General features: G+C 70.7%; 216 protein-coding genes, 5 tRNA genes and 1 pseudogene (2 of these 222 only partly in view). 126 read left to right on the forward strand and 96 right to left on the reverse strand.

The genetic code is table 11. From position 1 onward, the window contains the following. The 5 genes from ASD56_RS12790 to ASD56_RS12810 form a co-directional block, all read left to right on the forward strand. A protein-coding gene (locus ASD56_RS12790) for an anti-sigma factor (RefSeq protein WP_055967177.1) crosses the window boundary here: on the forward strand, positions 1-789 show its 3' portion. It extends 60 nt beyond the left edge of the window; 789 of the gene's 849 nt are visible here — the last part of the coding sequence; its start codon lies beyond the left edge, outside the window; its stop codon occupies positions 787-789. 99 nt (positions 790-888) lie between these two features. Next, positions 889-1236 (forward strand): helix-turn-helix transcriptional regulator, encoded by a 348-nt coding sequence (locus tag ASD56_RS12795; protein ID WP_055967179.1) that lies wholly within the window; start codon positions 889-891, stop codon positions 1234-1236. A gap of 70 nt (positions 1237-1306) precedes the next feature. Then, entirely contained in the window at positions 1307-1714 is a 408-nt protein-coding gene (locus tag ASD56_RS12800; protein ID WP_055966310.1) for a VOC family protein, read from the forward strand. Between the two features lie 88 nt (positions 1715-1802). After that, positions 1803-2441 (forward strand): hypothetical protein, encoded by a 639-nt coding sequence (locus ASD56_RS12805; protein WP_055966313.1) that lies wholly within the window; start codon positions 1803-1805, stop codon positions 2439-2441. Between the two features lie 162 nt (positions 2442-2603). After that, positions 2604-3491, forward strand: a complete 888-nt coding sequence (locus ASD56_RS12810) for an aminodeoxychorismate lyase (RefSeq protein WP_055966316.1) — start codon at positions 2604-2606, stop codon at positions 3489-3491. Between the two features lie 28 nt (positions 3492-3519). On the opposite strand, the gene pstB is transcribed toward ASD56_RS12810, so the two are convergent. The 7 genes from pstB to ASD56_RS12845 form a co-directional block, all read right to left on the reverse strand. Next, on the reverse strand, positions 3520-4299 hold the full coding sequence (gene pstB, locus ASD56_RS12815) for a phosphate ABC transporter ATP-binding protein PstB (protein ID WP_055966319.1): 780 nt from the start codon (positions 4297-4299) through the stop codon (positions 3520-3522). Between the two features lie 40 nt (positions 4300-4339). After that, positions 4340-5446, reverse strand: a complete 1107-nt coding sequence (pstA, locus tag ASD56_RS12820; RefSeq protein ID WP_055966322.1) for a phosphate ABC transporter permease PstA — start codon at positions 5444-5446, stop codon at positions 4340-4342. A 1-nt stretch (position 5447) separates the two neighbouring features. Then, complete coding sequence (gene pstC, locus ASD56_RS12825) at positions 5448-6395, reverse strand: phosphate ABC transporter permease subunit PstC (protein ID WP_055966324.1); 948 nt, start codon at positions 6393-6395, stop codon at positions 5448-5450. 74 nt (positions 6396-6469) lie between these two features. Continuing rightward, positions 6470-7582: a phosphate ABC transporter substrate-binding protein PstS gene (pstS, locus tag ASD56_RS12830; RefSeq protein ID WP_055966327.1), complete on the reverse strand. Its 1113-nt coding sequence runs from the start codon at positions 7580-7582 to the stop codon at positions 6470-6472. 183 nt (positions 7583-7765) lie between these two features. After that, a complete protein-coding gene (locus ASD56_RS12835; protein ID WP_055966331.1) occupies positions 7766-8704 on the reverse strand; it encodes an NUDIX hydrolase in 939 nt (312 codons plus the stop codon). Then, positions 8701-10866: an RNA degradosome polyphosphate kinase gene (locus tag ASD56_RS12840; RefSeq protein WP_055966334.1), complete on the reverse strand. Its 2166-nt coding sequence runs from the start codon at positions 10864-10866 to the stop codon at positions 8701-8703. The genes ASD56_RS12835 and ASD56_RS12840 overlap by 4 nt, the downstream gene beginning before the upstream one ends. Positions 10867-10908: 42 nt before the next feature. Next, entirely contained in the window at positions 10909-11607 is a 699-nt protein-coding gene (locus ASD56_RS12845) for a response regulator transcription factor (protein WP_055966337.1), read from the reverse strand. A 132-nt stretch (positions 11608-11739) separates the two neighbouring features. Between ASD56_RS12845 and ASD56_RS12850 the strand changes: the two genes are divergently transcribed. The 4 genes from ASD56_RS12850 (at position 11740) to ASD56_RS12865 (ending at position 15013) form a co-directional block, all read left to right on the forward strand. Next, positions 11740-12030, forward strand: a complete 291-nt coding sequence (locus ASD56_RS12850; protein ID WP_055966339.1) for a hypothetical protein — start codon at positions 11740-11742, stop codon at positions 12028-12030. A gap of 169 nt (positions 12031-12199) precedes the next feature. Next, on the forward strand, positions 12200-12796 hold the full coding sequence (locus ASD56_RS12855; protein ID WP_055966341.1) for an FABP family protein: 597 nt from the start codon (positions 12200-12202) through the stop codon (positions 12794-12796). Further along, a complete protein-coding gene (ygfZ, locus tag ASD56_RS12860; RefSeq protein ID WP_055966343.1) occupies positions 12796-13902 on the forward strand; it encodes a CAF17-like 4Fe-4S cluster assembly/insertion protein YgfZ in 1107 nt (368 codons plus the stop codon). The genes ASD56_RS12855 and ygfZ overlap by 1 nt, the downstream gene beginning before the upstream one ends. A 10-nt stretch (positions 13903-13912) precedes the next feature. Further along, entirely contained in the window at positions 13913-15013 is a 1101-nt protein-coding gene (locus ASD56_RS12865) for an FUSC family protein (protein ID WP_235565701.1), read from the forward strand. 11 nt (positions 15014-15024) lie between these two features. On the opposite strand, the gene ASD56_RS12870 is transcribed toward ASD56_RS12865, so the two are convergent. After that, positions 15025-15861, reverse strand: a complete 837-nt coding sequence (locus tag ASD56_RS12870; RefSeq protein ID WP_055966345.1) for a class I SAM-dependent methyltransferase — start codon at positions 15859-15861, stop codon at positions 15025-15027. 62 nt (positions 15862-15923) lie between these two features. On the opposite strand from ASD56_RS12870, the gene ASD56_RS12875 reads away from it, so the two are divergent. Then, on the forward strand, positions 15924-16673 hold the full coding sequence (locus ASD56_RS12875) for a phosphoglyceromutase (RefSeq protein ID WP_055966346.1): 750 nt from the start codon (positions 15924-15926) through the stop codon (positions 16671-16673). 66 nt (positions 16674-16739) lie between these two features. On the opposite strand, the gene phoU is transcribed toward ASD56_RS12875, so the two are convergent. Next, positions 16740-17420: a phosphate signaling complex protein PhoU gene (gene phoU, locus ASD56_RS12880; protein ID WP_055966349.1), complete on the reverse strand. Its 681-nt coding sequence runs from the start codon at positions 17418-17420 to the stop codon at positions 16740-16742. A gap of 169 nt (positions 17421-17589) precedes the next feature. On the opposite strand from phoU, the gene ASD56_RS12885 reads away from it, so the two are divergent. Together ASD56_RS12885 and ASD56_RS12890 are read left to right on the forward strand one after the other, a co-directional pair. After that, a complete protein-coding gene (locus ASD56_RS12885; protein WP_055966352.1) occupies positions 17590-18807 on the forward strand; it encodes a sensor histidine kinase in 1218 nt (405 codons plus the stop codon). Continuing rightward, positions 18804-19487, forward strand: coding sequence for a response regulator transcription factor (locus ASD56_RS12890; protein WP_055966356.1), 684 nt, complete (start codon positions 18804-18806; stop codon positions 19485-19487). The genes ASD56_RS12885 and ASD56_RS12890 overlap by 4 nt, the downstream gene beginning before the upstream one ends. A gap of 52 nt (positions 19488-19539) precedes the next feature. On the opposite strand, the gene ASD56_RS12895 is transcribed toward ASD56_RS12890, so the two are convergent. After that, a complete protein-coding gene (locus tag ASD56_RS12895) occupies positions 19540-20013 on the reverse strand; it encodes a DNA modification methylase (protein ID WP_157536085.1) in 474 nt (157 codons plus the stop codon). Positions 20014-20160: 147 nt separating this feature from the next. Between ASD56_RS12895 and ASD56_RS12900 the strand changes: the two genes are divergently transcribed. Next, positions 20161-20643, forward strand: a complete 483-nt coding sequence (locus ASD56_RS12900; protein ID WP_055966369.1) for a CarD family transcriptional regulator — start codon at positions 20161-20163, stop codon at positions 20641-20643. 9 nt (positions 20644-20652) lie between these two features. Further along, positions 20653-21831, forward strand: a complete 1179-nt coding sequence (gene ispD / locus ASD56_RS12905) for a 2-C-methyl-D-erythritol 4-phosphate cytidylyltransferase (protein ID WP_055966372.1) — start codon at positions 20653-20655, stop codon at positions 21829-21831. A 12-nt stretch (positions 21832-21843) separates the two neighbouring features. Here ispD and ASD56_RS12910 read toward each other — a convergent pair whose 3' ends face one another. Beyond that, complete coding sequence (locus tag ASD56_RS12910) at positions 21844-22311, reverse strand: GNAT family N-acetyltransferase (RefSeq protein ID WP_055966377.1); 468 nt, start codon at positions 22309-22311, stop codon at positions 21844-21846. 39 nt (positions 22312-22350) lie between these two features. Beyond that, positions 22351-23295 carry a DMT family transporter gene (locus tag ASD56_RS12915; protein ID WP_235565703.1) on the reverse strand — a complete coding sequence of 315 codons (945 nt, stop codon included), beginning with the start codon at positions 23293-23295 and terminating at the stop codon, positions 22351-22353. A 27-nt stretch (positions 23296-23322) separates the two neighbouring features. On the opposite strand from ASD56_RS12915, the gene cysS reads away from it, so the two are divergent. The 3 genes from cysS to ASD56_RS12930 all read left to right on the forward strand — a co-directional run bounded on the left by cysS (position 23323) and on the right by ASD56_RS12930 (position 26548). Then, complete coding sequence (cysS, locus tag ASD56_RS12920; RefSeq protein WP_055966382.1) at positions 23323-24789, forward strand: cysteine--tRNA ligase; 1467 nt, start codon at positions 23323-23325, stop codon at positions 24787-24789. Positions 24790-24830: 41 nt separating this feature from the next. Further along, positions 24831-25823 carry a 23S rRNA (guanosine(2251)-2'-O)-methyltransferase RlmB gene (gene rlmB / locus ASD56_RS12925; protein ID WP_055966385.1) on the forward strand — a complete coding sequence of 331 codons (993 nt, stop codon included), beginning with the start codon at positions 24831-24833 and terminating at the stop codon, positions 25821-25823. Positions 25824-25906: 83 nt separating this feature from the next. Continuing rightward, entirely contained in the window at positions 25907-26548 is a 642-nt protein-coding gene (locus ASD56_RS12930; protein ID WP_055966387.1) for an NAD(P)-dependent oxidoreductase, read from the forward strand. Between the two features lie 50 nt (positions 26549-26598). Here the strand turns inward: ASD56_RS12930 and ASD56_RS12935 are convergent, their stop codons facing one another. Together ASD56_RS12935 and ASD56_RS12940 are read right to left on the reverse strand one after the other, a co-directional pair. Then, positions 26599-27903 carry a DUF4032 domain-containing protein gene (locus ASD56_RS12935; protein ID WP_055967185.1) on the reverse strand — a complete coding sequence of 435 codons (1305 nt, stop codon included), beginning with the start codon at positions 27901-27903 and terminating at the stop codon, positions 26599-26601. 68 nt (positions 27904-27971) lie between these two features. After that, a complete protein-coding gene (locus tag ASD56_RS12940) occupies positions 27972-29075 on the reverse strand; it encodes an ABC transporter ATP-binding protein (protein WP_055966390.1) in 1104 nt (367 codons plus the stop codon). 224 nt (positions 29076-29299) lie between these two features. On the opposite strand from ASD56_RS12940, the gene ASD56_RS12945 reads away from it, so the two are divergent. Continuing rightward, positions 29300-30247 carry a DsbA family protein gene (locus tag ASD56_RS12945; protein ID WP_055966393.1) on the forward strand — a complete coding sequence of 316 codons (948 nt, stop codon included), beginning with the start codon at positions 29300-29302 and terminating at the stop codon, positions 30245-30247. Positions 30248-30279: 32 nt separating this feature from the next. After that, positions 30280-30355 (forward strand) — tRNA-Thr (locus tag ASD56_RS12950). 1 nt (position 30356) lies between these two features. Here ASD56_RS12950 and ASD56_RS12955 read toward each other — a convergent pair. Continuing rightward, complete coding sequence (locus ASD56_RS12955; protein WP_055966396.1) at positions 30357-31013, reverse strand: hypothetical protein; 657 nt, start codon at positions 31011-31013, stop codon at positions 30357-30359. Positions 31014-31073: 60 nt separating this feature from the next. Here ASD56_RS12955 and ASD56_RS12960 point away from each other — a divergent pair, with 60 nt between their 5' ends. Beyond that, positions 31074-32012 (forward strand): DMT family transporter, encoded by a 939-nt coding sequence (locus ASD56_RS12960; RefSeq protein ID WP_055966398.1) that lies wholly within the window; start codon positions 31074-31076, stop codon positions 32010-32012. A 6-nt stretch (positions 32013-32018) separates the two neighbouring features. Here the strand turns inward: ASD56_RS12960 and ASD56_RS12965 are convergent, their stop codons facing one another. Further along, positions 32019-32636, reverse strand: coding sequence for a nitroreductase family protein (locus ASD56_RS12965; RefSeq protein WP_200947529.1), 618 nt, complete (start codon positions 32634-32636; stop codon positions 32019-32021). A gap of 29 nt (positions 32637-32665) precedes the next feature. After that, entirely contained in the window at positions 32666-33073 is a 408-nt protein-coding gene (msrB, locus tag ASD56_RS12970) for a peptide-methionine (R)-S-oxide reductase MsrB (RefSeq protein ID WP_055966404.1), read from the reverse strand. Between the two features lie 89 nt (positions 33074-33162). On the opposite strand from msrB, the gene ASD56_RS12975 reads away from it, so the two are divergent. The 5 genes from ASD56_RS12975 (at position 33163) to groL (ending at position 37174) form a co-directional block, all read left to right on the forward strand. Continuing rightward, a complete protein-coding gene (locus ASD56_RS12975; protein ID WP_235565704.1) occupies positions 33163-34155 on the forward strand; it encodes a DUF2332 domain-containing protein in 993 nt (330 codons plus the stop codon). A 9-nt stretch (positions 34156-34164) separates the two neighbouring features. Further along, positions 34165-34416, forward strand: coding sequence for a DUF3263 domain-containing protein (locus tag ASD56_RS12980; RefSeq protein WP_055966406.1), 252 nt, complete (start codon positions 34165-34167; stop codon positions 34414-34416). A 47-nt stretch (positions 34417-34463) separates the two neighbouring features. Continuing rightward, on the forward strand, positions 34464-35033 hold the full coding sequence (locus ASD56_RS12985; protein ID WP_055966409.1) for a LytR C-terminal domain-containing protein: 570 nt from the start codon (positions 34464-34466) through the stop codon (positions 35031-35033). A gap of 155 nt (positions 35034-35188) precedes the next feature. After that, complete coding sequence (locus ASD56_RS12990) at positions 35189-35386, forward strand: cold-shock protein (RefSeq protein WP_055966412.1); 198 nt, start codon at positions 35189-35191, stop codon at positions 35384-35386. 168 nt (positions 35387-35554) lie between these two features. Then, positions 35555-37174, forward strand: a complete 1620-nt coding sequence (gene groL, locus ASD56_RS12995; protein WP_055966415.1) for a chaperonin GroEL — start codon at positions 35555-35557, stop codon at positions 37172-37174. A gap of 59 nt (positions 37175-37233) precedes the next feature. On the opposite strand, the gene ASD56_RS13000 is transcribed toward groL, so the two are convergent. The 4 genes from ASD56_RS13000 to ASD56_RS13015 all read right to left on the reverse strand — a co-directional run bounded on the left by ASD56_RS13000 (position 37234) and on the right by ASD56_RS13015 (position 40738). Continuing rightward, a complete protein-coding gene (locus ASD56_RS13000) occupies positions 37234-37521 on the reverse strand; it encodes a WXG100 family type VII secretion target (RefSeq protein ID WP_055966417.1) in 288 nt (95 codons plus the stop codon). A gap of 138 nt (positions 37522-37659) precedes the next feature. Beyond that, positions 37660-39318 (reverse strand): ATP-binding protein, encoded by a 1659-nt coding sequence (locus ASD56_RS13005; protein WP_442922408.1) that lies wholly within the window; start codon positions 39316-39318, stop codon positions 37660-37662. Between the two features lie 118 nt (positions 39319-39436). Further along, on the reverse strand, positions 39437-40129 hold the full coding sequence (locus ASD56_RS13010; RefSeq protein ID WP_055966422.1) for a response regulator transcription factor: 693 nt from the start codon (positions 40127-40129) through the stop codon (positions 39437-39439). A gap of 60 nt (positions 40130-40189) precedes the next feature. Then, on the reverse strand, positions 40190-40738 hold the full coding sequence (locus ASD56_RS13015; RefSeq protein WP_055966425.1) for a TetR/AcrR family transcriptional regulator: 549 nt from the start codon (positions 40736-40738) through the stop codon (positions 40190-40192). Positions 40739-40805: 67 nt separating this feature from the next. Here ASD56_RS13015 and ASD56_RS13020 point away from each other — a divergent pair, with 67 nt between their 5' ends. Further along, a complete protein-coding gene (locus ASD56_RS13020) occupies positions 40806-41678 on the forward strand; it encodes an alpha/beta fold hydrolase (protein ID WP_055966428.1) in 873 nt (290 codons plus the stop codon). Between the two features lie 9 nt (positions 41679-41687). Here the strand turns inward: ASD56_RS13020 and ASD56_RS13025 are convergent, their stop codons facing one another. From ASD56_RS13025 to ASD56_RS13035, 3 genes are read right to left on the reverse strand one after another with little or no spacing between them, the layout of a single operon-like run. Next, positions 41688-43346, reverse strand: a complete 1659-nt coding sequence (locus tag ASD56_RS13025; protein ID WP_055966430.1) for a DNA repair helicase XPB — start codon at positions 43344-43346, stop codon at positions 41688-41690. 60 nt (positions 43347-43406) lie between these two features. Further along, the gene (locus tag ASD56_RS13030) at positions 43407-45125 is read right to left on the reverse strand and encodes a helicase-associated domain-containing protein (protein ID WP_055966433.1); all 1719 of its coding nucleotides are present in this window, start codon (positions 45123-45125) and stop codon (positions 43407-43409) included. After that, positions 45126-45392, reverse strand: a complete 267-nt coding sequence (locus tag ASD56_RS13035; RefSeq protein ID WP_055966435.1) for a hypothetical protein — start codon at positions 45390-45392, stop codon at positions 45126-45128. Between the two features lie 136 nt (positions 45393-45528). Between ASD56_RS13035 and ASD56_RS13040 the strand changes: the two genes are divergently transcribed. After that, positions 45529-45912: a cold-shock protein gene (locus ASD56_RS13040; RefSeq protein ID WP_055966437.1), complete on the forward strand. Its 384-nt coding sequence runs from the start codon at positions 45529-45531 to the stop codon at positions 45910-45912. After that, positions 45905-46717, forward strand: a complete 813-nt coding sequence (locus ASD56_RS13045) for a DUF3027 domain-containing protein (RefSeq protein ID WP_327043684.1) — start codon at positions 45905-45907, stop codon at positions 46715-46717. Before ASD56_RS13040 ends, ASD56_RS13045 begins: the two co-directional genes overlap by 8 nt. Positions 46718-46742: 25 nt before the next feature. Here ASD56_RS13045 and ASD56_RS13050 read toward each other — a convergent pair whose 3' ends face one another. The 6 genes from ASD56_RS13050 to ASD56_RS13075 form a co-directional block, all read right to left on the reverse strand. Then, a complete protein-coding gene (locus tag ASD56_RS13050) occupies positions 46743-49043 on the reverse strand; it encodes a glycoside hydrolase family 3 N-terminal domain-containing protein (RefSeq protein WP_055966441.1) in 2301 nt (766 codons plus the stop codon). Then, positions 49040-50104: an ABC transporter permease gene (locus ASD56_RS13055; protein WP_082541468.1), complete on the reverse strand. Its 1065-nt coding sequence runs from the start codon at positions 50102-50104 to the stop codon at positions 49040-49042. The genes ASD56_RS13050 and ASD56_RS13055 overlap by 4 nt, the downstream gene beginning before the upstream one ends. A 2-nt stretch (positions 50105-50106) precedes the next feature. Further along, positions 50107-51186, reverse strand: coding sequence for an ABC transporter permease (locus ASD56_RS13060; RefSeq protein WP_055966444.1), 1080 nt, complete (start codon positions 51184-51186; stop codon positions 50107-50109). After that, positions 51183-51992: an ABC transporter ATP-binding protein gene (locus ASD56_RS13065; RefSeq protein ID WP_055966449.1), complete on the reverse strand. Its 810-nt coding sequence runs from the start codon at positions 51990-51992 to the stop codon at positions 51183-51185. The genes ASD56_RS13060 and ASD56_RS13065 overlap by 4 nt, the downstream gene beginning before the upstream one ends. Continuing rightward, on the reverse strand, positions 51989-52813 hold the full coding sequence (locus ASD56_RS13070; protein WP_055966452.1) for an ABC transporter ATP-binding protein: 825 nt from the start codon (positions 52811-52813) through the stop codon (positions 51989-51991). Before ASD56_RS13070 ends, ASD56_RS13065 begins: the two co-directional genes overlap by 4 nt. Before the next feature lie 76 nt (positions 52814-52889). Then, positions 52890-54542, reverse strand: coding sequence for an ABC transporter substrate-binding protein (locus ASD56_RS13075; protein WP_055966455.1), 1653 nt, complete (start codon positions 54540-54542; stop codon positions 52890-52892). Positions 54543-54720: 178 nt separating this feature from the next. On the opposite strand from ASD56_RS13075, the gene ASD56_RS13080 reads away from it, so the two are divergent. Beyond that, complete coding sequence (locus ASD56_RS13080) at positions 54721-55350, forward strand: TetR/AcrR family transcriptional regulator (RefSeq protein WP_055966458.1); 630 nt, start codon at positions 54721-54723, stop codon at positions 55348-55350. Between the two features lie 26 nt (positions 55351-55376). Here the strand turns inward: ASD56_RS13080 and serC are convergent, their stop codons facing one another. Continuing rightward, a complete protein-coding gene (gene serC, locus ASD56_RS13085) occupies positions 55377-56489 on the reverse strand; it encodes a phosphoserine transaminase (RefSeq protein WP_055966461.1) in 1113 nt (370 codons plus the stop codon). Between the two features lie 405 nt (positions 56490-56894). Between serC and ASD56_RS13090 the strand changes: the two genes are divergently transcribed. From ASD56_RS13090 to ASD56_RS13130, 9 genes are all read left to right on the forward strand, one after another. Continuing rightward, positions 56895-57722 (forward strand): endonuclease domain-containing protein, encoded by an 828-nt coding sequence (locus ASD56_RS13090; RefSeq protein WP_055966464.1) that lies wholly within the window; start codon positions 56895-56897, stop codon positions 57720-57722. Between the two features lie 169 nt (positions 57723-57891). Then, a complete protein-coding gene (locus ASD56_RS13095; RefSeq protein ID WP_055966467.1) occupies positions 57892-58593 on the forward strand; it encodes a metal-dependent transcriptional regulator in 702 nt (233 codons plus the stop codon). Between the two features lie 249 nt (positions 58594-58842). Then, positions 58843-59733, forward strand: a complete 891-nt coding sequence (locus ASD56_RS13100) for a M23 family metallopeptidase (protein WP_055966470.1) — start codon at positions 58843-58845, stop codon at positions 59731-59733. A 361-nt stretch (positions 59734-60094) separates the two neighbouring features. Continuing rightward, positions 60095-60592: an HNH endonuclease gene (locus ASD56_RS13105; protein ID WP_055966473.1), complete on the forward strand. Its 498-nt coding sequence runs from the start codon at positions 60095-60097 to the stop codon at positions 60590-60592. Positions 60593-60629: 37 nt separating this feature from the next. Then, a complete protein-coding gene (locus ASD56_RS13110) occupies positions 60630-61190 on the forward strand; it encodes an isochorismatase family protein (protein WP_055966476.1) in 561 nt (186 codons plus the stop codon). A gap of 133 nt (positions 61191-61323) precedes the next feature. Further along, the gene (locus ASD56_RS13115; protein WP_235565707.1) at positions 61324-62121 is read left to right on the forward strand and encodes a hypothetical protein; all 798 of its coding nucleotides are present in this window, start codon (positions 61324-61326) and stop codon (positions 62119-62121) included. A 1-nt stretch (position 62122) separates the two neighbouring features. Beyond that, complete coding sequence (locus ASD56_RS13120) at positions 62123-63784, forward strand: DNA polymerase Y family protein (RefSeq protein ID WP_055966480.1); 1662 nt, start codon at positions 62123-62125, stop codon at positions 63782-63784. A gap of 69 nt (positions 63785-63853) precedes the next feature. Continuing rightward, positions 63854-67327: an error-prone DNA polymerase gene (locus ASD56_RS13125; protein WP_055966483.1), complete on the forward strand. Its 3474-nt coding sequence runs from the start codon at positions 63854-63856 to the stop codon at positions 67325-67327. Positions 67328-67462: 135 nt separating this feature from the next. Continuing rightward, complete coding sequence (locus ASD56_RS13130) at positions 67463-67858, forward strand: hypothetical protein (protein WP_055966486.1); 396 nt, start codon at positions 67463-67465, stop codon at positions 67856-67858. Between the two features lie 102 nt (positions 67859-67960). On the opposite strand, the gene ASD56_RS13135 is transcribed toward ASD56_RS13130, so the two are convergent. Together ASD56_RS13135 and ASD56_RS13140 are read right to left on the reverse strand one after the other, a co-directional pair. Continuing rightward, on the reverse strand, positions 67961-68413 hold the full coding sequence (locus ASD56_RS13135; RefSeq protein ID WP_055967202.1) for an Hsp20/alpha crystallin family protein: 453 nt from the start codon (positions 68411-68413) through the stop codon (positions 67961-67963). 185 nt (positions 68414-68598) lie between these two features. Next, positions 68599-69021: a DUF7144 family membrane protein gene (locus tag ASD56_RS13140; protein ID WP_055966489.1), complete on the reverse strand. Its 423-nt coding sequence runs from the start codon at positions 69019-69021 to the stop codon at positions 68599-68601. A 187-nt stretch (positions 69022-69208) separates the two neighbouring features. On the opposite strand from ASD56_RS13140, the gene ASD56_RS13145 reads away from it, so the two are divergent. The 5 genes from ASD56_RS13145 (at position 69209) to ASD56_RS13165 (ending at position 75201) form a co-directional block, all read left to right on the forward strand. Next, positions 69209-70336: a DUF998 domain-containing protein gene (locus ASD56_RS13145; protein ID WP_055966493.1), complete on the forward strand. Its 1128-nt coding sequence runs from the start codon at positions 69209-69211 to the stop codon at positions 70334-70336. Positions 70337-70412: 76 nt separating this feature from the next. Beyond that, positions 70413-71513 (forward strand): DUF998 domain-containing protein, encoded by a 1101-nt coding sequence (locus tag ASD56_RS13150; protein WP_055966495.1) that lies wholly within the window; start codon positions 70413-70415, stop codon positions 71511-71513. Beyond that, positions 71510-74245 (forward strand): cation-translocating P-type ATPase, encoded by a 2736-nt coding sequence (locus tag ASD56_RS13155; protein ID WP_055966497.1) that lies wholly within the window; start codon positions 71510-71512, stop codon positions 74243-74245. The genes ASD56_RS13150 and ASD56_RS13155 overlap by 4 nt, the downstream gene beginning before the upstream one ends. Positions 74246-74386: 141 nt before the next feature. Next, complete coding sequence (locus ASD56_RS13160) at positions 74387-74599, forward strand: hypothetical protein (RefSeq protein WP_055966500.1); 213 nt, start codon at positions 74387-74389, stop codon at positions 74597-74599. Between the two features lie 83 nt (positions 74600-74682). Continuing rightward, entirely contained in the window at positions 74683-75201 is a 519-nt protein-coding gene (locus ASD56_RS13165) for a hypothetical protein (RefSeq protein WP_055966502.1), read from the forward strand. 70 nt (positions 75202-75271) lie between these two features. Here ASD56_RS13165 and ASD56_RS13170 read toward each other — a convergent pair whose 3' ends face one another. Beyond that, positions 75272-77134: a lipase family protein gene (locus ASD56_RS13170; protein WP_055966505.1), complete on the reverse strand. Its 1863-nt coding sequence runs from the start codon at positions 77132-77134 to the stop codon at positions 75272-75274. A gap of 78 nt (positions 77135-77212) precedes the next feature. Between ASD56_RS13170 and ASD56_RS13175 the strand changes: the two genes are divergently transcribed. Both ASD56_RS13175 and ASD56_RS13180 read left to right on the forward strand, forming a co-directional pair. After that, positions 77213-77398, forward strand: coding sequence for a hypothetical protein (locus ASD56_RS13175; protein ID WP_157536088.1), 186 nt, complete (start codon positions 77213-77215; stop codon positions 77396-77398). Between the two features lie 45 nt (positions 77399-77443). Beyond that, on the forward strand, positions 77444-77845 hold the full coding sequence (locus tag ASD56_RS13180) for a hypothetical protein (RefSeq protein ID WP_055966510.1): 402 nt from the start codon (positions 77444-77446) through the stop codon (positions 77843-77845). 3 nt (positions 77846-77848) lie between these two features. On the opposite strand, the gene ASD56_RS13185 is transcribed toward ASD56_RS13180, so the two are convergent. Both ASD56_RS13185 and ASD56_RS13190 read right to left on the reverse strand, forming a co-directional pair. Continuing rightward, positions 77849-78511 carry a spermidine synthase gene (locus tag ASD56_RS13185; protein ID WP_235565708.1) on the reverse strand — a complete coding sequence of 221 codons (663 nt, stop codon included), beginning with the start codon at positions 78509-78511 and terminating at the stop codon, positions 77849-77851. A gap of 121 nt (positions 78512-78632) precedes the next feature. Beyond that, entirely contained in the window at positions 78633-79583 is a 951-nt protein-coding gene (locus ASD56_RS13190) for a hypothetical protein (RefSeq protein WP_055966516.1), read from the reverse strand. 137 nt (positions 79584-79720) lie between these two features. Between ASD56_RS13190 and ASD56_RS13195 the strand changes: the two genes are divergently transcribed. Next, positions 79721-80662: a DUF2510 domain-containing protein gene (locus ASD56_RS13195; protein ID WP_157536091.1), complete on the forward strand. Its 942-nt coding sequence runs from the start codon at positions 79721-79723 to the stop codon at positions 80660-80662. Positions 80663-81308: 646 nt separating this feature from the next. Here the strand turns inward: ASD56_RS13195 and ASD56_RS13200 are convergent. From ASD56_RS13200 to ASD56_RS13215, 4 genes are all read right to left on the reverse strand, one after another. Beyond that, a tRNA-Arg gene (locus tag ASD56_RS13200) sits at positions 81309-81380 on the reverse strand. 52 nt (positions 81381-81432) lie between these two features. Then, a complete protein-coding gene (locus ASD56_RS13205; RefSeq protein ID WP_055966522.1) occupies positions 81433-81771 on the reverse strand; it encodes a hypothetical protein in 339 nt (112 codons plus the stop codon). 86 nt (positions 81772-81857) lie between these two features. After that, entirely contained in the window at positions 81858-82586 is a 729-nt protein-coding gene (locus ASD56_RS13210) for a GAF and ANTAR domain-containing protein (protein ID WP_055966525.1), read from the reverse strand. Next, a complete protein-coding gene (locus ASD56_RS13215; RefSeq protein ID WP_235565710.1) occupies positions 82583-83287 on the reverse strand; it encodes a GAF and ANTAR domain-containing protein in 705 nt (234 codons plus the stop codon). Before ASD56_RS13215 ends, ASD56_RS13210 begins: the two co-directional genes overlap by 4 nt. 734 nt (positions 83288-84021) lie before the next feature. Between ASD56_RS13215 and ASD56_RS13220 the strand changes: the two genes are divergently transcribed. From ASD56_RS13220 to ASD56_RS13235, 4 genes are all read left to right on the forward strand, one after another. After that, positions 84022-85338, forward strand: a complete 1317-nt coding sequence (locus ASD56_RS13220; RefSeq protein WP_055966527.1) for an HNH endonuclease signature motif containing protein — start codon at positions 84022-84024, stop codon at positions 85336-85338. Positions 85339-85434: 96 nt separating this feature from the next. Next, positions 85435-86607, forward strand: coding sequence for an NAD(P) transhydrogenase subunit alpha (locus ASD56_RS13225; RefSeq protein ID WP_055966530.1), 1173 nt, complete (start codon positions 85435-85437; stop codon positions 86605-86607). Then, positions 86607-86906, forward strand: coding sequence for an NAD(P) transhydrogenase subunit alpha (locus ASD56_RS13230; protein ID WP_055966532.1), 300 nt, complete (start codon positions 86607-86609; stop codon positions 86904-86906). Before ASD56_RS13225 ends, ASD56_RS13230 begins: the two co-directional genes overlap by 1 nt. Further along, a complete protein-coding gene (locus ASD56_RS13235; protein WP_055966534.1) occupies positions 86903-88282 on the forward strand; it encodes an NAD(P)(+) transhydrogenase (Re/Si-specific) subunit beta in 1380 nt (459 codons plus the stop codon). Before ASD56_RS13230 ends, ASD56_RS13235 begins: the two co-directional genes overlap by 4 nt. Positions 88283-88300: 18 nt before the next feature. Here the strand turns inward: ASD56_RS13235 and ASD56_RS13240 are convergent, their stop codons facing one another. Together ASD56_RS13240 and ASD56_RS13245 are read right to left on the reverse strand one after the other, a co-directional pair. Further along, on the reverse strand, positions 88301-88657 hold the full coding sequence (locus tag ASD56_RS13240) for a histone-like nucleoid-structuring protein Lsr2 (RefSeq protein ID WP_055966538.1): 357 nt from the start codon (positions 88655-88657) through the stop codon (positions 88301-88303). An 88-nt stretch (positions 88658-88745) separates the two neighbouring features. Then, positions 88746-89630 (reverse strand): helix-turn-helix transcriptional regulator, encoded by an 885-nt coding sequence (locus ASD56_RS13245; RefSeq protein ID WP_055966541.1) that lies wholly within the window; start codon positions 89628-89630, stop codon positions 88746-88748. 103 nt (positions 89631-89733) lie between these two features. Here ASD56_RS13245 and ASD56_RS13250 point away from each other — a divergent pair, with 103 nt between their 5' ends. Then, entirely contained in the window at positions 89734-90087 is a 354-nt protein-coding gene (locus ASD56_RS13250; RefSeq protein WP_055966542.1) for a DUF485 domain-containing protein, read from the forward strand. Then, positions 90084-91703 carry a solute symporter family protein gene (locus tag ASD56_RS13255; RefSeq protein ID WP_055966544.1) on the forward strand — a complete coding sequence of 540 codons (1620 nt, stop codon included), beginning with the start codon at positions 90084-90086 and terminating at the stop codon, positions 91701-91703. Before ASD56_RS13250 ends, ASD56_RS13255 begins: the two co-directional genes overlap by 4 nt. 24 nt (positions 91704-91727) lie before the next feature. Here the strand turns inward: ASD56_RS13255 and ASD56_RS13260 are convergent, their stop codons facing one another. Next, entirely contained in the window at positions 91728-92249 is a 522-nt protein-coding gene (locus ASD56_RS13260) for a methylated-DNA--[protein]-cysteine S-methyltransferase (protein WP_055966548.1), read from the reverse strand. A gap of 195 nt (positions 92250-92444) precedes the next feature. Here ASD56_RS13260 and ASD56_RS13265 point away from each other — a divergent pair, with 195 nt between their 5' ends. Together ASD56_RS13265 and ASD56_RS13270 are read left to right on the forward strand one after the other, a co-directional pair. Further along, complete coding sequence (locus tag ASD56_RS13265) at positions 92445-96143, forward strand: AAA family ATPase (RefSeq protein WP_082541469.1); 3699 nt, start codon at positions 92445-92447, stop codon at positions 96141-96143. Next, a complete protein-coding gene (locus ASD56_RS13270; protein WP_055966550.1) occupies positions 96133-96336 on the forward strand; it encodes a hypothetical protein in 204 nt (67 codons plus the stop codon). The genes ASD56_RS13265 and ASD56_RS13270 overlap by 11 nt, the downstream gene beginning before the upstream one ends. Here the strand turns inward: ASD56_RS13270 and mscL are convergent. From mscL to ASD56_RS13285, 3 genes are read right to left on the reverse strand one after another with little or no spacing between them, the layout of a single operon-like run. Beyond that, positions 96330-96767 carry a large conductance mechanosensitive channel protein MscL gene (gene mscL, locus ASD56_RS13275; RefSeq protein ID WP_055967210.1) on the reverse strand — a complete coding sequence of 146 codons (438 nt, stop codon included), beginning with the start codon at positions 96765-96767 and terminating at the stop codon, positions 96330-96332. The genes ASD56_RS13270 and mscL overlap by 7 nt on opposite strands. 11 nt (positions 96768-96778) lie before the next feature. After that, on the reverse strand, positions 96779-97063 hold the full coding sequence (locus ASD56_RS13280) for an FmdB family zinc ribbon protein (RefSeq protein WP_055966553.1): 285 nt from the start codon (positions 97061-97063) through the stop codon (positions 96779-96781). A gap of 14 nt (positions 97064-97077) precedes the next feature. Continuing rightward, the gene (locus ASD56_RS13285; RefSeq protein WP_055966556.1) at positions 97078-97674 is read right to left on the reverse strand and encodes a 5-formyltetrahydrofolate cyclo-ligase; all 597 of its coding nucleotides are present in this window, start codon (positions 97672-97674) and stop codon (positions 97078-97080) included. A gap of 115 nt (positions 97675-97789) precedes the next feature. Here ASD56_RS13285 and galU point away from each other — a divergent pair, with 115 nt between their 5' ends. From galU to ASD56_RS13300, 3 genes are read left to right on the forward strand one after another with little or no spacing between them, the layout of a single operon-like run. Next, positions 97790-98680 carry a UTP--glucose-1-phosphate uridylyltransferase GalU gene (gene galU / locus ASD56_RS13290; RefSeq protein ID WP_055966559.1) on the forward strand — a complete coding sequence of 297 codons (891 nt, stop codon included), beginning with the start codon at positions 97790-97792 and terminating at the stop codon, positions 98678-98680. Positions 98681-98703: 23 nt separating this feature from the next. Further along, entirely contained in the window at positions 98704-99333 is a 630-nt protein-coding gene (locus tag ASD56_RS13295; protein ID WP_055966563.1) for a GNAT family N-acetyltransferase, read from the forward strand. A 57-nt stretch (positions 99334-99390) separates the two neighbouring features. After that, positions 99391-100353 carry a hypothetical protein gene (locus ASD56_RS13300; protein ID WP_055966566.1) on the forward strand — a complete coding sequence of 321 codons (963 nt, stop codon included), beginning with the start codon at positions 99391-99393 and terminating at the stop codon, positions 100351-100353. Positions 100354-100542: 189 nt separating this feature from the next. On the opposite strand, the gene ASD56_RS13305 is transcribed toward ASD56_RS13300, so the two are convergent. Continuing rightward, complete coding sequence (locus ASD56_RS13305) at positions 100543-101745, reverse strand: amidohydrolase family protein (protein ID WP_055966570.1); 1203 nt, start codon at positions 101743-101745, stop codon at positions 100543-100545. Between the two features lie 167 nt (positions 101746-101912). Here ASD56_RS13305 and ASD56_RS13310 point away from each other — a divergent pair. Then, positions 101913-101988, forward strand: a tRNA-Ala gene (locus ASD56_RS13310). A 189-nt stretch (positions 101989-102177) separates the two neighbouring features. Here ASD56_RS13310 and ASD56_RS13315 read toward each other — a convergent pair. The 7 genes from ASD56_RS13315 to hemE all read right to left on the reverse strand — a co-directional run bounded on the left by ASD56_RS13315 (position 102178) and on the right by hemE (position 108989). Beyond that, a complete protein-coding gene (locus tag ASD56_RS13315) occupies positions 102178-102672 on the reverse strand; it encodes an O-acetyl-ADP-ribose deacetylase (RefSeq protein WP_055966573.1) in 495 nt (164 codons plus the stop codon). 127 nt (positions 102673-102799) lie between these two features. Continuing rightward, complete coding sequence (hemL, locus tag ASD56_RS13320; protein ID WP_055967212.1) at positions 102800-104128, reverse strand: glutamate-1-semialdehyde 2,1-aminomutase; 1329 nt, start codon at positions 104126-104128, stop codon at positions 102800-102802. Continuing rightward, complete coding sequence (gene hemB, locus ASD56_RS13325) at positions 104125-105105, reverse strand: porphobilinogen synthase (RefSeq protein ID WP_082541471.1); 981 nt, start codon at positions 105103-105105, stop codon at positions 104125-104127. Before hemB ends, hemL begins: the two co-directional genes overlap by 4 nt. Then, complete coding sequence (gene hemC, locus ASD56_RS13330) at positions 105102-106016, reverse strand: hydroxymethylbilane synthase (RefSeq protein WP_055966575.1); 915 nt, start codon at positions 106014-106016, stop codon at positions 105102-105104. Before hemC ends, hemB begins: the two co-directional genes overlap by 4 nt. Continuing rightward, positions 106013-106702: a hydrogen peroxide-dependent heme synthase gene (gene hemQ, locus ASD56_RS13335; RefSeq protein WP_055966578.1), complete on the reverse strand. Its 690-nt coding sequence runs from the start codon at positions 106700-106702 to the stop codon at positions 106013-106015. The genes hemC and hemQ overlap by 4 nt, the downstream gene beginning before the upstream one ends. A 21-nt stretch (positions 106703-106723) precedes the next feature. Continuing rightward, entirely contained in the window at positions 106724-107938 is a 1215-nt protein-coding gene (locus ASD56_RS13340; RefSeq protein ID WP_055966581.1) for a protoporphyrinogen/coproporphyrinogen oxidase, read from the reverse strand. Continuing rightward, positions 107931-108989 carry a uroporphyrinogen decarboxylase gene (gene hemE / locus ASD56_RS13345; protein WP_055966585.1) on the reverse strand — a complete coding sequence of 353 codons (1059 nt, stop codon included), beginning with the start codon at positions 108987-108989 and terminating at the stop codon, positions 107931-107933. Before hemE ends, ASD56_RS13340 begins: the two co-directional genes overlap by 8 nt. 17 nt (positions 108990-109006) lie before the next feature. On the opposite strand from hemE, the gene ASD56_RS13350 reads away from it, so the two are divergent. Both ASD56_RS13350 and ASD56_RS13355 read left to right on the forward strand, forming a co-directional pair. Continuing rightward, positions 109007-110257: a glutamyl-tRNA reductase gene (locus ASD56_RS13350; RefSeq protein WP_055966588.1), complete on the forward strand. Its 1251-nt coding sequence runs from the start codon at positions 109007-109009 to the stop codon at positions 110255-110257. Between the two features lie 52 nt (positions 110258-110309). Beyond that, the gene (locus ASD56_RS13355; RefSeq protein WP_235565712.1) at positions 110310-111143 is read left to right on the forward strand and encodes a MerR family transcriptional regulator; all 834 of its coding nucleotides are present in this window, start codon (positions 110310-110312) and stop codon (positions 111141-111143) included. An 89-nt stretch (positions 111144-111232) separates the two neighbouring features. On the opposite strand, the gene ASD56_RS13360 is transcribed toward ASD56_RS13355, so the two are convergent. Both ASD56_RS13360 and ASD56_RS13365 read right to left on the reverse strand, forming a co-directional pair. Continuing rightward, positions 111233-112012 (reverse strand): ZIP family metal transporter, encoded by a 780-nt coding sequence (locus ASD56_RS13360; protein ID WP_055966592.1) that lies wholly within the window; start codon positions 112010-112012, stop codon positions 111233-111235. A gap of 27 nt (positions 112013-112039) precedes the next feature. Continuing rightward, the gene (locus ASD56_RS13365; RefSeq protein WP_055966594.1) at positions 112040-113116 is read right to left on the reverse strand and encodes a Glu/Leu/Phe/Val dehydrogenase family protein; all 1077 of its coding nucleotides are present in this window, start codon (positions 113114-113116) and stop codon (positions 112040-112042) included. A gap of 202 nt (positions 113117-113318) precedes the next feature. Between ASD56_RS13365 and ASD56_RS13370 the strand changes: the two genes are divergently transcribed. Both ASD56_RS13370 and ASD56_RS13375 read left to right on the forward strand, forming a co-directional pair. After that, a complete protein-coding gene (locus ASD56_RS13370; RefSeq protein ID WP_055966598.1) occupies positions 113319-114119 on the forward strand; it encodes a class I SAM-dependent methyltransferase in 801 nt (266 codons plus the stop codon). Then, positions 114112-114585 (forward strand): YbaK/EbsC family protein, encoded by a 474-nt coding sequence (locus tag ASD56_RS13375; RefSeq protein ID WP_055966601.1) that lies wholly within the window; start codon positions 114112-114114, stop codon positions 114583-114585. Before ASD56_RS13370 ends, ASD56_RS13375 begins: the two co-directional genes overlap by 8 nt. 4 nt (positions 114586-114589) lie before the next feature. Here ASD56_RS13375 and ASD56_RS13380 read toward each other — a convergent pair whose 3' ends face one another. Then, on the reverse strand, positions 114590-115363 hold the full coding sequence (locus ASD56_RS13380) for an IclR family transcriptional regulator (protein WP_055966604.1): 774 nt from the start codon (positions 115361-115363) through the stop codon (positions 114590-114592). A gap of 61 nt (positions 115364-115424) precedes the next feature. Between ASD56_RS13380 and hutH the strand changes: the two genes are divergently transcribed. After that, positions 115425-116951 (forward strand): histidine ammonia-lyase, encoded by a 1527-nt coding sequence (gene hutH, locus ASD56_RS13385; RefSeq protein WP_055966606.1) that lies wholly within the window; start codon positions 115425-115427, stop codon positions 116949-116951. 116 nt (positions 116952-117067) lie between these two features. Here hutH and ASD56_RS13390 read toward each other — a convergent pair whose 3' ends face one another. Further along, positions 117068-117748, reverse strand: coding sequence for an HDIG domain-containing metalloprotein (locus ASD56_RS13390; RefSeq protein ID WP_235565713.1), 681 nt, complete (start codon positions 117746-117748; stop codon positions 117068-117070). A 73-nt stretch (positions 117749-117821) separates the two neighbouring features. On the opposite strand from ASD56_RS13390, the gene hutU reads away from it, so the two are divergent. Both hutU and hutI read left to right on the forward strand, forming a co-directional pair. Further along, positions 117822-119501 carry a urocanate hydratase gene (hutU, locus tag ASD56_RS13395; RefSeq protein ID WP_055966613.1) on the forward strand — a complete coding sequence of 560 codons (1680 nt, stop codon included), beginning with the start codon at positions 117822-117824 and terminating at the stop codon, positions 119499-119501. Between the two features lie 11 nt (positions 119502-119512). Then, entirely contained in the window at positions 119513-120763 is a 1251-nt protein-coding gene (gene hutI / locus ASD56_RS13400; RefSeq protein WP_055966616.1) for an imidazolonepropionase, read from the forward strand. 12 nt (positions 120764-120775) lie between these two features. On the opposite strand, the gene ASD56_RS13405 is transcribed toward hutI, so the two are convergent. Genes ASD56_RS13405 through ASD56_RS13425 form a run of 5 tightly spaced genes read right to left on the reverse strand, consistent with a single transcriptional unit; the run spans position 120776 to position 125018 of the window. After that, the gene (locus ASD56_RS13405; protein ID WP_055966620.1) at positions 120776-121246 is read right to left on the reverse strand and encodes a SixA phosphatase family protein; all 471 of its coding nucleotides are present in this window, start codon (positions 121244-121246) and stop codon (positions 120776-120778) included. Further along, on the reverse strand, positions 121243-122133 hold the full coding sequence (locus ASD56_RS13410) for an agmatinase family protein (RefSeq protein WP_055966623.1): 891 nt from the start codon (positions 122131-122133) through the stop codon (positions 121243-121245). Before ASD56_RS13410 ends, ASD56_RS13405 begins: the two co-directional genes overlap by 4 nt. Positions 122134-122154: 21 nt before the next feature. Further along, on the reverse strand, positions 122155-122520 hold the full coding sequence (locus tag ASD56_RS13415; protein WP_235565716.1) for a gamma-glutamylcyclotransferase family protein: 366 nt from the start codon (positions 122518-122520) through the stop codon (positions 122155-122157). Between the two features lie 34 nt (positions 122521-122554). Beyond that, positions 122555-123826, reverse strand: a complete 1272-nt coding sequence (locus ASD56_RS13420; protein WP_055966625.1) for a DUF445 domain-containing protein — start codon at positions 123824-123826, stop codon at positions 122555-122557. Between the two features lie 19 nt (positions 123827-123845). Continuing rightward, positions 123846-125018 carry an acyl-CoA dehydrogenase family protein gene (locus tag ASD56_RS13425; protein WP_055966628.1) on the reverse strand — a complete coding sequence of 391 codons (1173 nt, stop codon included), beginning with the start codon at positions 125016-125018 and terminating at the stop codon, positions 123846-123848. 79 nt (positions 125019-125097) lie between these two features. On the opposite strand from ASD56_RS13425, the gene ASD56_RS13430 reads away from it, so the two are divergent. Next, on the forward strand, positions 125098-126096 hold the full coding sequence (locus ASD56_RS13430; protein WP_055966634.1) for a TIGR00341 family protein: 999 nt from the start codon (positions 125098-125100) through the stop codon (positions 126094-126096). On the opposite strand, the gene ASD56_RS13435 is transcribed toward ASD56_RS13430, so the two are convergent. Continuing rightward, positions 126083-126844 (reverse strand): alpha/beta fold hydrolase, encoded by a 762-nt coding sequence (locus ASD56_RS13435; protein WP_055966637.1) that lies wholly within the window; start codon positions 126842-126844, stop codon positions 126083-126085. The two genes, ASD56_RS13430 and ASD56_RS13435, sit on opposite strands and share 14 nt — an antisense overlap. Before the next feature lie 77 nt (positions 126845-126921). Between ASD56_RS13435 and ASD56_RS13440 the strand changes: the two genes are divergently transcribed. Beyond that, positions 126922-127326 carry a hypothetical protein gene (locus ASD56_RS13440; protein ID WP_055966640.1) on the forward strand — a complete coding sequence of 135 codons (405 nt, stop codon included), beginning with the start codon at positions 126922-126924 and terminating at the stop codon, positions 127324-127326. Here the strand turns inward: ASD56_RS13440 and ASD56_RS13445 are convergent. Then, positions 127310-128143, reverse strand: coding sequence for an intradiol ring-cleavage dioxygenase (locus ASD56_RS13445; RefSeq protein WP_055966643.1), 834 nt, complete (start codon positions 128141-128143; stop codon positions 127310-127312). The genes ASD56_RS13440 and ASD56_RS13445 overlap by 17 nt on opposite strands. A gap of 71 nt (positions 128144-128214) precedes the next feature. Next, positions 128215-129420, reverse strand: coding sequence for an MFS transporter (locus ASD56_RS13450; RefSeq protein WP_055966646.1), 1206 nt, complete (start codon positions 129418-129420; stop codon positions 128215-128217). A 346-nt stretch (positions 129421-129766) separates the two neighbouring features. Here ASD56_RS13450 and nrdH point away from each other — a divergent pair, with 346 nt between their 5' ends. From nrdH to ASD56_RS13480, 6 genes are all read left to right on the forward strand, one after another. Beyond that, on the forward strand, positions 129767-130000 hold the full coding sequence (gene nrdH / locus ASD56_RS13455) for a glutaredoxin-like protein NrdH (RefSeq protein ID WP_055966648.1): 234 nt from the start codon (positions 129767-129769) through the stop codon (positions 129998-130000). A 4-nt stretch (positions 130001-130004) separates the two neighbouring features. Continuing rightward, positions 130005-130469, forward strand: a complete 465-nt coding sequence (gene nrdI, locus ASD56_RS13460) for a class Ib ribonucleoside-diphosphate reductase assembly flavoprotein NrdI (RefSeq protein WP_055966651.1) — start codon at positions 130005-130007, stop codon at positions 130467-130469. Beyond that, complete coding sequence (gene nrdE, locus ASD56_RS13465; protein ID WP_055966655.1) at positions 130451-132607, forward strand: class 1b ribonucleoside-diphosphate reductase subunit alpha; 2157 nt, start codon at positions 130451-130453, stop codon at positions 132605-132607. Before nrdI ends, nrdE begins: the two co-directional genes overlap by 19 nt. 27 nt (positions 132608-132634) lie before the next feature. After that, positions 132635-133612: a class 1b ribonucleoside-diphosphate reductase subunit beta gene (gene nrdF / locus ASD56_RS13470; RefSeq protein WP_055966658.1), complete on the forward strand. Its 978-nt coding sequence runs from the start codon at positions 132635-132637 to the stop codon at positions 133610-133612. 146 nt (positions 133613-133758) lie between these two features. Next, positions 133759-134421 (forward strand): hypothetical protein, encoded by a 663-nt coding sequence (locus tag ASD56_RS16235; protein WP_055966663.1) that lies wholly within the window; start codon positions 133759-133761, stop codon positions 134419-134421. 20 nt (positions 134422-134441) lie between these two features. Beyond that, positions 134442-134819 (forward strand): DoxX family protein, encoded by a 378-nt coding sequence (locus ASD56_RS13480; RefSeq protein WP_055966665.1) that lies wholly within the window; start codon positions 134442-134444, stop codon positions 134817-134819. A 6-nt stretch (positions 134820-134825) separates the two neighbouring features. Here the strand turns inward: ASD56_RS13480 and ASD56_RS13485 are convergent, their stop codons facing one another. Beyond that, on the reverse strand, positions 134826-135935 hold the full coding sequence (locus tag ASD56_RS13485) for a class I SAM-dependent methyltransferase (RefSeq protein ID WP_055966667.1): 1110 nt from the start codon (positions 135933-135935) through the stop codon (positions 134826-134828). A gap of 26 nt (positions 135936-135961) precedes the next feature. Then, complete coding sequence (locus ASD56_RS13490; protein WP_055966671.1) at positions 135962-136651, reverse strand: TetR/AcrR family transcriptional regulator; 690 nt, start codon at positions 136649-136651, stop codon at positions 135962-135964. 108 nt (positions 136652-136759) lie between these two features. Between ASD56_RS13490 and ASD56_RS13495 the strand changes: the two genes are divergently transcribed. The 7 genes from ASD56_RS13495 to ASD56_RS13525 all read left to right on the forward strand — a co-directional run bounded on the left by ASD56_RS13495 (position 136760) and on the right by ASD56_RS13525 (position 144823). Then, a complete protein-coding gene (locus ASD56_RS13495; RefSeq protein WP_055966674.1) occupies positions 136760-137782 on the forward strand; it encodes an NAD(P)-dependent alcohol dehydrogenase in 1023 nt (340 codons plus the stop codon). A gap of 17 nt (positions 137783-137799) precedes the next feature. Beyond that, positions 137800-138678 carry an LLM class flavin-dependent oxidoreductase gene (locus ASD56_RS13500; RefSeq protein ID WP_055966679.1) on the forward strand — a complete coding sequence of 293 codons (879 nt, stop codon included), beginning with the start codon at positions 137800-137802 and terminating at the stop codon, positions 138676-138678. Then, positions 138675-139052, forward strand: a complete 378-nt coding sequence (locus ASD56_RS13505; protein ID WP_055966681.1) for a DoxX family protein — start codon at positions 138675-138677, stop codon at positions 139050-139052. The genes ASD56_RS13500 and ASD56_RS13505 overlap by 4 nt, the downstream gene beginning before the upstream one ends. Continuing rightward, complete coding sequence (locus ASD56_RS13510) at positions 139049-140020, forward strand: epimerase (RefSeq protein WP_055966683.1); 972 nt, start codon at positions 139049-139051, stop codon at positions 140018-140020. The genes ASD56_RS13505 and ASD56_RS13510 overlap by 4 nt, the downstream gene beginning before the upstream one ends. Positions 140021-140070: 50 nt before the next feature. Further along, complete coding sequence (locus ASD56_RS13515; RefSeq protein WP_055966686.1) at positions 140071-141594, forward strand: ATP-dependent DNA ligase; 1524 nt, start codon at positions 140071-140073, stop codon at positions 141592-141594. Positions 141595-141770: 176 nt separating this feature from the next. Further along, complete coding sequence (locus ASD56_RS13520) at positions 141771-144038, forward strand: HYR domain-containing protein (protein WP_055966689.1); 2268 nt, start codon at positions 141771-141773, stop codon at positions 144036-144038. Positions 144039-144106: 68 nt separating this feature from the next. Beyond that, on the forward strand, positions 144107-144823 hold the full coding sequence (locus tag ASD56_RS13525; RefSeq protein WP_055966692.1) for an NAD-dependent deacylase: 717 nt from the start codon (positions 144107-144109) through the stop codon (positions 144821-144823). A 26-nt stretch (positions 144824-144849) separates the two neighbouring features. On the opposite strand, the gene ASD56_RS13530 is transcribed toward ASD56_RS13525, so the two are convergent. The 13 genes and pseudogenes from ASD56_RS13530 to hrpA form a co-directional block, all read right to left on the reverse strand. Next, a complete protein-coding gene (locus tag ASD56_RS13530) occupies positions 144850-146115 on the reverse strand; it encodes a sugar ABC transporter permease (protein ID WP_055966700.1) in 1266 nt (421 codons plus the stop codon). Next, complete coding sequence (locus ASD56_RS13535; RefSeq protein WP_082541475.1) at positions 146112-146921, reverse strand: ATP-binding cassette domain-containing protein; 810 nt, start codon at positions 146919-146921, stop codon at positions 146112-146114. Before ASD56_RS13535 ends, ASD56_RS13530 begins: the two co-directional genes overlap by 4 nt. Positions 146922-147007: 86 nt before the next feature. Next, the gene (locus ASD56_RS13540; protein WP_055967226.1) at positions 147008-148084 is read right to left on the reverse strand and encodes a sugar ABC transporter substrate-binding protein; all 1077 of its coding nucleotides are present in this window, start codon (positions 148082-148084) and stop codon (positions 147008-147010) included. A 158-nt stretch (positions 148085-148242) separates the two neighbouring features. Next, positions 148243-149490: an ABC transporter permease subunit gene (locus ASD56_RS13545; RefSeq protein ID WP_082541476.1), complete on the reverse strand. Its 1248-nt coding sequence runs from the start codon at positions 149488-149490 to the stop codon at positions 148243-148245. Further along, the gene (locus ASD56_RS13550; protein WP_442922405.1) at positions 149487-150407 is read right to left on the reverse strand and encodes an ATP-binding cassette domain-containing protein; all 921 of its coding nucleotides are present in this window, start codon (positions 150405-150407) and stop codon (positions 149487-149489) included. Before ASD56_RS13550 ends, ASD56_RS13545 begins: the two co-directional genes overlap by 4 nt. 38 nt (positions 150408-150445) lie before the next feature. Then, on the reverse strand, positions 150446-151531 hold the full coding sequence (locus ASD56_RS13555; protein WP_055966703.1) for a sugar ABC transporter substrate-binding protein: 1086 nt from the start codon (positions 151529-151531) through the stop codon (positions 150446-150448). Between the two features lie 9 nt (positions 151532-151540). Beyond that, on the reverse strand, positions 151541-152728 hold the full coding sequence (locus ASD56_RS13560) for an ROK family transcriptional regulator (protein WP_235565717.1): 1188 nt from the start codon (positions 152726-152728) through the stop codon (positions 151541-151543). A gap of 41 nt (positions 152729-152769) precedes the next feature. Continuing rightward, a complete protein-coding gene (locus ASD56_RS16640; protein ID WP_442922409.1) occupies positions 152770-153456 on the reverse strand; it encodes an OST-HTH/LOTUS domain-containing protein in 687 nt (228 codons plus the stop codon). A gap of 8 nt (positions 153457-153464) precedes the next feature. After that, a pseudogene (locus ASD56_RS16645) lies at positions 153465-154032 on the reverse strand (NYN domain-containing protein); the annotation flags it as partial. A gap of 1 nt (position 154033) precedes the next feature. Next, complete coding sequence (locus tag ASD56_RS13570) at positions 154034-155032, reverse strand: Gfo/Idh/MocA family protein (RefSeq protein WP_055966709.1); 999 nt, start codon at positions 155030-155032, stop codon at positions 154034-154036. Next, entirely contained in the window at positions 155029-156405 is a 1377-nt protein-coding gene (locus ASD56_RS13575; RefSeq protein WP_055966713.1) for an O-acetylhomoserine aminocarboxypropyltransferase/cysteine synthase family protein, read from the reverse strand. Before ASD56_RS13575 ends, ASD56_RS13570 begins: the two co-directional genes overlap by 4 nt. A gap of 57 nt (positions 156406-156462) precedes the next feature. After that, entirely contained in the window at positions 156463-157404 is a 942-nt protein-coding gene (locus ASD56_RS13580) for a quinone oxidoreductase family protein (RefSeq protein ID WP_055966717.1), read from the reverse strand. A 29-nt stretch (positions 157405-157433) separates the two neighbouring features. Beyond that, on the reverse strand, positions 157434-161345 hold the full coding sequence (gene hrpA / locus ASD56_RS13585; RefSeq protein WP_055966721.1) for an ATP-dependent RNA helicase HrpA: 3912 nt from the start codon (positions 161343-161345) through the stop codon (positions 157434-157436). Positions 161346-162016: 671 nt separating this feature from the next. Between hrpA and ASD56_RS13595 the strand changes: the two genes are divergently transcribed. The 3 genes from ASD56_RS13595 to ASD56_RS13605 are packed head-to-tail and all read left to right on the forward strand — an operon-like array spanning position 162017 to position 165194. Next, entirely contained in the window at positions 162017-162517 is a 501-nt protein-coding gene (locus tag ASD56_RS13595) for an ArsR/SmtB family transcription factor (RefSeq protein ID WP_082541479.1), read from the forward strand. Then, complete coding sequence (locus ASD56_RS13600) at positions 162496-163335, forward strand: aldo/keto reductase (RefSeq protein ID WP_055966730.1); 840 nt, start codon at positions 162496-162498, stop codon at positions 163333-163335. The genes ASD56_RS13595 and ASD56_RS13600 overlap by 22 nt, the downstream gene beginning before the upstream one ends. Positions 163336-163355: 20 nt before the next feature. Next, the gene (locus ASD56_RS13605; RefSeq protein ID WP_055966734.1) at positions 163356-165194 is read left to right on the forward strand and encodes a thioredoxin domain-containing protein; all 1839 of its coding nucleotides are present in this window, start codon (positions 163356-163358) and stop codon (positions 165192-165194) included. A gap of 9 nt (positions 165195-165203) precedes the next feature. Here the strand turns inward: ASD56_RS13605 and ASD56_RS13610 are convergent, their stop codons facing one another. Beyond that, complete coding sequence (locus ASD56_RS13610) at positions 165204-166823, reverse strand: dolichyl-phosphate-mannose--protein mannosyltransferase (RefSeq protein ID WP_235565719.1); 1620 nt, start codon at positions 166821-166823, stop codon at positions 165204-165206. Positions 166824-166883: 60 nt separating this feature from the next. On the opposite strand from ASD56_RS13610, the gene ASD56_RS13615 reads away from it, so the two are divergent. From ASD56_RS13615 to ASD56_RS13630, 4 genes are read left to right on the forward strand one after another with little or no spacing between them, the layout of a single operon-like run. Then, a complete protein-coding gene (locus tag ASD56_RS13615; RefSeq protein WP_235565720.1) occupies positions 166884-167399 on the forward strand; it encodes a MarR family winged helix-turn-helix transcriptional regulator in 516 nt (171 codons plus the stop codon). 21 nt (positions 167400-167420) lie between these two features. Beyond that, entirely contained in the window at positions 167421-168239 is an 819-nt protein-coding gene (rsmI, locus tag ASD56_RS13620; RefSeq protein WP_055966738.1) for a 16S rRNA (cytidine(1402)-2'-O)-methyltransferase, read from the forward strand. A 50-nt stretch (positions 168240-168289) separates the two neighbouring features. Then, the gene (gene metG, locus ASD56_RS13625) at positions 168290-169864 is read left to right on the forward strand and encodes a methionine--tRNA ligase (protein ID WP_055966740.1); all 1575 of its coding nucleotides are present in this window, start codon (positions 168290-168292) and stop codon (positions 169862-169864) included. A 12-nt stretch (positions 169865-169876) separates the two neighbouring features. Beyond that, a complete protein-coding gene (locus ASD56_RS13630; RefSeq protein ID WP_055966743.1) occupies positions 169877-170761 on the forward strand; it encodes a TatD family hydrolase in 885 nt (294 codons plus the stop codon). A gap of 26 nt (positions 170762-170787) precedes the next feature. Here the strand turns inward: ASD56_RS13630 and ASD56_RS13635 are convergent, their stop codons facing one another. Then, positions 170788-170961: a hypothetical protein gene (locus ASD56_RS13635; protein WP_157536097.1), complete on the reverse strand. Its 174-nt coding sequence runs from the start codon at positions 170959-170961 to the stop codon at positions 170788-170790. Between the two features lie 154 nt (positions 170962-171115). Here ASD56_RS13635 and ASD56_RS13640 point away from each other — a divergent pair, with 154 nt between their 5' ends. Then, the gene (locus ASD56_RS13640) at positions 171116-172435 is read left to right on the forward strand and encodes an RNA polymerase sigma factor (protein WP_055966750.1); all 1320 of its coding nucleotides are present in this window, start codon (positions 171116-171118) and stop codon (positions 172433-172435) included. Continuing rightward, positions 172432-172794 carry a YciI family protein gene (locus tag ASD56_RS13645; RefSeq protein ID WP_055966753.1) on the forward strand — a complete coding sequence of 121 codons (363 nt, stop codon included), beginning with the start codon at positions 172432-172434 and terminating at the stop codon, positions 172792-172794. The genes ASD56_RS13640 and ASD56_RS13645 overlap by 4 nt, the downstream gene beginning before the upstream one ends. 9 nt (positions 172795-172803) lie before the next feature. On the opposite strand, the gene ASD56_RS13650 is transcribed toward ASD56_RS13645, so the two are convergent. Continuing rightward, complete coding sequence (locus ASD56_RS13650; protein ID WP_055966756.1) at positions 172804-174108, reverse strand: MFS transporter; 1305 nt, start codon at positions 174106-174108, stop codon at positions 172804-172806. A 53-nt stretch (positions 174109-174161) separates the two neighbouring features. Here ASD56_RS13650 and rsmA point away from each other — a divergent pair, with 53 nt between their 5' ends. Continuing rightward, complete coding sequence (gene rsmA / locus ASD56_RS13655) at positions 174162-175004, forward strand: 16S rRNA (adenine(1518)-N(6)/adenine(1519)-N(6))-dimethyltransferase RsmA (RefSeq protein ID WP_055966758.1); 843 nt, start codon at positions 174162-174164, stop codon at positions 175002-175004. A gap of 153 nt (positions 175005-175157) precedes the next feature. Further along, positions 175158-176075, forward strand: a complete 918-nt coding sequence (locus ASD56_RS13660) for a phosphodiesterase (RefSeq protein WP_055966761.1) — start codon at positions 175158-175160, stop codon at positions 176073-176075. On the opposite strand, the gene ASD56_RS13665 is transcribed toward ASD56_RS13660, so the two are convergent. Continuing rightward, on the reverse strand, positions 176023-177609 hold the full coding sequence (locus ASD56_RS13665; RefSeq protein WP_055966764.1) for a stealth conserved region 3 domain-containing protein: 1587 nt from the start codon (positions 177607-177609) through the stop codon (positions 176023-176025). The genes ASD56_RS13660 and ASD56_RS13665 overlap by 53 nt on opposite strands. 179 nt (positions 177610-177788) lie before the next feature. Between ASD56_RS13665 and ASD56_RS13670 the strand changes: the two genes are divergently transcribed. From ASD56_RS13670 to ASD56_RS13685, 4 genes are read left to right on the forward strand one after another with little or no spacing between them, the layout of a single operon-like run. After that, positions 177789-178856 (forward strand): aldo/keto reductase, encoded by a 1068-nt coding sequence (locus tag ASD56_RS13670; RefSeq protein WP_055966766.1) that lies wholly within the window; start codon positions 177789-177791, stop codon positions 178854-178856. Further along, positions 178853-179779, forward strand: coding sequence for a 4-(cytidine 5'-diphospho)-2-C-methyl-D-erythritol kinase (locus tag ASD56_RS13675; protein ID WP_055966769.1), 927 nt, complete (start codon positions 178853-178855; stop codon positions 179777-179779). Before ASD56_RS13670 ends, ASD56_RS13675 begins: the two co-directional genes overlap by 4 nt. A gap of 50 nt (positions 179780-179829) precedes the next feature. Continuing rightward, positions 179830-181167: a GNAT family N-acetyltransferase gene (locus ASD56_RS13680; RefSeq protein ID WP_055966772.1), complete on the forward strand. Its 1338-nt coding sequence runs from the start codon at positions 179830-179832 to the stop codon at positions 181165-181167. Between the two features lie 33 nt (positions 181168-181200). Beyond that, positions 181201-183015 (forward strand): ABC-F family ATP-binding cassette domain-containing protein, encoded by a 1815-nt coding sequence (locus tag ASD56_RS13685; RefSeq protein WP_055966775.1) that lies wholly within the window; start codon positions 181201-181203, stop codon positions 183013-183015. 10 nt (positions 183016-183025) lie between these two features. Here ASD56_RS13685 and ASD56_RS13690 read toward each other — a convergent pair whose 3' ends face one another. Continuing rightward, positions 183026-183523 carry a MarR family winged helix-turn-helix transcriptional regulator gene (locus ASD56_RS13690; RefSeq protein WP_055966779.1) on the reverse strand — a complete coding sequence of 166 codons (498 nt, stop codon included), beginning with the start codon at positions 183521-183523 and terminating at the stop codon, positions 183026-183028. 92 nt (positions 183524-183615) lie between these two features. Here ASD56_RS13690 and ASD56_RS13695 point away from each other — a divergent pair. The 7 genes from ASD56_RS13695 (at position 183616) to ASD56_RS13725 (ending at position 189603) form a co-directional block, all read left to right on the forward strand. Next, positions 183616-183687: transfer RNA gene (locus tag ASD56_RS13695), tRNA-Gln, on the forward strand. Position 183688: 1 nt separating this feature from the next. Further along, positions 183689-185161 (forward strand): bifunctional UDP-N-acetylglucosamine diphosphorylase/glucosamine-1-phosphate N-acetyltransferase GlmU, encoded by a 1473-nt coding sequence (gene glmU, locus ASD56_RS13700; RefSeq protein WP_055967239.1) that lies wholly within the window; start codon positions 183689-183691, stop codon positions 185159-185161. Beyond that, positions 185136-186170, forward strand: a complete 1035-nt coding sequence (locus tag ASD56_RS13705) for a ribose-phosphate diphosphokinase (protein ID WP_055966783.1) — start codon at positions 185136-185138, stop codon at positions 186168-186170. Before glmU ends, ASD56_RS13705 begins: the two co-directional genes overlap by 26 nt. A gap of 1 nt (position 186171) precedes the next feature. Then, complete coding sequence (locus ASD56_RS13710; protein WP_055966785.1) at positions 186172-186582, forward strand: FMN-binding protein; 411 nt, start codon at positions 186172-186174, stop codon at positions 186580-186582. Between the two features lie 3 nt (positions 186583-186585). Beyond that, positions 186586-187488, forward strand: a complete 903-nt coding sequence (locus ASD56_RS13715; protein WP_055966790.1) for an FAD:protein FMN transferase — start codon at positions 186586-186588, stop codon at positions 187486-187488. Further along, complete coding sequence (locus ASD56_RS13720) at positions 187485-188039, forward strand: MOSC domain-containing protein (RefSeq protein ID WP_055966793.1); 555 nt, start codon at positions 187485-187487, stop codon at positions 188037-188039. Before ASD56_RS13715 ends, ASD56_RS13720 begins: the two co-directional genes overlap by 4 nt. 1 nt (position 188040) lies before the next feature. Next, complete coding sequence (locus tag ASD56_RS13725; protein WP_055966796.1) at positions 188041-189603, forward strand: FAD-dependent oxidoreductase; 1563 nt, start codon at positions 188041-188043, stop codon at positions 189601-189603. Here the strand turns inward: ASD56_RS13725 and ASD56_RS13730 are convergent. Together ASD56_RS13730 and ASD56_RS13735 are read right to left on the reverse strand one after the other, a co-directional pair. Continuing rightward, complete coding sequence (locus tag ASD56_RS13730) at positions 189590-191113, reverse strand: sensor histidine kinase (protein WP_055966802.1); 1524 nt, start codon at positions 191111-191113, stop codon at positions 189590-189592. The two genes, ASD56_RS13725 and ASD56_RS13730, sit on opposite strands and share 14 nt — an antisense overlap. Beyond that, positions 191110-191838 (reverse strand): response regulator transcription factor, encoded by a 729-nt coding sequence (locus tag ASD56_RS13735; protein ID WP_055966804.1) that lies wholly within the window; start codon positions 191836-191838, stop codon positions 191110-191112. The genes ASD56_RS13730 and ASD56_RS13735 overlap by 4 nt, the downstream gene beginning before the upstream one ends. Before the next feature lie 170 nt (positions 191839-192008). Between ASD56_RS13735 and ASD56_RS13740 the strand changes: the two genes are divergently transcribed. Next, complete coding sequence (locus ASD56_RS13740; RefSeq protein WP_055966806.1) at positions 192009-193463, forward strand: ABC transporter permease; 1455 nt, start codon at positions 192009-192011, stop codon at positions 193461-193463. Between the two features lie 71 nt (positions 193464-193534). Next, a complete protein-coding gene (locus ASD56_RS13745) occupies positions 193535-194260 on the forward strand; it encodes an ABC transporter ATP-binding protein (RefSeq protein WP_200947526.1) in 726 nt (241 codons plus the stop codon). A gap of 3 nt (positions 194261-194263) precedes the next feature. Here the strand turns inward: ASD56_RS13745 and ASD56_RS13750 are convergent, their stop codons facing one another. Beyond that, positions 194264-195259 carry an NAD-dependent epimerase/dehydratase family protein gene (locus tag ASD56_RS13750; protein WP_055966810.1) on the reverse strand — a complete coding sequence of 332 codons (996 nt, stop codon included), beginning with the start codon at positions 195257-195259 and terminating at the stop codon, positions 194264-194266. A 40-nt stretch (positions 195260-195299) separates the two neighbouring features. Here ASD56_RS13750 and ASD56_RS13755 point away from each other — a divergent pair, with 40 nt between their 5' ends. Continuing rightward, complete coding sequence (locus ASD56_RS13755; RefSeq protein WP_055966813.1) at positions 195300-196310, forward strand: magnesium and cobalt transport protein CorA; 1011 nt, start codon at positions 195300-195302, stop codon at positions 196308-196310. A gap of 34 nt (positions 196311-196344) precedes the next feature. Beyond that, a complete protein-coding gene (locus tag ASD56_RS13760) occupies positions 196345-197670 on the forward strand; it encodes an FAD-binding oxidoreductase (RefSeq protein WP_055967246.1) in 1326 nt (441 codons plus the stop codon). A gap of 64 nt (positions 197671-197734) precedes the next feature. Here ASD56_RS13760 and gndA read toward each other — a convergent pair whose 3' ends face one another. Both gndA and ASD56_RS16575 read right to left on the reverse strand, forming a co-directional pair. After that, positions 197735-199162 (reverse strand): NADP-dependent phosphogluconate dehydrogenase, encoded by a 1428-nt coding sequence (gene gndA, locus ASD56_RS13765; protein ID WP_268777918.1) that lies wholly within the window; start codon positions 199160-199162, stop codon positions 197735-197737. 278 nt (positions 199163-199440) lie between these two features. Then, positions 199441-199563 (reverse strand): hypothetical protein, encoded by a 123-nt coding sequence (locus ASD56_RS16575; protein ID WP_268777915.1) that lies wholly within the window; start codon positions 199561-199563, stop codon positions 199441-199443. Positions 199564-199818: 255 nt separating this feature from the next. Between ASD56_RS16575 and ASD56_RS13770 the strand changes: the two genes are divergently transcribed. Together ASD56_RS13770 and pth are read left to right on the forward strand one after the other, a co-directional pair. Beyond that, positions 199819-200457 carry a 50S ribosomal protein L25/general stress protein Ctc gene (locus ASD56_RS13770; protein ID WP_055966816.1) on the forward strand — a complete coding sequence of 213 codons (639 nt, stop codon included), beginning with the start codon at positions 199819-199821 and terminating at the stop codon, positions 200455-200457. Positions 200458-200534: 77 nt separating this feature from the next. Continuing rightward, positions 200535-201119, forward strand: a complete 585-nt coding sequence (gene pth / locus ASD56_RS13775) for an aminoacyl-tRNA hydrolase (RefSeq protein ID WP_055966819.1) — start codon at positions 200535-200537, stop codon at positions 201117-201119. 24 nt (positions 201120-201143) lie between these two features. Here pth and ASD56_RS13780 read toward each other — a convergent pair whose 3' ends face one another. After that, positions 201144-201875, reverse strand: coding sequence for a hypothetical protein (locus tag ASD56_RS13780; RefSeq protein WP_200947527.1), 732 nt, complete (start codon positions 201873-201875; stop codon positions 201144-201146). Between the two features lie 160 nt (positions 201876-202035). On the opposite strand from ASD56_RS13780, the gene mfd reads away from it, so the two are divergent. Further along, a complete protein-coding gene (gene mfd / locus ASD56_RS13785) occupies positions 202036-205647 on the forward strand; it encodes a transcription-repair coupling factor (protein ID WP_055966822.1) in 3612 nt (1203 codons plus the stop codon). A 65-nt stretch (positions 205648-205712) separates the two neighbouring features. Further along, entirely contained in the window at positions 205713-206312 is a 600-nt protein-coding gene (locus tag ASD56_RS13790; RefSeq protein WP_055966825.1) for a gamma carbonic anhydrase family protein, read from the forward strand. A 40-nt stretch (positions 206313-206352) separates the two neighbouring features. On the opposite strand, the gene ASD56_RS13795 is transcribed toward ASD56_RS13790, so the two are convergent. Together ASD56_RS13795 and ASD56_RS13800 are read right to left on the reverse strand one after the other, a co-directional pair. Further along, positions 206353-206523: a hypothetical protein gene (locus ASD56_RS13795; RefSeq protein ID WP_157536100.1), complete on the reverse strand. Its 171-nt coding sequence runs from the start codon at positions 206521-206523 to the stop codon at positions 206353-206355. 50 nt (positions 206524-206573) lie between these two features. Then, positions 206574-209246 (reverse strand): phosphoenolpyruvate carboxylase, encoded by a 2673-nt coding sequence (locus ASD56_RS13800; protein ID WP_055966829.1) that lies wholly within the window; start codon positions 209244-209246, stop codon positions 206574-206576. A 150-nt stretch (positions 209247-209396) separates the two neighbouring features. On the opposite strand from ASD56_RS13800, the gene ASD56_RS13805 reads away from it, so the two are divergent. Genes ASD56_RS13805 through hisS form a run of 3 tightly spaced genes read left to right on the forward strand, consistent with a single transcriptional unit; the run spans position 209397 to position 212584 of the window. Then, complete coding sequence (locus ASD56_RS13805) at positions 209397-210593, forward strand: Na+/H+ antiporter NhaA (RefSeq protein WP_055966832.1); 1197 nt, start codon at positions 209397-209399, stop codon at positions 210591-210593. Beyond that, positions 210590-211255, forward strand: a complete 666-nt coding sequence (locus ASD56_RS13810) for a MazG family protein (protein WP_055966835.1) — start codon at positions 210590-210592, stop codon at positions 211253-211255. The genes ASD56_RS13805 and ASD56_RS13810 overlap by 4 nt, the downstream gene beginning before the upstream one ends. 48 nt (positions 211256-211303) lie before the next feature. Continuing rightward, positions 211304-212584 (forward strand): histidine--tRNA ligase, encoded by a 1281-nt coding sequence (gene hisS / locus ASD56_RS13815; protein WP_055967254.1) that lies wholly within the window; start codon positions 211304-211306, stop codon positions 212582-212584. Here the strand turns inward: hisS and ASD56_RS13820 are convergent. Then, positions 212568-213821 carry an APC family permease gene (locus ASD56_RS13820; RefSeq protein ID WP_055966838.1) on the reverse strand — a complete coding sequence of 418 codons (1254 nt, stop codon included), beginning with the start codon at positions 213819-213821 and terminating at the stop codon, positions 212568-212570. The two genes, hisS and ASD56_RS13820, sit on opposite strands and share 17 nt — an antisense overlap. Before the next feature lie 36 nt (positions 213822-213857). After that, positions 213858-214331: a DUF4442 domain-containing protein gene (locus ASD56_RS13825; RefSeq protein WP_055967257.1), complete on the reverse strand. Its 474-nt coding sequence runs from the start codon at positions 214329-214331 to the stop codon at positions 213858-213860. Between the two features lie 108 nt (positions 214332-214439). Between ASD56_RS13825 and ASD56_RS13830 the strand changes: the two genes are divergently transcribed. From ASD56_RS13830 to ASD56_RS13890, 13 genes are all read left to right on the forward strand, one after another. Further along, positions 214440-214790: a GntR family transcriptional regulator gene (locus ASD56_RS13830; RefSeq protein WP_055966844.1), complete on the forward strand. Its 351-nt coding sequence runs from the start codon at positions 214440-214442 to the stop codon at positions 214788-214790. Continuing rightward, the gene (locus ASD56_RS13835) at positions 214787-215809 is read left to right on the forward strand and encodes a DUF1648 domain-containing protein (RefSeq protein WP_055966845.1); all 1023 of its coding nucleotides are present in this window, start codon (positions 214787-214789) and stop codon (positions 215807-215809) included. Before ASD56_RS13830 ends, ASD56_RS13835 begins: the two co-directional genes overlap by 4 nt. A gap of 31 nt (positions 215810-215840) precedes the next feature. After that, on the forward strand, positions 215841-216509 hold the full coding sequence (locus ASD56_RS13840) for an O-methyltransferase (RefSeq protein ID WP_055966848.1): 669 nt from the start codon (positions 215841-215843) through the stop codon (positions 216507-216509). Positions 216510-216626: 117 nt separating this feature from the next. Beyond that, positions 216627-217907, forward strand: a complete 1281-nt coding sequence (gene eno / locus ASD56_RS13845) for a phosphopyruvate hydratase (RefSeq protein ID WP_055966851.1) — start codon at positions 216627-216629, stop codon at positions 217905-217907. A 33-nt stretch (positions 217908-217940) separates the two neighbouring features. Then, positions 217941-218480 carry an FtsB family cell division protein gene (locus ASD56_RS13850; RefSeq protein ID WP_055966854.1) on the forward strand — a complete coding sequence of 180 codons (540 nt, stop codon included), beginning with the start codon at positions 217941-217943 and terminating at the stop codon, positions 218478-218480. 60 nt (positions 218481-218540) lie between these two features. Then, entirely contained in the window at positions 218541-219059 is a 519-nt protein-coding gene (locus ASD56_RS13855; protein WP_055966856.1) for a DUF501 domain-containing protein, read from the forward strand. Further along, a complete protein-coding gene (locus ASD56_RS13860) occupies positions 219056-220339 on the forward strand; it encodes a S8 family serine peptidase (protein WP_055966859.1) in 1284 nt (427 codons plus the stop codon). The genes ASD56_RS13855 and ASD56_RS13860 overlap by 4 nt, the downstream gene beginning before the upstream one ends. 32 nt (positions 220340-220371) lie before the next feature. Beyond that, positions 220372-221811: an NAD(P)/FAD-dependent oxidoreductase gene (locus ASD56_RS13865; RefSeq protein ID WP_055967261.1), complete on the forward strand. Its 1440-nt coding sequence runs from the start codon at positions 220372-220374 to the stop codon at positions 221809-221811. Between the two features lie 54 nt (positions 221812-221865). Continuing rightward, positions 221866-221939 (forward strand) — tRNA-Leu (locus tag ASD56_RS13870). A gap of 80 nt (positions 221940-222019) precedes the next feature. After that, the gene (locus ASD56_RS13875) at positions 222020-223249 is read left to right on the forward strand and encodes an alanine racemase (RefSeq protein ID WP_055966862.1); all 1230 of its coding nucleotides are present in this window, start codon (positions 222020-222022) and stop codon (positions 223247-223249) included. After that, positions 223246-224559 (forward strand): D-arabinono-1,4-lactone oxidase, encoded by a 1314-nt coding sequence (locus tag ASD56_RS13880; protein ID WP_055966864.1) that lies wholly within the window; start codon positions 223246-223248, stop codon positions 224557-224559. Before ASD56_RS13875 ends, ASD56_RS13880 begins: the two co-directional genes overlap by 4 nt. Before the next feature lie 82 nt (positions 224560-224641). Then, positions 224642-225211, forward strand: coding sequence for a LemA family protein (locus ASD56_RS13885; RefSeq protein WP_055966868.1), 570 nt, complete (start codon positions 224642-224644; stop codon positions 225209-225211). Positions 225212-225265: 54 nt separating this feature from the next. Continuing rightward, a protein-coding gene (locus ASD56_RS13890) for a DNA glycosylase AlkZ-like family protein (protein WP_055966872.1) crosses the window boundary here: on the forward strand, positions 225266-225822 show its 5' portion. It continues 541 nt past the right edge of the window; only the first 557 of its 1098 coding nucleotides appear in the window; it begins with the start codon at positions 225266-225268; its stop codon lies off the right edge, out of view.

The following is a 225822-nucleotide window of genomic DNA, read 5'->3' on the forward strand; positions in this document are numbered from 1 at the left end:
GAGGATCGCCGGCTCTTCCAGGCTGCGCGTGCCGCGCACCCGGAGTGGGAGCACTGGGTCGACGCAGACTCTCGTGCCGCTGCGGTGCTGGCCGACGCCGTCGCCGAGGTCGCCCCGCCGCTCACCCTTCGCTCCACGCTGCTGTCGCGGATCGCCGTGATGCCCCAGCTGCCCGACACCGATGCGGCCGAGGCCGCGGCGGCCCACACAGCCGCTGTGACCGATGCTGCGCCGGCGGCCTCCGCTCCACCCGCCGCGGACGAGCCGGTCCGCGATGTCGCCACCGACCCTGCCCCGACGACGGCCACCATCCAGGCCATCACCCGGCGCAACTGGACGCGCGGGCTGCTCACGCTCGCCGCATCCATGGTCCTGCTCGTTGCGCTGGGGTACGGCACCGTCGCGATCAACGAGTACCTGAACCGACCGGCCGCCGTCGTCGCTCTCCAGGAGATCGAGTCGGCCCCTGATGCGCAGTCAGCGACCGCCGAGATCACCGATGGGGGAACGGCCACGGCGCACTGGTCGGAGTCGGTCGGAAAGGCCGTGCTGGTCTCCGATGGCCTGCCGGAGATCGCCGAGGATCAGAGCTTCGAGCTCTGGTTCGTCCGCGACGGCGCAGCGATCTCGGCAGGGGTGTTCGATCCGGCCGACGAGGCCGCCGCGACCGCTCAGCTGGACGGCACGATGGAGCCCGGCGACGTGATCGCGGTGACGATCGAGCCGCAGGGCGGTTCGCCGGACGGCACCCCGTCGTCTGATCCGATCGTCGCGATCCCGACGGCCTGACGCCGCCCTCGGCGGTTGCCGCCTCGCTATCGTGGTGAGGTGGCCGCAGCCCCGCAGACGACGCAGACGCTCAGGCACTTGAGGCGTGCGCGCGACCTGATGGACCGCGACTACGCGGAGCCCCTCGACGTGCCGACGATGGCCGCTAAGGCTCTCATGTCGCCGGCGCACTTCTCACGCGAGTTCAAGACCGCGTACGGCGAGACCCCCTACGCATACCTGATGACCCGGCGCATCGAGCGGGCGATGGCGCTGCTGCGGGCAGGGGCGTCGGTGACGGATGCCTGCACCGCCGTCGGCGCGACATCCCTGGGCTCGTTCAGCTCCACCTTCACCGAGATCGTGGGGGAGACCCCGAGTTCCTACCGGTCGCGGCCGCACGATGCCGCCGAGGCGATGCCCCTGTGCGTGGCGAAGATCCTCACCAGGCCGGTTCGGTTCGGCTGAGCGGCGGTGCTCGCAGGGCGAGCAGGATCGGAGAAGCACGCGCCACCGAGCCTGCTCTAGCGTGGCACCCATGACCGACATCTCATTGTCCTACTGCCCGATCACCGTCGACGACGTCGAGGCCGCGATCCCGTTCTACCGCGACGGGCTGGGCCTGGAGATCGTGAACGACGTGTCGTACGAAGGCACCCGCTGGGTCAGCTTCGGCCTCGCCGGCCAGCCCGGCCTCGCTCTCGTCATCTCCGATCCGGCGGCCGGTCGTTCGCCCGAGGACGCCGACGCGCTGCAGCGGCTCGTGGTGAAGGGATCGGGCCCCGGCCCCTACGTCTTCACCACCACTGACATCGATGCCTCCTTCGAGCGGCTCCGCGCCTTCGGCGCCGAGGTGCTGCAGGAGCCGATCGAGCAGGCGTGGGGGCCCCGCGACTGTGCGTTCCGAGACCCCGCGGGCAACCACATCCGCATGAACCAGGCCTGAAAGAGCCGGCCCGGCCATGTGCCTTCCCTGGGAAGCGGCGGCGCGGAATCGCGCCGCCGCTCTCGTGAACGCCGGTAGCGTGGAGGGGGTGAGCGACCAGTCCAGGGACTACCACAAGCCCGTCCGGCGGCCCTCCGAGCTCTTCGACCGGCTGTTCGCGGCCGAGGACCCGGCCGAGGTCTCCCGCGTCGCGCACTCGACCGCGCATGCCCTGCTCGCCCGCGTCCGAGCCGACCCCGACGGTCAGGTCGTGGACCGCCTGGTGGCCTTCACCGACGAGAACGGCATCGACGACATCGCCGAGCTCTGGTCGCGGTCACCCGCGAAGTCGCTGCCGGGCGCGCTGTGGCGGCTCTACCTGCTGCAGCTCATGATCCATGACGACGCGCAGACCGCTGCGCTGCTGTACGAGCGTGGCCGCACCAACCTGTCGTCGGCCGACGAGGTCATCGCGGGCGCACCGACGCCGGCAGGACCCGATGAGCTCGTGGCCCTCATCGACCAGATCCTGCGCGGCCTGTTCGAGGGCGACTTCGCCGTCGCGCTGGACCGGGCCGCCTCGTTCTGCCGGGTGCAGGCCGCCGGTGCGACGCACCTGGCCGATGACTACGAGGCGACCGAGCCCGAGCGGGCCTCCGGGTTCACGACGCGTGCGCTTCGCCTCGCGGACTACGCCGCCGACCTCAGCGCGTGTGCGGCCCTGTGGCGCCGTGAAGCACTGACCTGAGGCGTCGGCCCTGAAGTCAGGGGAGTGCCGGGCCGCAGAACGCCTCTCGGCGCGGAGCCGCTCGCGGCGGCAGAAGATGGAGCCCGGGGTTACTGCGGCCCGGCCGATACAGTCTAACCGAGGGCGCCGCCGGGGCATTCCCGACGGCCTAGGCTCGTTCGCATGACCTGGCGTTTCGCGCTCGTGATCGACCCCGCGGCATCCGACGATCCCCGCACCGACTTCGCAGCCACGTTCCGGGTCATCGACCCGTCGGCTCCGGCGCTGAGCGTGGGGGAGCTGAGCACACAGCGCGGTGACGGCATCTTCGAGTCCATCGGAGTCGTCGACCGCCATCCCCAGGAGCTCATTGCTCATCTGGACCGTCTCGCGCACTCCGCCGAGCTGTGCGACCTTCCCGTCCCGCACCGCGAGCAGTGGCGGCAGGCCGTCGAGGTCGTCGCGGAGCAGTGCGCCGAACGCGGCGAGAGCGTGATCAAGCTCATCCTCAGCCGCGGCGTCGAGCACGGCCCCACGCCGACGGCCTGGGTCACCGCCGCCGATGCGGCCGACAACTCCGCGGTCCGCGAGCACGGCATCCGAGTGGTGACGCTCGACCGCGGCTACGGCATCGACACCCCGGCGCGTGCTCCGTGGCTGCTGCTCGGCGCCAAGACGCTGTCGTACGCGGTGAACATGGCCGCGATCCGCGAAGCCAAGCGCCGCGGCGCGGATGACGCGATCTTCGTGTCCTCCGACGGCTTCGTGCTCGAGGCGCCCACGGCGTCGCTCGTGCTGCGGATCGGCAGCAGCTTCGTCACGCCCGCGCCGAACGGCGGCATCCTTCACGGCACCACCCAGCTCAGCCTCTTCGAGCACCTACAGGAGCTGGGCCACGAGACCGCGTACGAGACGGTCCCCGTCAGCGCGCTCGCGAAAGCGGATGCCGCATGGCTGCTCTCCAGTGTCCGCCTCGCCGCGCCGATCACCGCCATCGACGACGCCGAGCTCGCGGTCGACCGCGAGCTGACGGCATCCTTCAACCAGTACCTGCTGAGCCCGCGCGCCTGATCCGGGCGGGCAGCCCGCGAAGTCGGGCTCAGCCGAAGCGGCCCGAGACGTAGTCCTCGGTGGCCTGCACGGTCGGGGTGGTGAAGATCGAGCGGGTGTCGTCGTACTCGATGAGCTTGCCGGGCTTGCCGGTGCCGGCGATGTTGAAGAACGCGGTGCGGTCGCTCACGCGCGACGCCTGCTGCATGTTGTGCGTCACGATGACGACGGTGTAGTCGTTCTTCAGCTCGCCGATGAGCTCCTCGATCGCGTATGTCGAGATCGGGTCCAGGGCGGAGCAGGGCTCGTCCATCAGGATGACCTCGGGCGAGACGGCGATCGCGCGGGCGATGCACAGTCGCTGCTGCTGGCCGCCTGACAGGCCCGAGCCGGGCTTGTCGAGGCGATCCTTGACCTCGTTCCAGAGGTTCGCGCCCTTGAGCGACTTCTCGACCAGGTCGTCGGCGTCGGACTTGGAGATGCGCTTGTTGTTGAGCTTCACGCCCGCCAGCACGTTCTCCTTGATCGACATCGTCGGGAACGGGTTGGGGCGCTGGAAGACCATGCCCACCTGGCGGCGCACCAGCACGGGGTCGACGTTCGCGGCGTACAGGTCGTCTCCGTCGAGGAGGACCTGGCCCTCGACGCGGGCGCCGGGGATCACCTCGTGCATGCGGTTCAGGGTGCGCAGGAACGTCGACTTGCCGCAGCCGGACGGGCCGATGAAGGCGGTCACGCTGCGGGGCTCGATGTTGAGCGAGACGCCCTCGACGGCCATGAAGTCGCCGTAGAAGACGTTCAGGTCGTTGACTTCGATGCTCTTGGACACGATTCCTCTGATTTCGGTTCGGGAGAGTCGGGGGTGCCGCTCAGCGGCCCAGCTTGGGGGAGAAGACCTTCGCGACGATGCGCGCGATCAGGTTGAGCAGCATGACGATCAGGATGAGGACCAGCGCCGCGCCCCAGGCACGGTCGATGTAGGCGGATGCCGGGATGCCCTGGTTCATGTACTGCGAGTACGCGAACACCGGCAGCGTCATCATGCGTCCCTCGAACAGGTCGTAGTTCATCGACGCCGTCACGCCTGCCGTGAGCAGAAGCGGTGCCGTCTCGCCGATGACGCGCGAGATCGACAGCATGACGCCGGTCGTGATGCCGGCGATCGACGTGGGCAGCACGACCTTCGAGATCGTCAGCCACTTGGGCACGCCGAGCGCATACGAGGCCTCGCGCAGCTCGTTCGGCACGAGCCGGAGCATCTCCTCGCTCGAGCGGACGACCACCGGGATCATGAGCACGGCCAGCGCGATCGATCCCATGATGCCCATGCGGATGCCGGGGCCGAAGAACAGCGCGAAGAGGGCGTAGGCGAACAGACCGGCGACGATCGAAGGGATGCCGGTCATGACGTCGACGAGGAACGTGATGCCGTTCGCCAGTCGCTTGCCGGCGCCGTACTCCACGAGGTAGATCGCGGTGAAGATGCCGATCGGAATGGAGATGACGGCGGCGGCGAGAGTGATGAGGAGCGTGCCGACGATGGCATGGAGGATGCCGCCGCCCTCGCCGACGACGTTGCGCATCGAGCTCGAGAGGAACTCGGCCGACAGGGCTGCCACGCCGTTGGAGAGCACGGTCCAGGCGACCGACACCAGCGGCACCATGGCCACAGCGAACGCGCTGACGACCACGCCCGTGACGAGCCGGTCGACGCCCTTGCGGCGGCCCTCGACGAGACTCGAGATCGCGGTGATGAGGACGAGGTAGACGAGGGCCGTGACGACGGCCCAGCCGGCGATGCTGAACTCGGAGCCGGCGGCGATGGCCAGCACGCCGAACACCAGGGCGGTGATGACCCCGCTCGCGGCGAGGATCGCCCAGGGTGCCCAGCCGGGCAGGTGGCCGCTGGTGAGGCGGAGGTGCTCGCGGACGACGGGCGGTGGAGGAGTCTGCGTGGGAGCGGTGGTGAGGGTCATGTCAGTTGGCTCCCGAGAATTCCTTGCGGCGGCTGACGATCCAGCGGGCGATCGCGTTGACCACGAAGGTGACGACGAAGAGGATGAGGCCGGTCGCGATCAGGACGTTGATGTTGACGCCGTACGCCTCGGGGAACGTGAGGGCGATGTTCGCCGGAATGGTGCTCGGGTTCTCCGACGTGAACAGCTGGAAGGTGATGACGCCGGTCGCGGAGAGGACCATCGCGACGGCCATCGTCTCGCCCAGCGCGCGTCCGAGGCCGAGCATCGAGGCGGACACGATGCCGCTGCGACCGAACGGGAAGACGGCCATGCGGATCATCTCCCAGCGCGTCGCGCCGAGGGCCAGAGCGGCCTCTTCGTGCAGGACCGGCGTCTGGAGGAAGATCTCGCGGCAGATCGCAGTGATGATCGGCACCACCATGACGGCGAGCACGATGGCTGCAGTGAAGATGGTGCGCCCGGTCGCCGAGACGGTGCCGCCGAAGAGCGGGAACCAGGCCATGTTCTCGTTGAGCCAGGCATAGACCGGCTGCACGGCGGGTGCCAGCACGTTGATTCCCCACAGGCCGAAGACGACGGAGGGGACGGCGGCGAGGAGGTCAACGATGTAGCCGAGGCCCTGCGCGAGCCGGCGCGGGGCGTAGTGCGAGATGAAGAGGGCTACGGCGACCGCAAGCGGAACCGCCATCAGCAGGGCGAGGAACGATGCCCACACCGTGCCGAACGCGAGCGGCCACACGTACTGCCAGAAGTTGCCCGACAGCAGCGAGGCGGTGTCGCTCGTCGCCGTCATGCCGGGGATCGACTGGATGATGAGGAAGATCGCGACGGCGGCGAGCGTCACGAGGATCATGGACCCCGCGAACAGCGCGGTGCCCGAGAACCAGCGATCGCCAGGTCGCTGCCTGGGTTTGGCAGCGACAGCCGGCGCAGTCGTCGTCGTCATGGGGTCCTGTTCTGGTGAGGAGTTCTCAGGGGGATACCCGGTCCGGCCGCAGGGCCGGACCGGGTATCAGTGTCTTACTCGGTGACGATCGTGTCGATCGCCGTGTTGATCTGAGCGGCCAGCGACTCCGAGATCGGGGCGTTGCCGGCGACGGCTGCCGCCTCTTCCTGGCCTTCCGGGCTGGCGACATACTGCAGGAAGCCCTTGACGAGCGCGGCACTGGCCGTGTCGACGTACTCCTGGCAGGCGATCATGTAGCTGACGAGGACGATCGGGTACACGCCGGCCTCGGCCGAGGTGCGGTCGAGCTCGATCGCGAGGTCGGTCGGAGCGCGACCCTCCTCGAGCGGCGAGGCGTCGACGATCGCGGCGGCGGCCTCGGGCGAGTAGGTGACGAACTCGTCGCCGACCTTGATCGCTGCGGTGCTCAGGCCCTCTTCGGCGGCACGCGACGCGTCGGCGTAGCCGACCGTTCCGTCGCCGCCCGCGACGGCCGACACGACACCGGAGGTGCCCTGCGCGGCCTCACCGGTGGTGAGCGGCCAGACGCCGTCGGGCTCGGCCGTCCATGCGTCGGGCGCAGCCTGGAAGAGGTAGTCGGTGAAGTTCTCGGTCGTGCCCGAGTCGTCGGCGCGGTGCACCGGCGTCACGGCCAGGTCGGGGAGCGTGGCGTCGGGGTTCAGCTCGGCGATCGCCGCGTCGTTCCAGTTCGCGATCTCGCCCGAGAACAGGCCGGCGATCGTGGCGGCGTCGAGGTTGAGCTCGTCCACGCCCTCGATGTTGAAGATCACCGCGATGGGGGAGATGTAGGTGGGAAGTTCGAGGATGTCGGTGCCTTCGACGCAGCCGTCGAACGGACCGGCCTCGATCTCCTCGATCTTGAACGCACGGTCCGAGCCCGCGAACGGGAAGGCGCCCGCCTGGAACGACTCGCGGCCAGCGCCGGAGCCGGCCGGGTCGTAGGTGATGGTGACGTCGGGGTTGGCGGTCTGGAAGCCGGCGGTCCAGGCCTGGACCGCGACCTCCTGCGACGAGGCGCCGCCACCGGCGAGCTCGCCGGCGAGGTCGGAGACGGGGGCGTCGCCGGTGGAGCCGCCTGCGGGCGTCTCGTTTGCTGCGCAGCCGGCGAGGGCGAGGGCCGCGACTGCGGCGACAGCGCCCACCTGGGCGATGCGGGAGATCTTCACGGTGTGAATCCTTCACGTGTCAGGGAAGTGAGGCCTCGGGAGGCTTCGGGTGATGGCCCGGTGCAGGGCACGCACTGAAACGTAGGCTCGGACTCTTACCAGATTGCGCTGTCGTGGTGAACGGGAGGTGAACGGCGGCCCGCCATCGCGTCCGGGGCGACAGGGCCGTTCACCTGGGGCGTGTCAGACCTTCGGCGTGTGGGTCTCGATGGCGACGATGCCCGAGCCGGGGTTGTCGACAGAGAGGTGCACCACCGAGAAAGCCGCCGGTTCCAGGGCTGAGGCGCTGCCGAGGTACGAGCCGCGCAGGGTGCCGGTCGCGAGGGCGATCTCGGTGAGGATCTCGGGCAGGACCGGGCCGTGCGTGCAGAGCACGGCCGGCTTGCGTGCGCGCACCCGCTGGCCGACGACGGTGCGGGCGTCGGAGTCGCCGGCCTCCCACGCGTCCTGGCTGATCAGGTCGGTCGTGGTGATCTTCCGGCCCAGCGCCGCAGACAGCGGCACCACCGTCTTGACGCACCGGACGGCCGGGCTGGAGATGATCTTGCGCGCGCCGAAGGCCTGCAGCGGCCCCACGATCGAGGCCGCCTGCTTCTTGCCGCGCGACGCGAGCGGGCGCGCGGCATCCTCCTCGTTCCAGTCCTCGCGGTCGAGCGCTTTGGCGTGCCGCAGCGCGATGATCGGGAAGGTGCGGAGCACTCCCTCGCCGACCAGCTTCATGAACGTCTCGAGGATCTCGACGTCGACCGGGTAGCTCAGCCGGGCGAGCGCCTTCTTCGGCGTGACCCACTCCAGTGCCGCGATCTCCTTGTTCGGCACGAAGGCCGACGCCCGGATCGCGTCCTCGGTGGCCTCGGCGGCCCAGTAGTGGACGATCTTCTGCCGCTTGCTGGGCAGCCGGTAGCGCGAGACTCCCACGGGCACGCCCAGGGCCACACGGATGCCGGTCTCCTCGAAGATCTCGCGGGCGGCGGTCTCGGCGAGCATCTCGCCGGGATCGACCTTGCCCTTGGGCAGCGTCAGGTCGCGATAGCGCGTGCGGTGGATGACGAGCACGCGCAGCTTGTCCTCGACGATGCGCCAGACGACCCCGCCGGCGGCGTATACGGCGGTCTCGGTCATCGCACCGCCCGTGCCCGCCGGCGGCGCTGCACGTTGATCATGGTCTTGTCCTGGAGATCGACCAGGCGAGTGCCGTCCGCCGCCAGGTTGTGTCGCGTCCACTCTCCGTCGGGTCCGAGGTGCCACGACGAGGTCGAGTCGCTCATCGCGAGGTCGAAGAAGTCGCTGAGCTCCTTGAGATGGCTGGGCGCGACCACGCGCACCAGCGCCTCGACACGGCGGTCGAGGTTGCGGTGCATCATGTCGGCGCTGCCGATGAAGACCTGCGGGTCGCCGTCGTTGTGGAAGGCGAAGATCCGCGAGTGCTCCAGGTAGCGACCCAGGACGCTGCGGACCGTGATGTTCTCGCTCATCCCGGGGACGCCGGGCTTCAGCGCGCAGATGCCGCGCACCGAGACCTCGACCTTCACGCCGGCCTGGCTCGCCCGGTACAGCGCGTCGATGATCTGCTCGTCGACCATCGAGTTGACCTTGATCCGCACGCTCGCGGGCTTGCCGGCGATCGCGTTGCGGCGCTCCTTGTCGATGAGCCGGAGCAGCCCCTTGCGCAGGTGCAGGGGGGCGACCAGGAGACGCTTGAACTTCTTCTCGATCGCGTAGCCGCTCAGCTCGTTGAAGAGGCGAGTGAGGTCGCGGCCGACCTGGTCGTCGGCGGTGAACAGGCCGAAGTCCTCGTAGATGCGACTGGTCTTGGGGTTGTAGTTGCCGGTGCCGACGTGGCTGTAGCTGCGGAGGACGCCGCCCTCCTCGCGGATCACGAGCGCCAGCTTGCAGTGCGTCTTGAGGCCCACGAGGCCGTAGACGACGTGCACTCCGGCCTTCTCGAGCTTGCGGGCCCACAGGATGTTGTTGGCCTCGTCGAACCGCGCCTTGATCTCGACGAGCGCCAGCACCTGCTTGCCGGCCTCGGCGGCGTCGATGAGCGCCTCGACGATCGGGCTGTCGCCCGAGGTGCGGTACAGCGTCTGCTTGATGGCGAGGACGTGCGGATCCTTCGCCGCCTGCTCGAGGAACGCCTGCACGCTCGTCGCGAAGGACTCGTAGGGGTGGTGCACGAGCACGTCGCCCTTGCGGATCGACGCGAAGATGTCGGGTCGCTCGTTGTTGTCGCCCGGCTGGAACGCCATCGCCGTGGTCGGCACGTGCGGTGGGAAGCGCAGGTCGGGGCGGTCGATCTTCAGCCCGAACAGACCGCGGAGGTCGAGGTGTCCCGGAAGGCGGTAGACCTCCTGCTCGGTGATGTCGAGCTCGCGGATCAGCAGATCGAGGGTGACGTCGTCCATGTCGTCGGTGATCTCGAGACGGATCGGCGGGCCGAACCGGCGGCGCAGCAGCTCGGCCTCGAGCGCCTGGATGAGGTTCTCGCTCTCGTCCTCTTCGATGGCGACGTCCTCGTTGCGCGTGAGGCGGAACGCGTGGTGGTCGAGAACCTCCATGCCCGGGAAGAGGTCGTCGAGGTGGTTGGAGATGAGGTCCTCGAGCGGCAGGTAGCGGACGCCTCGGCCCTCGCTGCCGCGAACGTCGACGAACCGGGGGAGCATCGGCGGCACCTTCAGTCGCGCGAACTCCTGTCGCCCGGTCCGGGCGTTGCGGATGCGGATGGCGAGATTGAGGGAGAGACCCGAGATGTACGGGAACGGGTGGGCCGGATCGACCGCAAGCGGCATGAGCACGGGGAACACCTGCGCCTGGAAGAACTCGTAGAGGCGTTCACGGTCGTCGGCGTCGAGGGACTCGTAGCTGACGACACTGACACCGGCCTCGTCGAGCGCGGGCCGGACGAGGGTGGTCCAGGCGTCGGCGTGCCGCAGCTGGAGGCGGTGCGCTTCGGTGGAGATGTCGGCGAGCACCTCGGCCGGGGCGCGGCCGATGTTGGTCGGCACGGCCAGGCCGGTCACGATGCGGCGCTTGAGGCCGGCGACGCGGACCATGAAGAACTCGTCGAGGTTGCTGGCGAAGATCGCGAGGTAGTTGGCGCGTTCGAGGACGGGAAGGTCGGGGTCCTCGGCGAGTTCGAGCACTCGCTGGTTGAACGCCAGCCAGCTCAGCTCGCGGTCGAGGTAGCGGTGGTCGGGCAGCTCCGCGTCGACAGGCTCGTCCTGGTCGAAGTCGTCGTCGTCCGAATCGCCGAGCCCCGCATCGAGCACTTCCCGTTCCATCATCCCCTCATCATTGCAGGGAGCGGTGGCCGCGAGGTGAACGGGCTAGGCGTCGGTGCGCTCGCGCGGCGCCGGCATCTGGTCGTCCTCGTACACGTTGAACCGGTAGCCCACGTTGCGCACGGTCCCGATGAGCTGCTCGAGGTCGCCGAGCTTGGCGCGCAGGCGCCGCACGTGCACGTCGACGGTGCGCGTGCCGCCGAAGTAGTCGTAGCCCCACACCTCGCTGAGCAGCTGCTCCCTCGTGAAGACGCGCGAGGGATGCGTGGCGAAGAAGTGGAGAAGCTGGAACTCCTTGTACGTGAGGTCGAGCGGCTTTCCGTGCACCTTGGCGGAGTACGAGGACTCGTCGATGGTGATGCCGGATGTCGAGATGCGGGTCGAGACCTGCTCCTTGGCGACGCGACCGATCGCGAGCCTGATGCGCGCATCCACCTCGGCCGGTCCGGCACCGACGAGGATCACGTCGTCCACACCCCAGTCAGGCGACACCGCCGTGAGGCCGCCTTCGGTGACGACGAGCAGCAGGGGAGCGTCGAGCCCGGTCGTGTTGAGGATCTTGCACAGCGACTTGGCGCCCACGAGATCGACGCGGGCGTCGACGAAGATGATGTCGGCGCTCGGGGCGTTGATGAGCTGGACCGGTTCGGCGGGGATCTGGCGCACCCGATGGCTGAGCAGCTCGAGCGAGGGCAGGACAGGACCGGCTCCGTGCGTGGAGCTGAGAACCAGGAGCTGTGCCAAAGCGCCGCCTTCCCGGCACGCGGGGGCGCGCCGTGCTCCCAGTGTAGGGCGTGGCGCGGTACCGCTTCCCCGCGCATGACGCTCCACGGCGAGCGGGGTGCGCGACGGCCGCGCGTGCGTGAGAATGGGCGAGTGGCCGTGCCTGAACTCGCTCCCCGCCGAACGATCGGCGGCATCATCGCCGTCTGGATCGCTGCGGCCCTCATCGGCGTCGCCGTCGGACTGTTCGCCGCACCGGAGTCGCGGGCCCAGTGGCTCGCCGTCGGATTGGGCGGATGCCTCGTCCTCGCGTTCGTCATCCAGCTGTCGACCGGTCGTTCCCAGGGCTTCACCGAGCGCGTCGCCGCCAGCTCTCTCGGCGCCCTCGTCGTCATGGGCATCCTCAGCCTGGGATTCGGCCTGGCCGCCATCGTCCCCGGCTAGTCCCGCCGCCCGGGGTGAGGGCTGGTTCGATTAGACTGGCCAGTATGGATCTCGTCGCGCTCGAACTCTTCTTCGTGGGCCTGCTCGCCCTCGCATCGCTCGCGATCGCCTTCGTCTCCGTAGTGGTCCTCAAGAACCTGTACCGCGGCCAGCGCTGAGCGCTCGAGCGATGTTCGATCTGCCGACCGATCTCCCCGCCGACCTCGCGCCGCTGTCGTGGCTCGTCGGCGTGTGGGAGGGCACCGGCGTCATCGACTACGCCGACCACGCCTATGCCGGCGAGTTCACCCATCGCGTGAGCTTCAGCCATGACGGCGGCGACTACCTGAACTACTCGGCCAGCGCCTGGCTGCACGGCGAGGGCGAGAACCGCACGCCGCTGGTGGCCGAGATGGGCTACTGGCGGCTGTCACGACCGCAGGCCGAGGCCGACGCGGGGCCGGGTCTGCTCCCGCCGCTCGCTCCCGGGCCGGCGCGGACCGTCGACGATGTCGAGCTGCTGCGCAATGCCGAGGGCGGCTTCGACATCGAGGTCGCGATCGTCCACGCCGACGGCGTGAGCGAGCTGTACCTGGGCCAGATCCGCGGCCCGCGCATCGACATCGCGACGGATGCCGTCGTGCGCCCCGGCAGCGCGAAGGCGTACGCCGCGGCGACCCGCATGTACGGCCTGGTCGAAGGCCACCTGCTCTGGGCGTGGGACATGGCCGCGCTCGGCCATGAACTCGGCGCACACGCCTCGGCACGACTCGCGCGGGCCGAGTGATGGGCTCCCTGTTCGCGGAGCTGCCCCGGGCGGTCGTCGACGACGCCGGCCTGCAGCATGTCGGCAGCCCACTGATCGAACAGCGCTCGATCGCAGCGGGGGAGGCCATCGTGCCCCTCGCCGACCGGACCGTGCTGGCCGTGCCGGGCGAGGACCGGCTCTCATGGCTGGACTCGCTCACCTCGCAGGCCCTCGCCTCGCTGGCGCCGGGCGTGAGCACCGAGCTGCTGGTGCTCGATCCTCAGGGACGCGTCGAGCACGCGGCATCCGTCTTCGACGACGGCGAGACCACCTGGCTGATCGTCGACCGCGCCGATGCCGACGCGCTGCTGTCGTGGCTGCGCAAGATGCGGTTCCGGCTGCGCGTCGACCCCCGCGACGCCGGCGACGAGTTCGCCGTGTTCGGCGGCACGCGCGCGGCGTTGCGGAGCGTCGATGCCGCCCGCCCCGGTGCGATGCCGCTCATCTGGACCGATCCGTGGCCCGAGATCTCACCCGGCGGCCACGGCTACGGGGTCGCCGACCCGCATCCCGGCGCCGAGCGCGACTGGGCCGAGGCCATCGTGACGCGTGACGAAGAGCGCCGGATAGCGGATGCCGCGGCCCGCGGCGAGCTGAGCATCGCCGGGCTGCTCGCCGCCGAGGCCCTGCGGGTCGCCGCCTGGCGCCCGCGCTGGTCGGCGGAGGTCGACGAGCGCACGCTCCCGCACGAGCTGGACTGGCTGCGCACCGCGGTGCACCTCAGCAAGGGGTGCTACCGCGGCCAGGAGACCGTCGCCAAGGTGCACAACCTCGGTCATCCGCCCCGGCGACTCGTGGCTCTCCAGCTCGACGGCAGCGGCAGCGCACTGCCCGCCCGCGGGGCGGAGGTGCGTGTGGGCGATGACGCCGTCGGCGTGATCACCTCCACCGCGCTGCACTACGAGGAGGGCCCGATCGCTCTCGCCGTCGTGCGCCGCAGCACTCCGGTCGACGCTCCGCTGGTCGTCGAGACCGACGAGGGCCCGATCGCCGCGGCGCAGGAGATCGTGGTGCCGCCCGAGGCCGGGGCGACGGCGAACGTCCCGCGGCTCACCAGGCTCTCTCGCCGCCCCGCCGCGACATGAAGCCGGGCCGGTGACCGCGCCGCCCCCGACCGCGCCGGTGCCCACTGGCTGGCGTTCCCGGTTCGATCCGCGGCCCGCCCTGCTGCGCGTGCGCGATTCCGGCATCCCGATCATCCAGATCGTCGTCGCCGCCACCGGTTCGTACGCGTTCGCCCACTACGTGCTGGGTCACCCGGCACCGCTGCTCGCTGCGACGGTGACCGTCTCGAGTCTCGGCCTGGTCCGCGACGCGCGACCGCGCAGCGTGCTAGAGACGGTGGTCGGCATGCTCGTGGGCATTCTCATCGCCGAGGTCCTGCTGATCGTCGCCGGCACGGGATGGTGGCAGCTCGCGCTGGCACTCGGGGTGACGCTCGTCGTCGCCCGGTTCCTCTCGGCCCAGCCGGGCTTCGCCATCGCGGCCGCGATCCAGTCGCTGATCGTCATGGTGATCCCCGCCGAGGCGCCCTTCCAGCGGCTCGTCGACGGGATCGTCGGCGGTGTGGCGGCCCTGCTCGTGACCGCGCTGATCCCGCGCAACCCGCTCCGCTCGACCCTGCGCGAGGCGCGCGCGGTCTTCGATGCGCTCGACGGCGCGTCCGGGGCGCTCGTCCAGGCGCTCCGCCGCGGCGACCGGCTCCGTGCGGAGCGCGGACTCGAGAAGGCCCGCGGCATGCAGCCGGAGCTCGACAGCTGGCGCTCCTCGCTCGAGTCGGGCCTCGCCGTCGCCCGTATCTCGCCGTTCCTGCAGCGACAGCGGTCCGAGCTCGCGCGCCAGGAGCGCGTGCGCCAGTCTGTGGAGCTCGCCAGCCGCAACCTGCGCGTCGTGGCACGGCGGGTGGCGTACCTCTGCGCCGACGGCGAGCCGCGTCCCGTCGCGGCGGACGTGCTCGCCGAGATCATGCGCGGCGCCGGGTTCGTCGCCGACTCGCTCGACGACCTGACCCTCGCGCCGGCCGCGCGCGCGGCCCTGGTCGCCGTCGCCGCGCGCCTCGACCCCGCCGAGATCCTGCCGGGCGCCTCGCTCGGAGACCAGAACCTCGTCGCGAACATGCGTCCGCTCATGGTCGACCTGCTCATGGCCACCGGCATGAGCGTGGCCGAGGCCCGGGCGGCCGTGCCCCGCATCTGAGGCGCCGCCGATCAGGCGGGCGCGACCGAGTCCCACGGCACGGTGACCTCGCCCAGGCGCCACCGCGCGCGCTCCTGCACCGGCCACCCGGAATCGACCAGGCCGCCGAGGGCCGTGCGCCAGCGGTGGACCGGCCCGAACGGCGCGACCGCGGCGGCGCGATTCCACTCGGTGTCGAGCGCGGCCAGGAAGTCGTGCACCCGCTCACCCGGCACGTTGCGGTGGATGAGGGCCTTCGGCAGCCGCTCCGCGGCGATGGACGGATGCTCGAGCCCGGCCAGGCGCAGGGAGAGCGTCAGGGAGAGCGGCCGGCCCTCGGCGTCGAGCGCGGCCCACGTCGCGATGCGGCCCACCTCGTCGCACGTGCCCTCGAGGACGAGGCCCCCGGGCGCGACGCGCGACGCCATCGACCGCCACGCGGCTGCGACGTCGGCCTCGTCGTACTGTCTCAGCACGTTCATCGCGCGGACGACGGCCGGGCGCCGGTGGCCGGGAACCGGCACCTCGAAGCCGCCGCGTGCGAACGAGACGCGGGAGTCCGCGGGAAAGGCGGTGACGCCGGCTCGCACGTCGGCCAGCTGACCCCGCGCCCGCGCGACCCGCGCGGGGTCGATCTCGAGGCCGAGCACTTCGACATCGCGACGCGCGCGGACCAGGCGCGCGTACAGCTCGAACGCCGTCACGCCGCTCGCGCCGTAGCCCAGATCGACCACAAGCGGGTCGGCCGCCCGGCGCAGTGCGGGATGGCGGGCGAGCCAGCGGTCGATGCGGCGGAGCCGGTTGGTCCCCGTGGTGCCCCGGGTGATCTGCCCGACCACGTGTCCTGGCGACGACCTGCCCGAGCCCATGACCTCATGATGCCAGCGTCATGGCCGAACGGCCGCCCCGGCGACGCCGATATCATGGGGCAATGACTGCGCCCTACACGCTGATCCTGCTCCGCCACGGTCAGAGCGAATGGAACGAGCTCAACCTCTTCACCGGATGGGTCGACGTCCGGCTCTCCGAGAAGGGCCGTGCCGAAGCGACGCGCGGTGGCGAGCTCATCGCCGAGTCGGGTCTTCTGCCCGATGTGCTCCACACCTCGCTGCTGAGCCGCGCGATCCAGACCGCCGACCTCGCGCTGGACGCCGCCGACCGCCTGTGGATCCCGGTGAAGCGCTCCTGGCGCCTCAACGAGCGCCACTACGGCGCGCTGCAGGGCAAGGACAAGGCGCAGACGCTCGAGGAGTTCGGCCAGGAGCAGTTCATGCTGTGGCGCCGCTCCTTCGACGTGCCGCCGCCGCCCCTCGACGACGCCAGCGAGTTCAGCCAGGTGAACGACCCGCGCTACGCCGGCATCGACGGCGAGATCCCGCGCACCGAGTCGCTCAAGCTCGTCATCGACCGCTTCCTGCCGTACTGGCACAGCGACATCGTGCCCGACCTGCAGGCCGGAAAGACCGTGCTCGTCACCGCGCACGGCAACTCGCTGCGCGGGCTCGTGAAGCACCTCGACGGCATCAGCGACGCGGACATCGCCGAGCTCAACATCCCCACCGGCATCCCGCTGGTCTACCGCCTCGGCGAGGACCTCAAGCCCCTCGGACCGGGCGAGTACCTCGACCCCGCGGCCGCGGCGGCCGGTGCCGCGGCGGTGGCATCGCAGGGCAAGCACTGATCCACTGATGAACAACAGAGCGGATGCTCCCCCCCGGGGCATCCGCTCTGTTCGTCGTGCGAGGGCTCAGCCCTGCTGGGTGATGATGTCCAGCGCGTCCGTGGAGGGCGTCCAGTCTCCGGTGGAGAGGTAGGCGACCTTCTTCGCGACCGAGACCGCGTGGTCGGCGAAGCGCTCGTGGTAGCGGCTGGCCAGCGTCGCGTCGACCGTCGCGGACGCCTCGCCCTGCCAGCTGTCGCTGAGGACCTTCTCGAACACCGAGACGTGAAGATCGTCGATCTCGTCGTCCGCATTGCGGATCTGCTCGGTGAGCGTGAGGTCCTGCGTGCGCAGGAGCTCGGCGAGCTGGCGCGCCACCTCGACGTCGAGCTCGCCCATCTTGGTGAAGGTGGACTTGAGGCCCTTGGGGATGGCCCGCTCGGGGAAGCGCATGCGCGTGAGCTGGGCGATGTGCTCGGCGATGTCGCCCATGCGCTCGAGCGAGGCGCTCATGCGCAGCGCGCTGACGACGATCCGGAGGTCGCGGGCCACGGGCTGCTGCCGGGCGAGGATCTCGATGGCGAGCTCGTCGAGGGCGATGGCCTTCTCGTCGATGATCGCGTCGGCCTCGATCACCTCTTCGGCGAGGGCGACGTCGCTGGTGCTGAACGCCCTGGTCGCCTTGTCGATGGCCACAGTGACCAGCTCGGCGATCTCGACGAGTCGGCCCTGCACGTCCTCGAGCGACTGATGGAAGACTTCGCGCATTCCGACGCACCTTTCCTGAATCCGGGCAGGCATCCGCCTCCGCGATCCTGGCGATTGTCGCCAGCGAAGGTTAACGGACGGTGCCGCCGCGGTGAATAGTACCCGCCGGCGCCGCAGAGGGCCGGGACACCGTCCGGTCGGGGGCGGCGCCGCCCCTTACTCTGGGGGCATGGATACGACGCAGCTCGCGCTGCTCGCCCTCCTCGCCGGCGTCATCATCGGGGGCTCGGTCTCCGTCGTCATCGTCATCGCACTGCGTGCGCGGGATCGGGCGCGGGCTGAGACTTCGCTCGCCATTCCGGAAGGAGTGCGCGAGGTGTTGCACGGCATGGATGACGCCGCCGTCGTCGTCGACGCGTCGTTCACGGTCCTCGCGGCCTCCGCCCCGGCTGCTCCCTTCCATCTGATCGAGGGCCGGTCGGTCCCCTCCGACGAGCTCCGCGCCGCCGCCCGCGCGGCGCGGACCGGCGACGCTGCCTCGACGGCGACCATGCGGCTGCGTCGTGGCGCCCCGCCGGCGGAGCCGCGGCTCGTAATGGTCCGGGCCACCCGCATCTCCCCGCGGCTCACGCTCCTTGTGCTGCGCGACATCACCGAGCGCGAGCGCGTCGAGCAGATGCGCCGCGACTTCGTCGCCAACACCAGCCATGAGCTCAAGACCCCGGTCGGCGCGGTGAGCCTCCTCGCCGAGGCGATCGAATCCGCCGCCGACGATCCGCCGCAGGTGCGCGCCTTCGCGCTGCGGCTCACGGCCGAGGCATCCCGGCTCGCGCTGTTGACCTCCCGCATCATGAACCTCTCGCGGCTGCAGGCGTCGGACGAGCTGACCGAGGAGCGCGACGTCTCGATCGACGAGGTGGTGGCCGCCTCGCTCGACGCCCACGCCATCCAGGCCGACTCCGCCGGTGTCGAGGTCGTCCGCGGCGGCCGGCGCGGCCTGTACGTCCGCGGCGACGCGCAGATCCTCAGCGAGGCGGTCGGCAACCTCATCTCCAACGCCATCGCCTACTCGCCGCGAGGGTCGAGCGTCGGCGTCGGCGTGAAGCTCGTGGACGGGATCGTCGAGATCGCCGTCACCGATCGCGGCATCGGCATCGCCGAAGGCGAGCAGGACCGCGTGTTCGAGCGGTTCTACCGTGCCGATCCGGCGCGCGCACGACGCACGGGCGGCAGCGGCCTCGGCCTGTCGATCGTCAAGCACGCGGTGCAGCGGCACGGCGGCGAGGTGAAGCTCTGGTCGCGCCCGGGGCGCGGCTCCACCTTCACCATCCGCCTGCCGCAGAGCGACCCGCCCCCCGAGCAGCCCACCCCCAGGAAGGGCCGCCACAAGCGGCGCCCCGCACCCGAGGCTTCCCGCCCGGTGCCCACGAACGGAGAACCCGTATGACCCGCGTCCTGATCGTCGAAGACGAGCCCGACCTCGCCGACCCCCTCGCCTATCTGCTGCGCCGCGAGGGGCACGACGTCGAGATCGCCGAGGACGGACCGTCGGCGCTCGCGGCGTATCGCGAGCGGGGTGCGGAGATCATCCTGCTCGACCTGATGCTGCCCGGGATGCCGGGGACCGAGGTGTGCCGCCAGATCCGCACCACGTCGTCGGTGCCGATCATCATGCTGACCGCCAAGGACTCCGAGGTGGACATCGTCGTGGGCCTGGAACTCGGCGCCGACGACTACATGACCAAGCCCTACTCGGCCCGCGAGCTGCTCGCGCGGATGCGCGCGGTGCTGCGCCGGTACGACCAGGTCGACGCCGACCTCGACGACCGGATCCTCGACGGTGGCCGTGTGGTGCTCGACATCGACCGCCACACCGTCGCCGTGGACGGCGCGGAGATCAGCATGCCGCTCAAGGAATTCGAGCTGCTCGAGGTGCTGATGCGCAACGCCGGGCGCGTGCTGACGCGCGGCCAGCTCATCGACCGCGTGTGGGGGAGCGACTACTTCGGCGACACCAAGACGCTCGACGTGCACATCAAGCGCATCCGCTCGCGGATCGAGGCCAATCCCAGCGAGCCGGTGATGCTCGTCACCGTGCGCGGACTGGGCTATCGCTTCGAAGGCTGATCCGGGCACGAAGAAGCCCGCCCCGCGAGCTGCGGGGCGGGCTTTCGCGATGTCAGGGGACCAGCGGAGCCAGGTAGTTCAGCTCGCCGTCCAGAACGGGCACGGACGTGAGCACGCCCTCGCCGTCGCCGGACTGGAAGAAGCCGGGGATGTCGGCGCCCGGGAGGGTGTCGAGGCCCTCGACGAGCTCGGGATCCTCACCATCGGCGCCGAGGCTGAGGGTCGAGCGTGCGTCGACGTCGATCTCGAGCGTGATCGGGGAGGAGGGATCGCCCAGCTCCACGACGAGGGTGTGGTCCTCGTCCGTGTCGTTGACGATGGCCGCCACGAAGTTGCCCTCGGAGCCGTCCTCGGTGGCCACGATGTACGCGTTGCGCACCTCGAGCGGCCCGGAGTCGTACACGTTCACGCCTTCGGCGGCGGAGTACTCGATGGTCGTCGCCTGCGGCGAGATCATGCTGCAGCCCGTCGTGCCGAGGACCACTGCGGTTCCGATGGCGATCGACGCGATGAGGCGCGGGTTCACAGATCCTCCCAGGACGGATGACGGCTTCTTCAGCATTCTAGGGGTTCCCTGCAGACGCCGTGAGGTAGCGCCCCAGGCGGGGTGGGCGGCGAACCTTAGCGTATGTCGCCTGTGGTATCCTGGAGGTTGCCGAAAGGACTTATTTCTATGCTTTTTGAGGTTGGCGAGACCGTCGTTTATCCCCACCACGGAGCCGCGACGATCATCGAGGTCAAAGACCGGATCATCAAGGGCGAGACGAAGAAGTACCTGAAGCTCAACGTCACGCAGGGTGATCTCATCATCGAGGTCCCGGCTGAGAACGTCGATCTCGTGGGTGTTCGCGACGTCATCGGCAAGGAGGGCCTCGACAAGGTCTTCGAGGTGCTGCGCGCTCCCTTCACGGAGGAGCCCACCAACTGGTCGCGCCGGTACAAGGCGAACCTCGAGAAGCTCGCGTCCGGCGATGTGATCAAGGTCAGCGAGGTCGTCCGCGACCTGTGGCGCCGCGATCAGGACCGCGGCCTCTCGGCCGGTGAGAAGCGCATGCTCGCCAAGGCGAAGCAGATCCTCATCTCCGAGCTCGCGCTCGCCGAGAAGACCGACGAGGAGAAGGCCGGCGTCATCCTCGACGAGGTCCTCGCAAGCTAGATTCATCGGGTGACCATCGCACCCGTTCCCCGCGTCGGCATCATCGTGGTCGCGGCCGGTTCCGGCACGCGTCTGGGCGCCGGCGCTCCGAAGGGCTTCGTCGACCTCGACGGACGGTCGGTGCTGCGCCACGCGCTCGACGGGGTCTTCGCGGCTCCTCCCGCGCAGGTCGTCGTCGTCGCACCCGCCGGGCGCGAGGGTGATGCCCTGCGCCAGGCCCAGGAGGCCGCCGGCGACAGGAGCGAGCTCGTCACCGTCGTCGCCGGGGGAGCGACGCGGCAGGCATCCGTCGCTGCCGGGCTCGCCGCCCTGCGCTCCGGCGTCGAGATCGTCCTCGTCCACGACGCGGCTCGCGCGCTCACTCCGCCCGAGGTCTTCGAGCGGGTGATCGCCGCCGTCGCGTCCGGATCCGCCGGCGCCGTGCCGGTGCTGCCCGTCGTCGACACCGTCAAGCGGGTCGACGGCAGCCGGATCATCGGCGCCGTCGACCGCTCCGAGCTGGCGGCGGCGCAGACTCCGCAGGGCTTCCGCCGGGACGTCCTCGAGCCGGCGTACGGCGCCGCGACCGGGGAGTTCACCGACGACGCCGCGCTGATCGCTGACGCCGGCCATGCTGTCACGGCCGTGCCGGGGCATCCGCTCGCCTTCAAGATCACCACGCCCGCCGACCTCGACCGCGCGCGATCGCTGCTCTCGGGTCAGCCGGCGGGGGCGCCCGCGGTGCGCATCGGCCTTGGAACCGACGTGCACGGGTTCGGCGGCGGGGGCGCACTGTGGCTCGCGGGACTGGAATGGCCCGGCGAGCCGGCGCTCGCCGGCCACTCCGACGGCGATGCGGTCGCCCACGCGATCGTCGACGCCCTGCTCGCGGCGGCGGGCCTGGGTGACATCGGCACCCACTTCGGCACCGACCACCCCGAGTATGCCGGGGCCCATGCCGACGACTTCCTCGCGCGCACGCTGGCTCTGCTCGGCGACGCCGGCTGGCGCGTGGGCAACGTGTCGGTGCAGGTGCAGGCCAACCGGCCGCGGTTCGCCGGCCGCCGGGCCGAGGCCGAGGCCGCGCTGTCGGCTGCTCTGGGCGGCGCGGCGGTGTCGGTCTCCGCCACGACGACCGACGGCCTCGGATTCACCGGGCGCACCGAGGGCGTGGCGGCCTTCGCCGTCGCGCTCGTCACCCGCGCCTGACCCGACGGCGGGTCAGAGTTCGCGCGTCATGAAGACCGAGAACGGGTCGACCGCGTAGCCCTCGAACGGGCCGCAGACGACGAAGCCCTCGCTCTCGTACAGGCGCTGCGCGGGCAGGAAGTCCGCTGTGCTCCCGGTCTCCAGCCACAGGCTCGTCATGCCGCGCTCGCGCGCGTCGGCCATGATGTGCCGCAGGATCGCCCGCCCGATGCCATAGCCCAGGAAGCGATCGTCGACGCGCATCGACTTCAGCTCGCCCCGGTGGGCGTCGAGGGTCTTGAGGGCTCCGATGCCGGCCAGCTCGCCGTCGATCCAGCCCGACCAGAACGAGACGGACGGGTCGGCCAGCGCGTCGGCGTCCAGGGCGTGCACGCTCTCGGGCGGTGACGTGTCGTGCATGCCCGCGAGGTGCATCGCGATCAGGCGGCGCGTGGCCTCGCCGCTCAGATCGTCGTGATGGATCTCGATCGTGCGGTTCATGGCGTCAGTGTGCCAGCCCATCGTTGCGCGCACGTTTCGTCACGCCTCGACGGCGTACGGCTTCGGATCGCGCGGCGCCCGGGAGCCCCATGCGAGCAGCGCCAGCCCGGCACCCAGCACGATGAGCCCCACGATCGCCAGCAGCGAGAGCCGCTCGTCCAGGACGGTGATCCCGAGTATCGCCGCGGTCAGCGGCTCGCCCAGGGTCAGGGTGGCCGCCGTCGCGGCGGTCAGCCCGCTCAGACCCCACGTGAAGAGCACGTACGCGACCGAGATCGTGGCCAGCCCCAGCCACAGCGCCATCACCACGCCGCTCGTGGTGCCGAGCCACGCCAGGTCGACGAACGGGACGGCGAAGGCGCACAGCACCGCCGAGCTGGCACCCATGGCGCCGACCACGGTGAACGGGTCCCACCCCGCGTCGAGCAGCCGCCGCTGCGCGTTCGCGATGACGGCGAACGAGGCGCCGGCTCCCACCGAGCCGAGGAGGCCGATCGGGTCGGTCCCGCCCGTGTCGCCGGCCGTCCCGCCGAACCCGAGCAGCACGACGCCCGCGGTCGCGAGGGCCGTCGCGCCGATCCACGTCGGCGTCGGCATCCGCCGCGTCAGCGCCCACTCCAGCAGGCCGGCCAGGATCGGTGCCGAGCCAAGGGCGACCACCGTGCCGACCGCGACGCCGTTGCGCTCGGCACCGAGGAAGAACAGCGGCTGGTAGATCGCCAGGCAGGCTCCCGTCAGCACCATGAGCGAAAGAGGACGGATGCCGAGCCTCGGCGTCGCGATGCCGGGAGGGCGTCGCCGCGCGTGACGGCGGGCGAGCACGAACGCGATGATCGCGAGGCCGGTGCCGCCGATGACCATGCGCATGACGCCGATCGACAGGGGAGTGGTGCCCTCCGGGCCCAGCGCCTGCGAGGTGCCGGTCGTTCCGAAGAGCACGGCGGCGGCGAGGACGGCGAGGACATGCACGGTTCCCAAGTTCACCACAAACCCGGCCGGTAGGCTGGTGCGGTGACGGTACAGCTCTACGACACCAAGGCGCAGGTCATGCGCGACTTCGTACCGCTCGACCCCGAAGACGTCTCGGTCTACGTCTGCGGCCCGACGGTGCAGTCGGGGCCCCACATCGGCCACCTGCGCGGAGCGCTGAGCTTCGACATCCTCCGGCGCTGGCTCGCGCACCGCTTCGGTCGCGTGACCTTCGTCCGCAACGTCACCGACATCGACGACAAGGTGCTCGCGAACGCCACCGACGGCGAGCCGTGGTGGGCGCTGGCGTACCGCATGGAGCTCGAGTTCACGCGGGCGTACACGGCGATCGGCATCCTTCCCCCCACGTACGAGCCGCGCGCCACGGCGTCGATCCCGCAGATGCTGGAGCTGATCGACCGCCTCATCGAGTCCGGGCACGCGTATGCCGCGCCCGCAGGATCGGATGCCGCGGGGGACGTCTACTTCGACGTCCGGTCGTGGCGCGCATACGGCGAACTGACCAACCAGTCGCTGGGCGCGATGGAGCCGGCCGCCGACGCCGATCCGCGCGGCAAGCGCGACCCCCGCGATTTCGCGCTGTGGAAGGGCGCCAAGCCCGGTGAGCCCGGCTCGGCGACGTGGGAGTCACCGTGGGGCCCCGGCCGACCCGGCTGGCACATCGAGTGCTCGGCCATGTCGCGGCGCTACCTCGGTCCCGAGTTCGACATCCACGGCGGCGGCCTCGACCTGCGCTTCCCGCACCACGAGAACGAGCTCGCGCAGTCCACCGCGGCCGGCGACGCGTTCGCGCGGTACTGGGTGCACAACGGCCTCGTGAACGTCGAGGGCCAGAAGATGTCGAAGTCGCTGTTCAACTTCGTGCTCGCCGACGACATCCTCGCCGAGCGAGACCCGCTCGTGGTGCGCTACGCGCTCGCCGCCGCCCACTACCGCTCGAGCATCGACGTCGCCCCCAAGGTCTTCGACGAGGCCGAGGCGGCGGTCGACCGCATCCGGACGTTCCTGCAGCGCGCGGTGCGGACGCTCCGCGACGAGACCGATCTGCGTCTCTCCGTTTCGGTCCCCGAGCGCTTCGCAGCGGCCATGGACGACGACCTCGGCGTGCCTCAGGCGCTCGCCGTGATCCACGAGCGGGTGCGCGACGGCAACTCGGCGCTCGACGCGGGTGACCGGGCGGCCACACTCGCAGCGTTCTCGGACGTCGCGGTGATGACGGGCATGCTCGGGATCGACCCGCTCGACCCGCAGTGGACGCGGGGGGAGGCCTCGGCCGAGGCATCCGCTCTGGATGCCCTGGTGAACACCATGCTCACGCAGCGCGCCGATGCGCGCGCGGCGAAGGACTGGGCGGCGGCCGACCGGATCCGCGACGCGATCGCGGCGGCCGGCATCGCCCTCGAAGACGGGCCCGACGGCACGCACTGGAGTCTCGCCGGCGCAGAGCCCGGCGCGCTCCCGACACCCCAGAATCTCGGCTCGCACTAGCGGGCCCGCCGGGCGGAGCCCGGCCAGAAAGGATAGATCTCATGGCAAAGCCAGGACGCCCCGGCGCCGCAAAGGGCGGCAAGAAGCCCGTCAAGGGCACGGGCGGCAAGAACAAGCGCTCCCTCGAGGGTCGCGGACCGACCCCCAAGGCCGAAGACCGCGCGTGGCACCCCGCCGGCAAGCGCAAGGCCGCGGCCGAGCGGTACGCGGCAGCCGGCGGCAAGGGCCGCGCGCCGAGCTCGTCGGGCCAGCGCTCCACGAGCCGCGCGAAGAAGGACGACGACACCGAGACGGTCACCGGCCGCAACTCGGTGCTCGAGGCGCTCCGGGCGAAGATCCCCGCGACCGCGTTCTACATCGCCCAGCGCGTCGAGATGGATGACCGCGTCAAGGAGATGCTGTCGATCGCGACGCATCGCGAGATCCCCGTGATGGAGGTCACGCGCCCCGAGCTGGATCGCATGGCCGGGTTCGACGGCGTCCACCAGGGCGTCGCGCTCAAGGTGCCGCCGTACGAGTACGCGCACCCGCAGGATCTCCTCGAGCAGGTCATCGACCGCGGCCACACCCCGCTGTTCGTGGCCCTCGACGGCGTGACCGATCCCCGAAACCTCGGTGCCATCATCCGCTCGACCGCCGCCTTCGGCGGTCACGGCGTGATCCTGCCGCAGCGTCGCTCGGCGAGCGTGAACTCGGCGGCCTGGAAGACCAGCGCCGGCGCCGCCGCGCGCATCCCGGTCGCGATCGCCGCCAACCTCACCGCGATGCTCAAGGAGTTCAAGAAGCAGGGCGTCTTCGTCCTCGGTCTCGACGGCGGCGGCGACGTCTCGCTCCCGGCTCTCGAGCTCGCCGATCGCCCCGTGGTGATCGTGGTCGGCTCCGAGGGCAAGGGCCTCTCGCGCCTGGTGACCGAGACCTGCGACCAGGTCGTGTCGATCCCCATCTCGGCGGCGACCGAGTCGCTCAACGCGGGGATCGCGGCATCCGTCGCCCTGTACCAGGTCGCGACCGTGCGCGGACAGAAGACCAGCTGACGGATGCCGTCATCCGGCGTATTCGCGGGAATGAATGTCCGGCGGCCCGCCTTGGGCCTGAGGTAACCGTCGAAAGGGAGACCATGGCTCGTATCGCCGTCATCGGAGGAACCGGCTACGCCGGCAGCAACATCGTCGCCGAGGCGGTGGAGCGCGGTCACACCGTCGTCTCCGTCGCGCGGTCGATCCCCAGCGAGCGCATCGAGGGCGCGACCTACATCGAGGGCACGCTGCTGGACGTTCCGAGCCTGGCGGCCGAGCTCGAGGGCGTCGACGTCGTCGTGGCGGCCGTGCCGGCCCGCGGCGACATGGTCGGCCAGGTCCGCAACAACGTGGCCGAACTGGTCGCCGAACTGCCGGCCGACGTGCGCATCGGCGTCATCGGCGGGGCCGGCGGCAGCCTCATCGCCCCGGGCGGCGAGCGGCTCGTGGACCAGCCGTCCTTCACCGAGGAGTACAAGCCCGAGGCCTTCGAGGCCATCGGCATCCTCGAAGACCTTCAGGGCGGCCCCGCGTCGCGCGACTGGTTCTACGTGCACCCCGCCGGCGGCTTCGGCGGCTGGAACCCCGGTGAGCGCACCGGCGCGTACCGCGACGGCGGCGACGTGCTCGTCACCGACGAGGACGGCGAGTCCTACATCTCGGGCCGCGACCTCGCGGTGGCCGTCGTCGACGAGATCGAGACGCCGAAGCACTCGCGCGAGCGATTCACCGTCGGCTACTGACGACCTGCGAGGGCGCGCTCACCGGCTCGGCCGGGGGCGCGCCTTCGTCGTCAGACGAGATCGCGCCAGTCGATCTCGTCGTCCTCGTCGACTGCGGACATGCTGGCGGTGATGACGGGGATCGAGACGGTCTCCGTCGGCGGGCCCATGAGCGTCGCCTCGTCACGGCGGTGGCGCAGCACGTCGTCGATGTAGCTGCTGAGCACCTCGGCGAGCGGCACGGAGCGGCCGCGCGCCTGCGACATGTACCAGCGGTGCTCGAGCACCTGGTGGAACACCTCGGCCGGTTCGAGCTTCGAGCGAAGATCCCAGGGGATCGCCTTGACCACCGGCTCGAACACGCGGGTGAGCCACTCGTGGGCGACCATCTCCTCGTCGTCCCCGAGGCGCGAGATGCGCACGCGGAACTCGTCGAGGTCGTTCAGCAGCCGACGGGCCTGGTTCTCCTCGACGTCCAGCCCGGTCAGCCGGATGAGCCGCCGCTGATGGTGCCCGGCGTCGACCACCTTGGGCTGGATCGACACCCGCGTACCGTCGGCCGTGGTCTTGATCGCCATCTCGCCGATGTCGAAGCCCAGCTCGTTGAGGCGCTGGACGCGTTCGGTGAGGCGCCAGGCCTCGTCGGCGCGGAAGGACTCCTTGTCGGTGAGGGCGGCCCACAGGGCGTGGTACGACGAGACGATGCCGTCCGCGATCGCGACGGCGTCGACGCCGCCCTCGAGGCGTCCGCCGGCTTCGAGGTCCATGATCTCGCCGGCGATGTTGGTCCGTGCCACGTCGAGATCGTGGGCGCGCTGGCCGGGCGTGAGTCCGGTCTCGTGCAGCTCGCCGGTCTCGGCGTCGACGAGGTAGGCCGCGAAGGCTCCGGCATCCCGTCGGAAAAGCGTGTTCGACAGAGACACGTCGCCCCAGAAGAAGCCGACGTTGTGCAGGCGCACCAGCAGTGCCGCGAGGGCATCGACCAGGCGCGTGGCCGTGTCGGGACGCAGCACCTGGGTGAACAGCGCCCGGTAGGGGAGGGAGAACTTCAGGTGCGCGGTGACCAGCGCCGCCGGCAGCGGGTCGCCCGCGGCATCCGTCCGCCCCGCGATCACCGCGATGCGCTGCACGCACGGAACGTCGAGCCGGTCGAGGTTGCCGAGCATGTCGTACTCGCGCCGGGCCATCGCCTCGGTCGTCTCCTTGATCGCCACCACGCGACCCGAGAGGTTCGCGAAGCGCACCAGGTGACGCGAGATGCCCTTGGGCAGATAGACGATGTTGCTGGTCGGCCAGTCCGCGAGGGTGGTCGACCAGGGCAGCGTGAGCAGCCCGGGATCGACACTGCTCGCGGTGATGCTCAACGCGTCCGGCACGGTCACTCCCTGGGGAAAGCGCAACGGCGCGGCGGGAATCCTCCCACCGCGCCGTTGCGACGTAGCTGCTAGGCCGAGACGACCGGCTTGTCGTTGAGGCGCAGGCCCGACTCGACGTCGAACGCATGGACGTGACCCGCGGTCGCCGCGAGGGTGACCGTCTCGCCCGCGTGCGGGTGGTTGCGGCCGTCGACGCGCGCGACCAGGTCGGTGCGCTTGCCGGCGATGTCGGTGTGGCCGTACAGGTAGCCGTCGGCGCCGAGCTCCTCGACGAGGTCGACGACGACCGAGAGGCCCTTGCCGTCGGCGGGGCCGACGACGATGTCCTCGGGGCGGACGCCCACCGTGACCTGGCTGCCGTGGGCACGGCCGACCGTGTCGCGGTCGAGCGGGACGACCTCGGTGCCGAACTGAACGCCGCCCTCGGCGAGGTCCGCCGGGAAGAGGTTCATCGCGGGCGAGCCGATGAAGCCGGCGACGAACACGTTGTTCGGCTTCTCGTACAGGTCGCGCGGGCTGCCGACCTGCTGGAGCAGGCCGTCCTTGAGCACGGCGATGCGGTCACCCATGGTGAGCGCCTCGGTCTGGTCGTGCGTGACGTAGACCGTGGTGACGCCGAGGCGGCGCTGCAGCGACGCGATCTGGGTGCGGGTCTGGACGCGGAGCTTGGCGTCGAGGTTCGACAGCGGCTCGTCCATGAGGAACACCTGGGGCTGACGCACGATGGCGCGGCCCATGGCGACGCGCTGACGCTGACCGCCCGAGAGCGCCTTCGGCTTGCGGGTCAGGTACTCCTCGAGGTCGAGGAGCTTTGCTGCCTCGAGGACGCGAGCGGCGCGCTCGTCCTTGTTGACGCCGGCGATCTTCAGGGCGAAGCCCATGTTCTCGGCGACGGTCATGTGCGGGTACAGCGCGTAGTTCTGGAACACCATCGCGATGTCGCGGTCCTTCGGCGGGACGTCGGTGACGTCGCGGTCGCCGATGAGGATGCGGCCCGAGTTGACCTCTTCGAGGCCGGCGAGCATACGCAGCGACGTGGACTTGCCACAGCCGGAGGGGCCGACGAGGACGAGGAACTCGCCGTCGGCGACTTCGAGGTCGAGCTTGTCCACCGCGGGGCGCGTGCCCCCGGGGTACAAGCGAGTTGCCTGGTCAAACGTGACTGACGCCATGTTCTCTTCTCCTTCACCGGCAGGTACGTGCCGGACGATCCGTAGTGATGGAATGAGCGGGGGCTCCCCGCATACCCGCCTTCGGGCACAAGGACCAGTATGACACGGCGCGCGTGGAGGCTCCGTCTGGGCATTTCCCAGGGTCCCTGGCTAGCATCGTCAACGGCCGCTTCCCCCGGAGGGCCATGCCCCCGCCGGCCCAGCATTCCTTCCCGAGAGGTCCCATGTCCAGCGACGAGTCACCGAATGGCGCTGCCGCCAGCGAGCGGCGCGACGCCGTGCGCGAGAAGGCCCAGCAGGTTCAGGCTCGGCAGTCGCGGTCCCGGCTGATCCGCGGCATCACCCTCGCGAGCATGCTCGTGGCGGTCGTGGTCGTCACCGGCCTCGTCGTCACCTGGGCGGTCTCCTCTGCGGCATCGCGCCCCACCCTCAGCCCCGCCAACGTCACGGACGACGGCTTCGCCGTCACCGGCGTGGCCGGCGTCGGGCTGGCCGCCGACTCTGTCGCCCAGGGCGACATGACGGCCACCGCGACCCCCACGCCCGCCGCCGAGGCGGAGCCGACGCCGACGGCGACTCCCACGGAGCAGCCCGTCGTCGACATCCGCGTCTACGTCGACTACCTCTCCACGGGATCGCGCGAGTTCCAGATCGCCAACGTGCAGCAGCTGTCGAAGTGGGTCAGCGAGGACGCCGCGACGCTGACGTACTACCCGGTCGCGATGCTGACCTCGAAGTCCAACGGCACGAAGTACTCCCTGCGCGCGGCGGGAGCCGCGGCCTGCGTGGCGACCCACTCGCCGGACTACTTCTTCGCGTTCAACAACACGCTCCTCAGCAAGCAGCCGGCTGTCGACTCCGACGGGTACTCCGACACCGAGCTCGCGGATCTCGCGATCGCCTCGGGCGCCGAGGGAGCGAAGGTCGTCCGCACCTGCATCGAGGAGCAGTCGTTCGCCTCCTGGGCCAAGACGGCGACCGAGCGCGCGCTGAACGGGCTTCCCGACACCGACGGCGTCGCCCTCACCGGCACCCCGATGGTCCTCGTCAACGGCACGCCCTACGTCGGCGCGCTCGACGACCCCAAGGAGTTCGCGCAGTTCGTGCTGACGATCGCGAGCGACGCCTACTACGAGGCGACGCCGTCGCCCACGCCGACCCCGACGCCGTAATGGTCCGCACGCGCCGGTAGACTTGTCAGCCTGCCGGCTTGGCGCAATTGGTAGCGCACCTAACTTGTAATTAGGGGGTTGCGGGTTCAAGTCCCGCAGTCGGCTCCACTCACTCCGCGGGTTCGAAGGTCAGATCCATCGTCGTCGCGCCGGAGCGGTAGTAGGTGAGCGTCCCGGTGACCTGGGCGCCGCCGTCCGACGGTCCGACGACGACCGTGAAGGTGTCGCCTTCGCCCGTGCGGTTGAACTCGGCGAGCCGGTCGTCCAGGCCCTCGAGCTCCGACGCGTCCCACCCGAACGAGGCGGCGTGACTGCGCATCTGCGCCACGGCCGCCGGCCAGAGCGACGCGCCGTCGGGGAAGAGCGTGACGGAGTCCAGCTGCCCGTCCGCCGACACGGCGGTCAGCGCGGCGATGTCGTCGACGACGTAGACGTCCTCACCGCCGGCGATGACCACCCGCACCGGGCGCCGGAACTCCGCCGACTTCTCGCCGTCCTCGGGGAGGCCGAGCTCGCTCGCGGTCAGTCCGCCCTCTCCGAGCCGGACGCGCGCGACGCCCTCGACGTTGGCGTAGTCGAACCCGGCGTCGGTGAGCATGGTGGACCCGTCCGAGGCCTTCTGGTCGGTCGATGCCGCGGGATTCTCCTCGGTCCACCACGACTCCTGGATGGCGAAGGAGGCGAAGACCACGCCGCCGATGATCAGCACCAGCAGAGCGGCGGGGAGCCACGACAGCAGGCGTCGGGCTCGAGCGGAGACGGGCACGCTCCAGGGTAACCGCGCTCGGCGGCGACGAGAGGCCCGCCCTCAGGGCAGGATGAAGCGGTGACTCCTCGCACCCCTCCCGTCTGGCTCGCCGTCGGGGGCGCCGTGACCGTCGGAGTGCTGACCGCCGTGCAGGCGCGGATCAACGGCCAGCTCGGCGTGCGTCTCGAGGACGGTCTCGTCGCGGCCGCCATCTCGTTCGGCTCGGGGCTCGTCCTGCTCATCGTGCTGAGCGTCGCGCTGCGCGAGGGCAGACTCGGCTTCGCCGCGCTGCGGGACGGCGTGCGCTCCCGAGCCATCCCCGTCTGGATGCTGGCGGGCGGCGCCGCCGGCGCGCTCACCGTCGCCACGCAGGGTCTCGCGGTCGGACTGATCGGCGTCTCGCTCTTCACCGTCGGCGTCGTGGCGGGCCAGACGGTCAGCGGGCTGGCACTGGACCGCATCGGCTACAGTCCGGCCGGACCGGTCGCGGTCACCGTGCCGCGCCTGATCGGCGGAGCGCTCGCGCTGGCCGCGGTCGGGATCGCACTGGTGGGCGACGGGCTGGCCGATGTGCCGATCTGGATGCTGGTGCTGCCGCTGGCCGCCGGAATCGGCATCGCCTGGCAGCAGGCCACGAACGGCCGGCTCCGCCAGCGCGTCGGGACGGCGCTGACGGCCACCCTGGTCAACTTCGTCGGCGGGACGTTGCTGCTGGTCGTGGCCGCCGTCATCCACGTCGCCGTCACCGGGGCTCCGGCGGCGTTCCCGGCGGAGCCGTGGCTGTACGCGGGCGGCGCGATCGGCGTCGTCTACATCTTCCTGTCGGCAGTGCTCGTCTCGTACACCGGCGTCCTGCTGCTGGGCCTGGGCGCGGTCGTGGGCCAGCTCATCACGTCGGTCCTGCTCGACCTCGTCTGGCCGGCTCCGGCCGGTCCTGCGCTGTTCCAGCAGCTGGCGATGGTCGCCGTCGCCCTCGTGTCGGTCCTCATCGCGACCTGGCCGCGGCGCGCCCGCTGAGACTGCTCAGTCGCCCTGCGGCTTCGCGCCGGACTTCGAACTCTTGGACTTCTTGGATTTCGACTTCGACTTCGAATCCGACTTCGGTGTCTTCTCCTGCGGCGCCTGGCGCGGCATCCGTGAGACGTGCTTGCGTGCCTCGACGCCCTTGCGCCGGCCCAGGCGGGAGCGCGGCGGCTTGCCTCCGACGTACAGCCAGCCCAGGAGCTCCTCGTTCTTCTCGAGACCGTGGGCCTTGGCGACGGCCTTGGACCGCGTGTAGCTGCCGGTGCGCCAGATGACGCCCCAGCCGGCCTCGTCGAGGAGCAGGCTGAGGACGTGCGCGACGCCGGAGGCGACGGCTTCCTGCTCCCACCGCGGCACTTTGTCGCTCTTGCGGTAGCTGGCGACGACGGCGATGAGCAGCGGCGCGCGCAGCGGCTTGGTCGACGGGCTCTTGTCGTCCTCGGCCTTCGCGATGGCCTGGCCCAGTCGCACGCGATCGTCGCCGCGCAGCTCGATGAGCCGCCACGGCCGCATCGACGAGTGATCGGCGACGCGACCGGCGGCCGAGACGAAGGTCAGCAGCTCGGCGTGCGTGGGCGCCTCGTCGGTGACCTTCGACCACGAACGGCGCGCGCGCACCGCCTCGAGGGCGGGGCCCGCCGGCGTGGTCACGCCTGCTCTTCGGGCGTGAAGTTCAGCGAGAGCGAGTTCATGCAGTAGCGGTCACCCGTGGGCGTGCCGAAGCCGTCCGGGAAGACGTGGCCCAGGTGCGAGCCGCAGTTCGCGCAGCGCACCTCGGTGCGCTCCATCCCGAACGTGCGGTCCTCGATGAGCTCCACGGCCTCGGGCCTGATGGACTCGTAGAAGCTCGGCCATCCGCAGTGCGAGTCGAACTTCGTGCCGCTCTTGAACAGCTCGGCGTGGCAGGCCGCGCAGGTGTACAGGCCGGCGCGGCTCTCGTCGAGCAGCTCGCCCGTCCAGGCGCGCTCCGTGCCCGCCTCGCGCAGCACTGCGTACTGCTCGGGGGTGAGCTCGTCGCGCCACTGGGCATCGCTCTTGTCAACGGCGTAGGTCATGGCTCCTCCAGCTGTCGTGTATCCCATTCAACCCCAGTCGGCCCGGTGGCGTTCCCACGAGGCTGGACGTTGACCGGGAGAATGGCGGAGTGATTCCGGATGCCGCTGCCGCCGTCGTCGAGCGCTACGGCCGGTTCGCCCGCGACGAGGCGCCCGGCCGGTCCGCGCTGTACGCGGAGTGGGCGGCCGGGGTCGCCCTCGACCGCGAGGTCGCGCAGATCCTGGCGCGCATTCCGGCAGAGCGCCGGCAGCCGCCGCTCGTCTTCGCCGTGACACGGCTGCTCGGTGCCCCCGAGGCGCCGTTCCCGGAGTGGTCGCGGTGGCTCGTCAGCCACGCCGACGACGTCGTCGCCGAGGCATCCCGGCGCAGCCTCCAGACCAACGAGCCGCAGCGCTGCGCCGCCCTGCTGCCCGCGCTCAGCACGGTGGACGGGCCGATCGCGCTGCTCGAGCTCGGCGCGAGCGCCGGGCTGTGCCTGTACCCCGACCGGTACTCGTACCGGTTCGCCGGCGGTCCCGACCTCGATCCGGCCGATGGTCCGTCCCGCGTGATCCTGGAGTGCGCCGTCTCCGGTGAACCGCCGCTGCGGCTGCCCGACGTGCGCTGGCGTGCCGGCCTCGACCTCGCTCCGCTGGATGCCGCGGACGCCGACGACCGCAGATTCCTGACGACTCTGGTGTGGCCGGGGGAGGAGGGCAGGGCGGCGCGCGTCGAGGCGGCGCTGGACGTCGTGGCGGCCGACCCGCCGCTGCTCATCGCCGGCGACGCGTCGGACCCGGACGTGCTGCGCGCCGCCGCCGGCCTCGCCCCTGCCGGGGTGACGCTCGTCGTCACGACACCCGGCGTCCTGCCGCACATCCCGAGGGCGGCGCGCGAGCGGCTGCTGGCGACGCTTCAGGCTCTCGCCGCGGTGTGGATCACGATCGACCCGCCCGGCCTGCATCAGGGGTGGCGAACGCCCGTCGACGCGGACGCCTGGGGCGGCTTCGTGCTCGGGAAGGACGGCGTTCCCCTCGCCGCTGTGGACCCGCTCGGCGCGTCCGTGGAGTGGCGCGCCGGCCCCGCCGGGACAGCGGGTTAGCGTGGGATCGTGCCCCTGGACGACCGCGATCTCGCCATCCTCGCCTTCGAGGCGGAGTGGCGCCGTCACGCCGGTGCGAAGGAGGAGGCCATCCGGTCCGAGCTCGGGCTGTCGCCGGCGCGCTACTACCAGCTGCTCGGCCGGCTGATCGACACCGCCGAGGCGCAGGCGCATGACCCCATGCTGGTCAAGCGGCTGCGCCGGCTCCGCGACGCCCGCACAGCCGCCCGCGTGAGCCGCGCCGCCGTCGAGACGCGGTGACGGCCGGTCGGCGCAACCTCGCAGCCGGCGGCCGGTAGCATCGTCGGGTGCCGAAAACGACCTTTCCCCGGGATCGCTTCGACGACCTCCCGGACGTGGACCGAGTAGGCGCGCACCGGGCCGAGAACCCGCGCATGCGCGGCTGGGTCGTGCTGCTGTGGGCGGCGCTCGCGACGGTCGTGCTCATCGCCGTCGGCATCTTCGGCACCCTGATGGTCTCCGGTCGCATCGAGCTCTTCCCGACGCCGGTGCCGACAGCCGAGCCGACGCCTGAGGTGACGCCGGTGATCGACCAGACCTATGCGGTCCAGATCCTCAACGCGACTCCCGAGCAGGGCCTCGCGACGCAGCTCAAGGATCAGGTCGTCGCGGCGGGCTGGACACCCGAGTCGGTGCTGGCCGGCGGAGCGGGCTCGCAGGATTTCCCCGAGACGACGGTCTTCTACCTCAACCCGGAGGACGAGGCGGCTGCTGCCGGCCTCGCCCAGGTGATCGGCGGTGCTCAGATCGAGCAGAGCAACGTCTACCAGCCCGTCGATCCCGCGGTGAAGCAGCTGACGATCGTGATCGGCCTCGACCGCACGGCGGCAGGCGCGACCCCGTCGCCCACTCCCTGAACCCTCGCGGGGGCTCTTTCGACCTCCGCGCGAGACGAGTGTTTCAGGCCGGTAAACAGTTGTATTCCGCCGTGTCAACAAGTCGCCGAACCGGCCTCTGAGGCCCCGAGGCCCTGCCTACGATGAGCCTGTCGCACCAGCAACAGGAGATTTCGATGACTCAGGGCACCGTCAAGTGGTTCAACGCCGAGAAGGGCTTCGGCTTCATCACCGCCGAAGGACAGGACGTCTTCGTCCACTACTCGAACATCGACATGACGGGCTTCCGCGTGCTCGAAGAGGGGCAGGCGGTCGAGTTCACCGTCGGCACCGGCCAGAAGGGCCCGCAGGCCGAATCGGTGCGGCCCGTCTGAGGCTGCACGAGCGGGAATGAGAGACGGGATGCCGCGGCATCCCGTTTCTGCGTATTGCGTGCCTCGCCTCGGCGGCTTGCACTCCCTAGGGGTGAGTGCCAGAATGAATTAGCACTCCGGTTCGTTGAGTGCTAATCCATACGCCCCGTCCTGGGAGGACGAAAACACATGGCAAAGATCATCGCTTTCGATGAGGAGGCCCGTCGTGGCCTCGAGCGCGGCCTGAACATCCTGGCCGACGCCGTCAAGGTGACGCTTGGCCCCCGCGGTCGCAACGTCGTGCTCGAGAAGAAGTGGGGCGCCCCCACGATCACGAACGACGGCGTCTCCATCGCCAAGGAGATCGAACTCGACGACCCGTACGAGAAGATCGGCGCGGAGCTCGTCAAGGAGGTCGCCAAGAAGACCGACGACGTCGCCGGTGACGGCACCACGACCGCTACGGTCCTGGCTCAGGCGCTCGTCCGCGAAGGCCTGCGCAACGTCGCGGCCGGCGCCGACCCCATCTCGCTCAAGAAGGGCATCGAGAAGGCCGTCGCGGCCATCACGACCCAGCTGCTCGCCGACGCCAAGGAGGTCGAGACCAAGGAGGAGATCGCCGCCACCGCGTCCATCTCCGCCGGCGACGCCGAGATCGGCGCGCTGATCGCCGAGGCGATCGACAAGGTCGGCAAGGAAGGCGTCGTCACCGTCGAGGAGTCGCAGACCTTCGGCACCGAGCTCGAGCTCACCGAGGGCATGCGCTTCGACAAGGGTTACATCAACCCCTACTTCGTCACGGACCCGGAGCGCCAGGAGGCGGTCTTCGAGGACCCGTACATCCTCATCGCGAACCAGAAGATCTCGAACATCAAGGACCTTCTGCCCATCGTCGACAAGGTGATCCAGGACGGCAAGGAGCTCCTGATCATCGCTGAGGACGTCGAGGGCGAGGCTCTGGCCACGCTCGTGCTCAACAAGATCCGCGGCATCTTCAAGTCGGTCGCCGTCAAGGCCCCCGGCTTCGGCGACCGTCGCAAGGCGCAGCTGCAGGACATCGCGATCCTCACCGGCGGCCAGGTCATCACCGAGGAGGTCGGACTCAAGCTCGAGAACGCCACCCTCGACCTGCTCGGCCGTGCACGCAAGGTCATCATCACCAAGGATGAGACCACGATCATCGAGGGTGCCGGCGACGCCGCGCAGCTCGAGGGTCGCGTGACCCAGATCCGTCGCGAGATCGAGAACACCGACAGCGACTACGACCGCGAGAAGCTCCAGGAGCGCCTCGCCAAGCTCGCGGGCGGCGTCGCCGTCATCAAGGCGGGCGCGGCCACCGAGGTCGAGCTCAAGGAGCGCAAGCACCGCATCGAGGACGCCGTTCGCAACGCGAAGGCCGCCGTCGAAGAGGGCATCGTCGCCGGTGGTGGCGTCGCGCTCATCCAGGCCGGCAAGAAGGTCTTCGCGACCCTCGAGCTGACCGGTGACGAGGCGACCGGCGCGAACATCGTGCGCGTCGCCATCGAGGCTCCGCTGAAGCAGATCGCCCTCAACGCGGGCCTCGAGCCCGGTGTGGTCGCGAACAAGGTCGCCGAGCTCCCCGCGGGCCAGGGCCTCAACGCCGCCACGGGCGAGTACGTCGACATGCTGGCCGCCGGCATCAACGACCCGGTGAAGGTCACCCGCTCCGCGCTGCAGAACGCCGCGTCGATCGCCGGGCTGTTCCTCACCACCGAGGCCGTCGTCGCCGAGAAGCCCGAGCGCGTTCCGGCTCCGGCCGGCGACCCCTCGGGTGGCATGGACTTCTAAGTCCGATCCGCACGAAGGGCCCCTCCGCACGGAGGGGCCCTTCGTCGTTTCCGGCGGGGTCAGCGGAACAGGTTCGCCGTCGCCATCTCGGTCTCCGCGTACTGCCGGCCCGCTGCCGCCAGCGCGGTGTTGATGCCGGCGAGCGACTCCTCGACCTGTCGCTGCGTGGCCCGCCACTGATCGGTCACGCTCTGGAAGGCGACGGCGGCCGATCCCGTCCAGGTGCCCTGCAGCTGGACGAGCTGCGACATCATCGAGCTGGACTCGGCCTGGAGCCGCTCGATCGTGCCCCGCACCGCCGCGGTGGTGGCGAGGACGGCGTCGCTGTCGACGGAGAAGACGGCCATGATGCTCCCTTCGTCGGGACGACCGTGTGCCGCCCCCGTACGGCCTCCACGCTAGGAGCGCAGTGTCTCCCGTCGGCCTATGCGCCCCGGGAACGTGGACGGCCGGCCGGCCGCCCGGGCTGGGGAGGAGGTGGGGGGTCAGTCCGCTGAGCGCGAAGGCTCCGCGATGGGCTCGGTCCGCACCTTGAGCTGCTCGGGGCGCCGGCCGGGTTCGGCCAGCGGCAGCGAGACGCGGAACGTGGCGCCGCCGCCCGGGGTGTCGGCCACGCCGACCGTTCCGTGCAGCGCCTCCACGATCGAGGCGACGATCGAGAGCCCGAGCCCCGATCCGCCGGTCTCGCGGGTCCGCGAGGTGTCGGCACGCCAGAAGCGCTGGAAGATCTTGTCCTTGATCTGATCAGGCACGCCCTCGCCGTGGTCCGCGACCTCGATCCAGCCCATTTTCGCGACCGGGTCGATTCCGACGCGCAGCTCGATGGGGGAATCGTCCGAGGTGAAGCGCCGCGCGTTGCCGAGCAGGTTCGTCACGACCTGGCGGACGCGGTTCTCATCGCCCAGGACGATCGGATGCTGCGCCCCGGCGATCTCCGGTGCGGCTTCGGGTGTCGGCGTCATCGGCGGGAGTTCGCGGGCTCCCGTGGCGTTGACCGCGGGGACGGGCTTGGGCCGCCGCCGCAAGAGCGACAGCGTCGCCCCGGCACGGGTGAGCGCGGTGGGCGGACGAGGTGCGTCCGCGGGACCTTCGGGCCGGGGCTCGCTGACCGGCGGCACCTCCGGAGCGGCTGTCGTGTCGATCACGGTGACCGGGCGCATCGGGGACGCCGCGCGCACGTCGAGCGCGGCATCCCGGGCGATCGGCCGGAGGTCGACGGGCGTGAGCACCACGTCCCGTCGCTCATCCAAGCGGGCCAGGGCGAGCAGGTCCTCGACGAGGACGCCCATCCGGATGGCCTCCTTCTCGATGCGATCCATGGACTGGCTGACGTCCTCGTCGCCGCGGATGGCTCCCATCCGGTAGAGCTCGGCGTAGCCGCGCACCGTGACGAGGGGAGTGCGCAGCTCGTGGCTGGCATCGCCGATGAATCGTCGCATCTGTCGCACGGTCGCGTCGCGCTGCGACAGCGCGGCGTCGACGCGGTCGAGCATCGCGTTGATGGCGGTCTTGAGGCGTCCCAYCTCGGTCGTCGTCGGCTCGATGTCGGTCATGCGCTGGCTGAAGTCACCCGCGGCGATCGCGTCGGCGGTGGACTCCACCTGACCGAGACTCCGGAACGTCAGCGTCACCAGCCAGCGCGTCGCGATCGCGCCGGCGATGAGGATGAGGACGGCGATCACGCTGTAGATCGCGAGGTAGTTCGCGATCGTGCGGTTCACCGACGAGAGCGGCATCGCGATGAGCTGCGTGTAGAAGAAGCCCCCGCTCTCGACCTCCTGGACCGCGACCGTCGCGCGGAAGTCCTCGGATCCGTCGGCGGACGACAAGGTCTCGGGCTGCAGCTCGTTGGTCTGCGCGAGCTCGAGAGGATACGTCTCGGGTACGTCCGGCTCCGCTCCGCCTCCGCGACCGCCGGTGACGGCGAGCAGCGAGCCATCGGGTCCGTAGACGGCGACGAAGAACTCCGTCGGCGGCGCGTCGTCGGCGGCCTCTGCCGCCAGTTTCCCGTCACGGACCGTGAAATTGACGACCTGGACTCCGACGTCGGTCCTCGCGAGGGCGTCGATCTGCGAGTCGACGTTGGTGATCAGCGTGGTGCGCAGGAAGACGGCGGTGCCGATGCCGGCGGCGAACAGGCCGATCGCGAGGAGCGCGACGGTGACCCCGGTGACCTTCGCGCGCAGGCTGGTGCCGCGCCACGACCGGGTGATCGCGTCCGTCTTGTGCGCCAGGGCGGCTCCTCGATTCGTGCCCGCAGACTTACGCGGGCTTGCCCGCCTTCAGCATGTAGCCGAAGCCGCGCTTGGTCTGGATGAGCGGCTCCGACGAGTGCGGGTCGATCTTGCGTCGCAGGTACGAGATGTAGCTCTCGACGATCCCGGCGTCGCCGTTGAAGTCGTACTCCCACACGTGGTCGAGGATCTGCGCCTTCGACAGCACGCGGTTGGGGTTGAGCATCAGGTAGCGCAGCAGCTTGAACTCGGTCGGGCTGAGATCGATGCTGGCTTCGCCGACGAGGACGTCGTGGGTGTCCTGGTCCATGGTCAGCTCGCCGGCGCGGATCATGGACTCTTCGTCGGCCTGCATCGTGCGGCGAAGGATCGCCTGGATGCGGGCGACGATCTCGTCGAGACTGAACGGCTTCGTCACGTAGTCGTCGCCGCCGGCGTTGAGGCCGGTGATCTTGTCTTCCGTCTCGTCCTTGGCGGTGAGGAAGAGGATCGGCGCCGTGTAGCCGGCGCCGCGCAGACGCTTGGTGACGCTGAACCCGTTCATGTCGGGAAGCATCACGTCGAGGATGATCAGATCGGGTTCCTCTTCGAGGACCGCCGAGATCGTCTGGGCGCCGTTGGACACCGCCTTCACCTGGAACCCCGCGAAGCGGAGGCTCGTGATGAGCAGGTCGCGGATGTTCGGCTCGTCGTCCACGACGAGGATGCGAGGTGCTGTCATGCCCTCATTATGGCGATGGTTGCGATGACCTGTCTGGATATCCGCCGGAACGGTCGCATGTCATTCCAGGCAGCCGCGCACCGCGACGGCCACGCTGGGCCGCACGGGGGCATCGGGATCCACGCTCAGCCGGTGCAGGATGATGCCGTCGCCGAACGCCATGAAGGCGCGGTTGGCGACTTCCGGATGCCGCGCCCCGAGTCCAGTCAGCAGGCTCAGGGACCATGCGGCCATGCCTTCGCGCTGGGCGTGCATCGGCGCGAACAGGTCCGGATCCGACGCTGCCTCGAGGAACAGCGTGTAGCGCGCACGGGTGCGCACGGCGTACGGGCCGGTCAGCAGCTCGATGACATCGGTGAAGAGGTCGATGAATCCGTCGAGATCGTCGAAGGACTGCGAGGCCAGCGCGCCCATGTCGCGCGTCTCCTGCTCGGCGATGTGCGTCGCGACGCCGGACAGCAGCGCAGCGCGCGTGCGGAAGTGGTTCGAGGTCGACCCGCGGGGGAGGCCCGCCTGCAGGTCGACGCGCGCATGGGTGAGCGACCGGATGCCCTGCGTGCCGACGAGATCCACCGCTGCCTCGAGGGCACGCTCGCGAGTGGTCGTCATCCCGTCACCCTAACAGTGGTACTACGTTCGTAGTGACAAACTACTACGAACGTAGTACCGTCGATCCATGACCGAGACAACGGGCATCCGATCGCGAACGGTCACCGCGAACGGACTGCGCATGAACGTGGCCGAGGCGGGCGCCGGGGCGCCTGTTCTGCTGCTCCACGGGTTTCCGCAGAGCTCGCGCGAGTGGTCGCCCCTGATGGAGGCGCTCGCGGATCGGGCGCACCTCATCGCGCCGGACCTCCGAGGTGCGGGAAAGACGGACGCGCCGCCATCGGGCTACGACTCGGCGAACGTCTCGCGCGACATCGTCGCCCTCCTGGACGCGCTGCAGCTGGTCCGGGTCGATCTGGTCGCCCACGACTGGAGCGCTCTCGTCGGGTTCGACCTGTGCCTGCGGCATCCGGATCGCATCCGCCGCTATGTCGCGATCGCGGTGCCGGCGCCGTACCTGCGCATGAATCGCACCCTCGCCATCGGCCTGGTCAAGGCGATGCCGCACCTCTGGTTCCAGTGGGTGATCGCGACGCCCGGGCTCGGGCCGATGCTGCTCTCGCGCGGACGTCAGCGGCTCGCGCACTGGCTGCTGCGCGGCTTCGAGACGAGGCCGATGGACGACGCGGATGTCGACGCGTACGTCGCCGCATTGCGTGAGCCGGCGCGGGCACAGGCGGCGTCGAAGCTGTACCGCGGCCTGATCCTCCCCGGTTTCGTGAACGTCATCAGGGGGAAGTACTTCGGCCGGGTGCTGCACACGCCGACGCTCGTCCTGTTCGGAGCGGAGGATGCTCTGCTGCCGCAGGACTCGCTTCACGTCAGCGCTGAGGATGCGCCGAACACGACCGTCGAGTTCGTCCCGGGCGGCGCGCACTTCCTCGTCGACGACAACCCGGACGAGGTGGCGCGGCGCGTCGCCGGCTTCCTTTTCGACTGAGTCCCTGGATCAGGCCGCGATGCCGTCCGCGTCGAGGATCGTGTACGCGTAGCCCTGCTCGGCCAGGAACCGCTGACGGTTCTGCGCGAAGTCCTGGTCGACGGTGTCGCGCGCGATGAGCGTGTAGAAGCTGGCGGTGTTGCCCGACTCCTTGGGCCGCAGCAGGCGTCCCAGGCGCTGCGCCTCCTCCTGGCGCGATCCGAACGATCCCGAGACCTGGATCGCGACGGATGCCTCGGGCAGATCGATCGAGAAGTTCGCGACCTTCGACACCACCAACAGCGAGATCTCACCGACGCGGAACGCCTGATAGAGCTCCTCGCGCTCGTCGACCGGAGTCGCACCGGTGATCTTCGGGGCGTTCAGCGCCTCGGCGAGCACGTCGATCTGGTCGAGGTACTGGCCGATGACGAGGATGCGCTCGGCCTTGTGGCGCTCGACGAGCCGGCGGACGACACCGATCTTGGCCGGAGCGGTGGCGGCGAGGCGGTAGCGCTCGTCGTCGGCGGCCGCGGCGTACTCGAGGCGATCGCCCGCCGGAAGGTCGACGCGCACCTCGTAGCAGACGGCGGGGGAGATGAAGCCCTGCGCCTCGATCTCCTTCCACGGGGCGTCGAAGCGCTTGGGGCCGATGAGGCTGAAGACGTCGCCCTCACGGCCGTCCTCCCGCACGAGTGTCGCGGTGAGGCCGAGACGGCGGCGGGCCTGAAGATCGGCGGTGAGCTTGAACACCGGGGCCGGCAGCAGGTGCACCTCGTCGTACACGATGAGGCCCCAGTCCAGCGCGTCGAGCAGCGCGAGGTGGGCGTACTCGCCCTTCCGCTTGGCCGTGAGGATCTGGTACGTCGCGATGGTGACCGGCTTGATCTCCTTCGACTGCCCGGAGTACTCGCCGATCTCCTCGGGGGTGAGCGAGGTGCGCTTGAGCAGCTCGTCGCGCCACTGCCGCGCGCTCACCGTGTTCGTCACCAGGATGAGGGTCGTGGTCTTGGTGTCGGCCATCGCCGCCGCCCCGACGAGCGTCTTGCCGGCGCCACAAGGCAGCACCACGACGCCCGAGCCGCCCTCGCTGAAGATGTCGACGGCCTGACGCTGGTACGGGCGCAGCTTCCAGCCGTTCTCCGCCAGATCGATCGGATGCGGCGTTCCCGGCGTGTACCCGGCGAGGTCCTCGGCCGGCCAGCCGATCTTGAGGAGCTCCTGCTTGATGTGGCCGCGGGCCCAGGCATCCACCATGAATGTGTCGGGGGAGGGGCGCCCGATGAGCAGGGGCTGGATGCGCTTGTTCCGTGACACCTCGGCCAGGACCGCGGCATCCGTCGATCGCAGCACCAGCTCGCCGCCCGAGCCGTCCTCGGCGACCGGGATGCGCTCGATCACGAGCCGGCCGTAGCGGCCCACCGTCTCGCTGATGTCGATCGACACCGACGGGGGAACGGGGAAGCGCGACCACCGCTCGAGCGTCGCCAGCATGTCGGAGGCGTCGTGCCCGGCCGCGCGGGCGTTCCACAGTCCGAGCCGCGTGATGCGGTAGGTGTGGATGTGCTCGGGAGCGCGCTCCAGCTCGGCGAAGATCGCCAACTCGTGCCGCGCGCTCTCCGCGTCGGGGTGGGCGACTTCGAGCAGTACTGTGCGATCGCTCTGGACGATCAGGGGGCCGTCAGCCATAACGTGCCAGTCTACCGGGGCCGCGGCCCGCGTCGGTCCGGCGCGCGCCCCGAAGGTCGATCAGAGCGGGCGAACGCTGACGATGCTGGAGACCGGCAGCGTGCGCTCGATGTCGGCGGCCCGGTCCCGGCCGCGGAGCCTGCCCCCGCCGAGGCCGGACGCCTCGAGGGTCAGGGTGCGCTCGCTGCCGTCGGGCATGCGCACGACGACCACGATCTCGGAGCGCGCCCGCACGGCCTGCTCGAGCTCGCGCCCGAGCCAGCCCTCTTCACCCTCGGTGCCGTGCCCGCCGCGCAGGGCGCCCAGCAGCCGTGCATACGTGACGGCGGGTGAGGGGACCTCGGTCTCGGCGGCCTCGGTGCTCCGTCGCCGCACCGACTCGGGAGCGCCGGTGTCGTCCAGGGCGATGACCGGGTAGCGGGCGTCGGCGAGCGTCCAGTACACGGCGTCGCGCGCCACCCGCGAGACCAGGCCGTCGCCGTCAGCGAGCAGGCCGAGCGGCCGGAGTGCCTGGTCGACGGCGATCGTCTCGCGCAGGCCGGGGTCGGAGCTCTCGACGCGGGTGCGCCCGGATGCGTGGTCGGCGCGCACGCGCACCAGACCGTGGCGCGCGGCCGTGCTGTCGATCAGATACTCGAGCGGCTGCGGCATCCCCGTCAGCGACAGCCCGGCGAGGAAGGAGCGGATCGACTCGGCCGTCTCGCCCTCGGTCATGCCCGCGCCGAGCGAGGCCGGCGTGAAGCGGTACGTCGAGGCCTGCGCGCGGGCCTCGCGGACGGCGATGCGACGCAGCCGCAGGTCCAGCGCCGGTGCGAGCGGGCCGGGGGAGATCGCAGTGAGGTCGGCCTGCAGGTACACGCGATCGATCTCGGCCGGCAGGTAGGCCTCGAGCGCAGATGTGTCGGCGCGGTCGCCTTCTCGCAGCGATGCGGTCCACGCGAACTCCGTGCCGTCCTCGCCGAGCAGCCCCCACGTCTCGCCGATGCGACGCAGCCGCGCCGCGCGGGCGGGCCACTCCGGGTCCAGCGGGTACGCGGCGGGCCACGACGCGGGATCGACGAGTCCGCCGCCCTCCACCTGCAGCCCTGCGGGAAGCGAGGTGCGGAAGCCCTCCGCGACGACCGCCCACCGCTCGGCGGTCGGCGCCTCGAGCCAGCGCTCGCCGGCGGGGGTCACGACCCATTGCCGGTCCTGCGGTGCGGCCAGGCCCGCGGCCTCGGCTGCTGCCAGCAGGTCCTCGACGTCGTCCGCGGGGCCGAGTGCGCCGGCGTCGATCAGGCGCTTGCGCTCGGCAGCGCTCACCGTCCCCGAGCCGGTGCGGGCGAACGGCGCGTGCGCGCACGCGAACAGCACGTCGGCGAGCGAGCCCGCCGTGGTGAAGGCGCGCTCGGCGGCCGCCGCCGCGGACTGGGCTGCGGCGGCCGGCACCGGCACGGACAGCGCCAGTCCCGGCTCGAACGCGGCCGGACGGGTCGACGACAGGTGCGCGATGCGCTCGCGCACGGCCGCGTACGGCCGTCCCGAGGCGTCCACCAGCGCGAGCCGCACGACGGAGTCGTCGGTGATCGCGGCATCCCGCGCCAGCTCGGCCAGTGCCGTCCGGGGGAGCTTCACCAGGGCACGGTCGATGGATGCCGGATCCAGCAGCGCCTCGGCGGCATCGAAGAAGTCGTGCCAGGCGGCGCTCGCCGGGATGCCGCGGCCTGCGAGCGTCGCAGCGAGGCCGTCGTCGTCGCGCGCGGCCAGCCAGGTCGCGAGTGCGCGCTCGTCGGAGACCACTCAGCCCGCTCGGTTGGCCCGAGCCCTCCGCACGAAGCTCATGATCAGGACCGCGAGGATCATGCCGAAGGCGATGATCGGAGCGATGTAGACCAGGACGCCCACGAACGGCCAGATCCCGCTCGCCATGTCCGCGCCGGACGCCGAGGCGATCATGATGGCGAAGAAGCTGACGATGGACAGCACCAGCAGCCCCAGCGACATGAACGCCAGGATGCGATCGATCCGTCGGACCGGAACGTCCTCGCCAGGTGTGTTCGTGCTCATCCGCCTCAGCCTACCGGCTGGGGTGCCGCTCGCGGACTGCGCGTCGCCCGGTTGCCGTAGGCTGGGAAAGGGATCGGTCGATCCCTGTTTCCGTCATGCCCGCCGCATCACCGGCGCCGTACCCAGCGAGGTCTCCATGCCCACCGGCAAGGTCAGGTTCTACGACGAGGAGAAGGGCTTCGGCTTCATCCTCACCGATGACGGCCAGGACGTCTTCCTGCACGCTTCTGCCCTGCCCGCGGGCACAGATGCCCCCAAGGCCGGCACACGCCTCGAGTTCGGCGTCGCCGACGGAAAGCGCGGTCTGCAGGCGCTCTCTGTGCGCGTGCTCGAAGCGCCGGTGAGCCTCGCCAAGCGCTCGCGCAAGCCGGCCGACGACATGGCGATCATCCTCGAGGACCTCGTGAAGCTGCTCGACACCGTGGGCGGCGACCTGCGTCGCGGCCGGTACCCCAGCGGAGCGCACGCGAAGAAGGTCGCCGCGGTGCTGCGCAAGGTCGCCGATGAACTCGATGCCTGAGCAGGACGACGCTTCCGTCGCGGATGCGCCTGACGCAGTCGAGCCCGAGGCTGGAGAGCCCGACGCTGGAGAGCCCGACGCTGTCGAGCCCGAGCCTGTAGAGCCCGAGCAGACGGCTGACGCGGATGCCGCAGCCGGCGAGGCTGCGGAGCCCGAGGTGGCCGAGTCCGAGGCCGCGGAGCCCGAGGTCGAGCTCGAGCCGTTCGTCGACCCCGACCCCGCGCTGCTCGAGTCGCACGACCTGGCACTGGCGGCGCTGCGGGAGATCACCCCGGCCGCCACGGTCGGCGACGCCGCGGAGTACCGCATCGAACGCGGTGGCGTGGTGTCGCTGCGCTTCCACAACAAGCTTCCCGGCTACCCGGGCTGGTACTGGACCGTCAGCCTGGCGCGCGTCGGGGGCTCCGAGCCCACGGTGCTCGAGGTCGAGCTCCTTCCCGGAGACGGCGCGCTCCTCGCTCCCGACTGGGTGCCGTGGGCCGTGCGGCTCTCGGACTACCAGGCGGCCCAGGTCGCGCTCGCCGCAACGCGCGACGCGTCGGAAGGCGACGAGGACGACGAGGACGACGAGGATCTCGACGACGTCGACGACCTCGACGCATCGGACTTCGACAACGACGGCTCGCCGATCCTGCACGCGGGCGACGTCGACGGCGTCGACATCGATGAGCTGGACGAAGACGCCGACGACTCGGACGACGAAGACGACGATTCCGATGAGGACGACTCGGACGAGGACGACTCCGACGAGGACGACTCCGACGAGGACGACTCCGACGACGAGGACGACGACGCGGAGCAGTGACTCGCCGCGCCGCCGCCCTCGCGGTTCATGGGGTGAGCGCGGCTTCCGCCACCCGCTCGACCGTGCGCTCGGAACGTCCGGCGTCCACGGTGAAGCGCGCGCTCAGCAGCGCATCGTCGCGTGAGGACGGGCCGACCAGCAGCTCGAACTCCCCGGCCTCGACGACGCGTCGGCCCTCGGCATCCACGATCGTGCAGTCGGCGACCGCGATCGCCAGCTGAACCGTCGCCGTGGCACCCGGCGCGATGTCCACGACGGTGAAGCCCTTGAGCTCCTTGTCGGCCCAGCTGACCGACGTCACGCTGTCCCGGATGTACGCCTGAACCACCTCGCGCGCGGGCCGCGAGCCCACGTTGGCGACGGTCACGGTCGCGCGCACGGTGTCGCCGTCGCCCAGCACCGGATCCTCGATGCGCAGGTCGGAGTACTCGACGCGCGTGTACGACAGACCCTCGCCGAACACGTGGGCGGGGCTCTGCGTGAGATCGGCGTACCGCGACCCGTGCTGCCCGCGCACCTGGTTGTAGTAGGTCGGCTGCTGGCCGACGTGGCGTGCGAACGAGATCGGCAGCCGGCCGGACGGCTCGATGAGCCCGAGCAGCAGTTCGGCGACCGCGCGACCGCCCTCCATACCCGGGCTTGCCGCCCAGACCAGGGCCGCGGCATCCGTCACCGCCTGCGGGAGCACGAGGGGCTTGGAGGCGAGCAGCACCACGATGAGGGGCGTGCCGGTCGCCGCGAGCGCCTCGAGCAGCGCCTGCTGGCCGCCGAGCAGCTCCAGGGTCGCCGTCGATCGGCCCTCGCCCACGAGCTCGATCCGGTCGCCCACGACCGCGACGACGTAGTCGGCGGCTTCTGCTGCCGAGACGGCCTCCGCGATGAGCGCGGCGTCCGGGGTGACGGGCACGACGATCTGGGGCCGGGGCTGTCCGTCCGGGAAGAAGGCTCCGTCCGGGTCCGCTTCAAGAGCCAGGATCTCGGCGCCGCGCGCGTGCGTCACCTCCCAGTTCGACGGGGCGTGTGCGCGCAGGCCGTCGAGCACCGTCGTGATGAGCTCGCGCGGCTGGCCGTCGGGGAGCCAGTCGACCTGGCCGGACGACCCGGCCCAGTCGCCGAGCTGCGTCTGCGCGTCATCGGCGAGCGGGCCGACCACCGCGATGCGGCGGGGCGTCCCGTCGACCCCGAGGGGGAGGGTGCCGTCGTTCTGGAGCAGCACGAGCGAGCGGCGCGCGGTCTCGAGGTTGAGCGCGACGTGCTCGGTCCGGCCGATCACCGTCTCGATGCGCTCAGTGTCGGGGAGGCGCGGGTTCTCGAACAGCCCGAACTCGAACTTCAGTCGCAGGATGCGCGACACCGCGCGGTCCAGGTCGCCCTCGGCCATGAGGCCCCGCTCGATCGCGAGAAGCGCGCCGTGGAAGAAGCCCGGCGTGGTCATGACCATGTCGTTGCCGGCCTTGACCGCGGCGGCGGCGGCGTGCGCGTAGTCGGGCTGCACCTTCTGCTCCCACACCATGCGGCCGACGTTGTCCCAGTCGGTGATGAGGGTGCCCGTGTACCCCCATTCGCCGCGCAGGACGTCGTTGAGCAGCCAGTCGTTGACGGTGATCGGAACGCCGTCGGTGGTCTGGTAGCCGAGCATGAACGTCCGGCATCCCTCGCGGGCGACCCGCTCGAACGGCGGGAGGAACCACGACCGGAGCTTCCGCCGCGAGATGTCGGCCTCGCTCGCGTCACGGCCTCCCTGCGTCTCGGAGTAGCCGGCGAAGTGCTTGGCGGTCGCGAGGATGGCGTCCGGGTCGTGGAGCCCCCCGCCCTGGTATCCGCGCACCATCGCCGAGGCGAGCTCGCCGATCAGGTACGGGTCCTCGCCGAACGTTTCGTCGATGCGGCCCCAGCGCAGGTCGCGTGCGATGCACAGGACGGGGGAGAAGGTCCAGTGGATGCCGGTGGCGGACACCTCGGCCGCGCTCGCGCGGGCGACCTGCTCGACCAGCTCGGGATCCCAGGTCGCCGCCATGCCGAGCTGCGTCGGGAAGACGGTGCCGCCCTCCCAGAACGCGTGCCCGTGGATGCAGTCCTCGCCGACGAGGAGCGGGATGCGCAGGCGCGTCTGGAGCGTGAGCTCCCGCGCGCGCAGGACGCGCGCCGGCGACGCGTGCAGGATCGATCCGGCGTGCATCCGCACGATCTGGTCGTCGAGGTCCTCACGGGCGTCGAGCTGCAGCATCTGCCCGACCTTCTCCTCGAGGGTCATGCGACCGAGCAGGTCGGCGATCCGCTCCTCGACCGGAAGCGCCGGGTCGAGGTAGGGGGCGTCGTAGGTCACTGATTCTCCTGTCGGGAGGTCTCGGGCGCGGTGCGGACGGCCGTGACGGTGTCGTTGATGTTCATGCCCTTCTTCTTGAGGGCGCGCGCTCGCTCGCCCGCGGAGCGCAGGCGGGGGTTGACGTACTCGTCGATGCCGAAGTTGATCAGCGAGAGGGCGACGCCGATCGCGGCGATGCACAGTCCCGGAGGCACGAACCACCACCACTGGCCCTGGCGGAACGCGCCCTGCGCGCTCGCCCAGTTGAGGATCGTGCCCCAGTTGTACGTCGTGACCGGGATGATGCCGATGTACGACAGGGTCGTGAGACCGATGATGGCGGCCGTGACCGTGCCCACGAAGCTCGCGGCGATGAGCGCCATGAGGTTCGGAAGCATCTCGATGCCGATGATGCGGCGCAGCGGCTCGCCGTTGGCGCGGGCGGCGAGGACGAAGTCCCGGCTGCGCAGCGACATGGTCTGCGCGCGCAGCACCCGTGCGCCCCAGGCCCAGCCGATGAGGCCCAGGACCCCGGCGACGAGGATGAGCGGCGGATCCTCGAACATCGAGGCCACGATGATGATCAGCGGGATGCCGGGGATGACGAGGAACACGTTCGTGAGCGCCGACAGGCCCTCGCTGCGCCACCCGCGCAGGTAGCCCGACATCACCCCGACCACGATGGCGAGGAGCGTGGCGATGATCGCGGCGAGGAAGCCCACCACGATGACTCCGCGGGTGCCGTGGATGACCTGGCTCAGCACGTCTTCGCCGATGTGGGTCGTGCCCAGCCAGTGCGCCGCCGACGGCGGCTGGAAGCGCGCCGTGTTGTCGACCTTCGTCGGCGAGTACGGGGCGAGCACGTCGGCGAAGATCGCGACGAGCACGAAGAAGCCGAGGATCGACAGGCCGGCGACCGACTTCCGGTTCCGGAACATCGCGAATGCCGAGCCGAGCTTCGACCAGAAGCCCGGACGCCGGGGCGCGGCAGTGGTCTCGGCGAGGGCCGGGGTGCGCACCGTGGCGGTGGCGGGCGTGTGCGCCGGGCGCTGCGCCGCGGTGTCGTTGACGATGGTGTCCATGCTCAGGCCTCCGTCTGGCGCGTGCGCGGGTCGAGGAATCCGTAGGCGATGTCGGCCAGCAGGTTCGCCAGCAGCACCGAGATCGTGAGCACGAGGAACACTCCCTGCATCAGGGCGTAGTCCTTGGCGTTGGTGGCGTCCAGCAGCAGCTTCCCGACGCCGGGATAGCTGAACACCACCTCCATCACGATGGTGCCGCCGACGATGAAGCCGAGCGCCAGCGCGAAGCTCTGGATCTGCGGCAGCACAGCGTTGCGTGCGGCGTAGCGCCACAGCACCCGGTTGTTCGGCATGCCCTTCGCCTGGGCGACCGTCACGTAGTCCTCATCGAGCACCGTGAGCATCATGTTGCGCATGCCGAGCATCCAGCCGCCGAGGGAGGCGATGATGATGGTCGCCGCCGGAAGGAAGCCGTGGTGGACCACTTCTCCCACGAACTCCCACGACCACTCCGGTGCGACTCCGACGCCGTACGCCTTGCCGATGGGGAACCAGCCCAGCGTCACCGAGAAGATCGAGATGGCGAGCAGGCCGAGCCAGAAGTAGGGGATGGTGCTGAGGAACGTCGTGATCGGGATGAGCGCATCGAGCCGGCTGCCGCGGCGCCAGCCGACGATCGCGCCGCCGATGGTCCCGATCGCGAACGCGATGAGCGTGGCGAAGCCGACCAGGCCGACGGTCCAGATCAGCGACTGGCCGACCACCTCGGTGACCGGACGCATGCCGTGCAGCAGCGAGATCCCCAGGTCGCCGCGGAGCAGAAGGGCCCAATAGTCGAGGTACTGCTGCCACAGTGACTTGTCGGTGTCGAGGCCCAGCAGGGCGCGCAGCGCCTCCGCGGCCTCGGGCGTGACGTTGCGGTTGCGCGCGAGGTACGCGGACACCGCGTCGCCCTTCATCAGGCGCGGGAGGAAGAAGTTGATCGTGATCGCGGCCCACAGCGTGAACAGGTAGAACAGGATCCGGTTGCCGAGGAAGCGCCAGGGGATGCGTGCGCGGACATTGACGGCGCCGGTCGCCGTCGTGCCCGCCTCGATCGCATCGAAGTCCGGGGCCGGCAGCTGGGGGGCGACGGCGCTCACTTCTCACCTCCGAGAATGCCGGCTGCGTGAGCGAAGTAGGTGTCCGGATCGGGGGACGCCGCGCGCAGCTCTTGGGTGTACGGGTTCTGGGGACGGAGGATCACGTCGTCGGCGAGGCCGCGTTCGACCACCCGGCCCTGGTTGAGCACGAGGATCTCGTCGCTGAAGTGGCGGGCGGTGGCGAGGTCGTGCGTGATGTAGAGCACGCCCAGCCCCTCCTCGCGCTGCAGGTCGGCCAGCAGGTTGAGCACGCCGAGGCGGACCGACACATCGAGCATCGAGACCGGCTCGTCGGCGACGAGCAGCTTCGGGCGAGAGGCCAGGGCCCGGGCGATCGCCACGCGCTGACGCTGACCGCCGGAGAGCTCGTGCGGACGGCGGTCGATCACCGCATCGGCGTCGAGGCGGACGCGACTCAGCAGCCGGCGCACTTCGTCCTCGAGCTGGTCCTTGGGAACGACGGCGTCGAGCTCGAGCGGACGCTGAACGGTGTAGCGGATCGAGTGGTACGGGTTGAGCGACGCGAACGGGTCTTGGAAGACCATGCGCAGCTGCTGACGGTACGCGCGCAGGCCCTTGCCGCGGCGCGGGATGGGCGCCCCGTCGAGACGCACCTCGCCGCTCGTGGGCGACTCCAGCTGGGTGAGGATCTTGGCGATGGTCGACTTGCCGCTGCCGGACTGTCCGACGAGGCCGATCGTCTGGCCCGACCGGAGCGTGAAGCTCACGTCGTCGAGGGCCTTCATCTGGCCCGCCCCGCGCACCGAGTAGATCTTGGTGACGGCGTCGAATTCGAGGACGGTCATCGGTGGACCACCCCCCTCTCTCCGGTGAGTCGTGGGAACGAGGCGAGCAGGGTGCGGGTGTAGTCGTCCTGCGGGTCGGTCCAGATGCGCTCCGCGGTGTCGAGCTCGATGATCTCGCCGTCGCGCATGATCGCGATCCGGTCGCTGATCTCGAGCAGCAGTGGGAGATCGTGGGTGATGAAGATCACCGAGAAGCCGAACTCGTGGCGAAGGTGCGAGATCTGTCGCAGGATCTCGCGCTGGACGAGCACGTCGAGAGCGGTCGTCGGCTCGTCCATGACCATGAGCTGCGGGCGCAGAGCGAGGGCCATGGCGATCATGACGCGCTGGCGCATGCCGCCGGACAGCTCGTGCGGGTACGAGCGGTAGCGCTGCGCGCCGACCTTGACGATCTCGAGCAGCTCGACGACCGCCTCGCGCCGCTGGGTGCGGGAGAGGTCCGGGCGGTGGACCTCGAAGACGTCCGCCAGCTGAGAGCCGATGGTGGCGACCGGGTTCAGCGAGTTCATCGCCCCCTGGAAGACCATCGAGATCTTGTCCCAGCGGAAGCGGCGCATCTCCTCGATCCCGAGGGCGTTGATGTCGATGTCCTCGCCGCTCGCGTCGTGGAAGAGGACCGAGCCGCTCGTGATCACGGCCGGGGGCTTGAGCAGACGCTGGATGCCGTAGGCGAGGGTCGTCTTGCCGCACCCGCTCTCGCCGGCGAGACCGAGGATCTCACCGCGCTGGAGTTCGAGGGTGACGTTCTTGACCGCCCGCACGGGGGGATCGACGTCGTAGACGATCGAGAAGTCGTCGACGGAGAGCAGCGAGTCGCTCATCTGTGGTGGTTCGCTTTCAGGAGGACTGACGAGCGGGCGGGACGGATGCCGCGGCATCCGTCCCGCCCGCGGTTCGTCATTCGGCGGGCTGCAGTGCGGTCAGGATCTGCACGATCGCGGGCTGCGTCGGGTCGGCCGAGGCGTACTGGTCGTCCTCCGACGGCCATCCGACGTAGTTGCGCGTGTTGAACTCGCCGAGGAGCGGGTGCGCTCCGAGCGGGATCGCCGGCACGTTCTCGACGAAGGCCGTCTGCATGACCGCGAGGGCGGATGCGCGCTCGTCCTCGGACGAGGCGTTCGCGTAGGTGTTCAGCGCGTCGGTGACGGCGGGGTCATCGAAGCGGCCGAAGTTGAACTGCGCCTTGTCGTCGACGATCCACTTGGGGTCCATCGTCGACGTGTACAGGCCGTACGCGTTGCCGGTGTCCTCGAGCCAGTGGATGATCGCCTGGAAGGTGCCTTCCTGGCGTGCGGCATCCCAGCCGCCCCAGTCGGGCTGGTCGACGTTGACCTCGATGCCGAGGCCCTCCTTCAGCTCTTCGGCGATGAGCGCCTGCTCGGTGTTCCAGTCGCTCCAGCCCGCGGGGACCGAGATCGAGAACGAGACGGCTTCGCCGTCGGGGTCGACCAGGCTCTCGCCCGACCACGTGTAGCCGGCGTCGGTGAGGATCTGGCGGGCCTTCTCGACGTCGACGGAGTACTCCTGGCCGGCGTACTCGGGGAGGATCTCGTCCTCGAGCAGAGCGCCGAGGCCGGTCACGCTCCAGACCACCTCGCTGGCGCCTTCGCGGGCGATGTCGACGTAGGCCTGACGGTCGATGGTCCACGCGAGGGCCTCGCGCAGGGCCGGGTCGTTGAACGGCTTGGTCTGCAGGTTCATGAACAGCGTGCCGGCGCCCGCGGTCGGCGAGACGAGGAACTTGTTGTCGGGGTCGGCCGAGAGGTAGCTGTCCTCGATCTGCGGGATGAACGCCTGTGCCCAGTCGGCCTCGCCCGTCGCGAGCGCGGTGGTCAGGGCGGCGTTGTCGCCGTACGAGACGTAGTGCAGCTCGGGCACCGCCAGGTCGCCACCCCAGTAATCGGGGTTCGCCGTGAGGGTGACCGACTCCGTCGTCCACGAGTCGAGCACGTACGGACCGGTGCCGACGGCCTGGCCCTCACCGGTCACGGGGTCGGTGTTCGGGTCCTCGATGTCCTTCCAGATGTGCTCGGGCACGATCTGGAAGTGCAGCACGCGGGACTGCTGCGTGAACTTCGAGCTGTTGAAGTCGATGGTGACGGTGTTCCCGTCGACGCTCACGCTCTTCAGATCGAGCGCGTTGGTGTCGTTCAGCTTGCCGTCGAGCACCTGGTTGAAGGAGAACGCGATGTCGTCGGCGGTGAACTCCTCGCCGTCGCTCCAGGTGACGCCGTCGCGCGCCACGGCCGTGAGCTGCGTGTAGTCCTCGTTCCACTCCACCGACTCGGCCAGCCACGGCGTGGTGCCGAGGTCGCCCGTCGGGTTGACGAGGGCGAGGGACTCGAAGATGACTTTTCCGTAGGCGTACTTCGAAGCCGACGAGTCGCCCAGGTACGGGTTGTTCGACTCGGTGGTGATCGCACCGTCCGGCTTCGCGATCGTGAGCGCCGCACCTTCGGCATTGCCGGAGTTCGAGCCGCCGGCGGTGCAGCCGGTCAGCACGATCGCCGAGGCGATGCCGACGGCGACCAGGGAAGACCTAAGCCTCATTGCTTCTCCTTCGTGATGTGACGTCGGCGTACTCACGTGAGTCACCACAACGTCGTGGGGGTGATTGCGGAGTTACCTTACAAGCTAGTAAGTAAGTATTGCAACCGAGTCCTGCCGCGACCGTGTCCGGCTCGTGCGTAGACTCTGATCCGCCGTACGAGTGAGGGGGCGCAAGCCAGTGACCGAGCAGCGCAGACAGCCGCGTTCGCGACCCGAGACTCTCGCGCGCCGGCGCGACATCCTCGATGCCGCGTCCGAGATATTCGGGGCCAGAGGATTCACCGGCGGCACGCTCCAGGAGATCGCCGACCAGGTCGGCATGACCCACGCAGGGATTCTGCATCACTTCGGATCCAAGGATGCGCTGCTGCTCGAAGTGCTCAAGCATCGTGATGAAACCGATGTGGCAGACCTCGAGGAGAAGCACATCCCCGACGGCATGGACCTGTTCCGCCACCTCGTGCGCACCGCGTTCGCGAACGCCGAGCGACCGGGCATCGTGCAGGCCTACGCCGTGCTCTCGGCCGAGTCCGTGACTCACGACCACCCGGGCCGCGACTTCTTCCAGAAGCGGTACGAGACCCTGCGGGGCGAAGTCGCGCACGCCTTCGCCGTCGCGTGCGCCGAGCGCGGCATCCGAGAGCCCGAGACGGTGGCATATGCCTCGACGAGCATCCTCGCCGTCATGGACGGGCTGCAGGTGCAGTGGCTGCTCGACCCGACCGCGCTCGACCTCGGACGCGCGTCCGAGTTCGCGATCGAGGCGATCGTCACCTCGGTGCTCGAGCCCTCGCCTTCACCGCTCTGAGCCCGGCGTCAGACTGACGAAACGCGTCAGAGGTTCTCGACCGTGTAGTCGATGCTTTTGATCAGCTGGCGCACGTCGTCGGGGTCGATCGAGACGAAGGTCGCGACGCGCAGCTGGTTGCGCCCGAGCTTGCGGTAGGGCTCGGTGTCGACGATGCCGTTGGCGCGCAGGCTCTTGGCGACCGCGGCGGCATCGACCGAGTCGTCGAAGTCGATCGTGACCACGACGGGGGAGCGGTCGGCCGGGTCGGCGACGAAGGGCGTGGCGAAGGCGGATGCCTCGGCCCAGTCGTACAGCGCCTGCGACGACTCGCGCGTGCGGGCGTCGGCCCACTGCAGTCCGCCGTTGCCGCGGATCCAGTCGAGCTGCTGGTCCAGGAGGAACAGCGTGGTCAGCGCGGGCGTGTTGAGCGTCTGGTTCAGGCGCGAGTTGTCGAGCGCGTTCTTCAGGCTGAGGAACTCGGGGATGTAGCGTCCCGACGCGGCGATGCGCTCGATGCGCTCGATCGCCGCCGGGGAGACGAGCGCGAACCACAGCCCGCCGTCCGAGCCGAGGTTCTTCTGCGGCGCGAAGTAGTACACGTCGGCCTGGTGGATCGAGAAGTCGATCCCGCCCGCGGCGCTGGTGGCGTCGATCACGGTGAGGGCGCCGTCGTCCCCGGTGATGCGCTCGACGGGCGCCGAGACTCCCGTGGAGGTCTCGTTGTGCGGCCACGCGTACACGTCGACGCCCGACACGGCCTCGGAGACGGTGCGGGTGCCCGCGGAGACCTCGCGCACGTCGGGCGCCTCGAGCCACGGCGCCTTCGCCGCGGACGCGAACTTACCGCCGAACTCGCCGAACACCAGGTTCTGCGACCGGCGCTCGATCAGGCCGAAGGCCGCGGCATCCCAGAATGCGGTCGACCCGCCGTTGCCGAGGATGACCTCATAGCCGGTGGGGAGGCGGAAGAGCTCCGAGAGGCCGGCGCGCACCTGGCCGACGAGGTCCTTGACGGGCGCCTGGCGGTGCGACGTGCCCAGGAGCACCGATCCCGGGCCGGCGAGGGCCTGGAGGTGCTCGGAACGCACCTTGGCGGGGCCGCATCCGAAGCGTCCGTCGGCAGGCAGGATCTCGCGGGGCAGGGTCACGTGGGACATGGCTCGATTCTAGAGTCGCGGCCGCCGGTGCCCCCTGCCGCGTGACGCGTCATGACGCGTCACCTTGACCCGGCGTACACATCGCGTTCGACAGGAGAACCGCGCTTCTACAGGAGGATGCCGCGGCCGATGTCCTGTGGAAGCCCCGTTCTCCTGTGCAACGCGGGCTCCTCCCCGCGTGGCGCGTGCCTGCGTGCCCGGACGCCCGGGACGCGCGCGGCACCGCCGCCCTCGGCGCTCGACAGGAGAATCGCGCTTCTACAGGAGGATGCCGCGGCGGATGTCCTGTGGAAGCTCCGTCCTCCTGTGCAACGCGGGCTCCTCCCCGCGGGGTGATGCCTCCGCGTTGTCCAGCGACCCGCGAACACCGTGCGTGGGGAGCACGAGAAGCCCGAGCATTGCTGCGTGAAGGAACTACTCAGGGCGATCTCGGCCCGCGGCGGGGTCGTGCGCACCGCCGCGCTCACGGATGCCGGTTTCAGCAGGCACGCGATCGCGGCCGCCGTCGCGAACGCGAGAGTGATCGCCCCGCGACGGGGGTGGGTGGCACTGCCCGATGCCGACCCGATGCTGGTTTCGGCCGCCCGGGCTGGTGTCGTGCTGACGTGCGTCACGCGCGCCACGCGGCTCGACTTGTGGGTCCTCGACCACGATGTACCGCATGTCGGTGCGCCGCCGTCGGCTTCTCGGCTCGAGCTGCCCCGGGCCAAGGTGCACTGGAGTGTGCCGCCGGTCCAACGCGCTCCCGGTCAGCTGGAGGACGGCATCCTGAACACCCTTGTTCTCATTGCGGCCTGTCAGCCCTATGAGGCGGCACGTGCCGTGTGGGATTCCGCGCTCAATCGCGGGCTGGTGGCCAAGGAGGAGCTCAAGAGACTGCCCCTGCGGCCGCCGGCGCGGCGACTCGTCGAGGAGGCCTCCCAGTTCTCCGACTCGGGTCTCGAGACGTTCGTTCTGGTGCGGCTGGCGTGGCTGCACGTGCCGATCCGGACCCAGATCTGGATCAGCGGGCACCGCGTGGACTTCCTGATCGGCGACCGGTTCGTGCTGCAGGTGGACGGCGGACACCACGTCGGCCGGCAGCGCGCGGAGGATGTCGCGCACGATGCGGCACTGACGCTCCTGGGATTTCACGTGATCCGCGTCACCTACGCACAGGTGGTCGAGCGCTGGCACGAGGTTCAGGACGTGATCATGCGCGCCGTCGCCCAGGGCCTGCATCGCGCGGCTTGAGCGCCGCGCCTTCCACAGGAGATCCGCCCTTCCGCAGGAGAAATCGCGGCCGAACGTCCTGTGGAAGGCCCATTGTCCTGCGGAGCGCGGGAGAAACGCGCCCGGCCTCCAGCGTCGTCGGTGGTAGATAGGCTGTCCTTACCTTCCTGAGCACCGAGGACACCGCGAGATGACCGACCTGATCGACACCACAGAAATGTATCTGCGCACCATCCTCGAGCTCGAGGAGGAGAACATCATCCCGCTGCGCGCCCGCATCTCGGAGCGCCTCGGCCACTCCGGCCCGACGGTGTCGCAGACGGTCGGCCGCATGGAGCGCGACGGCCTCGTCGTCGTCTCGGAAGACCGCAGTCTCGAGCTCACCGACGCGGGGCGGCAGAAGGCCGTCGACGTGATGCGCAAGCACCGTCTTGCGGAGCGCCTGCTGTCCGACGTCATCGGACTGGACTGGGCCTACGTGCACGAAGAGGCCTGCCGCTGGGAGCACGTCATGAGCGAGCAGGTCGAGCGCCGTCTCGTCGAGCTGCTCGGGCACCCCACCGAATCGCCCTACGGCAACCCGATCCCCGGTCTCGACCAGCTCGGCGACGTGCCGGCCAAGGGCTTCGAGCAGGGCGTGGTCGGACTCGTGCGGCGACTCAACGAGGCGGGCGAGCCGATCAGCGGCACTGTGCGCCGGCTGGCCGAGCCCGTGCAGGTCGACCCCGAGCTGCTTCAGCAGCTCAAGGGCGCGGGCGTCCTTCCCGGCGCGCGCGGCGACTACCGCTACAACGAGGGCTACGTGCTGGTCCAGATGGACGGCAGCGACGAGGGCCTGGAGCTTCCCGTCGAGGTCGCATCGCACATCTTCCTGGTCGACGAACGGCGCTGATCTTCTCCGGAGCGGATGCCGCGCCCGGCGTCCGTGGAGCGTCGATCCAGGGAACTACCAGGGCGCCAGCGTGACATATTCGTTACCTTCGGGTAGCCTCGGAAAGTCCACTAGGCGAGAAGCCCGCCCACGGACCCCGCGCGGATTGCCTCCCTGGCTCGTCGTCTGCGCGGTGAAGCCCGCATATCGTGCCCCGACACTGAATGCCGACGAGCCAGCGCCGACGGCGTAGAGGCGCCGGAGGATAGTTTGGCTGAACAGATCGATTCGCTCGCGAGCGAGCCCGAGAACGACGCGACGAGTCCGACCCGTCGCACCCGCGCGCGCAAGACCGTGGAACGCCGACCCAAGGTCGCCGCTCCCGCTGTCGTCAAGACGACCCGTCCCGCGGCATCCGCGTCACCGAAACGGCCCAATCGCATCGCGAAGCCGCTGCGGAGCCTGGTGATCCTGTCGATGGTGGGCGGCCTCGTCGCCACCGTCGCACTCCCGGCGTTCGCCGCCGGGCGCACGGCCGAAGAGACCGTGACCCTCCAGCAGATGGCCGTCGACGACGCGCAGTCGCTGGTCGTCGCCTCCGACGCGACGGCGACCCAGATCACGCGTGAGAGCTACTCGGCCACCACGGCTGAGGAGATCGAGAAGAAGAAGGCGGCCGAGGCGGCCGCCGAACGCGCACGCCAGTTCGCCCGGACGGCCTCCGCGTCGTCCGTGGGGACGAACATCCAGCTGACGTCGCCGGGCACCGGCGAGGTGCGCTGGCCGATCCTGAACTTCACCAAGGGCCGCGGCCTGGGCGACTCCGGCTATCACCAGGGCGTCGACCTTCTCGCACCCGGCGGCACGCCGCTGTACGCGGCTGCTGCGGGCGTCGTGAAGATCTCGCAGGAGAGCTACGGCGGCTACGGCGTCGCCGTCACGATCGACCACGTCATCGGCGGCCAGCGGGTCAACACGCTCTACGGCCACATGACCTACGGCAGCCGTCAGGTCGTCGCCGGACAGACGGTCGAGGCCGGCCAGCTGATCGGCTTCGTCGGCAGCACCGGCAGCTCCACCGCCAACCACCTGCACTTCGAGGTGCACATCAACGGCTCGGTCGTCGACCCGTGGGCGTGGCTTCAGATGAACGCCGGCTAGCTGCGGCGCACTGCTTCCTCGACTCCCCTCGGCGCTTCGGCGGCGGGGGGAGTCGTTCGTCCGCCGACACGCCACCGGACGTTCACGTTCCGCCGCCGCCCTCGTCGCGTGTGCGTGCGTTAGCCTGAAACCCGACGCTGAGAGAAGCGGAGGGAGTCGATGGACCGCACACCACGCATCCGAACCACGGATGCGCTCGGACGCCACGTCCTTCGGCATTGCACGAGTGGATGCCGCGGCTCTGCCGCTGCGCCAAGGCGCTGTCTATAAGACAGCGCCTTTTTTCATGCCCCTGCGCTCCTTGATCGCCGCGCAAGTCGAATAACCGAGAAGCCGTCCCGGCCATTCGAGAGGATGATCAATGCGCACTCTGGTGCTGAACGCGGGGTACGAACCGCTTGCCGTCGTGTCGTTCAAACGGGCGCTCGTGCTCGTGATGAACGACAAGGCAACCGTCATCGAGCACACCGATGGCGACCCGGTCTGGGGCACGCGATGTGCCTATGAACGTCCGGCGGTGATCATCCTCACCCGCTATGTGCGGGTGCCGGGTGGGCGCCGCGTGCCGGTCACCAGACGCGGGGTGCTCCGCCGGGATGCGCATCGCTGCGCGTACTGCGGCGCGGCGGCCTCGACGATCGACCACGTGCTGCCGCGCTCGCGCGGCGGGATGGACTCGTGGGAGAACCTCGTCGCGTGCTGCCTGCGCTGCAACAACGTCAAGGGCGACCGGACTCCGCAGGAGATGAACTGGAACCTGCGCTTCATCCCGCACCCGCCGCGCGGCGGGCAGTGGACGGTGCGCGGCACCGAGCGCACCGATCCGCGGTGGGAGCCGTACCTGGAACTCGCCGCCTGAGGCCCGCATACGGCCTGCCGCATGGTGGGATGAGGGTATGACCCGAGCCCTTGTCGTGATCGACATGCAGCGTGCCTTCGACGACCTCGACTTCTGGGGGCCGACCACCAACCCCGCGTGCGAGCAGAACGTCGCCGCGCTCGCGGCGGCCTGGCAGCGGTCGGGGGAGCCGGTCGTGGTCGTGCACCACGACTCCGTCTCGCCCGGTTCGCCGCTGCATCCGGACAGTCCGGGCAACGCGCTCGTCGACGCCGTCGCGGCGATCGAGCCGGCGCTGCTGATCGGCAAGAGCGTGAACTCGGCGTTCTACGGGGACCCCGACCTGCACGCCTGGCTCGGCGAGCAGGGGATCGGCGAGCTGGTGGTGTGCGGCATCCAGACCAACATGTGCGTCGAGACCACCGCCCGCATGGCGGGCAATCTCGGCTACGACGTGACGGTCGTCCTCGACGCCACCCGCACGTTCGACCTCAGCACGGACGTGCCGGGGGTCGGCGAAGTGACCCGCACGGCCGAGGAGCTCATGCTGACCACGGCGCTCGACCTTCAGGCCGGCGGCTTCGCGCGCATCGCGACGACCGCCTCGCTCGTCGGCTGAGCCCGCTCCGGCTGCTCTCCGGATTTCGGATGCCGCGACCGGGGTTGCAACCCTCGAACATAACTGTCGGAACCCGGCGCTAATCTCGGTCCCTCGGATGGAAAAGCTAGAACAGATGTTCTAGTCTGGGGGAATGAGGGCGAGCGTGCAGCCCACGGCGCAAGAGTGGATCGACTCCGGACACGGTCCGGCGGCGATGAGCCCGGTGAGCCCGGTCAATGCGGCCCCGGTCAGCACGGTGGCGCAGCTGCGGGCTCAGGTCGAGCGGGTGCAGGGGCGCCGGCTCGACGCCCCGGTGCTGCCCGTGCACTCCGCACTGGCTGAGCTCCTGCCCGGCGGCGGACTCCGCCCGGGTGCGGCGTACTCGGTGCCGCGGTCGACCTCGCTGCTGCTGGCGCTGCTGGCTCAGCCGTCGCAGTCCGGCTCGTGGTGCGGGGTCGTCGGCCTGCCCCGGCTCGGGGTCGAAGCGGCCGAGGGGCTGGGTGTCGATCTCTCGCGGCTCGTGCTCGTGCCCGACCCCGGTCCTCGGTGGCTCGCGGTCACCGCGACGATCGCCGAGGTGCTGCCCGTGGTGGCGGTGCGCCCTTCGGGTCGTGCGCCCGACGGCGAGGTCGCGCGGCTGGCGGCACGATTGCGTGACCGGGGCGCCGTGCTGCTGGTGCAGGGGCCGTGGCCGCAGGCAGAGGCGATGATCGAGGTCGCCGAGCCGGTGTGGTCGGGCGTCGGCCGCGGCCACGGCTATCTCGCCGAGCGAGAGCTCACGCTCACCTCGTCGAGCAGGCGGTGGCCTCGGGTGCGCCGTGCGCGGGTGCTGCTTCCGGATGCCGCGGGCCACGTCTCGGCGGCCTCCGAGCCGCTGCGCACCAGAGAGCCGCTGCGCTCCGTCGACGACGAGCGCTTCGTCCCGCTCGAAGCCCGGGCGGTCGGCTGAGATGGCCGGGCAGCCCCCGGTCCGCAGCCTCGTGCTGTGGTTCCCCGACTGGCCGGTCACCGCTCTCGTCCGCGAGGGGCACGGCGGCCTGCCTCCTGACCCGGCACGGCCGGTCGCGGTGCTCGAGCGCAACCTCGTCGCGGCGTGCTCGGCCTCGGCGCGGGCCGAGGGCGTCCGGCGGGGGCAGCGTCGGCGCGATGCCCAGGCGCACTGCCCGAAGCTCACCGTGGTCCAGGCAGACCCGGCGCGCGACCACCGGGCCTTCGCACCCGTGGTGGCCAGTATCGAGGAGCGCGCTCCCGGCGTCCAGCTCGTGCGGCCCGGGCTGTGCGCGCTGCGCGCCAAGGGCCCGGCCCGCTACTACGGCGGCGAGATCGAGGCGGCGCGCATGCTGCTCGAGACGCTGCGCGATCTCGGGCTCGACGACGTCCGCGCCGGGATCGCCGACGGTCCCTTCACCGCCGAGCAGGCGGCGAAGGCCGGATCCACGGCGGCCGAGCCCGTGTTCGCCGTCCCGGCGGGAGGGGCGGCGGGGTTCCTGGCGCCGCTGTCGGTGGCCGTGCTCGACGCGTCCTCGCTCGGCATCGGCGGCGGGTCGGGCGGCAGGGCGCAGGCGGGCGGCCAGGGCCGGGCACGCTCGACCGGCTCACCCGCGGCCTCGGCCGATCTCGTCGGCCTGCTCGCCCGGCTCGGTGTGCAGACGCTCGGCGCCTTCGCGGCGATGGAGCCCGACCGGGTGCGCGAGAGGTTCGGAGAGCGCGGCATCCGGCTGCACGCCCTCTCGGCCGGACGCGACTCGAGTCCTGTCGAACCCCGCGTCCCGCCGCCCGAGTTGCAGCGCGAGATCGCGTTCGAGCCGCCGCTCGAGATCGCCGACCAGGTCGCGTTCGGCATGCGCGTCACCGCCGACGACTTCATCGCGGGCCTCGGCGCGATCGACCTCGTGTGCACCGAGCTGCGCGTAGAGCTCATCGGAGACCGGGGTGAGCGCAGCGAGCGGGTGTGGCTGCATCCGGGGTCCTTCGACGCGGCCGCGATCGTCGACCGGGTGCGGTGGCAGCTCGCTGAGGAAGCCGAGGGGCTGCGCAGCGGCGTCGCGGTCGTGCGGATCTCGCCGGAGGCGGTGGATGCGGCATCCCATCACGCGCCGGCGATCTTCGGCGGCGGGCCGGAGGAGCGGGTGCACCATGCGCTCTCGCGCGTGCAGGCGATGCTGGGGCATCGCGGGGTGCTGACGCCGGCGATCGGAGGCGGGCGATGGCTCGCCGAGCGGCAGGTGCTCGTGCCCTGGGGGGACAGGCACGAGAAGGGGCCAGACGGACTGGCGGCGCAGCGGGCCAGGCCGTGGCCGGGCAGCCTGCCCGATCCGCTGCCGGCGACGGTGTTCGCCGAGCCGATCCCGGTCGACGTGCGGGCGCTCGGGGGCGAGCTGATCGACGTCGACGAGCGGGGCAGCGTTTCGGCGGTGCCGGCGGTGCTCATCGAGAGCGGGCGCCGGCGCGTCATCGAGGCGTGGGCAGGACCGTGGCCGGTGGTCGAGCGGGCGTGGGATGCCGTGCGCTCGCGGGTGGCGCACCGGTTCCAGGTCGTCGACGCCGACGGCGGGGCGTGGCTGCTCGTGTGCGAGGGCGACGCCTGGACCGCGGAGGCCGTCTATGACTGAGCACACCCGGTCGTTGAGCGAGGAGCGCAGCGACGAGACGAAACGCCTCGAACGGTCGGGGGGCTCCTGATGGGCTTCGACAATCCCTCCGTACCGTGGTCCGAGATCGAGCGGGTGCTCAGCGACCGGCGCCGGCCCGGCGGCCCTCCCGCGGGCGCGGACGGCGGCGACAGCCCGGCGTGGTCGCGCAAGCGCGGACCCTATGTCCCGCCGGGCATCGAGCGCCCGGCTGAGGCGATCCCATACGCCGAGCTGCACGCCCACTCGTCGTTCTCGTTCCTCGACGGGGCATCCTCGCCCGAAGAGCTCGCCGAAGAGGCCGAGCGGCTCGGGCTGCATGCGCTCGCGATCACCGACCACGACGGCTTCTACGGCATCGTGCGCTTCGCCGAGGCCGCCGAGGCGCTGCAATTGAAGACCGTGTTCGGGGCCGAGCTGTCGCTCGAGCTGCCGAAGCCGCAGAACGGCGAGCCCGATCCGGCCGGCGCGCACCTGTTGGTGCTCGCGCGCGGCGAGTCCGGCTACCACCGCCTCGCAGCCGCCCTCACCCACGCACAGCTCGCCGGGGCCGAGAAGGGGCGGCCGGTCTACGACCTCGACGAGCTCGCCGCGCAGGCCGCGGGGGAGTGGGCGGTGCTCACCGGATGCCGCAAGGGGGCGGTCCGCCGCGCGCTCGCCGACGGGGGATCGGATGCCGCGGCCCGTGAGCTCGACCGGCTCGTGGCGCTGTTCGGGCGGGATGCCGTGCACGTCGAGCTCATCGATCACGGAAATCCGCTCGACACCCGCGACAACGACGTACTCGCCGGGCTCGCGCGCGAGCGTCGCCTGCCCCTGCTGGCGACCAACAACGTGCACTACGCCGTGCCGAAGCGGCAGCTGCTGGCGGCGGCGGTCGCGGCCGTGCGCGCGAACCGAGGGCTCGACGAGCTCGACGGCTGGCTGCCCTCGCACGCCGGCGCGCACCTGCGCTCGGGCGCCGAGATGGCGGAGCGGTTCGTGCGGCATCCCGATGCCGTGGCCCGCACGGTGACCCTCGCCGACGAGCTCGCCTTCCCGCTGCGCCGTGCCAAGCCCGCGCTGCCCAAGCAGGAGGTGCCCGAGGGGCACACGCCGATGTCGTGGCTGCGGCACCTGGTGTGGGAGGCCGTGCCCCGCAAGTACCCCGACCTGACGCCCGAGAACCGGGCGCGCATCGAGAAGGAGCTCGGGGTCATCGAGCTGAAGGACTTCCCGGGCTACTTCCTGATCGTCCACGGCATCGTGCAAGAGGCGCGGCGCCGCGGCATCCTGTGCCAGGGCCGCGGCTCCGCGGCCAACAGTGCGATCTGCTATCTGCTCGACATCACGGCGGTGGACGCGATCGCCTACGACCTGCCGTTCGAGCGGTTCCTGTCGAGCCTGCGCGAGGAGGAGCCCGACATCGACGTCGACTTCGACTCGGACCGGCGCGAGGAGATCATCCAGTGGGTCTACGCGAAGTACGGGCGCGAGCGCGCCGCGCAGGTCGCGAACGTCATCCAGTACCGGCCGAAGAATGCGGTGCGCGACATGGCGAAGGCGCTCGGGCACTCGCCCGGGCAGCAGGATGCCTGGTCGAAGCAGGTCGAGGGATGGGGCGCGCACCTCGAGACCGGGCCGGGCCACGACATCCCCGATCAGGTGCTCGAGTTCGCGGGCGAGCTGCTGAAGGCGCCGCGTCATCTCGGCATCCACTCCGGCGGGATGGTGCTCACCGACCGGCCCGTGGGCGAGGTCGTGCCCATCGAGCACGCCCGCATGGAGAACCGCACGGTGATCCAGTGGGACAAAGACGACGCCGCCTGGATGGGGCTGGTGAAGTTCGACCTGCTGGGGCTCGGGATGCTGGCGGCCCTGCAGTACTGCTTCGACATGATCCGCGGCTCGACGGGCGAGGACTGGGAGCTCGCGACCCTGCCGAAGGAGGAGAAGGCGGTCTACGACATGCTGTGCCGGGCCGATTCGATCGGGGTGTTCCAGGTCGAGTCCCGCGCGCAGATGGGGCTGCTGCCCCGACTGCAGCCGCGCCGGTTCTACGACCTGGTGATCGAGATCGCGCTGATCCGGCCGGGTCCGATCCAGGGCGGTGCGGTGCACCCGTTCGTCAAGCGAAAGCTCGGGCTCGAGGAGGTCACCTACGCCCACCCCAAGCTGAAGCCCGTGCTCGAGCGGACCCTCGGCATCCCGGTGTTCCAAGAGCAGCTCATGCAGATGGGCATGGCCGTCGGCGGTCTCACCGGCGAGGACGCCGACCTGCTGCGGCGGGCGATGGGCTCCAAACGCGGGGTCGAACGCATCGACTCGCTGAAAGAGAAGCTGTACGCCGGCATGGCCGAGAACGATCTGGTGGGGGATGCCGCAGACGCCATCTACGCGAAGATCCAGGCGTTCGCGAACTTCGGGTTCGCCGAGTCGCACTCGCTGTCGTTCGGGCTGCTCGTGTACGCGAGCTCGTGGATCAAGCTGCACTATCCGGCGGCGTTCCTGGCCGGGCTGCTGCGGGCGCAGCCGATGGGCTTCTACTCACCCGCGACGCTCGTATCGGATGCGCGCCGGCACGGCGTCGAGGTGCGGCGCCCCGACCTGCACCTCTCGGGCGTCGAGGCCCTGCTCGAACCGGTCGCGGAAGGCGTTTCGTCTCGCTCCGCTCGCTCAACGACCGACGCTTCCCGGTCGTTGAGCGAGGAGCGAAGCGACGAGACGAAACGCGCCGAACCGACCGGGCTCGACTCGTGCACCCACCGCCACCAGCCGCCGGTGGGACTGTTCGACCTGCACGCGCCGGACGAGTCGGCGGCGCACCGGCGCGACGGGCGCTTCGCGGTGCGGCTCGGTCTCGCGGCGATCAAGGGGATCGGCGCCAAGGTCGCCGAGCGCATCGTCGCCGCCCGCGAGGCCGAGGGGGAGTTCCGCGATCTGCGCGACCTCGTCCGTCGCACCAGCCTGACCGCCGCCCAGCTCGAGGCGCTCGCCACGGCGGGGGCGTTCGAGTGCCTCGGGCACACGCGGCGCGAGGCGATCTGGCTGGCGGGCTCGGCGGCGCTGGACCGCCCCGAGTTCCTGCCCGACTCGCTCGTCTCGGTGCAGCCGCCGCTGTTCACCGACCCCACCAGCTACGAGCGGCTCGCGGCCGACCTGTGGGCGACGGGGGTCTCGACCGACGACCATCCGATGACGCACTACCGCTCCGGACTCGACGCCCGCGGCGTGCTGACCTCGCGAGAGCTGCGCACGCATGACGCCGGTCGTCGCATCGAGGTCGCCGGACTGGTGACGCACCGGCAGCGGCCGGCCACGGCATCCGGGGTCACGTTCATCAATCTCGAGGACGAGCACGGACTCGTCAACGTCATCTGCACGGTGGGGGTGTGGAACCGGTATCGGCGCGTGGTCCGCGATGCTCCGGCGCTGATCGTGCGCGGGATGCTGGAGCGCTCGGTCGAGGGCGTCACCAACCTCCTCGCCGACAGGTTCGAGGATCTGAGGGTGGGGGTGCAGCATCAGTCCCGCGACTTCCGCTGATCGCCCCGGCTGCTTCAGGCCGCGGCATCCGCTCGTGCACCCGGCGTTCAGCAGATGCGGGTATCGTCGAGGAGTCCCCTCGTCGTTGCGCACCTTCTGTCGTGCGCCGCCGGAGGGTCAGAGAAAGGGACAGCCATGAAGGTCGTTTCATCTTCCGACTGGCGTGACGATCTCGCGTTCGAGTCGCCCACCCTCGTCGCCGACGTCTCTCCGGGTGAGGCGACGCGGTGCTCGGTCTGCGGCGGTGACTCCGAGCCGCTGGAGCGCACCGAGCTGTGGGCGGTCAAGCACAAGCACCCCAAGCAGCACGGCGGGTACGTGCGGTTCTACTGCCAGACCCACCTGCCGGCCATCAAGGTCGCTCCCGTCGCCGCGCCGACACGCGCCGCCGCGGCCCGCGCCGAGCGTCGGATCATCGCCCCGCGTCGCCCCACGTCGGTCGAAGACCGGCCGCGCGCCGTCTGCCCGGACTGCTGGGTCGAGGTCCCCTCGACCGGCATCTGCGGCATCTGCGGCAACACCATCGCCTGAGCGCGCCGGGCCGAAGCGCAAAGAAGAGTGCAGGATGCCTCGGCTGAGGCATCCGGCACTCTTCCTGCGGTTCCGCTCGATCGGGTTTTCGCTGGATCCGGCTTACTGCTCGATCGGCTGAGGCGCGTCGGACTCGTGGGCCTGGATGGTCGACGAGCTCGATCCCGACGACACCTCGATGCGACGCGGCTTCGCCTTCTCGCTGACGGGGATCGTCACCGACAGCACGCCGTTGTCGTACGAGGCGCTGATGCGCTCGGTGTCGATGCCCTGGCCGAGGTTGAGCTGGCGCACGAACGTCGCGGTCTCGCGCTCGCGCGTGATCCACTTGACGCCCTCACCCGAGGTGAGCGTGCGCTCGGCGCGGATCGTGAGCAGCTGGCCGTCGACGTCGATGTCGACCGAGCCGGGGTCGATGCCCGGCAGGTCGGCGTTGAGCACGTAGTGGTCGCCGTCGCGGTAGAGGTCCATCGGCATGCGGCGGGGGCCACGTCGTGTCTCGAGAAGCGACGACGCGAGACGGTCGAAGTCACGGAACGGGTCGTAGCTGGCCATGATCATCTCCTTCTGTTCTTGCCCGAAGAAGGGTCTCGGGCACGCGATCCAAGACTTGAGTCGTGGTGACTCAACTAAGTCTAGATTAGCACTCGACCATAGAGAGTGCCAACCCTCCGGCAACCGAAAAGCGGTGGCGTCGCATACAGAAGGGCCGGGTCCGAAGACCCGGCCCTTCCGGTGGATCAGCGCTGCTTGACGACGGGGTCGAGGTCGCGCATCTCGCGGCCGTGAACGGTGACCGCGTAGATCACGAGCACATCCAGGGCGATCACGATGAGCGCCCACCACGGCTGCGCGGGGAGAAGGATCATCTGGCTGATCGCGCTGAAGATCGCGATGATGACGGCGACCACGCGCGCCCAGGTCTGGCCTGCGAGGAGGGCCGCGCCGGTGAGGACCGTCAGTGCGCCGATGATGATGCTCCACCATCCCCATCCGTTGACGTCCATCAGCCACAGCGAACCCGCGGCCGCGACGTAGTAGGTGTCGGGCCCGATGACGGCTATGAGGCCTTGGATGATGTTGAAGAAGCCGTTGGTCACCAGGATGACGCCGGCGAAGACGACCCAGCCGGTCCATCCGGTTCGTTGTGCGGGGGTGGTCATGGCACACACTCCTTCGGTCGATACTGCTGCGAGGGGCAATCGGAGGTCATGACGTGGGGCGATGCTCTGCTCCGCGCATGGCACGGCTGCTATTTCGCCGCACGCTACCACCGATGCGGTGCGCACCACAGGAGCACCGCCGCGCGGCGAATGGACACCACCGGACTCCGCTGGCATCCTGAGCCGCATGACCGAAGCGTCCTTCTCGCGGGTGCTGCGGCATCCCATCGCCACCGTCGCATCGATAGAGTCGGCGGCGCTGCTCGTCGGCGCGGCGGCGTTCGTCCTCGCCTTCCCGGTGGCTCTGCTGATGTTCTGGGGCCACGACCTGGCGATCGCGGGCACGGGCTCGGTAGGTGAGTTCGCCGGCATCGCCTCGGCGGTCCTCGCCGTCCTCGCTTTCGTGCTGGGCCGCCTGCTGGTCGCCCGCCGCACCCACGTCCCGACCGATCTCGACGGCACCACTCGTCGCTCCGAGCCGAAGCTCCACTGGTTCGACGTCGCCGCGCTCGCGCTGGCTCACGGCATCATCGCGCTGCTGGCGTGGGTCGGACTGACCGACCTTCTCGGGCAGAGCTTCCAGGGCGCCGTGCTCTACCCGTTCGCGGGCGCCGTGCTGGCGGGCGTCGCCGCCGGGCTCACGTCGTACGTGGTGTTCCTCTCGTCCGTGCGCCTGACGCCGATGCTGCTGTCGCTCGTGCTGGCCGTGTTCCTCGTCACGGGTGCGCTCGCGAGCATGCTGAGCGCCAGCGACCCGCAGTGGTGGCAGGACAATCTCAGCGCCCTGGGCATGACCGACGAGGTGTCGGCGATGACCTTCAACCTGACGCTCATCGTCGCTGGCGCCCTGGTCACGATCATCGCGCGCTACGCCACGGCGGGACTTCCCACCCGCACGCCGCAGGAGGTCCGTGGCCGCACACTGCTCCGCCTCGGACTCGTCCTGATCGGCGTCTTCCTCGCGTGCGTGGGCATCTTCCCCGTCGACGAGTTCCTGGCCATCCACAACACCGTGGCGACGGGGATGGGGCTGGTGTTCGCAGCCATGGTGATCGGACTTCGCCGGCTGGTGCCGTCGATGCCCCACGTCTTCGTCGTGCTGGGCTACGTCTTCGTCGCGGTCGTCGCCGTGGCGGCCGTCCTCTTCGCCGTCGGCTACTACAACCTCACGGCGACGGAGCTCGTCGCAGCCGTGGTCATCTTCAGCTGGATCATCCTGTTCCTGCGCAACGCCGGCGCCATGGCGGCGACGGAGGAATCGGATGCCGCGCCCGCCGTGCGCGCGGACGCCCGGCTCGCTGCGGGCACCGCCTAGCGCCCACCGCGAGCCAGACGTGTTTCACCCGCGCGGGGTGATCGCGCGAGGCGGGTCCGGAGGCCAAACTGGCGCCATGGCCTCGATCGACGCAGTCGAAAGCAACCAGTCCGGCACGACGCGGCGCGCCGAGTCCGAGGCGATCTACCTCGCCTTCGGTGCGGGCGCCCTGGGCGCGATCTACGGGCTCATCGTGGCGCTCACCGCAGCCGACCTGCAGTTCGCCGACGGGGACCCCTTCGCCGTCTGGGCGGCCGCGGGCGCGGGAGTGACGGCGGCCGGGGCATCCATCGCGGGCTACTGGCGCGCCAGGAGCGATCCCGACCAGGCGTGGCGCCGCACGCTGCCGTCGTGGAAGTTCACGGTCAACACCATCTCCGTCGTCATCGTCCATACCGCGCTGGCGTTCCTCGCCACCTTCGCGATGTACCGCCTGCTCGCGCTGGGCTTCATCGGACTGCCGATCATCACGTTCTGGGCTGTCGTGCTCATGGCGGTCACTCTGGGCATGACCGCCTACATCGTGTATCTGTCGGTCTCCCGCATGACGACGCAGCGCATGTCGTCGCTGCTCATGGCGTTCGTCGTCATAGGCACGCTGACGGCGATGATCACGACGTCCGATCCCGAGTGGTGGCAGGTGCACTTCAGCCAGCTCGGGACGTTCGACGACCTCTCGAGCTGGGTGTTCAACGGCACGCTCATCGCCGGCGGGCTGCTGGTGACGACGTTCGCCGTCTACATCGCCAACGACCTCGAGGTGCTGACCGCCGAGGGTGTGCTGACGAACCCGCGCGGCAAGCAGGTCGTGCCGGCGCTGTTCGTCGTCATGGGCATCATGCTCTCGTGCGTCGGCATCTTCCCCGTCGACGTCAGCCTCGCCCTGCACAACACCTCGGCTTCCGGCATGGCGGTCATGTTCCTCGTTCTGCTGATCGCCGGACCGAAGCTTCTCCGAGGGATGCCGAGAACGTACTTCGTGGCATCGGCGGCGTTCCTCGCGGCGACGGTCCTCTCGGTGATCCTGTTCATCCCGGCGGTCGGCTACTTCTCGCTGACGGCGTTCGAGATCATCGTGTTCGCCCTGATCTTCGGCTGGATCGCCGTCTTCATCCGCTTCCTCGGCGTGACGGGTCAACCCGCGCTGAGCCGACCGGGAGTAACCTCACGCTCATGAGCACCGTGGAGACCACGCCCACCCCGCCCACCTCACCTAGCGCGCAGCCCTGGTACACCCAGGATGGCGCTGCCGTCCTCGCCTCGTTCGGCACCGACCCCGAGCGCGGCCTGACCGACGCCGAGGCCGCCCGGATCCTCGCCGAGCACGGGCCCAATGCCATCGCGGCCGAGCCGCAGCCGTCGCTCTGGCAGGTGTCGCTGCGCCAGCTCGCCGACCCGATGAACGTCATGCTGGTCGCGGTCGCGATCATCAGCCTCTTCATCAACCAGGTCAGCGTCGGCATCCTGGTGGGCTGCCTCGTGGTGCTGAACGTCGTGCTCGGAGCGAAGCAGGAGATGAAGGCGAAGGCCTCCGTCGACGCCCTCGCGAAGATGCAGATCCCGCAGGCGAAGGTGGTGCGTGGCGGCGTGCTGCTGCAGCTCGACGCGACCGGCCTGGTCCCGGGCGACCTGGTGAACCTCGAGGCGGGCGACATCGTCCCCGCCGACGGCCGCATCCTGCGCTCGGCGACGCTCGAGACGCAGGAGGCGGCGCTCACGGGCGAGAGTGCACCGATCGCGAAGGATGCCGGCACCATCGCCGACGCCGAGACGACGCTCGGCGACCGGGCGAACATGGTGTTCCAGAACACACTCGTCACGCGCGGAACCGCCTCCGTCGTCATCACCGACACCGGCATGGGCACCCAGATGGGCCAGATCGCGTCGATGCTGTCGGCGGTCAAGCCCTCGAAGTCGCCGCTGCAGCGCGAGCTCGACTCGCTCACCGGCGTGCTCGGGTGGATCGCGTGGGGCGCCGTCGCCGTCATCATCATCACCGGCCTGCTGCGCGGTCAGCCGGTCGCCTCTGTCGTCCTGCTCGGCATCTCGATGGCGATCTCGGCGATCCCGACGGGCATGCCGACGTTCGTGCAGGCGATGCTCTCGTACGGATCGCGGCAGCTCGCCGAGCAGAACGCGGTGGTCAAGAACCTCACCGACGTCGAGACGCTGGGTGCGACGAGCGCGATCAACTCCGACAAGACCGGCACGCTCACGATGAACGAGATGACGGTCGAGTCGCTCTACCTCGCAGGGGAGTGGTTCACCGTCGGCGGCACCGGGTACGAGAAGACCGGCGAGATCACGCACGCCGCCGGCAGCCCGACGCCGGACTTCAGCCAGCTCGCGCTGGGACTGACGCTCTGCAGCGATGCGACAGTATCCAACGACGGCGCCGTGATCGGCGACCCGACCGAGGCGGCGCTCGTGGTGCTGGCCGCCAAGATGGGCGCCGACGCCGAGCTGACCCGCACGCAGTACCCGCGTGCCGCCGAGGTGCCGTTCGACTCCGCGTACAAGTTCATGGCGACCTTCCACCAGGTGCCGCACGAGGGTTCTCAGCGCCTGGTCGCGCTGGTCAAGGGCGGGCCGGATGTCGTCCTCGACCGCTGCTCGCAGGTGATGACCGCCGACGGCCCGGCGCCGATCGCCGAGCACCGCGATGCCGTGCTCGAGGCGAACCGCTCGCTGTCCGAGCAGGGCCTGCGCGTGCTCGCGTTCGCCGTGCGCCGCTTCGCGCCCGGCACGCCCACGCCGGCCGACCCGATGGCCGAGATCCACGACCTGATCTTCGTCGGCCTCGTCGGCATCATCGACCCGCTGCGGCCCTCCTCGAAAGAGGCGGTGCGCATCGCGCTCGAGGCCGGCATCGAAGTGCGCATGATCACGGGCGACCACGCGATCACGGCGGCGGCGATCGGCGCGAAGCTGGGCCTCGGTCCCGGCGCGGCCAGCGGTGCCGACATCCAGGCGATGAGCGACGACGAGCTGAAGGCGGCCTTGCCGAACCTGCACGTGTTCGGTCGCGTGACGCCGGAGGACAAGCTCCGCCTCGCCCGCCTCATGCAGGAGGACGGCGCCGTCGTGGCCATGACGGGCGATGCCGTGAACGACGCGGCCGCACTCAAGCAGGCCGACATCGGGGTCGCGATGGGCTCGGGCAGCGACGTGACGAAGCAGGCGGGGAAGATGATCCTCGTCGACGACAACTTCGGCACTCTCGTGGCGGCGGTCCGGCTCGGTCGCTCCATCTACGAGAAGATCGTCAGCTACGTCCGATATCAGATGGCGCAGCTGTTCTCGCTGGTGCTGCTGTTCCTGGTGGCCAGCATCTTCAACATCAACGACGGCGTGCCGCTCACGCCGATCATGGTCCTGTTCCTCAACTTCTTCGTCTCGATCTTCCCCGTCATCGTGATCATGCTCGACCCGGTGCCGGACGGGATCATGCAGAAGGCCCCGCGCGACCCGAAGAAGCCCATCAGCAACCGTGGCGCGGTCGTGATGTGGTTCGTCTACGGATTCCTCATCTTCGCCACCTCGCTCGTGCCGCTGCTGCTCTACCCCGACCAGTCCAGCTCGACCGAGCCGAACGCCCCCGTGACGATGGCGTTCGTCATCGCGGCACTCGGGTCGATCTTCAGCGGCCTCGTGATGCGCCGCGACCCCGAGTCCGGACTCGGTGCGCCGATCGTGCCTGCGCTGAAGTGGCTGTCCATCCCGCTGATCCTGACCATCGCCGCCGTCGAGATCGGCTTCCTGCAGCGCCTCGTCGGCACGGTGTCGCTCACCGGGAACGAGTGGCTGTTCTGCCTGGGTCTCGCGCTCATCGTTCCGCTGGTCGTCGAGCTTGAGAAGTGGGCCCGACGGGCGCGGATTCGGGCGTCGCTCAGAAGTGCGGTAGTCTGAAGGGGATAGGCGCACTCTCATGCGTCTCGCCCCGGCTGTGTGGTAACGGTCGGGGCTTCTTCTTTGCCCGGGCACGGTCGTGTTCCGGATGCCGACCCCGGCGCTCTGTCGCCCGCGAAGTGCCGCGGCTAGGGTGGGCGCGTGAAGCGAAACTGGCCGTACCTCGTCGGCGGCATCCTCTTGGGTCTCATGGGACTGGTCTGGACCCTGCAGGGTCTCAACGTCCTGGGCGGCTCGGCGATGAGCGGATCCCCGACGTGGGCGATCATCGGCCCGATCGTGCTGGTCCTGGGCCTGGTGCTCATCGGGATCGGCGTGGCGCGAGCTCGGCGTCAGCGGCCCGACGCGCCCTGATGGGCGACGGAGCCCGGTTCGCGGCGGAATCAAGGCCTCGTGCCGCGCGGGAATTCGTCCCTGAATCGCACAGGGCGCTGCCGATGCTGCGGCTCTACCTGCCATTCATGGACGAGGTCGGCGACCTCGTGCGCTGGTCGCGCTACGTCGATATCGAGGAGCAGCCGTCGTCGCTGAACTGGTTCGAGGCGACGAGAGGACTGGCTGAGCAGGATCCCGGCATCCGGAATCTGACCGCGTGCATGGGCGAGCTCGACGAGGTGACAGCCGGCGTGCTGCGCGACGCGATCGGCGGGCTGTCGCTGCGATGTCTTCGCTGGGTGGGCTACGGCGAGGTGCCTGACACAGACACCGTGCGCGTGTTCGGCGATGCCTACTTCGCGGCCGATCTGGAGCCCGGCGATGTGGCGGCTGGTCGCAGGGTTCCCGAGTTCGCGTGGGATGCCGAAGGGCGGCTGGCCTGGGGCGCTCGCCTGTACCCGGACTCCCTGATCATCGCTGCCGAGCTGCCCATCTTCCGGCAGCTGCGCAACGACCCTCGGGTTGACACCGCATCGGTGCGGCCGGACCGTGACGAACTCCCCGGCAGCGCCGGTGACTGAGCGGACATCCCGGACGCCTAGTTCCCCGTGATCGAAGCCGGTGGAGTCCCGCCCTCTTCGTGCGTCTCTCCTACGAGTAACGACCGCAGTCGTCGTCGGGCTCATCCAGGCCGAGGAGCCGCGCCTCCGTCCAGTTGATCAGGAGGGGAAGGAAGCGAGAATCCGGGAGAAGCGTGCGCAGGTGGTCGTAACCGCCGTAGACGACCCAGCGGACCCGATCACCCTGCGCGCAGAGCCGGTCCACGAAGTCCTGCTGCAGCCGTGGGGGAATCACCTCGTCGTCGGTTCCCCAGGTCATGAGCACGGGAGTCGGGAACGGCCCTTGCACCGCGTTCTGTCGCAGTCGATCTCCGAGAGGGCCGACCGTCAGATCGCCGATGTACAGCGGCCGGTCGTCCGAGACGCCGAGAGCTGTGGCGACCGACACCATGACGCCCGGCTCGCTGGGACACCGTTGCGTCATCTCTCGGACGATCGTGCGCGAGCCGGGCGCGATGTAGCGGGCCAGAGCCACCTCCGGGTAGGTGTCCGCGTACGGCACGAGCACCCATGAGATCAGTATCGACAGCTCCGGGCCCGCGTCGCGGGCCGTGATCTCCTCCGCCAGGGTGAGCGGGTCGGTCACGGGTGCCAGGACGGCGGTCCCGAGCAGGTCGACCGTCGGCGCGTAGTCCTCGGCGATCTGCGACATCCACAGCGCCGCGTGCCCACCCTGCGAGTGGCCCCAGGCGACCGTGTCGGGCCTGAGCGCGAGCCCCTCGAGCTCTCGCGCGGCGAGGACGGCATCCAGCGAGGATCGCGCCTCGCCGACGCCGATGAGGTACGGGAACACGCCGGGCGCGCCCTGGCCGGAGTAGTCCGAGGCGACGACGACCCATCCCCGCTCGATGGCGTCGTTCACCGCGGGAATCGCCCAGTGGGTCGCCGACGCGTGGCGAAGGCTCGGCGCGCAGCCCCGCGCGACGCCCGTGGTGCCGTGGTTCCAGGCGACGACCGGGCGAGCCCCGGCACGGTCGACGCTCGGCGCGATCACCAGGGCGCTCGCGATCGCGGGAGTACCCAGCGCATCGCGTGTCGTGTACAGGATGCGCGTGACCGTCGCGTCGGGAGGGGCCGTGCCGGCGAAGGCGTCTGACCGGATCAGCCGGCCGTGCTCGTCGGGGACCGTGGCAGGCGGATCGTAGAACCCGTCGACGACGGGAGCGCCCTCTTTCAGCCACTCGTCGAGTGCCCAGGCTCCGGCGGACGTCGCGATGAGCACGACGGCGAGTGCCCAGCGTCCGACCGCCCACCACGTCTGCGTCGCCCGGCTCACCTGCTCCGGTGCATCCGGTCCGACGGCGACGGCGTCATCGACCGACCGGCGCTGCACCGCCGCGCGCACGAACCGCAGCAGCAGGGAGGCCCCGTAGACGAAGGTGCGCACCCCGAAGACGACGGCGACGAGCAGGACGGTCACGTCGGGCCATGACAGCGTCAGGATGCCGAACACGATCTGGCTTGCACCCCAGGCGACCGCCAGGACGCGCTCGCTGAGCCTGCCGCCCAGCACGGCATCGCCGAGCGCGGCCAAGCCGCCGATCAGCAGCAGGATCGCCAGCGCTCGCGGAAGCAGGTCGAGCCCTCGGTCGAGCGTCAGCAGGATCACCGCACCCGCGAGGATCCATGCAGCGGCGATCAGTCGCGGCCACAGGCGCCCGGTTCCACGATGGGTCAGGATCACCGCGACGCCGGCGACGATCGCGCTGAGTGCGACGTACACGCCGAGAAGGAGAATCGAGGTGAGCGGGCGCGTGACGATCAGGGCACCGAGGACTACGAGGATCAGCCCGGTGGCCAGCACGAAGGGAAGAGGGGCACGCTCCAGAAGGAGGGGGAGTGCTCCCCGTCGGGGCAAGAGCCGAACCTTCGCCTGCTGGGCCATCGCTCCCATGCTAGACACGGGCGAAGGCTCGGCCAGGTGCTGGACGTCGCGCGCCGTCGTGGCTACCGTGCTGACCAGGAGGCCACCATGTCTGACGCTCACGCACCGATCGAGCCCGGGTCCGAGATCGACCTCGCTCTGCAGCGGGCGCTCGACGCGGCAAGCCTGCGTGCAGGGGATGCCGTCAGCGGGGCGTCCGTCGCCGTGGTCGGCGAGGCGGAGCCGAGCCCGGTCGAGCTCGGCGACTCTGCGGGCGGCGCCGACGGCGACTGACGGCATCCGATCTCACATTCGACCGACCTGCGTCGTCGAATCTGTGTGAGACGAATCCATGCCGCTGCGGCGGCCTTGTCAGCCCTGCTCGCCCTCTTCGTCGGAGTGTGGGCGTACTTCTTCCCGCAGTCCTTCTACGACTCGTTCCCCGGGGTGCTCGGGTCGTGGGTGTCCGTCGACGGGCCGTTCAACGAGCACCTGATCCGCGATGTCGGAGCGATGTACCTCGCGCTGGGCGGGGCGAGCATCGGATGCCTCGTCTGGGGCAGCGAGGTCGCCTACCGTGTGCTCGGCATCGCGTGGACGATCTTCGGAGCGCTGCACTTCGCGTACCACGCGTTCCACCTGAGTCACATGCCGGTCGTCGATGCGGTGGGGGAGATGGTCGCTCTCGGCGTCAGCCTCCTGCTCGGAGTGCTGCTGATGATGCCGGCGCGCAAGGCCTGACCGTCAGCGCCGCGTCGCGACGTAGACGGTGTTCGACGACGTGCCGCCGGTGAGGCGGTTCGCGAAGTCGACGACGTGAGCCGTTGCGCCGTCGAACACCGACGACAGCGTGGCCATGAAGCCGGCATCCGGCGGGTCGTCCGACCACAGCGCGAAGACGCCGCCCTCGGCGAGGTGCCGCGCGAGCGAGGTGAGGCCGGCCGTTGTGTAGAGGTCGGCGTGGCTCGGGTCGAGCGTGAACGTGGGGGAGTGGTCCACGTCGAGCAGGATGGCGTCGTAGGGCTTTGTGCCCGGTTCCGGCGCCTGCCGCACGACCGCGAAGAAGTCGTCGTGCACGAGTGACGTCCGCGGATCCCTGACCAGCTGCGCCGACACCGGCAGCAGCTCGCGCTCGTGCCAGCCGATGACGGCCGGGAGCGCGTCGATCACGACCAGGCGGCCGACGCGATTGTCGGTGAGCGCGGTGGCGGCGGTGTAGCCGAGGCCCAGGCCGCCGACGAGCACGTTGAGGTCGGTGCCGTGCGCCGCCGCGAGTCCGAGGGTCGCGAGTTCCTCCTCGGCGACGGTGAACAGGCTCGACATGAGGTACTCATCCTTGAGCTTCACCTCGTAGATCTGCTCGCCCGTCTCCGGGTCGGCGCGCCGCCGCAGGGTCAGCTCGCCCATCCGTGTCTCTTGATAGTCGAGTTCTTCGAATCGGGCGATCATGCGGCTTCCGTTCTGGCGAGGGGATGCCGGCACCCGGCGGGCCCTCGCAAGTCCATCCTCGCCGATCGCCGCGTGGCTGTCAGGCGCGTTCGCGCTCGCCGGCGGGAACCTGCTCGGCTCCGACCTCTGGCTCGTCCGGCGTCGGGCGTCGGATCGTGCGGAGCAGCAGCGAGCCCACGACCCCGATGACCAGGGCGACGGCGACGGGGAGGAGCGCGAGTTCCGGCATGGTGAGTGCTGAGAGGAATACTTGGATGCCGTACTCGGCCATCTCCGCCGGGTACGGCGCCAGAACTCGAGTGCCGGCTGCCGACGAGACCCCGGTGAAGAACGCCGGCCCGATCCACAGCGCGGCGAGGCTGACGACGACGGCGGCGATCCGGCCGCCCGTGCGGAACCCGCACCACGCGATCGCGCAGCCGACGAGGACCGCCGGCATCCAGTGGAAGATCGGCATGATCACCCTGAGGATCTCGTTCGGCGCCAGGATCATGACGTCGTGCAGGGCAGCTCCGATCCAGCTCGCCGACACGAGGGCGGCGAGTGAGAGGGCGATCGTGGCACCCGGGACGGGTGCTCGGGCGATGAGCAGCAGGACGAGCGTGCTCATCATGAGCGACACGATGATGACCGCGCCGACGGCGCCGGCGTAGACGAGGGTGCGGGTGGACCTCTCGAGCAGGCCGACCGTCACCACGGCCGCCTGGGCGGCCGCGAGGACCTGCACGAGGAGCACCCCGAGGACCAGCGCCGTCGTGCCGTGCCGCGGCCGCCTCGGGGCGAGTGCGCGGCCGGCGATTCCTGCGGCGGCTCCGCCCACCACGAGAAGCGCGACGATGGTGACGAGATAGTACTGGCTGAAGGGCAGCATCGCGATCGGCATCGCGAGAGACGAACCGTCCACGTCGAGGTTCTGCAGCGGAAGTCGGGCGCCGGAGAGGAGCCAGGGGAGTAGTCCCGCGACGGCGCCTCCGGCCCCGATGAAGAACCAGGCGTAGACAGGGAGCGGGCGGCGAGCGGCGTCAGTCATTCGCGCAGACTATCCGTGAGGGCGGTGGACCGTCTGTCTACACACCGCCCACCCGTGCCGCCAACGGCGGACAACGTCTTTCCGATACCCTGCGGACTGAGGCGCGAGCTGCGCCGCAGTAAGTCCTTGGGGGATCGATGAGCATCACACCACCCGCCGGATGGTACCCGGCACCGCACGCTAACAATGAGTCGCGCTACTGGGATGGTCAGCGGTGGCATGAGTCGGCACCGCCTCCGGCGCCTGCCGTCTACTCGCCGCCGCCCGCAGCTTTCCAAGCGCCAATCGGGGCGTACGCTGCAGCCGCGAGTCCCAAGGGCCTGGCCATCACCGCGCTCATCCTCGGAGTCGTCGCTTTTCTCACTGGCCTGATTCCGTGGCTGGGATTGCTGCTGGCGATCGCGGCGGTCGCGATCGGCATCATCGCACTGATCAAAGGCCAGCCGAAAGTGCTGGCGATCACGGGAACGGCCCTCGGCGGTGTCGCGCTCATCGCTGGGTTGATCGCGACGATCTCGTTCACGTCGTTTGTGAGCACAAATGATTCCTCGCCCGACAGGGTCGTCGTGGGGCCCAGTGCGGAAGCGACGGAGCCGGGTGACGCGCCAGAGGAAGCCGCCCCCGAGGAAGAAGCGACAGCGGAGGAATCCGCTGAGCTTGGGACAGTCGAGAACCCGTACCCGCAGCCATATGTCGCAGTGGGCCTGTTCGGCGGCGAGAAGTACAGTCTTACCGCCCGCCTCATCGACGCCAATGCGAATGCGCTGGTTGAAGGCTGGAATCAGTTCAACTCTGACGCTCCGGCGGGGTTCAAGTACGTCGTCGTGGAACTCACGATGACCGGTATCGACCCGGATGGAGTTGAGCCTTCTCTCGCGGAGTGGGATCTGACGCTCGCCACTGCTGAGGGTAACCAGTACAACAACGAGTACATCGTCTTCGGGGACGGGATGCCCTCGATGCTGGAAGGCCCAACGCTCTACCCGGGTTCGACCTTCACCGGGCACACGGCCTACCTGGTGCCCGACACCGCGCAGAGCTTCCTTCTCCACGACAACGGGAACTACATCGCCTTCTGATTGCAAGCGACTGACCGGCTCTTGTGCAGTACAACTGACTCATGGAGTTGGTCGGCTAGCAGGAGTCTGCGCAATGGATGGGCGCACCAGTCGTCACTCTCGCCGATCTGTGGCCCGAGCCAACCCGCGCCATGATCGTCGGATTGAATCCGGCGCCAACCAGTGTGGCCGCGGGCACTACTACCAAGGCGCTGTCGGGCAGCGCCAGCTTGGCCGACTTGTTGACGCCGAGCTCTTCGAGCGTTCATCGGGCGGAAAGTTCTTCGAGAAGGATGCCCTGAGCGCTGGCGTCGGTTTCACCGATCTGGTCAAGCGGCCAACGGTCGGAGAGAACGACATTCCGAGAACGGAGCAGCAGTACGGGCGCGGTCGTCTGATCTCCGAGCTCGAAAGGCGACGGGTTCCACTTGTCATCTGTGTGTTCAGGCACCCCGCCGATGCAATCCTCGGCCGCAAGAGCATCGTCGGCTTTGAGCAGGATCGGTCTGCTTGGGGCGGGCAGGTGTTTCGCATGCCTGGACCGTTCGAAACGCGGAACGTGCGTCCGCCATCATGGACGGCTTGCGAGACTATCTCGCGAACCGCTGACCCGTCACGTCCTGTCGACGAGGGCGATCCACACCTGGTCAGGCCTAGAACGCCGAAGCGCCCCTAGAGAGACTCGAACCCCCAACCGTTTCCTTAGGACGGAACTGCTCTTCCATTGAGCTACAGAGGCTGGCCCCCCGATTCTAGCGGCCCGGGGGAGCGGCATCCGAAAGCTCAACGCGTCAGTAGTCGCTTCCGCCGAAGAACTCGTCGACGTCGGCCTCGCTGAACGGCGCGTCTCCCGACGGGGTGCGCAGCCGTTCGGCCTTGTGGCGCAGCTCATGGATGAGCTCGGCATCCTCGAGCTCGTTCCCGTGCACGCCGTCCTTGATGGCGTTCACCTCGGTGCGCCAGCCGATGAGCAACTGCACGCGGCGGATGATTCCGGGTTTCGCGACGAACGGGATCTCGACGACTTCGGTCAGCTGCTCCTGTACGAGCGCTCCGCTGTACTCCATGACGGCATCCGCGATCTCGTCACCGGTGAGATACGCGCCAGCGCGGTTTTCCAGTGTCTTCATGCTCAGCCCTGTGTTCCATTGGAGGGTTTGCATGACACCAGGGTCCAGGGCGTCATGGCAATTTTATCGCGTCTTCTGTGGCATGGTCAGGGAGAATCCTCCTTCAGATGAAGTTCCCGGCGAACCAGTCGGCCCGCGACATCGCTGATGCGCAGCCCGTGATCCCGCGAGTATTTCCGCATCAGTTCGAACGCCCGATCGATCGGCACGTCGTTCGTGAACGAGACGACTCCCTTGGCCTGCTCGATCACGATCCGCGTGCTCAGCGCGTGCTCCAGCTGCTGAGTGAGCGCCTCCGACTGCCGCAGAGTTCTCTCATGCAGGATGCCGATGGTCGCGACATCCGCGAATGCCCGAGCTGTCACGAGATCTTCCTCAGGAGCCCCGCCCACCTCGGATCGCAGCAGGTTGAGCGTTCCGATGGTGACATCGCGCAGCCGCAGCGGAATGGCGTCGGCCGAGAGGAACCCCTGCGCCACCGCACTGTCGCGGAATGCGCCCCACTCCGCGGGCACGGCGTCGATGTCGGCAACCGACACGACCGACCCGGTGCGGTAGCACTCGATGCACGGCCCGGCCTGCGCCGCCAGCTGCATCGTCTCGACGAGGTGCGTGCCCTCGCTCGTCGACGCGATCAGCTCGAGTTCGCCGGCAGGATCCGCGAGCAGGATGCCGGCGGCCGTTGCCGCGAGATGCTCATGGCACGCATCCACCAGCGACTGCAGCAGGTCCACGACGTCATAGTCGTCGACGAGCGTGTCGGCCAGCATGGCGAACGTCTTCAGCAGGCGTGCCTCGCGGGTGAGCGCGGTCATGGCATCACCTCGATACGTCCGTCCACGCGGTGGAAGCGCAGGACTCCGTTCACGACCTCGGTCGCGACATCCATCACCGCTCGTCCCGTCGTGAAGGCGTGCGCCTGCACGACCAGCTGCGCGTCGTCCGCCGAGATGTCGAGCTGCGCCAGCACGACACCAGTCGCCTGGTGCACGACGCGGCGCGAGTGCGGGTTGTTCGCCGGCTCGAGGTCGTCGAGTGACTTCAGCGCGTTGCGCAGCACACTGCGTCCGACCACCTCGGCGAGAGCGGATGCCCGGCGCGTCTGAGTGTCGCTGAGCGTCAACGGCTCGTGGGAGTACATGTCGACGGCGCCGATCCGCAGCGGACCGACGATGAGCGGGAACGCGAACATCGAGGTCACGTCCTCGCCGTGGGCCGCGTCGGCGAAAGCGGGCCAGCGCGAGCGTCCGCCGGTGGCCATCGCGCTCTCCGAGACGGGCCGCCCGGAGCGCAGGGCATCCCAGCACGGCCCTTCACCGAGGTCGAACTGCAGCTCGTCAAGCCGCGCCGCGCGCCCGTCGGTCGCCGAGAGCGTCTCGCTGCCCAGCAGGTCTCCCAGCGTCGAGACCGCCGCGCCGTTCACGGGGAACAGGCGCACGAAAGCAACGCCGTAGTGACGGGGACTTTCAGCCCGCGCGAGCTCGTCGAGAGCGGTCGCGAAGGAATCGTGCATCATGTCACCCCCAACACCGTAACGTGCATGTGCCGCGTAGATCGGTCTTACAGGACAGCGCTGTCCGCGCTGGTGTGTTCACGCTATGACGTGCCCCCGCCGATCAGCACCGGGGTTGACAATACCGATCCGGAAGCGGCGGGTCTAGGAGCCCGCACCTCGCACATGGCTCCCGATTGGTTCAACCAAAGCCGCGGGATTCCGCGGCAGAGAGCGGATGCCGTGACCTCACGGTCCTCGTCTGGTGCGGGTCGGGCGGGTCGCGGCGCGGGCCGTGACGGTGCCGCAGGAGGCGAACTTTCGGCCGAGCATGGACTGACATCGGCGAGCGGAAACGACTCCTGGAAACCGCCGGAAGGGGTCTGCGAACGGCGGTCAGTACGTCTGCAGGCTTCTTGGTTGAAGAGTTCGTGCACGCCGCGCCGACATCGCCCGAGCTCGGGCGCGCGGATAAGCGGAATCGAAGCACGATGTCGGTTCGACGGGGGCCACGCGGCCGTGACGATATGGCACGCCGGTGAGGAACCGCGGGCTGGGTTCGGGGGAGCGAAAGGCGCCCGAGGTGCGGAGGCGTCGGCGCGTTAGGACCGTCACCGCGCGCGAGGACTTGTCGAGGCGGGGTGCCCTGTCGCCGTTCGCGGCGGGGCAGGCCATCGCATCGACAGGGGAGAACATTGCGACGAGTTTGGGGATGCGGATTCAAAAGCAATGTCGGAGGTACGTCCTAGAGTCTGAGTATGGACATCGACCCCGACTTCCGTCCCGCTGACGGCGACGCCGTCTCGGGCGAGTCGGAGTGGGGTTGGCACGATGCGCCCGTGCCGGACGACGTGGATCGGGTGACCGAGGTTGCGGACATGATGGCGGTGTTCGCGGCGCAGCGGGTGCTGCGGGTCGAGGCGCTGCGACGCAACGCGCTCGACGACGCAGCCCGCTACGGTGGCGCGATCGAGTCCGTGGTGGATCGGTCGGTGCGGCTCGAGCTGGCGGCGGCGCTGCGGGTCACCGAGCATGCCGCGGGCGATCTGATCGGGTTCGCGGAAGCTCTGGTGCACCGCTACCCGGCCGCGCTCGACTCCCTCGGCCGGGCCGGGATGACCGAGCGGCACGCCGAGATCCTCGTCGACCTGCTCGACAGCGCCGAGCCTGAGGTGCGGAAGCGGCTCGTGCCGCGTGCCGTGGAATTGGCCGAGGAGCTTCCGGTCGGGTCGTTCCGGCGGGCACTGCGCCGCCTCGTCGAGCTCGAGCAGTCCGCGACCATGGCGGAGCGGCACGAAGCAGCCCTGCAGGGTCGGCGGGTGGTGGTCGAACCCGCCGGCGACGGCATGGCGTGGATTCACGCACTGGGTCCCGAGGTCGAAGCACACGCCATTTACAACCGGCTCACCGCGAAGGCGAAGGCGATCTGCGCCCATCCCGACGAGACTCGCACGCTCGACCAGGTCCGCGCCGACATCTTCGGCGACCTGCTCATCGACGGCGACACCGCCCACCTCGCCCCCGAAGCCCGCGGCATCCGCGCCACCGTGACCGTCACCGTCCCCGTGCTGACCCTCCTCGATCCCGAGGCTTCCGATTCGACGGATGCCGGCCCGGCGGTGGTCGAAGGGCTCGGACCGATCCCGCTCGCGAAGGCCCGCGAGTTGGCCGGGGACGCCGACGGCTGGACCCGTATCCTCACCCACCCCGAGACCGGGATCGTGCTCTCCGTTGGACGCGATCAGTACCGGCCACCACCCGCACTGCGACGGCTGGCCCGATGGCGGGCCGACCGATGTATGGCACCCGGATGCGGCATCCCCGCCGCGCGATGCGAGATCGACCACACCATCGCCTGGGAACACGGCGGCCCCACCGCGCTCGAGAACCTCGCACCCCTCTGCAAAGGCCACCACACCATCGAGCACCACGGCGGATGGCGAGTCGAACAAGTGCCCGACTCCGGCGGCGCCCTGCACTGGACCTCGCCCTCCGGACGCCACTACACCGTCCAACCCGAACGCCGAGTCCCCGTCTTCCGAGCCTCCGCCGAGCCCGCCCCGGCGCCCTTCTGACGCGAATCACTCCCGGCATGAGCGTCCCGAGCACCCGCGGCTCGTTACGATGCCACCAGAGCCGCGACGACGCCGTCGCGGGGGAGTGAGGAAGCCGTGCCGGTAACCGTCCGGGTCCGCGCCGAACGCGCGCCAGGAGAGAAGCGGGTCGCCGCGACCCCCGACAGCGTCAAGAAGCTGCTCGCCGCCGGCGCCTCCGTCGAGATCGAATCGGGTGCCGGCACCCACTCCTTGATTCCGGATGCCGCCTACCGAGCCGCCGGCGCCACTATCGTCGATCCCGGCACGGCTCCGGGCACACCGCCGGATGCAGCACCAGACCCAGGCATCCTGTTCCATGTCCGTCCGCTGTCGGCGACCGACGTCGCCGCCCTGCCGGCCGGGACGGTGACCGTCGGCATGCTCGACCCCTTCCAGAACGCCGCCGCCGTCGAGGCCGCCCGCGCCGGTGGGCTGACGACCTTCGCGCTCGACCTGCTGCCGCGCATCTCGCGCGCGCAGTCGATGGACGTGCTCTCATCCCAGGCACTGCTGTCCGGCTACCGCCTCGCCACGATCGCCGCCGATGCCTTCGGCCGCATGTTCGGCATGACCATGACCGCCGCGGGCACGCTCGCCCCGGCGCGAGTGCTCGTGCTCGGCGCCGGCGTCGCCGGACTCTCGGCCATCGCGACCGCCAAGCGCCTGGGCGGCATCGTCTCGGCCAACGACGTGCGCGCCGCCTCCGCGGATGAGGTCCGCTCGGTCGGTGGCACGTTCATCGACCTCGACATGGGTGCCGCCGACGCGGCCGGCGGCTACGCCAAGGAGCTCGCCGAGGATCGGGCCAAGCGCCAGCGGGAGCTGCTGACTCCGCACATCGCGGCATCCGACATCGTCCTGACCACCGCGGCGGTGCCCGGACGCGCGGCGCCGCTCCTGATCACGGCCGACATGCTCGCCGGCATGAAGCCCGGCTCGGTGCTCGTCGACCTGGCTGCCGAGTCCGGCGGCAACATCGAGGGTTCCATCCCTGGCGAGCGGCGCGAGGTCCCCGTCACCGGCGGCACGGTGACCTTGATCGGGGCGCGCGACCTGCCGTCCGACCTCGCGCCCGACGCGACGAAGCTGTTCGCGATGAACTGCGCGAACTTCGCGGGACTGCTGCTGAAAGAGGGGGAGACGGTGCTCGATTTCGACGATGAGCTGGTCGCGGGAAGCGCGATCACCCACGACGGGCGGATCGTGAACGAACGCGTCGCCGCCGCACTAGAAGGCGTGGGCGCTTGATGGACGGGTTCGCGCTGCTGACCATCACGATCCTCGCGGTCTTCCTCGGGTTCGAAGTCGTCTCGAAGGTCTCGAGCACGCTGCACACCCCGCTCATGAGCGAGGCGAACGCGATCCACGGCATCATCCTGCTCGGGGCGATCATGGTCGCCGGATCCGCCGAAGATCCCGTCGCCCTGGCGCTCTCGATCCTCGCGGTGCTGCTGGCCACCATCAACGTCGTCGGCGGCTTCGTCGTCACCGACCGCATGCTCGTGATGTTCTCGGCCAAGCCACGCCGGACGGCGGTGGACGCATGAACCTCCTGCCCCCCGAGGTCGTCACCGTCTGCTACATCGTCGCGGCGGTGCTGTTCATCCTCGCCCTCAAGGGCCTCGGAAACCCGCGCACCGCGCGACGCGCGAATCTGCTCGGCGCCGCCGGAGCTGCCCTCGCCGTGCTCGCGTACTGCCTGAGCACCGAGCTGAACAACATCGTCTGGATCGTCGGCGCGGTCATCCTCGGCACGCTGATCGCCGTACCCGCGGCCCGCCGCGTGCAGATGACGCAGATGCCCCAGCTCGTCGCCGCCTTCAACGGCGTCGGCGGCGGCGCGGCGGCGCTAGTCGCCCTGGTAGAGGTCGGCCACAGCGACAACCCCTGGACGCTCGGCGTCGTCGCGTTCACCGTCCTGATCGGCGGCGTCTCGCTGACCGGCTCGTTCATCACGTTCGGCAAGCTGCAGGGCGTGCTCACCGCGAAGGCCGTGACGTTCCCCGGGCTCCGCGCGCTCATGGTGCTGCTCGTCCTCGGCTCCCTCGCCGCGGCCGCTGCGCTCGTGGTGACGGGCGACTTCCTCTACGCCGTCGTGCTCGTCGCGATCGGCCTGGTGCTCGGCGTCCTGCTCGTGCTGCCGATCGGCGGGGCGGACGTGCCGATCGTGATCTCGCTGCTCAACGCCTTCACGGGACTCGCGGTCGCGGCATCCGGTCTGGTGCTCGCCAATGTGCTGCTGCTCATCGCGGGCACGCTCGTCGGTGCGAGCGGCACGATCCTGACCATGGCGATGGCGAAGGCCATGGGCCGCACGGTCACCGGCATCGTGTTCGGAGCCTTCCGCGCCCACGTCGCGGGCGGCCCCGCCGGCGGGGCGAGCGACCGCCCGGTGCGGACCATGTCGGAGGGCGACGTCGCCATCCTGCTCGACTACGCGCAGCGCGTCGTGATCGTGCCGGGCTACGGCCTCGCCGTCGCCGGTGCCCACCACGCCGCCGCCGAGCTCGCCGAGGTGCTGAAGGGGCGGGGCGTCGACGTGGTGTTCGGCATCCATCCCGTCGCCGGACGCATGCCGGGGCACATGAACGTGCTGCTCGCCGAAGCCAACGTGCCCTACGACGCGCTCGTCGAGATGGACGAAGTCAACCCGCGCTTCAAGACCACCGACCTCGTGCTGGTCGTCGGCGCCAACGACGTGGTCAACCCGGCCGCCAAGACCTCGCCGGGATCACCCATTTACGGGATGCCGATCCTCACGGTCGCCGACGCGCAGCAGGTCGTGTTCCTCAAGCGCTCGTTGAACCCCGGCTTCGCCGGCATCGAGAACGAGCTGTTCTACGACCCCAAGGTCTCGATCGTGCTCGGCGACGCCAAGCACACGCTCACGAAGCTGCTCTCGACGGTCAAGTCGACCGCCTAGCGCTGGGAGCGGAGATCCCTAGTGGGCGGCTTCGTACGCCTCGAGAACGGATGCCGGCACCCGGCCCCGCTCCGACACCTGGTGTCCGTTGTCCTTGGCCCACGCGCGGATCGCGCTGAAGTCCTGCTGGTTGGTGCGGCGGCGCTTGCGCGGGGCCGACCCGCCCGAGCCGTTCGACCCGCGACCCGACGAGACGCTGCGACCGGCGGCCACGAACGGCGCAAGCGCCTCGCGCAGCGCGGTGGCGTTGCCGTCGGTGAGGTCGATCTCATAGGCGACACCGTCGAGTGAGAACAGGACGGTCTCCCCTTCGCCGATTTCGAGGATGGTCCCGTCGAGGTCGTCGACGAGCTGATGCACGATTCTGCGAGCCATGCGAGGAGAATACGCCGGAATTGCCCGTGAATGGAATTCTTTTCACAGGGCGCAATTCACGAATGCGAAATTCGCATTTCGCAATTCGTCAGGGGAGAAGCCCGGCGCGACGCGCTCGAGCCACGGCGGCATGCCGGGTCGAGGCATCCAATTTTGCCATCGCCGACTGCATATACGACTTGACGGTGCCTTCCCGCAGATCGAGTGTCACGGCGATCTCGGCGTTCGTCGCGCCGAGCGCCGCGCACGCGAGCACGTCGACCTCGCGCGGCGACAGGTGCACGTCGAGGCTGAGCGGCGGCTCGATCTCGGAGTGCGACAGCGCGGCCAGGCGCTGCTCGAGACGGGCGAGCCGATCACGGAGCGGCGGGTCGTCGACCGAGGCCGCGATGCTGCGCAGCTCGGCATAGGTCTGGCGCAGCTCTTCGCGTGCGGCCGGCGCCATGGTCGCGGCGTCGCTCGGACGCGGAGTGAGCGCGAGCCGGCGCAGCACCTCCTCGCGGATCCGAAGCTCGGCGGAGAGCTCCTCGGCCACGGCGAAGGCCGGCTTGGCGACGACGTCGCCGACGGGAGCCTCGGCCCACGAGCCGCAGTAGATGACGCCACGCGCGCGGTCGCCGACGAGCACCGGAACGGCGAAGAGGGTCGAGATGCCCTCGCCGAGCACCGCCCGGTCGTAGTCGTGGGTGATGGTGCGCGACGAGCGGTAGTCCACGGCCAGGCGCGGCCGCTTCTCGACGAGGGCCCGTCCGCCCAGTCCGCGCGACGCCTGCACCACCAGGCCGTCGAGGCTTCGCGTGCGGGCGCCGACCACCGAAGTCACGTGGATCGCGTCGCCGCGCTCGAGTCCGCCGAAAGCGACGGGGAAGTGGGTGCGGCGCACGAGGTCGGCCACCGCACGGGCGAGTGCCTCCGCGTCGGTCTCGAGCGGCTGGCTATCGCTCTTCGTACGGCTGCCGGTTTGCGCGGCCACGCACTACCTACTTCCGGGGGTGTCGGCGTCCTCGCCGCTTTTCGTAGCGTAGACGCTACCACCGCGCGAAGAGGCGCCAGTGCGTGAGGCAAGGAGGCCACACATGTCCGACCCCAGGATCGATGCCGCCCCACCCGGCGGTGTCGACTACGTCGCGGAGGAGCAGTCCCCGCAATTCATCGAACTCAAACGCCGGCAGCGCGGATTCGTCTTCCCGTTGTCGATCGCATTCCTCGTCTGGTACTTCGCCTACGTGCTCCTGTCGTCGTTCGCGCCGGAATTCATGGCGCAGCAGGTCTGGGGCTATGTCACCGTCGGCCTCCTCCTCGGGCTTGGCCAGTTCGTCACGACCTTCGCGATCACGATGACGTACGTGGCCTACGCGAACCGCAAGCTCGACCCGATCGCCGAGGAGATCCGCGAGGACCTCGAGCAGAAGCAGGAGCAGTCGGCATGAACGACGTATTCAGCGCAATCGAGGCGGCCGTGACGACGGTCGAGAACAACCCCCTCCTGAACATCTCGATCTTCGGCGCATTCGTCGCCGTGACGCTGTTCATCGTCATCCGGGCCAGCCGAAACAACAAGACCGCGGCGGACTACTACGCGGCGGGACGCTCCTTCACGGGTCCGCAGAACGGCTTCGCGATCTCGGGTGACTACCTCTCCGCGGCGTCGTTCCTCGGCATCTGCGGCGCCATCGCGATCAACGGCTACGACGGCTTCCTCTACTCGATCGGGTTCCTGGTCGCGTGGCTGGTCGCCCTGCTGCTCGTGGCCGAGCTGATGCGCAACACCGGCAAGTTCACGATGGCCGACGTCCTCTCGTTCCGCCTCAAGGAGCGCCCGGTGCGCATGGCGGCCGCCATCACCACCCTGGCCGTCTGCTTCTTCTACCTGCTCGCGCAGATGGCGGGCGCCGGCGGTCTGGTGTCGCTGCTGCTCGGCATCGACGAGTGGGTCGGTCAGGCGCTCGTCGTCGCCGTCGTCGGTGCGCTGATGATCGTGTACGTCCTCGTCGGCGGGATGAAGGGCACCACCTGGGTGCAGATCGTGAAGGCCTTCCTGCTCATCGGCGGCGCACTCGTCATGACCATCTGGGTGCTGGCGATCAACGGCTTCAGCCTCGACAACCTGCTCGCGAGCGCGGTCGAACAGTCCGTCACCGACCCGCAGGACGCGATCCTCGGACCGGGGCTCCAGTACGGCGCGAACCCGTGGGACTTCATCTCCCTCGCGATCGCCCTCGTGCTCGGCACGGCGGGTCTGCCCCACGTGCTGATGCGCTTCTACACGGTGCCGACGGCGAAGGAGGCGCGGCGTTCGGTCGTGTGGGCGATCTGGCTCATCGGGCTCTTCTACCTGCTGACGCTCGTGCTCGGCTACGGTGCCGCGGCACTCGTCGGTCCGGAGACGATCAAGGCGGCGCCCGGCGGCGCGAACTCCGCCGCACCGCTGCTCGCCCTCGCCCTCGGCGGGCCGATCCTGATGGGGTTCATCTCGGCCGTGGCCTTCGCCACGATCCTCGCCGTGGTGGCCGGCCTCACCATCACCGCGGCAGCCTCGTTCGCGCACGACATCTACGCCAACGTCGTCAAGAAGGGCAACGTCCCGCCCGACGGCGAGGTCAAGGTCGCGCGCCGCACCGTCGTCGTGATCGGCGTGCTGGCGATCCTCGGCGGCATCGGCGTGCAGGGACAGAACATCGCGTTCCTCGTCGCGCTCGCCTTCGCCGTCGCGGCCTCGGCGAACCTGCCGACGATCCTGTACTCGCTCTACTGGCGGAAGTTCACCACGCGCGGCGCGGTGTGGAGCATGTACGGCGGACTGAGCGCCGCGGTGATCCTCATCTTCCTGTCGCCGGTGTTCTGGGGCGGGGAGCTGAGCGTGTTCAAGGTCGGCACGCCGATCTGGCCGCTGAACAACCCGGGCATCGTCTCGATCCCGCTGGGGTTCTTCCTCGGCTGGCTCGGCTCGGTCACGTCCCGCCGGGCGGAGGACCGACGCAAGGCCGCGGAGATGGATGTGCGGTCCCTCACCGGATTCGGCGCCGAGAAGGCCACGCACCACTGACCTCGAAGCCGGGCCGCGGGCGGCCTACTCGCCCGCGGCCCGTTCGAGGTCGATCAGGTACTGCTTGATCTCGGGGTGCCCGCCGTACTCGCCGAGCGAGCCGTCCGCCCGCACCACGCGGTGCACGGGCACCACGATCGAGAACGGCGTCGTCGCGCACGCCGTGCCCACCGCGCGTGCGGCACGCGGACTCCCGGCCGCGATCGCGACCTCGCCGTACCCGGCCGTCTCACCGTAGGGGATGTCGCACACGGCCAGCAGCGCGTCGTGCGTGAAGCCGCGCACCAGACGCCAGTCCAGGGGAAGGTCGAAGGTCCGGCGCTCGCCTTCGAAGTACTCGTCGAGCTGCGCAACGGCGGCGGCCGCGGCATCCGTCTGACCATGCTCGGGCAGCGCGCGCAGCTGGAGCGAGACGCGCTCGATCTCGGCACCCAGCGGGCCGTCGAACGGGTGGAGCGTGACGATGCCGTCGCCGGCCGTGACGATGAGGATGTCGCCCACCGGTGAGGGGTGGACGACATAGCGGTGCGGCTCCAGAGCGGTCATGCGACCATCCTGTCGTGCACCTCCGCCACGCCCGCGCACAGGCCGCTCGATGTGGACGACGCGCATCCACCTAGAGGTGGGGAGGAAGCGCTGATCACCCGGCGTGTCCAATACCGCGAAACTCGGCCCGGCTGCAAGTCCCGCGAGGCACTCGCGCTTAGGGTGGCTCGTGTGTGGCGTGCAGAAGGCAGCGTCGTGGCAGGCGCAGAAGAGGCCGTGCCCGAGAGCGTGGTGACCCCCGGCGATCTCGGCCTCGCCGAGACCGACGTGACGGTCGCGCACATCGCCGATCCCGAACGCGAGCGGCTGCGGCTGCAGGCCGCAGAGCTCGGCGGACGCTCGACCCTGCTGCACTTCACCGACGCCAACGACTCGTCGATCGAGATCACCAAGGCGCACCCCGGCAGCCTCCCGCAGTTCATCACGGGCCGCTCCACGCTGCTGTCCAACCTCTTCCGCGACGAGGTCGCGCTGCGCAACGCGCGCCTGGCCTCCGAGCGCATCACCGCCAAGAACCTCGAGCTGCGCACCACGCGCGGCCTCGAGCCCGTCCACCTCGCGGTCGGCCTCGCCGAGTGGCGCATCGGCGGCCTCGAGTGCAACGCCCCGGTGCTGCTGCGACCCCTCGCGATCCGCCGGCACCACTCCGACTTCGAGCTCAAGCTGCACGGCTCGATCATCGTGAACCCCGAGCTGGTCCGCGCCCTGCACAGCCACTTCGGCATCGAGCTCGACGGTCCGGCCCTGGCCTCGCTCGCGCACGACGGCGGTGTGTTCAAGCCGCAGCCCGTGATCGACCACCTGCGCGCCCTGACCTCGTGGGTGGACTCCTTCGTCGTGAAGCCCCGCCTGCTGGTGTCGACCTTCGCCGACGTCGGCAGCGCGATGGCGCGTGACGCCTACGACCTGGACCACCCCGCGCTCAACGCGCTCGCCGGGCATCCCGCCGACCGCGAGACGCTGTCGCTCCGCCGTGAGCCGGCCGTGCCGGTCAGCCCCGACGAGCGCCCGCCGGCCGCCGACACCCTGCTGCTCGACGCAGACTCCGAGCAGGAGCGCGTGCTCGCCCGCATCACCGCGGGCCAGTCGCTCGCGGTGCACACGCTGCCCGGCACGGGTGGCACCCAGACCGTCATCAACGCCGTCGGCGCGCTCGTGCGCGAGGGCAAGCGCGTGCTCGTCGTGAGCGCGCGCAGCTCGACCATCGACGGCGTGCGCCACCGCCTCGCCGGCATCGGCCTGCCCGGCCTCGCGGTGTCGCCGCGCCGCCTGCAGCGCGACCTCATCCGCGCCATCGGCCGGAACGAGAAGGCCGAGCAGCCCAAGATCGCCGACATCGACGACGCCCTCGTGAGGCTGCGCGGCGTGCTCCGCGACTATCGCGGAGCCGTGACGGCCCAGCATCCGTCGCTCGGCGTCTCCGTCCTCGAGATCCTGCGCTCGCTCGCCGACCTCGCCCGCCGCGAGGACGCGCCCGCCACCTCGGCGCGCTTCGACGCCGTCACGCTGCAGCGCCTGGCCCACACCCGAGCGGATGCCGCGGCCAAGCTCGCCGCCGCCGCACGGCTCGGGGAGTTCCGCTTCGGACCCGACGACTCGCCGTGGTACGGCGTCTCGTTCGAGACCACCGAGCAGGCGCGCGCCACCCACGCCCTGGCCGGCAAGCTCCAGCGCGCCGACGTGCCGAACCTGCTCGAGCGCGGCTACGAGCTCATCGCGCAGACGCACATGCGCCCGTTCCGCACGATCACCGAGCTGGGCGAGTACCTCACGCTGCTGCGCGGCATCCGCGACTCGCTCGACCGCTTCAGCCTCACCGTCTTCGAGCGCCCGCTGGCCGAGCTGATCGAGGCGCACTCCCCGCGCCGCGACTCGCCGACCATGACCGGCCCGAACCGCCGCCGCCTGCGCCGCCTGTCGAAGGAGTACGTGCGCCCCGGCGTGCACGTGGCCGACATGTACGAGGCGCTCATGCGCATCCAGCAGCAGCGCACCCAGTGGCAGCGGTACGTCGACGCCGGCGTCACGCCCGAGATCCCGCTCGGCCTCGCCGACGTGCACGTGGCCTGGCAGCGGGTCGACGCCGAGCTCAGCGAGCTCGACGCCGTGCTCGGCCGCACCGGTGCCGACCGCCTCGCCACGATCCCCGTCGCGCACCTCGTGCGCACGCTCGCGGGCCTGGCCGCCGACTCCGACGTCTTCGACAACCTCAAGGAGCGCGCCACCCTGCGCACCGAGCTCGCCGGCCTCGGCCTCGGGCCCCTGCTCACCGAGCTCTCGGTGAGGCACGTCCCGGAAGAGCGGGTCGCCGCCGAGCTCGAGTTCGCCTGGTGGCAGTCGGCGCTCGAGCTACTGCTGCGCACCGACCGCGCGGTCCTCGGCGCCAACACCGCCGTGGTCGATCGCCTGGAACGCGACTTCCGACTCGTCGACGAGGCGCACGCCGCGGCATCCGGTCCGCTTCTGGCCGCCGAGCTCGCGAAGCAGTGGCGGATCGGCATCGTCGACCGGCCCGACGAGGCCGCCGCGCTCAAGACCGCGCTCAAGAACGGCGCGGTCACTGCCGCCCAGGTCGTCGGCCTCGCACCGAACCTCGCCCGCACCCTCGCGCCGGTGTGGCTCGCGTCGCCGTACGACGTGCCCGAGATTCCCGCAGAGCCGGCTTTCGACGTGGTGATCATCGCGGATGCCGCGGCCCTGTGCGTCGCCGAGGCAGCACCCGCGCTGCGCCGCGCCCGGCAGATCGTCGTCTTCGGCGACCCGGTCACGCAGAAGCCGACGCCGTTCCGCGTCGCCGCCGGAGCCCCGGCCGAAGAGGCCGAGCCGGCCGAGCCCTTCGACCCGACCAGCCTCTTCGAGCGCCTGGCCGAGATGCTCCCGGTCGAGACGCTGACCCGCAGCTACCGCGCGGGTGGCGAAGACCTCGCCGAACTGGTCAACGACGCCTTCTACGGCGGCGAACTCGTGTCGCTGCCGTGGGCCGGGTCCTACCTCGGGCGCGGCAGCCTCGGCGTCGACTACGTCGAGGGCGGCACCGGCACGCCCGATCCTGTCACCGGAGCCGTCGAGAGCCCCGACGCCGAGGTCGCCCGCGTGGTGACCCTCGTCGTCGAGCACGCCGTCAACCGCGGCGCCGAGTCGCTCATGGTCGTCACCGCGAGCCGTCGTCACGCCGAGCGCATCCGCGCCGCCGTCGACGCCGCGTTCGCCGGACGCTCCGACGTCGCCGACTTCGTCTCGCGCGACACCGCCGAGCCCTTCGCCGTGCTGACCCTCGAGGAGTCGGTGGCCGAGAGCCGCGACCGCGTGATCTTCTCGCTGGGCTTCGGCCTGACCAAGCACGGCCGCGTGCTCAGCGACTTCGGCGACCTGTCGACGCCCGACGGCGAGCGGCTGCTCACGGTCGGCATGACCCGCGCGCGCCGGTCCATGGTGATCGTCTCGTCGATCCGCCCGTCGGCCTTCGACGACGGCCGCCTCGAGCACGGCGCCGCGACCCTGATGTCGATTCTCGGAGGCATCGCCGCGCGCTCGCGCGACGCCCGCCTCGAAGACCTCGCCGACCCGCTGACGCTGGCTCTCGCCAAGGAGCTGCGCCGCCTCGGACTCTCGGTCGACGTGCACTACCGCGGCCTGCTGCCCCTCGTGGCGCAGTACGACGGCAAGGCGGTCGTGGTCGAGAGCGACCCCGAGACGATCGGGGAGTCGCTGCGCGAGTCGCTGCGCCTGCGCCCGCAGATCCTGCGGCGCCTCGGCTGGCACTACGTGCGCGTGCACTCGTTCGACCTGTACAGCGACCCCGCGGGCGTCGCACAGCGGATCGCCGCCATGCTGGGCGTGCCGCCCGAGGCTCCGCGCGTCGAGACCGACACCCAGCCGCTCGATGTCGTCTGAGCGTCAGCGCATCGAGCGAGTGCCCGGATCACGTCGCGCGAAGCTCACGCCCGCGCCCGGGACGACGCCCGAGCCGGTGCCGGGGGATGAGAAGACGGATGCCGCGGCCCCGCCCGTCACCGCAACCGGAACCGGAACTTCACGGGGTCCGAACGACGAGCAGCTGCGCCGCGACGTCCCGCCGCACTACTGACGCGCGGACTCCTGCGGCTGAGGTGCGGGGGGCGAGGCCAGCAGGTCGCGGATCTGCAGCAGGATCTCCTGCTCGGTCGGGAGGTCCGAGGCCTCTTCCTCCGCGATGCCCGCCTTGGCGGCGGCCCGCTCCTTGACGATGTTCATCGGGTAGACGAACACGAAGTACACGACCGTGGCGACGGCCAGGAAGTTGATGATCGCGCCGAGGATCATGCCGAAGCCGAAGAAGACCTCGTCGCCGCTGAGGTTGGTCACCGTCCAGCCGACCGCGTCGAGGCTGCTGGCGTTGAACACCAGGGCGATCAGCGGATTGATCAGGCCGGCGACGATCTGATTGACGATCAGCGTGAACGCGGCGCCGATGACGACAGCCACGGCCAGATCGATGACGTTCCCGCGGAGGATGAATTCCTTGAAGCCCTTGATCATGGTGCTGCCCTTCATGACGTGGTGGTGGCCGGCGCGCTCTTCGTCTCGGACTTCGATGATGCCGGAGCAGAGGAGGAGGTGCCACTCGAGGATCCGGCATCCGAGGACTTCTTCTCGCCCGCGCGCGAATCGGTGCGGTAGAAGCCCGACCCGTTGAAGGTGACGCCGATGGAGCCGTACTCCTTGCGCAGCGGGCCGCCGCACTCGGGGCACTCGGTGAGGGTCGGATCGGCGAAGGACTGCACCGCGTCGAAGCGGTGGCCGCAGTTCCGGCAGGCGTAAGCGTAGGTGGGCATGATCTCTCGGACGTTCAGCGCCGGACGGGCGCGAGGACAAGGGTCTGGGTGGGGGTCACGACGCCGGTCACCGGCTGGTCGTGCAGGTCGCTGGGCACCTCGTCGACGAGCTCGGAGTCGAAGATCACCGCGTACACCGGCGGGCAGCGGTGCATCGAGCCGATGGTCTTGTCGTAGTAGCCGCGGCCCCAGCCGAGGCGCATGCCCCGGCGGTCGACGGCGGCAGCGGGGATCACGAGCAGATCGACGTCGTTGACGGCGATGGGGCCGAGCAGCTCGCCGACCGGCTCAGGAAGCCCGAACATGCCCTCGGCGATGTCGCCGTCGGCACTGGCCACGGCCCAGTCGAGCAGGCCGTCCTTGCGCGTGACGGGCAGCAGTACACGGATGCCGCGTGCCACCGCCGCGGCGACGAACTCATGCGTGTCGGGCTCGGTCGTGATCGACAGGAAGCACGACATCGAGGTGACGCCGAGCTTGTCGACGAGCGCATCGAGCTGCGCGCGGACGCCTGCCGACGCGGTCTCGCGTGCCTGCGGGGTCAGCAGCTGCCGGCGCTCCCGGAGCTCTGCACGGAGGGCGCGCTTCGCGTCTGCGATCGCGTCGGACATGCTCTCGATTCTAGGCGTCGCCCTGTAGCCCCCGGCGCACCCGCGGATTACCCTGCTCGCCGACCGCTTGTCAACGAGCACGGGGCCCGTCGAGGCCAGACCCTAGAATGCAGGCATGCCTCCCCATTCTTCGATCAAGGCCGTCATTCCCGCGGCCGGCCTCGGTACCCGCTTCCTGCCCGCCACCAAGGCGATGCCGAAGGAGATGCTGCCGGTCGTCGACAAGCCGGCCATCCAGTACGTCGTCGAAGAGGCCGCCCAGGCGGGCATCGATGACATCCTCGTGATCATCGGCCGCAACAAGAACGCGATCTCGAACCACTTCGACTCGGTGCCCGAGCTCGAGGAGAAGCTGAAGGACAAGGGCGACGACGACCGCCTGCGCCGGGTGATGGCATCCAGCGACCTCGCCGACATCCACTTCGTCCGTCAGGGCGAGCCCAAGGGCCTCGGCCACGCGGTGCTGCGCGCCAAGGCGCACGTGGGCGATTCGTCGTTCGCGGTGCTCCTCGGTGACGACCTCATCGACGAGCGCGACGCGCTGCTGACCACGATGATCGCCGAGCACGAGCGCACCGGCGCGACCATCATCGCCCTCATGGAGGTCGACCCGAACTCCATCCACCTGTACGGCGCCGCCGCGGTGGAGACCACCGACGACGACGGCATCGTCAAGGTGACCGGCCTCGTCGAGAAGCCGGCCAAGGAGGACGCACCCTCCAACCTGGCCATCATCGGCCGCTACGTGCTGACCCCGCAGGTGTTCGAGATCCTCGAGCGCACCGAGCCCGGCAAGGGCGGCGAGATCCAGCTCACCGACGCGCTTCAGGAACTCGCGGCCGACCCCGAAGGACCCGGCGTGTACGGCGTGATCTTCGGAGGCCGCCGCTACGACACCGGCGATAGAGTGGACTACATCAAGGCCATCGTCCAGCTCGCCGCCGATCGGGACGATCTCGGACCCGAGCTGCGGCCCTGGTTCAAGGAGTTCGCGGCAGGGCTCTGACGCCGCCGGCACGAGGGGGTCACATGGAGCTGACGGCTCCCCGCAGGCACGGGCCGGTGTCCATCCGGCTGGTGCGCCAGCGCGATGCCCGCATCCTTCAAAGCGAGCTCCAGTCGAATCGCGAATGGCTGAGCCCGTGGGAGGCGACCAGCCCCGACGGGCCGGTGTCGTTCGACATGCGCCTCGGCGTCCGCCGGCTGCTGCAGCAGTATCGCGACGGTGCCGGTGTGCCCTTCGTCATGGAGCACGACGGCAACATCGCCGGGCAGCTCAACGTCTGGGGCATCGCCCGCGGCTCGCTGGCCTCGGCCACGATCGGGTACTGGGTGAGCAAGCGCTTCGCCGGCCGCGGGATCACCCCGACGGCGGTGGCGATGGCCACGGACGTCTGCTTCTCGGAGCTGCGCCTGCACCGCATGGAGATCTGCATCCGTCCCGAAAACCACGCCAGCCTGCGGGTCGTCGAGAAGCTCGGGTTCCGGTACGAGGGGCTGCGTCGCCGCTTCATCCACATCGACGGCGACTGGCGCGACCACTACGCCTTCGCGCTCGTGCGCGAAGAGGTGCCTGAGGGCGTGCTGGCGCGCTGGGTGGCCGGACGCGCCCCGCAGGATGCCGCGACCGTGCCGCCGGCGGATCGCCTGCACGCCTAGCGCGGCGCGCGGCGCGCCGCTTCGACGGCCTGCGCGCCAGCGCTTACCGTGGTCAGCATGGGTGGGCAGGTGCTGGGCGGGGGAGTCATCGTTCTCGTCGCCGTGCTCCTGTGGCTCGTCTACCTCCTTCCGACCTGGTACAGCCGCCGGCAGTACGACGCCGCCGAGCGCAACGCCGTGCGCCTGAACCAGGCCCTGCGCGTGCTCGCCGAGACGAGCGAGACGCCGGGTGAGGTCCACCTCGAGCTGAACGCCCGGACGGCGATGGCCCAGCAGCGCCTCGCCAAGCAGGCGCTGGCCGAACGCGAGTCCGCCGCACTCGAGCACGCCAAGGTCGACCTCGAACTCGCCCGCACCGAGCGCGCCGCCGCCGAAGCCGCCGCGCGCGTCGACATGGAGCGCGCCCGTGCCGAACGCGCCGTCGCGGAAGCCGCCGCTCGCGCGGAACTCCACGCCGCGCGCGTACAGCCGGCCGCACGACAGGCGCGTGCGCGCCGTCGCCTGCGGCTCTCTGCGACCGTCGTCGCGCTGGTCGCGATCGGCTTCGCGGTGTGGGGCGGCATCTCCATGGCGCTGGGTGGGTCCCAGCTGCTGCTGTGGACCTCGATCGCCGTCGCCGGCGCCTCCGGGATGCTGCTGCAGCGCATGTCGCGCGTCGTCGCGCGCGCCACGGCGCGGACAGCGGATGCCGCGACCCGCGCCCCCGCCAGGCTGCAGGACGTCGAGCTCGAGCGCGAAACCCGCGAGTGGGCGCCCCGGGAACTGCCGCGCCCCCTCACGGCGTCCGCCGGATCGCGCGCCTCGGCAGTGCTCGAGGCCGAAGCCGCACGCGCGGCGCTGCGTCAGGCGGCACTCGAGCAGGCCGTGCGGGATCGTGCCGAGGCACAGCGGCCGCCGTCGATCGACACGGCCCGCACCGCCCGGACCGGCACGGACTTCTCGCGCATGGGATACGTCGACGACGCCGAGATCGAGGCGCACGTCCGCGACCTCCTCGCGCGCCGCGCCTCCGGCCAGTAGCCCAGGTCGAATTGCCACTCGCGGCGGCTCAACTCCGGGAATGGCCGCATCAACTGGCAGCTCGGTGGTTCCGGTGTGCCCGGGTCGGGTGCCGGGGAGTGGCGTCGGAGAACGTCCGCGACGCCCGGGGTGGCGGCATCCGGAATCGGGGTGTCGTCCACGAACTCCGACGTGAGGTCCAGGCCGGGGTCAGGCCGCGTACAGGACTCGTCCGCCGCCGACCACGAGCTCGCGCGGGGGAGTGCGCACGAGCGCGTCCATGGCGTTCTCAGCGTCGATGAGCACGAGGTCGGCGCGGCCGCCCACGGCCAGACCGGCCGGCTCGAGTCCTGCGAAGGGCGCACCGGCCGACGTGGCGAGCTCGACGACGCGGCGCAGGTCGGCGTCGCGGACCAGGCTCGACGAACGCGCGTACTGCCACGCGATGCCGAGTGTGTCGCCGGTGCCGTAGGGGCTCCACAGGTCGCGGATGCCGTCGGTCCCGAACCCGAATCGCACCCCGGCGGCGTCGAGCTCATGGAGGGGCAGCTGGGGCAGGCGCAGCGGCGCCACGGTCGTCATGGTGACGCCGAGCCCCGCCATCCGCTGCAGCAGGTCGCGCCGACGCGCGGCATCGACCTGCGCGAGGGCGAACCCGTGCGCGACGTTGACCTTGCCGATCAGTCCGAGCGCCTCGGTGCGGTCGAGGATCAGGTCGAACTGGAACGCGCCCAATTCGGCCGCGTCGTGCAGGTGGATGTCGATGCCGGCGCCCGTCGCGGCGGCGACGGCGAAGATCGCGTCGAGCTGGCCGACCGGGTCGCGGTCGATGCCGGCGGGGTCGAGTCCGCCGATGTGCTCGACGCCCGACTCGGCGGCCTTGCGGAGCAGCTCGAGCACGCCGGGGCGGCGGAGCACGCCGTCCTGCGGGAACGCCACGATCTCGGCCGTGATCGCGCCGTCGTACTCGGCGACCGCCTCGCGCACGACCTCGATGCCGCGCAGCCCGAGTCCGAGATCGACGTCCACGTGTGTGCGCAGCGCCGTCGTGCCGAAGCGGACGAACTCGGCGAGCACGCGACGCGTGATGTCGAGACTCGGGATGCCGAGCTCGTCGCGTCGCGCGCGTTCGTGCCGGATGCGACCGTCGGTGCCGCCCTCGCCGCCGTACGACTGCCAGGGGTGCCCGATCCAGGACTTGTCGACGTGCGCGTGGGTGTTGACGATTCCGGGCAGGGCCAGGTGTCCGCGCCCATCCACCTCGCCTTCGGCGATCGGAGCACCGGATGCCGCGCCCAGCGCCGTGATGACGCCCGCCTCGTCGATCGCGACGTCGTGCAGCGCATCGCCGCCGACCTCGTCGAGACGCACATTGCGGACGGCCGACACACGTGGAAGGGCGGTGGAGCTCATGCGTCTATCCTCTCCCGGCGTGCCCCGCGGTCGGTCCTGGCACCAGTTGCCAGTCCCGGCGGCTAAGACCCGTGCGAAGCCGCACCAACTGGCAACTGGCGGCCGGAAGCGTGGGAGGGCATCTCAAAGAGCGCCCCTCGGACCGTGATAATCTGGCTGAGGTTTACGGGCCTGTGGCGCAGTTGGTAGCGCGCCTCGTTCGCATCGAGGAGGTCAGGGGTTCAAATCCCCTCAGGTCCACCAACACAAGAAACCCCCGGCTTGTCCGGGGGTTTTCTTGCGTTTATGTGTCGGAGTATTTGAACCCCTGGGTGGGCCCACGCCGCCGAGGCTCCGCGCGCCGCGAAGCGGTGTGTGGAGGGGCGGTGGGGACAAATCCCCTCAGGTCCACCAAACGCAAGAAACCCCCGACTTGTCGGGGGTTCTTCGCATCTACAGGGCGGCCGTGATCTCCTCGTACGTGTTCTCGTCGAACGCGACGAGCCGGATCTCTTCGGCGCGGGTGCTGCTCGCGGCGATGGTGTCGATCGCAATGGCGATCGCCTCCGCGCGCGGCCACGCATAGACGCCGGCGCTGATCAGCGGGAACGCGATGCTGCGTGCGCCGAGCTCGTCGGCGACCTCGAGCGAGCGCCGGTAGCAGGACTGCAGCAGCGTGCGATCGCGCTCTCCCGCGCCGTAGTTCGGCCCCACCGTGTGGATCACCCACCTCGCGGGCAGGCGCCCGCCGGTCGTCCAGCCGGCGTCGCCGGTGGCCAGTCCGTGCGGGAACCGCGCGATGCAGTCCTGCAGGATCTCCGGACCTCCGGCGCGATGTATCGCCCCGTCGACGCCACCACCGCCGCGCATCGCCCGGTTCGCGGCGTTGACGATCGCGTCGGTCGCCTGGGTCGTGATGTCTCCATGGACAGCGCGAAGTCTGGTCACACGCTTATTGTGCCCGCGGGGTCGATCGGGCGGCCCTTCAACAGGACAATCGGGCTTCCGCAGGAGGTTCGGGAGCCGAAGTTCCTGTGGAAGGCCGGTTCTCCTGTGGAGCGCGCGGGGGCTGAGGTCAGGCGGGGGTGGCGTCCGCGGCGGCGCGCGCTGCGGCCGGGAGGGCGTCGATGATCTGCCCGACGGCCGCGTCGTCGTGCGAGGCAGAGACGAACCACGCCTCGAACACCGACGGCGGCAGCGAGACGCCCTGGTCGAGCATCGCCCGGAAGAACGGCGGATACCGGAACGCCTCCTGCGCCTTTACCGTCGCGTAGTCGTACGGCTCGGTGTCGGTGAACTGGATCGAGAACAGGTTGCCCGAGCGCTGCACGACGTGCGCGACACCGGCGTCCGAGAGGGCGGATGCTGCGGCATCCGCAATCTGCGAAGCAGCCGCGTCGATGCGGGCGTAGGCGTCCGCGTCGAGGTTGTCCAGGGTCGCGCGCCCGGCGGCGACGGCGAGCGGATTGCCGCTCAGCGTGCCGGCCTGGTACACCGGCCCGAGCGGGGCGAGCAGCTCCATGAGCGCAGCGGATCCGCCGAGGGCGGCCAGCGGAAGCCCGCCGCCGACGACCTTGCCGAACGTGATCAGGTCGGGGGAGAAGGGCACCGGATCGATGCCGTACCAGCCGGCCGCGCCGACGCGGAAGCCGGTGAGCACCTCGTCGAGGATGAGCAGCGCGCCATGCGCGTGGGCGATCTCGGCGATGCCGGCGTTGAAGCCGTGCGCCGGAGGCACGATGCCCATGTTGGCAGGGGCGGCCTCGACGATGATGGCGGCGATCTCGTGCCCGCGCACGGCGAACACCTCGCGCACGGCGTCGAGGTCGTTGTAGGGCAGCACGAGCGTCTGCGCGGCGATCGGCGCCGGAACGCCCGCGGAGCCCGGCATCGCGAGCGTCGCGACGCCCGAGCCGGCCTCGGCCAGCAGCCCGTCGGAGTGCCCGTGGTAGTGCCCGGCGAACTTCACGATGAGGTCGCGGCCGGTCGCGCCGCGCGCGAGGCGGATCGCGGTCATCGTGGCCTCGGTGCCGGTGGACACCAGGCGCACGCGCTCGATCGGCGTCACACCGTCGCGGACGACTCGTGCCTCGATGAGCTCGGCGAGTTCGGTCTCGCCGGGGGTGCTCGCGCCGAAGCCGAGGCCGTGGGCCGCGGCATCCTGAACCGCCTTCACGACCGCGGGGTGCGCGTGCCCGAGGATCGCGGGACCCCAGGATCCGACGAGGTCGACGTACTCGCGCCCCTCGACGTCGGTGACCCGAGGGCCCGAGGCCGAGACGAAGAACCGGGGCGTCGTGCCGACCGAGCCGAACGCCCGCACAGGGGAGTTGACCCCGCCCGGCATGGCGGCGCGGGCGCGCGCGAACTCGTCGGCGTTGGTCGTATGCGTCGTGTGCGTCATCGGATCCATCCCGCCAGTTCGACAGCCCAGTAGGTCAGCACGGCATCGGCGCCGGCGCGGCGGATGCCGACCACCGACTCCTCGATCGCGCGACGGCGGTCGATCCAGCCGTTGGCGGCGGCGGCCTCGATCATCGCGTACTCGCCCGAGACCTGGTACGCCCAGACGGGGACGGGACTGGATGCCGCGGCATCGGCCAGCACGTCGAGATAGCTCATCGCGGGCTTGACCATGACGATGTCGGCGCCCTCGGCGACGTCGAGCTCGATCTCGCGCAGGCCCTCGCGGCGGTTGGCGGGGTCGAGCTGGTAGCTGCGGCGGTCGCCCTCGAGCGAGGACTGCACGGCCTCGCGGAACGGACCGTAGAACGCCGACGCGTACTTCGCGGCGTAGCCGAGCAGCGGCACGCCGTCGTGGCCGGCGCCGTCGAGGGCGTCGCGCACGGCGGCGACCTGGCCGTCCATCATGCCGCTGAGTCCGAGCAGGTGCGAGCCCGCCTCGGCCTGCGCGATCGCCATGTCGCGGTAGCGGATGAGCGAGGCATCGTTGTCGACGCGGCCGCGGGAGTCGAGCACGCCGCAGTGGCCGTGATCGGTGAACTCGTCCAGGCACAGGTCGGTCTGCACGACCAGCGCGTCGCCGGCCTCGGCGACCGCGATGCGCGTCGCGACGTTCAGGATGCCGTCGGGATCGGTCGCGCCGGAGCCCTCGGCGTCCTTGTGCTCGGGCACGCCGAAGAGCATGAGGCCGCCGATGCCGGCGGCCGCGGCATCCGCCACCGCACGCTTGAGCGATTCGGTGGTGTGCTGCACGACGCCCGGCATCGACGAGATCGGCACCGGCTCGGAGGCGCCCTCGCGCACGAACACCGGGAGGATCAGGTCGGCGGGGTGCAGGCGCGTCTCGCTGACGAGGCGGCGCATCGCCGGGGTGGCGCGCAGGCGGCGCGGACGGATCGGGCCGGCAGTGGAGGTCATGGGCGGGCTCCGGTCAGGCCGGCCGCGCCGGCGTCGAGCAGCTCACGGGCGACGCCTTCTGCGACGTCGCGCGAGACGTCGCCGCTGTCGGGCCAGACGGCGCCGTGCGAGGACGTGAGGACGGTCGTGCCGTCGAGGCTGTAGACGCTCGCCGACAGGAGGAGCAGCCCGGCGTCGACGACGGCACGCGCACCCAGGGGAGCGGAGCACCCGGCCTCGAGGAGCGCGAGGACTTCGCGCTCGGCTTCGACGGCGGCGCGGGTCTCGGCGTGGTCGAGCTTCGCGACGAGGTGCTCGTCACCGCGGCGCACCTCGACCGCGAGCGCACCCTGGCCCGGCGCGGTCGGCCAGCGGTCGGCGTCGAGGAACTCGGTGACGACGTCGCTGCGGCCCAGACGGCTGAGCCCGGCGGCGGCGAGGATGACGGCATCCAGGTCTCCGGCGCCGACGCGACCCAGGCGGGTGTCGACGTTGCCGCGGATGTCGACGACCTCGATGTCGGGGCGCTTCCGCCGCAGCTGCGCCATGCGGCGCGGCGAGCCCGTGCCGACCCGAGCGCCGGCGGGGAGGCTCTCGAGGGTCAGGCCGTCGCGCGCGCACAGAGCGTCGCGAGGGTCTTCGCGCGCCGGGATCGCGGCGACCACGAGCTGGTCGTGGGGCGCGGTCGGGAGGTCCTTGAGCGAGTGCACCACGACGTCGCAGCGGCCCTCGACGAGGGCATCGCGGAGGGCTCCGGTGAAGAGGCCGGTGCCGCCGGCGCGCGAGAGCGGCTCGTTCGAGCGGTCGCCCTCGGTCGAGATGGTCACGAGTTCGGTGGTCACGCCGTACGCCGCGGACAGGTCATCTGCGACCATGCCGGTCTGGGTCAGCGCGAGCGCGCTGCCCCGCGTGCCGATACGCAGCACGGTCATGCGAGCACCTCGGCGACCTCGTCGAGCGAGATGCGACGCCCGGTGTAGAACGGCACCTCTTCGCGCACGTGGCGGCGGGCCTCGGTCTGACGCAGGTGCCGCATCAGGTCGACGAGATCGACGAGCTCGGGAGCCTCGAGCGCGAGGATCCACTCGTAGTCGCCGAGCGCGAACGACGCGACGGTGTTGGCGAGCACTTGGCGGTACTCGGCGCCCTTGCGACCGTGGTCGGCGAGCATCGCCCGCCGCTCGTCGTCGGGGAGGATGTACCACTCGTACGACCGCACGAACGGGTACACCGTCAGCCACGCCTCGGGCTCCTTGCCGCGCATGAACGCGGGCAGATGGTTCGCGGTGAACTCGGCGTCGCGGTGCACGCCCATCGCGTTCCACACCGGCACGAGCGGAGCCAGCGGAGCGGCCCGGCGCAGCGTGCGCAGTGCCGCCTGCAGCACCTCGGGGGCGACGCCCGTGCCGTGCAGCCAGATCATGAGGTCGGCGTCGGCACGCAGGCCGGAGACGTCGTAGAACCCGCGGACGGTGATTCCGGATGCCTCGACCTCCGCCACGGCGGCGGTCAGGTCGCCCGCGGGGGACGGATTGTGCTGGTCGCGACGGAACACGGCCCACAGCGTGTAGCCGAGCGTCTCGCTGCCGGACGTGGGGACAGCCGAGGAATCGCTCATGGCCTCTATTCTTTCACCCCGCTAGCGGGCGAGGAGTTCCGCGGCGGTGCGCTCGGCATGCGCGACGATGCCGGCCAGGCCCGAGCCGGCGACGGTCTCGCCGACGACGCTCACATCGGTCTGCGCGGGGAGCACTGCGGGAGCGGGGCGGGTCCACGTCACCTGCGCCTGATCGACGACCACGGGCAGCGACACCCCGAGCAGCGTCTCGGCGTCGGCCCGGGCCGTCGCGAAGGGCTCGGCGGGCGTGACGTCGTACGACAGCCGCAGCACGTGGAGTCCGCCGGCGGCCTCGCGCAGCCACGCCCACTTCGCCGTCGCGTGGGTCAGCGCCCTGGCGGCGACCGGGGCGCCCGCGGCGACGAGCAGGCCGCTGCCGCGGGGGGCGGCATCCAATTCGTCCTGTGCCACGACGAGCGTGACGAGGTCGATCCGCCGGCCCTCCCCGCCGGGCGACGCCAGGCCGGGCGCCGCGAGCACGACGGTCCCGCTCAGTGCCGTCGGGTCGTCGACGCGCGTGCCGAGGCGGATGCCGCCGCCGGTGCGCTCGAGATCGGCAGCGAGCGCGGGCACGATGCGGTTCACGCCGCCCCGGATGCCGGCGACGGCCGATCCGGGAGGCGACGTCGCCCGCAGCCGCGCGACAGCACCGGCGAGCGACCCCGTCTCGGCGAGGGCGGCGGCCAGCGCCGGATGCGCGCGCTGCAGCGGCAGCTCGTCGGGATGGATCGAGTGCACCCCGTGCACGACGGGGGCAACCAGGAGGTCGAGCACAGCGGCACCGAAGCGCGCGCGCACCAGGGGCCCGAGCGTCGCGTCGGCCGCGATGGGATCCAGGGGCAGGGAGTCGAGCCCGACCGCGCGGTCCGCGGCCTCCGCGCCGATGACGCGCACGACGTCGGCGGCGAGCGGGTCAGCGGGGATGCCGAGCACGGCCGTCGCGGGCAGGGGCACGGCGGGCCCGATCGCGGGCTGCAGCCAGGCCGGACCCGGACGCGGCTCGACGATGTCGTCGCCCAGGCCGAGCTCGGCGAGCAGCGTGGCGACCACGCCGCCGCGCACGGCGAAGCTCTCGGCTCCGGCATCCAATCCGATGCCCGCCACCTCGTGACGGGCGACAGTGCCGCCGAGCCGGTCGGAGGCCTCGAAGAGCACGACATCCGCGCCGGAGAGGGCCAGGCGCCGGGCCGTGACGAGCCCGGCGACGCCGCCTCCGACGACGGAGAAGTCAGCCATGGGAGTGGACGAACTCCACCACGCGCGTGAGCACCGTCGGGTCGGTCTCGGGCGGGACGCCGTGGCCGAGGTTGACGACGTGGGCCTTCGCGGCACGACCGCGCTCGAGGACGTCGCGGATGTGCGCCTCGAGCACCGGCCACGGCGCGGCGAGGAGCGCGGGGTCGATGTTGCCCTGCAGCGGCACGTCGGCGCCGAGGCGACGGGATGCCTCGTCGAGCGGGATGCGCCAGTCGACGCCCATGACGTCCACGCCGACGCCGTGCATCGCGGCGAGCAGTTCGCCGGTGCCGACGCCGAAGTGCACGAGCGGCACGCGGAGCGCCTTGGCGGGCTCGAGGGCCCGTGCCGAGTGCGGCGCGACGTGGTTCGTGTAGTCCGACAGGCTCAGCGAGCCCGCCCACGAGTCGAAGAGCTGGCCGGCCGAGGCTCCGGCCTCGAGCTGCGCCTCGAGGAAGGCCCCGGTGATGTCGGCGCACCACGACAGCAGCGCGGCCCACGTCTCGGGGTCGGAGTGCATGAGCGCACGGGTGCGCAGCTGCTCCTTCGACGGGCCGCCCTCGACGAGGTACGACGCCAGCGTGTACGGAGCCCCGGCGAACCCGATGAGCGGCGTGGCGCCCAGCTGCGCGACCGTCATCGCGACGGCCTCGCGGATCGGCGCGAGCGCCTCGGGGTCGAGCGGGGGGAGCGCCGCGACATCGGCGGCCGACCGCACCGGGTTCTCGAGCACGGGGCCGCGCCCGGCGACGATGCGCACGTCGACCCCGGCGAGCCGGACCGGGATGACGATGTCGCTGAAGAAGATGCCCGCATCCACGCCGTGCCGGCGCACCGGCTGCAGCGTGATCTCGCTGGCGAGCTCGGGATTCAGGCAGGCGTCGAGCATGTCGGTGCCGACTCGTAGCTCGCGGTACTCCGGCAGCGAACGCCCCGCCTGGCGCATGAACCAGATCGGCGCCGTCTCAGGCCGATCACCCCGATACGCGCGGATCAGCGCGGGCGGGTCATTTCGGCGGACGACGAGCGGGTGAGAGTCATGCAGCGGCACACGTTAACATTAGAGTCGTGCTTCTCTGTCTCACCGCGAACCATCGGAACGCGAGCCTCGACATCCTGGAGCGCCTCTCGGTGGGGGCGCCCGCGGCGACGCGCGCCCTGGTGGACGATGAGCTGTTCGTGGCCGGCGCCGTCGTGCTCGCCACCTGCAACCGGTTCGAGGCCTATCTGGACATCGACGAGCCGCTCACCGGCGGCGAGGCCGTCGCGGTCGAGTCGGTCGTCGAGGCGATGGCCGAGGCATCCGATATCCCGGTCGAGAGCCTGCGCACGTCCGTCACCGTGCATTCCGGAGCGGCCGCTGCCGCCCACCTGTTCGCCGTGACCAGCGGCCTCGAGTCGATGGTCGTGGGTGAGGACGAGATCTCCGGCCAGGTGCGTCGCGCACTGGATTCCGCCCGCACCGACGGCACCACCAGCAGTGAGCTCGAGCGCCTGTTCCAGAAGGCCACGCACACCAGCCGCGGCGTGCGCAGCGCCACGCGCCTGGGCGGCTCGCACCGCTCGCTCGTCCGCTTCGCCCTCGAACTGGCCTCGAGCCGTGTCGCCGACTGGTCGGCCTCCCGCGTCGTGATCGTGGGCACCGGCCGCTACGCCGCCACCACCGTCGACGCCGTGCGCGCCCGCGGTGCCGCCGACGTGCGGGTGTTCTCGCCGTCGGGCCGGGCCACCGCGTTCGCGGCGAAGCACGGGCTCGTGCCGGAGACGGATTTCACGGATGCCGCGGCCGCCGCCGACATCGTCATCACGTGCACGGCCGACGCCGTCGTGCACGCCGACGCCTTCACGCCGGGTCACCGCGTGCTGGTCATCGACCTCGGGCTGCCCCGGAACGTCGACCCCGCCGTGGGCCGCGTCGACGGCGTCGAGCTGCTCGATCTCGAGACGATCCGCCTGCACGCTCCGCTCGAGGAGTTCAGCGCCCACTCGGACGCCCGCACCCTCGTCGGCGACGCCGCGGCCGAGTTCACCGCCGACCGTGCCGCCGGCCCCGCCATCACCGCGCTGCGGGGCGAGGTGCTGGGGATCGTCGAGGCCGAGATCGCCCGGGCGCGTGCCCGCGGAGCCGGAGACGAGACCGAGGCGGCGCTGCGCCACCTCGCCGGCGTGCTGCTGCACCGTCCCTCGGTGCGCATCCGCGAGCTCGCTGTCGAAGGCCGGATCGACGAGGCGCACGCCGCGCTCGAGACCCTGCACGGGCTGACCGTCGACGCCGGCGAGGAGCCGGGCGCGGACCAGGTCTGGTCGACCCCGGCATAGTCCCGGCCGGATCCGTCTTCCGGTTGACCCTCACGCTGTGTCAGGGTCGAACGTGGTCTCCATCATGTACACCATCGGAGAGTTCGCCGCCTACGGGCGGGTGAGCGTGCGGATGCTGCGCCACTACGACGCGATCGGGCTCCTGGAGCCCGCCCGGGTCGATGACCGCAGCGGCTACCGGTACTACCGCACCGAGCAGCTGCGCGATCTGCTCCGCATCGTCGAGCTGCGACAGCTCGGCTGCGGGCTGGATGAGATCGCCGTCGTTCTCGGCGCCGACGACGAGCACGGGGCGCTTCGCGACCTGCTGCTCCGCCGTCGCGCCGAGCTCGAGGCATCCGTCGCCGCTGACCGCGCCCGCGTCGCCCGCATCGACGAACGGCTCCACGTCATCGAAGGAGACACCATGTCCGCGCCCATCGAATACCGCCCCCTGCTGCCCGTCACCGTCTACGCGATCGAGGGTCGCGCACCGGGCGCTGGTCCCGAGAATGTGACGCCCGTGATCGACCAGCTCCTCCCGCGCCTGATCGGCGCGATCGAGAGGGCCGGACGCGACCCGCGGGAGCCCGGCATCTTCTGGTACGACGACCTCGAGGGCTCAGATGAGCTCGGGGTGCACGTGTCGTTCACCGCGGACCCCGTGCCGCAGGCGGGCGACGGCTACGAGGTCGTCGAACTGCCCGCGGTGGAGCTCGCTGCGGTGGTCACTCACCGCGGCGACATGCCGAGCATCGGCGACTCGTACGCCCGCCTCATGGACGGGCTCATCGAGGACGGCTACCGCATGGTGGGGCCCTGTCGCGAGGTCTACCTCGAGGCGGACGACGACCTGCCGCAGTCCGAATGGGTGACCGAGCTTCAGGTGCCCGTGGCGCGCGCGTAGCGGCCGGCATCCTTCGCCGAGAACGCACGAATGCACCGTTTCGGCCGGAATCTCGGTGTGTTCGTGCGGTTTCGACGGGTGAAAGGCGCTCAGGCGAGTTCGTGCAGCAGGAAGGCCACGAGGAAGCCGATCGTCGCGTACAGGCCGGTCAGGGCCCGCTGCTCGGCGAAGGCCTCGGGGATCATCGTGTTGCAGACCATCGCGAGCAGCCCGCCCGCGGCGATCGTGGTGATCACCGCGATGAGGCCGACGGGCGCCGCCTGGAAGGCGAGGAAGCCGACGACCGACGCGACGACCGTGATCGCGGCGATCGAGGACCACAGCACGGCGACCTTCGCTCCCGAGGTGCCTCCGCGTTTGAGCTCCGCGGTGGACGCCAGGCCCTCGGGGATGTTGCTGATCGCGATGGCCGCGACGATCGGCACGCTGAGGCCGCCGACCTGCAGCACCGACAGGCCCATCACGATCGACTCCGGGATGCCGTCGATCAGCGCCCCGATCGCGATCACGAGACCGCCGCCGCCCGCAGCGGCTCCCGCTCCGGTGCTCACGCGGCGCGCGACGATGTTCGGCCCGGCGGGTGCGGGCTGCCGGGCCGGACGCCGCGGCCGCGTGACTAGCCGGTCCGCGACGATGTACAGGATCGATCCGGCCAGGAAGCCGACGGTCGTGGGAATGAGGCCACCGTCCTCGGCCGCCTCCTCGACGAGCTCGAACGCGAGCGTCGAGATCAGCACGCCCGCGCCGAGCGCCATGATCGCCGCCACCACCCGCGTGGGGATGTCGACGAACCACGCGACGGCGGACCCGACGAGCAGGGCGCCGCCGCCGATGAGACCGCTCAGCGCGGCGAGCCAGACCCCGGACATGGCGTCACCCTATCCGGGGTCCTCGGCTCAGTGCGTGAGGGCGTGCCCGCGCTCGCCGGCCGACAGCCGCTCGGCCGCGAGGGCCTCGGCGGCCTCGAGCGGGGTGATGCCCCGCGTCTCGGCCTCGTCGAAGACGCGGCGCACGGTGTCGCCGATGTGGGCGACGCGGTCCATGATCTCGGTGCGCGTGCCGATCTTCTTCGCCTCGAGGTCGAGGTAGATGACACCGCCGGCGTTGACGACGAAGTCGGGTGCGTACAGGATGCCGCGCGCGGCCAAGCGCTCGGCGCCGGTGCGATCGGCCAGCGGGTTGTTCGCGGGACCGCACACGGCCTTGGCGTCGAGCGCGTCGATGACCTCGTCGGTCAGGAGCCCGCCGATGCCGGCCGGCACGAACACGTCGGACGCGACGAGGTGCTCCTCGCCGGGCTGCGCCCACGCGGCACCGAGCTCGTCGGCGAGGTCGCGCTTGGCGGGGTTCACGTCGGTGACGGTGAGGACGGCGCCCTCGGCCGCGAGGCGCACGGCAAGGCGGCTGCCGACCTGGCCGAGGCCGGACACGGTGATGCGACGGCCGGCGACATCCGCGCCGCCGCCGATGCGCTCGAGGGTCGCGCGCAGCGACTCGTACACGCCCAGGCTCGTGGGGCCGGCGGGCTCGCCCGAGCCGCCCACGGCGTCGGGGAGGCCGACGACGTGCTCGGTGCGCTCGCTGACGACGAGCATGTCCTCGGTCGTCGAGCCCACGTCCTCGGCGGTGCGGTAGAGACCGTGCAGCGACTCGACGGCGTCGCCGAGGTCGAGGAAGGCGGCCCGGCGACGCTCGGCGTCGAGCACCGTGCCCGGGGGCAGGGCGATGACGGACTTGCCGCCGCCGGCATCCAGCCCCGCGGCCGCGTTCTTCAGCGTCATCGCCGCGGACAGGCGCAGGGCGTCGCCGAGGGCGTCGCTCCAGTGCGGGTACGTCCACAGTCGCGCACCGCCGAGAGCAGAGCCGAGAACGGAGGAGTGCAGCGCGACGGTGATGAACAGTCCGCTGCGCCGACCCGTGATCACCTCCACGCGCTCGTGCGTGAAATCGGGCAGGGGCAGGGTGTGCGTCATCGCGTTCTTCCTTCGGCGGGCCTTGTGGGCAGTGCGCTGCGGACGCCACGGCGTTGCGGCATCCGTCTCCATTGCACCATTGCCGCGCGAAGTGTTCAACCGCCCCGCTCGCGGTGACGCAGAGTGCCATGACGGGCAGAGGTGGAGCACCGCCCGCTCAGCACAGTGCGCAGTGGCAGGGGGGCGGCGATAGGCTCACGTGATGGCGACTCCCTATACCCACGGTCATCACGAGAGCGTGCTGCGCTCGCACGAGTGGCGCACCGCCGAGAACTCGGCGGCGTATCTGCTTCCGCTTCTCCGCTCGGGTCAGCGCGTTCTCGACGTCGGGGCGGGACCGGGCACGATCACGGCGGATCTCGCCGAGCTGGTCGCGCCGGGCCGGGTGACGGGAATGGATGCCTCGGCCGAGATCATCGAGAAGGCCCGGGGCTACGCGGACGAGCGCGGCCTGGACAACCTCGCGTTCGAGGTCGGCGACGCGTACGCGCTGGCCCAGGCTGACGACAGCGTCGACGTCGTGCACGCCCACCAGGTGCTGCAGCACCTCGAGCGCCCCGTAGACGCGCTGCGGGAGTTCCGACGGGTCGTGCGTCCGGACGGCGTCGTGGCGGCCCGCGACGTCGATTACGAAGGGGTCATCTGGTACCCGCTCGTGCCGGCGCTCGACGAGTGGCGCGACCTCTACCTGCGCGTGCACCGCGCCGTGAGCGGTGAGCCGGCCGCGGGCCGCCGGCTGAAGGCATGGGCGCGCGAGGCCGGCTTCACCGACGTGACGTCGTCGGTGTCGACCTGGCTGTTCGAGGACGATGCCGATCGCGAATGGTGGGGCGGGTCATGGGCCGTCCGGGCCACCTCCTCGCAGTTCGCCGAGCACGCCGTCTCGCTCGGGTTCGCGGATCGCGCCGCGCTGGAGCGCATCGCCGCCGGCTGGCGGGAGTGGGCGGCGTCGCCGGACGGCTGGCTGCTCATGCCGCACGCCGAGGTGATCGCCCGTGGCTGAACTGCCCGCCCGCAGCCGCCTCGTCCACGACGCGCTGCGCGCCGCCGGGATCACCGGCGAGATCGTGGTGCTTCCGGATGCCGCCTCCACCGCCGCGCTCGCCGCCGCCGCCCTCGGCATCGAGGTCGGTGCGATCGCCAACAGCCTGGTCTTCTGGTCGGACGGCGCGCCGCTGCTCGTCATGACGAGCGGAGCCCACCGCGTCGACACCGCGGCGCTCGCCGAGAGGCTCGGACGCGAGCGCATCGCGCGCGCGACCGTGGATCAGGTGCGGGAGGCCACCGGCCAGGCCATCGGCGGCGTCGCGCCCACCGGGCATCCTGCGCCGCTCGTCACCGTCGTCGATGAAGACCTCGCGGCCTTCGCCGAGATCTGGGCGGCCGGCGGCACGCCCCACACGGTGTTCCCGCTGACCTTCGACGAGCTCGTGGCGCTCACCGGCGGCACGGTCATGAAGGTCGACTGACCCCTTACGTACGACCGATCCTCCGCTCGAGTTCGGTCGCGGCATCCCGGATCAGCGCCGCCAGCGACTCCGCGTCTCGGTCGGCGTCCGTCGGCCAGGTCAGCGCGATCGCGGCGGCGGGCCAGCCGGCATGGTCCCGCACCGCGACGCCGACCGAGCGCAGGCCGAGGGTGACCTCGCCGTCCTCGGTCGCGTAGCCGCGGGCGCGCACCTCGCGCAGCACCTCCCGCAGTTCGGACGGCCCGGACGGACCCCGGCCGGTGCGATCGGCGAAGGCCGAGGCATCCGGATACAGCGCCCGCACCTGCTCGCGCGGCAGCACGGCGAGCATCGCGCGCCCGGTCGCCGTGAGGTGCGCCGGCAGTCGCACGCCGACGTCGGTCACCAGGGCCGGGCGTCGCGGGGCGCGCTCCTCGACGATGTAGAGCACGTCGCGTCCGGTCATCACGGCCAGGTGGGCGCTCTCACCGGCGCGGTCGGCCAGCGCGGCGACGAGCGGGCGCCCCAGGCGCGCGAGGGGCTGCTGGCGAGAGAACCCTCCCGCGAGCTCGAAAGCCGCCGTCCCGAGCCCCCAGCGCCGCTCGGCGGTCAGGTGAATGACGAAGCCGTGCGCCTCGAGCGCGTCGAGCAGGTGGTAGACGCTCGACCGGGCGATGCCGAGGGTCGTGGCGATGGTGCTCGCGGCCACCGGGCCCCGCTGGTGCGCGAGGAACGACAGGATCCGCAGCGTCTGATCCGCTGCCGGAACCTGCGGTCGGGTCCGCGGTGTGTCTGGCATGACAGACACAGGATCCCACCGCCGGCTGTCCGGCGCCAGTCCCGCGGTGTGGAATCGACCCATGACCACCGTCACCGTGGGGCTTTCCCCCTTGCGCCCTGAGGACGTCGTCGCCGTCGCGCGCCACGGAGCGACCGTGAAGGTCGCGCCGGAGGCCCTCGCCCGTGTCGCCGCGACCCGCGCGCTCGTCGAAGGCCTCGCCGACGACCCCGACCCGCACTACGGCATCTCGACCGGCTTCGGCGCTCTCGCGACCACCTTCATCGCACCTGAGCGCCGGCTGCAGCTGCAGGCGAGCCTCATCCGCTCCCACGCCGCCGGCACCGGACCCGAGGTCGAGCGCGAGGTGGTGCGCGCGCTCCAGCTGCTGCGGCTGCAGACGCTCGCCACCGGTCACACCGGCGTCCGCCCCGTGGTCGTCGAGACCTACGCCGGCATGCTCAACGCCGGCATCACCCCGATCGTGCGGGAGTACGGCTCGCTCGGCTGCTCGGGCGACCTCGCCCCGCTCTCCCACGTCGCGCTCGCCGCGATGGGGGAGGGACGCGTGCGCGACGCCGGAGGCGACGAGGTCGACGCGGCGGACGCGCTGACCGCGGCATCCGTCACCCCGCTCGTGCTGCGCGAGAAGGAGGGGCTCGCCCTCATCAACGGCACGGACGGCATGCTCGGGATGCTGCTGCTCGCGCTGCACGACCTGTCGATGCTGCTCGACACGGCCGACATCGCCGCCGCCATGTCGGTCGAGTCGCAGCTGGGCACCGACGCGGTCTTCGCCGCCGACCTCCAGGCGCTGCGTCCCCAGGTCGGACAGGCCGTCTCGGCCGCCAACCTGCGCGCGGTGCTCGCGGACTCGCCGATCGTCGCGTCGCACCGCGATCCAGCAGTATGCACGAGGGTGCAGGACGCCTACTCGCTGCGGTGCTCGCCGCAGGTGCACGGCGCCGCGCGCGACACCGTGGACCATGCCCGCACCATCGCGTTCCGCGAGCTGTCCGCCGCCGTCGACAACCCGGTCATCACCGACGACGGACGGGTCGAGTCCAACGGCAACTTCCACGGCGCCCCCGTCGCGTACGTCCTCGACTTCCTCGCGATCGCGGTCGCGGACGTCGCCTCGATCTCGGAGCGCCGCACCGACCGGGCGCTCGACAAGGCCCGCAGCAACGGCCTGCCGCCGTTCCTCGCCCACGAGGTCGGCGTGGACTCCGGCCTCATGATCGCGCAGTACGCCGCCGCGGGGATCGTGTCCGAGCTCAAGCGCCTGGCGGTTCCGGCATCCGTCGACTCGATCCCCTCGTCCGCGATGCAGGAGGACCACGTCTCGATGGGGTGGGCGGCCGCCCGCAAGCTCCGCCGCGGCATCGACGGGCTCGCCCGCGTGCTCGCGATCGAGGTGCTCACCGGCGCCCGGGCGCTCGACCTGCGCGCGCCCCTGCAGCCCGGCCCCGCGACCGGCGCGGTGCGCGACCTCGTGCGCACCGTCGCGCGAGGCCCCGGGCCGGACCGGTTCCTCTCGCCCGACATGGAGGCCGTCACGGAGCTCGTGGCGTCCGGCGCTGTCGCGCGGGCGGCTCTCGGGGCCTGAACTCTCCCGTCTGCGCGCCTGCCCCGGCGTTAGCGAGGAGATCGACGCTGCAGAGGACGTTTCGCCGCGAATCGTCCTCTGCTGTGCAGATCTCCTCTGATGCGCGCGCGAGCAGTTCAGCCCGGGAGCCGCTGCGCGATGCGCAGCCACGGCACCGAGGCGTCGGGGCGCGCGGCTGACCCTCGCGCGTCACCGTCGCACCGCACGACGACGGCCCAGTCCTCGAGCGAGGTGCCGGCCGCGCGCAGCCGCTCGTCCAGCCGCCGCACCGCCTTGCCGCTCGGCTCGCCCTTGACCGAGACGTGCGCCATGTGGGTCGAGATGATGGCGGATGCCGCACGCACCAGCGGGTCGGGCAGCCCGAGGCGTCGGCCCAGCGACCCTGCGATCTCGGCCCCGCGCTCGGCGTGGCCGTACGACGTGATGCGGCCGTTGCGCCGCCGCGTCGTGTCGGGCTTGCCGATGTCGTGCCACAGCGACGCGAGCACGAGCAGCTCGCGGTGATCGGCGGACGCACCGACCTCGTCGGCGTGCCGCGCGGCGAGGTCGGCCGCCCACAGCGAGTGCACGAGCACGTCACCCTCGGGGTGCCACCCCGGATCCTGCTCGGTGCGGGCGAGCGCCGCGTGCTCGGGGATCTCGTCGATCAGCCGCTCGTCGCGCAGCCGCTCCGACGGCACCGGCGCCTCGCGCAGCACCGCGCGCAACCGCGCGCCGCGCTCGCGGTCCGCTCGGGCGTCCATGCCGGCCATGCCCCCATTGCACCAGCCGACGCCGGGCCGGGCAACCCACTCCACCCTGTCTGCTATGCCAGACAGCGCACCGCCGGGAAGCGTTGTCGCGCTGGGCCGCACGGTGTGGAATCGACCCATGACCGACACGATCGACGCCCCCGTGGCCGGGGCCCGCACCGTCCGGGCCGCGCGCGGCAATGAGCGCACCGCCAAGAGCTGGGGCGCCGAGGCCGCGAAGCGCATGCTGATGAACAACCTCGACCCTGAGGTCGCCGAGCACCCCGAGGACCTCGTGGTCTACGGCGGCACCGGCAAGGCGGCCCGCAGCTGGGAGGCGTACGACGCCATCGTGCGCACCCTCGACGAGCTCGAGCCCGACGAGACGCTGCTGGTGCAGTCGGGCAAGCCCGTCGGGGTCTTCCGCACGCACGAGTGGGCGCCGCGCGTGCTCATCGCCAACTCCAACCTCGTCGGGGACTGGGCGACGTGGCCCGAGTTCCGCAAGCTCGAGGCGCTCGGCCTCACCATGTACGGCCAGATGACGGCCGGATCATGGATCTACATCGGCACGCAGGGCATCCTCCAGGGCACCTACGAGACCTTCGCCGCTGTCGCTCGCGAGCTGGGCCGCGACGACCTCACCGGCACGCTCACTCTCACCGCCGGCTGCGGCGGCATGGGCGGCGCGCAGCCGCTCGCGGTCACGCTCAACGGCGGCGCGGTGCTGATCGTCGACGTCGACGAGTCGCGCCTCGCGCGCCGGGTCGAGCACGGCTACCTCGACGAGTACACGACCGACCTCGACGACGCCGTCGCCCGAGTGCTCGCGGCGAAGACGGCCGGCGAGGCCCGCAGCGTCGGCGTCGTCGGCAACGCGGCCGAGGTCTTCCCGGAGCTGCTGAGCCGCGGCATCCCGATCGACATCGTCACCGACCAGACCAGCGCGCACGACCCGCTCGCGTACCTGCCGGCAGGCGTCGCCTTCGGGGACTGGAAGACCGAGGCCGAGAGCGACGCCGAGGGCTTCACGACCCGGGCGCGCGAGAGCATGGCCGCGCACGTGGCGGCGATGGTCGGATTCCAGGATGCCGGGGCCGAGGTCTTCGACTACGGCAACTCCATTCGGCGCGAGGCCGAGCTCGGCGGGTTCGAGCGAGCGTTCGCGTTCCCCGGCTTCGTGCCCGCCTACATCCGGCCGCAGTTCGCCGAGGGCCGCGGCCCCTTCCGCTGGGTCGCGCTGTCGGGCGATCCCGAGGACATCGTGAAGACCGACCGCGCCGTGATGGAGCTGTTCCCCGACAACGCCGGGCTCGTCCGCTGGCTCGAGAAGGCCGGTGAGACCGTCCACTTCGAGGGCCTTCCCGCGCGCATCTGCTGGCTCGGGTACCAGGAGAGGCACCTCGCGGGCCTCAAGTTCAACGAGATGGTGGCCTCGGGCGAGCTGGCCGGTCCCATCGTGATCGGCCGCGACCACCTCGACTCCGGCTCGGTCGCCAGCCCCTACCGCGAGACCGAGGCCATGGCGGACGGCTCCGACGCGATCGCCGACTGGCCGCTGCTCAACGCGCTGCTGAACACGTCGAGCGGCGCGTCGTGGGTGTCGATCCACCACGGGGGTGGCGTCGGCATCGGCCGCAGCATCCACGCCGGGCAGGTGACCGTCGCCGACGGCACGCCGCTGGCCGCGGAGAAGCTCGCGCGCGTGCTGACCAACGATCCCGGCACGGGCGTCATGCGTCACGTCGACGCCGGCTACGACCGGGCGAAGGAGGTCGCCCGCGAGCGCGGCCTCAACGTCCCCATGCTGGACCGCTGAGGGACAGCGCGATGACCTCGACCCTGATCACGGACATCGGCGAGCTGACGACCAACGTCGAGCGCGGCGCCGACCGGTTCGGCACGCTGACCGACGCGGCCGTGCTCGTCCAAGACGGTCGCATCGCCTGGGTCGGGCCTGCGGCCGAGGCGCAAGGAATCGCCGAGAATCGGTCCGGCGTCCGAGAATCAGCGCGTCGCACCGAGTCGCAGACGCCCGACCAATTCTCGAGCGATGCAGGGGCGATCGAAGTCATCGATGCAGACCATCGGGCGATGATCCCGGGATTCGTCGACAGCCACACGCACCTCGTGTTCGGCGGCGACCGCGCGGACGAGTTCGAGGCGCGCATGACCGGCACGCCCTATGCCGCCGGAGGCATACGGCGCACGGTCGCGGCCACGCGCGCCGCGAGCGACGACGAGCTGAGCGCCCGGCTGACCGGTTTCGTGGCCGAACTCCACGCGCAGGGCACGACGACCTTCGAGATCAAGACCGGGTACGGGCTGACCGTGCACGACGAGTCCCGCCTGGCCCGGCTCGCCGCGGAGGTGACACCCGAGGTCACCTTCCTCGGCGCGCACGTCGTCCCCGCCGAATACTCCGACCGCCGCGACGCCTACGTCGAGCTCGTGATCGGCGAGATGCTCGACGCCGTCGCCCCGCACGCGCGGTGGGTCGACGTGTTCTGCGAGCGCGGCGCCTTCACCCCGGCGGAGAGCGAGCGGATCCTGGCCGCCGGAACGGCCCGAGGACTGCTGCCGCGCGTGCACGGCAACCAGCTCGGCCCCGGCGAGGGCGTGCGGATCGCGGTCGCGGCGGGTGCGGCATCCGTCGATCACTGCACCTATCTCGACGACGCGGACGTCGCCGCGCTCGCCGGTTCGGACACCGTGGCGACGCTGCTACCGGGCGTCGAGTTCTCGACCCGGCAGCCGTATCCCGACGCCCGCCGGCTGCTCGACGCCGGCGTGACCCTCGCGATCGCGAGCGACTGCAACCCCGGCTCGAGCTTCACCAGTTCGATGCCCCTCATGATCGCCCTCGCCGTGCGCGAGATGGGGATGACCCCGGCCGAGGCCGTCTGGGCCGCGACCGCCGGGGGAGCCCGTGCACTGCGCCGCGAGGACGTCGGCGTCATCGCGCCCGGCGCCCGCGCCGACCTCGTACTGCTCGATGCGCCGACGCGCGTGCACCTCGCCTACCGGCCGGGCGTCCCGCTCATCGGTGAAGTCTTCAAAGACGGCGTGCGCCTGCGCTGAGCACAGGCACCGTCAGCGCGGCGTGTCCCAGGTCCAGTCGTCCGGGTCGACGGCGGTCGCGACGTCCCAGTCGTCGGTGCTCCACGTGAACGTCGCCACGGCGCACGTCGGCATGTGCGAGATGCCATCGCCCGAGAGCTGCCCGGCGAGGTCGCTCATGCCCGGGTCGTGCGCCACGACCATGACCGACAGCAGACCGCTCGCGGCCGCCGTGCTCAGCAGCGTCGACGGACCCGCCCCGTACAGCCGCTCGTGAAGCTCGAGCGGCGCGCCCAGCGCGTCGGCGAAGAAGCCCGCCGTGGTCCGCGCGCGCAGCGCGGTGCTCGAGAGGATCGCCTCGGGCCGGAACCCGGTCTCGGCCAGCGCGGCCGCCATGCGCGGAGCATCCCGCAGGCCGCGGTCGTTGAGCGGCCGGTCGTGGTCGTCGAGTGCCGGGTCGCCCCAGTCCGACTTCGCGTGGCGCACGAGCGCGAGGCGGATCACGCCGCGACCGCCTTACCGGCGAGGAGCTCCAGCACGCACAGCGCGGCGAGGCGCACCGTCCGCCCGTCCGGGGCGTCGGCGGTGGCGTCCACCTCGACGATGTCGGCGCTGCGCAGGCGCGGATCGGATGCCGCGGCCCGCACGAGCGCGCGCAGCTCCCAGGCCGCGAGTCCACCGGGCACGGAGGCCGGGCATCCCGGCGCCACCGACCGGTCGCACACGTCCACATCGATGTCGAGGTGCACAGGACCCTCGCCCGCCCCGGCGATCTCGAGCGCCTGTGCCACGACGTCGGCTGCGCCGCGGCGCCGCACCTCGTCGAGCGTGATGACCGTGATCCCGATGTCGGCCGCGCGCCGCGCGTACGCCGTGGAGTTCGCGAAGTCGGCGATGCCCAGCTGCACGATGCGCCGCGGATCCAGCCCGTCCTCGACGAGCCGCCGCACCGGCGACCCGTTGGAGACGCCGTCGCGCAGATCGAAGTGGGCGTCGATCGTGATGAGCCCGGTCGCCCCCGCACCCTGCGCCACGGCGTACGTCGCCGAGTTGTCGCCGCCGAGGGCGATCACGAGACCGGCGGTGGCGCTCAGCTCGCGGACGGCGGCGCGGACGGATGCCTCGCCCTCGGGGCCGTCGGGCGATGCGATGTCGCCGGCGTCGGCGATCCGCAGCATCTCCGACAGATCGACCGGGGGCGGGCCGATGAGCGCGGGGCTGAAGCGCCGCAGCGCCTCGCGAACCGCGGCCGGTGTGGCGTGGGCGCCGGTGGGGGAGAGGGACGTCCGCCAGGCGGGGACTCCCAGGACCACGGCATCCCATCCGCTCTTGTCGGCGGGTGCGGGCCAGGCGCCGGCTCGGGGCCAGAGCGGATCATGCGGGAGGGTCACGCCTCCGACGCTACTCGCGAGTCAGACCGAGACGTAGACCCACGCGGTGCGACCGCTCGCGAGCACGACCGCAGCGCGCCGGTACAGCGAGACCTCGTACTCGTCGGCCGCCTCGAGCTCGGCCTCGCTCACCCGCAGGGCCTTGCCGACGACCTTGTCGCGCGCGCTGCCGGTCGGCCGGACGATCGGGTGCACCGACTGACCCGAGAGGTCGACGACGCGGTGATCCTCGATCTCGGCGTAGTCGACGGTATATCCGGGCAGCACGTCGTCCTCGGCCTCGACCAGGCGCCCGAACGTGTCGAGCTGCACGTCGGGGTGCTGGAGCGTCCCGTAGCTGAAGAGCAGCTGGTCGGGGAGCTCGGTCTGACTCACATCGTCGGCCACGGGTTCAGGCTAGCGGTGACGACCCCGCCGGTGTTCATCCCAGCAGCGCATGCGCGATCGAGTAGATCACGAGTCCGGCGAGGGCGCCGACGATCGTGCCGTTGAGCCGGATGTACTGCAGGTCACGCCCGACCATGAGCTCGATCTTCTCGGTCGTCTCGGCGGGATCCCAGCGCTCGACGGTGTCGGTGATGATCGAGGCGATGTCGTGCCGGTAGCGGTCCACGAGGAAGACGGCGGCGTCGACGACCCACGAGTCCACGCGGCGCTGGAGCGCGGCATCCGTCGTCAGTCGTTCGCCGATCTCGGCGAGTGCCACTGCGGCACGCCGGCGCAGCCCGCTCTCGGGGTCGGCGAGCGAGGCGAGCAGCCCGGACTTGGCGGTGTTCCAGGCCTGCGCGGCGAGCTCCCGCACGCGCGGGCTGTCGAACATCGTCGACTTGGCGTCCTCGACCCGGCCGATGGTCGCGGGGTCGTGCTGCAGGTTGTCGGCGAGGCGGTCGAGGTAGCCGTCGACGGCGATCCGGGCCGGATGCTGCGGATCGGCCCGCACCGCGGCGACGAACTTCACGGCCTCGTTGTAGACGGTGTCGTCGACCAGGCGGTGCGCGATCGACGGCACCCACGACGGCAGGCGGCGCGAGACCAGGCCCGTGAACGCGGTCTGGTTGGCGGCGAGCCACAGCCCGATGCTCTCGACCGCCATGTCGACGGCGCCGTGGTGGGCGCCGGACTCGACGATCTTCCCGAGCCACGCGCCCAGCGGCGGCCCCCACTCGGGCGCGATGAGGTGCTCGCGCGCGAGGTCCTCGATGATGCTCTGCACGTCGTCGTCGCTCAGTGCCTGCAGGACTCCGGCGGCCATGACGGATGCCTCGGCCGAGACCCGTTCGGCATGCACCGGGTCGCGCAGCCAGTCGCCGAGCTTCGCCGAGATCGCGGTCGCCTCGAGCTTGGTGCGCACGACGTCGCTGCGCAGGAACTCGGTCTCGACGAATTCGCCGAGGGTGCTGCCGATCTCGTCCTTGCGGTGGGGGATGATCGCGGTGTGAGGAATGGGGATCCCGAGCGGATGCCGGAACAGTGCGGTGACCGCGAACCAGTCGGCGAGCGCGCCGACCATGCCGCCTTCCGCGAACGCCCGCACGTACGCGAGCGCGGGGATCTGCTGCTGGAAGGCGAAGGAGAACGCGAACAGGATCGCCATGAAGATGAGGGCGCCGAGCGCCACGCCCTTCATGACCCGCAGCCCGCGACGGCGCTCCTGGTCCGCCGGACTCAGCAGGGCCGTGGGAGTGCGCGCCATGTCGTCATCCTCGCATGCGTCAGTCCTCGAGCGGGCCGAGCCAGGCCGTCGCGACGGTGGATCGGGCGGACTCGGGGTCGCTCGGGTGGAACAGCCCCGCCAGCACGTCGCGGTAGAGGCGGCCGAGCTCGTGCGACGAGAAGTACGACGACCCGCCGGCCACGAGCACGGCCTCGTCGACGATCTCCTTCGCGGCCGTCACCGCACGGTGCTTGAGCCCCGCGAGCAGCGAGAACCAGCGCGGACCATGGTCGGCGAGCTCATCGACGTCGCGCGCCAGCGCCGCGAGCTGAGGGGGCAGCGCGTCGTACGCGACGGCCATGTCGGCGATGCGGCGGCGGATGTCGGGGTCCTGGGCGTAGGGCTTGCCCGTGCGCTTGGAGGTGCGGGCGCCGGCCGCCTCCACCGCGAGACTCAGCGCGCGCCGGGCGATGCCCGTGTACACAGAGGCCAGGAGGATCTCGAAGACGCTGAAGATGCCGAACACGAGCGGGTCGGGGTTCGGGCCGGGATCGATTCGGCGCGCGACGCGCTCGGCGGGAGCGACGGCTCCGCGCAGCCGCGTGGTCCGCGACTGGGTGCCGCGCATGCCGAGGGTGTCCCAGTCGTCGGCGGTGACCACGCGGCCCTCGGCCTCTTCCGACCGGGACACGAACGCGTAGACCATCTTCGGGCCGTCGGGCGAGACGGTGTCGAGGCCGTGGAGGCCCAGCTGCGTCCACACCGGGGCGAGCGAGGTGAAGATCTTCGTGCCGGTGAACGCGTAGCCGCCGTCGGGCTGGGGCGCGGCATCCGTTCCGCTCCCGAAGAGCACCAGGTCGTTGCCCGCCTCACTGATCCCGAACGCGAAGACCTCGCCCGAGGCGGCGCCCTCCTGCACGAAGCGGAGGTCGTCGATCCCGCGGTCCGCGAGCACCTTCGCGACCCCGGTCCACACCAGGTGCATGTTCACGGCGAGCGCGGTGGCGGGAGCGGCTCCCGCAAGACGCTGCTGGAGAGCGGATGCCGCGGCCAGCCCGAGCCCGCCGCCGCCCAGCTCGCGCGGCACGAGCATCGCCAGGTAGCCGGCCTCCCGCAGCTCCGCCAGATCGGCGTCGGGAAAGGTGTTGTCGCGATCGTGGATCGGCGCCCGCTCGCGGATGCGCTCGAGCAGGTCGTCGGGGAGGAACGCGCGGGGGTCGAAGTCGCTCACGGCACCATTCTCGCGTGGCGCGGGCTCGGCGGGGTTCTCGGGCTGGGACGATGAGCGCAGCATCGAGCGAGGAGCCGACATGTCGCGTCTGAGCCAGACCCTCATCCCGCAGGTCCAGCGGCAGAGCGTCGAGGAGCTCACCGACGCCCTCGACCTCGGCTACGGCGACAAGGTGAGCAAGCGCACCGGGTTCATGATCATGCTGACCCTCGCCGGCCTGATCGCCATCGCCGGCGTGCTCACCGACTCGACCGCGACGGTGATCGGCGCCATGATCATCGCGCCGCTGGGCACGCCGATCCTGGGCATCGGACTCGGGATCGTCACCGGGCACCTCAGCCTCGTCATCCGGTCGATCCTGTGGGTGGTCATCGGGCTCGCCGTCGTCGTCGCCCTCGGACTGATGTTCTCCGTCTTCGTGGCGACTCCCGAGAGCCTGGCGACGAACTCTCAGGTGACCGGGCGCACCTCGCCCAGCCTCATGGACCTGATCGCCGCGCTCGCGACCGGGTTCGCCGGCGGGTTCGCCATGTGCCGCAAGGACCTCAGCGCAGTCCTCCCCGGCGTGGCGATCTCGATCTCGCTGGTGCCCCCGCTCGGCGTCGTCGGCGTGTGCGCCGGCCAGGGGCTGTGGGCGGACGCCCTCGGAGCGCTCGTGCTCTTCCTGTCGAACGTGCTCGCCCTGGTCATCGCGGGCACCATCGTCTTCACGATGGGCGGCTACGCGCGCGAGCCCGGCTCATCGCGCACGGCCAACCGGCGCCGCGCCTACACCGTGGTCACGGTGCTTGCGGTCGTCGTCGCCCTTCCTCTCGCGGCGAACTCCGTCGCCACCATCGCCCTGGCCCGGTGGTCCGTCGCCATCCAGACCCTGACGACGCAGTGGCTCGACACCGAGGACGGCGCGCGGGTCTACGACGTGACCTGGAGCGGCGCGACGGCGACCGTCGAGGTCACCACCGACGACGGCGAGGTGCCTCCGGTCGCCGACCTCGAGGAGCTGCTGTCGACGGCGATCCCGAGCTGGGTGGGCGTCGTGGTGGACGTGGGTCTGGGCAACGAGATCACCGTGCAGTGAGTGCTTCGAGCAGCTGCTCCACGGTCGCCTCGGGCTTGTCGCGGTGCGGGGAGTGCCCGGCCCCGGCGACGGTCGACATGGTGAAGCGCGGATTCGCGCTGACGACGGCTTCGGCGGGCTTGCCGCGGAAGATGCTGTAGACCTTCGGGTCGGACGCGATCACGTGGGTGGGCACGGCGAGGGCGGTCGCGGCATCCCGGACATCCCACTGCGGGTTCTGCACGCTCGTCTGCCGCACTGCCCACTGGCTCGCCTGCTGCGCCGAGAGCGCCTTCAGCTCGACGTCGTGCTCGTGCCAGAGCGGGTGGGCCGCGCGCACGGCGGCCGGCGTCGGGTCGGCGAAGGACTCCTCCTGGCTCGCGCGGACGATGTCGCGGTCGCGATCGGTCAGTGCGATCGCCGGATCGATGAGCACGAGCCGCCGCGTCCAGGCGGGATCGGATGCTGCGGCCAGCGTCGCCGCGGCTCCGCCCAGGGAGTGGCCGATGACGAGGTCCCACGAGCCGGTGCCGGGCGTGGTCGCGGCCAGGTCCGCGCCGTACGCGGCGAGCGTGTAGTCCAGCGCACGGGGCGCCGTGCCGTGGCCGCGGAGGTCGACGGCATCCGCGTGCCACCCGGCGTCGGCGAGGGCGACGCCGTAGCGCCACATCAGCGGGCCGTTCGAGCCGAGGCCGTGGACCAGGAGCGCTCGCCGCGAGGCGGCGGGATCTCCCCACGAGATGCGGGGGAGGGTGACGGGTGCGGGCATGCTTCCAGCCTAGAAGCGGCGATGCCCGGTTGCCCCGAGCAGCCCAGGGTCCGGACATCCCGCGACATGATGGGGGAATGATCTCGACCGAGCTGGCGGCGGCCCTGCGGGAAGCGGGGCTTGTGTGGCGACCCCGGTCGGGCGACCGGTTCCAGCTCGACGAGCCCGAGTTCGAAGCCGACGTCTTCACGGTGAGCGAGATGACGATCGAGCCGCGCGAGTACCCGACCGGCCGCATCCTCGCTTTCAACGGCACGACCGAGTGGGCGCTGGACTCCGTCGCGCTCGAGGACGCCCTGTGGCTGCCGCACGAGAGCCAGCTGCGCGACATGCTCGGCGGCGCGTTCCGGTCGCTGCGCCGGCTGCCCGACACGTACGAGGTCGAGGTCGTCCTCGCTGGGCAGCGCCGGGTGTTCGAGTTCCCGGAGCCCGCCGACGCGTACGCGCTCGCCCTGCTCGAGGTGCTCAGATCCCTATCGTGAGCGCGGCGGTGTAACCGGCAGCGACTGAGCCGGACATCGTCGCGATCTGGTGGATCCCGCCGTCGTCGCGGAAGACGTTGTCGCTCTGCAGCGACACCTGCGACGCGTTGCGCACCGACTGCTCGTAGCCGGTCGTCGCGTACACCGCGGCATTGGTCTCGTCGGGCAGCGCGATCTGCGACGTCTTGACGATCGGGCCGGAGGCGACGGCGGTCGCGACGTCGTCGTAGACCTCGAAGTGGATGTGCGGCCACCGCCCCGAGTAGCACGCGGGGTAGATCGAGGTGAACCGCACCTTCCCGCTCGCATCGGTCTCCTGCACGCCGCGCAGGTAGTTCTCGCTCTCCACGCCCCGGCTGTACAGCGAATAGGCGCCGTCGCGATCGCAGTGCCAGAGGTACACGCCGCGGCCGGCCAGGGCGGCGCCGGTGGCGACGTCCCGCACCGTCAGCTCGATCGTCAGGGGCACGCCCGGCGCTGTGGTCGTCGACGAGCCGAAGCTCGAGCGGATGTCGCCGCGGACGATCCCGGAATCGTCCAGCACGTTCACGCCGTTCGATCCGTCGGCGGGGTAGGGCCCGCCGGTCTCGTCGGGAACCTCGGTGACGGTTCCGGATGCCGCATCCGCCGTGCTCGCGGCATCCGCTTCGCCCTTCACTCCGCACGCGGTGAGCAGGCTCGTGAGGGCGACTCCGCCGAAGATGCCCAGTGCGCGGCGGCGGTCGATGAGCGTGCGGATGTCGTACACGAGGCCCCGGTGGTCCTCGTCGATGACCTCGCCGTTCGCGTCGGTCCAGGGGTTCGTCTCGTTTCGCATGGAGACCACGACACACCCCGGGGCTATGCGCCCGCTATGGGCGAGCTACGCGACGTCGCAGGGTTCTGTTCTCAGGTGATGGTCTGCACCGGTTCGGTGTCGGGGATGGGGGCGGCGTCGCGGTTGCGCAGGTCGGGGAAGCCCTTCACGAAGACCACGGCGACGATCAGGCCGACCGCCGCGAACGCGGTCGCCGCGATGTAGGCGCCGGTCGGGCCCATGTCGTCGATCAGGAAGCCGGCGATCGCCGAGCCGGCGGCCGCGCCGATGAGCTGCCCGGTGCCGACCCAGCCGAACGCCTCGGCGGTGTCGCTGAACTTGACGCTCGCCGAGGTCATCGCGAACAGCACGGCCAGCGCCGGGGCGATGCCGATGCCGGCGAGCACCAGGGTGCCGCCGAGCCAGAAGACGTTGAGCGACACGATCGTGAGCGCGAGACCGACCGTCACGATCGCCATGCGGCGGGCCATCGCCCAGGGACCCATCGGGAGATGGCCCAGCGAGAGTCCGCCGGCGAGGCTGCCCACCGAGAACAGCGCCAGCACGATGCCGGCCTCCAGTCCGCCGTGGTCGAAGGTCGCGACGACCCCGGCCTCGACGGCGGCGCACGCGCCGATGAGCAGGAAGCCGACGACGGTGGCGAGCAGGACCGGCGCCTTCGTGAGGACCTTGCCGATGCTGCGCCGGCTGCGGGGGATGCGCACCCGTCCGACCTCGGGGGAGAGGATGAACCACGCGCCGCCGCCGATGAGGATCACCACGATCAGCAGCAGTGCGGGAACGGTGCCGACCTGGGTCGCGACCAGGGTGATGACGACCGGCGCGACGATCCAGATGATCTCCTGCAGCGAGGCGTCGAGGGAGAAAAGGGGCGTCAGCTGCTTCGACGTCACGAGCTTGGGGTAGATCGTGCGGGCGGCGGACTGGATGGGCGGCGTCGACAGGCCGGCGACGAAGCCGAGTGCCATGTAGCCCGGCAGCGGGAGCTGGAGCAGCGCGATGGCCGTGATCGACACGGCGCACACCGCGAGCGTGGCCGTGATGACCGGGCGCATGCCCCACCGGCCCATCCAGCGGCTCGTCACCGGCCCGGCGATGGCCTGGCCGATGGAGGCGGCGGCGAGCACGAGCCCGGCGGCGCCGTACGAGCCGGTCACGAACTCGATGTGCAGCAGGATGGCGAGGCTCGTCATCCCGTTGGGGAAGCGGGCCGTCAGCTGGGCCGCGATGATGCGACCGACGCCCGGAGTGCGAAGAAGATCCCGGTAGCCAGCCACCCCCCAACGCTATCGCGGGCGACACGCCGCGACACGCCCAAGAGCGCTCTCCACAGGCGGATCCGATGTCGGAGCCCCCGATCAGGATCAACCTGTGGACAGTCGCCGCGAGGCACTGGGAAACGCGCGTGATTCAGGCCTTTTTCAGGTTCGGAATCAGGGCCCCGCCTGTGGATGAAACGGTGGACAACCTGTGTTGTATCTGGGGAGAGTGGTGGAAAATCACACGGATGTAACTACTAGCCCTTGTGGTGGTATCGAATGTCGGTACCCATATGTAGTATTGGACTCCCGGCGGGGGGCCTGCCCGGGAAACAGCCGAATTGAGGGGAGAGACAGGATCGATATGACGATCACCGTCTACACCAAGCCCGCGTGCGTGCAGTGCACCGCGACCTACCGAGCACTGGACTCGAAGGGCATCGAATACGAGATCCACGACCTTTCCGAGGACCCTTCGGCCCTCGAGCAGGTCAAGGCGCTGGGGTACCTCCAGGCCCCGGTCGTCATCACCGATGAAGACCACTGGTCGGGCTTCCGTCCCGACAAGATCGACGAGCTCGCGTCGCGACTCGCGTAACGCCATGGCAGCCGCGATCGCACAGCGAAACGCGGTTGCCGGGCGGGCGACCGCGACTCCGCTCCTCGTCTACTTCTCGAGCGTCTCGGGCAACACCAAGCGCTTCATCGAGAAGCTGGGCGCCAGGGCGGTTCGGATCCCGTTGCATCAGACGGATCCGGCCCTCGTGGTCGACGAGCCCTTCATCCTCGTCACACCGACCTATGGCGGAGGCCAGGGCCGGGGCGAAGAGAAGGGCGCCGTTCCCCGGCAGGTGATCCGGTTCCTCAACGACGAGCGCAACCGTCGCCTGATCCGCGGAGTCATCTCGGCGGGCAACACCAACTTCGGCGAACACTTCTGTGTCGCCGGCGACATCATCAGCCGCAAGTGCAACGTGCCGCACTTGTACCGGCTAGAGGTATTCGGCACGCCTGAAGACGTGGAACGCGTGAGCGAGGGATTGGAACGATGGCAGAAGCCGCAGTGACCGAGAAGAACTTCAAGACGGAGGCCCGCTTCGAGGGGATGGACTACCACTCCCTCAACGCGATGCTCAACCTGTACGACGCGGACGGGAAGATCCAGTTCGACGCCGACAAGCGCGCGGCGCGGGAGTACTTCCTGCAGCACGTGAACCAGAACACGGTGTTCTTCCACTCGCTCAAGGAGCGCCTGGACTACCTGGTCGAGAAGGAGTACTACGAGCCCGAGGTGCTCGCGAAGTACCCGTTCGAGTTCATCCAGAAGATCAACGACACCGCGTACGACCGCAAGTTCCGGTTCGAGACGTTCCTCGGCGCGTTCAAGTACTACACGAGCTACACGCTCAAGACCTTCGACGGCAAGCGGTACCTCGAGCGCTTCGAGGACCGCGTCGTGATGACCGCCCTCGGCCTCGCCGACGGCGACCAGGACCTCGCCATGGAGCTGATGGAGGAGATCATCTCCGGCCGCTTCCAGCCGGCGACGCCGACCTTCCTCAACACCGGGAAGGCGCAGCGCGGCGAGCTCGTGTCGTGCTTCCTGCTGCGCATCGAAGACAACATGGAGTCGATCGCCCGCGGCATCAACTCCGCGCTGCAGCTGTCCAAGCGCGGCGGCGGCGTGGCTCTCCTGCTGTCGAACATCCGCGAGTCGGGTGCCCCGATCAAGCAGATCGAGAACCAGTCCAGCGGCATCATCCCGGTGATGAAGCTCCTCGAAGACAGCTTCAGCTACGCCAACCAGCTCGGCGCCCGCCAGGGCGCGGGTGCGGTGTACCTCAACGCGCACCACCCCGACATCCTGCGCTTCCTCGACACCAAGCGCGAGAACGCCGACGAGAAGATCCGCATCAAGACCCTCTCGCTCGGCGTCGTCATCCCCGACATCTCGTTCGAGCTCGCCAAGAACGGCGAGGACATGTACCTCTTCTCGCCCTACGACGTCGAGAAGGTCTACGGCGTGCCCTTCGGCGACATCTCGGTCACCGAGAAGTACCGCGAGATGGTCGACGACGCACGCATCAAGAAGACCAAGATCAACGCGCGCGAGTTCTTCCAGACCCTCGCCGAGATCCAGTTCGAGTCGGGCTACCCGTACATCATGTTCGAGGACACGGTGAACAAGGCCAACCCGATCAAGGGCCGGATCAACATGTCCAACCTGTGCTCGGAGATCCTCCAGGTCAACACGCCGACCACGTACAACGAGGACCTCTCGTACGCCGAGATCGGCAAGGACATCTCCTGCAACCTCGGCTCGATGAACATCGCCCTGGCGATGGACGGCGGCAACCTCGGCACGACCGTCGAGACGGCGATCCGGGCGCTCACCGCGGTGAGCGACCAGAGCCACATCCGCTCGGTCCGCTCGATCGAGGACGGCAACGACCGCACGCACGCGATCGGCCTGGGGCAGATGAACCTGCACGGCTACCTCGCCCGCGAGCACGTGCGCTACGGCTCGGAAGAGGGCCTGGACTTCACGAACATCTACTTCTACACGGTGGTCTTCCACGCGCTGCGCGCGTCGAACCTCATCGCGAAGGAGCGCGGTCAGGCGTTCGAAGGGTTCGCGGACTCGACCTACGCCAGCGGCGAGTTCTTCGACAAGTACACCGAGCAGGTGTGGGAGCCGCAGACCGAGAAGGTCAAGGAGCTGTTCGCCGGCATCCCGATCCCCACGCAGGAGGACTGGCGGGCGCTGAAGGCGAGCATCCAGGAGTTCGGCATCTACAACCAGAACCTGCAGGCGGTGCCCCCGACCGGCTCGATCTCGTACATCAACAACTCGACGAGCTCGATCCACCCGATCGCGTCGAAGATCGAGATCCGCAAGGAAGGCAAGCTCGGCCGCGTCTACTACCCGGCGCCGTTCATGTCGAACGAGAACCTCGAGTACTACGAGGACGCGTACGAGATCGGCTACGAGAAGGTCATCGACACGTACGCGGCGGCGACGCAGCACGTGGACCAGGGGCTGTCGCTGACGCTGTTCTTCAAGGACACCGCCACGACGCGCGACATCAACAAGGCTCAGATCTACGCCTGGCGCAAGGGCATCAAGACGATCTACTACATCCGCCTGCGGCAGATGGCCCTCGAGGGCACCGAGCTCGACATGTGCGTCAGCTGCACGCTTTAGTCCTGAACGACCTCTAGGAACGAACCGATGACTCCCGAACCCCTCAAGCTCCTCTCGCACGTCCAGGCGATCAACTGGAACCGCATCGAGGACGACAAGGACCTCGAGGTGTGGAACCGCCTCGTGAACAACTTCTGGCTGCCCGAGAAGGTGCCGCTGTCCAACGACATCCAGTCGTGGAACACGCTGACGCCCGACGAGCAGACGCTCACGATGCGCGTCTTCACCGGCCTGACCCTGCTCGACACCGTGCAGGCGACGGTCGGCGCCGTCTCGCTGATCCCCGACGCGATCACCCCGCACGAGGAGGCCGTCTACACGAACATCGCGTTCATGGAGTCGGTGCACGCCAAGAGCTACTCGTCGATCTTCTCGACGCTGTGCTCGACGAAGGAGATCGACGAGGCCTTCCGCTGGTCCATCGAGAACCCGAACCTTCAGAAGAAGGCGGCGATCGTCATGGAGTACTACCAGGGCGACAGCCCGCTCAAGCGCAAAGTCGCCTCGACCCTGCTCGAGAGCTTCCTGTTCTACTCGGGCTTCTACCTGCCGATGCACTGGTCGAGCCGCGCCAAGCTCACCAACACCGCCGACCTGATCCGCCTCATCATCCGCGACGAGGCCGTGCACGGGTACTACATCGGCTACAAGTTCCAGAAGGGGCTCGAGAAGGTCGATCAGGCCACGCGCGACGAGATCAAGGACTACACGTTCTCGCTGCTGTACGAGCTCTACGACAACGAGATCCAGTACACGCAGGACCTCTACGACGGCGTCGGGCTGACCGAGGACGTCAAGAAATTCCTGCACTACAACGCCAACAAGGCCCTCATGAACCTGGGCTACGAGGCGATGTTCCCGTCCACGGTCACCGACGTGAACCCGGCGATCCTGTCGGCCCTCTCGCCGAACGCCGACGAGAACCACGACTTCTTCTCGGGGTCGGGCTCGTCGTACGTCATCGGCAAGGCCGAGGCCACCGAGGACGAGGACTGGGACTTCTAGTCACCTCTCTTCTCCGCAGAAGCGGGCGCAGGCCGGGATCATCCGAACAGGGTGAGGCCCGGCCTGCGTCGTCCTCCCTAGTGTGAGCGTCACGCCGCCGCGCGCCGCCCCCGTGCGCGCACTCGGAGCGGTCGAAGGGAGACCCCATGTCGGACCCCACCTCGCAGCCGAGCACGCCGCCGATCACCAAGCCCTCGCCGGCCGCGGCCCCGCCGCCGCGTCAGAGCCACGCGGGGCTCATCTGGCTGGGCGTCGCAGTCGTCGTCCTCTCCTTCGTCGCCGCGTTCCTCGGCTCGTGGCTCGCGCGCTCGATGGACACCGCCGAGCCGGTCCCGACGCCGGAGCCTGTTCCCTCCGAGACCGCGTCGATAGAGGACTACGAGGCCGCGCTCGAGGAGATCCTGCCCGCCGGCTCCGCCGTGCGCGCCGGCACCGGTGTGCCCGAGGCCGGCAAGGGCTCGGACGGCGACGTGTACATCGACGTCAAGACGTCGGACGTGTACGTGTTCGAGGACGGCAACTGGACGCTCGCGGGCAACATCCGCGAGTCGGCGGCCGAGAACCTCACCGGTGCCACCGGCGCTGCCGGAGCTGCAGGTGAGACCGGCGCGACGGGTGAGACCGGCGCGACGGGTGCCCCCGGTGAGTCGGGCACGCAGGTCACGCTCGGTGTCGGCGAGCCCGCCGAGGCCGAGTGCGAGGCCGACGACATCTACATCGACACCGCGGCGCCGATGTTCTACCAGTGCTCCGAGGGCGCGTGGGTCTCGTTCGGCCCGCCGACGACCGACGAGGCTCCGGAGGAGTGAGTTCAGCTGTGCAGTCGCCTGTGAAGACCATCGCGCGGTGGGCGCTGGCTGCAGCGATGGTCTTCGCAGGCCTCAGTCATCTGTTCTGGGCGCGCCGCGAGTTCCGGGCGCAGGTTCCGGATGCCGCAGCCACCGTGCTGGGTGAGGACGGGGTGGTCGTGGCCTCGGGCGTCGTCGAGGTCATGCTCGGGGCGTCGCTCGTCGCCCTGCCGAAGTCGCGCGGCACCATCGGCTGGATCCTCGCCGGCTTCTTCGTCGCGGTGTTCCCCGGCAACATCGAGCAGTACGTCAAGAAGCGCGACGGGTTCCGGCTCGACACCGACACCAAGCGCCTCGTGCGACTGTTCTTCCAGCCGGTGCTCGTGGCGTGGGCGGTGTGGTCGACGCGCGAGGGGTGATGCCGGTCAGCGCCTGGTCGACGCCGTGACGGTGAACTTGGTGTTGCGGGCGACCTGGCGCGTGGGTCCCACGAGCCGCTCCATCACCGGTCGGTACAGCAGCGCCGAATTCCAGACGGTCCACAGCTCGCCGCCCGGGCGCAGCACGCGCGCCGCATCCGCGAACATCCGCGGTGCGATGCCGTCGGTCACGGCCCCGCCGACGTGGAACGGCGGGTTCAGCGCGATGAATCCGGCGCTCGAATCCGGCAGTTCACGCAGCAGGTCGCCGCGCACGACATCGACGCGATGCGCGACGCCGTTCGCCGCGGCCGTCGCGCGCGCCGATGCCACCGCGGCCGCGGACTGGTCCGTCGCGTAGACGCGCAGCCCCGGGTTGCGCAGGGCGAGCGTCGTGGCGACCACTCCGGTGCCGCACGCCAGATCGACCACGGTTCCCGTGCCCGATTCGACGGCGGGAAGCTGTTCCAGCAGGAACCGGGTGCCGATGTCGATCGAGGTCCCGGCGAAAGCGCCTCCGAACGCGCAGACCACGAGGCCGTCGTGCTGCTCCTGGCGTGGTGCCGGCACGTGCCCGTCGTGCGGTCCGCTGGCGATGAGGACGCGGGACTTCTGCCGCGCGTGCGACACGTCCACCCGACCGAAGTGCTCCCGCAGCACGTCGTTCATCGTCGGCGTCATGTGCTTGAGCCGCCCGCCCGCGTAGACGACGACGTCGGGGGCTGCGGCCGCGGCGATGAGCCCGGCGATATCGCGGAGCGCGTCGAGCGACCGGGGGAGTCGCAGCAGCACAACGCGTGCGTCCCGCACCAGGTCGGGCTCGAGGGCGTGCACCGTGAAGGCGTCGCCGCCGCCGAGGCGCTCGGCGTTCGCCTCAAGCGCCTGCTCGCCGGTGAGAGCGTCGATGTGGACCCGGATGCCGCGGCCGCCGTCGTGCGCCGAACCCAGGGTGAGCGCACCGTAGCCGTCGCCGATCACGCTGAGCGTGCCGGGCTCGGCAGCGGACCGCGCGAGCGCCGACTCGTCGAGGATCAGCCGGTCCGCGGCATCCGCTGCCGGCAGATCCGGGCCCTCCAGGTCGGGCCATCGGCGCAGCGCCGCGAGGTCGAAGTCCACCGTCCCACGGTAGTGCGTCGGTGGTGTCACTCCGCCGCGTGACGCCGGGCGATGCCGTCGAGCAGGATGTCGAGGCCGAACTCGAACTCCGTCTGATCGTCGCACCATCCCAGGGTCGAGTCGGGGTCGTCGTGCACGACGTCCTGCAGCATCGCCGCGAGGTTCGGGAGCATCTCCGCCATTCGTGCCGCATCGGCGTCGCTCGGACTCGGCGATCCGTTCCCGTCGAGCACGAGTTCCTGACTGAAGCCGAAGAGCCGGCTGCCCAGGGCATGCATCGAGTGGTGGATGAGGTCGTGCGAGAGGCCACCCGCGCGCATCACGCCGACCTGGGCGTCGATGTAGCGGCCCATCGTGGGGACGAGGACCGAGCGCGATTCCATCACCGCGGGCACCCACGGGTGGCGCAGCATCACCCGGCGGGCGGCGAGCACGCGTGCGCGCAGGATCGCCTGCCACGTGCTCGCGTCGGCCACCGCGGTCAGGCCGCCCACCTCGTCCTCGATCTCGGCGAAGGTGCGTTCCACGAGACCGTCGAGGATCGCGTTCTTGTTGGGGAAGTGATGGTAGAGCGACATCGCCTCGACGCCGAGGCGTTCCGCCAGACGGCGCATCGTGAGCAGGTCGATGCCGCCGTCGTCGGCGATCGTCATCGCCGTGGCGATCACCAGGTCGCGCGTGAGCGCCGGGCGCTCGGCGAGGTTGCCGTGCGGCATCCGCTCACCTCCTCCTTCTCACGCTACAAGGTCGGTCGCGGCGGGGAGTGGACGGGCACGGCCACACCTGCTACCTTACGGCGTAAGCATACAACGTAAGGGGAAGCCATGACCGCGACCGAACGCACCGCGACGAAGACAGCCCGAGATGCCGAGACGATGCTCGCGGCGGTCGCCAATCGCTTCGGCGGGCCAGAGGTCGTGCGGGTGCAGGAGCAGACCCGACCGGAGCCCAAGGCCGATGAAGTTCTCGTGCGTGTGCACGCCTCGACCGTGAGCATCGCCGACCACCGGATGCGGGCCGCGGACCTTCCTCGGGGCCTCGGCTTCCTGAAGGTCGTGGCGCTCGGGGCGTTCCGACCGCGCCGGCGCATCCTCGGCATGGAGGCCGCCGGCGAGGTCGTCGAGGTCGGCGCGGACGCGACGGGCTTCGCGGTGGGGGATCGGGTCATGGTGATGCGCGGCGCCCGGATGGGATGTCACGCCCAGTTCGTCACGGCACGCGCGGCCGGAGCGGTCGTGCGGATCCCCGACGAGATGACCTTCGAGGATGCCGCCGCCCTCGTCTTCGGCGGCTACACGGCGATCTCGTTCCTCGACCAGGTCTCGCTCGAGCCGGGCACCAAGGTGCTCGTGAACGGAGCCTCGGGGGCGGTCGGCTCCGCCGCCGTCCAGATCGCGGCGCATGCCGGGGCGCGCGTGACGGCGGTCACCAGTGCACGCAACGCCGACCTCGTCCGTGGGCTCGGCGCGGCGCGGGTCGTCGACTACCAGAGCGAGGACTTCGCCGCGGGGAGTGAGCGGTGGGACGTCATCGTGGAGTGCGTGGGCAATGCGCCCTTCACGCGCGTGGAGCGCGTGCTGGAGCCCGGAGGCGCGCTCCTGCTCGTGATCGCCGACGGTCCGGCCATGCTGCGCGAGCGGTCGCAGTCCCGGCGATCCGGCATGCGGGTGACGCACGAGGGCACGATCATCGGCAAGCCGGTGCTCGAGCGGCTGCTCGCCCTCGCCGCCGAAGGCGCCGTGCGCCCGGTGATCGACCGCACGTTCCCGCTCGACGACATCGTCGCCGCGCATCGGTACGTCGACACCGGGCGCAAGCGCGGGTCCGTCGTCCTGCGCGTGCCCTGACCTGACAGAGTGGGTTCATGGCCCGCATCGGTGCGATCTTCAACCCGTACACCCACTCGCCCGACGAGTTCCTCTCGTCGGTGCGGGCGGCCGAGGCGGGCGGAGTACCCGAGCTGTGGCTGTGGGAGGACTGCTTCCGTCAGTCCGCGTTCGCCGCGGCGGCCGCCGCGCTCGCGCAGACCGAGCGGCTGCGGATCGGCATCGGGATCGCGCCCATGCCGCTGCGCAACGTCGCCGCGACCGCGATGGAGATCGCCACGATCGACCGGCTGTTCCCCGGGCGCCTGCTCCCCGGCGTCGGCCACGGCGTCCTGCCGTGGATGGGCCAGGTCGGCGCCCGCGTCGCGTCGCCGCTGACGCTCATGCGCGAGTACGTCCCCGCGCTGCGAGGGCTGCTCGCCGGCGACGAGCTCGACGTGGAAGGGCGGTACGTCACGCTCCGCGGCGTCCGTCTGGACTACCCGCCGGCAGCCGCGCCGCGCATCTACGCCGCCGCGGAGGGCCCCAGGACGCTGCAGTTCAGCGGCGAGGTCGCCGACGGCACCGTCCTCGACAGCGGCCACACGCCCGAAGAGGTCGCCACCGCAGTCCGCTCGATCCGCGCGGCGCGCGCCGGGGCCGACCGGGACGGCGCCCACGACATCGTCGCCTACGTCATCGCCGCGTTCGGCGCCGGCGCCGAGGAACGCGCGATCACCGACGTCGGCGACAAGGACGAGCCGCACCGCCGCGCCGTGTGGGGCGACGCCGCGCGGGTGGCGGCAGCCACGGGTGCGTTCTTCGACGCCGGAGTCGACGAGGTGATCCTGCTGCCGGCATCCCGTGCCGACCTGCCCGAGTTCTATGCGAGCTCCGGCGAAGCGGCACGGATCGTCGCGGCCGGTTCGGCCCTGTGAAGGCCGTCGCGCGCATCGCCCTGGCGGCGCTGCTGCTGGTGGCCGGCGCATCCCACCTGACATGGGGCCGTCGCGGCTACCGCATCGTGGTCCCGGACTGGGCGACCGAGCTGCTCCGCACCGACAAGGACACCATCGTGGTCGCGTCCGGGGCGGTCGAGCTCATGCTGGGCGGTGCCCTCGTCGCGCTGCCGCGTGACCAGCGCCGGATCGGCGCCTTGGTGGCGGCGTTCTTCGTCGCCGTGCTTCCGGGCAACGTCCACCAGTGGCGCACCGGACGCTCGGCGCCGCTGCTGCGCACCGACCGCGCCCGCTTCGTGCGCCTGTTCCTCCAGCCCGTTCTCATGGCCTGGGCGCTGTGGTGCACGCGATGACGCGGCCGATCGCGGTCATCGCCGGCGCCTCGGGCTTCGTGGGCCGCGCACTGCGCACCGCCCTCGAGGCCGACGGCTACGAGCTGCGCCTCATCGGACGAGACGGCCCCGACGCGCGCTGGTCGGACCAGGCGAGTGTGCGCCGTGCGGTCGACGGCGCGCAGGTGCTCGTCAACCTCGCCGGCAAGTCGGTGAACTGCCGCTACAACGACCGCAACCGCGACGAGATCCTGCGCTCGCGCGTCGAGACGACGCGGCAGCTGCGGGAGGCGGTGACGGATGCCGCGGCCCCGCCGGCCGTCTGGCTCAACGCCAGCACCGCCACGATCTACCGGTACGCGCTGGACCGCCCGCAGACCGAGGCGGACGGCGAGCTCGGCACCGGGTTCTCGGTCGACGTCGCGCGGTCGTGGGAAGAGGAGTTCTTCGCCGGCGACCTGCCCGGCACCCGCCGGGTGGCGCTGCGCATGGCCATCGTGCTGGGCGACGGACCGGCCACGCACACACTCGTGCGCCTGGCGCGGCTCGGGCTCGGCGGTCTGCAGTTCGACGGGTGGTGGTTCCCGCACCGCCGCTACCGGGGAATCGGGGTGCACCCCAGCGGCACCGGGCGAGCGCCCTGGCACCGATCGCACGGACGGCAGCGGTTCAGCTGGATACACATCGACGACGTCGTCGGCGCGGTGCGCCACCTGCGAGACCGGGCGGACCTCGATGGTGTCGTGAACCTCGCGGCTCCCGGAGCGAGCGACAACCGCACGCTGATGTCGACGCTGCGCCGGATCGTCCGGGCGCCGTTCGGCCTGCCGGCCTGGCGATTCATGCTCGAGCCGGCGATGTGGGCGCTGCGCACCGAGCCGGAGCTCGTGCTCAAGAGTCGATGGGCGGCGCCTGCGGTGCTCCTCGACTCGGGTTATCGCTTCGCGCACCCCGAGCTCGAGGAGGCGCTGCGCGACGTGCTCGCCTAGCGCGCCGTCGGGGCTGTGTCGGTGTCGCGACCCGGTGCGAGAATGCCGTCATGCAGCTCAGCGAGGTCGTGGCAGGCGTCGATGCGGTCACGGCGACGTCGTCGCGGCTCGCGAAGACCGCCGCGCTCGCCGCGGTGCTGCGAGGCCTCGCGCCCGATGAGATCGCCCCGGCCATCGGCTTCCTCACGGCCAGCCCGCGCCAGGGCCGCCTCGGCGTGGGCTGGCGCAGTCTCACCGCACTCCAGGTCGTGCATGCCGACGCGCCGTCCCTGCAGATCCTCGACGTGGATGCCGCACTCGATCGCCTGGCCGCCACGGCCGGCGCCGGCTCGGTGGCGGCGCGCAACGCCGAGCTGATCTCGCTCGCCCAGCGGGCGACCGCGGCCGAGTGGGACTTCCTGACCCGGGTCATGCTCGGCGAGCTGCGCACCGGCGCGCTCGAGGGTGTGCTGGTCGACGCGATCGCCAAGGCGGGGGAGAGGGATGCCGCGGCCGTCCGCCGCGCCGCCATGCTGTCCGGCGATCTCGGCGCCACCGCCCTGCTCGCGCTGACCGGCACCGCGGACGAGCTCGGCGCCGTCGGTCTCGTCGTCGGCCGTCCCGTCATGCCGATGCTGGCGTCGACCGCGTCATCGGTCGTCGATGCGCTCGGTGCGGTGACCGGCGAGGTGTCGGTCGAGTACAAGCTCGATGGTGCGCGAATCCAGGTGCATCGCGACGGCGACGACGTGCGGGTCTACACGCGCAACCTCGCCGACATCACCCACCGCGTGCCCGAGATCGTCGCGGCCGTCAGAGAGCTCCCGGCCCGCCAGGTGATCCTCGACGGCGAGACGTTGTCACTCGACGAGGACGGCGGTCCTCGGCCGTTCCAGGACACGATGTCGCGCTTCGGCTCGGAGAACGCCGCCGAGGTGATCCTGCGCCCGTGGTTCTTCGACATTCTCCACCTCGACGGCCAGGACCTGATCGACGAGCCGCTGTCGACGCGCCTCGACGCGCTGGAGCGGGTGGCCGGATCGTCCCGGATGCCCGGCATCGTCACGGCCGATGCGGAGGCTGCCGAGGAGTTCTCACGCCAGGCGCTCGCGGCCGGGCACGAGGGCGTCATGGTCAAGGGCGTCGACTCGCTGTATGCCGCCGGTCGCCGGGGCAAGAGCTGGCTCAAGGTGAAGCCGGTGCTGACGTTCGACCTCGTGGTGCTCGCCGTCGAATGGGGATCGGGTCGCCGCTCGGGCCAGTTGTCGAACTTGCACCTCGGCGCGCGCGATCCCGACGCCGCCACGAGCGAGAGCGGTTTCGTGATGGTGGGCAAGACCTTCAAGGGACTCACCGACGCCCTGCTTCAGTGGCAGACCGAGCACTTCCCCACCATCGAGACGCATCGCTCCGCCCACACCGTGCACGTGCGGCCGGAGACCGTCGTCGAGATCGCGATCGACGGGGTCCAGCGTTCGACGAGATATCCCGGCGGCGTCGCGCTGCGCTTCGCCCGCGTGAAGGGGTACCGGCCCGACAAGAGCCCGGCTGAGGCCGATACCATCCAGTCGCTCCAGGCGCTCCTGCGCGGCTGAAATCACTGCGTCCTGAGCCGACCCTGAGCCGACCCTGAGGTGGATCCTGTAGTGCCGCAGGCACGCACGGTGACACGATGGGCGCGGGACTGAGTTGTGCCGATGAACGTCGCAACCGGTGGGGAGAATGGGGATTCACCATGGCGCGATCTCGTGCGCTCAAAATCTGTACGGCGATGGGTGCAGCTCTGCTGCTGGTGATCGGCGGGGCCTCCGCGGCCATGGCTGATCAACTGGTGGTCGACGGCGACGGCGTGACAGCTGTCAGCGAAAACGCCGCGATCGTCGTGGCATGTACCGACCAGCCGGTGAGCTTTCCGGTGCTGATCGCGGCTGTGCGTAAGGGCAATCCGGACACGAAGCCCAATAACAACGTCTTCGCGAATGGGTCGAACGTGACCGTCACATTCACGACCGGCGATGCAGGAATGTCCGCGAGTCTCGCAGACCCGGTCATCTCGCTGCCCTCCGATTGGCAGGCAGGCAACACGCAGAACGACCTCAGCGACGAGGTCCTGACCGCCATCGTGACGCTTCCCGCGAAGGCCGCCGAAGGCACCGGCAACGTCAGGTTCTCCTACACAGGGACGAACAACGCCACCGAGCCCGTCACCGGCACCTCGTCCGTCGCGGTGACCTGGACCACCAAGACCTGCATCACCGACACCGTCGCCCCGCAGCTGACCCTTCCCGGTGAGGTCGTCGTCGAGGCCACCAGCGCCGCCGGCGCTGCCGTGGACTTCGCCTCGATGGTGAGCGCCACCGACGAGACCGGCCCGGCCATCGTGAGCGTCGACTGCCTCCCGGCATCCGGCTCCGTCTTCTCGCTCGGCACCACCACGGTGTCCTGCTCCGCGACCGACGCGGCAGGCAACACGGGCGCGGGCTCATTCGCCGTCGTCGTACGAGACACGACTGACCCCGTCGTCGGTTCGATGACCGACATCGGGTTCGAAGCAACAGACGAGCACACGATCGTGAACTGGACCGACCCGACGGCCACCGATGCCGTCACGGTCTCTCCTGCGGTCACGTGCACACCGGCGTCAGGGACGGGCTTCGCGGTCGGCGACACGACCGTCACCTGCAGCGCCACCGACACGGCCGGCAACACCGGCTCGGCATCGTTCACCGTCACGATCTCCGACACCACGGCGCCGAGCCTGGTGGTTCCCGCCGACCTCACCGTCGAGGCGACCGGACCCTCGGGTGCCGTCGCCGAGTTCGAGGCCTCCGCCTTCGACCTGGTCGACGGTGACGTCGCGGTGGACTGCGCACCGGCATCCGGAGCGCTCTTCGTCCTGGGTGACACGGTCGTCGAGTGCACCGCTGCCGACAGCCGCGGGAACGAGGCGAGCGGGTCATTCACGGTCCACGTCGTCGACACGACGAAACCGGTGGTGTCGACGCCGGCGTCGTTCGAGGCCGAAGCGACCGGCCCGAGCGGTGCCGACGTCACGTTCAGCGCCACTGCCTCCGACCTGGTCGACGGCTCGCTGACGCCCGTCTGCGTCCCGGCATCCGGCTCCACGCTGCCGCTCGGTATGAACGAGGTGACGTGCACGGCCACCGACGCCGCCGGAAACACCGGATCGAGCAGCTTCACGGTGACCGTCGTCGACACGAGGCCGCCGGTGCTGCAGGCGCCCGGGTCCATCACGGTCGAAGCGACGGGGCCCGACGGCGCGATCGTCGACTTCTCCGTGATCGCCACCGACATCGTGGACGGCGAGTTCGAGGCGACCTGCGACCCGGCACCGGGATCGACGTTCGCCCTCGGCGCCACCCAGGTCGACTGCTCGGCGACCGACGCGGCGGGCAACTCCGCCACGGTGGCCTTCCCCGTGACCGTGGAGGACAACACGCCTCCCGTCATCACGTGGGTCGATGGCCCGCAGCATGGCGAGTCGTACGTCTTCGGATCGGTTCCCCCCGCGGGCACCTGCACGGCGTTCGATCTCGTCGACGAGGTCGTTCCGTGCGAGATCACCGGGTACAAGGCCACCGTCGGCGAGGTGCACACGCTGACGGCCACCGCCTCCGACACCAGCGAGAACATCGCCGTCGACACCCGCTCCTACTCGGTCACGGCCTGGACCCTGCGCGGGTTCTTCCAGCCCGTCGACCTGAGCGGCACCTGGAACAGCGTGAAGGGCGGCGCCACCGTGCCGCTCAAGTTCGAGGTCTTCGCCGGGGCGACCGAGCTGACGGCGGTCTCTGCCGTGAGCGGCTTCACGGTCAAGGGCGTCGCGTGCCCCGGGGCCAGCATCGTCACCGATGACATCGAGATGACCTCGACGGGTGGTACGAGCCTGCGCTACGACGCGACGGCCGGCCAGTTCATCCAGAACTGGCAGACGCCCAAGAAGCCGGGATCCTGCTACCAGGTGACCATGACAACGCAGGACGGCTCGACCACAACCGCGCTGTTCAAGCTGAAGTAACCTCCCGCGATCACAGGAGGCGGAAGGCCCGGATCACTCGATCCGGGCCTTCCGTGCACAATGGGCGGGTGCGCATCGTGGTGCTGACCGGAGCGGGGATCTCGGCCGAGAGCGGGGTCCCGACGTTCCGCGACGCGGACGGGCTCTGGGAGGGCCACCTCGTCGAGGACGTCGCGACGCCGGAGGGCTTCGAACGCGACCCGGACCTCGTGCACGCCTTCTACGACGCGCGGCGGCGGGCGGCGGCATCCGTCCAGCCCAACGCCGCGCACCGCGCACTGGCACGCCTCGAAGGCGCGGTGGGGGAGGACCTGCTCGTCGTCACGCAGAACGTCGACGACCTGCACGAGCGCGCCGGCACCGGCAATCTCGTCCACATGCACGGTGAGCTCCGACGGGCGCTGTGCACGTCCTGCGGCGCGCGACCGGTGTGGGAGGACGACCTGGCGACGCGGCCGCCGTGCCCGGCGTGCGGAGAACGGATGCTGCGCCCCGACGTGGTCTGGTTCGGCGAGATGCCGTACGAACTGGACCGCATCGAACAGGCCGTGGCCGCGTGCGAGGTGTTCGTGTCGATCGGCACCTCCGGAGCGGTGTACCCGGCGGCCGGCTACGTGGCGCTCGCCTCGGCCCTCGGCGCGCACACGGTGGAGCTCAACCTCGAGCCGAGCGACGCCGTCGTCCCCTTCGACGACGCGCGGTCGGGCCGGGCCAGCGAGCTGGTGCCCGCGTGGGTCGACGAGATCCTCGAGGCACGTGAAAGGCGCCGGGTCAGCGGATGCTGAGGCCCGGCGCCCTTCGTGAGTGAGTACTACAGCCTGACGCCGCCGGAGCGGATGCGCGACAGCGCATCCACCGTTGCAGCGAGGATCAGCACGCCGCCGGTGACGAGAAGGTTGATGCCGGCCGGCAGGTTGAGCAGACCGAGGCCGTTCGTGATCACGGCGATCACGAGCGCGCCGATCGCCGCGTGCATGAGCCGGCCGCGTCCGCCGAAGAGGCTGACACCGCCGACGACCGCCGCCGCGACACCGCTCAGGACGATGTCGCGCCCGACGGTGGCATCCACCGAGCCGACGCGCGAGACGCTGAGCAGCGCGGAGAAGACCGCGAGGCTGGAGCAGATCACGAACGCCCACCACTTGATCCAGCGCACCTTCACGCCCGAGCGACGCGCCGCCTCGGCGTTGCCGCCGATCGCGTAGATGTATCGGCCGAACTGCGTGCGGTCGAGCACGAACGTGCCGATCCACAGGATCACCAGCACGATCGGCACGACGTTCGGCACGCCCTGCACGGCGATCGGTCCCTGACCGCGGTCCTGGTTGAGGATGAACACCACGGCGCCGCCGAGCACGGCGATGACGCCGAGCTTGATGAACACCAGCGAGATGTCGCGGTTGGGCACGCCCGCACGGACGCGGCGTGCGCGATCCCAGAACGACATGCCCGCCGAGACGGCGATAATGACCACGAGCATCGCCCAGCCGGCCCACACCGGAAGGTTGCCGTTCTGCAGGGCGATGAGCTCCGGCACCTCGACGCGGAAGAGTCCGCCGGGGCCGATGACCACGAGCGCGAGCCCCTGCAGGCCGAGGAACAGGCCCAATGTCACGACGAACGATGGAATGCCCACCCTCGCGACGAAGAAGCCTATGAGCGCGCCGATCAGGAACCCGAAGCCGAAGCCGATCGCCAGCGCGAGCGCCCACGGCACGCCCTGGGACGCCATCACGACGAACAGCGCCATGCCGACGCCGCCGGTCACGCCGGCGGACAGGTCGATCTCGCCCAGGAGCAGCACGAACACCAACGCCATGCCGAGCACGACGAGGGTGGCGGCCTGGTTGAGCAGGTTGGCGAAGTTGCGCTCGGTGAGGAAGAACGGGCTGAGGATCGAGAACAGGATGCTGAGGACAACGAGGCCGCCGACGGCGGGCAGTGCGCCCATGTCGCCGCTGCGAACGCGCTGCCACCATGCCTGGACCTGATCGCCCAGGCCGCCCTCGACGCCGCTGCCGATCAGGTCGCTGGTGAGCGGATCGGGCGCCGCTTCTGTGCGGGTGTTGCTGCTCATTCCGCTCCTCCCTCGGTGCGAAGGGTCGACGTGTCGATGATGCCGACGCCGCCGAGTGTCTTCGTGCCGGTGATGTAGCCCACGACGTCGTCGCGAGTGGTGTCGGCCACATCGATCTGCGCGACCATCTGGCCGAGGTAGAGCACCGCGATGTCGTCGGCGACCTGGAAGACGTCCGCGAGGTTGTGGCTGATGAGGATGACGGCCACGCCCTGCTCCTTCAGGCGCTGCACCAGGTTGAGCACCTGCTCGGTCTGGGCGACGCCGAGCGCGGCGGTCGGCTCGTCGAGGATGACGACGCGCGCCTTCTTCAGCACGGCGCGGGCGATTGCGACCGTCTGACGCTGGCCGCCCGAGAGCGACGAGACCTTCTGGCGCACTGACTTGACCGTGCGCACCGAGAGGGAGCGCAGGGTGTCGGACGCGTCCTTCTCCATGCGGCCCTCGTCGAACGTGCCGAACGAGGTCTCCTCACGACCGAGGAACATGTTCTGGACGATGTCCAGGTTGTCGCACAGGGCGAGGTCCTGGTACACGACCTCGATGCCCATGTGCGCGGCATCCCGAGGTTGGTGCAGGTCGCGGTGCTGCCCGTCGATGAGGACTTCGCCCTCGTCGTAGGGTTGCACTCCGGCGAGTCCCTTGATGAGCGTGGACTTGCCGGCGCCGTTGTCGCCGACGAGGGCGGTCACCTTGCCGGGGTACACCTTGAGGTCGACGCCCTTGAGGACGCTGACGGGACCGAATGACTTCTTGACGCCGACCAGCTGGATGATCGGCTCTGTGGCTGTGATGGTCTCTGACATACTCGCTTCCTTGCAGTGTGTCGGTGTGAGCGCGCAGAGGGCGCCGCGCCAGATGACGCGACGCCCTCGCGGCTTTGACCGGTAACTTACTCGGCCGTGACCCCGAACTCCTCGCACGCGGCCATGACCTCGGGCGTGCAGACGTCGTCGTAGGAGGCGTCGCCGGCGGCGATGACGTCCTTGACCTTGTCGGGTCCGACGAGGATCGGCGTGACCTGGATGTACGGCGTGCCGTCCTCCAGCTCGGCGTCGGTCTCGACCTCTTCGCCGTTGAGCAGCGCGATGGCGGTCTCGACAGCGGCCGTGGCCTCGTCCTTGACGGGCTTGTAGACCGTGGCGGTCTGCCAGCCGAGCAGGATGTTCTGCAGGCCCGCGACGTTCGCGTCCTGACCCGAGACGGCGACGCCGCTCAGGTTGTTGTCCTGCAGGACCTTGATGACGCCGGCCGCGTTCGTGTCGTTGGCGACCCAGACGCCGTCGACCTGACCACCGAGCGAGGTCAGCGCCTGCTCGAAGTTGGTCTGCGACTTGGCCTGGTCCCAGACTCCCGGGGGCTCGGCGGCCGGCGAGATGCCGGCTGCTTCCATGACCTCGACCGCGCCTTCCTTGAACATGGCGGCGTTGCCGTCGGTCGGGTCGCCGCCCATGTAGACGACGGTGGCCGACGCCGGGTCGACGCCCTTGGCGGCGAGTCCGTCGAGGACCGTCTGGCCCTCCATGCGACCGACCTCGACGTTGTCGAACGACACGTAGTAGTCGGCGCCCGAGAACGGGCGGTCGTACGCGATGACCGGGATGCCCTCGGCCTTGGCCTTGGTGGCGACGGCCTCGGCCGCACCCTGGTAGTCGACGAGCAGCATGACGCCGCAGCCCTGTGCGAGCTGCTGGTCCGCGATCGTCGAGTACTTGTTGACATCGCCCAGCGCGTTCTGGATGTCGGTCTCGAAGCCGGCGGCCTCCAGGCCCTCCTGGAGGTACTTGGCGTCGAAGTTCTCCCAGCGCGGCGACGAAGCGGCGTCGGGCAGGATCACGCAGGCGCGGCCGGCTTCGGCGTCACCGCCGCCGTCATCGGTCGAGCCGCCGCCGGTTCCCCCGGAACAGCCCGCCAGCATCACCGCGGCGCCGCTGAGGGCGACCGCGGCGAGGAGTGAAGACTTCTTCATCATTCGCCTTTCGTCATTGAAATGCGCGACCCCCAACGGCTTCTCCGCCGCACGTCGCGCTTGATGCGATCATCGCCGTGATCAGTTCATGGCGTCAAGTCTTGAACGTAACGCTTTGGCAACGCCGATTAAGCGTTTGTCACATGAAGCCAGTGCGGTCAGGCGATCCCCGTGGCCGCGCGCGTGCGGCGCGACACCGAATCGACGATCACGGCCAGGATCAGCACCGCGCCGGTGACCATGAACTGCACCGACGAGTCGAGATTCAGCAGCGTCAGGCCCGACGAGATCGACTGGATCACGATGATCCCGAGCAGCGCCGCGAAGGCCGACCCTCGTCCGCCGAACAGGCTCGCGCCGCCGATCACGGCCGCCGCGATCGCGTTGAGGTTCGTGTCCCCACCGCCCGAAGCCTGACTCGCCGAGGCGAGCCGGGCAGCGGCGAGGATGCCGCCGACCGCCGCCAGCGTCGAGCACAGCGCGAAGACGGACAGGTAGATGCGATCGACGCGGATGCCGGCGCGTCGCGCGGCCTCGACCGAGCCGCCGACCGCGTAGACGGCCCGGCCCCAGCGGGTGCGGGTGAGCGCGAGGTGCATGACGACGACGAGCGCGACGAAGAACAGGAACATCACGCCGACGCCGCGGTACAGGCTCAGGTACCACGCCGCCAGGAGCAGGAAGGCGAGCAGCCCCGCGCTGCGCAGCCCGATCTCGAGATACCCCTGGTTCGCGAGATCCGCCGCTGCCCGCCGTCGCGCACGGCGCACCAGCGTCCAGGCGTAGGCGCCGACCGAGAGCACCACGACGACGTAGGTGGCCCACGCCGGCAGGACCATCTGCTGGGCGAACTCCACGATCCACGAATCGAACGGGATGCCGATGGTCCCGGTGTCGCCGAGGACCCACAGCTGCAGCCCGAGGAAGCCCAGCAGGCCGGCGAGCGTGATGACGAAGCTGGGCAGGCCGAAACGGGTCAGCAGGGTGCCGTAGAGCAGCCCGACGAGGCAACCAGCGACGACCGCCGCGATCAGCGCGAGGATCAGCGGCCACTGCAGCTGCACGAACGCGACCGCCAGGATCGCGGCGGCGAGGCCCGAGACGGACCCGACCGACAGATCGATCTCGCCCAGCAGGAGCACCAGCACGACGCCGAGGGCGATCGTGCCGATCGCCGCGCACTGCATCGTGAGGTTCCAGAGGTTCTCGCTCCCGAGGAAGAAGGGGTTCACGGCCTGGAAGACGATCCAGATGACGACGAGCCCGCCGATCACCGGAGCCGGGCCGAGGTCGCCCCCGCGGATGCGCGCCACCAGCGAGGCGATCGCCGCACGGACGCCGTCAGCGCTCAGCAGTCGCGGGGCTGCGGCATCCGTTTCGGGAACGGCGCCGCGGTCGACGCTCACGAGCGTCTGCTTCCGGGGTCGGACGGGCGGCGCTTTCCGCCGGTGGGCATGCGGATGATCTCGGCGTCTCGCGCGCCGGGCGCGTGCGGGCCCGGCGTGGGCTCGGGCAGCTCGATCTCGTCCGCGGGGACAGGTCGCTCGGCGGCGCGGCGCGTGACGGCGTTGTCGGCGGCGCCGGTGATCGCGGCGATCAGGGTGGCGGTGGTCACGTCGGCGACGTTGTAGACGCCGTTGTTGCGGCCGAGCCGAAGCACGACGACGCGGTCGGCCACGGCCATGACGTCGGCCATGTTGTGGCTGATGAGCACCACGCCGTGGCCGCGCTCGCGCAGCCGCTCGATCAGGTTCAGCACCTCCGCAGTCTGCGCGACGCCCAGCGCCGCCGTCGGCTCGTCGAGGATCACGACCCGCGGGTCGCCGATGAGCGAGCGCGCGATCGCCACCGTCTGCCGCTGCCCGCCCGAGAGCGTCGAGACCGGCGTGCGCACCGATGGCATCTTCGCGGACAGCTCGCGCAGCAGCATCCAGGTGCGCCGCTCCATGTCGACCTCGTCGAGCATCGCCCCCTCGACGAGCTCGCGGCCGAGCCACAGATTCGCGACCACGTCGAGGTTCTCGCAGAGCGCGAGGTCCTGGAAGATCGTCGCGATGCCGAGCTTTTGGGCGTCCGCCGGGCTCGGGATGTCCACGAGCTCGCCGTCGAACTCGATGGTGCCGGCATCGGGGGCGTGGACTCCCGCGAGCACCTTGACCAGCGTCGACTTGCCGGCGCCGTTGTCGCCCACGAGGGCGACGACCTCGCCCTCGTTGACCCAGAAGTCGACGTCGGTGAGCGCTCTGACGGCGCCGAACCGCTTGCCGATCCCGCGCATGGTGAGGACGCGCTCGCGCGCTCGTCCCGCTCGCGGCTGCGTCATCGACATCGCCTCACGCCCTCCTCGCCAAGGTCAGGACCCTACCGGATGCCGGCAGCTTCGCACGCATCGGCGTAGGCCGGCGTGCAGATGTCGGCGACCGTCCAGAACCCGTCCGCCACGACGGTCTCGAGGATGTTGTCCACGGTGACCGCCACCGGATCCAGCAGCGTCGTGGGCACGCCGTTCGTCTCGGCGGGTGCGCTGACCTCTTCGCCCTCGAGCAGGGCGACGGCGATCTCGGCGGCGAGCTCGGCCTGCGGCTTGATCGCCTTGTAGACGGTCATGTGCTGGTCGCCCGTGATGATCCGCTGCAGCGCCGAGAGCTCGGCATCCTGACCCGTGACGATGGGGAACGGAGCGACGCCCGCGGCCTTCAGCGCCGAGATCGCGCCGCCGGCCACGGCGTCGTTCGCCGCGTACACGCCGGCGATGTCGTCGCCGAACTGCGAGATCTGGCCCGCCACCCAGTCCTGCGCCTCATCGGGGCTCCACTCCGGGGTGTCGTACTCCGCGAGCACGCGCAGGCCGCTGGGATCGATGACCCCGTGGGCGCCGTCACGGAACAGGGCCGCGTTGCTGTCGGTGGGCGAGCCGTTCAGCATCAGGATGCCGTCGCCGGCGTCCGCCTCGGTGACGGCCTCGACGAACGACTCCGCCTGCAGCCGGCCGACCTTCTCGTTGTCGAACGAGATGTAGTACGCGAGATCACCGCCCGCGATGAGGCGGTCGTACGAGATCACCGGAACGTCCTGATCGTTGGCCGAGCGCACGATGCTCACGGCGGCGTTGGCGTCGACGGGGTCGAGCACGAGCACTGCGGCACCGGCGGCAAGGGCGGACTCCGCCTGCTGTTGCTGCTTCGCGGCGTCCTGGTCGGCGTTGGCGTAGAGGACGTCGTAGTCGCCCAGCTCGGCGACGCGCTCCTCGAACACCGGCCGGTCGAAGGTCTCGTAGCGGGCGGTGTCGGCGTCGGGCAGCAGCAGCGCGATCGAGCCCGCGCCGTCCGACGGGGAAGCCTGCTGCCCGGTGCACCCCGTGGTCGCGGCGGCGGCGACGATGAGCAGGGTCGCAGCGGCGATGCGGGCGAGCGGCGTGATCAGAACCGGTCGTCCTGGTGGTGACATCCGCACGCGTCAGGCCGAGTAGGGAAGGGCCTGCGCGTCGACCGTGACGTGATCGAGTGCGACGGCGATGGCGCCGCGCGTCTCCGCCCACTCGCCGAACGACGCGCCGACGATCTCGGGGAGCCCCGCGGCGGAGGTGAGCGCGGCGCGCTCGAGCGAGTGCCGCATCGGGGCCATCAGGATCTCACCGGCCTGCGAGAGCTCGCCGCCCATGATGATCAGCTCCGGGTCGAACAGGTTGCACAGGCTCGCGGCCGCGATGCCGATGTGGCGCCCGGCGTCGGCGATGACGCGGCGCGCGCTGCTGTCGCCGGCCTCGGCCGCGTGCAGGAGGTCGCCGAGGCGCTGCATGCCCTCACCGGGAGGGAAGAGCGACAGCAGGGCCGGCCCGCCCGCATAGGTCTCGAGGCACCCGCGGTTGGTGCAGCGGCAGATCGGGCCGTTCTCGTCGATCGTGACGTGGCCGATCTGGCCGGCCTTGCCGTTGACGCCCCGGAACAGGTCGCCGTCGACGATGAGGCCCGCGCTGATGGTGTGCCCGACGCGGATGAACACCGACGAGGACGCGGCGCGTCCGTTGCCCTCGCGGGCTTCGGCGAGACCGCCGAGGTTCGCCTCGCTGTCGACGTAGACCGGTCGTCCGATCCGGGAGGAGAGGCTCTCGGCGACGTCGACGCCCTCCCAGCCGCGCAGCAGCCCCGGCGTCGAGACCATGCCGGTCCGGGGGTCGATCGGCGCGGGCAGCGCGAGCCCCACCGCGAGGAGGTCCGACAGCGAGCCGCCGAGCGTCTCCATCATGTCGCCGAGCAGCAGGCCCAGCCGATCGAGCTCTGCGTCGTGGCGGTGGTCCAAGGCAAGGGGCAGGGACGTCTGGGTGACGATCGCGCGAGCCGTGTCGGCGATCGCGATGTGCAGCTGGCGGGAGCTGAAGTGCACGCCGGCGACGAGCCCCAGCTGCCGCGCCAGCGAGACCAGCGTCGCGCGGCGTCCGCTGCGCGACGTGAACGAGGTGTGCAGCAGGCCCGACGCGGTGAGCTCCTTGACGATGTTCGACACCGTCGCTGGTGAGAGGCCGGTGCTGCCGGCGAGCTCGACCTGGGTCAGGCGACCGTGACGCTTGAGCGACTCCACCAGGCGCGCGCGATTGGCCTCGCGAAGCGAGGTCTGCGAGCCCGGCGGGGCGTTACGGCGTGCCACAGACGACACTGTACCGGACCCGCGTTTTCCCAGGCTGGGCCCTACTCCCGCAGGCGCACCAGGCGCTCGTGGCCGGACTCCTCGAGCTCGGCGATCGACTCGCGGGCCTTGACGAAGTCGTTGAACGAGCGGTACCCGAGCGCCTTCTCGCTGAACGACGGGTCCATGCGTCGCATATGGGTCTTGACCGCGGAGCTGTGGAGCCACTCGGAGTCGTCGTTCTTGTCGTGACCCAGCCGCAGCGCGCGCTCGAGGAGGCGCGTCGCGGTGTCCTGCGGGTCCTCGACCGGCTCCTCGGACGGCTGCTCGGACTCCGGCTCCGGCGCCGTCTCGGCCTTCGCCGCGAGGCTCTTCGACGACACGCGCCGATTCGTCCGCTTCGGTGGCGTCGCCGCCTGGAGCGCCGCGTTCAGCGAGGCCTCCACGTCCGCGGTCGTCGCCGGGGCGGAGTCGGTCAGGGTGGCCGGCTCGACGGCTGCGACCTGATCGGGCGCGGCGGCGGCGGCATCCGGGGTCGTGGTCGCCTTCGCGCGACGCCCGCCCGAGCGAGCGGCGGGAGGGGCGGGTGCCTCGGCGGATGCCTCAGCGGGCGCCTCGACGGGGGCCTCGGCATCCTTCGGCTTCGCAGAACGGGAGCGGGAGGCCTTGGCCGGCGCCTTCTCGGATGCCGCGTCCGGGGTCTTCTCGGCTGGCTTGTCGGCCGTGCGTCCGGTCCGGACCGCTGCCACCCGTGCGACACGGGGGACACCGGGCAGCGAGTCGTACGCCTCGAACTCGTCGCAGGCGGCGGCCAGCGACTTCGCCGTGGAGCCGGCCACTCCGACGCCCACGACATAGCGGCCGAGGCGCTTGCACCGCTGCGCGAGCGGGACGTAGTCCGAGTCGCCGGCGACGATGACGACGTGCGTCAGGTCGGGGAGGCGGAACATGTCCTCGACGGTGTCGACCGCGAGGCGGATGTCCGCGCCGTTCTTGGCATAGGCGGCGGCGGGGAACAGCTGCACCAGGTCGACGGCTCGCGCGACGAGCTGCGACCGGTAGATCGCGTTGACCGGCGACGACCAGTCGGCGTAGGCGCGCGTGAGCACGAGCGTGCCGAACGACGCCGCGAAGTCGATGATCGCGCCGACGTCGATGGTCGCCGCGGAGAGCCGTTCGGCGATCTCGGGGTCCGAGGGCGTCTCCGCGATGCGCTGACGGTCGCGCGAGTAGGAGTTCTTGCCGTGGACGCGGTCGTACCAGGACATGACGATGTTGTCGAAGTCGAGGTAGACGGCGACGCGGGGGTTCTGCGGGTCGGGCATGTCAGTCCTCCTGGGGGTAGCGGACGCCCACGAGCGTGCGCACCTCGTCGAGCGCGGCCATGATCGAGACCGTCTCGTCGATCGGGAGGAGGTCGCTGTCGGTGCGTTCCTCGGCGATCAGGCGCTCGGCGGCCAGCGCCTGGTACTGCATGCCGCGCCCCTCGATCGCGGTGACATAGTCCTCGAGGATCGTCCCGTCCGGGTCGATGACGCGGAAGGACGTCGGGGTGTACCAGACGCGGTCGATCTCGATGCGCGCCTCGGTGCCGATCACGCTGGCGGTGTTGGGCCCGGCGGCGCGCGAAGAGGTCAGCGAGGTCGAGATCGCGCCCGAGTCGTGGGTCATGATCGTCGCGATCTCACTGTCGGCGCCGGTGTCGCCGAGCCGGGCGGTCGCCGTGAGCGAGAGCGGCTCGCCGAGGATGTCCCAGGCGAACGAGATCGGGTAGATGCCGAGGTCGAGGAGTGCTCCGCCGCCGAGGTCCATCGCGTTCAGCCGGTGCAGCGGGTCGTCCGAGATCTTCTGCGTGTGGTCGGCCGTGACCAGCCGGACATCGCCCAGGGTGCCGGCGGCGATGATCTCGCGGATGCGGACCATGTGCGGGAGGTACCGCGTCCACATCGCCTCCATGGCGAGCAGGCCGCGTTCGGCCGCGGCGTCGCGCACCGCGACCGCCTCGGCGCCGGTGAGGGTGAACGGCTTCTCGACGAGCACGTGCTTGCCGTGCTCGAGCGCGAGGAGCGCGTGCTCGGCGTGGAACGGGTGGGGCGTCGCGACGTAGACGATGTCGACCTCAGGGTCCGACACCAACTCCGCGTACGAGCCGTAGGAGCGGGCCGCGCCGAACTCGGAGGCGAAGGCGGCCGCGGACTCCGCGTTGCGCGATCCCACCGCCACGAGGTCGAGACCGGCGGTGCGGAGGTCGGACGCGAAAGCGCGGGCGATCCCGCCGGGTCCGAGGATGCCCCAGCGCAGGGCGGGCGAGGAGGTCGGGGTCATGCACCGAGCGTAGCTGGCACGCGACGCTCGAAGTCAGCGGGAAGAGGGACCTCGGCCAGGGCGCGGGCGAGATCGGCGACGATGTCGGCCGGATCCTCGAGTCCGATGGACAGGCGCACCGTGGTCCACGAGATGCCGGCATCCGTCAGCTGCGACGCCGTCAGGTGGCTGTGGGTCATGGACGCCGGGTGCGCGACGAGGCTGCGTGCGTCGCCGATGTTGGCCACGAGCTTGACGACGTGCAGGCGCGCGATGAATGCCTCGACGAGGGCGAAATCGGCCTCGGTGTCGCCAGTGCTGTGCAGATCGAAGGCGAACACCGAGCTCGCGCCCTTCGGCAGGAACGCCGTCGCGTTCGCGTGCCACGGGCTGGATTCCAGGCCCGGGTGGTGCACACGGGCGACGGTGGGCTGCTCCTCGAGGAAGCGGGCGACCTCGAGAGCGCTGGCGGAGTGGCGCGCGATGCGCAGGTCGAGGGTCTCCAGGCCCTGGAGGAGCTGGAACGCGTTGAACGCCGACAGCGAGGGGCCGAGGTCGTGCACGTACTTCGTCTTCACCAGCGCGATGTACGGCGACGCCGTCGCGCCGAAGCGATCGACGAGACTGCCGCTCGGAACGCGGGGGTACGTCTCGGTCAGCTGCGGCCAGCGCGCCGGCTCCGTCGTGAAGTCGAAGGTGCCGAGGTCGACGATGACGCCCCCGAGGGACGTGCCGTGCCCGCCCAGGAACTTCGTCGCCGAGTGCACGGTGATGTCGGCACCGAGGTCCTTGACGCGCTGCAGGTACGGCGTCGCCACGGTGTGGTCGATCACGAGCGGCACGCCGGCGCGGTGGGCGATGTCGGCCACGGCGCGGACGTCGAGCACCTGCGCGATCGGGTTGGTGATCGACTCGGCGAACAGCGCGCGAGTGGTCGGCCGCACGGCCGCCCGCCACGCCTCGAGGTCGTCCTGGTCGACGAAGGTCACCTCGATGCCCCAGTCGGCGAAGGTGTCCTGCAGCAGGTCGACGGTGCCGCCGTAGAGCTGCCGGGACGCGACGATGTGCTCGCCCTGCTTGGCCAGCGCGAGGAGTGCGAGCGCCACGGCGGCCTGTCCGGAGGCCACACCCGCGGCGGCGATGCCGCCCTCGAGCTCGGCGACGCGCTTCTCGAACACCAGCACGGTCGGGTTCGCGGCACGGCTGTAGATGTTGCCGTCGCGGCGCAGCGCGAACAGCTCGCGAGCCTCGGTCAGCGACCGGAACTGGAAGGCGTTGGACTGGTGGATCGACGGGACCGCGGTGTTCTCGGCGATGCCGGCGTCGAAGCCCGCCTGGACCTGCGCCGTCGCGAACGAGCGCGGGGCCGGGGCAGCATCAGGCGCGTGTGACATGCGTCGATTATCGAGGGACGCCGTTCGCGCCGACCACCGTGTGTCGAACTGTTGCGCCTACGGAATGAGCGTGATCTTGCCGTCCACGCCGGCCTCGACCGCCTCGTGCGCGGCGGCGGCGTCGCCCAGGGGGAAGGAGGGGCCGAGCTCCACCGTGAACCGATCCGCGGCGAGCAGAGCGAGCGAGACCGGCACCGCTTCGGCGCGCCAGGCCTGCTGCTGCGGAGTGAGCGGCGTGGGCGAGCCGCCGGAGAAGGCACGGATGCCGAGGGCCGGGGCATCCCGTCCCCGCACCAGTGTCGCGATGCGACGGCGGTCGGCGACGAGCGCGAGCGACGTGTCGATCGCCTCGTCGGTGCCGGCGGCGTCGACGGCGACGGTCACGCCCTCCGGCGCGGCCGCCCGGACGCGGTCGGCGAGCCCGTCGCCGTACGCGACCGGGATGGCACCGAGAGCCCGCACGCTGTCGGCGCGACGCGGCGACGAGGTCGCGATGACCGTGGCGCCCCACAGCACCGCGAACTGGATCGCAGCCTGCCCCACCGCGCCGGATCCGCCGTGCAGCAGCAGGGTGTCGCCGGCGGAGACGCCGAGCGAGCGAAGCGTCTGATAGGCCGTGCCGACCGGGATGCCGAGCGCGGCGCCGGTCGCGGCATCCACGTTGGACGGGCGGGCGTGCACCCGCGTCGCGCTCACGACGACGTCGGTCGCGTAGGCGCCCGACGCGCCGGAGAACACGACCTCGTCGCCCGGCCGGAACCCGTCGACGCCGTCGCCCGCGGCCGTGACGACCCCTGCGCCGTCGGAGCCGACGCGACGGGGTGACGTGATCGGGTCCGAGGCGCGCCGCCCGGACCGCAGCTTGGCATCGATGGGGTTCACACCGGCGGCCTCGACGCGGATCGCGACCTCGCCGGGGCCTGGGACGGGCGGCTCGATCGAGATGCTGCGGAGCACGTCGGGGGAGCCGAACTCGGTGTAGACGATCGCGGAGGCCATGGCAGGGGCAACCGCTGGTCCAACGCGGGCTATTCCCGCAGGGCGCGCTGGATGCGCTGCAGCGACACCGGCTCGGCGGTGCCCAGCTGCTGTGCGAACAGGCTCACGCGGTACTCCTCGAGCAGCCAGCGGGCGTGGGCCAGCGACGACGGCGCATCATTCGGCAGGGGGATCGTTCCGCCGGCGTCCGCGTACACGGCGGCGCCTCGCTCGAACTCGGTCATCCGCTGGCGGTCACGCCCCGGGTTGTCGGCCAAGGTTTTCACGCGCTCGAGCGCTCCCCGCAGGTAGCGCGGGAAGTGGGTGAGCCGCGCGGTTCCGGTGCGGGAGACGAAGCCCGGGTGCACGAGCCCTGCGAGCTGATTCTTGATGTCGCCCAGGGCGCCCAGCAGGGTGAGCGAATTCTGCTCGCGCACGGCGCGCTCGACGTCGCGCGCGGTGGTGAGGATGCGCGAGCACAGCGACACCGTCTGGAAGAGCTCGTCGACGATGACCGCCGACAGGGCCTCGCGGACCGCTTCGAACCCGGCGCGCGTGCGCACGATTCCCCCGGGGGCGGTGCGCGCGATGACGGCGTCGGCCACGGCCACCCGGCAGTCCTCCACGAGCGCCTTGGCCGAGGGGTACGGGGATGCCGCCAGCGCCAGCTTCTCGGCCGAGGTCAGGTGGTCGAGCACGTACGTCGACGGAGAGGGCACCGCCAGCAGCAGCAGGCGCCGGACGCCCGCCTGGGTGGCGCGTGCCGCCGCCTCGGGCGTCGCCTCGATGCGCAGCGACACCGTGGCGCCGTCGTCCGCGAGAGCCGGATAGCCCCGCACGATCCCGCCGGCGACGCGGGTGTCCACGACATCCGGAAGATCGCCGAACGACCACTCCGTGAGCCCGGTGCGCTCGGTGAACGCGGGGGAGTCGCTGGCGCCGCGCCCGGGAAGGAGCCGCTCGGCCCCCGGCCTGCTCTCCTGCGCGCGGGTCACGGACTTCGCAACGGACGCGCGGGCACGACCCGAGAGCCGGTCCTGCAGGGTCGCCAGGTCCCGGTCCGAGCCGACCGTGCGGCCGCGCTCGTCGACGGCGCGGAACGAGACGAGCAGGTGCTGCGGGACTCGCTCGAGCTCGAAGTCGGCTGCGGTCACGGGCTGGTTCGCGACGCGCTGGATGCGCACCGCCAGCGCCTCGCGCAGCCTCATCGGGGGCCGGCCCGCGTGGGATTCCGGCCCCTGGGAGGCGAGCTCGCCCGCGAACGTCGTCGCCCAGTCGGCGGCCGGGACGACGTGACGGCGGATCGCCTTGGGAAGCGAGCGGATCAGCGCGGTGATCAGCTCGTCGCGCATGCCCGGCACCTGCCAGTCGAACCCGTCGGGGCGCAGCTGAGCGAGCAGCGCGAGCGGCACGACCGCCGTGACGCCGTCGTCGGGCGCTCCGGGTTCGAACCGGTAGGCGAGCGAGAGGACCTGATCGCCCTGCTGCCAGCGGGCCGGGAAGTCGCGCTCATCGCCGCGGGAGGCCTCGTCGACGAGGTCGGCCTCGGTCATGTCGAGCAGCCGGGGAGTGCGGGTCGCGGCATCCCGCCACCACGCCTCGAACGAGCGCACGTCGAACACGTCGCGCAGGATCCGTGCGTCGTAGAACCGGTAGACGGCCTCGTCGCCGACGAGGATGTCGCGGCGGCGCTCGCGCTCCTCGATCTTCTCGAGGCGCCGGCGCAGTTCGAGGTTGCGCCGCTCGAAGGCCGTCAGGCGCTTGTCGAGGGCCGCGGCGTCCCAGTCGCCTTCGACCAGCGCGTGCCGAAGGAAGAGCTCCCGTGCGAACGGCCGGTCGAACCGCGCCAGCTGCACCCGGCGTCGCGGGATGATCTCGACGCCGAACAGCGTGATCTTCTCGTAGGCGGATGCCGCACCCGCCGCCTTCGACCAGTGCGGCTCGCCGAGCTGACGCTTGGCGAGGTCGCCGGCGAGGGGCTCGGCCCACTCGGGGTCGATTGCGGCCACGGTGCGGGCGAACAGGCGCGAGGTCTCGACGATCTCGGCGGCCATCACGGCGGACGGGCGCTGCTTCTTCAGGCCCGAGCCGGGGAAGATCGCGAAGCGGGTGCCGCGGGCGCCGAGGTACTCGGCGGAGCGCCGAGTATCAGCGCGCTCATTGCGACCGGCCTTCGCTGCCGTCTTCGCAGGTGCGCGGTCGTCGAGGATGCCGATCTGCGAGAGCAGACCCGCCAGGATCGCGCGGTGGATGTCGTCGGGGTCGGCCGTCGCGGCGGATGCGGCGGCCTTGCGTGACGTGCCGAGGATGGCGCTGAGCTGACGGTGGACGTCGGACCACTCACGGACGCGCACGTAGTTGAGGTGCTCCTGGCGGCACATGCGGCGGAAGGCGCTCGAGCCGAGCTCGGACTGCTTCTCCTGCAGGTGGTTCCACAGGTTCAGCAGGCTGAGGAAGTCGCTGGTCGGATCCGTGAATCGCGCGTGGAAGCGGTCCGCCTCCTCGCGGCGCTCCTCGGGCCGCTCGCGGACGTCCTGGATCGACAGTCCGGCGACGATGACGAGGACGTCGCGCAGCACGTTGGTCTTGCGCGCCTCGATGAGCATGCGGGCGAAGCGGGGGTCGATGGGGAGCCGTGCGATCTCGCGGCCGAGCTCGGTCAGCGAGGGGGAGCGGTCGCCCTCGCGAGAGGCGCGCACCGCGCCGAGCTCGGTGAGCAGGTCGAAGGCGGCCTTCACCCCGCGCGAGTCCGGCGGCATGAGGAACGGGAACGACGAGATGTCGCCGAAGCCCAGCGACAGCATCTGCAGGATGACCGAGGCGAGGCTGGTGCGCAGGATCTCGGGCTCGGTGAACTCGTCGCGGCTCGCGAAGTCCTCTTCGGAGTACAGGCGGATGGCGACGCCGGGGCTCGTTCGTCCCGCGCGCCCGGAGCGCTGTTGCGCCGACGCCTGCGAGATGGCCTCGATCGGGAGCCGCTGGATCTTGCTGCGGTTGCTGTAGCGGGAGATGCGCGCGGTGCCGGTGTCGATCACGTACCGGATGCCGGGCACGGTGAGGCTGGTCTCGGCGACGTTGGTGGCGAGGATGACGCGGCGGCGCACGCCCGCAACGGCCGAGCGCTCGAACACGCGGTGCTGTTCGGCGGAGCTCAGCCGCCCGTAGAGGGGGAGGACCTCGGTGGGCGCGGCATCCTTCGCATACATGCCGCGGACGGCATCCGTCGCATCGCGGATCTCGGCCTCGCCCGGCAGGAAGACCAGAACGTCGCCCGCCGGCTCGCGGTCGAGCTCACGCAGCGCGGTCGTGATGCCGTCGACGTCGTCGCCCTCGGGCCGGTCCTTCGTGGCCTTCGCCGCCGGGCGGTAGCGGACCTCGACGGGATAGGTGCGGCCGGACACCTCGACGATGGGGGCCGGGTTGCCGTCGCGATCGGCGAAGTGCTTCGCGAAGCTCTCGGGGTCGATCGTCGCGCTCGTGATGACGACCTTGAGGTCGGGCCGCTTGGGCAGCACGCGCTTGAGGTACCCGATGAGGAAGTCCACGTTGAGCGAGCGCTCGTGGGCCTCGTCGACGATGATCGTGTCGTAGCGCTTGAGCAGCCGGTCGCGATGGATCTCATTGAGCAGGATGCCGTCGGTCATCAGCGCGATGCGGGTGTCCTCGGACACCTTGTCGGTGAAGCGCACCTTGTACCCGACGGCGGACCCGAGCGGCACCTGCAGCTCTTCGGCGACGCGCTCGGCGATCGTGCGGGCGGCGATCCGGCGCGGCTGGGTGTGCGCGATGCGCGTGCGGCCGAGCTCGAGGCAGATCTTCGGCAGCTGGGTCGTCTTGCCCGATCCGGTGGCGCCCGCGACGATCACGACCTGGTGATCGCGGATGGCGCGCGAGATCTCGTCGCGCGCGGCGCTGACGGGCAGCTCCGGCGGATAGGAGATCACGGGCTCGGACGCGGACATAGCCTTCGATCGTATCGCGCTGCTGCGGGCGGACTGCGCCGGTGCCTGCGATCGAGCCTCGTCGCAGAAGGCGAGACGCCGGCCCGAAGGTTCGGCACCTCTCGAAATCGCATGTGACTATCGTCGACGTCTACCAGGACTGGATCGACCTCGGCATCGACGGCTTCCGCATCGACACCGCCAAGCACGTGAACNGGGGGGGGGGGGGGGGGGGGGGGGGGGGTCCGCGCACTTCAGCGCCCAGCATCGTCGTGCGTTGGCGGCTGCAGGCCCGGCCACCACAAGAACTCGGGTGAGCTCATGCGCACACCCGGCTAGGTCTACGCGTGTGAGCGCGAGTTCACACGGTGTTCCCGGTTCGGCCAGTTCTACCGTGTGAGCGCGAGTTCACATGGTGTTCCGAGGTTCGGCCAAGTCTCCCGTGTGAGCGCGAGTTCACATGGTGTTCCGGGTTCGGCGGGGCTGTGTGAGCGCGAGTTCACATGCGATATTGATGGACTATCGACCGGCCGGGTGTCATCGATTCCCCGATCGACGCCGCACGATTCGACGCCGCCCATCGACCCCGGCACTCGCACCGGCTTCTCCACCGAATCGCTCCACCGCGAGCCTGTCCACACCCGAGAACCGCGGTCCTTCGCGCGTCGCGCCGCGACGTAGCGTTCCATCGCATGCATCCCTTCGAGGCGTTGGCGGAGCCTGCCCGGCGCAGGATCGTGGAGATCCTCGCGAGCGGCGAGCACACCGCGGGTCAGCTCGCCGAGATCGTGGGCGGAGAGTTCCGCATCAGTCGCACGGCAGTCTCCAAGCACCTCCGCGTCCTCCGCGACGCCGGGCTGGTCGACGTGCGCGCAGACCTCCAGTGGCGTTGGTATCGACTGGCCTCCGCCGGCGTGGAACTGATCGAGCACGAGGTCGACGACCTGCACGAGAAGCTGATCCGCCAGGTGGGCTGGAATCCCGACACGCTGCGCGATCACGATCCGCTCGCCGAACCGCCGACATGGGCGCGTGTGCCCTTCAAAGGACCCGGCCGTGGTTACCGACGCGGCACACGGGGCCGTCAGACGGAGCCTCCCGAGCCGGCGAGCGATCCCGATCTCGGGCTGTACCCGGTCCCGCCCGACCCCGAGCCTCTTAGGCTTGATCCATGGCTTCGACTCCCGCAGTGACCCTCAACGACCGCAACACCATCCCCCAGCTCGGCTACGGGGTGTTCAAGGTTCCGCCGGCAGACACCGAGCGCGCCGTGCTCGAGGCCTTCGAGCTCGGCTACCGGCACATCGACACCGCCGCGATCTACGGCAACGAGGAGGGCGTCGGCGCCGCCATCGCGTCGAGCGGCCTTGCCCGCGACGAGCTCTTCATCACGACGAAGCTCTGGAACGACCGCCACGACGGCGAGGAGCCCCGTGCCGCGATCGGCGAGAGCCTCGACAAGCTCGGCCTCGACAAGGTCGACCTCTACCTCGTCCACTGGCCGACCCCGGCCCGCGACAACTACGTGCACGCGTGGGAGAAGGTCATCGAGCTGCGCGAGGCCGGCCTCACCCGCAGCATCGGCGTCTCCAACCACCTCGTGCCGCACCTCGAGCGCATCGTCGCCGCGACGGGAGTGACCCCGGCGGTCAACCAGATCGAACTGCACCCCGCGTACCAGCAGCGCGAGATCACCGACTGGGCCGCGGCCCACGACGTGCGCATCGAGTCGTGGGGCCCGCTCGGACAGGGCAAGTACGACCTCTTCGAGGCCGGCCCCATCGCCGCCGCCGCCGAGGCGCACGGCAAGACGCCCGCCCAGGCGGTGCTGCGCTGGCACCTGCAGAAGGGCTTCATCGTGTTCCCCAAGTCGGTGCGCCGCGAGCGCCTCCAGGAGAACCTCGACGTGTTCGACTTCGAGCTGACCGAGGCCGAGGTCGCCGCCATCGACGACATGGACCAGCCCGACGGGTCGGGTCGCGTCAGCGCCCACCCCGACGAGGTCAACTGACCGTCTGACCGGACAGGGTCATGAACCGGCGCCTCGCGGAGTCCACGAGCCCGTACCTGCGCGCCCACGCGGGCAACCCCGTGGACTGGTACCCATGGGGCGAAGAGGCCTTCGCCGCTGCGCGCGAGCGCGACGTCCCGGTCGTCGTCTCGATCGGGTACTCGACCTGCCACTGGTGCCACGTGATGGCCCGGGAGTCCTTCGAGGATGCCGCGACCGCCGCCGACCTGGCCGCGGGCTTCGTCGCGATCAAGGTCGACCGGGAAGAGCATCCGGAGGTCGACGGGGCCTACATGGCGGCGGCCGGCGCGTTCACCCAGAGCCTGGGCTGGCCGCTCACCGTCTTCACGACGCCCGAAGGCCGGCCGTTCTACGCCGGGACGTACTTCCCGCCCCAGCCGCGCGACGGCCTGCCGGCGTTCCGGCAGGTGCTCGCCGCCGTGCGCGAGGCCTGGACCGAGCGCCGTGACCAGATCGACGGGACCGCCGATGCGGTGGTGTCCGCGCTCGCAGAGGTGCGCGAAGCGCCGGCCGCGGCATCCGCTCTCCCGACGGTGGAGGCGCTCGCCGCCGCCGCCCGCGCGCTCGCCGACCGCGAGGATCGCGAATTCGGCGGCTTCGGCAGCGACCCGAACGCCCCCAAGTTCCCGGTCGCGACCGCGCTGCGCTTCCTCCAGGCTCCGGCGGTTCGGGATGCCGCACCCGACGCGGCCGCCTCGGCCGGGCGCGCGCTCGACGCGATGGCCTCCTCACCGCTGCGTGACGCGGTCGAGGGCGGGTTCTTCCGCTACGCCACCCGGCGCGACTGGAGCGTCCCGCACTACGAGCGCATGCTCACCGACAACGCCCAGCTGCTCGACGTCGCCCTCGACGCCGGCGACGACGGCACCGCCCGCGGCGTCGCCTCGTTCCTCCTCGAGGTGCTGCAGCGCCCCGGCGGCGGGTTCGGGGCCGCGCAGGACTCCGAGTCGTGGATCGACGGCGCCCGCAGCGAGGGCGGCTACTACCTGCGGGATGCCGCCTCCCGCCGCGAGCTCGACCCGCCGGCGGTCGACGCCAAGGTGGTGACCGGCTGGAACGGTCTGGCCATCGGCGCGCTCTCCCGAGCCGGCGTGCGGCTCGGCGAGGAGGCCTGGATCCATGCCGCGCGGCGCGCGGCGGACGCGGTGCTCGCCACGAACTCCGCCGGCGACGGACACCTGGTGCGCACCTCGCTGGACGGCACGGCGTCGAGCGCGAGCGCGGTGCTCGCCGACTACGGCCAGCTCGCCGACGGCCTGTTGGCACTCGCCGTCGCGACCGGCGACGTCGCGTACGCCGAGCGCGCCCGCGCGCTCGTGGACGCGTGCTTCGACCCGGCGGGAGCGCCGACACTGCCCGGCGGCGGGGATCCGGTCCTCGCCGCGCAGGGCGTGGGGGCACCGGATGCCGCGTCCGACGGCGACGAGCCCTCGGGCCCCGCCGCTCTTGCCGGCGCCGCGACGTCGCTGTGGCTGGTCGGCGCGGGCGAGAGGTTCCGCGATCGCGCCGAACGACTCGTCGCCCTCCGCGCCGATGCCGCGCTCGCCCAGCCCCTGGCCTACGGCGCGCTGCTGCGCGTCGCCGCCCTCCTCGCCGTCCCGCCGCGCCAGGTCGTCGTCGTCACGGCCGATGGCGGCGACGCGCTGACCACGGCCGCGCGCCGGCTGCCCGCCGACGTGCTCGCCATCGTCACGCCGTCGCAGGCCGCCGCGTTCGCCGAGGCCGGCTTCGAGCTGTTCGCGGCGAAAGAGCTGCGCGGCGGCGCATCGACCGCGTACGACTGCCGCGCGTTCGCCTGCCGGCTGCCGGTCACCGACCCCGCAGAGCTCACCGCCTGAGCGGAGGCGCTAGACCCAGGTCGGCAGCCAGTTGTGCAGCCGCCAGAAGTCGTACGGCACGTTCATGGCCGAGATCACCGGGTACCAGAACGCCGCCAGTGCCAGCGCCACCACGAGGAACACGATCACCAGGCGCTGACCGGTGTGCCGGCGATAGGCATCCGCGTGCCGCGGCCCGGCGATGTCGCGCAGCGCGAACGTCAGCGCGAGCAGCATGAACGGCAGCACGAGCACCGTGTAGAACTGGAAGATCGTCCGCTCCGGGAAGAACAGCCACGGCACGTAGGTGACCGCGATCCCGGTGAGCACGAACGCGTAGCGCCAGTCGCGCTCGACGATGAAGCGGTACGCGAGGTAGAGCACGGCGGCGACGCCGGCGTACCAGACGAGCGGGTTGGGGATGCTCGAGACCACCTGCGAGCAGCCGTTCACCGCCGCGCACCCGTCCACCCCGAGCGCGTCGTGCTGGTAGTACATGTTGGTCGGCCGCAGCAGCAGCGGCCACTGCCACGCGGGACTCGAATAGGCGTGCGGCGAGCTGATCTGGGACGCCGCGTTGAGCATCGTGGTGTGGTCGATCCACAGGCTCTGCAGCGACAGCGGCACCCATGACCAGAACCCGGTCGCCGGCTCGGCGTCGGCGGCGTGCCGGTCGTAGCCGCCGTCGGTCACGAGCCAGCCGGTCCACGACGCCAGGTACACCACGAGGGCGACGGGCACGAGGAGCACGAACGTCACTGCGCCCTGGCGCACGGCATCCGTCGGCCACAACTGCACGCCGGCACGGCGCCGAGCGAGCGCATCGGTCACGACGAGGTAGATGCCGAGCCCCGCGAGGACCCAGGCTCCCGACCACTTGACGGCGCAGGCGGCGCCCAGGGCCGCGCCCGCGGCGAGGATCCACGGCCGGTTCCACAGCAGGGGTCCCCAGGTCGGCGGCTCGCCGTCCTCGAAGCGCGCGGCGACGGTCTCGGCGATCCGGGTCATCGTGCGGTCCCGGTCGAGCAGCACGAACAGGAAGCCCATCAGGACGAAGAACGTGAGCGGAGTGTCGAGCAGGGCCACACGGCTCATCGAGATCGCGAGCCCGTCGACGGCCATGAGCAGTCCGGCGACCGTCGCGAACGTCGTCGATCCGGTGAGTCGCTTCGCGATCAGCATCAGCAGCAGCACCGCGGCGGTGCCGAGGAGCGCGGTCGTGAGGCGCCAGCCCCAGCCGTTCTCGGGACCGAGGACCATCATGCCCAGTGCGATGATCCACTTTCCGAGCGGAGGGTGGATCACGAACGCCGGTTCGGTCGTGAAGATCCCGGTCTCACCCGACAGGAAGCGGTCGTTCGCGTCGCGCGGCCAGGCCGCCTCGTAGCCGAGCTGCGACAGGGTCCAGGCGTCCTTGACGTAGTACGTCTCGTCGAACTGGTTCATCAGGTCGTGCGCCGCGCCGAGGTTCCACAGCCGCAGCGCCGCCGCGAGCAGCACGACGAGCGTCGGAGCCAGCCAGCGGTAGAGGCGCAGTGCGCGCTCGTCCTGCTCGAGCCGCAGCGTGAACCGGTCGTACAGGCTCGGACGCGCCCGGGGGAGCAGTGGCGCGGGGGGAGGGTCGGCGTCCAGCCCCGCGGCGTGCGTCACCCGGCAAGTCTAGGACGGGCGTTCCTGGAGCTTCGCCGGGGGATCCGTATGATTCGTCTCGTGGCAGACAGCGACAGCGGGTACTGGTACGGCACGGATGCCGACGCCCGGCGCCGCCGCGCGGTCGAGCTGCTGCAGGCGTTCCGGCTCTACCGCGCGTCCGAGGTGGCGATGCGCCGCCGCACCCGCGACTCCATGGCCATGGGCGAGAACGACCTGCTCACGCTGCGCTACCTGCTCAAGGCCGAGCGGGAGAGCCGGCTGGTCTCGCCCGCGGAGCTCTCCCGGTACCTCGGGGTCTCTACGGCCTCGACGACCGCCATCATCGACCGGCTGCAGAAGTCGAACCACGTGGAGCGGCGCCCGCACCCCACCGATCGCCGCAGCATCGTGGTCGTGCCCACCGTCGAGACCGACGACGAGGTCCGGCGCACGCTCGGCGCGATGCACAAGCGCCTGCTCGACGCCGTGATCGACATGACGCCGGATGAGACGCGCATCGTCATCGACTGCCTGGAACGCATGCAGCACGCCGTCGATGAGGTCGAGCCGTCGCATGCCGAGGCGCAGGGCTGACCGCGCGCCTAGGCTGAGTGCGTGATCATCCTCGCGGCGACTCCGATCGGCAATCTCGGAGACGCCTCGCGGCGACTGGTCGAAGCGCTCCAGACCGCCACGGTCGTCGCCGCCGAGGACACCCGCACGACGCAGCGGCTTCTCGCGGCCCTCGGCATCGAGAACCGGCCGCGGCTGATCGCGCTACACGACCACAACGAGAAGGACCGCGCGCCCGAACTGGTCGAGCTCGCCCGCACCGCCGACGTCCTGGTGCTGAGCGACGCGGGCATGCCGACGGTGAGCGACCCCGGTTACGGGCTCGTCGCCGCCGCGGCGGCCGCCGGTGTCACCGTGACGGTGATCCCGGGACCCAGCGCGGTCCTGACCGCGCTCGCCGTGTCGGGGCTGCCGACGGACCGCTTCACGTTCGAGGGCTTCCTGCCGCGCAAGCCGGGGGAGCGCGCCGGCGCCCTGCGCGCCCTCGCGAACGAGCCCCGCACCATGGTCTTCTTCGACGCCCCGACGCGCGTGAGCGCGACCCTCGCCGATATGGCAGCCGCCTTCGGCGCCGACCGCCAGGCCGCCGTGTGCCGCGAGCTCACCAAGCTGTACGAGGAGGTCGCGCGCGGCACGCTCGCCGAGCTGATCGACTGGGCCGCCGACGGCGTGCGCGGCGAGCTCGTCATCGTGGTGGCCGGTGCCGCCCCGCGCGAGGTCGCCTTCCCCGATGCGGTGACGCAGGTGGCCGAGCTCGTGCGGGCGGGCACACGACTGAAGGATGCCGCGGGCGAGGTGGCCGCGCACACCGGGCACTCCTCGCGCGAGCTCTACCAGGCTGCGCTCGCCGCTCGCGCCTGACCCGCGGTCATACGGTCGGGCGCGGCATCCTGCCCGACTAGAATCCTCGGGTGACTTCCGGCCGATCCTTCTACATCACGACGCCGATCTACTACCCGAGCGACGTGCCCCACATCGGCCACGGCTACACGACCGTGGCGGTCGACACTCTCGCGCGCTGGCACCGCCAGGCGGGCGACGACACGTGGATGCTCACGGGCACCGACGAGCACGGCCAGAAGATGATGCGCGCGGCCGCGGCCAACGGCGCGACGCCCCAGGAATGGGTCGATCGCCTCGTCGGCGACTCGTGGTTCCCGATGCTCGAGACGCTCGACATCGCGAACGACGACTTCATCCGCACCACGCAGCCCCGCCATGAGGAGCGCGTCAAGGCGTTCGTGCAGGCGATCTACGACCGCGGCTACATCTACGCAGGCGAGTTCGAGGCGCTGTACTGCGTGGGCTGCGAGGAGTTCAAGACCGAGTCCGAGATCGTCGACGGCACCGGTCCGTTCGAGGCTCTCAAGGTCTGCGCGATCCACTCCAAGCCGCTGGAGCTGCTCCAGGAGAAGAACTACTTCTTCAAGCTCAGCGAGTTCCAGGACAAGCTCCTCGAGCTGTATTCGAACGGGGACTTCATCCGTCCCGAGTCGGCCCGCAACGAGGTCGTCTCGTTCGTGAAGAACGGACTCAAGGACCTCTCGATCTCGCGGTCGACGTTCGACTGGGGCATCAAGGTGCCGTGGGACGACTCGCACGTCATCTACGTGTGGGTCGACGCGCTGCTGAACTACGCCACGGCGGTCGGCTACGGCTCGGACCCCGAGGAGTTCGCGCGCCGGTGGCCCGCGTACCACGTCGTGGGCAAGGACATCCTGCGCTTCCACGCCGTCATCTGGCCGGCGATGCTGATGGCCGCCGGGGTCGACGTCCCGCAGGGGGTGTTCGCGCACGGCTGGCTGCTCGTCGGCGGCGAGAAGATGTCGAAGTCGAAGCTCACCGGCATCGCGCCGACCGAGATCACCGACGTCTTCGGCTCGGACGCCTACCGGTTCTACTTCCTGTCTGCGATCGCGTTCGGCCAGGACGGCTCGTTCTCGTGGGAGGACCTCTCGGCCCGCTACCAGGCGGAGCTCGCCAACGGGTTCGGCAACCTCGCCTCGCGCACGATCGCGATGATCGAGCGCTACTTCGACGGCGTGGTTCCGTCGGCGGCGGGGTACACCGACGCCGATCTGCACATCCAGAAGACCGTGGCGGATGCCGCGACCGCCGCCGACGCGGCGATCGAGCGCTTCCGCATCGACGAGGCGATCTCGTCGATCTGGACCATCGTCGACGCCCTCAACCTCTACATCACCGAGAACGAGCCCTGGGCGCTCGCCAAGGACGAGGCGCAGCGCGAGCGACTGGGCACCGTGCTCTACACGGCGGCCGAGGGCCTGCGCGCGCTGGCCGTGCTGCTGTCGCCGGTCACGCCGGTCGCGACCGAGAAGCTCTGGGTCGCACTCGGCGCGACCGAGTCGCTCGGGCGTCTCGTCGACCAGCCGATCCGCGAGGCGGGGGCGTGGGGCGTGCTGAAGCCGGGCACGTCGGTGGCAGCCCTGTCGCCGCTGTTCCCGCGCGTCGAGCAGACCGTCTAAGCCCCGATCCCCATGACGGACCCGAGCGGCTACGTGCGCGAGCGGCACAACGACGGCAAGCGCGACGTGCGCTGGCCCGAGGCTCCTGCGCCCCTTCCGGTGCCGGTGTACGACAACCACGCCCACCTCGAGATCGCCGACGGCGACGAGCCGCTCTCGCTCGAGGCGCAGCTGCAGCGCGCCGACGAGGTCGGGGTCATCGGCGTCGTGCAGGCCGGCGGCGACATCGACTCGAGCCGCTGGTCGGCGTGGGCCGCGGCATCCCACCCCCGGGTTCTGGCCGCGGTCGCCATCCACCCCAACGAGGCGCCGGCGTACGAGCAGGCCGGGCGCCTCGACGAGGCGATCGCCGTGATCGACGAGCTGGCCGCGCAGCCGCGGGTGCGCGCGATCGGCGAGACCGGGCTGGATTTCTTCCGGACCGAGCCCGACGGCTTCGCAGCCCAGGCGCGGTCGTTCGAGGCGCACATCGAGCTGGCCAAGAAGCACGACGTCGCGATGCAGATCCACGACCGCGACGCGCACGACGCGGTGCTCGAGACCCTCGAGCGCGTCGGGGCGCCCGAGCGCACCGTCTTCCACTGCTTCTCGGGCGACGCGGCGATGGTCGAGATCGCCGCGGAGCGCGGCTACTACCTGTCGTTCGCGGGCAACGTGACCTTCAAGAACGCGCAGAACCTGCGGGATGCCCTGAAGGTCACGCCGCGCGAGCGGATCCTGGTCGAGACGGATGCCCCGTTCCTCACCCCCATCCCGCATCGCGGTCGCCCGAACGCGCCATACCTGGTGCCGGTGACGGTGCGGTTCATGGCCGTGGAGCTCGAAGTCGAGCTCGACGAGCTGTGCGCACAGCTCGCCGCGAACACGCTCGAGGTCTACGGGGCCTTCGGGGACTGAGGTGCTCGACGGGCGGTCCTCGCCCGTCAGCCGCCGAGGCGGATCCCGATCCCTGCCGGGATCGACAGGAGGAACGCGCTCACCCCGTTCCAGAAGGCGTGGCGCCGCGCCCGACGCTCCCGGCGGTGCTGCTCCCGCGCCTCCACGATCCGATCGGCGTACTCGCCCACGTCGTCGGCGTTCATGCGGCTGTACATCATGTCCCTCACCTCTCCTCGCTGGCCGATCCGGTGACCCGCCCTCCCCAATGCCACGAATGACGGCGCGGGATTTCGACAGCGGTGGTGGGCACGGGGCACTTGAATCTTTCGTCCGTCCCGGTGTCGAATCGGACGAGTCCCGTTCGTTGATCTGATGAGGGTCGTCGCCAGGCGACCACGAGGAGGCCGAGCCGTGCGCACAGACGTCGCCGCAACGGTCGCGCGCACCCACCGAGAGGAGTGGGCCCGCGTCGTCGCCGGGCTCACCCGGCGCTTCGCCGACCTCGACATCGCCGAGGAGGCCGCGGCCGAGGCTTTCGCCGTGGCGATCGAGCGGTGGCCGGACGACGGCATCCCGCCCAACCCCGGAGGCTGGATCACGATGACCGCCCACCGCAAGGCGATCGACCGGCTCCGGCGCGAAGCGCGCCGTGACGGGCTGTACCGGGAGGCGCTCATGCTCGCAGAGGATGCACCCGTCGCCGACGAGGTGGGCGCTGTCGGCGACGACCGGCTCCGCCTGATGTTCGTGTGCTGTCACCCGGTGCTGTCGATGGAGGCGCGGGTCGCGCTCACGCTGCGGATCGTCGGCGGACTGACCGTCACCGAGATCGCGCACGCGTTCCTCGTGCAGGAGACGACCATGGGCGCGCGCCTGACGCGTGCCAAGGCGAAGATCAAGGCCGCAGGGCTTGGCTTTCGCGTGCCCGAGCAGGGCGACCTGCCCGGCCGCACCGACGGAGTGCTCGCCGTGCTGTATCTGATCTTCAACGAGGGATACCTCGCCTCCGGCCAGGACTCGGATCCCCTCCGCCCCGACCTCACCGGGGAGGCGATACGGCTGACGCGACTCGTTCGCGACCTGCTCCCGGCGGGGTCCGGGGAGCGTGCCGAGGCCACGGGTCTACTGGCGCTCATGCTCCTGACGGAGGCGCGTGCGGGAGCGCGCGTCTCGGTCGACGGCGAGCTCGTGCGCCTCGACGAGCAGGACCGCGGAGCATGGGATCGCACGCTCATCGATGAGGGCCTCGCCCTGGTGCGCGAACGGATCGACGCGGTCGCGCGCGGCGACGGGGAGATGGACAGGTATCAGCTGCTTTCGGCGATCAACGCGGTGCACGCATCGGCAGCGCACGCGAGCGACACCGACTGGTCGCGGATCGTGTCGCTCTACGGTGAGCTCGAGCGGGTGGACCCGAACCCCATCGTCACGCTCAACAGGGCGATCGCCGTCTCGGAGTTCGATTCGCCCGAGGTCGGCCTGGCCATGGTCGATCGACTCGCCCAACCGCTCGGGAGCCATCACGCATTCCACACCACTCGGGCCGAACTGCTCCGACGCGTCGGCCGCCCCGAGGATGCGCGCACCGCGTACGACCGGGCGATCGACTTGGCGGGCAACTCCGCCGAAGTCGCCCACCTCATCCGCCGCCGCGACGAGCTCGCGGCATCCACCAAGGGAGAATCCGAATGACCACTCAGCAGTACCTCGTGCTCCACCTGACCGACTCGACCGGCTCGAAGCTCGCACCGGGGGAGGACCGACGGATGCTCGAGACATGGGCCGAGGAGGGGATCGAGGCCGGCACGGTCGGCCTCGGCTCGGTCGTCGCAGGCCGAGACCGGGCCAAGTCAGTGATCGTCCGCGACGGCCGGACGATCGTCACCGACGGTCCATTCCCCGAATTCAAGGAGTGGTTCGCCGGCTACGACGTGCTCGAGGCCGAGTCGATCGAGGAGGCAGCGGCCTACATGGCGAAGCATCCGACGGCGACGGCCGGGCGCGTGCTCATCCTGCCCACCGTCGAGCTCTCGTGGGAGGGCGAGGACTGACCCCGCCGGTCAGTCGGGCAGGGGCATCCCGCCGGCACCAGGCTCTTCGTCGGCGGCGACGTCCTTCGCCTCCTCCTCGCCGAGCACGGGCTTGGCGGCGGCGATATGCGAGATCGGACGCCACACCAGCGCGAGGGTGATCGCCGACCCGGCGAAGGCGAACCACCACGGGGCGGTGGGACCCCAGGCCTCGGCGAGGAGACCACCGATGAGCTGGCCGATCACCAGACCGCCGAAGACGCCGACCATGTTCACGGAGGCGATGCGCCCCTGCAGCTCCATCGGCACGAGTCGCTGGCGCACCGTGGTCGAGATCGTGCCCCATACGAACGCATAGAGGCCGAACCCGAACATGATGATGAGGGCGACGATGCCCGACGTCGTCAGTGCGAACGCGAGGTGCATGAGCACTTCGAGGGCGAGGCAGACGCGCATGAGGGTGGAGAACGAGATGTGCTTCTCGAGCCAGCCGAAGCATCCGACGGCGACGAGACCGCCCAGAGCCGACGCCGTGGTGAGCGCGCCGTAGCCGACCGCGCCCATCCCGAGGTACTCGGTGGCGTAGAGGACGAGCACGCCCCAGGGCGCCGCCCACGTGATGTTGAACACCAGGATGATCAGCACGAGGGTGCGCACCGGCGCGTTGCCGCGCAGCCAGCGCAGTCCCTCGCGGATCGGATGCGGCTTGACGCCCGGGTCGCGTGCCTCCTGCGGCGGGACGGGCGTGCGCGCGATCCGCGAGATCAGGATCACGGCCAGCGAGACGCACAGGATCTGCACGAGGAACGGCCAGAACGAGCCGACGGCGAAGAGGAAGGCGCCCAGCGGCGGCCCGGCCAGTTGATTGGCGACGAGGTACCCGGCCTGCATGCGCGCGTTGCCGATGCCCAGATCGGCGGGCTTCACGAGCATGGGCAGCAGCGTGCTCCCGGCGGAGTCGGCGAAGACCTCCGCGGTGCCGTAGAGGAACGCGGTCGCCAGGACGATCCACACGGTCGCCTGCCCGGTGACGAGGAACACCACGAGCACCCCGACGATCACCGCGCGGGACCCGTTCGCCACCATCACCAGGCGCCGGCGGTCGTGGTGGTCGGCGAAGGAACCGGCGAGCAGCCCGAACAGCAGCCAGGGCAGGAACTGCATCATCGCGCCCGCGGCCACCAGCAGCGGGGACGACGTCAAGGACGCGACGAGCAGCGGCGCCGCGGACAGGGCGATGCCGTCGCCGATGTTGCTCGTCCACGACGAGGCGAGCAGCCAGCGGAAGTCGGTGCCCAGGCGGCGGGGTGCGATGAGATCGCCGAGGGAGGGCATCGGACGATCCTATGTCGGACAGCGGCGCGGCGCCCACTGGGTAGGGTGAACGCATGCCCGTGACCCTGCTCGGCGCCTCGGAGATCCGGGCGCTCGCCGCCGCTCTCGACGTCACGCCCACCAAGAAGCTCGGCCAGAACTTCGTCGTCGACGCCAACACCGTCCGCAAGATCGTGCACGTGGCGGGTGTCGCCGCGGGCGAGAGCGTCGTCGAGGTGGGCCCCGGCCTCGGGTCGCTGACGCTCGCGATCCTCGAGACCGGCGCATCGGTGACAGCGGTCGAGATCGACCACCGGCTCGCCGAGCGGCTGCCGGCCACCGCGGCCGCCCACGGCGTCGCAGACGGGGCGCTGCGCGTCGTCGACGCCGATGCGCTGCGCATCGAGGAGCTGCCGGGCGAGCCCACCGTGCTGGTCGCGAACCTGCCGTACAACGTCAGCGTGCCGGTCATCCTGCACTTCCTCGAGCACTTCCCGCTGATCGAGCGCGGGGTCGTCATGGTCCAGGCGGAGGTGGGCGAGCGACTCGCCGCGCCCCCCGGCTCGAAGGTCTACGGCGCGCCGAGCGTGAAGGCGGCCTGGTATGGGCCGTGGCGCCTGGCGGGCACGGTCTCGCGCCAGGTGTTCTGGCCCGTTCCGAACGTCGACAGCGTGCTCGTGGCCTTCCGGCGCGACCCCGAGCCCCGCGGCACCGAGGAGGAGCGCCTGCGCACCTTCCGGATCGTCGACGCGGCGTTCCAGCAGCGCCGCAAGATGCTGCGGCAGGCGCTGGCGGCCGTCCTCGGCGGCACGGCGGCCGAGGCATCCGCTGTCCTGGAACGCGCCGAAGTCGCGCCCACGGCCCGCGGCGAGGAGCTCTCGATCGACGACTTCGTGCGGATCGCCCGCGCCCTCTGACCGTCGCCCGGCGACGCGCCCGGTGGGCGCCGCAGACGCAATGTGCGCCGAGTGTTCCCTCAGGGTTCACCGAGCCTCCCCGGATGCGCCGAAACATGCCGGTAACATTTCGGCAAGTCCTGAGCGACCGCCCGGGGCGGGGGAGACGAGCCCATGCGCACCGCCGAGTACCCGAAACCCGAGCGGACCCTGCTGCACCTCAGCGACACCCACCTGCGCGCAGGCGGATCGCGACTGTTCGACCTGGTCGACGCGGCCTCGCACCTCGAGCGGGCGCTCGGCGTGATCGAGGCCAGCGGCATCCGGCCCGACGCCGTCGTGTTCACCGGCGACCTGGCCGATCTCGGCGAGCGCGATGCCTACGCCCGGCTGCGGGCGCTCGTCGACCCGTTCGCGGCGCGACTCGGAGCGCGGGTCGTGTGGGTGATGGGCAACCACGACGACCGGGCGGCGTTCCGCGAGACGCTGCTGGGGGAACTCGGTCACACCGCGCCGGTCGACTCCGTCTTCGAGCTCGACGGCCTGCGGCTGATCACGCTGGATTCGACCGTGCCCGGCCTGCACCACGGCGAGCTCGCCGACGAGCAGCTCGCCTGGCTGGCCGGCGTGCTGGCGACGCCGGCACCGCTGGGCACGATCCTCGCGATGCACCACCCGCCCGTGCCGAGCGTGCTGCCGCTGGCCTCGAGCGTCGAGCTGCGCGACCAGTCGCGCTTGGCTTCGGTGCTGCGCGGCAGCGACGTGCGCGCGATCATTGCGGGTCACCTGCACTACTCGACGTTCGCGACGTTCGCGGGCATCCCCGTCTCAGTAGCGTCCTCGACCTGCTACGCCCAGGACCTCACCGTGCCCACCGGCGGCACCCGCCCGCAGGACGGCGCCCAGGCGTTCAACCTGATCCACCTCTTCGACGACACCGTCGTGCACTCGGTCGTTCCCATCGATGCCCCGAACGTGCTCGAGCACATCGATGCCGACGAGACTCAGCGGCGGCTGCTTCTCGCCGGGATCGGCGACTTCAGCTCCGCGCCGAAGGGTGCGCCGACCGAGCCGATCTCTCTGCCGCGCTGAGCTCGGCGCGCTCCCACGGAGCCTGCACCGGGAACATACGCTCGAGCGACTCGCGCACGACGCGCATGCGCAGCTGCTCGGGGACCTCGGTCTCGCCGCCGTCGTTGAGGCAGAACATGTCGATGTCGGTGCGCTCGGCCAGCCGCTCCATCCGGCGCAGCGAGGCCGCCAGCGTCGTCTGCACGTACCGCACACGCGGCTGCTTCGTGGCGACGGCACGGCCGGTCATGAGCGCGTAGTAGTGGTAGAGGCTGTTCGTCACCGAGATGTCGGTGGCAGAGCGGAATCGGGATGCCGCGGTCCGCGCGAAGTCGTCGGGGAAGGCCAGCTCGAGCTCGGCCATGACGCTCCGTCGCAGCGGCGTCGCGCAGTGCTCGAGGTCGCGCACGATCGTCCGGCCGAAGCGCTCCTTGAGGAGTCCGCGGTTCACCCGCAGGCCGTTGTCGTGGCCGCTGCGGTGCGGCGCAGGATCGCCGGAGCCGATCCGCACCTCGCACTCGACGAACTTCGACACCCCGGCCGGGGTGAAGAACAGCTCGGGCTCGGTCAGACGGCCGAAGAACATGTCGTCGTTCGAGTAGAGGAAGTGCTCTGCAAGCCCGGGGATCCGGTGCAGCTGCGCCTCGACGGCATGCGAGTTGTGGGTCGGGAGCACCGAGGGGTCCGCGAAGAACTCCTCGCTGCGCACGATCGTCACCTTCGGGTGGTCCTCGAGCCAGGCCGGCGCGGGGGAGTCGGTCGCGATGAAGATGCGCCGCACCCACGGGGCGTACATGTGCACGCTGCGCAGCGCGTAGCGCAGCTCGTCGAGCTGGCGGTAGCGCGCCGGCCCGTCATCGCCTTCGCCGACCACGTACTCCGCCATGCGGGCGGCGCGCTGCCGCTGAAAGTCGCTCGCCGAGCCGTCCACCCACGAGAACACGAGGTCGACGTCCTCGGTGAACTCGTGCGGCTGCGGGTCGAACATGCCGTCGATGGTGCGCCAGCGCCGGCCCAGCCGCTCGATCGTCGTGAACGCGAGGTCGGCTGCGGGGGTGAGGCGCCGGGTCAGCGCGTTGTCGCGGGGCGCCTCGATCAGTTCCTCGCCGAAGCGCCAGAACTCCAGGCGCGCGCCGAGCGAGGCTCCGTAGCGCAGCCCGCCCGACCGCGCGATGCGCGGACGGAAGATCCGCAGGGTCGCCGGACCCTCGCCGCGCAGACGGGCATCGACGGACCGCTCCGGCGCCCGCCGCTTCTGCGTGACGTAGACCGGCTCGCGCTCGCCGAGTTCGGCGAGTGCCGCCATCACGGCGTCCCGGTGCTCCAGATCCACGACCAGCGCGGGCGTGGAGCGGTCGTGACGGATGAGCGTGACTTCGATGCCCGCCCTCTCGAGGGCGTCGGCGACCAGGATGATGTCGGCGCGTCGCGCCTCTTCCGGAGTCACCGTGTCGTGCACGATATGCAGGAGGCCGCCCTCGACGGCGATGTCGGCGCGAGCGAGCAGCGCCGACCACGTGTCCTGCGGAGCGGGTACGACAGAGAGTGCGGTCAAAAGGGGTTCCTCCTAGCGAGTGGACACGGCCGATGCCGCATCCCTCCGGGCTCACTCTAAGCACCTTCCGTTACATCGACGTTTCCGCGCACGTCCCTTGACACGCGAGGAGAGTGTGTGCCTGGACGGATTCGGCACGCTCCTGCGCGTGCACCCACCGGCGCCGATAGCCTGAACACGTGACCGATGAGCAGCGCTACCGATCCAGGGGTGGAGATCTCCACCGTCCGTACACCGCAGCAGATGACCGCTACGACATCTCGGAGTACCGCCGCGTCGGCACCTCCGGGCTGACGCTGCCGCCGATCTCGCTCGGGCTGTGGTGGAACTTCGGCGACAACATCCCGTTCGACAACCAGCGGTCGCTGCTGCGTCACGCCTTCGACAAGGGCATCACGCACTTCGACCTCGCCAACAACTACGGCCCGCCCTACGGCTCGGCCGAGACGAACTTCGGGCGCATGATGCGCGAGGACTTCGCGCCGTACCGCGACGAGCTCATCATCTCGTCCAAGGCCGGCTACGACATGTGGCACGGCCCCCACGGCGACGGCGGGTCCCGCAAGTACATCCTCGCGAGCGCCGAGCAGTCGCTGAAGCGGATGAGCCTGGACTACGTCGACATCTTCTACTCGCACCGCGTCGACCCCGATGTGCCGATCGAGGAGACCGTCGGCGCCCTCGACACCCTGGTCCGCCAGGGCAAGGCGCTGTACGTGGGCATCTCGTCGTACAGTGCCGAGCGCACCGCGGTCGCGGCATCCGTCGCCCGCTCGCTGGGCACGCCGCTGGTGATCCACCAGCCCGCCTACTCGATCCTCAACCGCTGGGTCGAGGACGGCCTGACCGGAGTGCTCAAGGGCGAGGGGATGGGTGCGATCGCCTTCACGCCCCTCGCGCAGGGCCTGCTGACCGACAAGTACCTCGGCGGCGGCCCCGCCGTCCGCGCCCAGCAGCGCTCGTCGGTGCCGGACCGGTCGCTGTCCGAGAAGGGACTCTCGCGCCTGCGCGGACTGAACGTGATCGCCCAGGAGCGCGGGCAGAGCCTCGCCCAGCTCGCCCTGCAGTGGGTGCTGCGCGATCGGGTGGTCGCGTCGGCCCTGATCGGGGCATCCCGCCCGGCGCAGATCGACGAGAACCTCGCCGCGCTCGAGGGGCCCGGCTTCACGACGGAGGAGCTCGAGCAGATCGATGCCCTGTCGGACGGCATCGACGTGGACCTCTGGGCGGAGTCGGCCCAGAGGTGAGCGAGGCCTACGCGAGCGAACGCGTCCACGTGCGCGCCCCGGGGAAGCTGAATCTCTTCTTCGAGGTCGGCGGCGTGCAGGAGGACGGCTACCACGACGTCGCGTCGGCCTATCAGGCCGTCTCGCTCTACGAGAACGTGTGGGCGAGCCACTCGGACGATTTCACCGTGACGGTCTCGGGAGCGGTCGACATCGACGGCGTCCCCGCGGACGACCGCAACCTCGCCGTGCGGGCGGCGCGGCTGCTCGCGCAGCGCATCGGCTACCGCGGCGGCGTGCACCTCGACATCGTCAAGAGCGTGCCGGTCGCCGGAGGCATGGGCGGAGGATCAGCGGATGCCGCGGCCGCCCTCGTCGCGTGCGACGCGCTGTGGCGTGCCGACCTCGGCACCGCCGAGCTGCACAAGCTCGCCGCACGCCTCGGCGCGGACGTCCCCTTCGCCCTGATGGGCGGCACCGCCGTGGGCACCGGCCGGGGCGACCAGCTCAGCCCCGCGCTCGCGAAGGGCCGCTTCGACTGGGTGGTCGTGCCGTCCGAGGAGGGGCTGTCCACCCCCGAGGTGTACGCGCACCTCGACACGCTCCGCGCGCAGCATGACAACGGGGTGGACGCGCGCGTGCCCGAGGTCGATCCCGCGGTGCTGCAGGCCCTGCGCGCGGGAGACCCCGTGGCGCTCGCCGAGCACACCCGCAACGACCTCCAGACCGCGGCGCTCTCGCTGCGGCCGGGTCTGCGGGACGTGCTCGAGATCGGCGAGCGGGCCGGTGCGCTGGCGGGCATGGTGTCGGGGTCCGGGCCTACGCTGGCCTTCCTGGCGGGCGACCCGGAGTCAGCTCTCGAACTGCAGGTGATGCTCTCGGCCGCCGGGCTGAAGGCGCTTCACGTCCACGGGCCGGTCGCCGGCGCCCGTGTCGTGGCCTGAACCCCTGAATCTCGAATCCCGGCTGAATCACGAACCCGGAAGGAGTCGACATGACCTCTCGAACCGAAGACCGGACCGACCCGGAGGCGTTTCTCGTCGCGCCGGTCGATCCCGTGTCGCGCGATCGCCTCGCGGGCACCGGCCTGGAGTACCGCCTCGTTCCCGTCGACGGCGACGCCTTCCCGGCCTGGCTCCAGATCGTCGCTCGGGGCTTCCAGGACGGCGAGCGCAGTGACGAGCAGGTCGCTGCCAACCGCGAGCGCAGCGGCTACCGGCGGCTCACCGGCGTCTACGACCCGTCTGCGCCGATGGCCGATCACCCGGTCGCCTCGATCGCCTCGTGGATCGGCCGGCTCACCGTGCCCGGCGGCGCCGACATCGCATCGTGCGCGATCTCGGCCGTGACCGTGGCCCCGACCCATCGCCGGCGCGGCATCGCGCGGGCCATGCTCGAGGGCGAGCTGCGTGCGGCCGTCGCCGCGCACGCGCCGATGGCCATGCTCACCGTCAGCGAGTCGACCCTGTACGGCCGCTACGGGTTCGCCCCGGCGGCGGCGAGCGCGTCGTGGAAGATCGAGACCCGGCGGGCGACGTGGATCGGCCCGCGCCCGGCCGGCCGCGTCGACTTCATCCCGCGCGAGCGGCTGCGCGAGCTGATCCCGGCGCTGCACGAGCGGGTGCGGCTGGATGCCGCCGGCGAGATCGACGTGCCCGGCGGACACTGGGACAACTTCGCCGGCACCCGGCCCGACGCCGAGAAGGCAGGCGAGAAGCGGGCCGTGCAGTTCACGGACGAGTCGGGCGAGGTGCGCGGCCTCGCGCTGTACTCGGTCAAGGAGAACCACGACGACTTCACCAAGGCGACGGTGCGGGTGTCGTACCTGCTCGCCGAGAACTCCGACGCCTATGCGGCGCTGTGGCGCTTCCTCCTCGAGCTCGATCTCGTGTCCGAGGTCCACGCGGACGAACTCTCGGTCGACGAGCCGCTGCGGTGGATGATCGCCGACCAGCGCGCCGCGACCGTGACGCTGCGCGACCACCAGTACGTGCGCATCCTCGACGTGCCGGCGACTCTCGAGGCGCGCGCCTTCGGAGCGGCGGGCCGGGTCGCGCTGGACGTGACGGACCCGCTGGGACTCGCGGGCGGCCGATTCCTGCTCGAGGTCGGCGAGGATGGCCGCGGACGGGTCTCGCCGTGGACGGGCGATGACGCACCGGAAGGTGCCGTCGCGGTCGCACTCGGCATCGAGGAGCTGTCGGCCGTGTATCTGGGCGGCGTCTCGCTCGCCACTCTCGCCGCCGCGGGGCGGGTGCAGTCCTCGCATGCCGCGGCCGCCGCGCGCGTGTTCGCCTGGCACACCGCGCCGAAGCTGAGCATCTGGTACTGACGGGTCGGGCCGGCCGCCTAGCCTTGAGGGAACATGGCACATCTTCTGGGGGCCGAGGCCCTGCACCTGGAGTTCCCGACGAAGGTCGTCTTCGACGGCATCTCGCTCGGCGTCGACGAGGGCGACCGCATCGGCATCGTCGGCCGCAACGGCGACGGCAAGTCGAGCCTGATGGCGATGCTCGCCGGTCGCCTCGAGCCGGACTCCGGACGCGTGACCGTCCGCAGCGGCGTGACGGTCGGCGTGCTCGATCAGGCGGACACGCTCGATGACGCCCTGACCGTCGCGCAGTCCGTCGTGGGCGACCGCGCCGAGCACGACTGGGCGGGGGACTCCCGCACCCGCGACGTCATCGCGGGACTTCTCGGCGACATCCCGTGGGACGGCCCCGTCGCCGGTCTCTCCGGCGGCCAGCGCCGCCGTGTGGCACTGGCGGCGCTGCTCACCGGCGACCACGACGTGATCTTCCTCGACGAGCCCACCAACCACCTGGACGTCGAGGCGATCGCGTGGCTCGCCGAGCACCTCAAGCGCCGGTGGCCGGCGAGCCAGGGCGGAATGCTGGTCGTGACGCACGACCGCTGGTTCCTCGACGAGGTCTGCACCCGCACGTGGGAGGTGCACGACCGCATCGTCGACCCGTTCGAGGGCGGGTACGCGGCGTACATCCTGCAGCGCGTCGAGCGCGACCGCCAGGCCGCCTCCATCGAGCAGCGCCGTCAGAACCTCGCCCGCAAAGAGCTGGCGTGGCTCCGCCGCGGAGCACCCGCGCGCACCGCCAAGCCCAAGTTCCGCATCGACGCGGCAAACGCCCTCATCGCCGACGTCCCCGAGATCCGCGACAAGACCGAGCTGCAGTCGCTCGCCGTCTCGCGCCTCGGCAAGGACGTGGTCGATCTGCTCGACGCCTCGGTGGCGTATCCGTCACCCGACGGGGGCCCTGCGCGCGAGGTGCTGCACCCCGTCGAATGGCGCATCGCGCCCGGCGAGCGCACCGGCATCCTCGGCGTCAACGGCGCCGGCAAGTCGACGCTCCTGGGACTCGTCTCGGGGGACGTGCTGCCCACCGGCGGCACGGTCAAGCGCGGCAAGACCGTGAAGGTGGCGACCCTCACGCAGCGGCTCGACGAGCTGGAGCAGCACCTCGCCGACCCGGTGCGCGTCGTGATCGCGGGACTGCGCACCACCTACAGCTTCGGCAGCGGCTCCAAGTCGCAGGACCTCACTCCCGGCCAGCTGCTCGAGCGCATGGGCTTCTCGAGCGCGCAGCTGTCGACGCCGGTGAAGGATCTCTCGGGCGGTCAGAAGCGCCGCCTGCAGCTGCTCCTGATCCTCCTCGAGCAGCCGAACGTGCTGATCCTCGACGAGCCGACCAACGACCTCGACACCGACATGCTCGCCGCGATGGAGGACCTCCTCGACTCGTGGCCGGGCACCCTCCTCGTGGTGTCGCACGACCGGTACTTCCTCGAGCGCGTCACCGACCAGCAGTACGCCATCCTCGGCGGGCACCTGCGCCACCTTCCGGGCGGCGTCGACGAATACCTGCGCCTGCGCACGCGCGAGCGCGAGGCGCCCGTGGCGGGCTCGGCATCCGGCTCGGGCGCGGCCGCGGCGCCCGGGCTCGGCGGTGCCGAGCTGCGGGCGGCGCAGAAGGAGGTCTCGGCGCTCGAGCGGCGCCTCCAGAAGCTCGAGTTCCAGATCGCCAAGGCCCGCACCGCGCTCGCCGAGCACGATCAGTCCGACTACGCCGGCATCGGCGCCGAGATGACCCGCATCGGAGAGCTCGAGAAGGAGCGCGACGGCGTCGAGGAGCGCTGGTTCGAGCTCACCGAGCAGCTGGGCTGACGTCCCCGCTTCAGGCGTCGAAGCCCAGGCTGAGCTTGCGCAGCAGTCCCGCCAGCCGCTCGCGGTCACCGCGCGAGAGGGTGGCCAGCAGCACGGCCTCGGCGTCGACGAGGCGCGTGATCGCGGCATCCACCCGGGTTCTTCCCTCATCGGTGAGGACGACCAGGATGCTGCGCCCGTCGTCCGGGTCCGCTTCGCGTCGCACGAGCCGGCGCCCGACGAGCCGGTCGATCCGGTTGGTCATGGTGCCGCTGGAGACGAGCGTCTGCAGCAGCAGCTGCTTGGGGCTGAGCTGGAACGGCTCGCCGGCGCGGCGCAGCGCCGACAGGACGTCCCACTCCCACGGTTCGAGCTCGCTGCGCCGGAAGGCGTCCCGTCGCGCGCGGTCGAGATGGCGCGAGAGGCGATCGACCCTCGAGAGCACTCCGAGGGGTGAGAAGTCGAGATCGGGACGCTGTGCGATCCACGCCTCGACGATGCGATCGACCTCGTCGGTCTCCTTGGCCATGCTCCCCATTATCGACGGCGCGGATGCCGGGCACGGGCAGGCCTGCGGGGCGGGTCTGGCAGACTTGACGGCGGCCGTGCACGACACGGTGGTCCGCCGTGGTGTAACGGCAGCACGACAGCCTTTGGAGCTGTTAGGCCCAGGTTCGAATCCTGGCGGCGGAGCATGACCCACAACATCAACGACCGCGGTCTCGCCGTCATCGTGCTGGCCGCCGGCCAGGGCACGCGCATGAAGTCGTCCCTGCCGAAGGTGCTCCACCGCATCGGTGGGCGCCCGCTCGTGGGCCACGTCATCGACACCGCTCTCGCCCTCGCGCCCGAGCGCGTGGTCCTCGTCGTCCGGCACGAGCGCGACCTGGTCGCGGGCACCGTGATCGAGCAGACCCCGGGCGTCGTGATCGTGGATCAGGACGACGTCCCCGGCACCGGCCGCGCCGTCGAGCTGGCCCTCGACGCCCTCGACGACTTCACCGGCGACGTTCTGGTGCTCAGCGGCGATGTGCCGCTGCTGGACTCCGACACGCTCACCGGGCTCGTCGGCGCCCACCGCGACGGCTCGGCCGCCGCCACCGTGCTCAGCGCCGTGCTCGAGGACGCCACCGGCTACGGCCGCGTGATCCGCGACGCCGAGGGCGCCGTGACGCGCATCGTCGAGCAGAAGGACGCCACGCCCGACGAGGCGGCCGTCCACGAGATCAACGCGGGGGTCTACGTCTTCGAGGCGCAGGCGCTGCGCGCCCACCTGTCGCTCGTGGGCACGGCCAACGCGCAGGGTGAGAAGTACCTCACCGACGTCGTCGCGCTGCTGCGCGACTCGCGGCTGGTCGTCGCCGCCGCAAGCGCCCCGGATGCCGCCGCCGCGCTGGGCGTGAACGACCGGGTGCAGCTGGCCGAGGCGGCGCGGCTGCTCAACGCCCGCACCGTGCGTCGCTGGCAGCTCGAGGGCGCGACGATCCTCGACCCGGCGACGACGTGGATCGACGTGGACGCCAAGCTCGCCTCCGACGTCACGGTGCTGCCCAACACGCACATCCTCGGCGCGACGGTGGTCGATGCCGGCGCCACGATCGGCCCGGACACCAGCCTCGTCCACTGCGAGGTCGGCGAGAACGCGACCGTCACGCGCACCGACGCGACCCTGGCCGTGATCGGGGCCGGCGCCACCGTCGGCCCGTTCGCGTACCTCCGTCCGGGCACCCACCTCGGCGCCCGCGGCAAGATCGGCACGTTCGTCGAGACCAAGAATTCCACGATCGGCGAGCGCAGCAAGGTCCCGCACCTGTCGTACATCGGCGACACCACGATCGGCACCGGGGTGAACCTGGGCGCCGGCGCGATCACCGCGAACTACGACGACATCGCCAAGCACCGCACCGAGATCGGCGACGAGGTCCACACCGGCTCGCACAACGTCTTCGTCGCGCCCGTTAGGATCGGAGACGGCGCGAAGACAGGCGCCGGAGCGGTCGTCCGCAAGGATGTGCCCGCCGGCGCCCTGGCCCTCAGCATCGCCCCTCAGCGCAACATCGAGGGGTGGGTCGAGTCCAACAGACCGGGTACCGGCGCAGCGGATGTCGCTGCCAGGGCACGGTCGGCACAGAAGGCAGACGATGGGTCGCAAGAAGAAGACCGTTGAGCTCGACCGAGAGAACGACATCGCCCCAGGCCTGGTCGCCAAGACGAAGAAGCGTCTGGTCATCGCCCGGGGAAGCTCTCACCCCACCCTTGCGATCGACGTAGCCGGGCACCTCGGCACGGAGCTCGTCCCGACCGAGTACCGCACGTTCGCGTCGGGGGAGATCCTCACGCGCTTCGAGGTCTCGATCCGCGGCTGCGACTTCTTCCTCATCCAGAGCTTCGGCCCGCCGGTGAACGAGTGGCTCATGGAGACGCTCATCATGCTCGACGCCGCCAAGCGCGCGTCCGCCAAGCGCATCACCGTCGTCGCGCCGTACTACCCGTACTCCCGTCAGGACAAGAAGGGCCGCGGCCGCGAGCCCATCAGCGCCCGCCTGGTCGCCGACCTCATGAAGACCGCCGGCGCCGACCGCGTGATGAGCGTCGACCTGCACGCCGCTCAGATCCAGGGCTTCTTCGACGGCCCGGTCGACCACCTGTTCGCCAAGCCCGTGCTGCTGGAGTACTTCCAGAACACGCTGAGCGACGCCGACCGCGAGCTGCTGACCGTCGTTTCGCCGGACACCGGTCGCGTGCGCGTGGCCGACACCTGGTCCGACAGCCTGGGCGCCCCGCTGGCGATCATCCACAAGCGCCGCGACCCGAACGTCGCGAACCAGGTCACCGTCAACGAGATCGTCGGCGACGTGAGCGGGCGCGTATGCCTGCTGGTCGACGACATGATCGACACCGGCGGCACCATCGTGAAGGCCGCCGAGGCGCTCAAGGCGAACGGCGCCATCAAGGTCATCGTCGCCGCGACGCACCCGATCTTCAGCGACCCCGCGACCGAGCGCCTGCAGAGCACGGCGATCGACGAGGTCGTCGTCACCGACACCATCCCGATCCCCGACCACAAGCGCTTTCCGACGCTCACGGTGCTGCCGATCGCGCCGCTGCTGGCCCGCGCCATCCACGAGGTCTTCGAGGACGGCTCGGTCACCAGCATGTTCGACGGAGCCGCCTGACATGCTCCGCACCGGTGCGTCCGTCGCCGCCGTCGCAGGCATCGTCCTGCTCGCCGGATGCTCGCCCGCCACGACCGATGCCGACCAGCCGGCCACCGGTGGCGACGACGAGCCGGCCTACGCCGACGGCACGTACACGGCCGAGGGCACGTACAACACGCCCGAGTCCGTCGAGACGATCTCGGTCACGGTCACGCTCGAGGGTGACGTCATCACCGACGTCCAGGTCGAGGGCGACCCGCAGAAGAGCGAGTCCGAGCAGTACCAGGGCCAGTTCATCGGCGGCATCTCGGACGTGGTGGTGGGCCAGGACATCGACGAGATCTCGGTCAGCCGCGTGGCCGGGTCGTCGCTGACCAGCGGCGGGTTCAACGACGCCATCGAGACGATCAAGGCCGAGGCGGCGCTGTAGGCCATGCCCGCTGCCCGGCCGGCGCCGAGCCCGGAACCGTGGCGGTTCGAGGCGATCGGCACGGTGTGGGAGATCGTGACGGCCGAGCCGCTCGACCCCGGCACCCGCGCGGCGGTGACCACCGCGATCGAGGAGTTCGACCGGACGTGGTCGCGGTTCCGAGGCGACTCGGTGGTCTCCGCTCTCGGTCGTGAAGGCGGCGCTGTGCCGCTTCCACCCGACGCCGCTGCGATGCTCGACCTCTACGCGGAGCTCTCCACGGCGACGGACGGCGCCGTGAACCCGCTCGTCGGGGCATCGCTCGAGCGGCTCGGCTATGACCGGTCCTACTCCTTCGCGCCCGGGGAACCGGTCCCTGCACCGACCGCGTGGCGCGAACTCCTCGCGTGGGACGACGCCGGCCTCGCCCTGCGCGGTCCCGCGACGATCGACATCGGAGCGCTCGGCAAGGGACGCCTCGTCGACCTGGTGTCCGGCATCCTGGCGCGCGCCGGCCACCCGCGGCACGTCGTGGACGGCGGCGGCGACCTGCGTGTGCTCGGCGATCCGCAGCGCATCGGGCTGCAGCATCCGTTCGATCACCGTCGTGCGATCGGCGTATGGGAGGTGACGGATGCCGCGCTCTGCGCGTCCGCCGTCGACCGGCGCGCGTGGGGCGACGGCCTCCACCACGTGCTCGACGCGCGCACCGGACTGCCCGTCCGCACGATCGCGGCGACCTGGGCGGTGGCGCCGGAGGCGATGCGGGCGGATGCCGTGGCGACGGCGCTGTTCTTCGACGGGGGACCGCGCCTGGCCTTCGACTGGGGCGTGGAGTGGGTGCGCATGACCACCGACGGGAGGGTGGAGTGGTCGCCCGGCTGCCGCGCCGACCTCTTCACGCGACCGGCTAGCGTGGAACCGTGACCGACCCGACCGCTGCGCACGTCCTCGCCGTGGCGAGCGATGACGCGCACCGCTTCAGCAAGCCCACGCGCGAGAGCATCACGCTCATCACCGGGTACGGCGTCGAGGGCGACGCGCACGCCGGCGCCACCGTGCAGCACCGCTCCCGCCTCGAGCGCACGCCCGCGGCGCCGAACCTGCGCCAGGTGCACCTCATGCACGCCGAGCTCTTCGACGACATGGCCGAGCGCGGGCACGGCGTCTCGCCGGGCGCCCTGGGCGAGAACATCACGACCGTCGGGCTCGACCTGCTGGGGCTGCCACGGGGCACCCGGCTCGAGATCGGCGACACCGCCGTCATCGAGGTGACCGGCCTCCGCAACCCCTGCTTCCAGATCAACGGACTCTCGAAGGGCCTCATGAAGGAACTGGTGCACGTCGACGAGGCGGGCGAGACGGTGCGGCTCGCCGGAGTGATGTCGGTCGTCGTCTCCGGCGGGATCGTGCGGCCGGGTGACGGCATCCGGGTGATCCTGCCCTCGGGCGCCCACGAGCCCCTCCAGGCGGTGTGACGTGCTGACCGGACTCACCGCGCTCTGGAACCGCGTCTTCGCGTTCCTCGGCCGGATCTCGATGTACCGCGTGGTCTACCTCGCTCTCGCGACCCTCGCCGTCATCGCACTGGTGCTCTCGCTGTTCGGCCAGGTCGGGCCCTCCCCGCTCGAGCTGATCGTGACGCTCGTGGTGCTGTCGGCCGTGTGCGTGGGGGTGGATGCCGCGGCCCAGCGCGTCCTGCACCTGCCGTGGCGCCTGGAATCCTCGCTGATCACCGCGCACATCCTGCTGTTCGTGCTGCGCCCGTCGCTCGAGATCGCCGCCCTGGGCGGAATCGTCATCGCCGCCGCGGCGGCATCCCTGTCGAAGTACCTGCTGGCCTGGCGCGGGCGTCACATCTTCAATCCCGCCGCCGTCGGGGCGACGGTGCTGACGCTGCTGAGCCTCGTCTGGCCCTCGCTCGGCGCGTCGGCGTGGTGGGTGGGCACCCCGGCGATGGCGGCGCCCGTCATCCTGCTCGGAGTCGCCGTGCTGTGGCGCACCGAGAAGATCCGTGTCGTCGCGGTCTTCCTGATCGTCGCGATGATGGTCGCGGTCCTGCGCACCGCCTCCCAGCTCCAGGCCCAGGGCGGCCAGATCGAATCCGGCGACGTCTGGCAGCTGTTCCTGTCCTCGCCGTTCCTGTTCCTCGGCGCGTTCATGCTCTCCGAGCCGCTGACGCTGCCGCCGCGCCGGTGGCAGCAGTTCACCGTCGCCGGGATCGTCGGCGTGCTCGCCGGCTGGCCCATTCCGGTCGGAGACATCTCGCTCGGGCAGGAGCGCGCTCTGCTGATCGGCAACCTCGTCGCCTTCGCGTTCGCCGTGCGCACGGCGGTGCGTCTCACGCTGGCTTCCCGGGCAGAGCGCACCCCGACCGTGAAGGAGCTGACCTTCCGCGTGCACGACCGGCTGTCGTTCGTCCCCGGCCAGTACCTCGAGCTCGAGGTTCCCCACTCGCACCCGGACGCGCGCGGCACCCGCCGCGAGTTCAGCATCGCGTCGGCGCCGGAGGATCTGCCGCTGCTGCGTGTGGCCTTCAAGGAGAGCACGAGCTCGAAGCCGCAGAGCTCGTTCAAGAAAGCACTCGCGCAGGTCGACGAGGGGGAGCGACTCGCCATCACCGGAGTCTGGGGCGACTTCGTGCTGCCCAAGCGCGAGTCGGCGCCGATCCTCATGGTGGCCGCGGGAATCGGCGTCACGCCCTTCGTCGCCCAGCTCCGTCACGCGCGCGCGGCTGGGCAGGAGCGCGACATCGTGCTGGTCTACGTCGCCTCGGACGCCTCCGAACTGGCCTACCGTGCCGATCTGGAGGAGTCCGGCGTTCCCGTGATCGTCTTCACCCGCGACCGGCCGGCCGATCTGCCGAGCCACTGGACGTGGGCGCAGGGCGTGCGCCTGGATGCTCAGGGCCTGCTGCGGGTCGTGCCCGACATCGCCTCGCGCCATGCCTACATCTCGGGGCCTGCGGGTTTGATCGCCGATCTCGCCCCGGCGCTCGAGCGGGCGCGGTCGATCACGACCGACGCGTTCAGCGGGTACTGACCGACTCGGTCGCCGCCGTCTCGTCCGGTGCGGCGGGGCGCGCCGGCAGCCGGACCTCGAAGGTCGTGTCGCCCGGAGTGCTGCGCGCCGTGATGGTGCCGCCGTGCGCGTCCACGATCGCCCGCGCGATCGACAGGCCGAGCCCGCTGCCGCCGGTGGCGCCCGTCTTCCGCGCCCGAGAGCCGTCGGCGCGCGAGAACCGGCCGAACAGCTCGCCTCCGAGCGCCGGATCGATGCCCGGGCCGTCATCGTGCACCCGCAGCACGGCGCGGTCCTCCTCGCGCGCGACGGTGACCGTCACGGTGGTGCCCTCGGGAGTGTGGGCGCGGGCGTTGGCGAGCAGGTTCGCCGCCACCTGATGCAGGCGTCCGGCGTCGCCGGCGATCAGCACGGGCTCGTCCGTGACGTCGAGCACCCACTTGTGATCGGGTCCCGCGGGCCGGGCGTCGCCGACCGCCTCGACCGCGAGCCGGGTCAGGTCGACGCTGCCGTAGACGAGCTCTTTGCCCTCGTCGAGCCGGGCCAGCAGCAGCAGGTCCTCGACGAGCCGCGTCATCCGCAGCGACTGCGCCTGGATGCGCTCGAGCGACGCCTCCGCCGTCTCGACGGTCTGCGGCTCGTGGTCGCGGCCGAGCGCACGCAGCGACAGCTCGGAGTAGCCGCGGATCGAGGCCAGCGGCGTCCGCAGCTCGTGGCTGGCGTCGGCGACGAAGGCGCGCATGCGCTCCTCGTTGCGCTGACGCGCGGACAGAGAGGTGCCGACGTGGTCGAGCAGGGTGTTGAGCGCCTCGCCGACACGCCCGACCTCGGTGCGGGGGTCCGCCTGCCGCGGAGACACGCGTTCCGGGATCGATACCTCGCCCTGATCCAGTGGCAGCCGCGACACCCGCGTCGCGGTGTCGGCGATCGCGCGCAGCGGTGCGAGGCCGGCGCGGATGGTCCAGGCGGTGGCGGCGGCGAGCAGGAGCAGGCCTCCCGCCGTCAGCAGCCCGATCGTGATGAGCATCTGACCCGTGGTGGTGACGAGCTCTGCGCGGGACACTCCCGCGACGACCACGGTCGGTCCGCTCTGGTAGCCCGCGACCCGGTACGTGCCGAGGTCGTCGAGATCGACCACGAGCGACTCCGGCGAGCCGTCCTGCGTGAGGCCCACCGCGAGCTGGTCGATCTGCGCGGCGGTCAGCGCGACGACCTCGCCCTGCGCGTCGGTGACGGCGGCTGTGGGCTCGGCGGGGACCGTCTCGATCGCCAGCAGCGTGCCCGGCCCGACGGGCAGCTCCTGCAGGATCGCCTCCGCACTCTGGCCCTGCGCGATGAGCGGGCGGATGCTCTCGGTGCGGCTGCGCAGCGAATCGACCTGCGCAGTCAGCTGGGACTCGAGCACGGTGCCCAGGATCACGCTGATGGCGACGCCGACGAGGACCATGATCAGCGACGTGATGCCCACGACGGTGACGATGAGCTTGCGCTGCAGCGTCCACGGACGGCGCGCGGCGGGCGGCGAGGTCACTGCGGTGCCTTGATCATGTAGCCGACGCCGCGCACCGTGTGGATGAGCGGCTCGCGGCCGGCGTCGATCTTCTTGCGCAGGTACGAGATGTACAGCTCGACGACGCTCGAGCGCCCGCCGAAGTCGTAGTTCCAGACGCGGTCGAGGATCTGCGCCTTCGACACGACGCGACGCTGGTTGCGCATGAGGTACCGCAGCAGCTCGAACTCGGTCGCGGTGAGCTCGATGCCGTCGCCGGCGCGCTCGACCTCGTGGCTGTCCTCGTTGAGCGTCAGGTCGGCGACCCTGAGGATGGGCTCGGCGCCCGCGGCGTGGGCGGTGCCGGCGCGGCGCATGAGGCCGCGCAGGCGCGCCACGACCTCCTCGAGGCTGAACGGCTTGGTGACGTAGTCGTCCCCGCCGGCGGTCAGCCCCGCGACGCGGTCGGTCACGGCATCCTTCGCGGTGAGGAACAGCACGGGGACGTCGTCGCCCGACTGGCGCAGGCGCTGCAGCACGGCCATGCCGTCGAGGTCGGGCATCATGACGTCGAGGACCATCGCGTCGGGGTCGAACTCGCGTGCCGCCTGCAGCGCTTCGAAGCCCGAGCCGGCGGTCCGCACCGACCAGCCCTCCATGCGCAGCGCCATCGAGAGGAGATCGGTCAGCATCTGCTCGTCGTCGACCACGAGCACGCGCAGCGGGCTGCCGTCGGGACGGAGGAGCGAGGGCGCGGCGGTGGTCATGAGCCCATTGTGCCGTCGTTCCTATGGGGTTCCTATGGCGCCCGCTATGCGGTGGCTGTGAGATCGCGGTCTCCGTCCATACGGCTCTCATAGCTCCCGCTGGAGTTCCGCATCGACGGCGTCCCTAGCTTCTCCTTCGACGGCGGCACCGGGCCGCCGGGAGGAGACCCATGTACGCAACGTATCTGCGGCGGGAGCTGGCCGGCCGCAAGAAGCAGACCATCATCGTCGCGAGCGGGCTCGCGATCGCGATCGCGCTCGTGATGATCGTCACCTCGCTCGCCGCCGGCGTGCGGAATGCGCAGGCCCAGGCCCTGGAATCCGTGTACGGCGTCGGCACCGACCTGACCGTCACCGGAGCGACGGCCGAGCCCGGCGAGATGAGGGGCCAGGCGTTCGAGTTCGGCGAGGACGGCGGCGCGACCGCGGCCGACGGAACGACGCAGCTGAGCCAGTCGCGGCTCGTGTCCGAGCCGATGCGCACCACCCTCGAGGCGAGCGTGCTCGACACCGTGACGGGCGTGGACGGCGTGGCGGAGGCATCCGGCGCGCTCAGCCTCACCAACATGACGTTCTCGGGCGAGCTGCCGCCGCGCCCGACCGACGGCGCGGACGGAGGCACGCTGGAGCAGGCCCCGCCGCAGCAGCAGAACGGCGACGGGGGAGCGACGTTCAACGGCGGGTCCTTCGACGTGGACTCCTTCACCGTGCTGGGCATCGACCCTGCCGCGTCGTCGGTCGGGCCGCTGTCGGCGGTGAGCCTGAGCGACGGACGAGCGCTCGCCGCCGACGATGCGGGCGAGAACGTCGCCGTACTGGATGCCGCGTACGCCGCGACGGCCGGGATCGTCGTCGGCGACGCGATCGATGTCGGCGGCGAGCAGTTCGACGTCGTCGGCATCCTCGCGTCGACATCGAGCGACGCCGACACCGCGGCCAACGTGTACATCCCGCTCGACGTCGCCCAGGCCCTCGCGGGAACCGGTGACGTGCTGTCCACCGTCTACGTGCAGTCCGACTCCTCCGACTCCATCGATGCCGTGCAGTCGGCGATCGAGGCGGAGCTGCCCGATGCCACCGTCAGCTCGCAGTCCGAGCTGGCCGCGACCGTCTCGGGGTCGCTCTCGAGCGCCACCTCGCTCATCACGAGCCTCGGCACGTGGCTGTCGGTCATCGTGCTGGCCGTGGCCCTTGCGCTCGCCGTGCTGTTCACCGTCTCCGGGGTCTCGCGCAGGACGCGGGAGTTCGGCACCCTCAAGGCGATCGGCTGGTCCGACCGCCGGGTGGTCGGGCAGGTCGCGGGCGAGTCGCTCGCGCAGGGCCTCATCGGCGGTGCCGCCGGTCTTCTGATCGGATTTCTTGGGATCTGGGCGATCAACGCCATCGCGCCGACGATCTCCGCCGCGCCGGCGGGAGGACCGGACACCGAGGGCGGTCCGCGTGGCGGCTTCGCCGGGACTCTGCAGCAGGGTGCGACCGAGATCGTCCTCCATGCGCCCGTCACGCTGTGGGTCGTCGCGGCGGCGCTCGGACTCGCCGTGCTCGGGGGACTGGTCGCCGGAGCGTTCGGCGGCTGGCGAGCTGCCCGGCTGAGCCCTGCCGAAGCCCTGCGATCGGTGGGGTGAGGCATCCCGTGAGCGACCCCATCCGACCCGCAGACACCCCCACCGCACCCGACACGACAGGAGAAGGAACAATGACGATGATCGACCCCGATGCGGACACGCAGACGGATGCCGCGTCCCCCGCGCTGTACCGGCTGACGGGCGTCACCCGCGCCTACCGTCAGAAGGACCGGATCGTGAACGCCCTGGCGGGCGTCGACCTGGAGATCGCGCAGGGCGACTTCGTCACGATCCAGGGGCCGACCGGAGGCGGCAAGTCGACGCTGCTCCAGCTGCTCGGCGCACTCGACCGGCCGACGGCGGGAAGCGTCGTGCTGGGCGACCTCGACCTGACGGGAGCATCCGGCACGCAGCTGAGTCGCGTGCGGGCGACAGAGGTCGGCTTCGTGTTCCAGGGCTTCAATCTCATTCCGACCCTCACCGCCGCCGAGAACGTCGACATGGCGCTCGAGCCGCTGGCCCTCACGAAGGCGGAGCGCGCGACGCGCGTCGCCGAGGCACTGGCCCATGTCGGGCTGGACGACCGCGGCGACCACCGGCCGGGGGAGCTGTCCGGCGGTCAGCAGCAGCGCGTCGCGATCGCGCGTGCGATCGTGAAGCGGCCGCGCGTCCTGCTCGCCGACGAGCCCACCGGCAACCTCGACGAGAGCATGCGCGACGAGATCCTCGCCGTGCTGGAGGGGCTGTGCGCCGAAGGGCTGACGCTCGTCGTCGTCACGCACGACTCGGCGGTCGCGAAGCGAGCCCGCCGGCGCCTCCGCCTGGAGCGGGGCACGGTGCGGGACATCACCGGCTAGGCGTCAGCCGGCGGACCGGGCGTGGGCCGCGATGCGATCGAACAGCGCATCGCGGTCCGCGTCGATCCGCTGCTCGTCGGGATGCGCGTCGTAGTACCCGACGATGCGGCGCGCGCCCTCGTCGAAGGTGATGGTGGTGGCGAAATCCGGCACGATCGCACGCAGCTTGCTGTTGTCGAAGACCACCGAATGCGCCTTATCGCCGATCAGCGTCGGGCCGAGCTCCGGCTCGAAGGCGGCGATGGTCTCGGAGGCGACGTGCACCAGATCGGGCTCATCGACGCCGGCCGCCTCAGCGAGCCAGCGGTAGATCCGGTCCCAGGTCGGCGTGTGGTCGCCCGTGATGGTGAAGTCCTCGCCGATGGCCGCAGGAGCGCCCAGGAGGCCCGTGAAGCCGACGGCGAAGTCGTCGGCGTGGGTGATGGTCCACAGGCTCGTGCCGTCGCCGTGCACGATGACCGGCCTGCCGGCGCGCAGGCGCGCGATGTCCGTCCATCCGCCGATGGTGGGGATCATGCGCTCGTCGTACGTGTGCGACGGTCGGACGACCGTCACCGGGAAGGAGCGATCGCGGGATGCCGCGGCGAGGAGCTCCTCGCACGCGATCTTGTCGCGGCTGTACTGCCAGAACGGATTCTCGAGCGGAGTCGACTCGGTGATGGGGAGCCGGGCCGGGGGCTTCTGGTACGCCGAGGCCGAGCTGATGAAGACGTACTGGCCGGTGCGCCCCTCGAAGAGGTCGAGGTCCTGCTGCACGTGACCGGGGGTGAACGCCAGGAACTCGGCGACGACGTCGAACTCGGCATCCCCGATCGCGTTCCGCACCGCGCCGGCGTCGCGCACGTCCGCGACCAGCTCCCGCACGCCGTCGGGGATCGCGCGTCGCGAGGATCCGCGATTGAGCACGGTGACCTCGTCACCCGCCGCGACGCTGCGGCGCACGCACGCCGCGCTGATGGTCCCGGTTCCGCCGATGTAGAGCACGCGCTTCGCTGTCACGCCTCCGACCCTAGCCGCGACGTGGACCTAGGGTGAGTGCATGACCCTCGTCGACGCCGCCGTCTACGTCGATGGCAGACGGGTCGCGAGCGGCACCGCAGCCGAAGCGCTCACCGAGGCCAGGGCGCGGGGCGGGATGGCCTGGATCGGCCTGTACCGGCCGGACGCCGCCGAGATGAACGAGCTCGCCGGCCTGGCCGGGCTCCACCCGCTCGCCGTCGAGGATGCGCTCAAGGGGCACCAGCGCGCGAAGCTCGAGCGGTACGACGACATGACCTTCCTGGTCCTCCAGCCCGCACGCTACCTCGACGCCACCGAGACGGTGGAGTTCGGCGAGGTCCATGTGTTCGCCGGACCCGACTTCGTCATCACCGTGCGCCACGCCGAGAACCCCGACCTCGCCACGGTGCGGCACCGCCTCGAGGGGCGTCCGGACATTCTGGCCCACGGTCCCTACGCGGTGGTGTGGGCGGTCTGCGACGACATCGTCGACCAGTATCAGCCCGTCGTCGCCGGCGTCGAGAACGACATCGACGAGATCGAGGACGCGCTGTTCTCGGGCGACCCCGCGGTCGGCAAGCGCATCTTCGGCCTTCAGCGCGAGGTCATCGACCTGCACCACGCGACCACGCCGCTGGTGGACATGTTCGATCGCCTGCAGCAGATCGTGCTCGAGTCCTCCGGCGCGGCCGAGGCGCCCGCCATCCGCGATGTCGACGACCATGCGCGCCGCATCGTCACGAAGGTCGAGGGATTCCGGCCGACCCTCGAGAGCGCCCTCACCGTTCACGCGACGCTCGTCGATCAGGAGAACAACGAGGCCATGCGGCGCATGGCGGAGTTCGGGCTCGAGCAGAACGAGCAGGTCAAGAAGGTCTCGGCCTGGGCCGCCATCCTCTTCGCACCGACGCTCGTGGGCACGATCTACGGCATGAACTTCGACCACATGCCCGAACTGCACTGGAGTCTCGGGTACCCGATGGCGCTCGGCCTGATGGCCGCCACGTCGCTCACCCTGTACGTCGTCTTCAAGCGCAAGGGCTGGCTCTAGCGGGATGTCGGTGGCGCCCGTTACCGTGGCGCGGGTGACTGATCTCTCCCTCTCAGAACTCGTGACCGGAACCGTCGTCGCACCGGGCGACGACGACTGGGACTCCGCGAGGCGGTTCCACTCCGGCATCGGCGAGCCCACGATGGTCGTCCGCGCGTCGTCTGTCGACGACGTGCGCGGGGCGCTGCGCTACGCGGCCGCCGAGCGCCTGGACGTCATGGTGCGCGGCGGCGGCCACAGCGCGTGGGGCGCCGTGCCCGGCGGCCTGACGCTCGACCTGGGCGCGCTCGACGACATCCGCATCGACGGCGATGTCGTCCACGTCGGCGGCGGCGTCACGTGGGGCGCGGTCGCGCACGAGCTGTCGCAGCACGGGCTGGGCGTGAGCTCCGGCGACACTGCCTCCGTCGGCGTCGGAGGCCTCACCCTCGGCGGCGGCATCGGGTGGATGGTGCGCGCGTGGGGGCTGGCGGCCGATCAGCTCGTCGGTGCGCAGCTCGTCACCGCCCGCGGCGATGTGCTCGAAGTCTCCGACGACTCGCACGCCGACCTGATGTGGGCGCTGCGCGGGGGAGGGGGCAACTTCGGCGTCGTCACGCGCTTCGACTTCCGCGCCCACGAGCTGCGCGCGGTGGTCTTCGCGACGCTCGCGGTGACGGGTGACGCCCGTCCGGTCCTCGCTGCGGTGCGCGACACGCTGCGCGATGCACCGCGCGAACTCACGGTGACCTACATGGACGTCCCGGCGATGGACCCGAATGCGCCGGCGGGCGCCTCGATCACCGCGTGCTGGATCGGCGACGACGAAGACGCTGCCCGCGCCGCGCTGGCCCCGCTCCTCGCGCTCGAGGGCGTCACCGAGACCGAGCTCGCAGTGCGCTCGTATCCCGACATCCTGATGGAGATGCCCGCAGCCGACCCCGACCAGCCCATGCCCGGGTTCGTGGGAGGCAACACGCTGCTCCGCGAGCTGAGCGACGACGCGATCGCTCGCCTGGTCGGATTCCGCGAGGCCAACGCGGCCTCGGTGCTCTTCCTGCGCTCCCTCGGCGGCGCGTTCGGCGAGGTGGCTCAGGAGAGCACGGCGTTCCCCGCCCGCAATGCCACCTGGTTCGCGATGGCGGGCGCCTTCGACGTGCCGGGGCTGGTCCACGACGGCAACCGGCCCCTGATCCAGGCCGAGTGGGACGCGATCGAGGGACTCGGAGAGGCGCTGTACGGCAACTTCACCCCGTCGACCGACCCCGGGCTCGTCTCCCGCATGTACACCCCCGAGACCATGGCGCGCCTCGCCGCGATCAAGCGCGAGTGGGATCCGCAGAACCTGTTCTGCCGCAACCACAACGTCGTGCCGGCCTAGAGCCGGCAAAGACCGAGGCCCCCGCCGATCACTCGACGGGGGCCTCGGTCGTACGGGTACGCGCTCAGTGGGTGTCTTCGGCTTCGATCTCGGTGCGGTCGCCCGACCACAGCGTGTGGAAGGTGCCGGGCTTGTCGATGCGCTGGTAGGTGTGCGCTCCGAAGAAGTCGCGCTGACCCTGCACCAGGGCGGCGGGCAGGCGCTCGGCGCGCAGGCCGTCGTAGTACGCCAGCGACGACGAGAAGGCGGGAGCCGGGATGCCGGCACCCGCGGCCGTCGAGACGATGCGGCGCCACGCGTCCTGGGCGCGGCCGAGCGCCTCGACGAAGTACGGCGCCGTGAGCAGCACGGGCAGCTCCGGGGTCTCGGCGTACGCGTCGGCGATGCGGTTGAGGAACTGCGCGCGGATGATGCAGCCGCCGCGCCAGATCTTCGACACCGCACCCAGATCGATCGACCAGTCGTACTCGGCCGCGCCGGCACGGATCTCGTCGAAGCCCTGCGAGTAGGCGACGATCTTCGACGCGTACAGCGCCAGGCGCACGTCCTCGATGAACGCGTCGGCGTCCTCGACCTGGAGGTCCTCGGCCGGGCCGGGCAGTCCGCCCGACACGGCGCGCTGCTCGGGGTGGCTCGAGAGCGAGCGGGCGAAGACGGCCTCGGCGATGCCGGAGACGGGCACGCCCAGGTTCAGCGCGGTCTGCACGGTCCAGGCGCCGGTGCCCTTGGCGCCGGCCTGGTCGAGGATCACGTCGACGAGCGGCTTGCCGGTCGCGGCATCCACCTGGCGCAGCACCTCGGCGGTGATCTCGATGAGGTACGACTCGAGCTCGCCCGCGTTCCACTCGGCGAAGACGTCGGCGATCTCGGCGGGGGACTTGCCGGTGCCGCGGCGGATGAGGTCGTACGCCTCGGCGATGAGCTGCATGTCGGCGTACTCGATGCCGTTGTGGACCATCTTCACGAAGTGGCCGGCGCCGTCGTGGCCGACGTGCGTCACACAGGGCTCGCCCTCGGCGACCGCGGCGATGGACTTCAGGATCGGTCCGAGCGTGACCCACGACTCGTCCGAGCCGCCGGGCATGATCGAGGGGCCGAGCAGTGCTCCCTCTTCGCCGCCGGAGATGCCGGCGCCGACGAAGTTGATGCCGGTCTCGCGCACGGCCTTCTCGCGGCGGATCGTGTCGGTGAAGAGGGCGTTGCCGCCGTCGACGATGATGTCGCCCGGCTCGAAGGCGTCCACGAGCGCGTCGATCACGGCATCCGTGCCGGCACCGGCCTTGACCATGATGATCGCGGTGCGGGGCTTCTGCAGCGACGCGGCGAACTCGGCGTAGGTGTAGGCGGGGACGAACTCGGCCTCGGGGTGCTCGGAGAGGACGATGTCGGTCTTCTCACGGCTGCGGTTGTAGATCGCGACCGTGTTGCCCTCGCGGCTGGCGAGGTTGCGGGCCAGGTTCGAGCCCATCACGGCGAGGCCGACGACGCCGATGTTCGCGACGGCCGTTTCGGCGACGCCGGGACCGGTGGGCTCGGGAGCCGGGCGCGAGACGTCCTCGGGCGCGGGAGCACCTTCGTGTTCGCGCGTCGAGCCGGGCTGGTCGTCGCGATCGGTAGAGATGTTCGTCGGCGCCGAGGGCTCGTTCGAAGACACACGCACTCCTGAAGGTCGGGAAGGGAAGGGTTCCAGCCTAGAGTCTGGCGTGCTCGTGTTACGCGGGAAGTGCGGGATCCTCACCACCGCGCGGGCGGTGTTGTGAGGCGCGCCGATCAGTCGCCGCGGTAGTTGGCGCGTCCCATCGACCAGAAGGCGGCGACCGTGAGGAGACCGCCGACGGCCGCCATCGCGCCGATCAGCCACAGCAGCGCGTGCGTCATGAAGCCGTGATCCATCAGTGTCCTCCGGGGTGGTTCGGGTGCGTTCCTCATCGTAGCGGCCCCCCTGGTAGACTCGGTGATTGAACTTCGGCGAGGGATGCCTCGCGCCCGCCTGACGGCGGGATGCGGCATCCGTGATCGACGCGGTGGAGCGGGCCCCTGGGCTTTCCTCACGCGTGTGCGTTCGAGTCGAGACAAACCCCACATACCTGGGCCCGCCACCTGAGCGGACCCGCAATCAGAACGGGCGCACGCCCGCGAGGAGAAACCATGTCGACTGAGTCCGACACCAAGGTCCACGCCGAAGTCCGCGAGAACTTCGGAAAGGGCTTCGCCCGCCGCCTGCGCGCCGCCGGCAAGATCCCCGCCGTCATCTACGGTCACGGCACCGACCCGGTGCACGTCGCCCTTCCGGGCCACCAGATCGCGCTGCTCATCCGCCGCGCGAACGTCGTGCTCGAGCTCGACGTCAACGGTCGTCAGGAGCTCACCTTGGTCAAGGACGTCCAGAAGGACCCCGTGCACCAGATCATCGAGCACATCGACCTCCTCGTCGTGAAGAAGGGCGAGAAGGTCCAGGTCGACGTTCCCGTCACGCTCATCGGCGAGTCCGCCGCGGGCACCGTCGTCGCGCAGGACGCCAACACGGTCCTGCTCGAGGTCGAGGCCACGCACATCCCCGAGCGCGTCGAGCTCGACATCGAGGGCCTCGAAGAGGGCACCCACATCACCGCCGCCGACCTGAAGCTGCCCAAGGGCGCTTCGCTGGCCGTCGACCCCGAGACGCTGATCGTCGCGATCTCCGTCCCGTCCGGTGCCGCCGACGACGAGATCGCCGCCGCCGACGCTGCTGTCGCCGCCGAGCAGGCCGAGGCCACCGAGGCCGCGACCGAGGCAGAGTCCGAGTAAGCACCGCTGCATCATTCGACGAAGCCCGTCCCCGATACTTGAGGGGGCGGGCTTCGCCGTCGGAAGGGCAAGGGCAGATGGCACAGGCGTGGCTGATCGTGGGGCTCGGAAATCCGGGACCCCGCTACGAGCTCACCCGTCACAACGTCGGCCAGATGGTGCTCGACGAGCTGGCAGCGCGCCGGGGCGAGGGCTTCCGCGCCCACAAGGCGAACGCGCGCGTCGCCGAGACCTGGCTGCGCCCCGGCGGAGCCAAGCTCATCCTCGCCAAGCCCAACACGTTCATGAACGTCTCGGGCGGACCGGTCGCCGGCCTCGCGAAGTTCTACGGCGTCGAGCCCGAGCACGTGGTCGTGGTCCACGATGAGCTCGACATCCCCTTCGACACCATCAAGCTCAAGACCGGCGGCGGGCACGGCGGCCACAACGGCGTCCGCGACGTGGCGAAGGCGCTGGACTCCGGCGAGTTCGCTCGCGTGCGCGTGGGGATCGGGCGCCCGCCCGGCCGCCAGGATCCCGCGGACTGGGTGCTCGATCCGTTCGGCGCCACCGAGCGCAAGAATCTGCCCATCCTGCTGGGCGATGCGGCCGACGCGGTCGAGCAGCTCGTCGACGAAGGACTCCTCGCGGCGCAGCAGAAGCACCACGCCCCGCGCGGCTGACCACGCGTCGTCGAGGTCGGCCGGTCAGCCGCCGATGCTGGACGCGATTCCGGCGGTCAGGAAGCTCCACAGGACGACGGAGAAGACGATCGGCCCGACCGCGGCGACCACGATCGCCGCGATGCCCGCGCCGCGGCCTCGCCGCTTCACGGCGGCGATGATGCCCTGCACGATCGCCCACACGCCGAGGACGGTGCCGATCCAGAAGGCGATCTCGCCGAGGAGCACCCACCCGCGCACCGGCGAGAGGTAGGACAGGTCGAAGTCGGCTTCCAGCGGCATCATCGCCATCCGATCGCCCGTGCCGAGGCCGGCGTTGAATCCGGCGACCGCCGCGGCGATGGCCGCTCCGACGACGGCGAGGAGGGCGAGGATCAGCGCGACGACGCCGAGCGCGCGCCCGCCGGCAGGCGGTGCGGCGACGAAAAGCGGGGCATACGACGGAGCACCGGTGGCAGGCTGGACTCCCGCCGGGTACGCCGCGACGGTTCCTGGCGGGTAGATCGGGTTCACGGCTGGCGCGGGGTAGCCCGTGGGCACCGCATGGCCGGACTGCGGCGCGGGACCTGGGGATGCCGGGTAGCCGTAGCCCGTCGGGGCTGCGTATCCGGGCTGCGGGACAGGCGTCCCGAAGGGCGCGGCGCCCGGCGGCGCCCAGGGAGCGGCGTGCGGGGTCGCGGGCGCTCCCGCAACCGGCGCGGGCGGGATCTGCACGGGCGGAGAATCCGGGGTGGCCTGGTCGGCGGGGTCGCTCACGCGTTCATCCTAGGAGCCCGGTGCCGCGGCACCCGGCGTCTTCTTCCCGATGAACGGTCGCAACACGCCGTCAGGGCCCGGGCGGAACGGCGTGTCGCGTCCGTTCGGACGAAGACAGGGCGACGAGCCCGGTGTCGGGGCCTGCGCTTAGACTCGTCCGGTGACAGTTCCCGGGATCGTGCGCGCCCTCGAGCAGGCAGAGTCGTTCCGGGATGCGGTGGCCGCGTCCTCTGTCGACGCCGACTTCTCGCTCGTCGAAGGCCTGGGTGCCCCCCTGCTCGCGGCGCTCATCGAACGCCGCCGCGCCGCAGGCAAGCCGCCGATCGTGCTGCTGGTCACCCCGACCGGCCGGCGCGCAGAGTCGCTCGGCCCCGCGCTCGGTGCGCTCCTTCCCGGCGCCGAGGTGCTGCACTTCCCCGCCTGGGAGACCCTGCCGCACGAACGCCTCAGCCCCAGCGCCGAGATCGTCGGCACCCGGCTCGAAGTGCTCGGACGCATCGCGCGCTGGGATGCCTCGACACCGCTCGTCATCACGGCGTCGGTGCGCGGCGCGATCCAGCCGCTCGCCGCCGGGCTCACCGACGTGCCGCCGGTGCAGCTCACCGTCGGCGGACGCGGCCACGACCTGGGCGAGGTCTCGCTGCGACTGGTCGAGCTGGCCTACCACCGCGTCGACATGGTCTCGCGCCGCGGCGAGTTCGCCGTGCGCGGCGGCATCCTCGACGTCTTTCCGCCGACCGCGGCGCACCCGTACCGCATCGAGTTCTTCGGCGACGAGGTCGATCAGATCCGCGCCTTCTCGGTCGCCGATCAGCGCTCGCTTCCCGGTGAGGTGCGCGAGGTCGCGCTGATCGCCAGTCGGGAGCTGCTGCTCACCCAGGCGGTGCGCGACCGCGCCCGCGATCTCAAGACCGACTTCCCGGGCCTGGCGGGGATGCTCGAGAAGATGTCCGAGGGGATCCCCGTCGAGGGCATGGAGTCGCTCCTTCCCGCCGTCGTCGATCGCCTCGTGACGCTCGCGGACTATCTGCCCGAGCACGCGGCGATCGCCCTCGTCGAGCCCGAGCGCGCCGTCACCCGCGCGATCACGCTCGGCGACACGAACCGCGAGTTCCTCGAGGCGGCCTGGAGCGCGGCGACCGCGGGCGCCCAGACCCCCATCGATCTCGGTGCCGGCGATTTCCTCACGCTGCCGGCGCTGCGCGAGGCGGCGCACGCTCGCGGCGACGTGTGGTGGACGCTGAGCGCATTCGACTCGGGAGAAGCGGATGCCGCGGCCGAGGGCCTGCTCGACGCCGACATCGACGTGGCTCTTCAGGCCGCTGCCGTGGTGCGGGTCGCTGCCAATCCGGTGCCGTCGTTCCAGGGCAACGTCGACGGTGCCACGGCGCACGTCGCCCAGCTGCTGGCGGACGGCTGGAGCGTCGTGGTCGCGGCATCCGGAACCGGACTCGTGGAGCGCGCCCGCGATGTGCTCGCAGAGCGCGACATCGCCGCGCGACGCGTCGACGAGGTCCTCACCGCGCCCGAGCCGGGCGTCGCCCACATCGTGCTGTCGGTGCTCGAGCGAGGCTTCGAGGTGCCCGATGCCAAGCTCGCGGTGCTCACCGAGACCGAGTTCTACGGCCGCACGATCGGCGGCGACCAGCGCGTCGTCAAGAAGCTGGCGTCGCGGCGCAAGAACGTCGTCGACCCGCTGCAGCTGAAGGCAGGCGACCACGTCGTCCATGCCACGCACGGCATCGGCCGGTTCGTCGAGATGACGCAGCGCGAGGTGTCCAGCGGCGGCCGCAACGCGGTCAAGAGCATGCGCGAGTACCTCGTGCTCGAGTACGCGCCGTCCAAGCGCGGGCACCCCGGCGACAAGCTCTACGTGCCCACGGATCAGCTGGACCTGCTGTCGAAGTACGTCGGCGGCGAGGCGCCGAGTCTGTCCAAGATGGGCGGCAGCGACTGGGCCGCGGCGAAGGGCCGCGCACGCAAGGCGGTGCGCGACATCGCCGTCGAGCTCGTGAAGCTCTACTCGGCGCGCATGTCGGCCAAGGGCTACGCGTTCGGTCCCGACACACCCTGGCAGCGCGAGCTGGAGGAGGCGTTCCCGTTCGCCGAGACCCCCGACCAGCTGCAGACGATCGACGAGATCAAGGCCGACATGGAGAAGCCGATCCCGATGGACCGGCTGCTGTCGGGCGACGTCGGCTTCGGCAAGACCGAGGTCGCCGTCCGGGCAGCGTTCAAAGCCATCCAGGAGGGCAAGCAGGTCGCGATGCTCGTCCCGACGACGCTGCTGGTCAAGCAGCACCTCGAGACGTTCACCGAGCGCTTCGCCGGGTTCCCGGTCAAGGTGAAGGCGCTCTCGCGCTTCCAGACCGACAAGCAGGCACGCGAGGTCGTCGACGGCCTCGCCGACGGCACCGTCGACATGGTGATCGGCACGCACCGCATCCTCACCGAGAAGGTCCACTTCAAGGACCTCGGGCTCATGATCATCGACGAGGAGCAGCGCTTCGGCGTCGAGCACAAGGACACGCTGAAGAAGCTCAAGACCAACGTCGACATCCTCGCGATGAGCGCGACGCCGATCCCGCGCACGCTCGAGATGGCGGTGACGGGCATCCGTGAGATGTCGACGCTGCAGACGCCTCCGGAAGACCGGCATCCGATCCTCTCGTTCGTGGGCCCGCGCAACGACAAGCAGATCGCCGCCGCGATCCGCCGGGAGCTGCTGCGCGAGGGACAGGTGTTCTTCGTGCACAACCGGGTCTCGTCGATCCAGCGCGTGGCCGCCGAGCTCGCCGAGCTGATCCCCGAGGCGCGCATCGCCGTCGCCCACGGGCAGATGGGCGAGCACGCGCTCGAAGAGGTCGTGGACGCGTTCTGGGAGCGTCGCTTCGACGTGCTGGTGTGCACCACGATCGTCGAGACCGGCCTGGACATCTCCAACGCGAACACGATCATCATCGATCGCGCCGACAAGTACGGCCTGTCGCAGCTGCACCAGCTGCGCGGCCGCGTCGGACGCGCCCGAGAGCGGGCCTACGCCTACTTCCTGTACGACGAGATGAAGCCGCTGTCCGAGACCGCCGCCGACCGGCTCGAGACGATCGCGGTCAACAACGACCTCGGCAGCGGCATGCAGGTGGCGCTCAAGGATCTCGAGCTGCGCGGTGCGGGAAACCTCCTCGGCGCCGAGCAGGCCGGGCACATCGCCGGCGTCGGCTTCGACCTCTACCTGCGCATGATCGGCGAGGCCGTGTCGGCCTTCCGCGGCGACGAGGTCGAGGGCCCGACCGAGCTCCGCCTCGAGCTTCCGGTGCAGGCGCGCATCCCCGAGTCGTACATCGACAGTGAGCGACTGCGGCTCGAGGCCTACCAGAAGCTCTCGGCCGCGGCATCCGTCGCCGCCAAGGACGACGCGCTCGACCTCGTGGTCGACGAGCTGACCGACCGCTACGGCGACCTGCCGGCCGATGTCGAGGGACTGCTGGCCGTCGCCCGGCTGCGGCGCCGGGCGGCGCAGTCGGGCCTGGCCGACGTCGTCGCGATGGGGCCGAACCTGCGCATCGCGCCGGCGGACCTTCCCGACTCGATGCGCGTGCGCCTGCAGCGGCTCTACCCGAAGGCGAAGCTGCTCGCGGGCGGTGACGCGCTCGTGGTCCCGCTGCCCACGGTCGACGGCGAGCGCGTGTCCGATGCCCAGCTCATCGCGTGGGTCGGCCAGCTGCTCGACCAGCTGTGGCCCGTGAAGGATGCCGCAACCGCGAGCGCCTGAATCCCCCCGATCACCCCGCAAGAGCCGCCCGCTACGCTGGCAGCGACCCACCGACGGGAGCACCGATGCGATTCGAGCACCTCGGGGCCCAGCCCCGCATCCACCCCGACGCGGTCGTCGCGGCGACCGCGGTCATCAGCGGCGACGTCGAGATCGGCGCCGACTGCCAGATCCTCCACGGCGCCGTGATCACGGCCGAGGGCGGACCGATCACACTCGGCGAGAACGTCATCGTGATGGAGAACGCTCTCATCCGCGCCACCGCGACCAATCCGGTGCACATCGGCGATCACGTGCTGATCGGCCCCATGGCGAGCGTCTCGGGAGCCGTCGTCGAGGACGAGGTGTTCCTCGCCACCGGCACGCGCGTGTTCAACGGGGCGCGCATCGGCCGCGGCAGCGAGGTGCGCATCAACGCGGTCGTGCACCTGCGCACCACCCTGCCGCCCGAGAGCACTGTCCCGATCGCGTGGGTCGCCGTGGGCGAGCCGCTGCAGATCCTGCCGCCGCACGAGCACGAGCAGATCTGGGCCGCTCAGCGCGAGCTCGACTTCCCCGGCTACGTCTTCGGCCTCGACCGCGAGACCCCCGACCTCATGGTGCAGCTCACTGAGCGCTACGGGCGGGGCCTCTCGCGCCACGCCGAGGACCGCAGGCTCGATTGATCGGATGCCGCGGGCCGCGGCATCCGATTCCGTCCGTCGGTCAGTCCCAGACGAGCAGGCAGTCGCGACACTCGAACTCGAGGCGCTCCACCCAGCCGTCGTCGAGGTGATCGCGCCGGTCGAGCTCGACGCGGAACCACCTCGGCTCGGTCGCTCGCACGGCGAGCGACCCGCATGCGGGACAGACTTCGGCTACGACGATCCGTGCCATGCCCGACACGGTAGCCCCGCCACGCGGGATCGCCGGAAGCGACGCGCGTGTCAGCCGGTGTTCTGCAGGCCGGCGGCGACCCCGCTGACCGACAGGAGCAGCAGCCGCTGCTGCTCGGGATCGGCCGGAGCGCCCTCGGGAGCGTCGCGCAGCGCGCGCAGGGCCCGCAGCTGCAGCAGCGACAGGGCGTCGACGTAGGGGCTGCGCATCTTGACGGCCCGCTGCAGCACCGGCTTGTTGCCGAGCAGCTCGGTGCCTCCGGTCACCCGGATCACCCACGAGCGGGTGAGCGCCATCTCGTCGCGCACGAGACCGGCGAGATCGTCGCGATCGCCGAGCTCGAGGTAGTGGCGCGCGATGCGGTCGTCGGCCTTGGCGAGGCTCATGGCGACGTTGTCGATCATGGTGCGGAAGAGCGGCCATTCGACGTACGCGGCCTGCAGGAGGGCCTCGTCGCCGACGGCCTCGAGGGCGCTGCCGAGTCCGAACCAGCCGGCGAGGTTGATGCGCGCCTGCGTCCACGCGAACACCCAGGGGATCGCGCGGAGATCCTCGAGCGACTCGACCGACAGGCCGCGGCGGGCCGGACGCGAGCCGAGGGCGAGCTGGCCGAGCTCTTCCATCGGCGTCACGCGGGCGAACCACGGTGCGAAGCCGGGAGCCTTGACGAGTGCGAAGAAGCGGTCGCGCGACGCCTGGTCCATCGTGGCGGCGACGCCGGCGTAGCGCTCGGCGGCCGCACGGTTGCGCTCCTCGTTCGACGGGGAGGACGCCAGCAGGATCGCCGCGGCGACCTGCTCGATGTGACGCATCGCGATGGCCGGATCGCCGTAGCGCGCGAAGATGACCTCGCCCTGCTCGGTGAGCTTGAAGCGTCCGTCGACCGAGTGCGGCGGCTGGGCGAGGATCGCCGAGTTGGCGGGTCCGCCGCCGCGCCCGAGCGCTCCGCCGCGACCGTGGAACAGGGTGAGCTCGATGCGCTCCTCGCGCGCCCAGGCGGAGATCGCAGCCTGGGCCTCGTAGAGCGCGAGGTTGGCGGCGACGGGCCCCACGTCCTTCGACGAGTCGGAGTAGCCGAGCATGACCTCGAGCCGGCGACCGGTGGCCTCGAGCCGGGCGGCGAAGTCGGGGTCCTGGACGATCTCCGCCAGGATGCGCGGTGCGGCCTGCAGGTCGGCGAAGGTCTCGAACAGCGGAATGACGTCGAGCACCGGGGCCGGCGTGCCGTCGTCCGCGGCGTGCCGGGCGAGCCGGTGCACGTTCGCGAGATCGTCCGCCGACTGCGTGAACGAGACGATGTAGCGTCCCGCGGCGCGGGGGCCGTAGCGCTCCTGCAGGAAGGCGACCGACCGGAAGACGTCGAGGACCTCGTCGGCCTGCTCGCTGCGCGGGCCGCCCGCCTCGAGCTCGGCCAGCACCTTGGCGTGGACGGCCGAGTGCTGGCGGACCTCGAGCTCGGTCAGGTGGAACCCGTAGGTCTCGACCTGCCACAGCAGCTGCTGCAGGTGACCGTAGGCCTGGCGCGGCGCGCCGGCCTGAACGAGCGAGTCCTGCACGACGCGGAGGTCGGCGAGGAAGTCCTCGGGGTCGCGGTAGCCGAGCGCGTCGTCACGCACCCGGGTCGCGGCGAGCCGGCGGCCCAGCAGCAGCAGGATGCGCCGGTGCGGCTCGTCGGGGGATCGCTTCGCGATCTCGAGCGCGGCGTCGGCGTCGGCGGCGGACAGCCGCTCCCACAGCGCCACGAGGTCGGCGCTCGGCGGAGTGGTCGCCGCATCGAGGGTGAGCGTGCGGCCGATGCGGTTCGTCGTGCGCTCGAGCCCGAGCAGGACATGGTCGCCGGCGATCTCGGCGGCCTGACGGGTGACGGATGCCGTCACGAACGGGTTGCCGTCACGGTCGCCGCCGACCCACGAGCCGACGCGCACGAACGGGCGCACAACAGGGGCGCGGCCGCCGGCTCCGGGACCCTGGAGCGCATCGTCGACGCGACGGTAGACGTGGGGGACGGCGGTGAAGAGCGTGTCGTCGAACACGGCCATCACGGCGCGGACCTCGTCGGTCGGAGAGGGCTTCTCGGGCCGCAGCGGCGCGGTGCGCCAGAGCGTGTCGACCTCTTCCAGCATGCGCCGCGATGCGCGACGCTCGTCAGCGCCGTTGCGGAGCGCGGCGTCGTGCTGCTCGAGCAGGGTCGCCAGCCGGCGGATGCTCTCGGACACCGCCCGCCGGCGCGCTTCGGTCGGGTGCGCAGTGAAGACGGGGTGGAACCGCATCGCCTGCAGGCGCGAGAGCGCGGTGTCGTCGCCGACCTCCTCGGCCAGGCGCACGAAGGCGGCGGCCAGCGAGTCGGTGGCGTGCTCGCGATCCGGCCGCCCGTCGCGCTCGCGCAGCACGCGCACGCGCTGGTGCTCCTCGGCGAGGTTGACGAGGTGGAAGTACACGGTGAAGGCGCGGGCGACCTCGTCCGCCCGTTCGATCGTGAACGAGTCGGCGATCGCCGCTGCCCGCGCGAAGGCCTCCGGCGTCTCGTCGGTGTACGCCTGGATCGTCGCCGTCCGCAGCCGCTCGACGTCGTCGAACAGTCCGGGCGAGCCGCTCTCGCGCAGCACCTGGCCCAGCAGGGACCCGAGCATGCGGACGTCTCCGCGCATTCGCTCGGGGATCTCCTGCTCGGCCTCGTAGCGGCCGACGAGGTCGATCGCTTCGGTCTGGGTCAGTTCGCGCATGGCTTCAACGCTAACCCCGTGGTGTTTCCGCGCCGTCACGCGCGACGGCGTATGACGCCGGACGGTGGCTAGACTGCCCGCAGGTGTGCCGGGAAGTCTGGTCGGCGATGTCGCGGCGACCCTCGCAGCGACGGTGACGGAAGGAACCCGATGGCATTGTTACGGTCTGCCCGATTCCCGGCGATCGTCCTCCTCGCCTCTGCGCTGCTCGCGCTCGTGCTGGCGAACTCTCCGCTCGGACCCGCGATCGCAGGGGTCAAGGAGACGTATCTGGGCATCCCGGGCGTGTTCGAGATGTCGGTCGGGCACTGGATCCAGGACGGACTCCTCGCGATCTTCTTCTTCCTCGTCGCCGTGGAGCTGCAGTACGAGCTGACCAGTGGCGAGCTGAATTCGGCCCGCAAGGCGCTGCAGCCCGCGATCGCGGCTGCCGGCGGAGTCCTGGTTCCCATCGCCGTCTACCTTCTCTTCGCCGCGGGATCCGACGCGGCCGACGGCTGGCCCATCCCCACGGCGACCGACATCGCCTTCGCGCTCGGGGTGCTCGCGCTGTTCGGCAAGGGGCTGCCCGCCGCCATCCGCATCTTCCTCCTCGCCCTGGCGATCCTCGACGACATCGTCGGCATCATCTTCATCGCCGTCCTGTTCACCGACGGCGTGAACGTGGGCCTGCTGGCGCTGGCGGCGCTCGCGCTGGTCGTGTTCGGCTTCCTGAGCCGGCAGCTCGACTCCCGGGCCCGCCTGCCGATCATCGTCATCCTCGTCGTGTTGGCGATCGTGACCTGGGTCCTCGTGTACCTGTCGGGCGTGCATGCGACGATCGCCGGCGTGGGGCTGGGCCTGGTCATGGCACAGCAGCCCGCTTTGCGGGCCCGTCACGAACTCGAGCCCTGGGTGAACGGCATCGTGTTGCCGCTGTTCGCCTTCTCGGCCGCATTCGTCGTCATTCCCGCCGTCTCGCCTGCGCAGCTGTCGCCCGCGTTCTGGGGTGTCCTGGTCGCATTGCCGGTCGGGAAGATCGTGGGCATCGCGCTCGCCGGATGGCTCTCGCTGCGGGTGGGCAACCGTGGCGCCGCCCCGCATCTGACGTTCGCGGACCTCATCGCGGCGGGTGCGCTCGGCGGCATCGGCTTCACCGTCTCCCTGCTGCTGTCGGAGCTGGCCTTCGCCGGCGCGCCGCTGGTGCGCGATGAGGCGACGCTCGGCGTCCTCGCCGGATCGGCCATCTCGATCGTCCTCGCGGTCGTGCTCATCACGCTCCGCGCCCGGCATTACCGTCGCACGTCGCCCGCGTCGCGCGACGAGGAGCTGCCGCCCACTGAGACCCACCCGGGGCAGATCGCATGAACGGCGACCGCGTCCCCTCCGGCGACCCGCTGCGCGAGGCCGCCGACACGATGCGCGCGGTGCGGGACCGGTGCGTGTGGACGCAGCAGATCGACCACCGGGCGCTCGTGCCGTACCTGATCGAGGAGAGCGCCGAACTCATCGACGCCGTCGAGGAGGACGATCGCGCCGAGCTCCGCGAGGAACTAGGCGACCTGCTGTGGCAGGTGCTCTTCCACGCCGAGATCGCCTCGCGCGACCAGGACGATCCCTTCGACATCGATGACGTCGCGCGGGGTCTCACCGACAAGATGGTGCGGCGGCATCCGCATGTCTTCGGCGATGCGGTCGCGAACACTCCCGAAGAGGTGCTGGTCCACTGGAACGCCGCCAAGGCCGCCGAGAAGAGCTCGCGCACCAGCGTGCTGGACGGAGTGAGTGGACGGATGCCGTCGCTCGCGCTCGCGCAGAAGCTCGTCGGCAAAGCGGCCCAGGTCGGCGTCGAGATCGAGTCCCCGGTCGAACCCGCGGCCGGCCTGCGGTCCGAGGCCGAGCTCGGCGACGCGCTGCTGGCACTCGTGGCCTCTGCGCGCTCGAACGGGTGGGACGCCGAGCGGGCGCTGCGCGAGCGCCTGCGCGTCCTGACAGAAGAGGTGCGAGCGGCCGAAGCGGATCCTGCCTGACGGACCTGGAAGGATGGAGCCGTGGCATCCGTGAACCCGCCGCGCGGCATGCGCGACTTCCTCCCCGCCGACAAGGCCCGTCGCGAGCGCGTTCTCGCCGTCATCCGCGATCGGTATCGCGTGCACGGGTTCGACGAGATCGAGACCCCGGTCATGGAGGAGTACTCCCGCCTGCACGCCGGCATCGGCGGCGACAACGAGAAGCTCGCGTACAACGTGCTCAAGCGCGGCCTCGACGCCGACGCGGTGCGCGGCGCCGCCGACGACCAGGCCCAACTGACCGACCTCGGCCTGCGCTACGACCTCACCGTGCCGCTGGCACGCTTCTACGCGACCAACCGCGGCCAGCTGCCGACGGTGTTCCGCTCCATCCAGATCGCGCCGGTGTGGCGCGCGGAGCGGCCGCAGAAGGGCCGCTACCGCCAGTTCATGCAGTGCGACATCGACATCATGGGGGATGCCTCGGCCCGCGCCGAGTCGGAGCTCATCGTCGCGACGCTCGACACGCTCGACGCGCTCGGGCTCGAGGGCGGCAGCGTCCGCATCAACGATCGCCGGGTGCTGGACTGGATGCTGGACGCCTTCGGGTTCACGCCCGAGGAGCGCCCGAGCGTGCTCATCACGATCGACAAGCTCGACAAGGTCGGCACGTCGGGCGTGATCGCCGAGCTTCGCGAGCGCGGGGCCGCGGCATCCGCCGTCGATGCCTTCGAAGCGTTCCTCACGCGCCCGATGACGATGGAGTACAACCCGTACGGCGAGAGGCAGATCCGCAAGTTCCTGCCGGCCGACGCGCCCGATGAGGTCGTCGCTCACCTCGTCGCGATCGGGGAGGCCGTCGCGGCGGCGCGGTCCGTCGCCGGAGGCGGAGAGACGGCCCTCGCCGACATCCCGCTGGTGTTCGACCCGTTCCTGGTGCGCGGCATGGGCTATTACACCGGCACGATCTTCGAGCTGGCCCACCCCTCGGTGGACTACTCGCTGGGCGGCGGTGGCCGCTACGACGGCATGATCGGCCGCTTCCTCGGCCAGGACGTGCCGGCTGTCGGGTTCTCGATCGGCTTCGAGCGGCTCGTGGATCTCGTCGAGATCGCCGACGAGGGCGCGCGGACCGCGGTCGTCCTGGTGCACGACCGCGACGTCCCCGAGAGCGAGCTGCTGGCGCACAAGGCGGCGCTCATCGCCTCCGGGTCGCGCGTGCGTCTGGAGCAGCGCACCAAGAACCTCAAGGCGCTCCTGGAGCGGGCGGCCGCCGACGGCTACACGTCGTTCGCGACCCTCGCCGCCGGGGCCGCGCCGGGGACGCTCGAGATCAAGCCGCTCGCGTGAACCGCAGCCGCAGCATGCGGTAGCCGACCCCGGCGATCACGACGGCCAGCCCGCCGACCACGCTCTGCCAGGGCAGGGTCGCGCCGAGGGTGACGCACCCGACCGCGCCGACGAGCTGCAGCACCCGGGGAAAGCGGCGGACGCTCGCGCCCCGGCGGAACGCCGCGATGTTGGCGACGAGGTAGTACAGCAGCACGCCGAACGACGAGAACCCGATGGCGCCGCGGATGTCGACGAGCGCGACGACGGCCATGACGATCACGGCGATCGCCACGTCGGCGCGGTGCGGCACGTGCCAGCGAGGGTGCACTGCCGCCAGGAACCGGGGAAGATCGCCCTCTCGCGCCATGGCGAACCCCGTGCGTCCGATGCCGGCGATGAGGGCCAGAAGAGCGCCGAGGGATGCCGCGGCCGCCCCCACGCGGACCACCGGCTCCGCCCAGGCCCAGCCCGCGGCTGCGGTGGCGGCGGCGACGGGTTCCGTCGAAGCCGCGGTCGCCTCGGGGCCGAGCGTCGACAGCACCGTGACGGCGACGAGGCCGTAGACGACCAGTGCTCCGGCGAAGGCCAGGACGATCGCCAGGGGGATCGTGCGGGCGGGGTCGCGCACCTCCTCGCCCATGGTGGCGATCCGCGCGTAGCCGGCGAACGCGAAGAAGAGCAGGCCCGCCGACTGCAGGATGCCGTAGGCGCCGCCCGTCCAGAGCGACTCCGCGGTGAGCCAGCCAGGGGCGTCGGGCGCGGTCACTCCGGCGGCGACGGCGATGGCGAGAGTCAGCAGCACGCCGACCACGATGATGCGGGTGAGCTGCGCCGTGCGGGTGACGCCGAACCAGTTCACTGCCGCCAGAGCCGCCACGGCGAGGATCGCGACCGGGCGCTCCCAGCCCGGGGGAGCCGCATACGCCGCGAACGTCAGCGCCATCGCGGCGCAGCTCGCGAGCTTGCCGATCACGAATCCCCAGCCGGCGATGAATCCCCACCACGGGCCCAGCTCGGCGCGGCCGTAGGCGTAGACGCCGCCGGAGGTCGGGTGGACGGCGGCGAGCTGCGCGGTCGAGGTGGCGTTGCCGAACGCGACGACGGCGGCGACGGCGAGTCCGATGAGGAGCCCGGAGCCGGCAGCCGCGGCGGCCGGCCCGAAGGCCGCGAACACGCCGGCGCCGATCATCGAGCCGAGGCCGATGAACACCGCGTCGCCGAGCCCCAGTCGGCGCTGGAGCGAGGGCGAGGTCATGCCCGCACGATACCGCGCGGCGATGAACTGGTCGGGTCAGGCGGTGGTCGCCGCGGTGACGCGCTTCTTCTCGCGCACGTAGACCTCGCGGCGCACGCGGGCCACGACGTCGCCCGCGGCATCCGTGATGTCGGTCTCGAACCATTCGAGCACCTTCGCACCGCCGCGGGCGCGCTCGCGGAGCTCGTCCGCTTTGGCGGCCGGCACGTCGAAGTGAGCGGTCAGCACGCCCCGACCGGGCTTGAGGAACTCGATCTCGCCGCGCGTGTCCCACACCACGTAGTCCCGGCCGAGCTGGTGCATGACGAGCATGAAGAAGTACGGGTCCGTCATCGCCGACATCGAGCCGCCGAACGCCGTCTTGACGTAGTTGCGGGTGATGCGGTTGACGTGCAGCTCGACGGTGGCGCTGGTCCAGTCCTCGGCGAACCGCTTGATCCGGATGCCGCTCCACAGGTTCGGCGCCCACAGGCTCATTCCGATGGCCAATCGTCTGGGGGTGACTCGCATGCCGGTCATGGTGCCAAAGGCCGCGCTGGGACTCGGCATCCGTTGTCGGATGGTCACAATCCGCGCGCGGGACGAACACACTAGTTCTAGTTGTTATAGAATTCTTTCATGCTCCTCCGAATCGACCCTGCCAGCGACGAGCCGATCTTCGCGCAGATCGCCGCCTCCGTGCGGATGGATGCCGCGGCCGGCCGGCTGGTGCCGGGTGACCGGCTGCCGTCCGCGCGCGACGTCGCCGAGGCGCTCGGCGTCAACCTCCACACCGTGCTGCGCGCGTACCAGGATCTGCGCGACGAGGGACTCATCGACATGCGCCGCGGTCGCGGTGCCGTCGTGACCGACGCCGCCGGTCCGCTCGCCGACCTGCACCACGACATCCGCGCCCTCGCCGCCAAAGCGCGCGCGCTGGGCCTCTCGTCCGACACCCTCGCCTCTCTCGTGAAGGAGAACCTCTCATGACCGACCTCGTCCGCGGCGCCTATCGCCGCTTCCTCCTGATCGGGCTCGTCCTTCCCCTCGTCGTCGCGGTTATCGCCGTCGCGCTGCAGCTGTGGTGGCTGCCGTCGCTGCCGGACCCAGCAGCGATCCACTGGTCCGGCTCGGGTCCCGACGGCTTCGCGCCGCCCTGGACGTACCCGGTGCTCACCGCTGCCCTCGCGATCGGGCTGCCGCTGCTGCTCGCCGGCATCGCCCACGCCGCCGCGCGGGCAGGGGAGTGGGGACCGAACCTGCGATTCCTCGGCGCGGTCTCGCTCGGCACGTCGCTCGGCCTTTCCCTCGCGCTGACGTGGTCGGTCGCGATGCAGCGCGGGCTGACGGATGCCGCGGACGCCCCGGGCGTCGGCATCCCCCTCCTCGCGGCGCTCGGTCTGGGGCTCGTCGCGGGAGTCATCGGATGGTTCGCGCAGCCCGGGGTCTCCCGCAGCAACGGGACGGCCGCTTCCGGTCAGGCGGCGCCGATCGTGCTGGCTGAGGGGGAACGCGCCGTCTGGCTGCGCACGACCACGATGTCGCGAGGCGGGATGGCGGCACTCCTCGCCGGGGTCCTCGCGCTCGCGGGCGCCGTCTTCGTCACCGCCCTCGCCGGGCCCGATCGCCGTCTTCCCTGGATCCTCGCGGGCGCGCTCGTGGTCTTCCTCCTCGCCGTCCTGAGCACCACGGTGTTCCGCGTGCGCGTCGACGAGCAGGGCCTCACCGTGCGCTCCGGTCTCGGCGTGCCCCGGTTCCGGGTGCCGCTGGGCGACGTCGCGACCGCCGAGGTGTCCCACGTCCAGGCGCTCGCGGAGTTCGGCGGCATCGGCATCCGCTCGGTTCCGGGCCGCCGCTTCGGAGTGGTGCTGCGCTCGGGCGACGCGCTGCGGGTGCACCGCGTCGACGGCCGGGAATTCGTCGTGACGGTCGACGACGCGACGACGGGTGCAGCGCTGCTGACCGCGCTGGCGGCGCGCGAACGAGCCGCGGTGCCCGGGACGACTTGACCGCCGGCACGAGCACCGGTTTGCTGAACCCATGACCGATCCCACCCCCGACCTGTGGCGCCGCGTGGACGCCTATCTCACCGAGACGCTCGTGGGGCACGACCCCGTGCTGGACGGCGCGGTCGCCGATCAGAACGCGGCGGGTCTGCCTCCGATCGAGGTCGCACCGGTCAACGGCAAGCTCCTGAACCTGCTCACCCGCATCAGCGGCGCTCGCCGGGTGCTCGAGATCGGCACGCTCGGCGCATACTCGACGATCTGGATGGCGCGCGGACTGCCCGACGACGGCTTCATCGTCACGATCGAGGCCGAGCCCCGCATCGCCGACATCGCGCGCGCCAATCTCGAGCGGGCCGGTGTCGCGGGCAAGGTCGAGGTCAAGCTCGGTCGTGCCGCCGAGGTGCTGCCCACGCTCGACGGTTCGGAGCCGTTCGACCTCGTCTTCATCGACGCCGACAAGGAGTCGAACACGATCTACCTCGACTGGGCGGCGCGCCTGGGCCGGCCCGGCACCGTCGTCGTGGTCGACAACACCGTGCGCGGGGGAGAGGTCGCCAACCCCGCCACCGAGAACCCGCAGGTGATCGGCGTGCAGCGCGGGCTGGAGATGCTCGGACGCGACCCGAGATTCGACGCCACGGCGCTCCAGACGCTCGACCTGAAGGGCTACGACGGGGTCGCGATCGCCATCGTCCTGTGAGCGTAAACATCGGATGAGTCGGCGTCCTGTGGCTCGCGGCATCCCGATCACTAGACTCGTCTGCGGACCGACGACGCTCCGCATCACCACCCCCCACCACGAACTAGGAGCTTTCCCGTGGCATTGATCGAGGCTGTAGGCGCACGCGAGATTCTCGACTCGCGCGGAAACCCGACCGTTGAGGTGGAGGTGCTGCTCGACGACGGCATCGTCCAGCGCGCGGCCGTCCCCTCCGGCGCATCGACCGGAGCCTTCGAGGCGTACGAGCTGCGCGACGGCGACAAGAGCCGCTACGGCGGCAAGGGCGTGCTGAAGGCCGTGGCCGCCGTCATCGACGAGCTCGGCCCCGCCATCGAGGGCGTCGACGCGAGCGAGCAGCGCATCATCGACGAGATCCTCATCGAGGTCGACGGCACCGACAACAAGGGCCGCGTCGGCGCCAACGCCATCCTCGGCGTCTCGCTCGCGGTGGCCAAGGCCGCCGCCGACTCCGCCGACCTGCCGCTGTTCCGCTACCTGGGCGGCCCGAACGCCCACGTGCTGCCCGTCCCGCTGTTCAACGTCATCAACGGCGGCTCGCACGCCGACAACGGCATCGACATGCAGGAGTTCTTCCTCGCGCCCATCGGGGCCGAGACGTTCTCCGAGTCGCTGCGCTGGGGCACCGAGGTGTACCACGTCCTCAAGGGCGAGCTGAAGGCCGCCGGCTTCGCGACTGGCCTCGGCGACGAGGGCGGCTTCGCCCCCGACCTGCCCAACAACCGCGAGGGCCTCGACTTCCTCGTGCAGGCGATCGAGAAGGCCGGCTTCACGCCGGGCCGCGACATCGCGCTGGGCCTGGACGTCGCGGCCACCGAGTTCTTCAACGACGGCGTGTACCGCCTCGACGACAAGGACTGGACCGCGGAAGAGCTCACCGAGTACTACATCGGCCTGGTCAACGACTACCCGATCGTCACGATCGAGGACGCACTCGCCGAAGACGACTGGGACGCCTGGAAGCACCTCACCGATGAACTCGGATCGAAGATCCAGCTCGTCGGCGACGACCTGTTCGTGACCAACCCGACGCGCCTCGCCGACGGCATCAAGCGCGGCGTCGCCAACTCGCTGCTGGTGAAGGTCAACCAGATCGGCACGCTGTCCGAGACCCTCGACGCCGTCGACATGGCGCACCGCGCCGGCTACACCGCGATGCTCTCGCACCGCTCCGGCGAGACCGAGGACACCACCATCGCCGACTTGGTCGTGGCGACCGGAGCCGGTCAGATCAAGAGCGGCGCGCCCGCCCGCAGCGAGCGCGTCGCGAAATACAATCAGCTTCTGCGCATCGAGGAAGAGCTGGGCGACGCGGCGACGTTCATCGGCCGCGCGGCCTTCCCGCGCTTCACGGGCTGACGCTCTGACAGAGCACTGAAGAGAGGGGGAGCCGTGGCGAAGACGACGGCTCCCTCTTCTCGTCCCGCCGGACGCCGTCCGGTCCGGCGCCCGGTCGACGTGCGGGGCTGGCTCGGCGGCATCCGTCTGTCGGGCTTCATGGTCATCATGCTCGGGCTGGTGGTCCTCGCGACCTTCGTCCTGGTGCCGACGATCGGCACCTACGTCGACCAGCGGCAGCAGATCGCCGCGCTCGCCGCCGCCGTCGAGATCAGCCGCGACGAGGTCGAGGAGCTCGAGTCGCAGCGCGATCGCTGGGCGGATCCCGCCTACATCACGACGCAGGCGCGCGAGCGGCTGTACTACGTGCGCCCGGGCGAGGTCGTCTACCTCGTCGACAACGATCTGCCGCCGGAGCTGCGCCCGCAGGAGCAGGCGCCGGTGAGCGACGAGGTCGAGCAGACGCGGACCGACTGGATGTCGCAGCTCGTGCGGTCCGTGACCGCGGCCGGATTGGCCCAGACCGTCAAGCTTCCCGCGATCGGCGTTCCCGACGCGCCGCCGCCCGGCGACACGCCCGCGCCGACCCCCTGACCGTCGCGGACTCCCATGACGATCCAGCACCGTCCCAGGCGGCGCCGATACCCTGGCGACGTGACGACCGTGCCGCTCTCCCCTGTCAGTGACGCCGACCTCGAGGTGCTGCGCGAGCAGCTGGGCCGCCCGTCCCGCGGGGCGGTGGGCATCGCCGCACGCTGCGTCTGCGGCAATCCCACCGTCGTGGCCACGTCCCCGCGGCTGCCCGACGGCACGCCGTTCCCCACGTTCTACTACCTCACCCATCCGGCCGCGACGGTCGCGATGTCGGTTCTCGAGGCCGACCACGTCATGCGGGCGCTCAACGACGAGCTCGCCGACGACGAGGACCTCGCCGCGGCGTACGCCGCCGCGCACGAGGCCTACCTGCGCGACCGCGCGGTGTACGGCGAGGTCGAGGAGATCGACGGCATCTCCGCCGGCGGCATGCCCACGCGCGTCAAGTGCCTGCACGCCCTCGCCGGTCACGCGCTCGCCGCCGGTCCGGGTGTGAACCCGATCGGCGACCGGGCGCTCGAGCTCTCGTCGTGGTCGCCCGACCGCTGCGTGTGCGAACGGCCCGGGAACGCCGGATGATCAGGCGCCTTGTCGCCGCGATCGCCGGTGCCGCCGTCGCACTGACGCTGATGGCCGCGGCTCCGGCTGCGGCGGCCACGCTGCCCGACGAGGCTCCGACGACCGACCCGGTGCGCGACGCGGAGTACTGGCTCGCGGACTACGGCATCGAGAAGGCGTGGGAGACCACCCGCGGCAAGGGCGTGCGGATCGCGGTCATCGACACCGGCATCGGCAAGGGCCCGGTCGAGTTCGAGGGCGCCGTGGTCGGCGGCACCGACGTCTCGGGTGCCGGAACCTCCGACGGGCGCACCCCGGTGGGTGCGGTCGACGCGAACCACGGCAGCTGGGTGGCGTCGCTCGCGGCCGGCCGGGGAACCGGGCCGCAGACCGGCATGATCGGCGTCGCGCCCGAGGCCGAGCTGCTCTCGGTGTCCGTCGGCTTCGGCTCGGCCGCGACCAAGCCCTTCACCGAGCAGATCTCCGAGGCGATCCGGTGGTCCGTGGACCACGGGGCGGACGTCATCAACATGTCGCTCACGACGAACACCCCGGACTGGGACGAGAGCTGGGACGAGGCGTTCCTCTACGCGTTCGAGCACGACGTCGTGGTCATCGTCGCCGCGGGCAACCGGGGGAGCGGCACCACGCTGGTGGGAGCCCCCGCGACGATCCCGGGCGTGCTCACGGTCGCGGGGGTCGATCCGAACGGCAACGCCAGCGTCGAGGCATCCACCCAGGGCATCACGATCGGCGTCTCCGCGCCCAGTGAGAACCTCGTGGGGGTGTCGGCGGACGGCCGCCTGGTGCTCTGGAACGGCACCAGCGGCGCGGCGCCGATCGTGGCCGGCATCGCCGCGCTCGTGCGCTCCGCCCACCCCGAGCTCGATGCCGACAACGTCATCAACCGCATCGTCGCCACGGCCCGGCCTGCACTGAACGCCACCGAGGTCCCGGACCCCCTGTACGGCTTCGGACTGGTGGATGCCGCGGCCGCCGTCACCGCGGACGTGCCCACCGTGGCCGAGAATCCCATGGGCAGCCTGACCGAGTGGATCCGGGTGCACCGGCGCGCACAGAGCGACCCGTCGCCGGCGCTCCCCGCCGAGCCGGTGGCCGTCGAGCCGCTCCCGCCGGCCGACAGCGCGGAGCGCGAAACCTCGGCCCTGCTGCCCTCGCAGCAGACCCTGCTCTACGGGACTCTGCCGCTCTCGGTGCTCACAGCGACGGCTATACTGGTGGCGCTCGGCGTCACCGCAGCTGTCCGACGCATCCGATTGGCGTCCCGCACGCCGAGCTGACTCAGGGGAGTTCTCCAACCGTGACCAACACCGTGCCCAAGATCCTTGTCGTCGGTGGCGGCTATGCAGGTTTCTACACCGCATGGAAGCTCGAGAAGCACCTGCGCCGTGGTGAGGCCGAGGTGACGATCGTCGACCCGCTGCCGTACATGACCTACCAGCCCTTCCTCCCGGAGGTCGCGGCGGGCTCCATCGAGGCGCGCCACTCGGTGGTGGCGCTGCGTCGTCACCTGAAGAAGACGACCGTGGTGGCCGCGAAGGTCACCGGTATCAACCACGCCGGCAAGGTCGCGACGATCACGCCGCTGGTGGGCGAGCCCTACGAGTTCGAGTACGACCAGATCGTGGTCACGGCCGGCGCGGTCTCGCGCACCTTCCCGATCCCCGGCATCGCCGACAACGCGATCGGCCTCAAGACCATCGAAGAGGCCGTGGCGATCCGCGACCGCCTGATGTCCAACTTCGACAAGGCCGCCACGCTTCCGGCCGGTCCTGAGCGCGACCGGCTGCTGACCGTCGTCGTCGTCGGCGGCGGCTTCGCCGGCATCGAGGTGTTCGCGGAGCTCCGCTCGCTCGCCTCGTCGCTGGTCAAGAGCTATCCGCAGCTCACCTTCGACGACACGCACTTCCACCTGATCGAGGCGATGGGGCGCATCATGCCCGAGGTCTCGCTGAAGACGAGCGAGTGGGTGCTCAAGGACCTCGCCAAGCGCGGTGCCTCGGTGCACCTCGACACCCAGCTCACGAGCGCCGTCGACGGCGTCGTCGAGCTGTCCACGGGCGAGACGATCCCCGCCGACCTGATCGTCTGGACCGCCGGCGTCATGGCCAACCCGACCGTCGTCCGCGGCGGCGACCTCCCCGTCGAGGAGCGCGGTCGCATCCGCACCCGCGCCGATCTGCGGGTCGGCTCCGACGAGGAGATCGTCGAGGGCGCCTGGGCGGCTGGCGACGTCTCGGCCGTGCCCGACCTCTCCGGCGGCGGTGTGGGCGGCTACTGCGTGCCCAACGCCCAGCACGCCGTGCGCCAGGCCAAGCTCCTCGCGAAGAACCTGGTGGCGGTCCTCCGCGGCGAGCTGCCGCGCGACTACGTGCACAAGAACCTCGGCGCCGTCGCGGGCCTCGGTCTCTACAACGGCGTGTTCCAGTCCGGCAACATCGCTCTCAAGGGCCTGGTGGCCTGGGTCGCGCACCGCGGCTACCACGGCCTGGCGATGCCGACGTGGGAGCGCAAGTTCCGTGTGCTGTGGGGCTGGTGGAACAACCTCTGGCTCGGCCGCGATCTCGTGAACCTGTCGACGGTGCAGAACCCTCGCTACGTGTTCGAGGAGTTCGCCGCGCGTCCCCGCCCGGTCCAGCCCGCGGTGACGCCGCCGGCCGTGCCGCGCGAGCAGGGCAAGCGGGCCGACCAGCCCGAGAAGGTCGAGGCCGACAAGGCCAAGGCCAAGGCCGAGGCCGCCGTCGCGCGCTGAACCGAACGACAGCCGACGAGCGGGCGGTAGCGTGGTGGCGTTCGCTTCGGCAGCGCCCCCGTAGCCCAATCGGCAGAGGCAGGCGACTTAAAATCGCTTCAGTCTGGGTTCGAGTCCCAGCGGGGGTACCGGGCCCGCGGCGGTGCCGGTGACGGCCCCGCGCGGAGTCTAGGCTGGTGCCCATGTGCGCGCGATGGAGCCGGGACGTATGAGCCTCGACCTGCTGTCGGCGACCGTCGCGGCCGAGCCGTGGAAGGACGCGGCGGCCTTCTGGCGGGGCCTCGAGGACGCCGTCTCCGGCGTCTCCGGCCCGGTCGCGACGCTGAGCCTGCCGGCCCTGCGCTACAACGCGCTCGACATGGTGGTCCGCGCCGGCGGAGTGCCCCTGCGCGTCGCGAGCAAGTCGGTTCGCGTGCGCGAGGTGATCGACGCCGCCCTCGAGCTGGCCGGCTACCAGGGCATCCTCGCGTTCACGCTGCCCGAGGCCCTGTGGCTCGCACAGACGCGCGACGATGTCGTGCTGGGCTACCCGACCGCGGACCGCTCCGCCCTGGCCGCGCTGGTGGTCGATGAGCAGGCCGCCTCCCGGGTCACGCTCATGGTCGACGACCTCGGGCAGCTCGACCTCGTCGACGCCGTCGCCGCGCCCGGCGCCCGGCCCGAGATCCGCGTGGCGATCGACGCGGATGCGTCCTGGCGCGCCCCCGGCCTCGGCCACATCGGCGTCCATCGGTCGCCGGTGCATGAGCCCGGCGAGGTCGCCGCGCTGGCACGGGCCATCGCCGCGCGCCGGGGCTTCCGGCTCGTCGGCCTGATGATGTACGAGGCGCAGATCGCCGGCCAGGGCGATGACACCGGCTCGGGCGACAGGCTCATCCGCTGGATGCAGCGACGCTCCTCGCACGAGCTGCTGGCCCGTCGCGCCGCGATCGTGGCGGCGCTGCGCGACATCGCGCCGCTCGAGTTCGTCAACGGCGGCGGCACGGGCTCGCTCGAGTTCACGGCATCCGATCAGGCCGTCACCGAGATCACCGCCGGCAGCGGACTCCTCGCCGGGCACCTGTTCGACGGCTACCGCTCGTTCGACCTGGCCCCCGCGGCAGCGTTCTCGCTCGAGGTGGTGCGCAAGCCGCAGGCCGATATCGCCACCGTGCTGGGCGGCGGCTGGATCGCGTCCGGGCCTCCGGTCGCGTCGCGGCAGCCGCTTCCGGTGTGGCCGCCCGGGCTGCAGACGATGGGACGCGAGGGCGCGGGAGAGGTGCAGACTCCGCTGCAGGGCGAGTCCGCCCGGCGACTCCACGTGGGCGACCGCGTCTGGTTCCGGCACTCCAAGAGCGGCGAGCTGGCAGAGCGGGTCGACCGCTACCACGTCGTCGACGGCGACCGCCTCGTCGGCGAGGTGCCGACGTATCGCGGCGAGGGAAAGGCATTCCTGTGACACGACCCGGTGGCAGGTGGGAGAACTGGGGGAGGTCCGAGTCGGTGCGTCCCCGGCGCGTCGAATTCCCCCGCACCGCGGAGGCGGTGCAGCGCGCGGTGACCGCCGCAGCTGCGGGCGGCCTCCAGATCAAGGCCGTCGGTGCCGGGCACAGCTTCACCGGCATCGCCGTCGCTCCGGGGGTCCTGCTCGACCTCAGCGACCTCACGGGCATGGTCGCGATCGACGTGGAGCGCCGTCGCGTGACGCTGCGGGCCGGCACGCGGCTGCACCAGGTGCCGGCGATCCTCGCCCCGTACGGGCTCGCGATGGAGAACCTCGGCGACATCGACCGCCAGTCGATCTCCGGTGCGATCTCCACCGGGACTCACGGCACGGGCGCGCGGTTCGGCGGCATCGCCGCTCAGGTGGTCGGAGCCACGCTCGTCACCGCATCCGGTGAGCTGCTCACGGTCAGCGAGACCGAGAACGCCGAGCTGCTGCCCGCCGTCGCGCTCGGGCTGGGTGCCCTCGGCATCCTGGTGGAGGTCACCGTGCAGTGCGTGCCGGCGTTCGTGCTGCACGCGGTCGAGCAGTCCGAGTCACTCGACGCTGTACTCGCCCGCCTGGACGAGCGCGTCGACGGTGCGGACCACTTCGAGTTCTACTGGTTCCCGCACACCGACCGGGCGATGACCAAGACCAACACGCGACTGCCCGAGAGCGCGCCGCGGCATCCGCTCTCGCCCGTCGGCAGATGGGTCGACGACACCCTCGTCGGAAGCGGTCTGCACCAGATCGCCTGCAGCGTGGCCAAGACGATCCCCCCGACCATCCCGCCGATCAACAGGCTCTCGGTGAAGATGTGGGGCAACCGCGAGTTCACCGACCTGTCCTCGCGCGTCTTCGCGACGACGCGGTCGGTGCGCTTCCGCGAGATGGAGTACGCACTGCCGGCGGAGAACGTCATCCCCGCGTTCGACGAGCTGCGGGCGCTCATCGACCGGCGCCGCTGGCGGATCTCGTTCCCCGTCGAGGTGCGCTTCGCCGCGGCCGACGACCGCTGGCTCTCCACGGCCCACGGCCGCGCGAGCGGCTACATCGCCGTCCACCGCTACTGGCGCGAGGACCCCACCGAGTACTTCGCGGCGGTGGAGGAGATCATGCTCGAGCATGACGGGCGCCCGCACTGGGGCAAGATGCACACCCTGGATGCCGCAGCCCTGCGCGAGCGGTACCCGCGCTTCGACGACTTCACGGCGCTCCGCGACCGGCTGGATCCCGAGCGGCTGTTCCAGAACCCCTACCTGGCGCGCGTGCTCGATGGGTAACGGCTGAGAGTCCTCCCCAGCGGCTGATGGCGCGCCGACCCCGCTGGCTAGGATGAGGGAAACCTCGAACGGAGTCACTGCTATGTGGGAATGGCTCATCCCCGTATTGATCGTGGTGGCGCTGGTCGTCATCGGCGGGATCTATCTGTGGGCGACGTACAACTCGCTCGTCCAGCTCAATGTGCGCGTCGACGAGGCGTGGAGCGACATCACCGTGCAGCTCAAGCGCCGCGCCGATCTGCTTCCCAACCTCATCGAGGCGGTGAAGGGCTACGCGGCGCATGAGAAGGCCGTGTTCGAGAACGTGACGCGCGCCCGCGCCGAGACCCTCAACGCCGGCGGGCCCGCCGATGCGGGTGTCGCCGAAGGACACATGCAGCAGGCGCTGCGGTCACTGTTCGCGGTGGCCGAGGCCTACCCGCAGCTCCAGGCGAGCCAGAACTTCCTGCAGCTGCAGCAGTCCATCGTCGACACCGAGGACAAGATCCAGGCCTCGCGCCGGTTCTACAACGGCGGCGTGCGCGAGCTGAACACCAAGATCAAGGTGTTCCCGAACAACCTGTTCGCCCGCAACCTCGGCTTCCACGAGCGCGAGTTCTTCGAGGTCGTCGACGGCGCAGCCATCTCCGAACCGCCCCGGGTGCAGTTCTGACGCACGGGACGGATGCCGCGACCGGCGTCCGAGGCGAGCGCTAGCCTCGCACCCATGGTTGAACGACTCTCGCGCGAGCAGGCTCGCCGCATCGCGGTGCGGTCACAGCTGCTCTCGGCCGATCGGCCTGCCGGCATCGTCGAGACGATCGACGCGCTCACGGTGGTCAACATCGAGCCCACCGCGGCCATCGCGCCGAGCGCCGACCTGATCCTGTGGAGCAGGCTCGGCTGGCCGTATCAGCCGGCCGATCTCGCACGCCTCGTCGAGGAGGACCGCGCGATCTTCGAGTGGGGCGGCTTCTACCGCACCATGGCGGACCTTCCGCTCCTGCGCCCCGACATGGCCTCTCGCCCGCACTCGCGCGAGGCGCGGGAGTGGCTCGCCGCGAACGATCGCTTCCGCAAGGACGTGATGGCCAAGCTCCGGGCCGAGGGGCCGCTGCGCGCGGCCGACATCCCCGATACCGCGCTGGTGTCGTGGCGGTCGTCCGGGTGGACGAACAACCGCAACTCGATGCAGCTGCTCGAGATGCTCGTGCTGCGCGGCGAGGTGGCGATCTCGTCACGCGACGCGCAGGGGCGCCTGTTCGATCTCGCGGAGCGGGTGTA

The organism is Microbacterium sp. Root166 (assembly GCF_001427145.1).
Classification (GTDB): domain Bacteria; phylum Actinomycetota; class Actinomycetes; order Actinomycetales; family Microbacteriaceae; genus Microbacterium.

Excerpts from the sequence above, each read along its gene's own strand:
- ASD56_RS12795 (WP_055967179.1), top strand. The coding sequence starts at position 889 with ATGGACCGCGACTACGCGGAGCCCCTCGACGTGCCGACGATGGCCGCT.
- ASD56_RS12800 (WP_055966310.1), top strand. The coding sequence starts at position 1,307 with ATGACCGACATCTCATTGTCCTACTGCCCGATCACCGTCGACGACGTC.
- ASD56_RS12810 (WP_055966316.1), top strand. The coding sequence starts at position 2,604 with ATGACCTGGCGTTTCGCGCTCGTGATCGACCCCGCGGCATCCGACGAT.
- pstA (WP_055966322.1), bottom strand. The coding sequence starts at position 5,446 with ATGACCCTCACCACCGCTCCCACGCAGACTCCTCCACCGCCCGTCGTC.
- pstC (WP_055966324.1), bottom strand. The coding sequence starts at position 6,395 with ATGACGACGACGACTGCGCCGGCTGTCGCTGCCAAACCCAGGCAGCGA.
- ASD56_RS12835 (WP_055966331.1), bottom strand. The coding sequence starts at position 8,704 with ATGACCGAGACCGCCGTATACGCCGCCGGCGGGGTCGTCTGGCGCATC.
- ASD56_RS12840 (WP_055966334.1), bottom strand. The coding sequence starts at position 10,866 with ATGATGGAACGGGAAGTGCTCGATGCGGGGCTCGGCGATTCGGACGAC.
- ASD56_RS12855 (WP_055966341.1), top strand. The coding sequence starts at position 12,200 with ATGTTCGATCTGCCGACCGATCTCCCCGCCGACCTCGCGCCGCTGTCG.
- ygfZ (WP_055966343.1), top strand. The coding sequence starts at position 12,796 with ATGGGCTCCCTGTTCGCGGAGCTGCCCCGGGCGGTCGTCGACGACGCC.
- ASD56_RS12870 (WP_055966345.1), bottom strand. The coding sequence starts at position 15,861 with ATGGGCTCGGGCAGGTCGTCGCCAGGACACGTGGTCGGGCAGATCACC.
- ASD56_RS12875 (WP_055966346.1), top strand. The coding sequence starts at position 15,924 with ATGACTGCGCCCTACACGCTGATCCTGCTCCGCCACGGTCAGAGCGAA.
- phoU (WP_055966349.1), bottom strand. The coding sequence starts at position 17,420 with ATGCGCGAAGTCTTCCATCAGTCGCTCGAGGACGTGCAGGGCCGACTC.
- ASD56_RS12885 (WP_055966352.1), top strand. The coding sequence starts at position 17,590 with ATGGATACGACGCAGCTCGCGCTGCTCGCCCTCCTCGCCGGCGTCATC.
- ASD56_RS12890 (WP_055966356.1), top strand. The coding sequence starts at position 18,804 with ATGACCCGCGTCCTGATCGTCGAAGACGAGCCCGACCTCGCCGACCCC.
- ASD56_RS12900 (WP_055966369.1), top strand. The coding sequence starts at position 20,161 with ATGCTTTTTGAGGTTGGCGAGACCGTCGTTTATCCCCACCACGGAGCC.
- ASD56_RS12910 (WP_055966377.1), bottom strand. The coding sequence starts at position 22,311 with ATGAACCGCACGATCGAGATCCATCACGACGATCTGAGCGGCGAGGCC.
- rlmB (WP_055966385.1), top strand. The coding sequence starts at position 24,831 with ATGGCAAAGCCAGGACGCCCCGGCGCCGCAAAGGGCGGCAAGAAGCCC.
- ASD56_RS12930 (WP_055966387.1), top strand. The coding sequence starts at position 25,907 with ATGGCTCGTATCGCCGTCATCGGAGGAACCGGCTACGCCGGCAGCAAC.
- ASD56_RS12940 (WP_055966390.1), bottom strand. The coding sequence starts at position 29,075 with ATGGCGTCAGTCACGTTTGACCAGGCAACTCGCTTGTACCCCGGGGGC.
- ASD56_RS12945 (WP_055966393.1), top strand. The coding sequence starts at position 29,300 with ATGTCCAGCGACGAGTCACCGAATGGCGCTGCCGCCAGCGAGCGGCGC.
- msrB (WP_055966404.1), bottom strand. The coding sequence starts at position 33,073 with ATGACCTACGCCGTTGACAAGAGCGATGCCCAGTGGCGCGACGAGCTC.
- ASD56_RS12990 (WP_055966412.1), top strand. The coding sequence starts at position 35,189 with ATGACTCAGGGCACCGTCAAGTGGTTCAACGCCGAGAAGGGCTTCGGC.
- groL (WP_055966415.1), top strand. The coding sequence starts at position 35,555 with ATGGCAAAGATCATCGCTTTCGATGAGGAGGCCCGTCGTGGCCTCGAG.
- ASD56_RS13000 (WP_055966417.1), bottom strand. The coding sequence starts at position 37,521 with ATGGCCGTCTTCTCCGTCGACAGCGACGCCGTCCTCGCCACCACCGCG.
- ASD56_RS13010 (WP_055966422.1), bottom strand. The coding sequence starts at position 40,129 with ATGACAGCACCTCGCATCCTCGTCGTGGACGACGAGCCGAACATCCGC.
- ASD56_RS13015 (WP_055966425.1), bottom strand. The coding sequence starts at position 40,738 with ATGACGACCACTCGCGAGCGTGCCCTCGAGGCAGCGGTGGATCTCGTC.
- ASD56_RS13020 (WP_055966428.1), top strand. The coding sequence starts at position 40,806 with ATGACCGAGACAACGGGCATCCGATCGCGAACGGTCACCGCGAACGGA.
- ASD56_RS13025 (WP_055966430.1), bottom strand. The coding sequence starts at position 43,346 with ATGGCTGACGGCCCCCTGATCGTCCAGAGCGATCGCACAGTACTGCTC.
- ASD56_RS13035 (WP_055966435.1), bottom strand. The coding sequence starts at position 45,392 with ATGAGCACGAACACACCTGGCGAGGACGTTCCGGTCCGACGGATCGAT.
- ASD56_RS13040 (WP_055966437.1), top strand. The coding sequence starts at position 45,529 with ATGCCCACCGGCAAGGTCAGGTTCTACGACGAGGAGAAGGGCTTCGGC.
- ASD56_RS13045 (WP_327043684.1), top strand. The coding sequence starts at position 45,905 with ATGCCTGAGCAGGACGACGCTTCCGTCGCGGATGCGCCTGACGCAGTC.
- ASD56_RS13055 (WP_082541468.1), bottom strand. The coding sequence starts at position 50,104 with ATGGACACCATCGTCAACGACACCGCGGCGCAGCGCCCGGCGCACACG.
- ASD56_RS13065 (WP_055966449.1), bottom strand. The coding sequence starts at position 51,992 with ATGACCGTCCTCGAATTCGACGCCGTCACCAAGATCTACTCGGTGCGC.
- ASD56_RS13070 (WP_055966452.1), bottom strand. The coding sequence starts at position 52,813 with ATGAGCGACTCGCTGCTCTCCGTCGACGACTTCTCGATCGTCTACGAC.
- ASD56_RS13075 (WP_055966455.1), bottom strand. The coding sequence starts at position 54,542 with ATGAGGCTTAGGTCTTCCCTGGTCGCCGTCGGCATCGCCTCGGCGATC.
- serC (WP_055966461.1), bottom strand. The coding sequence starts at position 56,489 with ATGTCCCACGTGACCCTGCCCCGCGAGATCCTGCCTGCCGACGGACGC.
- ASD56_RS13095 (WP_055966467.1), top strand. The coding sequence starts at position 57,892 with ATGACCGACCTGATCGACACCACAGAAATGTATCTGCGCACCATCCTC.
- ASD56_RS13105 (WP_055966473.1), top strand. The coding sequence starts at position 60,095 with ATGCGCACTCTGGTGCTGAACGCGGGGTACGAACCGCTTGCCGTCGTG.
- ASD56_RS13110 (WP_055966476.1), top strand. The coding sequence starts at position 60,630 with ATGACCCGAGCCCTTGTCGTGATCGACATGCAGCGTGCCTTCGACGAC.
- ASD56_RS13115 (WP_235565707.1), top strand. The coding sequence starts at position 61,324 with ATGAGGGCGAGCGTGCAGCCCACGGCGCAAGAGTGGATCGACTCCGGA.
- ASD56_RS13120 (WP_055966480.1), top strand. The coding sequence starts at position 62,123 with ATGGCCGGGCAGCCCCCGGTCCGCAGCCTCGTGCTGTGGTTCCCCGAC.
- ASD56_RS13125 (WP_055966483.1), top strand. The coding sequence starts at position 63,854 with ATGGGCTTCGACAATCCCTCCGTACCGTGGTCCGAGATCGAGCGGGTG.
- ASD56_RS13130 (WP_055966486.1), top strand. The coding sequence starts at position 67,463 with ATGAAGGTCGTTTCATCTTCCGACTGGCGTGACGATCTCGCGTTCGAG.
- ASD56_RS13135 (WP_055967202.1), bottom strand. The coding sequence starts at position 68,413 with ATGGCCAGCTACGACCCGTTCCGTGACTTCGACCGTCTCGCGTCGTCG.
- ASD56_RS13140 (WP_055966489.1), bottom strand. The coding sequence starts at position 69,021 with ATGACCACCCCCGCACAACGAACCGGATGGACCGGCTGGGTCGTCTTC.
- ASD56_RS13145 (WP_055966493.1), top strand. The coding sequence starts at position 69,209 with ATGACCGAAGCGTCCTTCTCGCGGGTGCTGCGGCATCCCATCGCCACC.
- ASD56_RS13150 (WP_055966495.1), top strand. The coding sequence starts at position 70,413 with ATGGCCTCGATCGACGCAGTCGAAAGCAACCAGTCCGGCACGACGCGG.
- ASD56_RS13155 (WP_055966497.1), top strand. The coding sequence starts at position 71,510 with ATGAGCACCGTGGAGACCACGCCCACCCCGCCCACCTCACCTAGCGCG.
- ASD56_RS13165 (WP_055966502.1), top strand. The coding sequence starts at position 74,683 with ATGCTGCGGCTCTACCTGCCATTCATGGACGAGGTCGGCGACCTCGTG.
- ASD56_RS13170 (WP_055966505.1), bottom strand. The coding sequence starts at position 77,134 with ATGGGAGCGATGGCCCAGCAGGCGAAGGTTCGGCTCTTGCCCCGACGG.
- ASD56_RS13175 (WP_157536088.1), top strand. The coding sequence starts at position 77,213 with ATGTCTGACGCTCACGCACCGATCGAGCCCGGGTCCGAGATCGACCTC.
- ASD56_RS13185 (WP_235565708.1), bottom strand. The coding sequence starts at position 78,511 with ATGGGCGAGCTGACCCTGCGGCGGCGCGCCGACCCGGAGACGGGCGAG.
- ASD56_RS13190 (WP_055966516.1), bottom strand. The coding sequence starts at position 79,583 with ATGACTGACGCCGCTCGCCGCCCGCTCCCTGTCTACGCCTGGTTCTTC.
- ASD56_RS13195 (WP_157536091.1), top strand. The coding sequence starts at position 79,721 with ATGAGCATCACACCACCCGCCGGATGGTACCCGGCACCGCACGCTAAC.
- ASD56_RS13205 (WP_055966522.1), bottom strand. The coding sequence starts at position 81,771 with ATGAAGACACTGGAAAACCGCGCTGGCGCGTATCTCACCGGTGACGAG.
- ASD56_RS13210 (WP_055966525.1), bottom strand. The coding sequence starts at position 82,586 with ATGACCGCGCTCACCCGCGAGGCACGCCTGCTGAAGACGTTCGCCATG.
- ASD56_RS13215 (WP_235565710.1), bottom strand. The coding sequence starts at position 83,287 with ATGATGCACGATTCCTTCGCGACCGCTCTCGACGAGCTCGCGCGGGCT.
- ASD56_RS13220 (WP_055966527.1), top strand. The coding sequence starts at position 84,022 with ATGGACATCGACCCCGACTTCCGTCCCGCTGACGGCGACGCCGTCTCG.
- ASD56_RS13230 (WP_055966532.1), top strand. The coding sequence starts at position 86,607 with ATGGACGGGTTCGCGCTGCTGACCATCACGATCCTCGCGGTCTTCCTC.
- ASD56_RS13235 (WP_055966534.1), top strand. The coding sequence starts at position 86,903 with ATGAACCTCCTGCCCCCCGAGGTCGTCACCGTCTGCTACATCGTCGCG.
- ASD56_RS13240 (WP_055966538.1), bottom strand. The coding sequence starts at position 88,657 with ATGGCTCGCAGAATCGTGCATCAGCTCGTCGACGACCTCGACGGGACC.
- ASD56_RS13250 (WP_055966542.1), top strand. The coding sequence starts at position 89,734 with ATGTCCGACCCCAGGATCGATGCCGCCCCACCCGGCGGTGTCGACTAC.
- ASD56_RS13255 (WP_055966544.1), top strand. The coding sequence starts at position 90,084 with ATGAACGACGTATTCAGCGCAATCGAGGCGGCCGTGACGACGGTCGAG.
- ASD56_RS13260 (WP_055966548.1), bottom strand. The coding sequence starts at position 92,249 with ATGACCGCTCTGGAGCCGCACCGCTATGTCGTCCACCCCTCACCGGTG.
- ASD56_RS13270 (WP_055966550.1), top strand. The coding sequence starts at position 96,133 with ATGTCGTCTGAGCGTCAGCGCATCGAGCGAGTGCCCGGATCACGTCGC.
- mscL (WP_055967210.1), bottom strand. The coding sequence starts at position 96,767 with ATGATCAAGGGCTTCAAGGAATTCATCCTCCGCGGGAACGTCATCGAT.
- ASD56_RS13280 (WP_055966553.1), bottom strand. The coding sequence starts at position 97,063 with ATGCCCACCTACGCTTACGCCTGCCGGAACTGCGGCCACCGCTTCGAC.
- ASD56_RS13285 (WP_055966556.1), bottom strand. The coding sequence starts at position 97,674 with ATGTCCGACGCGATCGCAGACGCGAAGCGCGCCCTCCGTGCAGAGCTC.
- galU (WP_055966559.1), top strand. The coding sequence starts at position 97,790 with ATGCCTCCCCATTCTTCGATCAAGGCCGTCATTCCCGCGGCCGGCCTC.
- ASD56_RS13295 (WP_055966563.1), top strand. The coding sequence starts at position 98,704 with ATGGAGCTGACGGCTCCCCGCAGGCACGGGCCGGTGTCCATCCGGCTG.
- ASD56_RS13300 (WP_055966566.1), top strand. The coding sequence starts at position 99,391 with ATGGGTGGGCAGGTGCTGGGCGGGGGAGTCATCGTTCTCGTCGCCGTG.
- ASD56_RS13305 (WP_055966570.1), bottom strand. The coding sequence starts at position 101,745 with ATGAGCTCCACCGCCCTTCCACGTGTGTCGGCCGTCCGCAATGTGCGT.
- hemL (WP_055967212.1), bottom strand. The coding sequence starts at position 104,128 with ATGACGCACACGACGCATACGACCAACGCCGACGAGTTCGCGCGCGCC.
- hemB (WP_082541471.1), bottom strand. The coding sequence starts at position 105,105 with ATGACCTCCACTGCCGGCCCGATCCGTCCGCGCCGCCTGCGCGCCACC.
- hemC (WP_055966575.1), bottom strand. The coding sequence starts at position 106,016 with ATGACCGTGCTGCGTATCGGCACGCGGGGCAGCGCGCTCGCGCTGACC.
- hemQ (WP_055966578.1), bottom strand. The coding sequence starts at position 106,702 with ATGAGCGATTCCTCGGCTGTCCCCACGTCCGGCAGCGAGACGCTCGGC.
- ASD56_RS13340 (WP_055966581.1), bottom strand. The coding sequence starts at position 107,938 with ATGGCTGACTTCTCCGTCGTCGGAGGCGGCGTCGCCGGGCTCGTCACG.
- ASD56_RS13360 (WP_055966592.1), bottom strand. The coding sequence starts at position 112,012 with ATGTCCGGGGTCTGGCTCGCCGCGCTGAGCGGTCTCATCGGCGGCGGC.
- ASD56_RS13365 (WP_055966594.1), bottom strand. The coding sequence starts at position 113,116 with ATGACGCACACCCTGCCCCTGCCCGATTTCACGCACGAGCGCGTGGAG.
- ASD56_RS13370 (WP_055966598.1), top strand. The coding sequence starts at position 113,319 with ATGGCGACTCCCTATACCCACGGTCATCACGAGAGCGTGCTGCGCTCG.
- ASD56_RS13380 (WP_055966604.1), bottom strand. The coding sequence starts at position 115,363 with ATGCCAGACACACCGCGGACCCGACCGCAGGTTCCGGCAGCGGATCAG.
- hutH (WP_055966606.1), top strand. The coding sequence starts at position 115,425 with ATGACCACCGTCACCGTGGGGCTTTCCCCCTTGCGCCCTGAGGACGTC.
- hutU (WP_055966613.1), top strand. The coding sequence starts at position 117,822 with ATGACCGACACGATCGACGCCCCCGTGGCCGGGGCCCGCACCGTCCGG.
- hutI (WP_055966616.1), top strand. The coding sequence starts at position 119,513 with ATGACCTCGACCCTGATCACGGACATCGGCGAGCTGACGACCAACGTC.
- ASD56_RS13420 (WP_055966625.1), bottom strand. The coding sequence starts at position 123,826 with ATGGCGCGCACTCCCACGGCCCTGCTGAGTCCGGCGGACCAGGAGCGC.
- ASD56_RS13430 (WP_055966634.1), top strand. The coding sequence starts at position 125,098 with ATGTCGCGTCTGAGCCAGACCCTCATCCCGCAGGTCCAGCGGCAGAGC.
- ASD56_RS13435 (WP_055966637.1), bottom strand. The coding sequence starts at position 126,844 with ATGCCCGCACCCGTCACCCTCCCCCGCATCTCGTGGGGAGATCCCGCC.
- ASD56_RS13440 (WP_055966640.1), top strand. The coding sequence starts at position 126,922 with ATGATCTCGACCGAGCTGGCGGCGGCCCTGCGGGAAGCGGGGCTTGTG.
- ASD56_RS13445 (WP_055966643.1), bottom strand. The coding sequence starts at position 128,143 with ATGCGAAACGAGACGAACCCCTGGACCGACGCGAACGGCGAGGTCATC.
- nrdH (WP_055966648.1), top strand. The coding sequence starts at position 129,767 with ATGACGATCACCGTCTACACCAAGCCCGCGTGCGTGCAGTGCACCGCG.
- nrdI (WP_055966651.1), top strand. The coding sequence starts at position 130,005 with ATGGCAGCCGCGATCGCACAGCGAAACGCGGTTGCCGGGCGGGCGACC.
- nrdE (WP_055966655.1), top strand. The coding sequence starts at position 130,451 with ATGGCAGAAGCCGCAGTGACCGAGAAGAACTTCAAGACGGAGGCCCGC.
- nrdF (WP_055966658.1), top strand. The coding sequence starts at position 132,635 with ATGACTCCCGAACCCCTCAAGCTCCTCTCGCACGTCCAGGCGATCAAC.
- ASD56_RS16235 (WP_055966663.1), top strand. The coding sequence starts at position 133,759 with ATGTCGGACCCCACCTCGCAGCCGAGCACGCCGCCGATCACCAAGCCC.
- ASD56_RS13490 (WP_055966671.1), bottom strand. The coding sequence starts at position 136,651 with ATGCCGCACGGCAACCTCGCCGAGCGCCCGGCGCTCACGCGCGACCTG.
- ASD56_RS13495 (WP_055966674.1), top strand. The coding sequence starts at position 136,760 with ATGACCGCGACCGAACGCACCGCGACGAAGACAGCCCGAGATGCCGAG.
- ASD56_RS13500 (WP_055966679.1), top strand. The coding sequence starts at position 137,800 with ATGGCCCGCATCGGTGCGATCTTCAACCCGTACACCCACTCGCCCGAC.
- ASD56_RS13510 (WP_055966683.1), top strand. The coding sequence starts at position 139,049 with ATGACGCGGCCGATCGCGGTCATCGCCGGCGCCTCGGGCTTCGTGGGC.
- ASD56_RS13515 (WP_055966686.1), top strand. The coding sequence starts at position 140,071 with ATGCAGCTCAGCGAGGTCGTGGCAGGCGTCGATGCGGTCACGGCGACG.
- ASD56_RS13520 (WP_055966689.1), top strand. The coding sequence starts at position 141,771 with ATGGGTGCAGCTCTGCTGCTGGTGATCGGCGGGGCCTCCGCGGCCATG.
- ASD56_RS13530 (WP_055966700.1), bottom strand. The coding sequence starts at position 146,115 with ATGAGCAGCAACACCCGCACAGAAGCGGCGCCCGATCCGCTCACCAGC.
- ASD56_RS13535 (WP_082541475.1), bottom strand. The coding sequence starts at position 146,921 with ATGTCAGAGACCATCACAGCCACAGAGCCGATCATCCAGCTGGTCGGC.
- ASD56_RS13540 (WP_055967226.1), bottom strand. The coding sequence starts at position 148,084 with ATGAAGAAGTCTTCACTCCTCGCCGCGGTCGCCCTCAGCGGCGCCGCG.
- ASD56_RS13550 (WP_442922405.1), bottom strand. The coding sequence starts at position 150,407 with ATGACGCAGCCGCGAGCGGGACGAGCGCGCGAGCGCGTCCTCACCATG.
- ASD56_RS13555 (WP_055966703.1), bottom strand. The coding sequence starts at position 151,531 with ATGTCACCACCAGGACGACCGGTTCTGATCACGCCGCTCGCCCGCATC.
- ASD56_RS13570 (WP_055966709.1), bottom strand. The coding sequence starts at position 155,032 with ATGACCCCGACCTCCTCGCCCGCCCTGCGCTGGGGCATCCTCGGACCC.
- ASD56_RS13575 (WP_055966713.1), bottom strand. The coding sequence starts at position 156,405 with ATGTCACACGCGCCTGATGCTGCCCCGGCCCCGCGCTCGTTCGCGACG.
- ASD56_RS13580 (WP_055966717.1), bottom strand. The coding sequence starts at position 157,404 with ATGGCCTCCGCGATCGTCTACACCGAGTTCGGCTCCCCCGACGTGCTC.
- hrpA (WP_055966721.1), bottom strand. The coding sequence starts at position 161,345 with ATGTCCGCGTCCGAGCCCGTGATCTCCTATCCGCCGGAGCTGCCCGTC.
- ASD56_RS13595 (WP_082541479.1), top strand. The coding sequence starts at position 162,017 with ATGCATCCCTTCGAGGCGTTGGCGGAGCCTGCCCGGCGCAGGATCGTG.
- ASD56_RS13600 (WP_055966730.1), top strand. The coding sequence starts at position 162,496 with ATGGCTTCGACTCCCGCAGTGACCCTCAACGACCGCAACACCATCCCC.
- ASD56_RS13605 (WP_055966734.1), top strand. The coding sequence starts at position 163,356 with ATGAACCGGCGCCTCGCGGAGTCCACGAGCCCGTACCTGCGCGCCCAC.
- ASD56_RS13630 (WP_055966743.1), top strand. The coding sequence starts at position 169,877 with ATGACGGACCCGAGCGGCTACGTGCGCGAGCGGCACAACGACGGCAAG.
- ASD56_RS13635 (WP_157536097.1), bottom strand. The coding sequence starts at position 170,961 with ATGATGTACAGCCGCATGAACGCCGACGACGTGGGCGAGTACGCCGAT.
- ASD56_RS13640 (WP_055966750.1), top strand. The coding sequence starts at position 171,116 with ATGAGGGTCGTCGCCAGGCGACCACGAGGAGGCCGAGCCGTGCGCACA.
- ASD56_RS13645 (WP_055966753.1), top strand. The coding sequence starts at position 172,432 with ATGACCACTCAGCAGTACCTCGTGCTCCACCTGACCGACTCGACCGGC.
- ASD56_RS13650 (WP_055966756.1), bottom strand. The coding sequence starts at position 174,108 with ATGCCCTCCCTCGGCGATCTCATCGCACCCCGCCGCCTGGGCACCGAC.
- rsmA (WP_055966758.1), top strand. The coding sequence starts at position 174,162 with ATGCCCGTGACCCTGCTCGGCGCCTCGGAGATCCGGGCGCTCGCCGCC.
- ASD56_RS13660 (WP_055966761.1), top strand. The coding sequence starts at position 175,158 with ATGCGCACCGCCGAGTACCCGAAACCCGAGCGGACCCTGCTGCACCTC.
- ASD56_RS13680 (WP_055966772.1), top strand. The coding sequence starts at position 179,830 with ATGACCTCTCGAACCGAAGACCGGACCGACCCGGAGGCGTTTCTCGTC.
- ASD56_RS13685 (WP_055966775.1), top strand. The coding sequence starts at position 181,201 with ATGGCACATCTTCTGGGGGCCGAGGCCCTGCACCTGGAGTTCCCGACG.
- ASD56_RS13690 (WP_055966779.1), bottom strand. The coding sequence starts at position 183,523 with ATGGCCAAGGAGACCGACGAGGTCGATCGCATCGTCGAGGCGTGGATC.
- glmU (WP_055967239.1), top strand. The coding sequence starts at position 183,689 with ATGACCCACAACATCAACGACCGCGGTCTCGCCGTCATCGTGCTGGCC.
- ASD56_RS13705 (WP_055966783.1), top strand. The coding sequence starts at position 185,136 with ATGGGTCGCAAGAAGAAGACCGTTGAGCTCGACCGAGAGAACGACATC.
- ASD56_RS13710 (WP_055966785.1), top strand. The coding sequence starts at position 186,172 with ATGCTCCGCACCGGTGCGTCCGTCGCCGCCGTCGCAGGCATCGTCCTG.
- ASD56_RS13715 (WP_055966790.1), top strand. The coding sequence starts at position 186,586 with ATGCCCGCTGCCCGGCCGGCGCCGAGCCCGGAACCGTGGCGGTTCGAG.
- ASD56_RS13735 (WP_055966804.1), bottom strand. The coding sequence starts at position 191,838 with ATGACCACCGCCGCGCCCTCGCTCCTCCGTCCCGACGGCAGCCCGCTG.
- ASD56_RS13740 (WP_055966806.1), top strand. The coding sequence starts at position 192,009 with ATGTACGCAACGTATCTGCGGCGGGAGCTGGCCGGCCGCAAGAAGCAG.
- ASD56_RS13745 (WP_200947526.1), top strand. The coding sequence starts at position 193,535 with ATGACGATGATCGACCCCGATGCGGACACGCAGACGGATGCCGCGTCC.
- ASD56_RS13755 (WP_055966813.1), top strand. The coding sequence starts at position 195,300 with ATGACCCTCGTCGACGCCGCCGTCTACGTCGATGGCAGACGGGTCGCG.
- ASD56_RS16575 (WP_268777915.1), bottom strand. The coding sequence starts at position 199,563 with ATGGATCACGGCTTCATGACGCACGCGCTGCTGTGGCTGATCGGCGCG.
- ASD56_RS13770 (WP_055966816.1), top strand. The coding sequence starts at position 199,819 with ATGTCGACTGAGTCCGACACCAAGGTCCACGCCGAAGTCCGCGAGAAC.
- pth (WP_055966819.1), top strand. The coding sequence starts at position 200,535 with ATGGCACAGGCGTGGCTGATCGTGGGGCTCGGAAATCCGGGACCCCGC.
- ASD56_RS13790 (WP_055966825.1), top strand. The coding sequence starts at position 205,713 with ATGCGATTCGAGCACCTCGGGGCCCAGCCCCGCATCCACCCCGACGCG.
- ASD56_RS13795 (WP_157536100.1), bottom strand. The coding sequence starts at position 206,523 with ATGGCACGGATCGTCGTAGCCGAAGTCTGTCCCGCATGCGGGTCGCTC.
- ASD56_RS13800 (WP_055966829.1), bottom strand. The coding sequence starts at position 209,246 with ATGCGCGAACTGACCCAGACCGAAGCGATCGACCTCGTCGGCCGCTAC.
- ASD56_RS13805 (WP_055966832.1), top strand. The coding sequence starts at position 209,397 with ATGGCATTGTTACGGTCTGCCCGATTCCCGGCGATCGTCCTCCTCGCC.
- ASD56_RS13810 (WP_055966835.1), top strand. The coding sequence starts at position 210,590 with ATGAACGGCGACCGCGTCCCCTCCGGCGACCCGCTGCGCGAGGCCGCC.
- hisS (WP_055967254.1), top strand. The coding sequence starts at position 211,304 with ATGCGCGACTTCCTCCCCGCCGACAAGGCCCGTCGCGAGCGCGTTCTC.
- ASD56_RS13820 (WP_055966838.1), bottom strand. The coding sequence starts at position 213,821 with ATGACCTCGCCCTCGCTCCAGCGCCGACTGGGGCTCGGCGACGCGGTG.
- ASD56_RS13825 (WP_055967257.1), bottom strand. The coding sequence starts at position 214,331 with ATGCGAGTCACCCCCAGACGATTGGCCATCGGAATGAGCCTGTGGGCG.
- ASD56_RS13830 (WP_055966844.1), top strand. The coding sequence starts at position 214,440 with ATGCTCCTCCGAATCGACCCTGCCAGCGACGAGCCGATCTTCGCGCAG.
- ASD56_RS13835 (WP_055966845.1), top strand. The coding sequence starts at position 214,787 with ATGACCGACCTCGTCCGCGGCGCCTATCGCCGCTTCCTCCTGATCGGG.
- ASD56_RS13840 (WP_055966848.1), top strand. The coding sequence starts at position 215,841 with ATGACCGATCCCACCCCCGACCTGTGGCGCCGCGTGGACGCCTATCTC.
- ASD56_RS13860 (WP_055966859.1), top strand. The coding sequence starts at position 219,056 with ATGATCAGGCGCCTTGTCGCCGCGATCGCCGGTGCCGCCGTCGCACTG.
- ASD56_RS13875 (WP_055966862.1), top strand. The coding sequence starts at position 222,020 with ATGAGCCTCGACCTGCTGTCGGCGACCGTCGCGGCCGAGCCGTGGAAG.
- ASD56_RS13885 (WP_055966868.1), top strand. The coding sequence starts at position 224,642 with ATGTGGGAATGGCTCATCCCCGTATTGATCGTGGTGGCGCTGGTCGTC.